Raw genomic sequence first — 230686 nt, forward strand, 5'->3', positions numbered from 1 at the left:
CTTGGTTGGAGACGACCTGGGAAAATAGGTAGGTGCCGGCCCTTTTCTTATATGAGGGGAAAAGATCCTCAGCAAAAAAGCATGAGTGCAAAGAAGAAGCGGAAGATGGCGGTGATCGCGCAGCGATCCGGGACGCGTGAGCGTCACGAGGACATCTTCGCTGCATTCAAAAGCACAGAGTGCTTACCCGAAAGAGCCAGAGCGCAGAAGAGCGCCGAGGATGGCCATAATCGCGAAGCGATCCGGGATGCGCGAGCATCACGAGGACATCCTCGCTGCAATGAAAGCGCCGATGGCGCTTTTACACAAAAGCATGAGTGCTGGAGTGAGCCGAAGATGGCCGTGATCGCAAAGCGATCCGGGACGCGTAAGCGTCATGAGGACATCTTCGCTACATTCAAAAGCACTTTGTGCTTTTGAATGCGGCCCCTTGGTCAAGCGGCTAAGACGGCGCCCTCTCACGGCGCAATCGTGGGTTCGATTCCCGCAGGGGTCACCATTACGGAAAAACGGCGTATGCCGTTTTTCTTTCGTCTGCACCTCTAGCTCAGTTGGTAGAGCAGCTGACTCTTAATCAGCGGGCCCAGGGTTCGAGTCCCTGGAGGTGCACCAATCATACAGAGCACCACAAAGGACGCAGGCAGCGCTTTTATTTGAAAAAAACGCTGCGGTGAAAGTCCTGGCAGGTGCGCTGGGACAGTGATCTGCCTTAGGGCAGTTACCATATATTCCTCCTTAGCTCAGTCGGTAGAGCATGCGGCTGTTAACCGCAGGGTCGTTGGTTCGAGCCCAACAGGGGGAGCCAAAAAAGACTTCGTCATTGACGAAGTCTTTTTTATTTTGTCTCAAAAAAGGCGCTGCGGTATTCTGCGCCGCAGGGCTCCCGGTCCTGCGGGCGGGAAAAGTGCCTGCGCCCGCGGCCCAGCGACAAGCGAAACTGGGCTGGGGGCCGGCCTATGGGGAGGCTACAAAAGCCGTGCGGTGTGTTGGTTCGTCGGTCATACGGCCTGTTCTTTCCCTTTTGTACGCTGCTCTGTGCCAGACCCACTGGTGAGCACGAGCCTTTTGCCCGCCCTGGCTGGGGCCAAAAACGCGCTGGCCCGCATATTTTCTGCTCTCCGTGCTCCGGCCTCACAGCTGCAGGGCAGCATCGCAAGCCTGTTCGCCGCCCTGCGAAAGGCCTGCAGGAGAAACGTTACTGTCTGCTATAATATCCGGTCAGGCATTTTACCGCGCTCGCCGCCTTGTGGTGCCGTTCATTTTGTAGCCGCCATAAGCATTGATTTTCATATTTGTTTCTTCCATTATTTTTTGTTCGCTGATGTTGTTTCTTTTTATATACATGATGGCATATACATAGAAAATGTGGTACAATCGCAAAGAGGTGATGACATGGCCAGCAAAGCTCAATTAGAAGCGAATTTCCGATATTTGGCAAAGAAAAAGACTATAACCATTCGATTTGATCCGGATGAATTAGAAAAGGTAAAAAAAGAAGCGGAGAAGTATGGCAGCAGTCTGCAAGGTTATATTGTGCAGGCAGTACGAGACCGCATGGGGAAGAACCTTTAGAACAAAAACACTTCAGAAAAATCCGAAGCGCTTTTTATCTTTTTTTTTAAATATAAATGTCCATGTGGATTCAAACAGCCCCTCCCCCACCCTGTAACCCACATTAAAATCGATTATTGATGTGGCGTTGTACATTTTGACTGGCGCATTTTGTGGAAAATCCGCATTGCAATGCAGTCTTTTTAGAATCCACCTGCGTGCAATTGAATCCCCCAGGTTGGTTCGAGCCCAACAGAAGAAGCCAGAAAAAAGGCTCCGTCGCAGGACGGGCTCTTTTTTATTCTCTCGCTGCGGAAAACACCGAAGAGACCTCGGGTAGGGCGCAGAGCTGCTGCGAAAGGGGGATACCGGGCCGCTTCACATCAGCAGGAAAAAATCTCCGCTGGGGCGCAGGCCCGCTGCGTACCGGGGCCCGATCTGCAAAAGCGGGCAAAAACAGGCGGGGCCTCCCTTGACATTCTGCGCTCCAGGCGTTATGTTAGACCCATTATGGGAAAACAGGAGAAACACAGATGAGATTAAAAGCATTGATCCCTTTCGCCCTGGCTGCGGCGTGTACTTTATTGCTGGCGGGCTGCGGCGGCAGGACGGGTTCCTCGGCCCCGGCCTTGCCGCAGGGGATCCCGGCGGCGTCGGCCGCCCCTACGGAGCCCCCGGCCCCCGCCGGGTCCCCCGCGCCCACCCCGGCGGCGGACCCCTTTGCGGACGTCCCGGGATACCGGCAGCCGGAAGCGGCCCGCTATGCGGAGTACGCAGCGCTGCACCCTGAGTTCACTGCGGAGCAGACGGTGGTCTATGTGAACATCGGCCTTGACCGGGAGTTTTATACCGGCGTGGAGACGGTGGCGGATCCGGACAGCCTGCTGGTACTGTGCAACAAATATCACCAGCTGCCGGACGGCTATGAACCTGCCGATCTGACCCGGATCTCGGCCGGACGCTCCAACGGCGGCAAGACCCTTTACCTGCGGGCCGAGGCTGCGGCCGCCTTTGAGGCCCTCTGCGAGGGGGCGGCCGCGGAGGGATACACCATCCTGGGCCAGTCGGGCTATCGCAGCTATGCCTATCAGCAGCAGCTGTACAGCAACTATGCGGCGCGGGACGGGCAGGCCGCGGCGGACACCTACAGCGCCCGGCCCGGATTTTCCGAACATCAGACCGGGCTGGCGATGGATATCTGCAACGGCGCGCTGTCTTATACAGAGTTTGGGCAAACGGCGGAGTATGCCTGGGCAAAGGAGAATCTGCACCGCTACGGTTTTGTGCTTCACTATCTGCCCGAGACCCAGTGGATCACCGGCTATATGACCGAGGAGTGGCACATCCGCTATGTGGGCGAAGAGACGGCCGCAGAGATCTACGAGTTGGGGATCACTTTTGACGAGTACTGCGCAGCCTATCTGCCGGGCTGAAAGGACTGCCCGGAAAATAAAATTTGACATTTGTAGAATTCAGCGTTATACTATAGAAGTATTCTAAATGTAATAATTGATTGGGCGCGGTATGAGATCAATTTCCATTTTGATTTCATGCCGCGCCGTTTTTTTATAGGTTTCACCGAAAGCTATAAAAAACGGCTGTCCAGGTCGTTTTTCGCCCGGAGCCCGGCACGATGACTTGCACTGGAATAACACTACTTTTAGGAGGTATTTTTTATGAATACCGGTACTGTAAAATGGTTCAATGACGACAAGGGCTTTGGCTTTATCTCCAACGACGACGGCAGCGGCGACGTGTTCGTGCACTTCTCCGCCATCCAGTCTGAGGGCTTTAAGAGCCTTTCCGACGGACAGAAGGTCACCTTTGACTCCGAGGTCGACCCCAAAAACGCCAGCAAGATGCGCGCGATCAACGTCCGCATCGCCTGAGCAGACCCACCACACAGCAGAAGAGCTGCTTTGCGCCGTACACCGGCACAAAGCGGCTCTTTTATTTTGCAGAAAAATGCGGCCAGACGGGCCCCGCGGCCTGCGGCGCGGCTGCAGCGGGCAGCGCTGGGGCCCTACTCGTACCGCAGCGCTTCGATGGGGTCCAGCTTGGCGGCCTTGCTGGCCGGATAGCTGCCGAAAAAGACGCCGATCGCCATCGAGAAGCCCACCGAAGCCGTCACGGCCAGGAGGGAGGGCTTGGCCGCATATCCCAGCAGGGAGGCGCCCCAGGCCCCCAGTATCACGCCCAGGACGATGCCGATGACGCCGCCGATGAGGCAGATCACCACCGATTCGGTGATAAACTGCAGCCGGATGGCGTACCCCGGCGCGCCCAGGGCCTTGCGGGTGCCGATCTCACGGGTGCGCTCGGTGATCGAGACCATCATGATGTTCATCACGCCGATGCCGCCCACCAGCAGGCTGATGGCCGCAATGGCCGCAATGGCCAGCTGCACGGTGGAGATCATCTCGGTGACGGTGCTCATCATGCTCTCCATGCTGGAAGCGCGCACGGTCCAGCTCTGGTTGCGGGTGTAATAACTGGCAAAAAAGCTCTCGGTGTCGGATAGGAACTGGGCGTTCTCCCCCGCCGAACTGCCCACCACCGTAAAGCTCTGATACCCTGCCGCAGAGCCGGCAAGCTTTTTGGCCGTAGTGAGAGGGATATAGACCGGATAGCTCACGTCGCTGCCGAACATGGCCACCGCGCCGCCGTCGTCGTAGGGGGTGACGCCCACGATGTAAAAGGTATAGACCTTGCCGTTCACCGCAGCCTCAAAGGACTTGCCGATGGGGTCGGTCCTTTCCCCAAAGAGCTTTTCAGCAAATTCGTCGGTCACCACGCAGACCTTTTTCCGGCCGTCCAGATCGTTCTGGTTGAGAAAACGGCCGTTGGTGATCTCCAGCCCCTCGGCGGCGGGATAGTCCAGATCGGCACCGGTGATATTGACATTCAGGCTTGTGCTCTTTTGGGTGACCGTACCGCTGCCCAAAGATTCGGAGCGGGAGACGGCCGCGACCCTGTCGCCGAAAGCCCTGCGGTATTCGGCGATCATGTCGTCGGTGAGCAGATCCTCGTCGGCGGGCCGGCTGGGGCCGAACATGCGGATGCTGACGCCCTCCATCATGACGGCTTCGCCGTCGTCGTCCGAACTTTTCTGGCTCAGGCTGACGGTGATATTGCCCGCGCCCAGGCTCTGCATCGAGTCGCTGATCGAGCCGGTGAGCGAGTCGCCCACCGTGACGATGGCGATGACCGAGCCGATGCCGATGATGATGCCCAGCATGGTCAGGACCGCGCGCATTTTGTTGGCCCACAGGCTGGCAAAGGCCATGCGGATATTGTCAAGCAGTCCCACGGGCGCCACTTCCTTTCCGCTCACTGATGATCCTGCCGTCCTTGAGGGTCAGGATGCGCCCGCACTCCTCCGCGAGCTCGGGGTTATGGGTGATCAGCACGACGGTCTTGCCCTGCTGCTCGTGCAGATCGTGAAAAATATCCATCACGGTGCGGCTGGTCTGCGAATCCAGCGCGCCCGTGGGCTCGTCGGCCAGCAGCAGGGCGGGATCGCAGGCCATGGCGCGGGCGATGGCCACCCGCTGCTTCTGTCCGCCGGAAAGCTCGCTGGGCTGGTGCTTGGCCCGGTCGCTCATGCCCACCATCTGCAGCAGCTCCCTGGCCCGGGCCGCGCGGCGGCGGGCGGGCACGCCCGCGTACAGCATGGGCAGCTCCACATTTTTCTGGGCGGTGGTGCGGCCGATGAGGTTGAAGGTCTGAAACACAAAGCCGATCTTGCGGTTGCGGATGGCGGACAGCTGGGGATCGGTGGCTTTTTCCACGTCCACGCCGTCGAGGTGATAGGTCCCGCGGGTGGGGCGGTCCAAAGCGCCGATGATGTTCATCATGGTGGATTTGCCCGAACCCGACTCGCCCACAATGGCCACGAATTCGCCCGGCCAGACCGTCAGGTCGATGCCGTGCAGGATCTCCAGCTCATTGGGCCGGCCGGCATAATAGGTCTTGACCAAGCTGCGGATGGCGATCAGCGGCCCGCCTGCCGCGCCGCCGGTGCAGCCCTCAAACAGTTCCCTTGTCATCATCCCTCAGCCCCCCATCGGGCCGCCGCCCCCGCCGGGAGCGCCGCCGCCCCCGCCGACGTCGGGCGCGGCCATGGCGCCGCCCGCCACAGCAAAACCGCCCATATCGACAGCGCCTCCGCCGGTGCCGGAGCCGCCGGTATTCACCCTGGCCTCATCGGCGTCGGCGCTGCTGCGCACCTCCATGCCCTCTTCCAGGCCGTCGCCGGAGATCTCGATATAATAGTCGTTCTCCGCGCCGGTGGTGACCGGCACGGGCTCAAAGACCGCGTCGGCCCCGCTGCCGCCGGTTTTGACGTAAACCACGCTGCCGCCGTTTTCATCGGCGCCCACCGCGTCGATGGGCACCACAAAGACGTTGTCGGTGGTGGAGAGGATGATGTTCAGCTTGGCGTTCATGCCCACGAGAAGCCCGGTGTCCTGGTCGTCCACCGTGGCCTCGCAGGCAAAGCCGCCGGAGGAGTTCTGCCCGCTGGAAGCGGTCTTGGACACCTGGGTGACCGTGCCGTGGATGACCGTGTCGCCGGTGGCGTCGCTGGTGATATTCACCGGCAGGCCCACCGCGACGTTGGGGATGTCGTACTCCTCCACCGAGAAAGAGATCTTCAGCCTGCCGACGTTCTGGATGGTGGCGACGATGCTGTCGGTGACGGCGCTGCCCACCGTGGCGTTGAGGGCGGTCACGGTGCCGGCCGACCCGGCCTTGAGCGTACATTCTTCCAGCTGGTCCTGCAGCTCCTCCAGCGTGTCGCTGCTCTTGCTGTCCTTGAGCGCGGTCTCGGCGGAGGTCAGCTGCTCTTTTGCGCTGGTGAACTGGCTCTCCAGCGTGTCCAGCTGGGTGCGGGCCTGTTCTTTGGCGGCGGCGGCGCTGTTCAGCGCCTGCTCCAAAGCGGCGTAGCCGCACAGCTCTTTGCCGCTGTTGAGGGCAGAGAGCGCCTGTTGGGCGCTGGCGGCAAGGCCGCCGCTCTGGGCGGCGGTGTCCACCGTCCCGCCGGCCGTAAAGGTCGTGCCGTTATAGGCGCTGCAGGCGGCGCTGAGGGCCTGCGCGGCGCTCACGACCGCAGGGGCGGAAAGGTCGCCGCCGGCGGCAGCCACCGCCGCGGTATAGGCGTCCAGCTTTGCCGCCACGTCCCCGGCCGCCGCCTGCGCAGCCGCCGCCGCCGCGTCGTAAGCGGACTGAAGCGCAAGGACCGTGTTTTTTGCGTTTTCAAAAGCGCTGGCGGCATTGTTGCAGGCCGCCGCGGCGCTGTTGTAGGCGGCCTCCGCAGCGCTGGCCTTGTCGTAGGCGCTGTTGTAGGCGGCCAGGGCCTTGTCATAGCTTGCCTGCGCCTTTTCGATGTTTTCCGCAAGCGCCTCCTTTGCTTTCTGGAGCTGCTTTTCGATCTCAGAGGTGTCCAGCGTGCAGATGACGTCGCCCTCCTGCACGGTGTCTCCCACCTGGACCTTGACCTCCTTGACCGTGTATTTGAGCTGGGTGGTCACGTTGCTGACCTCGGCGCTGCCCACCGTGCCGGTGGCGGAGATGGAATTTTCCAGGCTGGTTTTCTGCAGGACGGTGGTGCGGACGAATGCGGGCGCCCCGCCGCCCGCTGCGCCCCGGCCGGCGGCGAGAAAGCGCCAGCCCAGAAAGCTGCCGGCAGCCGCCAGGACGATCAGGGCGGCGAAGCTCTTTTTGTGGCGGCGGACCCAGCGGGCCATAGGCCCGAAAATGCGTCCCAGCCCCCCGCGCAGGGCTGCGGGCAGCCCACGGATGCCTTTTTTTGCAGTGCTCTCTTCGTTCATGTCCAAGCTCCTCTTCTTGTAAAAAATAAATTCGTTGGTGTCCGGGCTTCATTTTAGGCCGGGAATGTGTGAAAACGCGGGACGAAATGTGTGAAAAAATCAAAAGGAATGTGTGAGATTTGAGACAGCGCGGGGAAAGGAGATGGTTGCAGGAAAGAGAAAATTCGTGTATAATAAATAAGCCTTTCAACAAGATGAGGGCCTTTAGCTCAGCTGGTCAGAGCACTCGGCTCATAACCGATCGGTCCCGGGTTCGAATCCCTGAAGGCCCACCAAACGTACAAGGCAAAAAGACAGCTGCATCAAAATGCCCGTGTTTTCAAGCCTTGTGAGGCCCTCAACTTTAAAAAGTTGAGGGCCTCGAATTTTAGATATCAACCTGTTCAAAAGTCGCCCCGGCCGTGGGGGCGGCGGACCCCGGCCCCGCGGGGACGCGCGGAGGGGAAAAAGGAAACAGAGGAAGCCGCCAAAGGCGGTCCCCGTGGGAGCATCCTTTTTAGGCGCGGGACCAGAAAAAGCGGACCGCCCGACTGATTTTGGGGGAGGCCCTCCGGCGCTGCGGCTCAGGTCGCTGATCTTTCGGCCGCTGCCGCGGCGGCCAGATCGGCGGCGGGCGGTCTGTACTGCGGTGAGAACCGGTTTCGGAACGGGGCGTCCAACTGCTGCAAAACAGCCCCCTGGGCCGATCCGGCAGGGGGCGGATAGCCGACAAAAATATCAGGAGGCCGGTCGATCGACCGGCCTCCTGATATTTTGGAAAAGGGATCGCTTCGCCCCCAGGAACCGACGGTTTCTAAACCGGGCCCACACAGGAAAGCCGCGCTATTTCCCTTCCCGCCGGGACAGTTTATCCCGGTACATCTTCGCATCGGCCCGCCGCAGGGCTTCTCCGGCGGAGAGGCGTTCCTCCGCCTGCAGCGCCACGACCCCGAAGCTGATGGACGACCGATAGCTGGTGGCCGAGGCATGGAGCTTTTCCCGCACCCATTCCAGCAGAGTATCCGCCTCTGCTTCTGTCCGGCCGGGGAGGAGCAGCAGGAACTCGTCTCCGCCCAGCCGGGCCAGGGTATCACAGCCGGACAGGGCTTCAGAGAGCGCCCGCACCACCCGTAAGATGTACTGGTCCCCCTCGTCATGGCCGTACTGGTCGTTGACCGACTTCAGCCGGTCGATATCCACAAAGCAGACGCAGCCAGGGCCGCCGGCGGCCAATTGGCGGTCCAGGGCCTCCAGCCCATAGCGCCGGTTGTGTACCTCGGTGAGGGCGTCGGTCGTAGCGGCCTCCTGCATGGCGTCCAGATCCTCCTGACTCTGCTCCAGTTTCTGCTCCAGCGTGTGGGATCTGGCCTTGTACTCCAGAAGCACGCTCATCCGCAGCGCGTGCAGGAGGGCTGTATAAAAAGCCCCAAAGAGCAGCACGCCGGTGCAGAGCAGAAAAACCGCAGCCAGGGCCGAGTATGCCTGGCCGCTGTAGGAGACGCTGAGGATGAGCAGATAGACGTTGATGAGGGACATGGACGTGGTGGCAAACAGGAGCTGACCGCTGTTTTTCAAAAGGAGCCGCAGAGCCGTCTGGTCCACGCCGCGGCGGAACACCTCCAGCAGTGCGGTCACCACAAGCAGGGTCAGGAAGACGCTGGAGGGGTAGCGCCGAAAAAATTCTTCCGGCGAGGAGATATCAAAGAGCAGGACGTAGAGCGCCGCTGCGATCATCTGGACGTCCATCAGGTGAAAGAGAAAATTGCCGCTTCCGAATAGAAGCAGCACCGCCTGGCCCTGGAACATCATGCACAATTCCAAAAGGACCACGAGATAGAGGATGAGATAACTCAATAACATCGGCAGGCCCAGGACAAAGATCAGCGCCAGCAGTACGCAGTTGGCCAGGATGGAAAAGAGCTTGGACAGCCTGTGGTTTGGCCTCAGCTGCAGGATGGATGCGCTGAAAGAGAAAGCCCGCAGATCATATAAGATCAGGGCGGCAAAGGACAGAAAGAGAAAGATCAGGGAGCCCGGCTCTGTAGGCATATAGGATCCACTCCCTTCCCGCCATCCTATGCGGGGCGGCGGCAGACCGTGCCGGAAGCGCACCGCCTTACACAGGGCCCCCTATCCGGCATACTCTCCCCGCCGCTTCATGGCGTTTGACCGCTCTTCTGTCGGGACGGAAACGAAACTGCAGATCGATCAGGATACGATACGGCGCCGGGGGCGCTGCCCCCCTGCGCTGGACTCCGTTTCCAGGAGAGCGGGGATAGCGATTTTGCGCAGCTGTTCCTGCGGCGCGGGGCGGAACGCCGAAAAGGCGGCAATTGGAGCGCATTGCGGGGCCGGCCATCGGCGCAGCCCACGCGGATGGAAAGCGGCCGGCCCGGCAAAGCCGAGCTTGGCAGGACAGGGCAAAGCGCTTTTGAAACCGCCTTGCCAGCCCTACAGCACTCCCGCGGTGGTTTGCCTTGCGCTGCATCTTCAATGGCCCCCTTTGCGGTCATGTTTCCTACTGCGGACCCGGCTTTGGCTTTTGGCGCTTTTTATTTTGCGCGGATTTGGTGTCCTCCTTTGAGGGAGCCGCATGGCGCCCGGGCCCTTTTTTCAAATCCATCTTTTTCGGGTGTGCGCGGCCTCATCCCTTGTCCTGTGCTGCGCAAGCTTATTCGCCCCCAGGCGGGCCCATTGCTTTTGATGCGCCTGGTTCTGCGCCGTGCAAACATGCAGAGGGGGGATCCTCCCTTCTGGAATGGGCGCCTTGAAATTCAGGAAAGGCGCGGTCCGCCCTGCCTGCGGCCTGATTGGAAACGAAAGCAGGGCGGTGCGCCGGCCATCCTGCCGCATTTTTGCAAAAAATAGCTTGACAAATCACTACGTCATATGTAGTATAATAATAAAAAACTACAAATGTAGTAAAAGGAGGGCAACGATGCAGCGCTTACCTGATTCTGAGCTGGATATTATGATGTGCCTTTGGGAGGCAAAGGGGGCTGTGCCGCGTTTTTATTTTGATGAAAAGCTGCGGCACAAAAATCTCAACGCGAATACCGTCAACACCTATCTGGCACGGCTGGAAAGCAAAGGTTTTGTGGCCTGCGAGAAAAGAGGGCGCAGCAACTACTATACGCAGCTTGTGCGGCGGGATGCGTATCTGGCGTTCGAGGGCACGACCATGCTGGGGAAGCTCTATCAGAACTCTCTCAAAAATCTGGTGGCGGCATTGGCGGATGCGAACGCCCTAAAAGACGCCGACATTGAAGAACTTCACACTTTGCTGGAAACCCTGCGGGAGGGCGGTGGCGCACGGTGAACGATTTGCTTTTTGCGATGGCAGAGACTTCCCTGACCAGCAGCATTGCCGTTGTCGTTCTGTTTATCCTCAGCCCTGTTTTAAGCAAACGGTATACGGCCCGGCTGCGGGTCATGCTTTGGGCGGCGGTGGCTGTGCGTCTCTTGATCCCCGTCCATTTTACGCTTGCTGCGCCGCCGGTGCAGGTGCGTGTTCCCAACGAACTCTTCACCCCTTTAGAGGCTTCCCGGCTGTCCGGCAATGGCGGCGTTCTAACTGGACCCTCCGCCAATAGGGATGCCGGGTTTGGAAATAGAACATCGTTCTCCTGGATACACATCTTGTTTTTGGTGTGGCTGGCCGGCGCCGTATGTGTGCTGGTATTCCAGGTCCTGTCCAACCATCGCCTGTCAAAGCGCTTGCGCCGGTATGCGTCCGCGCCGGGAAATAACGATCTGGCGCAGTACCATCATGTAATTGGGCAAACCGGCATGAAGCGCGCCCCTGCTTTGTTCTGCTGTCCGATCATACCGACCCCTGTGTTGGCGGGCATATGGAGCCCGGCTATCTATCTTCCCCAAAAGGAATATGCTGACGCGGAACTGCGGCTGATCTTATGCCACGAACTGACGCACTACAAAAGAAAGGATGTATGGATAAAATAGCTGCTGCTGGCGGCAGCGGCGATCCACTGGTTCAACCCGTTCGTCTGGCTGATGGCCCGGAGAGCGGGAACGGATATGGAACTGGCTTGTGATGAAATGGTATTGAGAGGCCTGGATCGCGCGCACCGCGCAGCCTATGGGCAAACGATATTGGCCGCCGCAGGAAAAGAAGCGTTCCGCCCGGGGGCGGCCACACAGTTTGGGGGCGACAAAAATATCATGAAAAAACGGATCGTAAACCTGTTTGATCTCAGCCGGAAACGAAAAGGACCCGCGGTGCTTGCGGGGTTTCTTTGCCTGCTTCTATTGTCGGGAGGGCTTGTCGCCTGTGTGCCGCAAAAGCCCGGTACAGGCAATGCTTCTGCGGCCGGCCCCGACAGCAGCCAGCCGTCCGCCGCCGGCGGTCCCTCCGCAGATCCAGCCGCGCGGCAAACAGTCGGGGGGACCGTTACGATCGATAGCGTGCGCATTTTGCTTTACGACAACGACCCTCAAGCGCCTTATATCAAAGATATATTTACCAACAATACGGACCACACCATCGTTGGATGGTCCAGCGGGATGCTGGCATTTGACGCAGCGGGCGACCCCCTGCAGCCGGATTGGTATGCGATGGATAGCAGCACGGAACGCAGTTACGAAAACGTGAGCAATATTCCGCCCTATTTGGCATCGGAGTATGTCATCGCACCGGGGAAAACACACGATGTAAACGGCGGCTGGTCGATTTTTAACGAAGTGGATGCGGATGGTACCTGTGCCGTGGCTTACGCGCTCTATTGTTTCAAAGAGATCACTTTTGAGGATGGAACGGTTTGGATAAACCCCGATTATGATGCGTGGATAAGCAATTATGCGGGTAAAAGGGTGGATGTGGCGGTACTGGAATCCTATTATTCTTCTGAACAGGCAACCGTGACCCTATAGCCGTTCCCAGGTCCTTCGCATATTGGCCTCGCCCTGTTTTGGGAGGAGGCCCTTTGCCCCCTGCGCTCCAAGACCGCCTGTATCGGGGAGCAGGGGGGGGACGGCGGCGAACCGCCCCATACACCAATATTTACACATTGGGATCGCTCCTGACGCAGGGACGCCTGTTGCCCCTCTCACAGCCGCAGCCGTTCCGGCCGGGGTCCCTGAGGGCCGGTCGGGCCCGCCGCGCCGCCGGAGGACACACCGCGGAAGAAAGCGCGGGCTGCGCCCCGCCCGTTCCCGCCGCGGGCGCGCGGCCCGCGTTGCCGCCGGTGTTCCCGCCGCGTCGCCCGGCCGCCGGGCTTGACAAAGCGGCGGGAAACGCATATAATAAGCAAAACCAAAAAGCAAAACCGATGAGCAAGAGGAAGTACGCACGGAGAGCAAGCCTGCCAGAGAGCCGCGGAGGGTGGGACCGCGGCGGTGAGCGCCGTGCCGAATGGCCTTGCGAGGGCAGCGTGAACGGCAACCGCCCAGTAGCGCCCGCCGGGGACCCCATCCGTTATCAAAGGGGCGCGCATGACCGTGCGTGAAGAGGGGACGCCGCACAAAGGCGGCGTCAATCCGGGTGGTACCGCAGAAGCGACAGCTTTTGTCCCAGAGATGGGGCGAGAGCTGTTTTTTTGTGGCCTGTCCCGGACGGCAGCCCGGCCCGGATGGATGCGGACGGCCCTGCGGCTGCCGCAGGAGAAGAGACCAGATACAGGGAGGGCGGCATAGATGATAGAGATCGGCGGACTTGGGCTGCGCCGCGCGGCCGGCGCAGGCACGGCGCGCAAGCGGCGATGGCGCACGGGCCGGTAGGAGCAGTAAAGCAGACCCGCCGCAGCCAGGCGCTGTGGAGCGGCACAGAATAATAAAGAGAGAAAGAGTGTGATCACAATGACAGATTATAAAGCGGCCGCCCAGGCCATGCGCGGCGAGATCATCGAAAACCGGCGCACGCTTCACGGTTTTGCGGAGACGGGGTTCGACCTGCCCCGGACCACAGCTTTTGTGGAAGAGGCGCTGCGCTCTTATGGCCTGGAGCCGAAAAGGGTGGGCAGAGCGGGCGTCAGCTGCATGATCGGCAGGGAGGGGGGCAGCACGCTGCTGCTGCGCGGGGACATGGACGCGCTGCCCATGGAGGAAAAGACCGGCCTGCCCTTTGCGGCGGACAACGGCAACTGTCACTCCTGCGGGCACGACTGCCACACCTCGATGCTGCTGGCGGCGGCAAAACTCCTCAAGCAGAGCGAGGACGAGCTGAACGGACAGGTCAAGCTGATGTTTCAGCCCGCGGAGGAAAAGCTGGCCGGGGCGCAGGATATGCTGGAAAACGGTATTCTGGAAAACCCGCAGGTGGACGCGGCGCTGGCCATGCACATCATGGTGGGCGGCGGGGACACCAGCGAGCCGGGACATATCTCCTACAAGCGGGGCTGCGCGACTTTCTCCGGCGATGCGGTGCGGATCACCGTGACCGGCAAGGACGCCCACGGCAGCATGCCCCATGCCGGGGTGGACGCCATCAATATCGCGGCACATATCGTGATCGCGCTGCAGGAGATCCTGGCGCGGGAGATCCCCTGCGAGGAGCAGTCGGTGGTGCTGGTGGGCATGATCAACGGCGGCAGCAGCTGCAACACGCTGTCGGGCAGCTGTGTGCTGGAGGCCTCGGTGCGCGCCGCCTCGCGGGAGAGCAGGGACTTTTTGAAGCGGCGGGTAAAAGAGATCAGCGAGTCGGTGGCGGCCACTTTCCGCGGCAGCGCGCTGGTGGAATTCGTATACGGGATGCCCTCTCTTTACAATGAAGAGGGCATGTGCGACGAAATGGGCGGCTATTGCCGCGAGCTGCTGGGGGAAGACGCGGTGAGCGAGCTGGAGGGGATGTCCGGCTCAGAGGATTTTACAGCCATTGCCGAGCGGGTGCCGTCCGTGTACCTGCATTTGGGGGCGGGCAGCATGGCGGGGGGCCATGCCTGTGGGATGCATAACCCGGGCATGACCCCGGACGAGTCGGTGCTGCCCACCGGCGCGGCGATCTACGCCTACTGCGCCGCGCGTTATCTGCAGCAGCATTGACCTTGCAGAGGGGGACTCTGCAAAAGAGCGCACCCGCAAAAATGCAGGGAAGCGCGGAAAGATCAGCCCGGCGGGTCTTAAGAGACCTGCCGGGCTGATCTTTTTTGTTTGCCGGGGCAGAGGCGCCCTCTCCCGCCTTGCAGGGGCAGGCGGAAAACTTCCGCATCGCAGGGGCGGGGAGAGGCGAAAAACCATAAGCAGGCAGCCCTTTGCCGCGGAGGGAGCATTGAGCAGGACCGCAAGCGCCCGATCGTGGGCGATACGGCGCATGCGGCGGCGGAGAGGGGAGCCGGTCAACTGGGAGGTGTGTCGGCAGCATGGTCCTTTGGGGCGGCGGCTTTACCGCAGCGTCTGCCCTTTTTAAGCAGGCGCTCTGCCGCCGGCAGCGGCGGGCGGCCCGAAAGCACCGCAGCGTGGGACGCAGGCAAAACGGGCTGCTCCCGAAGAGAAAACGCCGGGGAACGGGAGGCCGGCCCGTTCGCAGGCCGTGGCCGCAGGGGGACGAGCGGGAGAGGCGGTCCCTCTTTAAGGCCGTCTGCCGACCAAGGACCTTGCAGCCCCGGCCCAAAGCCGCCCGCGCCGCCGGCGGGCGCGTGGGCCCCGGCAGGGAAAAGCGCCTTTTCCCACGGAGAGGTTGATTTTGGCCGCGCCTCCTCTTTGCCGCGGCCCGCGCAGGCCCGATAGGGCAAGGAGACCGGCAGGAAGTCTCCTCCATACCGCAAAAAGGTCACAAAACAGAGCGGATTCTACAGTATCAGGTCAAATTTTACACCATACTTGAAAAAGTAAAATAAATTTTGGGCAAAAAGCAAAAATTTATTACAAAAATGGTAATATATTGCAATTTATTCCAATATATGGTAATCTAAAAAAGCGGAAACACCACCCCTTGTGGAATGTGGAGAAAGGGACCCGGACAACGGGCAAAATTGTTTTGCCGGGGGCGGCAATAAAATAAGTGAGAGGAATGTGGAAACATGCAGCGTGCGAAATGCCTGATGACAGACCTGACCCCGTCGGTGACGGAGCGGTGCAGGGAGGCCCTTGAGGCCCGCGAGATCGAGGTGAAGATCTGCGAAAAAAACGGCAGCGTCCTGTTGGAGGCGATCCGCCGGGAGCGGCCGCAGCTGGTGCTGATGGAGGCGTTCATGCCCGGCCTGGACGCGCTGTCGATCAAACAGCGCTGCGATGGAGAAGGGCTTGGGGACATTGTCTTTTTTGTCACGGGCAGCTTTGCCGACGACCGGCTGGAAAGCGAGATGGCAAAGCGCGGCATCGCCTTTTATTTCCTCAAGCCGTTTGACCCGGAGATCCTGGCGGCCCGTGCGGCTTCCGTGCTGCAGCGCGCCGAGACCCGCGGCCCAGTGCCGGACGACGAGTGTACGGTGTCCGAGATCCTGCGCGAGGTAGGGGTGCCCGCGCATCTCAAGGGCTATCGGTTCGCCCGGCAGGCCATCCTGCTGATCGCTGAGGACGAGAGCTATCTCAACGGGGTCACCAAGAGGCTTTACCCGGACGTGGCCCGCAGCAATGACACCACTGCCAGCAGAGTGGAACGGGCGATCCGCCACGCCATCACCGTGGCCTGGGAGCGCGGCGGCAGCGAGGCGCTGCACGATTATTTCGGCTACACCGCTTACAGCCAGAACGGCAAACCCACCAACTCGGAGTTTGTGGCAGCGATCGCGGACAAGATCCGTCTGGACAAAAGAAACCGCCGCCAGGCCTAGGGCGCACAGGGTCCGCTGCTGCCTTTCCCACCGCCCACAGCGCGCGGCATAAAAAAGCGGGGCCGGGGTGGAGGGGCAGAACGGGAAAAGCGCAAACGGCCGTCTGAGCGCCGCGCCCTTGGGCGCGGCGTTTTTGCAAAGGGAAAACGTCCGGCGGACAAATCGAAAAAAGCACGGCTGCGGGGAGAAATGCATCCGGGCTGTGCCCGAGTTGCCGACGCCGCGGCCGCGGCGCTGTCGGCGGAAAAGAGCACCGGGAAGCGGGCGGGCCCTGTGTAGTCCCGCTACCACGAGGTGGGGAGGGGCCTCGGCTGCCCGCTGAAAACGCGGCGTGCGCCCGCCGCAGAGAAAGGCGTGGGACGTTGGCCGCCTGCGGAGAGCGAAAAATGTTCGGGGACGCAGCAAAGCTGCCAGCGCTGCGGTGGCGGCCTCGGAATTGCGGACGGTAAAGGGTGTCAGGAGGCAGGAGGGTTCCGCGGGGTCCCGGCACGGCATGGCGGAAGCAAGAGCCCGGCTGCAGCTGAAAACCACTTGTTTCAGTCCACCTGTCTGGGGATAACGGGTAGCGGCTGCGGGGAATGAGGCTATGGATCGCCCGTCCCCGGCAAAAAGCATCGCAGCAGCAAAAACAAAAAAAGAAGCGCTTTTCCGGCGATGACAGCCGGGAAAGCGCTTCTTTTATATGCCGAGAAAACCACCTGCTGGGAAAGTGATTCAAAAGAAGTCTCATGGCGATGGTGCAGACAGGAAATTCCCTGTGCAAAAACAAAACGGTAGTCTGTCAACCATACGGAAAAGAAGGAGCGCGCGGCCAATGAACGACATAAACGGCTTTATCGCGTAACGGAACGAAAATCCTGATGCCGAGGATACGATGCAGACGCAGCGAAGAAATAAGCAAAGAAAACAGAAGCCCCCATATGTCACCGGCAGGAAGAAAATGAAACAGGCGAACAGCAGACAATGGGAAACTTTTAATGCGCCCGTTTGTGGGCAGCGGACAGATGAAACCCTGCGGTCAGCGGGGCGGACCGCTGCGGTGCGGCGCGCATACCGTTATGTGTGCCGGTATTCCCAAGTTCCACCCATCTGCGAAAAACCCCCGGAAAAGCCGGGGGTTTTATGTAGGGCAAAAAGGGAAAAGGCGCTCAGAGCAGCGCCCGGGGCAGGGCTTTCCAGCTGCCGGCGCCCCGCATCGAGTCCGTTTCCGGCCAGGTCCGACTGTCATCGCCGCCGCCGCGGCTGCGCGGGCAGGACGCACCGGGAAAAGCGCCGGGCGCAGCGGGCGCGCGGCCTCAGGTCGCCGGGGGCCGCGTCACAGCAGCGTGGCAAGCTTGGGCGCCGCGTATTCAAAAAAGCGCAGATAGGCTGGGCAGAAATAGTTTTGGCCGATCTCGTGCAACGCCGTGCCCTGGCGGTCGCGGCGGCAGCCGCCGCGGCAGAGCCGTGCCCAGCGGCAGGTGCGGCAGCGGTCAAGGCCACGCAGAGATTCCTGCAGAAAGCCGGTCTGCTCCCGCCGCGCTTCCATCTGCGGCAGGCTGTCGGTGTTGAAGTTGCCCAGACGGTAATCGTCCAGCATATAAAAGTCGCAGGGGTAGGCGCTGCCGTCCGCCTCCACCACCAGCTGCGGGCCGCAGCGCCCCAGCATGCCGCAGCTCTCCGGCGGGCGCCCCAGCATCAAAGCGGCCAGGTTTTCAAAATAGCGGATGTAAACGAACCGGCCGGCCCGGCGGTCGGCGTACCACTCGTCGAATAGGCGGATGAGAAAATCGCCGTAGGCCTGCGGCGTCAGCGACCAGGGATGCAGGCCCCGCGCCTCGCCCAGCGGGTCGAGACAGGGGATGTACTGCTGGTAGACCAGGCCGTTTTTCATAAAAAATCGGTAGATATGGCGGATGCTGCGCGCTGTGCGCGCCGTCACCACCGTGAGCACGTTGTAGTCCACCCCAAAGCGGTCCAGCAGCCGCGCGGCCCCCAGCACCCGGCTGAAGGTGCCTTTGCCCGCGGCGTCGGGACGGCAGGCGTCGTGCAGGTCTCTGTCGCCGTCCAGCGACAGGCCGATGAGAAAATGGTGCTCGCGGAAAAACGCCGCCCACGCCTCATCCAGCAGCAGCCCGTTGGTCTGCAGAAAATAGGAGACCGCAAGCCCGCGGGGACGATAGCGCTCCACCAGGGCGGTACAGCGGCGGAAGAAATCCAGCCCGCGCAGGGTGGGCTCGCCGCCCTGAAAGCCGAAGCTGCAGCTGCCCTCGGCGCGGGCAAGGCATTCGCGCACCACGGCTTCCAGCGTGGCCTCGCTCATCATGCCGTAGTTTTCGGTCGCGCGGTTCTGGGTCTCATCCGCGTAAAAGCAATAGGTGCAGCGCATATTGCAGCTGCCGGAGGCGGGCTTGATCAGTACGGTGAGCGGCGGCACGGCGTCGCCTCCTTTTTTGCGGTTTTTTTCGATTATACCCAAAACCGGGGCAAAAGTACAGCCTCTTTCATCCCCACCGGCGCGGCGGCGGGACGTGCCGAAAGCGCGGAAAGGCCTGTCACGCTGCCCCGGACGGGCCGGGGCTCAGCCGGGGCAGGTGAGCCGGGTAGAGAGCCGCAGCTCCTGCCCGGGCTGCAGGATGCGGCAGCCACCCGGCTGATTGAGACCGTCCACCGCGCCGCATTGGGGCTCCACGCAGAGCAGCCCTGCGCCGCCGCGGGCGTTGTAGAGCACCCAGTGGTCAAACCCGCCCGAGACCTGGTAGCAGACCGGGCCGATGCGGGCGGTATCCCCGCCGGACAGATAGTAGCCGGAATGGACCTGTCCCCGCGACGCTGTGCCGGAAAGGCACCGGCGCTCGGCGTCGGACAGCGGCAGGATGCGCCCGGTGGGCAGGTGATGGGCGTCCTTTTCCTGCACAGCGCCCAGCGGCACAGAAAAGGTCTCCGGCTCGGGGAAGGTGGTGTGGAGGCCAAAGGTAAAGGGCATGGCCCGGCAGCCGGTATTTTCGATGCGGTAAAAGGACTCTGCACCGCGGTCCGAGAGCCGGTAGCGCACCGTGAGCCGGAACGGGAACGGGTAGACCCGGGCTTTGTTTTCAAAGCGCAGCACCGCCTCGTCCCGCGTGCAGCTGAGGACGGTAAAGGCCTGAAGATGCATCAGGCCGTGCAGATGGGCGTCGTGCTGCGGTTCGTTGACCGGCAGTTGATAGACCGCGCCCTCAAACGCAAAGCGGCCGCCGCGGGTGCGGTTGGCGGGAAAAAGGATGGGGCTGCCGAACAGAAAGGGGTCGGCGTCTGGCGGGGCGTTGTCCTCCAGCGGGCGCAGCACCGGGCGGCCGAGGTATTCCAGCCGGGTCAGGTTGCCGCCCAGGCCGGGGGCGACCGCGGCGGTCCAGCCCGCGGCGCACAGGTTCAGGATGGATGGATTCAAGCGGATACTCCTTTCTTTGGGGAAGGCCGTGCCCGCCCCAGGACGCGCTTCAGCGGGGGACTGGGATCCCCCGCTGAAGCGGCTGAGAATGAAAAAGAAGAAAGCGAAAAAACGGCTGCGGCGCTTTGGACCGGCGTCCCCGGCCCAGGCGCAGCGGCAAAAGCGGCGCGCCCGCCTTGAGGGAACTCCTTTTGTCTGCCGCGGTCCTGCGGGCGCGGCCCGGCGGCTCCCCTTTGGGCGGCCTCAGAGCGCCTGGGCAAAATACCCGCAGAAGAGATTGTCGCTGTTGAGCGAAAGGCTCTCGCGGAACATCTCCCCCGCGCGGCGGTCATGGCCCTGGAACAGCTCTGTCAGCGCCAGCAGATAGAGGTACTGGGCGCGGCGCAGCCGGGCCGGGTCGTCGGTGAAAGAGATGAAAAAGGGCGTGGTGGAGAAAAATCCGCCGTCGACCCGCTCCAGCTCGGCGGCCCACTCGCGCCGGGCGGCGGAGAGGATGGCGCAGGCGCGCTGTTCCTCCCCAAGCCGGCGCGCGGCCATGGCCTGATAGAAAGGCAGTTCCCGCAGATGCATTTTGCTGAAAAAGTCCACCTGGATGTCCAGGATCTCCCGATAAAGGGCGGCGGCCTCCCCGCCGCGGCCCAGCTGTTCCAGGCATTCGGCGATGCGATAGCGGTAGGGCACATATTTGCAGCGGTTCCAGATGCCCGCCCCGAGATTTTCCGGCAGTGTCAGCGCCGCGGTGAAGCAGGCGGCGGCTTCTTCCGGCCTGCCGGCGGTCAGCTGCTCCATGCCGCGCAGATAGTGGGCAAACATGTACTGGTCGGCGATGGCGTGTTCGCCGCCCTCGCAGGGCACAAAGGTGTGCGCGCCCAGCACCTCCAGCGCCTGCTGCGGCCGGGCGTCCTGGTTGCAGGCTTTGGCAAGCTCGGTGAGCAGATCGTCGCGGCCCAGCAGCTGCGGCCGGCTCTCCAGCAGGGCGATCTTTTCCGCGGGCGCGCAGCCCAGCTTATCCATCAGCACCACCGTCTCATAGAGCAGCTGCGCGTCCGGGTGCAGGGACATTGCCTTGTGCATGAGCGGCAGTGCTTCCTCCCCGCGGTCCAGATGGCTGAAGCAGGCCACGGCCAGGCTGCGGCAGGCCATATAATTGCCGGGGTCGCGGCGCAGGGCCTCTTCAAACAGCTCTGCCGCCTGGGGGTAGTGGCGCTTGTCGTAGAGCAGGCAGCCCAGCAGGAACGGCGCCCGCGCGGAGCCCTGCTCCACGGCGGCGCGCAGGGCGCGCGCCTCGATGGGGCGGAAAGGATAGGTCTGCCCCAGCGGCGCGTCTTCGGCCCGGCGCAGCGGCCCGGCGCAGTCGCCACCCTCAAGGCCGCGGTAATAGGCAAGCGTGTACAAGATCGTCGCGCAGCCCTCTTCGGGGCGGCAGCGCAGCAGCCCCTCCAGCAGGGCGATGATGCGCGCGCGCTGCCCCATGGCGTCCAGGTCCGCGGCCAGATCCAGCACCGCCTGGGAGGGGCTGCTGGACAGGCCGCCAAAAAACTGCTCTTCCGGCATGCCGGACAGATACCGCACCAGCAGGTTGAACGGATCGCGGTCCAGCGCCGCGGCAGCGGCCTGCTGCGCCTCCCCGGCCTGTCCCAGCGCGGCGCAGGCAAGCACCAGCGCGGCCGGGGCCAGCGGATGCTGAGCGTCCCGCTCCAGGGCCTGGCGCGCGTGCGCCGCCGCCTCGGCCCAGTCCCCGCGGCGCAGGTCCAGGCAGGCCAGCCGGGCCATGGCCATCGGCACGGCGCTGCCGCTCCAGGCCGCCTTGTAGTAATAGTCATAGGCGAGGTCCGGCTCGTCCAGCTGTTCCAAGATCAGGGCGTAGAGGTAATAGGCGTCGCCGTTTTCGGTGCGCTCGTTGAAACGGGTCAGCTCGCGGATCGCCTGTTCAGCATAGCCCCGCGCAGCCTCAAAGCGGAGCATGGTATAGCTGTACCGGGCCATGCCCAGCAGCGAGGGCGCGTGGCAGGGGTCTCGCTTGAGCGCTTCCAGCCAGTAGGCGTCGGGCATGACCGCCGGGTCGCGGTACTGATCCACATGGACGCCGGCCAGATACAGGCGGTCTGCGGACTGCAGCTCAGAGGGCAGCGGCAGCGGGTCCTTGACCGGCGGCATTTTGAGGCGGTCCGGCTCTTCCTCCTGATAAAAGGCGGTCTGGACGCCGTCCGCGCGGACGACGCGCACCGAGATCGGGCCCGCGGGCCGCGCCCAGGGCAGAAAGACCGGCTCGCAGGGCGAAAGGGAGGCCGGAAGAGAGAGGACCAGTTCCCCGGCGGACCGCACTTCGACGGTGCAGGGGCCCAGCGCGCGGGTGGCCTGCAAGCAGAGCTGCTCTTCCTCCAGCTTCAGCGCGCAGTCCAGGTTGGCGTAATCGGGCGCGCCGATGCGGGAGATGGGATACCAGTACTGGGAGAACTGTTTTGTTTCGTAGGGCTCCAGCCAGGAAAAGTTGGGCTGGTTGTCGGTGTAGGAGCCCGCCATCAGCTCGGCGTACTGGCCGTCGCTGTCGGTGAGGGCCTTTTCCCAGGAGCGGGAAAGCTGGTTGTAGGCCCAGGTGAACATCTTTTTGCCCGGCGAGATGTGATGGTTGCCGATATGCACCACGCCGCAGCCGAGGCCGTGGTCGTAGCCCCCGAAAAAGTCATATTTGGAGGCGCAGGCAAAATAGGAGGTGGCGTCCCGCGTGTTTTTGTGCCAGGAGATGTCCCGCGGCTGGGACATATCGATGCCGTTAAAGACGCCCGCCCCTGCCACCGGGTAAGAGATGCGGGAGTCAAGATAGTGAAAATTGACATAGGTCACGTCGTGAGGGAAAAAGATCTGGTAGCTCTCGTTCACCGGCACGGCGGTGTTTTCCCACCAGAGAAAAGACTTTTTTGTGGGGGTGCGGTTGCACAACTTGACCCGGGTCTCGAGATAGGCGGCGTCCGGGCGCAGTACAATGCCGACAAGGCTCTTCATCCGGTCCACGGGATCGTGTTCGGACAGCCAGCAGATCACCGAGCCGTCCGCGGCCTCCTCGGTGGAAAAATCGCAGGGCATAAAGCCGGAGGCGCGGTGGTGATAGGGCCAGTTGAACTCCACCCCCCCGGACACCCAGGACCCCAGCGCGCCGATCAGGGCGGGCTTGATCACGTGCTGGCGGTAAAAAAAGTCGTACCCGGTGGATTTGTCCCGCGCGGCGTAGATGCGGCCGCCGATCTCGGGCAGCACCCAAACGTCCAGGTACTCATTTTCCAGGTGAACGGCCTGGTAGGCGCGGTCCTGCCGGTGGGTGCGGTCCACCTCCAGCGTGACGCGGTTGGGGTAGGGCCGGCCGGAAGAGCGCTGATGCACGCGGTTTTCCGCAAACATGGGCAGGGGCTCGTGCTCCGGCTCTGGGTAGGTGGGGATCACGAGGGATTCCACCCGGATCGTCGCTCTGTTCATCTTGTCAACCACCTTTGCGGCCTCCCGCAAGGGAAGCCGGTTTACTGTTTTCATCATAAAGGATTCCGCCGGCGAGGGAAAGACAAAAAAACCGTGAAAAAAAACAGCCGTTTTAGACGGAGGCCGGCCCTGTCCGCCGCGGGCAGGCGGTTGCCCCGCCTGCGCGGGATGTGCTACAATAAAGACGATATAAAGGCGCCGCTGCCCCCGGGCTGCCCGTCCGGGGCCCGGAGGCCGGCCGGTTTTGCCGCGCGTTGGGGCGGTTCCGGCCGCCAGCACCGCCGACCTGCCGGGCACAGAGCGGGGCGCCGGCGCGGGACGGCTGTTTTGCGCGGCGGTGAAAACGGCGCCGCGCCGTCGCTGCGCCCGCAGCCGCAGGACAAACGGTCGGCACATGGTCACAGCATAAAACAAACGCAGATTTGCGGGGAGAAAACGCCATGGAGGAGTCCGCGCTGTACAGGATGATCTTCAAAAGAAAGTCGTTCCACCTTTTCCGGGACACCGGGGAGGGCGGGATCACGGCAGAGGAGATCCGGGAGATCGAAAGGACCTATGCGTCCCTGACGCCGCTGTGCCCGGACATTAAAACGGCCCTCAGGGTGGTGCCGGCGGAGAAAACGACCTGCAGAAGAGGGCAGGAATACTGCATTTTGCTGTACAGTGAGAAAAAAGACGATTATCTGCAAAATATAGGCTATCTCGGCGAACAGCTGGATCTGTACCTGGTCTCCAAAAACATCGGCACGCTGTGGTTCGGCATCGGCCGCCCGGAGGAAGAAAAGGTCTGCGGCCTGGAGTTCGTGATCATGATCGCGATCGCAAAGATCGGGGATGAGACCAAATTCCGCAGGGATATGTTCAAAAGCAGGCGCAGGACGGCGGAGGAGATCTGGACGGGAACAAGGATGGACCCGATGGCGGAGATCGTCAGGTTCGCCCCCAGCTCCTGCAATACGCAGCCCTGGAGGGTCGTGTGCGGGGCGGACGGGCTGGAGGTGTATCGATGCAGAGAAGCCGGCAGGCGCGGCATCATGCCCGCCGGAAAAGTATCCTTTTACAATCAGATCGACATGGGCATCTTTCTCTGCTTTTTGGAGCTGTGTCTTGAAAAGAACGGTGTGGAGTACAGGAGAAGCCTTTTCACGGATGACGGCGGGGATGTCCCCCGGACCCTGGACGCAGTCTATCGGTTTGGATAGCCCCAGGCTGCGGAAAGCCCGCCGCCGGGCAGCCGGGGTTTGACAGAAGCGGCGTGAAAAGCAGTGCGGCGCGGCGCGCCCGCAAGGCCCCGAAACCCCGCGCGGCTTTCCACCGCGCAAGCCCCCCCGGTGAAAAAATGCTGTATGTAAGGACAGAAGAAGAATTTAAAAGTTATCCCTGGTGCCGACGCATCCTGCGCGGGCTCGGCGACGAGGCGCGGAAAAAGCGGGTGCCCCTGCGGGAGATCGGGGACGCGGCCCAGATCCCCCCGCAGGACCGGGAGACCGCGGTGCTGCTGATCGGCGCTTCAGAGGCGTGGATCGGCCGGGAAGCGCTGCGGGCGGACGCCCTCGGCGTCCACCCCATCGCCCTCACCAACCGCCCGCCCGCCGGCAGAGACGGGGCCATGAGCGCGGTCATGATGGATATCCCCGACTCGATGCGGCTGGCGGTCGACTACCTGCGCAGCCTGGGCTGCGAGCGGCTGGGCCTGTACGGGGTCAACCCTGCCGCCACCTCTGACCCGTGGCGGGCAGAGGTCTTTCAGCGGCTGACAAAAGGCAAAGGCGGAGTGTTCGTCACCCAGAGGTCCCTGCAGCACACCTTTGAGTGCTTCCGCAGCCAGCTGAGCGCCTGTGACGGCGTGATCTGCGCCAGCGACTACGCGGCGCTCTCCCTGGTGCGGCGGCTGGGGCAGGTGGGCGCAGGGCAGCCCGGCAGCCCTTACCTGCTGGGGTACGGCAACCTGTTCCTTTCCCGGCTGTCCTCGCCCTCCATCACCTCGATCTCGGACGATTACGAGCATTTCGGCCGGGCCGCGCTGGCAGCTTATCATCTGGTGGTGCGCGAAAAGACGGTCTCTTCGGTGAATATCCTGCTGCACAGCCGCCTGCATGTCCGCGAGACCACCGGCGGCCGGCCCTATGCGGGCGCGCGGCACGGGCCGGAGGAAGCGGGCCAGCGCCCGCGCAACCCGTTTTACGAGGACGGCGAGGTCTCCCGCATGGCGATGCTGGAGACGCTGCTGGGCCAGTGCGACGAGACCGATTTCGCGGTGCTGCAGTGCCTGATGCACGGGGACACCTATGCCGCCACGGCGGAAAAATGCTTTGTGTCCGAAACGGCCGCGAAGTATCGGGTCAAAAAGATGGAAAAGATGTGCGGGGCGAACAGCCGCGGGGAGCTGGTCTCCTTTCTGCGGGAGTTTTTCTGACGACAGGCACCCCTGCGCGGCCGGCCGGCCGCGCAGGGGTGCTTTTTGCCGCAGAGGGGCCCGCCCGTGAGAAAGAGCCGGCGCGGGGGCCGGGCGGCGCGGGCCCCGCTTGGAGGGCAGGGGACCCGCAGCGCGGGCGGGACGCGTTTTCGCCCCCGCTTGCCGTTTGGGCCGCCTGATGGGCCAGCCCCGCTTGAGCCGGTCTCCGGTCCCAAACCGCCGGGCAGCCCGGCGCCCGGGGCTGCCGAGAGGGGCTGTGCGCAGCGTGCCAAAAAGCGCCCGCTGCCAAAGCGGCAAAGGCGGACTATCACGCGGGCAAAGACGCTGGCGAGAGCGGACAGGGGGACAGCCGGGATGCCTGCCGCAACGCCGGCAGGCACAGGGCGCGGGTGGGAAGTTTTTTCGGCGCGTCCCGGCAGGCCGGTCCCCAAGAAGTCTTTGCCGGGCAAAGGCAGGCCACCGGCGGCCCCCGCTGAGGGCGCGGGCGGGGAAAAAGAAAAGCCTCTCCGGGCTGCCGCCTGTGCGCGGCGGCCCGGAGAGGCCAGAGAGAGCAGTAGAAAGCCGGTTTGGCGGCCCGGAGGGCCGGGCTCAGATCGTGGGGCGGATCTGGCCGTAGGCGTAAAGCCGGAAGTTGTAGGGGTCCAGCGCAGCGGCGTCGGCGATCTCGGCGTCGGCCTCCTGTTTGCGGCCCAGCCCCAGCAGCGCGTAGCCCCGCAGGATATGCCCGTTCACCAGGTTCTGCTTTTCGATGTCGTACTCAAAGGGCATGGGGCAGGGGGAACCCACCCCGTAATAACCGCGCAGGTCTTTGTTGTCGATCAGCTCGCTGCCGGCGTCGAGCATCTCCTGCAGCACCTGCTGTGCCTGAGAAAAGCACAGCAGCCGGCGCAGCGCCAGCGCGCGGAACAGCGACAGCTCCGAGACGGCGGCCTTGTAGACCGAGGCCTCCTCAAAGGCGGCTTTTGCCCCCGCCCCGTCGCCCCGCTTTTCCAGCAGCAGGCCCAGATAAAAATAGAGGTGCGCCTCCTGGTTGAAGAAGGTCTTGGCCTCCCCATAGCTGCGGGGCATCTCTGCGCCGTTTCGGTAAGCGCGCTCCGCCTCGGCATCCCGGCCCGCGGCGGCCAGTTCGTTGCCGTACAGCACATGCATCCAGGCGTGCTGTTTGGTCAGGTTGCCCTCGCCGCCCTCGTAGATGTGGAAATGCCTCTCCCCGGCAAGGCGGATGGCCTCCTCATAACGGCCTTTCATGCACAGCAGGACGATGCGGTCCAGATAGCAGTCGTCCCGCTGCTGCAGCAGCTGCGGGCAGCGGTCGTAAACGGCGAGCCTCTCGTCCGGCGCCGCACCGCTGTTTTTCAGCAGCTGCTGGTATTCGAACAGCAGTCTCGGGTCGGCAAGGCCGTCCAGGGCAAGCTCCATGCAGGCCCGGGCCGACGCGGCGTCTCCCCGCTTGTCGAAATAGGCCAGGCTGAGGCAGCGCAGGGCTTTGGCGTGGTGCGGGTCCCGGCGCACTGCCTCCTCCCAGCGGCCGATGGCGTCCTCATAGCGGAAGCGGTCATAAAACAGGCAGCCCAGGTAATAGCAGGCGTTGGCGTCCGCCGGGCCGGCGCTTGCCGCATACTCCAGTACGGCGATATCCTCCAGCCGGGAGGGGAAGCAGGTGCCGGTGTCCATCGAGGCGGCCGCGGCCAGCTCGGCGTCCGACTCCCTGCCCAGCAGATGCAGGCACCAGGCGCGATAATACCGCACCAGCGGATAGCCGCTGTCCGCGGCGTCCAGCACCCGCAGCGCGTCCCCGGCAAAGCCGGCCTCCAGATAATCGCAGGCCACGTCGAGGAAGTTTTCCGGCTTGGCGCCGAAGATCCCGCGGATCTCATCCAGCCCTTCCCCGGTGAGGGCGTGCAGCTCAAAGCGGGCCCAGAGGTCCAGCGGGTCGGCTTTTGCCGAGGCCTGCGCCAGGGCCAGCGCCTCGCCGCCGCACCCCAGGCTGCGCAGGACGGCGGTTTTCAGATCTGCCGCGCGGGTGTGGCCGGCGTTCAGCCCCAGCGAGACGTCCAGCTTTTCCAGCGCCGCGGCAAAGCGGCCGAAGCGGCAGTCGATGGCGGCCAGGCTGTAGTGGGCGGCGCTGCGGTGAGCATAATTCCACCCGGCGCGGGACAGCACGTCATAGGCCTCTTCGTAACGGCCCAGATAGCACAGCGCGATCCCTTTCAGGTAAAGGGCCTCGGTGTCGGTGGGGTGCTCGTTGCGGCTGGTGAGTCGCCGGATGGCAGCGCTGCAGAACTCCACGCACTGCTCAAAACAGCCGTCTTTCAGGGCCAGCCGGCCCATGGCGGTGTTGCAGCGGATATCGCCCGGGTCGCGGCGCAGCCCCTCGCGGTAATAGTCGCGCGGGTCGTAGTTGTGCTGTTTATACTGTTCCAGATGATAGCCGTTGATGTACAGCTCCTCCACCGTGGCGTACTCGGCAGGGCGGCGCACCGGCTGGCGCACCTCGACGGGCTTTTTTTGGCCGCGCCGGCAGGGCTTGTAAGAGACCAGCGTTTTCCCCTCAGCTGAGAGCAGGGACACGGTCAGGTCCTCAAACCGGTGGCCGCGCAGCGGCAGGGTCTTCAGCCAGGCGGCGGCGGGGTCCAGGTCGGCGCGCTCTTCGTACAGCGGCGCATCGCCGTCCTGCACGGTGATGCGGCAGCCGGGAAAGACGCCGGTCACGCAGAAACCGAAAAAGAACTCTTCGCCCCGCTGTTCCAGGTTCATGGCCGCATCCACGGTGGCGTTCTTCACATCCCCGATGCCCCGGATGGGATACCAGACCTGCTCGAACTCCCGCGTCTCATAGGGGGCCAGCCAGGTGAAGTCCGGCTGGTTGTCGGTGTACACGCCGGTCATCAGCTCAATGTAGGGGCCGTCCTCGTCGGTGAGGTTCGAGCACCACATCTCGCCGAACTCGCCGTGGCCCCAGGTCCACATCTTTTTGCCCGGCGCGATGTGGTGGTCCGCGACGGTGACGATGCCCTTGTCCAGCCCGCCGTCGTACCCGGCCACAAAGTCCATGTCCGACTGCCCCTGGCTGACCAGAAAGGAGGAGGGGACCTTCACCGCGTCGTAGAACGAGAGGTCGGTGCCATCGCCGTAGTCAAAGGGACGGGCGGTGCGGTAGACGCCTTTGGCGACGGGCCATTCCAGCACGGCGCGGCGGTCGTGGTCGTTGACCCACTCCACGTCGGGGGGAAAGATGGTGCGGTAGGTCTCGTTGACCGGGACGGCCAGGTTGGCCCACCACATGAAGATCTGGGGCAGGGCGGTGCGGTTGTAGACCCGCACCTTGGCCTTGATATAGCTGCGCCCGGGGTCCACGGTGATGCCTGCCATCCCTTTCATGCGGTAAAAGGGATCGACCTCGCCGGTCCACACCGTCTTGCCTCCGTCGGGGTTTTCCTCCAGCACCGCCTCCAGCGGCAGATAGGTGGTGGGGCGGTGATGCTGCGGCCAGTTGAACTCGATGCCGCCCGAGATCCAGGGCCCGGCCAGCCCCACCAGGGCGGGCTTTACCACCCGGTTGCGGTAGATAAAGTCGTAGTTCCCAGCCTTGTCATAGCCGCGCAGCACCTTGCCGCCCAGCGCGGGCAGGACCTGCGTGCTGACGTATTCGTTTTCCAGCGTGTAGACCTCGTACTCCACGTCCTGCCGCACATCGCTGATGCCGTCGCAGTAGGGCAGCGGATAAAGCCGGCCCGACGCGCCCTGATAGGGCTTTTTTTCAAAAAACATCGGCAGGCTGCTGGGAGCCTTGGGCACATAGGTGGGGATGGCCTGCCGCTGCCTGCAGGCTTTGACTGTCTTGTCCATGGAAAACTTCCTCCTGTTCTGGGCCGCCGGGACGGCTTCTGGCTTCATTGTAGAGGAGCCGAAAGAGGCGGGCAAGGCGAATTATTTCGCAAAAAGGAGGCATTTTTTTGTACTTTGTCCCAATTTTTACCGTGTGCTGGGGCTGGGTTTTATTGTATAATAGCAGAGATGAGAAAAATCCGGCCCCGGGGCCGGGCAGAGCAAAACGCGGCGAAAGGGGGATGGGACGGGGATGATCCTGATCCTGGTGGAGGCCAGCTATGCGGACAGCATCTGGTGTATCCGCCTTCTGGAGGGCCTGACCGGCAGGCTGAAACAGAAACGGCTGCCGTTCCGGCAGATCACCTCGCTGGACGAGGCGGGGCCGGACAGCCGGTATATCTATCTCATCGGGTCGGACAACGTCTGGCTGGAAGCGGCGCTGCAGGCCTGCAATCAGGCCGGGGTGTACCCGATCCTGCTGTGCAACCAGGCCTATCACACCTTTGACGCGGACTACAGCACCGTCTGCCTGGACGTGGTCAATTCGATGCGGCGGCTGATGGAGATCCTGTCGGCCCGCGGGCTGGACAGGGTGGCCCTGTACGGCGTGAACCCCCAGTCGGTGTCGGACGAGGCCCGCGAGGAGGGATACCTCAGCGCCCGGGCGCGGGACGGCAGGGGAAAAAGCGACGTGTTCTTCAACAACGGCTCGCTGGAGAACTGCTTTGAGATCTTTCTGCGCCGCAGCGGGGAATACGACGCCGCGATCTGCGTCAACGAGTTTGCCGCCGTCTCCCTTGCGCGGCGGCTGGCCCGCCGGGACCCGGAGCGGGCGCAGCGCCTGCTCATCGTCAGCTGTGCCGACGGCTGGCTGTCCCAGTTTTACGAGGGGCGCATCCTGTCGGTAAAAGGCAACTTTGCCGCGCGGGCCAAGGCGGCGGTGGCGCTGCTGGAAAACCTGCGGAAAAACCCCGATCTGTCCCACATCATCATGACCATCCGCTGGGACTTCAGCGCGCTGCAGCCCGGGGCCGGGGCGCCCGCACCCGCTGCGCCGGGAGACGGCTATCCCCCGCTGCCCTGGATCCAGGACGCTTTTTATGAGGACAGCGAGCTGAACGAGATGATGCTGGTGGAACGGCTGCTGCGGGAGAGCGCCGACACCGACCGGGTGCTGCTGTGGCATCTGCTGCAGGGCGAATCTTATCAAATGATCTCCGAAAAGTGCTTTTTGACCGAGAGCGCCATCAAATACCGGGTGAAAAAAATGGTGGAGCTGTGCCGGGTCGAGGGCCGCCAGCAGCTGGTGGCCCTGTTGAACGAATATCTGCCCCAGCCGCTGCCCGGCGGCCGGGAGGGGCTTTCTCCCGCCCGGCGCCGCCGGGGCGGCAGATGACGCCGCGGGCCGGCCGCCCGCGAGAAAAGGAGGCTGCAGATGGTCCTGATCCTGGTGGAGCCCAGCTATTCCCGCAGCGTCTGGTGCCTGAACCTGCTGGACGGCCTGACCAGCGAGTTCAAGCAGAAGCGGGTGCCGTTCCGTCAGATCGCCTCGCTGGACGAGGCGGACGCGGACGACCGCTACATCTACCTCATCGGCTCGGACAACGCCTGGGTGCGGGCGGCGCTGACGGCCTGCAACCGGCTGGGGGTATACCCGATCCTGCTGTGCAACCAGGCCTATCACACCTTTGACGCGGACTACAGCACCGTCTGCAGCGACGTGATCAACTCGATGCGCCGCCTGGTGGAACTGCTGCGCGCCCGGGGGCATGGCCGCATCGCGCTGTATGGCGTCAACCCGCAGTCGGTCTCGGATGAAAGCCGCATGAACAGTTATCTGGCCGCCCGCGCGGCGGCCGGGGAGGAGGACGGCCGGCAGGATGTGTTCTTCAACAGCGGCTCGCTGGAGAACTGCTTTGAAGAGTTCATGGGCCGGGCGGACGAATACGACGCCGTGATCTGCGCCAACGATTTTGCGGCCATCTCGCTGGTGCGGCGGCTGGGGCTGCGGGACAAAGCGCAGCTGGAACGCCTTGCCATCGCCGGCTGCGCCGACGCGCGGCTCGCCCAGCTGTACGGCGGGCATATCCTGTCGGTGCGGGTGAATTTTGTCGAGTACGGCCGGGCCGCGGTGACCCTGCTGGAAAATCTGCGCAAAAACCCTTACCTGTCCCATATCATCATGATGATCCGCTGGGATTTCAGCCTGCTGGACGGGGCCGTTGCCCCGGCACCGCCGCCCCGCCCCAGAGAAAAGGCGCCGGCGCTGCCCGACGAGCCGGACGTCTTTTATGAGGACCGGGAACTCAACGAGATGATGCTGCTGGAAAAGCTGCTGGGCGGGTGCGAGGACCCGGACCACGAGATCATCCGCCTGCTGCTGCGGGGGGAACCCTATGAAAAGATCGCCGAGACCTGTTTTTTGACCGAGAGCGCCATCAAGTACCGGATAAAAAAGATGGTGCGCACCTGCTGTGTGCAGGGCCGGAAAGAGCTCACCGCCCTGCTGCGGCGCTATCTGCCCGGCGGCGATCCGGGCGGGCACTGATCTGCGTTTTTTTAGTCACAAAAGCGGCGCTGCCGGCGCCCGCAGCTGCGGGGGAGGGGTGCCGCTTTTGCCACCGTCTAAAAAGCATGTTATTTTTCACATAAAAAATAGACTTTTGAAAAGCAATATAATCATTTATCATAAAATCAGAGCAAATATCTGCGGGAAAGCCTGCGTGCGGGCCGGATCGCCGCGGATAAAAGTGATAAGGGAGAAGGAAATGGGAAACGTTATCGAGTTCAGAAACATCACAAAGTACTTTCCCGGCGTGAAAGCCCTGGATGACATCAGCTTCACCGCCAGGGGCGGGGAGGTCCTGGCCCTGATGGGGGAAAACGGCGCGGGCAAGTCCACGCTGCTGAAAGTCCTCAACGGGGATTATCAGCAGGACATGGGCGACTATCTCGTCAACGGCGAGCCCTGCCATTTCAGCAGCCCCCGCGAGGCGGTGGCCGCGGGCATCGGCGTCATCTACCAGGAGCGCCAGATCATGCTGGAGCTGACGGTGGGGGAAAACATTTTTCTGGGGCGGCTGCCCACCGGCTTTTTGGGCCACATCAAAATGAACGAGGTCCACGAGCGGGCGCAGAAGATCATTGACGAGTTCGGGCTGGACATGCGCTCCACCGACAGGGTGAAAGACCTGAGCGTGGCCTATCAGCAGATGGTGGAGATCATGAAGGCCTACAGCCGGGAGAACCTGAAGATGATCGCCTTCGACGAGCCCACGGCCAGCCTGAGCGACGCCGAGATCGACAGCCTGTTCCGCATCATCCGCAAGCTGCGGGACGAGGGCAAGGTGATCATCTACGTCTCGCACCGCATGGCGGAGATCCGCGAGATCGCCGACCGGGTGGCCATCTTCAAGGACGGCTGCTTTGTGGGGGAGGCCCCGATCCACGAGATCACCGACAAGCAGCTGATCGAAAAGATGGTGGGACGCGATCTGGGCGACGTCTTTGCCGCCCTGGACAAGGACAAACAGATCGGCGAAGTGGTGCTGGAGGTAAAAGGCCTCAGCTCGCCTTACCTGAAAGACGCATCCTTTGTGGTGCGGGCAGGCGAGGTGGTGGGCTTCTCCGGCCTGGTGGGCGCCGGCCGCACCGAGGTGGTGCGGGCCATCACCGGCGCGGACCCGCGCACCGGGGGCGAGGTGCTGCTGGACGGCAAGCCCCTGGTCTGCCGCTCCCCGCATGACGCCATCAAAAACGGTGTGGTCATGGTGTCGGAGGACCGCAAGCTGGAGGGCATCATCCCGCGCATGAGCGTGGGCCGCAACATCGCGGTGGGCAGCCTGGACGCGCTGTCCAACCGCTTCGGCGTCATTGACAAAAAGCGCGAGACCCAGATGGGCGTCGACGGCAAGCGGGAGTTCAACATCAAGACGCCGGACCTGGAAAAACCCATCGTGGAACTGTCCGGCGGCAACCAGCAAAAGGCGATCGTGGCCCGCTGGCTGCTCACCCAGCCCCGGGTGCTGATTTTGGACGAGCCCACCAAGGGCATCGACGTGGGCGCCAAGTCCGAGTTTTACAATATGATCTGCAAGTTTGCCAAAGAGGGGCTGGCGGTGATCCTCATCTCCTCTGAGATGCCCGAGGTCATCGGGCTGTCGGACCGCATCGTCGTCATGCGGGGCAGGCGGATCGTGGGTGAGATCCCCGCCGCCGAGGCGACCGAGGAAACACTGCTCACCATGGCAATGATGGAGGAACACGTTCATGAATGAGAAAAAATTCAAGCTGCCCATTTCCGGCAACCAGCTGGTGCTGATCTGCGCCCTGGTGGGGGTCACCGTCATCTTCTCGGTGCTCAACCCCAACTATTTTACTTACACCAACCTGATCAATATCCTGGTCTCGTCCACCCTGATCGGCCTGACCTCGATCGGCATCACCTTTTTGATCATGACCGGCGGCAACGACCTGTCGGCCGGCGCGGTGGCCGCCTTTGCCGGCGTTTTCGTCGCCTGGGCGCTGAAAGCCACCAGCCTGCCCTGGCCGCTGCTGTGCCTGGCTGCCATCGCCATTGCCGCGGTGGCCGGCCTGCTGAACGCGCTGATGGTGACGAAGCTGAACATCGTGCCCTTTATCGCAACGCTGGCAAGCCAGTCGGTGTGGCGCGGCTTTGCTTATCTTGTGTGCGGCGGCAAGCCGGTCTCGGTGGCGGACAAGGGCTTTATGGCCTTTGGCAAGTCCCGCCTGGGCGGCGACAACGGCATCCCCTACACGGTGATCCTGATGGTGGTGTTCTTCGTCATCTTCGCCTACATCCTGGCCAAGACCAAGTTCGGCCGCAGCATCTTCGCCATCGGCGGCAACGCCGAGGCGGCCCGTCTGGCGGGCATCAACGCCAACCGTGTAAAGACCATCTGCTATGTGATGACCTCCATGTTCGCGGCCCTGGCGGGCATCATCCTGGCCGCCCGCATGAACTCCGGCCAGCCCGCGGCCAGCCCCAACCTGCACTTTGACGCCATCACCGCGGCAAACCTGGGCGGCGTCTCCATGGTGGGCGGCGTCGGCTCCATCCCCAGCGTGGTGCTGGGCGTGCTGCTGGTGCAGGCGTTCAACTCCGGCCTGAACATGGTGGGCGTATCGTCCTACTGGCAGTACGTGGCGCGCGGCATGCTGCTGTTCGCCTCGCTGGCCATCGACTTCTACCGCCAGCGCACCCGCGCCCGGCGCCTGCTGGCCGACAGCATGAAAGCGCTGTAAAAAGCGTGTGCCGGCCGCCGGCCCCGCCCTTTGGGCAGCACGGCCCTGCGGCCGCTGGCGCGGCGCCCTGAAACTGTATTTTTTGGCCGCGCGCCGCGGGATCTCCCCGCGGCAGCGGCTGAAAATAAAAAAATCACGGAGGAAAAAAGCATGAAAAAGTTTGTATCACTGCTCCTGGCAGGCATGATGGCGCTCAGCCTGGTGGCCTGCGGCGGCTCGGACAGCTCTTCGTCCGCCGCCTCTGTCGGTTCCACCCCCGACGCCAGCTCCGCCGCTGCCGGCGGCAAGGTGGAGGCCCTGAACATCTACGGCATCTACAAGTCGGAGTCCACCTATTTCGTCAACGAGGCCGCCTCGATCGAAAAGACCCTGAGCGAGCTGGGCGAGAAGTACGGCTTTGAGGCCACCTGGCACTTCAACAACTGCGACGGCGACCCCGAGAAGTACATGACCCTGATCGACACCGCCATCGCCGACAACGCCGACGCGATCGTCACCTGCATCCCCGACCAGACCATGTCCCAGTCGGTGGTGGACAAGTGCAACGAGGCGGGCGTGCCCATCATCGCGGTGGACGACGGCCTGATCGACACCGAGGGCAACAAGATCGCCCCCTGGTTCGGCATCGACGCCTATAACATCGGTTACACCGCGGGCGAGTGGATGGCCGACTACGCCAAAGAGAACGACCTGCTGGACGACCCCAGCGTGGGCCTGCTGTACATGACCATGGAGACCGTCTCCTCCTGCGTGCCCCGCACCGAGGGCGAGAAAGACGCCTGGAAGGATAAGCTGGGCGACGCTTTGAGCGACCGCACCTATGAGGCCGATTACGTGAGCATGTCCGAGGAGGCCTACAACAGCGCTTCCGCCGTCATCACCGCCCACCCCGAGATCAAGACCTGGCTGGTCATGACCCCGTCCGAGAACGGCGTGCTGGGCTGCGGCGCTGTGCTGGAAGAGGCGGGCCTGGACGGCACCAGCTGCATCATCGCCCTGGGTGCTGACGAGATGGTCAACCAGTGGGCCGACGGCAACTACTCCGTCTGCCGCGCTTCCGCTTACTTCTCCGGCAAGGTGGTCGGCAAAGAGGCGATCACCGCCGTTGTCGAGTACCTGGTCAACGGCACCGAGATCCCCGCGGAGTACGCGACCCCGGCCGTCATCGTCACTCCCGACAACTACGCGGATTACGTGCTGTAAGAACTTATATTCCCACCCGGGGACACCGGATGGGGCGGGACTTTTCCGCCGGGCAGAGCGGCCCCCGCAGCCCCGCTGTGCGGGAGGGGGACCGCCGGTGCAGACGGGATGCCGCCCGGCCGGCCGCCGGCCGGGAATACGGGTTCCTGAGCTTTGATCACGAAGTGGAACAATCGGGAGGAAGCTCCCGATTGTTCTTTTTTCCCAGAGAAGAAGGCCCGGCCGCGCCGGGGATGGAGGTAATACAGTGAGGACTGTACAGTACGAATTGATGAGGCCGGGCGAACTTCTGGCGGAAAAGGAGCGCTTTTCAGTGGCCTACCTGCCGGTGGGCCCGCTGGAATGGCACGGGCCGCACATGCCCTTTGGCACCGACCCGCTGGACGCCCAGGCCGTGGCCCGCGGGGTGGCACAAAAGATCGGGGGCGTGGTGTTTCCCACCCTGTACTGCGGCACCGAGCGGGCCCGCACGCCGCAGGAGCTGCAGTGCATGGGCTTTGAGGAAGAAGACCTGTATGTGGTGGGCATGGACGTGCCCGCCAACCCGGTGAAAAGCTGCTATTTCCCCGAGGAGGCCTTTGGCATGATCCTGCGCGAATATCTGCTGCAGATCGTGGAACAGGGCTTTCGGCTGGTGGTGATAGTCAACGGCCACGGGGCGTCGGGCCAGCTGGCCACGGGCGAGCGGCTGGCAAGGGAATTCACCCACAACACGCCCGCCACCGTGCTGTTCACCCGGGCCATGCAGAAGCTGGAAGAGGGCGACCAGCGCCTGGGCCACGCCAACATCTCCGAGACCGCCATGCAGATGTACATCAGCGGCGACAGCGTGGACCTGAGCCAGCTGCCGCCCAGAGAGGTGCCGCTGAAGACCTGCGATTGGGGCATTGCCGACGCGCTGGAGTTTCAGGGCCTGGGCAACGCCGCCCACACGGTGGAGCAGGACCCGCGGGACGCCACAGCGCAGCTGGGCCGCCGCTATGTGGAGAACGGGGTGCAGCGCATTTCGGATCAGGTGCTGGCCGCCTATGCAGAGCTGGAACCCCGGCAGGGGACAAAGGCATGACCGCCAACTACCACACCCATACCGCCCGCTGCCGGCACGCCGTGGGAGACGACCGCGCGTATGTGGAGCGGGCCATTCAGGGCGGCCTGCAGGTGCTGGGTTTTTCCGACCATGCCCCTTACCCTTTCCCGGGGGGCTACCGCTCTGATTTTCGGATGGAGATGGGCGAGCTGGAGGGATATGTGTCCTCTGTGCTGGACCTGAAGCGGGAATACCGGGACGACATCCGCATCCATCTGGGGCTGGAGGTGGAGTACTATCCGGCTCTGTTCCCCCAGCTGCTGCGGGCGCTGGAGGGGCTGCCCATCGAGTATTTTCTGCTGGGGCAGCACTATCTGGGCAATGAGCAGGGCGCGCCCTACAGCGGCGCGGCCACCGCCGACCCGGCGGTCCTCAAGGGCTACTGCGACCAGGTCATCGCGGGCATCGAGACGGGCTGCTACACCTATCTCGCCCACCCGGACCTGATCCATTTTTGCGGGGACGAAGCCCTGTATGACAGCGAGCTGCGCCGGCTCTGCCGGGCGGCAAACAGACGGGGCCTGCCGCTGGAGATCAACTTTTTGGGGCTCTGGCAGGGCCGCCATTACCCGGACGAGCGGTTCTGGCGCATCGCGGGCCAGGAGGGGTGCAGGGCCATTTTTGGCTGCGACGCCCACGACCCGCTGCGGCTGTGGGACCCGCCGGCGCTGGACCGCGCCCGGGCCCTGGCGGCGCGCTGGGGCCTTGCGGTGCTGGACAGGGCCGCGCTGCGGGACCCGCTGGCGCCGGGCGCCGCCGGGGCGAAAGCAGGCCCCACAGAGAAAAACCGGGCCCCGGCCCGGAAAGGAGCGACAGTATGAAACGCAGACCCAATATCCTGGTGTTTTTCACAGACCAGCAGCGGGCGGACAGCTGCGGCTGCTACGGCAGCCCCAACGGGCTGACCCCGTTTCTGGATTCGCTGGGGGAGGACGGCGTGGTTTTTGACAATGCCGTCAGCTGCCAGCCGGTGTGCGGCCCGGCCCGGGCGGTGATCCAGACCGGCCAGTTCGCCACCCGCAATGGCTGCTATCGCAACGCCATCGACCTGCCCGCGGACGGGCAGACCCTGGCCCGGCGCATGAAAGCGGCCGGCTATAAGACCGGTTATGTGGGCAAGTGGCATCTGGCCGGCACCGGCGTGGAGCCGGTGCCGGAAGAGCTGCGCGCCGGGTATGAGGATTACTGGATCGCGGCGGACCTGCTGGAGTTTTCCTCCGGCCCCGAAAGCGGTTTTGTGTTTGACAAGCAGAACCGCAAGCGCGAGTTTGAAAAGTACCGGGTGGACGCCATCACCGATTATGCCGTCGAGACCCTGCGGGCCCACGACCCGGCCGAGCCGCTGTTTCTGTTCGTCTCTTATCTGGAACCGCATCATCAGAACAACCAAAACCGCTATGTGGCCCCTGAAGGGTACGCACAGCGGTATCAGGACGCCTGGGTGCCCGACGATCTGGTGGCGCTGGACAAACCCGACGCCGACTGGCGCGCCAACCTGCCTGATTACTACGGCTGCATCCGCCGCCTGGACGAAAACCTGGAGCGGCTGGTGGGGGTGCTGAAAGAGCGGGGGATGTACGAGGACACCATCATCGTGTTCACCTGCGACCACGGCTCCCACTTCCGCACCCGCAACGGCGAGTACAAGCGCTCCTGCCACGAGGCCAGCGTCCACATCCCGCTGGTGTTCCGGGGCGGGCAGTTCCGGGGCGGGCGGCATGCCCGGCAGGCGGTCTCGCTGGTGGACCTTGCCCCCACGCTGCTGGACCTGGCCGGGGCAGCCCCGGCGGAGGAGATGGACGGCCGCTCGTTCGCCGCCATGGCCGGGCAGGACATCCCGGGCTGGGACGAGGCGGTGCTCATCCAGATCAGCGAGAGCGAGGTCGCCCGCGCATTGCGCACACCGCGCTATAAGTACTGCGTCACCGCGCCGCACAAAAACCCCTGGCTGGACGCGTGCAGCGATCTGTATGTGGAGGAGTGCCTGTACGACCTGCAGCAGGACCCGTGGGAGTTGAACAACCTGATCGCGGACCCGGCCTGCCGGCAGGTCAAGGAAGAGCTGCGCGCCCTGCTGCTGGAGAAGATCGCCGCCTCCGGGGAGGAAACGCCGGTGATCCTGCCGCTGGAGCGCTGAGCAGGACTTCCTTTTTCACAGGGCCGCTGCAGAGGCGGAAAACAGCACCGCAGGGCTAAAAGCCTGTGCCGTCAGTGCAGCCGGTCCGCGGGGCTGCCGGTACGGCCGGGGCTCCCGCCGCCGTAAAAGCGGCGGAGATCCGCGGCAGCAAAACAGACCTGCGTTCTGGTGAGAGCGGTGAAAAAAGCCGCGGCGGAGCAGCGACTGCTTTTCATCCCGGCGCGCGGCTGCCGTGCAGCGGCGGCGAGGGGCAGGCCATGAAGATAAGTTGTTTTTTAATAGTCATGTAGCCTGTCCTCAGGCTGCGGCGAATAGAAACAACATATTTTTTATTGCGCATCAATAAAAAGCAGCTGCGAGGCTGTTTGGGCATCCATCTGGCCCGCCTCGGGCCGCGGTGAATAAAAACAAAAAATGGCCGTGGGCAAGATTTGGCGGTCCTTTGCCCGGCTGCCACTCAGCGGCGAGAGGCAAAGCCCTCACGGCAGCTTGGATCTCAGCAGCGGGCGCGCCAGCCGGGCCGCTGCAAAAGCTGCGGAGAAAAGCCCATCTTTTACACGCGCCCGTCCACAAAAGTGGATGGGCGCTGCTTTTTTGTCGGGGGGAGCGCTGCGCGTCCCCGGACCACGAAAGCCGCCGGGTCCCGCGCCCCGGGCACGACAGCCGTTTTTGGCCTGACGCTGCGGCCTTGGTCCTGCCCCCGCAGGCAGGCAGCGGAGGGCTTTTGGCTTGCACGCACCTGTTTCAGGCCGGTGCGCGGGACGGGCTGAGCACTGACGCAGGCGGGCATGGGCCGCAGGACGGTCTGAAAAACTTTTTCTTACCGCCCGGCAAAGGTGCAAAGACGGGGGCCGGGCAAAAATACGGCGGCGGGCAGGACAAAGCGCCGGCCCGTCCTTGGCACAGCAGCCGGCGCTCTATGGATCGTTTTTTGTTTTGTCTTTCGGGCGGTGTACCGTTCAGGAGGGCTTTTTGCGCTGTTTCATCAGCTGGTGCAGGTAAACGCTGCCCGACGCGCAGAGCAGACCCTGTACCAGGGAGGTGAACACGGCGGTCAGCACCTGGGAGAGGCCCCGGGGCGTATTCTGGCCCACCACCCAGACCGCGGAGAGCAGTACCCCCGCACAGCCCAGCAGCAGCGGGATGTTTTTGTCCGGCACCGAGGCCGAGCGCTTGAGCAGGGTGCCGAGAAAATTGAGCGCCGGCACCAGCGCCAGCAGCTCCGGCTGGATAAATTTTTTGCAAAGTTCCAGATCCATCGCGCTCGTTCCCCCTTTTTGGACAAAAACGGCAGATCGGGCCCGGCCGCTGCCGGGCGGCGCCCGCCCACGGCAGAAAGCGCCCCGCGGTTTCAGCACGCCCCTTTTGCGGCCGGGCCGCCTTTTAAAAACGGCTTTCCGGGCAGGGCGCTTTTCCTTTTTGAAAAAAGCGGCTCTCTTTGGAGCAAGCTCCGCTTTTGCTCTGCTCGTCCCGGCGGCGGACGTGGCGTTCCCTGTGCGCCGCCGCACCGCCCCGGTCCCGCACGGGGCGGCCGGCTGTCTCACCGCCGCGCGGTGTCCGCGCGGCGGAACGGCCGATGCGGCGCCCGCATGAGAGGACTGTTTTTTCCAGTGTATGCAGGCGGGCGCGCAGGCATGCCCGGCAAGGTGTTTCAGCGCCGCGCGCCGGTGTTTGCTGCGCGGGGCAGCGGCTGAGACCGGCCCCTGTTCCCGGCGGCTGCGCCGGGCAGGGATATTTTTTGCGCCGGGCGCAAAAAACTTGCCCCCGCGCATTGATTTTGCCTCTGTGATTCTCTATACTGAAGTTGGAAAGGGCCGCGCCGCCAAAAGGCGGGCCGCCCCGGCGGGGAGAGAAACGCTCTTCCGGGGGCCGCGGCTCAAAAACCGGACCCAGAGGAGGGATCATCATGAAAAAGTTCGTCGTCACCATTGCCCGGGAAAATGGCAGCGGCGGCCGCGCGGTCGGGGAAAAGCTGGCCCAGCGGCTGGGGGTGCCCTTTTATAACCGCGACCTGCTGCGGCTGGCCTCGGATGAGAGCGGCATCAGCGAGCAGCTTTTTGCCCGGGCCGACGAGGAGGTCAAGCGCACGCATCTCTTCCGGGTGGCCCAGGACGCCTATAAGGGCGAGGTGATCCCGCCCGACCGGGACGATTTTGTCTCCAACGAGAATCTGTTCCGCTATCAGGCCCGGGTCATCCTGGAGCTGGCCCGCACCGAAAATTGCGTCATCATCGGCCGCTGCGCGGACTATATCCTCAAGGACTATGAAAATGTGGTGCGGGTGTTCGTCCACGCCCCGCTGGCGGCCCGCATCTCCACCATTATGGAGCGCCATAATTTGAGCGAGGAGGCGGCCCGCCGCGAGATCGCGCGCGTTGACAAGCGCCGGGCCAATTATTACCGCACCTTTACCGGCACCGACTGGCGGGACGCCAGCCATTACGACCTCTGCCTCAATTCCGCCGATCTGGGCCTGGACAAATGCGTCGGCCTGGTGGAAAAATTTCTGGATATCCGCCTCGGCGATTGAGGCCCGCGTCAGCACGCGCACCCATCCGCTTCCGGCCGGGGTCTCAGGGGCCCCGGCCCCTGCGGTCTTTGCGCCCTGCGCCCTGAAACACAAACGCCCGCGCTTTGCATCGGCAAAGCGCGGGCGTTATCTGTATGCTTTTGATCTGCGCGCAGGCGGCAAGGGCGAAAGACCGTCCGCCGCCGGCTCAGAGCAGGGCTTCGATAAAATCGCTCAGGATGTCCAGCTGGGTCTCGGCGACCGTCAGCGGCGCCAGCTGTTCGATGGTAAAAAACTGCAGCTGCCGCGACTCTTTGCTGCAGTGCAGCACCGGCTCGTCCTCCAGCACGATCCAGTAGACCGCGCTGATGATACGGGCGATATTGCCGTCCGGGTAAGCGGCGATGCGGCTGGGGTCGGAGTAGACCCCCACAAACTGCAGCAGGCCCGGGGACACCGCAAGGCCGGTCTCCTCGCGGATCTCCCGCAGGATGCAGTCCTCAAGGCTCTCCTCCGGCTCCATGGCGCCGCCGATAAAGGCCCAGCGGTCGCTGTCGGCCCGGCTCTCCATCAGATAAGTGCTGCGGTACTGGATGATGGCGCAGGCGCCCAGGATCGGGGGCTTGTTGGGCCGGGGCGCAGCGGGGTTTTTGTAGTAAAAGGCCGCTTCCGGCATGTTGGACGCCTCCTTTCAGCTCCTGTTATTATTTTAACACAAGCCGCGGGCGTTGGAAAGCAAAAAGCGGAGAATGGCGGGGCTCAGGCGGTCTCGCGGCGCGTGAAGATCTGCTTGCGCTTGACAAGGAAGATGACAAGAGAGGTGCAGGAAGCTGCGATGTCCGCAATGGGCTCGGCCCAGTAGATGCCCATGACGCCGAAAAACCGGGGCAGCAGCAGCGCCAGCGGGATCAGCAAAAAGATCTTGCGCAGCAGGGCAAGGAACAGGCTGATCTTGGCCTGGCCCAGCGAGAGAAAGGTGATCTGACAGGCGATCTGGATGCCGAACGCCCAGATGCCGGCAAAGTAGATGGGCATCACCGTGGCCGTCATGCCCAGCAGCTGGGCGTCGGGCGTGAAGATGCGGGCAAAGACGGAGGGGAACAGCACCACCGCCAGACAGCACAGCACCGTGAAAGAGAGGGTGACGGTGAGCAGTTTGCGGAAGGTCTCTTTGGCGCGGCCGGCATTGCCCGCGCCGAAATTGTAGCTGATGATGGGCTGCGCCCCCTGGGCGATGCCCTGGGTGGGCAGCATGATGAACTGCAGCAGGCTGGTCATGATGGTGAGGGTGCCCACATACAGATCGCCGCCGTAGTTCTGCAGCCCGCGGTTGAGCACGATGTTCACCAGGCTCTCGGTGGACTGCATGATGAAAGGGGACACGCCCAGCGCCGCGATGGAACCCACCAGGGCCGGCGTCAGGCGCAGGTTCTCTTTGCGGATGCGCAGATGGGTCTTTTTGCCCAGCAGGAACCAGACGATCCACACCGCGCTGACAGCCTGTGAGATGATGGTGGCCAGCGCCGCGCCGCGCACCCCCATGTTCAGCGCAAAGATAAAGATGGGGTCCAGCACGATATTGCTCACCGCGCCGATCAGCACGCTGAGCATGGCGGTGGTGGCAAAGCCCTGGGCGCTGATAAAGGCGTTGAGCCCCAGCGAGAACATCACAAAGACGGTGCCCAGCAGATAGATGGAGATATAGTCCTGCGCATAGCCGATGATGTTGTCCGACGCGCCGAACAGATAGAGCAGCGGCCGCTTGAAGATCAAAAACACAGTGGTCAGCACCACGGCCAAAAGGGTCAGCAGCAGGGTGCTGGTGCCGAGGATCTTTTCCGCCTTTTCATTTTTGCCCGCGCCCATCTGCATGCTGGCCAGCGGCGCGGCGCCCATCCCCACAAAGGCGGCAAAGGCGGAGATGATCATCAAAATGGGGAACGTGACCCCCAGGCCGGTGAGCGCCAGCGCGCCGGTGCCCGGGATGTTGCCGATATAGATGCGGTCGACGATGTTGTAAAGCACGTTGATGAGCTGGGCGATCACCGTGGGCACGGCCAGTTTGAAGAGCAGCCTGCCGATGGGTTTGGTGCCGAGCTCGCTTTGAGACTGAGCCAATGGAAGGACCTCCTTGAAAGACAACATAATCCGCGGCGCGGGTTCATAGAAATGCAGAAAGGGACAAACCCGCCCCGCCCGGCGCGCCTGGCGCGGACAGGCGGGGCAAAAGCCGCCAGATACCTATTATAGAGCGGGCGGGGAAAAAATACAAGATGGTTCTTTTGTGAACTATTTAAAACAGAAAAAATTTTGCCGCCAAGCACCGCATACCGCGCGCCGGGGCGGCCGCCGAAAGTCATCCTACAGGTATCCGGGCAGATGCGCGGCAGAGCACCGCGCGCCGCCGGGACGGCCGCCGTCCGGGTGGGTTCCCCGCAGAGGGCAGGGACTCCGTTTGCCTGCCGCGGGCGCCGGTGCGGGAGCCGCCTGCTGCGGCCTCTTTCCCGGGCAGACCGCGCCCCGGCAGCCGCGGGGGCAGCGGAACGCCATCCTCCCCGCACCGGGCGGCTTTCGCCCGAAGCGGGGTCTGCCCACCGCGTAAAACGCAGGGACGCCGCCCTCCCTGACCCGGGCAATTTTCGCCCGGGGCGCTGCGGTCCTGCCGCTGCGGCCCGTGAAAGCCGGGCCCGCGCCGTCTCGCACGGACGCGCCGCCCGGGCGCTGCCGCCAGGGGAGAAGCGTTTGACGGGGCAGGGGGATTCGCCTATAATAGACAAAAAGCGCTTTTCCGCGCGGGCCGCAGGGCCGCCGCGGAGGAGAAAGCGGAACGCAAAAACGGACAGGAGAGTGCAAAATGGAATGCGATTACGACGTGGGGATCGTCGGCGCGGGCCCGGCGGGCCTGGCGGCGGCCGTCTATGCGGCGCGGGGCGGTCTTTCCGCGGTCTGCTTTGAAAAAGAGGTCCACGGGGGCCAGATCATCAATTCGCCGGAGGTGGAGAATTATCCCGCGCTGGGCAAGGTCAGCGGCGTCGAGTTCGCCACCGCCCTGTACGAGCAGGCGACCGGGTTTGGCGCGGCGGTGGAGTACGAGGAGATCCTCTCTGCCGACCTCGAGGGCGAGGTCAAGGTGCTGCACGGCGCCTCCCGCGACTGGCGGGTGCGGGCGGTGATCCTGGCCGGGGGCGTCCAGCGCCGCAAGCTCGGCTGCCCGGGTGAGGACAGGCTGCTGGGCAGGGGCGTCAGCTATTGCGCCACCTGCGACGGCGCGTTTTTTGCGGGTAAGACCGTGGCGGTGGTCGGCGGCGGCAACACGGCGGTGGAGGATGCGCTGTATCTTGCCACCCTCTGCGAAAAGGTGGTCCTCATCCACCGCAGACAGGGCTTCAGGGCCACCGAGGCGGAGCTGGCCAAGCTGCGCGCCAACCCCCGGGTGGAGTTTGTGCTGGACGCGGCCGTGGCGGAGGTGCGCGGTGCGGAAAAGGTGGAGAGCATCCTCGTCAAAAGCACGGCGGGCGCGCCCGACCGGGAGATCCCGGTGGCGGCGGTCTTTGTGGCGGTGGGGCTGATCCCGCAGAACGAGCGGTTCCGCGGCGCGCTTCCCCTGACGCCGGAGGGATACCTGCAGGCGGATGCGGACTGCCGCACCGCCCTGCCGCGGGTCTACGCGGCGGGCGATACCCGCAGCAAGACCCTGCGCCAGCTGGTGACCGCCACGGCGGACGGCGCGCTGGCCGCCAGCAGTGCGGTCGCGGACCTGTCGGGGGACGCGACGCTGTAAGGCCGGCGCCGCCCGGCCCGGGCGCGCTGCGCCGCGGGGGCAGCGCGGTGGAAAAGGGGCAGGGAGGCCCGCGGCGGACGGCACGCCGTTTGCTGCGGGAAAAGGAAAGACACAGGAGGGGAAGCGTATGGCGAACAAGAGACCGGCCCGCAGCGGCGGGAAAGGGCCGTTGACCGCCGTTTTGGCGGCGGTGCTGGTGGTGGCCACCGCAGTGGCCATATTCGGCGGCTGCGGCGGCGGGGAGAGCCCGGCGCAGAGCGGGGCCTCTTCCGGCGCAGGGGCTTCCTCCATCCCGCTGGCGGCAGGCGCGCCGTCCCAGGCGCCGGGGACCGGCCCCGCCGGGAAAGAGGAATACCGGGCGGTCTGGCTGACCTATCTGGAATATCAGGGAATGGACCTGAGCAGCGAGGCGGCGTTCCGCGCGGCGGTGGCCGCGGCGTTCGACCAGATCAGGGGGCTGGGGGCAAACACGGTGGTCGCCCATGCGCGGCCTTTTGGCGACGCGCTTTACCGCAGCGCGCTGTTCCCCTGGAGCCATCTGATCACCGGCGTCCAGGGGGGCGACCCGGGCTATGACCCGCTGGCCGTGATGGTGGAAGAAGCGCACAGCCGCGGCCTGCGGCTGGAGGCCCTGATCAACCCCTACCGCATCCGCGGCGCCGGCGGCGCGCCCGAGACGCTGGCGGAGAACAACCCCGCCGCCGTTTACGCGGCCGACCCGCAAAAAAGCGACTGGGTGCTGCAGCAGGACGGCGGGACCTATTACAACCCGGCCATCCCCGAGGTGCGCCAGCTGATCGTGGACGGCGTGCGGGAGATCTGCGAAAATTATCAGGTGGACGGCGTGCAGTTCGACGATTACTTTTACCCGGAGGGGGCGGACGACAGCTTTGACCAGGCGGCGTATGAGCGGTTGGCGGCCGGCGCGGACCGGGGCGACTGGCGGCGGGAAAACGTGAACGCCCTGGTGCGGGACGCCTATGCGGCGGTGAAAGAGATCGACCCGGCGCTCACGTTCGGCATAAGTCCACAGGGGAATAATGATAATAATTACAACATTCAGTATAGCGATGTGGCCCTTTGGATGGCGCAGGGCGGCTATGTGGACTATGTGATGCCGCAGATCTATTGGGGATTTGATTACCGTACCGGCAGCGGGCGGGATGATTTTGCGTTTGAAAACTGTCTTGCCCGCTGGCTGGCACTGCCCCGGGCCGAGAGCGTCAGCCTCTATGTGGGGCTGGGCGCCTACCGCATCGGGGCGGGGGACGGCGGCAGCAACGACCAGGCAGAGTGGTCCAGCGGCTCCAACCTGGCCCGTCAGGTGGCGGCGCTGCGTCAGGCGGGCGCAGACGGCTACGGGCTGTACAGTTATCGCTGGCTGTTTCAGAATGACCAGCCCACAGTGGCGGCCGAGGTGGAGGCGCTCACCGGGGCGAACGGGTGAACGCGGGCCCGAAGCCCTCGCCGCGGGCGGGGATAAAATGGGATCTGGAAGCAAAATAATACGCCGAGGATAATAAATTGTCTGAAAGCGTAAAACCGATCTGCACCGGCGGGCCCCTGCCCGCGGTGCAGACATTTTTTGAAAAAAGCGGCGTGCAGCCGCTGCCCCCGGCCTGTCGGCGCAAGGGGTGTGCGGAGGGGCGGCGCTGGGGGGCGCGCCTCACGGCGCGCGGAAAAAAGAAAGCGGGGCGCGCCCCGCGGTTTCGGAGGGAAAGACCGGATGAGGATGAGACATAAGGCCTATGCCAGGCCCGAGCTGGAGGCCTGCCCGTTTTTTATCGGGGACCCGGAGCGGTGGAAAGGGCGCTGGCAGGAGGCGTTTGACCGGCCCGGGCCGCTGGTGCTGGAGCTGGGCTGCGGCAAGGGGGCCTACGCGGCGGCGATGGCGGCCGCCCACCCGGAGATCAACTATCTGGCGGTGGATTATCTCAGCGACGTGCTGGTGCTGGCCAAGCGCCGGGTGGAAGAGGCGTATGCGGCGGCCGGGCGGCCGGTGGACAACTGCCGTCTCACGGCGCTGAATATCCAGTGGATCGACGCCGACCTGGGACAGGAGGATGTGGTGGAGCGCATCCACATCAATTTTTGCAACCCGTGGCCCAAGTTCGGCCACAAAAAGCGGCGGCTGACCCATCCCCGCCAGCTGCAGAACTACCGCGCTTTTTTGCGGGACGGGGGCGAGATCTGGTTCAAGACGGACGACGAGGGGCTGTACCGGGAAAGCCTGGAGTATTTTGCCCAGTGCGGGTTTTCGCTGCGTTATCAGACGATGGACCTGCACGCCGACGAGCCGGTATGGAACCTGCGCACGGAATATGAGGAGAAATTTGCCGCACAGGGCGTGCCCATCAAGGCGCTGATCGCAGTGAAGGAACCGTAAGGCCGGTTTGCCCGGCAGCGGGTCCGGGGCGCGCGGCGGCCAGCTTCCCCGGGGCCCCGGCTGCTTTTGCGAGTGGAACACAGCGCGGACTGCGGCGCGGAACAGAGCTCGACTTTTTCTTTTTCCTCCATACAAAAGGAGATCTATGTGAAAAAAATTGCGATTGTGACAGGTGCGTCCGGCGGCATAGGGCAAGAATTTGTACAGGAACTCATAAAAGAAGCGCTTGATGAAATTTGGGTGATTGGAAGAAATAAACAGCGCCTTTTTGCCCTGAAAGACGAGTTCGGCGAAAAAATCATCCCGGTATGCAAGGATTTGACTGATCGTGCGGATCTGCTGTCTATTTCAGACTTGCTAAAAGGACGGGATCTGACTGTAAAATGGTTGGTGAATAACGCTGGAACTGCAAAAATGGCGCCCTCAACAGATCTCTCGTTTTTGGAAATAGAACAGACGATCGACTTGAACTGTAAAGCTCCTATTACATTAATGAATATTTGTATTCCGTTTATGGAAAAAGGATCAAAAATACTTAATATTTCTTCTGCTTCTGCGTTTCAACCTGTGCCATTTATAAATTTGTACGCTTCCACAAAGGCGTTTGAGCGCAATTATTCCCGTGCCCTTAATAAAGAGCTGAAATCTGCTGGAATAACCGTAACAGCAGTATGTCCCAGTTGGGTGGATACCCCAATGTTGACAAAGGAACTGAATGGCAAGAGCATCCGTTTCCCGGGGATTGTCACCCCGGAAAAAGTGGTAAAAAAAGCCTTAAAAGACGCAAAAAAAGGAAAAGATATGTCAATTTGCTCTTTGTATGTAAAATGCCAACATATAAATGTCAAGTTGCTGCCGCAAACACTGACAATGAAAATTTGGCTTCATAGCATCAAAAAGTATTTGTAGACTGAGCGCCTCTCTTTATGGCTGCGGGTAACACAAATTAGGATCTGTAAAGGAAATGAGAACGAGGAAAGTGTCACAGCCTAAGGAAACGGATCTCTCGAAATCTACGTTGTTGCCGATAAACCGAGTGCTTAGGCGATGGCCGGTATTTCTATTTTTAAGGATAGAAACGAAAAAACAGGGAAACGGCTTTTGCCGTTTCCCTGTTTTTTGTTGAAAGCCCCGGCTCCCCTTTGGGACGCGGCAGCCGGGACTGGTTTTTCGGGGCGCTTCCCCACAGGACCGGCCGCTGGAAACACAGCCCGCGGATCGGAAAAGCACCCGCGCCCGGCGGTTTCAGCGGCAGCAGGCCTTTTTACAGACCGGCGGGGCCATTTTTCCTCTTATAGCGCGGCTTCCGCCTTTTCCGCGGCAGTTTTTGGCACCGTCCGGCGGACGCCCGCTGCGGCCCTGCGGCTCACTCGCCCCGCAGCAGGACCTCCAGCGTATAGGTCTCTTTTTTGTGCAGGCAATAGGGGGGCTTGGTGAGGGCGATGGCGGGCATGTCGCCGCCCACCCCCCGCTGGGCCGCGTCCAGGTTGACGGTCACGGGGCCGGAGCGATCGAGCTCGTCCGCATGCTGCGCCGCCTCCAGCTGCTGCAGGGTATAGGGGTGGGCCGAGGCCTCGAACGGGGCGCCCAGCGTCACCGCCTCCAGCGCATGCCCCGCGCCGGACAGACGGAACCGCTCCACCCCGGTGCGGTTGCCGTTTTCCTGCGGATGGAGATAATCGTGGCCGAATTCCCCCGCGGGGAAAGTGTACTCCCCCGGCAGGGCGGCGGCCCTGCGGTCGATATAGTTTTCGTGCGGGCCGAGACCGAAATAGCGCACCGTGCGCAGCCCGGGCGCGGCGGCAAAGGTGACCCCGGCCCGGGGCAGCCCGCCCCTGCGGGACACGGCGACCAGCTGTATGGCCAGCTGGCCGTCCTGCGTCATGCGGTAGCTGAGCGAAAGGTGCTTCATGCCCCGCGCCCGGTAAGAGAAAAGGATGCCGCTGCCGGTGAGGGAGGAGGCTTCCGGGCGCATCCCGCGGTCGGCCCGAAGCCAGAAGCCGGGGTCGAGCAGCCGGCGCAGCGGACCGGGAAGCCCCAGATAACGGTCGTTATTGGTGACCGCCCGGGCGATCTGAGGGCGCAGGGGGGAGGAGAGCAGCTCCGCGCCGTCCACCGTAAAGCTGGCAAGGGTGCCGTCCCGCCGCAGGACCCGCGCCGTGCAGCGCCCGTTGGAGAGCACCAGCTCCCGCTTTTCCTTTTGTACGGGCACCCAGCCGGCGGGCTGGATGGCTCTGCGCTGCTGCAGGCGCAGGCTGGCGCCGCACAGCGTCCGGCCCGCCGGGGCAAAGGGGGACGCGGCGGCGTCCGCAAGCACGCAGACCAGATCCACCGCCCCGCAGGCCTCCCGGCCCCCATAATCGATCTGCAGCCGCGCCGTCTCGCCCGGCTCCAGCGGCGGCACCGGCAGCTCCCCGCTCTCAAAGGCCGCGCCGTCCTCGCACAGGCTCCAGCGCAGGGTCAGCGTCCTTGCACAGGCAAAGCGGAGCAGGCTTTTGACAGCGGCCCCCTCCTCGGACAGGGTCAGTTCAAAGGGGGCCAGCACCTGGCGCACCTCATACAGGGCCGGGTTGGGGCTGCGGTCGGCGCGCAGGATGCCGTTAAAGGCAAAGGGGCCGTCGTTGGGCTGATCCCCAAAATCGCCGCCGTAACACCAGCGCCCGTCCCGATACAGCGCCTGGTCGGCAAAATCCCAGATAAATCCGCCCGCCAGCCGCTCATGGCTGCGGAAAACGTTCCAGTAATCGGCAAAATTGCCCAGGCTGTTGCCCATGCAGTGGGCGTACTCACAAAGCAGATAGGGCCGGTGGCCGTAGGTCCCCGCGCCGGCCCGCCGCCCCAGCGAGGTGTAGCTGCAGCGGGAGAGAAAGACCGGCTGCCCTTTGCCGATCCGCTCCACGTGGGCCACCGTGGCGTACATCTGGCTGTAGACGTCGGCGGCTTTAAAGGAGGTGTCGGGTTCATAGTGGATCAGGCGGGTGTCGTCCAGTTCCAGCGTGCGCCGGCGCATCTGCACGAAACAGCCGCCCATATAGCTCTCGTTGCCCAGGCTCCAGAACAGGATGCAGGGATGGTTCTTCAGCAGCGTGACCATCTTTTCCATCCGGTCCAAACAGTGGGCGGTCCAACCCGGGTCGCTGCGGGGCAGGACCTTTGCAAGGCCGTGGCTCTCCAGGTTGCACTCGCTCATCACCAGCACCCCGTAGCGGTCGCACAGGTCATACAGCGCGCGGCTGCCCGGGTAGTGGCTGGTGCGCAGGGCATTCAGGTTGTTTTGCTTGAGCAGCCGGACGTCCGCCTCGTTCAGCTCGGGCGTCACCGCGTGGCCGCAGCTGGGATGGAATTCGTGCCGGTTCACGCCGCGCAGCTCGATGGGCCTGCCGTTGAGCAGCAGGCGGTCGCCGTCGGCCCGCACCTCCCGAAAGCCCACTTGCAGGCCGCGGGCGTCCAGCACGGCGCCGTCCTGTACCAGTGTGACAGCCAGCCGGTAAAGGGCGGGCAGCTCGTCGCTCCACAGCGCCGGGGCGGCAACGGGACAGCAGAGATGCGCCGGGCCGCCTGCGGTGAGCGGCTCCTCCCGGGTGAGGACGGGCGCGCCGTCGGGGTCCAGCAGCACCACCTGCAGGCAGGCGTTTTCAGGCAGCGCCTGCGGCAGGTCCACCGTCAGGTCCAGCACGGCGTTTTCATAGCCGTCGGGGAACAGCGTCTTTACCGCAAGGTCGCGGATGCCGGTCTCCGGCTCGGCCACCAGCCACACGTCGCGGAAGATGCCCGCCAGCCGCCACATATCCTGATCCTCCAGATAGCTGCCGGCAGACCAGCGGTAGACCTTGACGGCGAGCAGGTTTTCACCCGGCGCCAACAGCCCGGTCAGGTCAAAGCGGTGAGCGTCGAAGCTGGACAGGCAAAAGCCCGCAAACCTGCCGTTGCACCAGATCTCCGCCGCGCTGTTGACCCCGTCCAGCTGCAGCAGCACCCGGCGCCTGGCAAAAGCGTCGGGCACCGTGAAGCGCCGCCGGTAAAGCCCCACCGGGTCGCGCGCGGGGTCGACAAAGGGAATCTCCGCTTTTTTGGTGGAGATGGGCAGCGGATAGCGGGTGTTGGAGTAGATCGGCAGGTCGTACCCGTGCAGCTGCCAGTTGGAGGGCACCGGCAGACGGTCGAAATTGACGTCGTCAAATCCCGGCTGCTCAAACCCCTGCGGGCAGACGTCCACCGAGGGGCAGAACAGAAACTTCCACTCGCCGTTCAGCGTGCGGGCAAACGCATCTTCGCGGCCCGCCAGCGCTTCTTTCAGGGACGCGCTGGGGAAGCCGCAGCCGGGCACGGGCAGCACGTTTTTGCCCACGATCTCTTTGTCACACCAGATGGGCCGTTCCATATCGGGATACCTCCTGAACGATAAGGCGTTGTTTTGATCTCCATTATAACACGCGGCGGGACGGAGCTGGCGGCCGGAGAGGAAAAAATATGCGGTTTGTGGTATTATACAGGGGAAAACATGGGCTTTTTGCCCCGTTTGCCCCCGGCCGAACGCGCCCGGCCCCGCTTTGGCGGCCGAGCGCGTCCGCTGCCGGCGGGGACGAAAGAGAGAGGAAGCGGAGAGATGAGTAAAACGACCTGGCGCGGCGGCGCGCTGCTGGCGCCGGTGCCGCCGGCGCTGGTGAGCTGCGGCACCCTGGAGCAGCCTGCGGTGCTGACGGTGGCCTGGACCGGCACCCTCAACACAAAGCCCCCGCGCACCTATGTTTCCATCCGGCCGGAGCGCAATTCCTATCCCATCATCCGGCAAAGCGGCGAGTTTGTGATCAACCTGGCCCCGGCCTCGCTGGCCCGGGCGGTGGACCTCTGCGGCTGCAAAAGCGGGCGCGCGGGGGACAAGTTCGCCCTGGCGCAGCTCACCCCCGCGGCCGCCTCGGCGGTGGCGGCCCCGCTGGTCGCAGAGTGCCCGGTCAGTCTGGAATGCCGGGTGTTCCAGGTGATCCCGCTGGGCAGCCACGACATGTTTTTGGCCGATATCGTTGCCGTGGACGTGGAGGAGACTTTGCTGGACGCGGCGGGCAGGCTGCGGCTGGATAAAGCGGACCTGCTGGCCTATGCCCACGGTGAATATTTCCGTCTGGGGGGCAAGGTGGGCAGCTTCGGCTTTTCTGTGCGCAAAAAAAAGAAAGCCAAAGGAAAAAAGTAAAAAGCGGGGACAATGCACACGTCCGCGCGGACAGGAAAACGGGCCGCGGTCTCCTGCGGAGGAAGCGGGGGCTTTCTCTGTGTCTGGGATCGTTGCTGTGCGCCTGCGTTTTCCATTCCGGCATCCTCCGACGGAGAGACAGAGGCCTTTTCTGTGCCCGGGGCCTCAGCCGTGCACCCCAAGCTTTTCCCCGGTGCTTTTCGCGGAGAAGCGGGGCTTTTTTGTGTCTGGGATCGTTGCCGCATCCCTCGCGCTTTCCCCTGGCATTTTCGTGCGGAGAAACAAGAGGGGGCCTCTGCGCCACAGTGCCACTGCGCGTCCGCGCCTGCGCGGCGACTTTCTGAGGAGAAACAGGGATTTTCTCTGCATCTGAAACCGCAGCCATGTGTCTGCGCTCTCTACGTCGGCGCTCTCGTGCGGAAAAACAGGGGCTTCCTCTGTGCCTGGAGCTATCATCGCGTACCCCGTTCCCCCCAGTACTCATGTGTGGAAAAGCGGGGGCTTTCTTTGTACCCGGGACGGTCGCTGCACCCCCTCGCTCTTTCCTTTGGAATTTTGGTGTGGAAAAGCAAGCGTTGCCCTCTGCGCCTCGGCGCTGCCGCGCGCCCGGACCTGCTTCCGGCACCCTCCTGCGGAAAAGCAAGAGCTTTCGTCCGCGCCGGGACCCTGCGCGAAGCGGCGGTGGCCGGCGGAGAAAAAAGCCCGGCAAAACGCTGGCGGCACCTGTGCCCCGGCGCGTTCTCCGCGGCCCCCGGCATGGGGAGAGAGGCAAAGCGCACGCAGACTGTTTCTGCCGCCGTGCAGAAAGGCTGCGTGTGCCGCCGGCAGTGCGGCGCGGCGGACGGGGTGCGGCCCGGTTTTCCGTGTCCCGGCCGCGCGGGACGGTCTCTCCCCGCCTTTGCTGTGCGCGTCCGTCTGTCCTGCCGCCCCGCCCATCCTGCCGCCGCACCCGTGGCGGCCTTTTTGTCCCCTTACATGAACGCGGCGGCGCAGGACAAACTACTGCCGTGCGCGGCCCCGCAAAAAAAGAGGCCCGCGCCCCTGCGGCGAGGCCGTGCTCCGCGCCCGCAAAGGACAGGGCAGGGGCCGGGCGGTCCTGCTTTGTGTCTAATTTGTAAAAATTGAAAATTTTTTCCGCAGGCGCTTGACATCCGTCTAAATTGTTGTAAAATGAATTTAGCACTCAAGAACATAGAGTGCTAAAAACAAAAAATGAGAGAAGGTGTGGGCATGGCGATGGACGAGCGCAAACAGCGGGTACTTGCGGCCATCGTTTCCCTGTATGCGGCGGGGGGAGAACCGGTGGGTTCCAACCTGTTGCAGCAGCACTTTGATATGGCAGTATCCTCCGCCACACTGCGAAACGAAATGGCGGCCCTCACCAAGCTGGGCCTGCTGGAGCAGCCCCACACCAGCGCGGGCCGGGTGCCCAGCATGGCCGGCTACCGCTATTATATTGAAAACCTCATGGGCGCCGACGGGCGGCGGCTGCAGCTGTCCCCGCGGGAGCGGCGCGCCGTGGATGAGGCGTTCGACAACTTCGACTATGATCCCGAGAGGCTGGCAAAGGCCACCGCAAAGGAGCTGGCGAAGCTCACCGGCTTCACCGCCGTGGCCACCACCCCCAAAAGCGAGGACGTGAAGGTCGCTTATTACAGCGTGCTGCAGGTGGGGCGCTGCAGCGCCGCGGTGCTCAGCGTCAGCTCGGTGGGCGGCGTGGCCACCCGCGTGGCGGTCACCAAAGAGCCCATTTCCGCCGCGGAGCTGGCCCAGGTGGCAGGCCTCATCAACCGCACCCTTTGCTTTGTGGCGAAAGACGACGCCGGGCAGGAGATGCAGCAGGCGCTGTGGGACGCGCTGGGCGAGGACAAAAACCTCTGGCCCGTGGTGGCCGCCGCCGTGCGGCTGCTGCAGGGGGCCGGGCGCGGCAAGGTCTTTGTGGAGGGGGAGCAGAACCTGCTCAGCTGGCCCGAGATAGAGCCCAACCTGCACGGTTGCCTGGACCTGCTCAACCGGCACGAGGAACTGCAGCGGCTGATCGTGCCAAAAAACGACCGGCCGATGGTGCTGCTGGGCGACGACATGCCCGGCTACCGCATGCCGGGCGTGGCCATCGTGGCCCGCCGCTATCTGGCGGGGGGCGGCCTGACCGGGGCCATCGCGCTCATGGGCCCCTCGCGCATGAATTACGACAAGGTGATCCCAATACTTGAATATTTTGCCGCAAAACTCTGTCAGGCGATGACGGGCACCGGCAAGGAGGAGTAGCACAGCATGGAAGACGAGATCAAAAAGGAAAACGGCTGCGGCGAGGCGCCGCAGGCCGCCCCGGAGACGGACCCCGCGCCCCGGCAGGAGGAGGCCCCCGCTGCGGACGGCGGGCCCGGCTGCCAGGAGGAAAAGAAAGAGGACCGCAAAAAGGAGAAAAAAGAACGCAGGGCTGCCGCCGCGCTGGAAAAAGAGCTGGGCGCGGTAAAGGAGCGGCTTGCCGGGGCGGAAAAGGAGCTGGCGGGCGCCCGGGAGACCCTGATGCGCACGGCCGCCGAGTACGACAATTACCGCAAGCGCACCGCGCGTGAAAAAGACGCCACTTTCAACAACGGGGTCACGTTCGCGGTCACCCAGCTGCTGCCGGTGGTGGATACGCTGGAGATGGCCGCCGCCGCCCCCACGGAGGACGAAAACTTCAAAAAGGGCGTCGAGATGACCCTGACCAAATGCGTGGAGGCGTTGGGCAAGCTGAGCATCCGGGAGATCGAGGCGCTGGGCAAGCCCTTTGACCCGGAGCTGCACAGCGCCGTGATGCAGGACCCCGCCACCGACGAGGCCCCCAGCGGCACCGTCACGCGGGTGCTGCAGAAAGGGTATCAGCTGGACGGCCGGGTGGTGCGCCACGCGACGGTGGCCGTCGCCGAATAGCGGGCAGGACAACTCTCGGCCCCGCGGGGCCGTTTCAATAGATCGACACACCAAAAACAAAAAACATCCAACACTGCTTTGATACAAAAGGAGAGATAGATTATGGGAAAGATCATCGGTATCGACCTTGGCACGACAAACTCCTGCGTCGCCGTCATGGAGGGCGGCGAGCCGGTCGTCATCGCCAACGCAGAGGGCTCCCGCACCACCCCGTCGGTGGTTGCGTTTTCAAAGACGGGCGAGCGCATGGTGGGCCAGGTGGCAAAGCGCCAGGCCATCACCAACCCCGAGCGCACCGTCGCTTCCATCAAGCGCGAGATGGGCACCGATTACAAAGTGAACATCGACAGCAAGGCTTACACCCCGCAGGAGATCAGCGCCATGATCCTGGGCAAGCTCAAAGCGGACGCTGAGGCGTATCTCGGTGAAAAGGTGACCGAGGCGGTCATCACCGTGCCCGCGTACTTCAACGACGCCCAGCGCCAGGCGACCAAGGACGCGGGCGCCATCGCGGGCCTCGACGTGAAGCGCATCATCAACGAGCCGACCGCCGCTTCGCTGGCCTACGGCATTGACAAGGAGAAAGATCAGAAGATCCTGGTCTACGACCTGGGCGGCGGCACTTTCGACGTCTCGATCATCGAGATGGGCGACGGCGTCACCGAGGTGCTCGCCACCGCCGGCGACACCCGCCTGGGCGGCGACGACTTTGACCAGCGCATCATCGACTATCTTGCCGAGGAGTTCAAAAAAGAAAACGGCATCGACCTGCGCAGCGACAAGATGGCCGCGCAGCGCCTGAAAGAGGCCGCCGAGAAAGCCAAGATCGAGCTGTCCGGCGTGGCCTCCACCGCCATCAACCTGCCTTTCATCACCGCCGACGCCACCGGGCCCAAGCATCTGGACACCACCCTCACCCGGGCAAAGTTCGACGAGCTGACCGCCGACCTGGTCGAAAAGACCATGGTCCCCACCCGTCAGGCCCTCAAGGACGCGGGCCTTTCGCCCTCTGAGCTGAGCAAGGTGCTGCTGGTGGGCGGTTCCACCCGCATCCCCGCCGTGCAGGAGGCAGTCAAAAAGTTCATGGGCACCGATCCGTTCAAGGGCATCAACCCGGACGAGTGCGTGGCCATCGGCGCGGCCATCCAGGGCGGCGTGCTGGGCGGCGACGTGCAGGGCATCCTGCTGCTGGACGTCACCCCGCTGAGCCTGGGCATCGAGACTTACGGCGGCGTGTGCACCCGCATCATCGAGCGCAACACCACCATCCCCACCAAAAAGAGCCAGATCTTCTCCACCGCGGCGGACAACCAGCCCAGCGTCGAAGTCAACGTGCTGCAGGGCGAGCGTGAGTTTGCCAAGGACAACAAGTCCCTGGGCACCTTCCATCTGGACGGCATCCCCGCCGCCCCGCGCGGCGTGCCGCAGATCGAGGTCACCTTTGACATCGACGCCAACGGCATCGTGCATGTTTCCGCGAAAGACCTGGGCACCGGCAAAGAGCAGAGCATCACGATCACCGCTTCCAGCAACATGAGCAAGGACGATATCGAAAAAGCGGTCAAGGAAGCCGAGCAGTACGCGGCGGAGGACAAAAAGCGCAAAGAAGAGGTCGAGACCCGCAACGCGGCCGACGCCATGGTCTATCAGACGGAAAAGACCCTCACCGACATGGGCGACAAGATGAGCGAGGACGAGAAAAAGTCCATCACCGAGGCCAAAGACGCGCTGAAAGAGGCGCTCAAGGGCAGCGACATGGCGGACATCAAGTCCAAGCAGGAGGCGCTGGAAAAAGCCGTGGGCGCCATGAGCCAGCGCGTTTACAGCGAGGCTGCACAGGCCCAGCAGGCGCAGGGGGCGGATGCGGGCGCCGCGGACGCTGCCGGCGGCAAGGCCGACGACGGCGTGGTGGATGCGGATTACCGCGAAGTCAAGGACGACGACAATAAATAACGGCGTCAAAAAACAGAAATTCGTCTGTGCCGGCGGGCCGGTGCCCGCGGTGCAGACGCCCTTTGGAAAAACAGCCTGACGGCTGAGAACGGATGGGGCGCAGCAGGCGGCCCTGTCAGAAGACGGACCGACAGGGCCCCCGCCGCAGCGGATATCGCGGCGAGCCCTGTCGGTTTTGTGGGGTAACACAGCGCCGCCGGTGCGCCGGCGGGTGCGAACATAGGGCGGCGGGCAGCCGCCGCAAGGCAGGTGACTTTCATTGGCAGAAAAACGCGATTATTACGAGGTGCTGGGCATCGCCAAGGGCGCCTCGGAGGACGAGATCAAAAAAGCGTACCGCAAACAGGCCAAAAAGTACCATCCTGATCTGCACCCCGGCGACAAAGAGGCCGAGGAAAAGTTCAAGGAGGTCAACGAGGCCTACGAGATCCTCAGCGACGCGGATAAGCGGGCGCGGTACGACCAGTTCGGCCACGCGGGCGTGGATCCCAACTACGGCGCAGGCGCGGGCGGCGGCTTTGGCGGCGGTTTCGCGGGCTTTGACGGAGATATCGACCTGGGCGATATCTTCGGCAGCTTTTTCGGCGGCGGCTTTGGCGGCGGCCGCCGTCAGGCCAACCCCAACGCCCCCAGGCGCGGCGCGGATATCCGGGTGTCGGTGGCGCTCTCCTTTATGGAGGCGGCCCACGGCTGCACCAAGACCGTCACGGTCAACCATCAGGATACCTGTCCCGAGTGCGGCGGCAGCGGCGCGGCCAAGGGCACCAGCCCCGAGACCTGCCCGGACTGCGGCGGCCGGGGCACCGTGACCACCCAGACCCGCACCCCGTTTGGCGTGATGCAGAGCCAGCGGCCCTGCTCGCGCTGCGGCGGCCGGGGCAAGATCATCAAGACCCCCTGCCGCAAGTGCTCGGGCACCGGCCGGGTCTCCAGCAGCAAAAAGCTGGAGGTCAAGATCCCGGCGGGCATCGACGACGACCAGAGCCTTGCCATGCGCGGTTTGGGCGACAAGGGCCTGAACGGCGGCCCGGCGGGGGATGTGATCGTCATCGTCACCGTGCGCCCGGACACCCTGTTCGAGCGGGATAAGTACGACGTCTGGGTGACGGTGCCCATCACCTATTCTCAGGCGGTGATCGGGGACGAGGTCGTGGTGCCCACCATCGACGGCAAGGTGCAGTACAAGGTGCCGGAGGGCACCCAGAGCGGCACCGTGTTCCGGCTGCGGGGCAAGGGCATCCAGTATCTGAACGGCAAGGGCCGCGGCGACCAGTACGTCAAGGTCAATGTGGAGATCCCCAAAAAGCTGACCCGCACCCAGCGGGACGCGCTGAAAAAATTTGAGGAGACCCTCAAGGACGAAAACTACGAACAGCGCAAGGGCTTTTTCAAGACCCTGAAAGACATGTTCGGGAACAATTAACAAAGAAAAAGCGGGGCCTGCAGCTGCGGGCCCCGCTTTTGTGTCCCCCCCACCTTGCGGGGAGGACTTTTTTTATTCCTGTACGATGCTGTCTGAGGTGTCGGAGATCTGCTTGAGATAAGCGCAGGCGCCCTCGACGTCCCTGGCTTCGATCAGCTGCATAAAGCGCTCCAGGCGGCCCACGCTGAAGCGCAGGCCAAGCGTGCGGGCGGAGTTGCGCCAGAACCGCACCGCGGGTTTGTGAAAGGCGTTCATGATGAGGGGGGCCAGGGTGTTTTGAGAGGCCACGCAGATCGCGTGATGAAAAGTAAAGTAGATCTCAGCCAGTTCCTCGTAACAGTCGCCGCCCTGGTCGGCCAGCTGGTGCGCCCTGCTGAGCAGAAACTGCAGAGTTTCCAGAAGCTCCGGGGAGGGGGCGGCCGCGACCTTGCGCAGGCAATAGCCCTCGATCGCCTCCCGCATCTCGAGCACAGAGCGCACGTTCCGGCGGTCCAGCTGCCCACCGCTGTGCTGCATGATGGATTCCAAAGCCTCCAGCGTCCCATAGCGCGCATAGTCGTTGACAAAGATACCGCGGCGGGGCTCCACCCGCAGAAATCCTTTTCGCTCCATATCCGCGATACCGCTGTGGACGGCGGTCTTGCTCAGCCGCATGGTCTCCGCCAGCTCGCGCTCGCTGGGCAGCCGTTGGCCGATCTCCAGCTCGCCGGTCAGTATTTTATCCTCGATCTGGTTTACAAACAATTCTTTGACCGTGGGCGCAACGATAGCAGAAAATTGCATGAAAGAGATACCTCCCCTTGTCTCATCGATTTTGGTCAGACCAGAACCATTGGTATTATATAATATCTTATAGGAAAAATTCAAGCGAATATGCCAATTGAAAGCCGAAATTCCATGCGCTACAATGGATTGTGGAAATCTGGTTAGACCAAACTGTGCTCGGAGGAGGTTTCAGGATGAAAACAAACCGCAGAAAGTGGGCGGGCCTGCTGGCGGCGCTGCTGGCGTGCTCGGCGCTGTGCATGGCGCTGGCCTATGCCGTGCAGACCGATTTCGGCGGCGTGCGCGTCACCACACAGGTGCTGCAGACGCCCAGGGGCGAGATCGCCTACAAATTGTACCGACCCGCCAGCGCCACGGAGCAGCAGCCTGCACCGGGGGTGCTGCTGCTGCACGGATATCAGAACGATAAGGACACCAGCGCGGCCTACGCGGTCGAGCTGGCCCGGCGGGGAGCGGTCGTGGTGGCGCTGGACGAATACGGCCATGGCTCCACCGCGGTCCCCATGCGGGAGCGCGGATATGTGGACCACAAATTGAACACCAGCTATGGCCTGGACCGCGAGGGGGACGGCAGCCTGGTGGAGATCAGCGGCCCGGTGCGCTACCGCGTTATGATGAACTTTTCCAATCTGAGCTTTTTCAGGGACCGATATTCCACCGACAGCCACGGCAATAAGATACAGGACAGCTCGATGGGAGGCATAGAGGGGTACGCCCTGCTGGCAGGGCTGCCTTATGTGGACAGTACCCGTTTGGGGATCAGCGGCCACTCGATGGGCACCTGGGCGTCCTGGTCCACGGCGGCCGCCTATGCGGGCGCCGTGGGGGCGCAGGGGAAGGACATTGCCCCCAGGGCAGTCGTGCTTCAATGCGGCGAACTTTTCACCGAAGACGCCTATGATCCCGGCAGTACTTATTTCAACAACGTCCTGCTTTTAACGGCGAAATATGACGAGTTCAACTATTTCCGGGACTTTCAGAATACGGTCTCGGATGCCCTGCTCGATACCCCGCTGCGGCTGGGATTCCTCGGGGTCGAGGACGGCGCCCGGTGGAATACCACCTATGGGGACTTTTCCGACGGTTCGGCCCGGCGGTGCGAGCTGATCCGCACCAACCACCGGCTGACGACCCATGACGGCCACGCCATTTCTGCGGCGATGGACTGGTTTGGGGACGCGCTGGAGCTGGACACCGATCTGGCGGCGACCGACCAGCGCTACCAGATCAAGGAAATTGCAGGGCTGGCGGCGATGTTGCTGGCGATCGCCGCCATGATCCCGCTGATGGAGCTGCTGCTCACGATCCCCTTTTTTAAAAAGGTGGTGCAACCGCTGCCCGACCGCCCGGCAAGGCTCAAGACCGGGGGGCGCTATTGGAGGGAAGCGGCGCTGACCATCCTCATCGCCGGGCTCAGCTATCCCTTTATGACCCAGCTGGGGCACGGCCTGCTGCCGGTGCCGGAAAATATTTTCCGCATGACCATCGGGAACGGCTTTTTGTCCTGGTATCTGCTTTTGAGCGCCGTGATGCTGATCACCATGATCGTCCAGTGGAAGCGCTCCAAAAAGCGCGGCCAGCCGCTGGACTATTATGATCTCGGCTTTTCCGGCCCGCAGCAGGCGGGGCGCATCGACTGGTTCCTGTGCGGCCGCGGCGCGCTGCTGGCATGCTGTATGGTGGGCTTTCTGTATGGGCTGACGGTCCTCTATCAGGCCGTGTTCCAACTGGACCTGCGCTTTATCTGGCCGTTCTTCCGCGGCTTTTCCGCCGAGCGGTTTGGGCAGTTCCTGGTCTATCTGCCGGTCTTTCTACTGTTTTTCCTTTTAAACAACAGCAAGGTCTTTGCCCAGATGATCAAGCCCTCGACCCTCCGCCCCGGGCTCAGAGGATTTGTGCAGGACTGGTATAAAAACGCGCTGTGCATGACCGGCGGCGTCCTGCTGATGATCTTGCTGGAATATCTGCCGTTCTTTGCGGGGATCGGCCCCGGCGCAGATCTCCTGTTCGGCACCACGTTCGGGGGGCCGTTCATGTCCCTGATGATCGTCTTTGTGCCCCAGGTACTGGTGTTCAGCGTTCTTTGCACCTATTGCTACCGGCGCACGGCAAATATTTATACGGGCGGCGTCACGGTCGCCTGCATGGCCTGCTGGATCGTCACCGGCGGCTCGGCGATCCTGTAAAACTCTTTACAGGGCACAAAAAGCCGTTTAAAAAAGAAGAGCATCCCACCCTGTGCTGCCGGACCGTCCTGGAGCGGTACAGGGCTGAAAGGAAAAAACCGTCCCGGGGCGGGAAAAAGCGGGCCGGCGGAGAGAGAAGTCCCCCGGCGGCGTCCCACGGGAGGAACGGCGGGGGCCGGCGCTTTTTGCCGAGGACCGCTTCCGGTCCTCGGCGCAGCCCCCGGAGGGCCGTGCCGCACCGCGGGCCGGTTTGGGGACGCGCAGCACGGCTGGTCGTATCGCAGCAAAACAGGCGGCCCGTTTTATAAAAACGGGCCGCCTGTTTTGTGCTGTGCGGTTTGCCGCGCGCCCGCATCCGGCCGTCTGCCTCAGGGCGGCAGGGGCGCAAAGGAAAAAAGCGATCGCGCGCAGGGGTTTTGCGCTCAGGGCTTTGCCGCTCAGGGCTTTGCGAGGTCATCGGGGTCGTCCCGCGTGATGAACTGGCAGTACACATACAGGTTCTGGATCTTGGTCGCCTCGTTGCCGTAAGAGGTGCGGACGCTGGGCTGCGTCTCCGACGGGGTCACATAGAGGCGAAAGACAATGGCGTCCTGGCCGGGCTCCAGCAGGTCCGCTGGCGCATAGCGGAAGTTGCTGACCGCAATGTCCAGATGCCGGTACAGCAGGTCTTCGATCACCGCGTCCGCAAAGCAGCGGGTGATCTCGCGGCTGTTCTGCATCTCGACAATGGCTTTGACCTCTTCAAAAGAGATCTCCTGCACGCGGTAGTTGCCCTGATGCAGCACTTCCAGCAGAGAGTTGTTGTCCAGCAGCAGCAATGGCTTTGATCGTTCCATCCTCTTTCACCCTTTCACTGAAAAGTAAAAACTGTCTGACAGCCTCATCATACCGCGCCCCAACTGGAATTGTCAATTATTGTTAAAATAATAACAAAAAATTAAAATTATTTATGCATTTTGCCAAAAACATTTCATTCCTGTTGACCAAAACAGGAGGCCTGCGGCCACCTGCTTTCCGGCGGCGGCAGAGGGCGGCGGGCACAAAAACTTTTTCTTTTGAACAGTGTTTGTTATAATGGGGGAAAACAGGACGCTGCGCGGCGGCGCGGGAGAAAGGGAGTCGTTTTATGGCGGAGCAGATGGACAGGCGGCAGCAGGCGCTGGAGGCGCACAAAAAGTGGCAGGGCAAGATCGAGGTGACCAGCAGGGCGAAACTGGAGACCATGGCGGATCTGGCGGTGGCCTATACGCCCGGGGTGGCCGAACCTTGCAAAGAGATCGAAAAAGAGGAGGACTTGAGCTATACCTATACCCGCCGCGGCAATCTGGTGGCTGTCGTCACCGACGGCACGGCCGTGCTGGGGCTGGGGGACATCGGCCCGGCGGCGGGCATGCCGGTCATGGAGGGCAAATGCGTGCTCTTCAAAGAGTTCGGCGGCGTGGACGCGTTTCCCATCTGCATCGACTCCAAGGACCCGGACGAGATCGTGCGCACCGTGCAGCTGATCTCCAAGAGCTTCGGCGGCATCAATCTGGAGGACATCTCGGCCCCGCGCTGCTTTGAGATCGAGCGGCGGCTGCAGGAGGTGTGCGATATCCCCGTGTTTCACGACGACCAGCACGGCACGGCGATCGTGCTTTCGGCAGCCCTGATCAACGCGCTCAAGGTGGTGGGCAAGCCGGAGGGCAGCGTGCGGGTGGTCATCAACGGCGCGGGCGCGGCAGGCATCTCCATCGCCCGGCTGATCCTGCAGATGAAGCTGGGCAGCGTGACGCTGGTGGACCGCTTCGGCATCGTTTATGACGGCGCGCCGGAGAACAACCCCGCCCAGGCCGAGATGGCAAAGGTCACTAACCTTGAGGGCCGCCGCGGCGGGCTGGCCGAGGCGCTGCAGGGGGCGGACGTCTTTGTGGGCGTCTCCCGGCCGGGCCTGGTCACGGCGGAGATGGTGCGCGCCATGGCCGAGCGCCCCATCCTTTTCCCGATGGCGAACCCCACGCCGGAGATCTTCCCCGAAGAGGCGAAGGCCGGCGGCGCGGCGGTGGTGGGCACTGGGCGCAGCGACTATCCCAACCAGGTCAACAATATCCTGGCGTTTCCCGGCATCTTCAAGGGGGCGCTGGCGGTGCGCGCGCCCCGCATCACCGACAGCATGAAAGAGGCGGCTGCCCGCGGCATCGCGGCGGCGGTGCCGCTGGAGGAGCTCTGCGCCGATCATATCCTGCCCACCGCCTTTGACCGCGGCGTGGCGGACATCGTGGCGAAAGCCGTGGCCGACGAGGCCGTGCGGCTGGGCATCGCCCGGGCCTGAGCGCGGAGGCCGGACCTTTTGCCCGCCGCGAAGACGGCGGCAAAACACAGAACGCGGAGAAAATGGAGGAGACGTCATGGAGTGGACGGATATCAGGATCACGGTGCCCAAAGCGGAGGCGGAGACCGCGGAGGCCATCGCCACCGGCATTGCGGGCGGCGGCATTTATATTGAGGACTATTCGGACCTGGAAGAGCAGGTGGAGGCCATCGCCCACGTGGACCTGATCGAGCAGGAGCTGCGGGACAAAGACCGCAGCGTCGTGGCGGTCCACCTTTACCTCTCGCCGGACGAGAACCCGGCCGAGGTGCTGGAGCTGCTGCGGGAACGGCTGCAGAAAGCAGAGCTGCACGCGCAGCTCTCCGTGACGGGCGTGGAAGAGGCGGACTGGGAAAACGGGTGGAAAGCGTTCTACCACGCCATGGAGCTGGGCCGGCGGCTGGCCGTCTGCCCCAGCTGGGAGAGCTATGACCAGCCGGGCCGGACGGTGCTGCGGCTGGACCCGGGCATGGCGTTCGGCACCGGCACCCACGAGACCACCTCCCTCTGCCTGACGGCGCTGGACGAGCTGGTGAAAGGGGGCGAGCGGCTGCTGGATATCGGCACCGGCAGCGGCATCCTGGCCATTGCCGCCCTGCTGCTGGGCGCGCGGGAGGCCGACGGGGTGGACATCGACCCCATGTGCGTGCGCACGGCGGGGGAGAACGCGGCGCTCAACGGCGTGGCGGAGCGCTTTGCCGTCAAGGTGGGCGATCTGTCCGATCAGGCGGCGGGCATCTATGACCTGATCACCGCCAATATCGTGGCAAACGCCATCATCAGCCTGGCGCCGCAGGTGCCCGCGCTGTTGGGGGAAACGGGCACCTTTATCGCCAGCGGCATCATTGACGAGCGGGAGGCCGAGGTGGCCGCCGCCATCCGGCAGGCCGGGCTGGAGGTGCGGGACATCCGCCGGCAGAACGGATGGGTCTGTATTTTGGCCGGGCGTCCGGCGGGGGACGGAAAATGAGCCACCGGTATTTTACCAGCAGAGTGGAGGGCGGCGCCGCCTTTCTGGAAGGGGACGAGGCCGCGCATCTCGCCCGGGTGCTGCGGGCAAAGCCCGGCGACACGGTGACGCTGTGCGACGGGGCGGGCACCGACTACGAGGCGCGCATCGAGGAGGCACGGGCGGACCTTGTCCGTCTGACAGTAATTTCCTCCCGCGCCAGTGAATCGGAACCCGCCCTCCCGGTCACCCTATACGTGGGGATACCAAAGGGCGACAAGCTGGAGTTCATCATCCAGAAAGCCACCGAGCTGGGCGCGGTGCGCATCGTGCCTTTTGTCAGCCGCTTTTGTGTGGCAAAGCCGAAGAACGAAGAGGCCAAGCTGGTGCGTTACGCCCGCATTGCCAGGGAGGCCGCTAAGCAGAGCGGGCGGGGCCGCATCCCCGAAGTGTGCGCGGCCATCTCCTTTTCTCAGCTGTGCGCCGAAGCGGCAGGATACGGCGCGGCGCTGTTCTGTTACGAGGGCGGGGGCGAGGCCCTTGTCCCGGGGGGAAGCTTACATAGCCGGCTGGCGGGCGCAGCAAGCGCAGCCATCATCACCGGCGCGGAGGGCGGCTTCTCCCCGGAAGAGGCGCGGCAGGCGCAGAGCGCAGGCTGCACCCTTCTCGGCCTCGGGCCCCGCATTTTGCGGTGCGAGACGGCTCCCCTTGCGGCGCTGAGCGCGGTGATGGCGCTGACCGGCAATCTACAATAGGGCCGCCGGTTCCGCCGGCGCCCGGGAAAAGGAATGATGGATTGTTGGTTAAGAAAGTAGTGTCCTTCGCGCTTGCGCTGGCAATGGCCGGCGCCCTGATGACCGGTTGCTGGGGCAAGGATGATTCGTCCAGCTCTTCCAGCAGCAAGCCCAGCTCTTCGGCAGCCCCGTCCTCCTCGTCTTCTTCCGGTTCTTCCATGCCGGGCGGCAGCTCGGCGCCCGGCGGGGATGACAGCGGCATGATGCCGGGCGAGGGCGACAGCTCTTCCATGGCGGGCGGCTCCAGCAGCATGGGCCCCTCCGGCGACTCGTCCTCCTCCGCCTCTGCGTCCGCCAGCGCAAAACCGGCCGCCGCACAGGTGGACGGGGACTGGCAGACCCGCCTGGTCAACGGCAGCCACCCGCTGCCGGAGGATTTTTCGGTTGAGACCGTGTCGGTGGAGCACTATGACGACCGGCTGTTCGACGCGCGTGCGGTCGGGCATCTCAACGACATGATGAAAGGGGCGGCCGATGCGGGCCTGCCCCTTTACTTAGTTTCGACCTATCGCAGTGTGAAGCGGCAGACCGCCCTTTTCAACCGCAAGGTCAACTATTATCTGGACCAGGGCTGCGACGCCGAGACGGCAAGACGGGAGGCAGCCAAATGGGTCGCCGCCCCCGGCACCAGCGAACACAATCTGGGCCTGGCGGCGGATCTTGTGTCCGCCAAATGGTATTCCAGCCACGACGATCTGACCGAAGAGTTTGAGCAGACGCCGGAGTTTGAGTGGCTGGCGGCACACTGCGCCGAGTACGGTTTTATCCTGCGCTATCCAAAGGGAAAGACCGAAGTGACCGGCGTCTCCTACGAGCCCTGGCATTACCGCTATGTGGGGGTCGAGGCCGCGAAGCACCTCACGGAGAATGGGCTTTGCCTGGAAGAGCTGTGAAGATCGGGGCGGACAGAACAAGATCAAATTTTGCCGCGGCGCAGGCAGCGCCGGGGGTCCTTTCGGCGGGAGGCTTTGCCTCCCGCCGTTTTTTGCACACTTTCCCCGCCGGGCACGCGTTGCAACTTGCGGAAAAACCCTTTATAATGAGATCACAGACAAAGGCGCAGGCGCGCAGCCTGTGCCCGAGGCCCGCCGCAGCCGTCCCGGCCGGCTCTGCGCGGCGGCGCTGCCCGGCGGGCCGATAGAACAGGGAACCTAAAAAAGATAAAAGGGAGCGATGTACCATGACGATGCACAATGACGCGAACCCCGGCGAGATCGCCGAACGGATCGTGCTGGTGGGGGACCCGAACCGCGCGAAACACATGGCCGAGACCTATCTGCAGGACGCGGTGCTGGTCAACAAAACGCGCTGCGCCTATTGCTATACGGGCACTTACGAAGGGGTGCGGGTGTCGGTGATGGCCGTGGGCATGGGCGGGCCGTCCATGCTGATCTATGCCACCGAGCTCTGCCGCGATTACGGCTGCAAGATCCTGGTGCGGGCGGGCACCTCCGGCGGCTATCTTGAGGAGATGCGCAACTTTGACATCGTGCTGTCCCAGGCCACCAGCACCACCAGCGGCATCAACGACAACATGTTCAACGGCCACTTTTCCCCGGTGGCTGATTTCGGCCTGCTCTGCACGGCCGACCGCATCGCCAAGGAGATGAAACTGACCACCTATGTGGGCGGCACCATCTGCAACGACCGGCTTTACCGGGACGAGACCTACAAGTCCAAAATGTGGAAGCAGTACGGCATGCTTTGCTCTGAGCAGGAGGGCACTGCATTTTACACCGCGGCGGCGCAGTTCGGCTGCCGCGCGCTGATGATGGTCGGCATCACCACCGGCATCCGCTACGATGAAAACGGCAACGAGATGTTTGTGGAGCTGCCCGACAGGGACCCCGCCCACAGCATGGACGATCTGGTGCAGCTGGCCCTCAAAACCGCTGCCCATGCGGAATAAAAGCCGCTGACCGCGCCGGGCGCGGTGCGGTCTTTCCGGGGGGCTCCGCGGTCTCTCGGCAGGGCGGCAAAAGCCCCCCTATGCGGGGGGGGGTGGAGGCCGCAGAGCCGGCGCGTTTTTCCCAGAGAGGCCCGCGCTGCGGGCCATGGCGCCTGAGGCCGCTTTCCGCCTTTTGTAAGTTTGTGTGCCCCGTCCCTGCCGCCGCGCGGCGCAGGGAGAAGAGACAAAAAACAGCCTCCGCTCAATGAACAGAACCAGAAGAAATAGACATTGAATAAAAAAGCCTCCAGTCGTAGGATAGGAACTACGACTGGAGGTTTTTAAAATGTCAGGGAAAAAGGGAATGGGGCGGTTCATCAAACGGAGGCTGTTTTTTTATTTGTGGCTGCCAAGCCAGAACAGGGCTACTGTGCCGGGGCCGGAATGGCTGCCGATCACCGGGCCGATGAAATTGATCTCCACCCGCTCGATGCCGTGACGGCCGCGGATCTTTTCCGCCACATATTCCGCATCCTCACGGCAGTCGCCGTGGCTGAGAAAGACGGTCCCGTTTTCGCCCTCTGCGATGGTCTCGTCCAGATGCCGGACCAGGGCGTCCAGGCTCTGCCGGCGGCCGCGCACCTTTTCCATGGGGATCAGATGCCCCTCGTCATCCACATGCAGCACCGGCTTGATGTTCAGCATGGTGCCCATCACGGCGGCCGCGCCGCTCACCCGGCCGCCCCGGCGCAGAAAGTGCAGGTCGTCCACCGTGAACCAGTGGCACAGCCGGTTGCGATTGGCCTCGGTCCAGGCGGCCACCTCGTCCAGCGTCTTGCCGGCGCTGCGCAGCGCGCAGGCATGCCAGACCAGCAGCCCCTCGCCCATGCTGGCGGCCAGGGTGTCCACCGTGCGCACCGTGCGGCCGGGGAATCGGGCCCGCAGCTCTTCCGCCGCCAGACAGCTGGAGTTGAAACTGCCCGACAGCCCGGAGGAGAAGATCAGCATCAGCACGTCCTTGCCCGCCTGTAAAAAGGGCGCGGCGGTCTCCACATAGGTCGCCGCGTTCACTTGGGCAGTGGTCGCCGCGGCCCCCTGGCGCAGCTGCGCGTAAAACTCTTTGGCGGGCAGATCGCGGTTGTCGGGATAGTTCTTATAGGGCTTGTCCCCGACGGTGAACTCCATCGGGATGACCTCCACCTCCATCTCCCGCACAAGTTCGGCGGAGAGATCGCCGGTGGAATCGGTGATGATCACATAATTCGACATGAAACGCTCCTTACCGCCGGGCCGGGCCCGGCTTTTTTACCTGCGGCGGGGCTGTGCCGCCGGCGCTAGCCGATGGAGATGGTCTCGTCCAGCAGCCGTTCTTTCACCTCCGCGATCGAGGGGGCGGCCATCGAAAGGCTGCGGATGCCCGCGCGCGCGTAGAGCAGCGCCAGCGCGGGGTCCGCGGCGGACTCGCCGCACACAGACACCCCGATGCCCGCGTCCGCCGCGCTGCGGGCCACAAACCGCAGCAGCCGCAGTACGGCGGGAGAGGCGGGGGTATAATATTGCTCCACTGCAGGGTTGACCCGGTCGGCCGCATGGGTGTATTGGGTCAGATCGTTGGTGCCCACGCTGAAAAAGGCGGCGCGGGCGGCCAGTTCATCCGCCATCAGGGCAGCGGCCGGGGTCTCTATCATGATACCAAATTCGACGTCTTTTGAAAAGGCCTCCCCGCGCAGCGAGAGCATCTGCCTGACCTCGTCCACAGCCGCCAGCGCGCGCTCCAGATCCTGCACCGACGCCACCATGGGGAACATCACTTTCAGCGGGCCCTCCAGCCCGGCTTTCAGCAGCGCCGCAAGCTGGGTGTAAAACAGGTCCCTGTGCGCCAGCGAAAAGCGCAGCCCCCGCAGCCCCAGGGCGGGGTTGGGCTCCGTGCCGGTCAGTCCCGCGACCTCTTTGTCGGCGCCGATGTCCAGCGTGCGGATGGTGATGGGACGGCCGCGCGCGGCGCGCACGCAGTCGCGGTAAAACGCGGCCTGACACGCTTCATCGGGCAGCGCGCCGCCCAAAAAGAGAAACTCGCTGCGCACCAGGCCCACCCCGTCCGCGCCCAGCTCAAGGGCATGGGTGATATCCGCGGGCCCGCTGCAGTTGGCCAGCAGGCTGATGGAGACACCGTCGCGGCTGACACAGGGGGTGGTGCGCAGCCGCTCCTGGGAGACGCGGCGGCGTTTGGCCAGATTGATGCGGTGGGCATAACGGGCGTAGGTGGGCTCGTCCGGCTCCACCACCAGCAGCCCGCCCGCGCCGTCCAGCGCGCAGGGGGCGCCGTCCGGCACCGCCAGCGCCTGGGGGCCGGCCAGCACCACGGCGGGGATGCCGAAGGTGCGGGCGATGATAGAGGCATGGCTCTGGGCGGAGCCGCCCGCTGTGACGATGCCCAGCAGCAGGCTGTGGTCCACCGAGACGATGTCGCTGGGCAGCAGTTCGTCCGATACCAGGATGCAGGGCGCGTCTATGGTCAGCCGCTCCCGCGGGCGGCCGTCCAGGATGTCCACCACCCTGCGGCAGGCGTCCTGGATATCGCAGGCCCGCTGCGAGAGATACTCGTCCGGGATGCTGCGCATCTTGGCCGTATAGATACCGGCAGCACGCTCCACCGCCGCCGCCGCCCCGGCGCCCGCATCGATATAGTGCAGGATCTCGGCCAGCAGGCCGTGATCGCTGAGGACCTCCCGCTGGAACGTGAAAATGGCCTTGTCGTCCCCCGCGGCCCGCCCGCGCAGCGCCGCGATCTCGCTTTTGGCCAGCTCCACGGCGGCCTCAAAGACCGCGGCCTCCCGCCGCGGCTCAAGCACGGTGCGCCCCAGCGCCGAATAGCGCCGGGTGAGCACCTTGACGGGGCCGAGCGCCAGCCCGGCCGAAGCCGCCGTACCCCGAATCTCCTGCATCCGTTTCACCTCCGCGCGGGCTGCCGCCGGGCGGAGGGTGCCGCGGGGCGGGGCTTGCATATTTTTCCAGTATTGTAACACAAAAAGGGCGGCGTGTTAAGCAAACTTCTGTCGTACGGCACACATTTTTCCGTAAAACTTGATATAATACAGGGGAAGGCCGCCCGGCCCCGCCTGTCTGCGCCGCCCGGGGGCCCACCGCTCGTCAAAGGAGGCGAAGAGAGATGAAAGAACTGACCCTGTTCACCATGAAAGGCTGTCCCCACTGCCGCATGGCCCGGGAGTATATGCGGCAGCTCTGCGAGGAGGACCCCGGCTATGCCCAGGTGCCGGTCAACGAGATCGATGAAAACGAGAACGCGGCCCTGGCCGACAGCTATGATTACTATTATGTGCCCTGCTATTTTATGGGAGATCAGAAGCTGCACGAGGGCGCCTGCACGCGGGAGAAGATCCGCAAGGTGCTGGACACGGCGCGGAACGCCTGAACCCAGCCGACAAAACGCCGGACGCTGAAAAAAACGCCCCCCGCATGTCCCGGGGCCGGGACGAAGAACCGCCGGGGACAAGACGCGCATGTCTTGTCCCCGGCGGCTCTTTGTGATCCTGCGGCTCTTGCGGCGCGCTTTTCGGCCGGCAGGCGCACCGGCGCTGCGGCCGCAAAGCGCGGCCCCTGCCCGCGAAAAAAGACGCGCCGCCGCGCCGCGCATCTGACCGCCGCTGGCTGCGGCCCGCTTTTGTCAGGCCTGTCTGGGGCAGGTATAGCGCGGCAGCCCCCGGCTGTGGGTCCCGTATTCGATCGCTTGGGCCGGGCAGCGGCTGATGCAGGCCATACAGTGGGTGCAGTGATCGCCCCACACCGGCTTTCCGCTCTCCAGCCGGACATTGCTCAGCGGGCAGACCCCGACACATTTTCCGCACCCGACGCAGGCGTCGGTGGTGTAAAACTTTTTTGCGTGGACAAACGCGGGATAAAAGATATCGTTTATGATGCCGCTGTTCACTTTGTCCCCAAAGGAGAGGGCGGGGCGGGGAAAGGGATCTCCGTTTTTGATCACAAGAGCCGCGCGGTCGATGGCTTCTTCGGCCCGTTCCAGGATCTCATCCGCCTGTTCCCGGGCCGGCACGTCGAACATCGCAATATAGTTTTCCGGCATCGTGATCCCGGCGCAGCCGCGGTAATTCATCTTTTTTTGAGCGCAAAGCCGTTCAAGATACCGGCCCGCGCTGCCGATGCTCCCGCCGCAGGTCATCACAAAATAAATATCGCCGTTTCCCGACAGGGGCGTCTTTTCCAGCCAGCTGTGCACGATGCGGGGGATCCGCCAGGCATAGGTCGGCGCCACGACGACCCACTGGCGCTGAGAGCGCATCTCCGAAAAGTCGCCGCTTTTGATTTTTTCCAGAAGATCGACGGCTTCATCGCCGATCTCCCTGCCGATCCTTTTTGCAGCGTAGGCGCTGTTGCCGGTGCCAGAAAAATACAGGATCATGTTATGCCTCCTTCTTGTGGGCGTGAGCTGATATGCCGGACGCTCGCATAGACGGCGTCCACCAGCCCGGCGATTTCTTTCCACCGCGTTTCGTCGTCGCTTAAATAGTAATAATTTTTTGTGCCTGCGCGGCGCATGGCGACGATGCCCGCCTCTTTCAGTATCTGCAGATGGTGAGAGACCGAGGGCCGGGTGAGATGCGTTTTCTGTGCGATCTCGCCCACGCGGATGCCGGACAGGTCGCTCTCCAGCAGCGCAAGCAGGATAAGCTGCCTTGTCTCGTCGCCGATGGCGGTAAAGGCGTTCCGGCATTGCCGGAACCCGGTGATGATGCGTTTTAAATTTTTTTCACATTCTTTTTCCACGCCGGGGACCTCCTACAAAAATCGCGCGTCTAACTTTTTATGCGGGGTCGAGCGCAGGAACCTGACGTCCGGATAACCGAGCACCAGGGTCATTGCGGCTTTTTCCCCTTTTGGAACGCCCAGGGCTTTTTTGATTTTCCGCGACGCGTTGGCCGCCATGGTGAAAAATCCGCTGTACAGTACGCCCAGGCCATGGGCCTCCGCAACAAACTCCATGTTTTGAGCGGCAAGAAGCCCGTTCGTCTTATCCTTTGCCAGGATGACGATCACGGCGGGGGCGCGGAAAAAGAAAAAGTTGTCGTCGATTTTGTTGTTTTTTGCCATGGGGCTGAACAGATCGGCGACCGGTTTGATGGTCCGGAACACCCTGACCGCCATTTTTTCGATGCGGTCCTTCTCTTTATCCAGCACGACAAAGGAGACGTCCTGACTGTTTTTGGCCGTATGGGTGAGGCGGCCCGCCTCCAATACTTGTGCGATCACTTCCCCCGGCACCGGCGTTTCCTTAAAGCTGCGGATACTGCGGCGGAAGCGGATCACCTCCAGGACGTCGCGGGGCTCCAGCCGTACTTCCCCTTTTTTTTCGATCTGCCTGTCCGGGCAGCCGGAGAGCGAAATGGCTTTTTGCGGGCAGACTGCTGAACACTGCCCGCACAACATGCAGTCGTCCAAAACCGTGACCGCCTTGTGATCGGTGACCGCGATATTGTGCGCGGCACAGACCCTGCTGCAAAGGCCGCAGCCGATGCAGGCCGCCCTGTCGATGATCACCCGGGACCGCTCCATTTTTCAGACTCCTTTCGTTAACGTACTTTGACCATTGTATCAGGGGGACGGGGCAAAAACAACATTGGTAAAGAGATCCGTTACCATCGGGGCGCGCCGCCCGGGCCGGCGGGGCCGGGCGGGAACAGATCGAAAAATGGACCGGGGAAAGGCTCCGCGGCGCGGCGGCCGAAAAAAACAGGCTGGAACGGCCGCCCGGTGTTGCAATGCACCGCCGTTTTTGCTAGAATGGTGGGTATTAAAAAATTCAGGAAAAGACGGCCGCGAGAGTGTGAAAACGCAAAGCGGGCGGCGGTGGGAGGCCTTTTGACCAAGGCTTCCCGGCCTCTGCCCGCAGATCGGGACGGTCAAGGAAAAGGTGGGAGAAATGATGAAGGAGATCAGAGGAGAACAACTGCCCGGCTGTATGACGCCCGGGCGGCTGGCAGAGATGGCGGGCCGCAAGGCCACGGTGGAGGGCTGCGTCCACAATATCCGCGCGCTCGGAGGGATCGCCTTTGTGATCCTGCGCACCGGGCGCTACCTGCTCCAGACCGTCTATGACCAGAGCGTTTGCAGGGACGACGCGGCGGCGCTGGAGGACGGCTGCTATATCTCGGCGACCGGCACCGTGCGCCTGGAGCAGCGGGCAGCCGGCGGCGTGGAACTGCTGCTGGACGGTTTTGAGGTGCTTTCGCGCCCGGCCGCGCCTTACCCGCTGAACATGGCGGACCGCAGCCTGAAAGCCACGCTGGGCACCAATCTGGAATACCGCGCCGTGGCGCTGCGCCACCCGCGTGAGCGGGCGGTCTTCCGCGTCATGGAGGGGATCGAAAACGGCTTTCGCGATTTTATGCTGCGGAACGATTTCGCCGAGATCCACTCCCCCAAGATCACGGCCATCAGCGCCGAGGGCGGGGCGGAGGTCTTTCGGCTGAAATATTTCGGCAGCGACGCGGTGCTGGCCCAGAGCCCGCAGTTTTACAAACAGATGGGGGTGGCCTTTTTCGACCGCGTGTTCGAGGTGGGCGAGGTCTATCGGGCCGAGCTGCACAACACCAGCCGCCATCTGAACGAGTATGTGGGGCTGGACTTTGAGATGGGCTATATCCGGGACATGACGGACGTCATGAACATGGAGACCGCCATGCTGCGGCATGTGATGGCGCATCTGGCGGAAAATTACCAGCCGGAGATCGAACTGCTGGGGGTGCGGCTGCCCGCGGTGGAAGCCATCCCTGCCGTAAAGTTTGCCGACGCGCTGGCTTATCTGAAAACCGTGGGCGGCGGCAAGAACCGCAATGACCTCACGGCCGACGACGAGGTGCTGCTGTGCAGCCACATCCTGCAGCAGACGGGCAGCGAGTTCGTCTTTGTCACCCACTTCCCCTCGGCAAAGCGGCCTTTTTACGTCATGGACGATCAGGAAAACCCCAAGGAAGCGCTCAGCTTTGACCTGCTGTTCCGCGGGCTGGAGATCACCACCGGCGGCCAGCGCATCCACGATTATGCGCAGCAGGTGGCCAAGATGAAAGCGCGCAATATGGACCCCGCGGATTTTGAGAGCTTTCTCGCCGCGCACAAATACGGGCTGCCGCCCCACGGCGGCCTGGGCATCGGGCTGGAGCGCCTCACCTCGAAGCTCTGCGACCTGGCCAACATCCGCCAGGCCAGCCTCTTCCCGCGTGACCTGAACCATCTGGCGCCGTAAACCGCAGTAAGACCACCGCCCCCGCAAGGGGGCTTTTTTTGTCGGGCGCGCGCAGGGGAGAAAGTCCCGCCGCGGTCCCACCGCGAAAAAAGAGGGGGGGAAAACGCCTGTCCCGCCGGGCGCCGCCGTCCCGCCGCCAGTCCCGCCAGGACCGGGCTTTTTTGCAGTCCCGGTCGCACTGCCCGGCCGCACCGCCTCGCCGCCGCCCGGCGCAGCCGGACGCGCCCGCAGGCAGGCCAGACAGACCCACCCCGCAGCCAGGCCAAGCAGAGCCTGCAGCCAGGCCAGACAGACCCCGCAGGCAGATCAAGCGGACCCCACAGGCAGATCAAGCGGACCCCACAGGCAGATCAAGCGGACCCCACAGGCAGGCCAGATAGACCCACCCCACAGGAAAGGCCGCGCATCCCCCGCCGCGGAGGGGGATGCAAACCCGAAAATCTGCCCTGTCCCGCAGCGCGCCGCAAAAGGGCCTGCGTGCAGCTTCGGGGCAAAAGGCGAGAAACGGCGGCGCGCGGTCCAGACGGGCCGCGTTTTTGGGGCCGCCGAAAAATGTGGAAAAGAGGAAAGAAATATCCCCCGGCAAAGCCGGGGGCTTTTCACAGACGGATAAAACTCTGGAATATCAGCACGCGCGGTATGCCGCGCTGGTACGGGCTGCCAGCCGCGAGAGATCGTCTGCTTGCTGCCCGTAAACGGGCTTATTCGAAATTCCCCATCGTCAGCTGTTCACCTGCTTCATCTTCTTCAAGCTGGCGCCGTATAGTTTCTTCTTTTTTTTGCATTATTTCCCGCGTTATCTGCATGAAATCTCCTACACCGGAATTCTCGATTTTATACTTGTACCGCCCCCTTGGATACTTTTCCTATATCATCAGGCTGCTCTTTCCCTCCTGGCAAAGGGCGTTCCTTTCTCTCCATGCTCGCCATAAGGCTTCTCTTGAACCACTCGCCTGGCGCGTGGTTTTCTTTAGGTAAGAAAAAGCCGCGGCTGAAACAAAGCAGGGCGCGGGAATCCTCCCGCGCCCTGAAAGCAGATGATGCTCAATGTCACTTCGCGTAATCCGTCGCCCGGTTTTCGCGGATGACGTTGATCTTGATCTGACCGGGATACTCCAGCTCGTCCTCGATCTTTCTGACGATATCCCGCGCCAGAATGGTGAGCTGGTCGTCCGCCACCTGTTCCGGCTTGACCATGATGCGCACTTCGCGCCCCGCCTGGATCGCATAACTGCGCTCCACGCCGGGGAAGCTGGAGGAGATCGCCTCCAGATCTTCCAGCCGCTTGATATAGTTCTCCACATTCTCGCGGCGCGCGCCGGGCCGGGCCGCCGAGATCGCGTCCGCGGCCATGATGATGAAAGCCAACGGGGTCTGGGGCTCGACGTCGCCGTGATGCGCCTCGATGGCGTGGATGATGGCCGGGTTCTCCTTGTACTTGCGGGCAAGGTCGACGCCGATCATCACATGGCTGCCCTCGATCTCGTGGGTCAGCGCCTTGCCGATGTCATGCAGCAGGCCGGCACGCTTGGCCATGTTGACGTTCAGCCCCAGCTCGGAGGCCATCAGGCCGGAGAGATAGGCCACCTCCATCGAGTGGTTGAGGACGTTCTGGCCGTAACTGGTGCGGTATTTGAGGCGGCCGAGCAGCTTGACCAGGTCGGGGTGCAGGCCGTGAACGCCCACCTCCATCACCGCGCGCTCGCCCTCCCGCTTCATGGTGGCGTCCAGCTCGCGGCGGCATTTTTCGACCGTCTCTTCGATGCGGGCCGGATGGATGCGCCCGTCGGCGATCAGCTTTTCCAGCGTCATGCGGGCGACTTCGCGCCGCACCGGGTCAAAGCTGGAAAGGGTGATGGCCTCCGGCGTGTCGTCGATGATAAGATCCACGCCGGTGGCGGTCTCCAGGGCGCGGATATTGCGGCCCTCGCGGCCGATGATGCGGCCTTTCATCTCATCGCTGGGCAACGGCACCACCGAGACGGTGATCTCGCTGGAATGGTCGGCCGCGCAGCGGCTCACCGCCTGGGTGATCAGCTCCTGAGCCAGCTTGTCGCAGTCCTCTTTGGTCTGGGTCTCAAAGGCGCTGATCTTCAGCGCTTTTTCATGCACCAGCTCCTCGTCCAGGCGGGAGAGCAGCATCTCTTTTGCCGCTTCCTCCGACAGGCCGGAGATATGCTCCAGCTTTTCGGTCTCCCGCTCGCGCATCTGGTCGATCTCGGCGAGCCTCGCCTCCACCAGCTCGGCGCGCTTTTTCTGCTCCTCTTCTTTCTGCTCGAGAGCAGCCGTCTTGCGGTCGATGTTCTCCTCTTTCTGGTCGAGGCGGCGCTCCTGCCGGGTGACCTCGGAGCGGCGCTCCTTGATCTCCTTGTCGGCCTCCGCCTTCAGTTTGAACACTTCGTCCTTTGCTTCGATAGCGGCCTCTTTCCGCTTTTGTTCCGCCGTTCTGATAGCGTCGTTGATGATTCTTTTAGCTTCTTCCTCCGCGGAGCCGACCTTCTGCTCCGCCACTTTGCGCCGATAGGCAATGCCACAAGAAAAAGCGATAGCCGCAGCTACCGCGCCCACAACAACGGCTATCAACACGGCAATGCCGGTCGATACCATAGGGGTCCTCCTTAAATTTTGGGAGTTTTTGTCAATTTAATGTATTTTATATCAAGATATACTATACAAATACACTATATTCCTATTTTAAGACCTGCCGGAGGGGTTGTCAAGAAATTTACGGGGGCGGTTGACAAGTTTCTTGCGCAGGTGTAGAATTTGAGCAGTCAAAGCGATGACGCGGACATGGGCTGTACTGTGACCGGACAGAGAGCAGGGGGCTGCGCCGGGCCCGGAAAGGGCCGGCCAGGGTGGAAACCCGCACGGCGACACAGCGCTGCTTACCGCCGCGGAGCGCGGGGGCGAACCCCCGCCGGGCCGGGCCGTTATCCCCCAAACGAGCGGCGCCGCGTCTGCGGCGCAATGCGGGTGGAACCATGGGTCACAAGGACTCATCCCGAACGGGATGGGTCCTTTTTGTTTGTCCCCGGAAAGGGCCCGCCGCAAAACGAAAAAAAGACAGCGGGGCAGCAGTTGACACAGGAGGAGATAGCTATGATCAAGGTCACATTGAAAGATGGCGTGATCCGGGAGTTTGAGGCCGGGACGCCGGCCGCCGAGGTGGCAAAAAGCCTGGGCATGGGGCTGTACAAAGCGGCCACCAGCGTGCGCATCGACGGGGAGCTGGCGGACCTGCGCGCCCCGCTGGAACAGGATTGCCGGCTGGATATCCTCACCTTTGAGGACAAGGAGGGCAGGCATGCGTTCTGGCACACCGGCGCCCACGTGATGGCGCAGGCCATCCAGCACCTGTTCCCGGCCGCCCAGTTCGGCATCGGCCCGGCGCTGGACGACGGCTGGTACTATGACATCGGGGGCACTGAGCCCTTTACGCCGGACCAGTTCGAAGCCATCGAGGCCGAGATGAAAAGGATCGTCAAGGCGGACCTGCCGGTGGAGAAGCGGTTCATCACCGTGGAAGAGGGCCGGGAGATCTTCAAGGGCCAGACCTACAAGCTGGAACTGTTGGAGGAATACGCCGAAAAGGGCTGGCAGCTGTCGGTCTATCAGCAGGGCGATTTTACCGACCTGTGCGCCGGCCCCCATCTGATGAGCACCGGCGCGCTGAAAGCAGTGAAGCTGATGAGCACCGCCAGCGCCTACTGGCGCGGCGACGCTGCAAAGGACAGCCTGTGCCGCGTGTATGGGACCGCGTTCCCCAAGGCGGCTGAGCTGCAGGCGTATCTGGACCGGCTGGAAGAGGCCAAGCGGCGCGACCACCGCAAGCTGGGCAAAGAGCTGGGGCTGTTCGCTTTCCGCGATGAGGCGCCGGGCTTCCCGTTCTATCTGCCCAAGGGCATGGTGCTCAAAAACACCCTCATCGACTATTGGCGCGAGGTCCACAAAAAATGGGATTATGTCGAGATCGCCACCCCGCAGATCATGCGCCGCACCCTGTGGGAGACCTCCGGCCATTGGGACCATTACAAGGACAATATGTACACCACCGTCATCGACGAAGAGGATTTTGCCATCAAGCCGATGAACTGCCCGGGCAGCATCCTGGTGTATGAGATGGAGCCGCGCTCCTACCGCGATCTGCCGCTGCGCTACGGCGAGCTGGGCATCGTCCACCGGCACGAGCTGTCGGGCGCGCTGCACGGCATGTTCCGGGTGCGCTGCTTCACCCAGGACGACGCGCATATCCTGCTCACCAAGGACCAGATCACCGACGAGGTGGTGCGCATCGCCCGCCTGTTTGACGAGGTCTATTCGCTGTTTGGCCTGCCCTATACCATCGAGCTGTCCACCATGCCGGAAGATCATCTGGGTTCGCTGGAGGACTGGGAGATCGCGACCAACGCGCTAGCCGACGCCATCAAAAGCATCGGCAAGACCTATGAGGTCAACGAGGGCGACGGCGCGTTCTACGGGCCCAAGCTGGACTTCCACATCCAGGATTCGCTGGGCCGCACCTGGCAGTGCGGCACCATCCAGCTGGATTACCAGCTGCCCGGCCGGTTTGACCTGGAGTATATGGGGGCCGACGGCCAGAAGCATTGCCCGGTCATGATCCACCGCGTGGTCTTTGGCAGTATCGAGCGCTTTATCGGCATCCTGACCGAGCATTTTGCGGGCGCGTTCCCCACCTGGCTGGCCCCGGTGCAGGCGGAGGTCATCCCCATCGGCGAGAGCCATCACGAGTATGCGGTCAAGGTCACCGAGGCGCTGAAAGCCGCCGGGGTGCGGGCCGAGGCTGACCTGCGCAGTGAAAAGATGAACTATAAGATCCGCGAGGCCCAGCTGCAGAAGATCCCGTATATGCTGGTGGTGGGCGACAAGGAGGCCGCCGAGGGCACTGTCTCGGTGCGCGCCCGCAAGCAGGAAAAAGGCGGCGTCAAAAAGCTGGAAGAGTTTGTGAAAGAGATCTGCGGGGAGATCGCAGCCCGCGAGAACTGAGCGCCCGCGCCGCCCGGCGCAGGGGCTGTTATCCAATAAAGAAAAACAGGTTCTGCCGGCAGGCAGGGCCTGTTTTTTTGCTGTCGGGGCGGAAAAAGATGCTGAAGAGGAAAAACCTTGCCGTGCCGGCGGAATGGGAGCGAAAGAAAAGGGGAAAACTGTTGACAAACCAGAGGACGATTGCTATAATAATTAAGCGTCAAATTGCGCAGAACAGAAAAGACGACCCGCTAGCTCAGTTGGCAGAGCAATTGCCTTTTAAGCAATGGGTCCGGAGTTCGAATCTCCGGCGGGTCACCAAAAACAAAGGGCTACCAAAAGGTAGCCCTTTGTTTTTGTGTCCGTCCGGGGTGAGAACTCCGGAAAGGCGTAGGAGAAAGAAAAGGAGAACGGCTGTGCCGTTCTCGCCGGGCCGGCCGGGGCGTCGGGACACCCGGGTGCCCGCACGCCGCAGCGGGGAAAGAACAGCGGGTACCGGCCCGGCTTTCCCGGCTGATTTTGCCGTGAGGAGAAAGACCTTCCCGCAGGGCCTCATCGCCGAAAAGGCACTGCGCCCGCCGCCTGCGCCTGCCGGATCCGCACCGTTCTGCCGCCCGCCCATAAACAGTCCTCACCGTTATGGAGGCGAAGCGCAAAATTTCAACTTTTTTTGGCAACATTTTTCTTTGTTGCAACAAAAATTCATTTTTTGAAATAAAAATATATGAATGGCATTTTATGGTTTATTCACAAAAAACCCTCAGCTTTTTTGCTGTTTCTACCAATTATCGGCCTTATTAATTAAAAAACAGTATCAAAAATCACATTTTCGTTGACATGCACCAGGTGGAATGCTACCATTTAGGCGTACCGAAACGCAAGGGTACAAAAGGAATCCTGTTCAAAACCCGCAAAAAATGTCCATGCTTTAGACAACAAATTTACATATCCGCTTTTCGTTTCCGTCTGCGGTGGAAACGGGCGGCAGGTAAAGGCAAACTGGGGCGGGGCAGAGATGCGGATTTCGAATAGCGTTGAATGAAAAAGGAGAGAGAATCCCAATGAAAAAAGTATTCGCACTGGTCATGGCCGCTGCGCTGGCCCTGTCCCTGGTCGCCTGCGGCGGCAGCGACAGCGACAGCAGCTCGGCGTCCACCCCCGCCTCTCAGGCCGCTTCCTCGGCGGCCGACAGCGTCGCTTCCACCGTCCCCGCTGGTGGCAAGGTCGGCGTCTGCATCTACAAATTTGACGACAACTTCATGACCGTCTACCGCAACAAGCTGGAAGAGATCCTCACCAGCAAGGGCTACGAGGTCACTTTCCAGGACGGCAACAACGACCAGGTCAAGCAGACCGAGCAGATCAACACCTATATCACCCAGGGCGTTGACGCGCTGATCATCAACCCGGTCATGACCTCTGCCGCCGAGCAGATCGTCGATCTGGTCAAGACCGCGGGCATCCCCACCGTCCTCATCAACCGCGAGCCCACCGAGGGCGAGATGGCCGTCTACGACAAGATCGCGTATGTCGGCTGCGACGCTGCCCAGTCCGGCACCTATCAGGGCGAGCTCATCCTTGAGACCGAGAACAAGGGCGACATCAACGGCGACGGCGTTGTCTCCTACATCATGATCCAGGGCGACCCCGAGAACGTCGACGCGCAGCTGCGCACCGAGTATTCCGTCAAGGCGCTGGAGGATGCCGGCGTGAAGGTCGAGCAGCTGGACATGCAGCGCGGCGACTGGGACCAGAATAAGGGCCAGGAGATCTGCGCCACCGACCTGTCCAAGTTCGGCGATAAGGTCGAGGTCGTGTTCTGCAACAACGACGCCATGGCTCTGGGCGCTCTCGAGGCCATCAAGACCGCGGGCCGCACCGTGGGCAAGGACATCTATCTGGTCGGCGTCGACGCGCTGGACGACGCGCTGGACAAGATCCAGGCGGGCGAGATGACCGGCACCGTGCTCAACGACGCTGACGCGCAGGCGACCAAGGCCGTCGAGGTCATGGAAGCTCTGCTGGGCGGCAAGACCTATACCGCCGACGAGCAGCAGATCTATGTCGACTATGTCAAGGTCACCCCGGACAACGTGGCTGACTTCGTGAAATAAGCCGACGGTCAAATGAAATCGAAAAGTGCGTGTGCGCTGGGACGCACACGCACTTTTTGGGATTTATAAATGCAAGGGGGCCAGTTAATGTCAGAGTATCGTTTGGAGATGCGCGATGTGGTCAAGACCTTTCCGGGCGTCAAGGCCCTGGACCACGCGCAGCTGAAACTGAGACCGGGCACCGTGCATGCGCTGATGGGCGAGAACGGCGCGGGCAAATCCACGCTGATGAAGTGTATGTTCGGTATCTATAAAATGGACGAGGGCCAGATCGTCTACGAGGGGGAGCCCATCCAGATCAAAGACCCGCTGGACGCTTTGAACCACGGCATCGCGATGGTGCATCAGGAGCTGCAGCCCATCCCGGAGCGCAGCGTGGCGGAAAATATCTTCGTGGGCCGCTATCCCATGAAAAAGGCGCTGGGTTTTTACCCGATCATCGACCACAAAAAAATGTACGAGGACACCGCAAAGCTGCTTGAAGAGGTCCGCATGCCCTTTGACCCGCGGGCCAAGCTGGGTACTCTCTCCGTTTCCCAGATGCAGCTGGTGGAGATCGCCAAGGCGGTCAGCGCCAACTGCAAGGTCCTGATCCTGGACGAGCCGACCTCCTCGCTGACCGACAACGAGGTGGAAGCGCTGTTCCGCATTGTGGACGATCTGCGCGCCAAGGGCGTTTCGATCGTGTACATCTCCCACAAAATGGACGAGATCCTGCGCATTTCGGACGAGGTCACCATCATGCGCGACGGCCAGTATATCGGCACCTGGGCGGCAAAGGAGCTGACCACCGATGCGATCATCACCAGGATGGTGGGCCGCGAGCTGGAAAACCTCTATCCCCCGCGCGAAAACGTGCCCGGCGAAGTGGTTTTTGAGGTCAAGGACTTCACCTCCATCAACCCCAAGTCGTTCCGCGACGTCAGCTTCCAGCTGCGCCGCGGCGAGATCTTGGGCGTGGGCGGCCTGGTGGGCGCGCAGCGCACCGAGCTGATGGAGGGCCTGTTCGGCATCCGCGCGCACGCGAAAGGCAAGATCTATTATAAGGGGGAGGAGATCCATGTCAGCCGCCCCCGCGACGCCATCAAAAAGGGCCTGGCCATGCTCACCGAGGACCGCCGCGCCACCGGCATCATGGGGGTGCTCTCGGTGGCGGACAACGTGGCCATCGCCTCCCTCAACGAGTACGTGGACGCGGGGATCGTGCTCAACAAGAAAAAGATCGAAAAGCTGGTGGCGGACAATGTCGCCAAGCTTTCCATCAAGACCCCTTCCAGCAAGACTTTGATCCAGTCGCTTTCCGGCGGCAACCAGCAGAAAGTGCTGATCAGCCGCTGGCTTGCCAATGACCCGGACGTCTTTATTCTCGACGAGCCCACCCGCGGCATCGACGTGGGGGCGAAATACGAGATCTACTGCATCATCGCCGACCTCGCAAAACAGGGCAAAAGCGTCATCATGATCTCCTCCGAAATGGGCGAGCTCATCGGTATGTCCGACCGCGTGATGGTCATGTGCGACGGCAAGGTCACCGGCTTTATCGACGGCGACAAGGCCAACCAGGAGAATATCATGGAACTGGCCACAAGGTTTTCGTAAGGAGGAATCACAGTAATGGAAAAAACAAAGAGCAGACTGAATAAAAAGTCCGTCACCAGTTTTCTGTCCAACAACGCCATCACCCTTTTGATCCTGCTGATGGTGCTGGTGGTCGGCTTTACCCAGAGCAATTTCTTCTCCCTGACCAACCTGAAAAACCTGGCGATGAATGCGTCGGTCCGGTTCATCATCGCCTGCGGCGTGTCCGGCTGCCTGATCACCAAGGGCACCGACCTGTCCGCCGGGCGCACGGTGGGCCTGGGCGCCTGCATCGCGGCCACCCTGCTGCAGAAGGTGGATTACGGCGCGCGCTTTTTCCCCAATCTGCCCGACTTCCCGGTCTGGGCCGGCCTGCTGTGCTCCATGCTCATCTGCGGGCTGTTCGGCATCGTCAACGGCTGCGTCGTCGCTTTCTTCAAGGTGCCCCCGTTCATCGCCACGCTGGGCATGCAGACCATCGTCTACGGCATCTGCCTGGTGTACACCGGCGCCGACCCCATGGGCGGTTTCAAGTCCAGCTATACCAAGGTCGCCAACGGTTCGCTGTTCGGCGCCATCCCCTATCTGTTCCTGATCGCCCTGCTGGTGGGCATATTCATGTGGTTTTTGTATAACAAGACCCGCCACGGCAAATACATGTACGCCATCGGCGGCAACGAGAGCGCGGCCTCGGTGGCCGGCGTCAATGTTTCCGCCACCCTGATCCGCATTTACTTCCTGGCCTCGATGCTGTACGGCCTGGCGGGCTTCCTGGCCGGCGCAAAGGCGGGCGGCGCTTCGGTGCAGACCGGCTACGGCTATGAGCTGGAGGCCATCGCGGCCTGCACCATCGGCGGCGTTTCCACCAACGGCGGCGTCGGCAAGGTGTCCGGCATCCTGGTCGGCGTTCTGGTGTTCGAGATCTTGAAGATCTGCCTGCAGTTCCTGGGCGTGAACCCCTCGTACACCTTTATCGTGCAGGGCCTTGTCATCATCGTGGCCGTCGCCCTTGACCTGCGCAAATATCTGGCCAAGAAGTGAGCGGTATGGAAGAGCGAGACGACCGCTTCCCGGAACAGGCGGACGGCGGCGCCCCGGCCGGAGACCCTGTGCCGGAGGGACCGGAGCCCGAGTTCAAAAACTGGAAAGAGCGCCTGTACGACAAGGTGCATATCAGCGTGCACACCCTGGACATCATCATCGGGGTGCTGGTGGCCCTGATCTTCGTCTTTATCCTGTTGGGGATGCTCAAGACGCGGCTGGGCTGAGTGTGTGCAGCGGACAACAAAACACCGTGCCCCCTCCATTGGAGGGGGCACGGTGTTTTGCAGCAAAAAAGGCGGGCGCCGGCCCGCCTTTTTTAGTTTGGGCAGCGCCGGGGCTTATTCCAGCACCGAGCCCTGCACGCCCGCGACGCCCGCTGCGCTCAGCATCAGCAGCAGGCTCATCTGCGGCATCTGCCAGGTGCCCTTGACCGGGAAGCGCTCTTTCGCGGCGTTGTGCGCGTAGACGTTGACCCCGTCGTCGCCCACGCAGACCGCCGGGATGCCCATGCCGATGGGGATGGAGGCGTTGGTGGGCCCGCCCTCTACCAGATAGGGCTTGTTGCCCAAAAACTCCACCACAGCCCAGGCCGTCTCCACCAGCGGGGCGTGCTCGTCCAGCGCGGCCGCTTTCACGTCAAACAGGGTCTTGACCGAGTAGGTGATGACGTCCTTGCCCCAGCGCGCGGTCTCCTCCTGGCAGGCCTCTTCAATGCAGCGAAAGACCTCGCGGTCCAGCGCTTCCAGCTCGGCCGCGCCGTTGGAGCGGTAGTTGATCTTGATGGTGGCCTCAGGCACGATGGCGTGGATCGCCGCGTCGGTGCCGGCGTGGAAGTTGGACACCGCAAAGGTGGTCTTGGGGTAGTCGGGCACCTGCAGATCGGCGATCTTCGCCACCGCGCGCGCCGCGGCGTGCAGGGGGTTGGCCACGTCGCCAAACGCCATATACGCGTGCCCGCCCACACCGTGGAACGTGATCTCCAGCGTCTTGATGCCGGTGGACTGATAGATGATGCCCGCCGCGCCGCAGCCGTCCATGTGGATGCCCGCGCCGATGTCGGTGTTTTCCTCATAAAAAGCGCGCGCGCCGCCAAAAGCGCCCATGCCCTCTTCGCGCACGGTGCCGGTAAAGACCAGGTCGCCGTCGGTCTCAACGCCCGCCGCGTCCAGCGCGCGGATCAGAGAGAGCATGGCGGCAAGGGCGCGGGTGTCGTCCACAATGCCGGGGCAGTGGATGAATTCGCCGTCAAAGGTGGGTTCCAGCGGGGTATCTTCCGCATAGACGGTGTCCATGTGGCCGTCCACCACCACTTTGGGGCCGCCGCCCTTGCCTTTGCGCACCCCCACGGCGTTGCCCGCGCCGTCGATGTGTACGTCGGTCAGGCCCAGCGCGCGGAACTGCTCGGTCATGTAAGCGGCCCGCTTTTCTTCGTGAAAGGTCGGGGAGGAGATCTTGGTGATGGTCACCTGCTCGCGGACGCAGCGCTCATGATCCTCTTTGAGAAAGTCCAGCGCCTTTTTTACCCGGGCGTCGCCGGTCAGGGCGGCGACAGCGTCACGATGCTTTTTACTTACCGTATACTCCATATTGCTTTCTCCTTAAAGTTATTTGCCGCAGAGGAGAAGCGCGCGCCGCGCTTCCCGCAGGGCGGTCATTTCCGTTTGATGCGCTCGCGCAGCTCGTCGAAGAGCTCGCCGCCGCGGCGGTTCTTCATGCCCGGAAAAGCTTTTACCAGCCGGCGGCTGATGCGGCTGGGCCGGGCGGCCATAAGCTCGTTGTAGCGGTTTTGCAGCTCGTCCAGCTTCCGCTGCAGCTCGTCGCGGTACTCCGCCGCGCCCAGCGCCGCCTGCACCCGCTTTTCGTCCAGCGAGGCGCGGGTCTCGTCCAGACGCACGCTCAGGCTCGCCCGGGTCTCTTCCAGCTTTTCGCCCAGGGCCTGGCCTTTTTCGCCCACTGCGGCCGCGGCCTCCAGCGATTTTTCGCCCAGCGCTTCCGACAGGCCCTGCGACACCTTGTGCAGCGCCCCGGCGACCTTTTCCAGTTCGCCCAGGCTGCGGTTGAATTTCAGGATGCCGCGCACGGTCACCGCGAGGTCGGCGAGATAAGCCAGAAGCACCGGTATGGCCGCGATCTGTCCCGCCAGCGCGGGCACCACCGCCACCGCGCCCGCCACCGCCGGGTGGATGACCCGCACCACCAGCACGATCAGCAGGCCCCACAGCAGGGAAAACGAGAGGCAGATATAACCGCCCACGTTGAACGGCTTATCGCTGTAATCCCACCATTGGGTGTGAAACAGCTTTTCCAGCGCAAAGCCGGTGACCAGCTCCAGCAGGCTGGCCAGCACTGCGCCGCCCACAAAAAGAACGGGCAGGCTGCCGGAAAGCGGCGTGAGCGCGCACAGCACGATCAGCATGCCAAAGCCGTAGATGGGGCAGACCGGGCCGCTCAGAAAGCCGCGGTTGACGAATTTGCCGGTGTTGACCGTGCAAAAGACAACCTCGGCGCACCAGCCCAGCACCGAGTAGAGCACAAAATACCAGAACAGCTGGTAAAGGGTAAATCCAAAGATCGAAATTTCCCACATAAGGGGGCCAAACTCCTTTCCTGGCCGCTGCCGCGCGCGGCGTTCAGCCTTTCAGCGGTTTGCCGCAGGCGGGGCAATAGGCGGCCCCGGCGTCGCAGGGCTTGCCGCAGGACGGGCAGGCGCTTTTGCCGGACAGCTCCGACAGGCGGCGCAGGATGTCGGACACCTGCATCTCCCGCTCGCCCACCTCGCCCAGCAGCGATTCGATGCGGTGTTCCGCCGTCTCGCCCCCGCTGGGCCAGGCGCCCGCGTTCATCAAATAAAAGGTGCGGCCGATCTCGCTGAAACGGGACTCGCACTCGCTGCGCAGCCGCAGCAGGTCCAGGCGCAGCATCGCCGCGTCCTTTTTCTCCCCCACCACCTTGCCGGCGCCGGCCACGGCGTCCTTCGCGCCCTCCGCCACGGCGGCGGCGCGGTCGGCCATCTCGGTCAAAAAGCGTTTCACGCTGGAATCCATGCAAAAAACCTCCCGTCCAAATTTGTTTTATCCTGTGGAACGCTTCTAGTATACCATCTTTGGCCGGGCTTTGCACCCCACAAAAAGCGGCGGTTGTCCGCCCCGGCCAAAATGAGTATAATAAAAGAAAAGAGGGGTGGCAAAGGGGGGCGAGGCGGTTGGACCGGGTGATCCTGCACTGCGACTGCAACTCGTTTTACGCCTCGGTGGAATTGCTGGAGCATCCCGAGCTGCAGGGCAGGCCGGTGGCGGTGGGGCGCGACGACGGCAGCCGCCACGGGGTGGTGCTGGCCAAAAACGAGGCGGCAAAAAAGTTTGGCGTCAAGACGGCAGAGACCATCTGGCAGGCAAAGCGCAAATGCCCCGACCTGATCCTGCTGCCGCCCCATCACGAAAAATACCGGGCCATGAGCGCGCGCATCAACCGCATTTACGGCGAGTACACCGACCTGGTGGAACCGTTCAGCGTGGACGAGAGCTGGCTGGACGTCACCGGCAGCCTGCACCTGTTCGCCTCCAGCGGGGGCGAGCTGGCCGACCTGCTGCGGGCGCGGGTGAAGCGCGAGCTGGGCATCACCATCTCTGTGGGGGTATCGTTCAATAAAGTGTTCGCCAAACTGGGCAGCGACTATAAAAAGCCGGACGCCACCACCCTGATCCCGCGCGAAAAGGTGGCCGAGATCCTTTGGCCGCTGCCGGTGGAAAACATGCTCTTTGTGGGCAGCGCGGCCGCGGCCCGGCTGCGGGGGATGGGCATCGGCACCATTGGCGCCCTGGCGGCGGCGGACGAGCAGCTGCTGATCGAGGCGCTGGGCAAGCTGGGCGCCACCCTGCACGCCTATGCGGCCGGGCAGGACGACGCTCCCGTGCGGCGGCAGGACGAGGCGGAGCCGGTGAAAAGCGTGGGAAACGGCCTCACTTTCCGCCGCAATCTGGTGGGGCCGGAGGACGTCCGGGTGGGCGTGGGCTATCTGGCGGACGAGGTGGCCGCGCGGCTGCGCCGCCACGGGCTCAAATGCACGGCCCTGCAGGTGAACATCAAGGACCCAGCCCTCAAGACCATTTCGCGCCAAAAGCAGCTGGAGACGGAGACCGACCTGGCACGGGAGCTGACCGAGGCGGCGATGGCCCTGGTGACGGCCAACTGGGACCTGCGGCAGCCCATCCGCGCCATCACGGTCACCGCCCTGGGGCTGACCGACGAGGCCGCGCCCCGGCAGATCAGCCTGTTTGGCGAGCCGGGGCAGGACCCGCGCCACCGCCGCCGTGCCCGGCTGGAACAGACGCTGGACGGCCTGCGGGACCGCTTTGGCCCCGACGCGGTGGCGGCCGCCGGGGTGCTGGGCAGCGATCTGGGGCTGATGGAGAACAAAGCGCGCGCCCGGCCGCAGCGGGCGGAAAAGGATGGTCCCGACCCCAAGGCCGGGCAGGAATGAGGAAACGCCGCCGCGAAAGAGGCGAGGCGGGGGACAAGCGCACCGGCGCAGGCGTCCCGTATCGCCGGGCGGCCGTTTTCTGCCCCGGCCCAAAAGGGAAAAAATAGACAGAGCCCCGGCCGGGACGCCGGGACGAAGGGAGTAAAAAGCAGTATGGTCAAGCATATCGTGTTCTGGAAACTGCGGGAGGACTGCGACAAGGACGCCGCCGTGCGGGAGATCGCGGACAAGCTGGAAGCGCTGGTGGGCGTGGTGCCCGGCCTGACGAAAGCGCAGGTGCGCCGCGCCTATACGGGCGACTATGACGCGGTGCTGTACAGCGAGCTGGACAGCAGGGAGGCCGCCGAGGCCTATCAGACCCACCCGGCCCATCTGGAGGCCAAAAAGACGGTGCACGGCTACGCGGTGGGCCGGGCGGCCTGCGATTTCGAGGTCTGAGCCCCCGCACACCCCCTGCGTGGGAAAAAGGGCGGGGCTGGCCCCCGGGATATCTGGGCAGCGATGCCGGCCCCCGCACGCCTGCGTGCGGGTAAAAGGCGGAGGTCCCCGCATGGACGGCGCCGCCGCACCGGCAAGGCGCCCGGCCGCAGACGGCCTGTCCCGCTGAAAAAACGAGACCGGCGCTTTTCTGCTGTTCTGCAGAAAAGCGCCGGTCTTTGTTGCGTGCAAGACCCGCCTGCGCCGGTGAAAGGGACGGCCGGAAAAAGCTTTGGCTGCCGGCGCGGAAAGGGGAAGCGGAGAGGAAAAGAAGAAACAGGCGGCCCCGGGATCAGGGAAAAGCGGGGCAGGGCAGCCCGCGTGTTGCAGCCCGCGTGTTTATCGGCGGCGGGGTGCTGACGGCGGCTGGAACAGCGCCCGCCCCCCATTTTTGAGAGGCCTGCCGCGCCGCGTTTTGGAAAGGGCCCGCACGGGCCGCCCGCCCTGCCTGCGGCACGGCTCTGCCGCCGCCCGGCCTCAGGGCTGTGGAGCAAAAGCGTTGAGGACCGCTTCGACCGCAAGCAGCTGCTTTTCGCCGCACTTTTTCAGCGCGTCGGCCAGCGCGGCGACCCGGGCCGGGTTTTGGCTGGGCGTTTTTGAACGGTCTGACGCGGTGAGCTTTTTCAGTTTATTTGATTTCCTGCTCCAAAATCCGAAAGATGTCCGAGTGAAAAAACTCTTCCAGAGATATTCCAAGACCATCACAAATCTTTTTTATCGTGGAAACAGTGACGCTGTTATTGCGGCCGCTGATAAGGTTGTTGAGGGTAGACTGTGGGATGCCGCTTATCATGCATAGCTTATTGACCGAGAGATCGCGCTCTTCGCATAATTCCAAAATTCTTTCTTTTACCGCTATCCCAACAGTCATGTTTTCACCCCTTTTCAAAAAGGTTATATTTTTCTTCTTGAAAAGGTTAACTCTTTTGAGTTAAAATGAAACAAAGAGAGCTTATTTTATCATAAGGACAGTTTCTTTTGAGACATTCAATGTTTTTTTGCAGAACAATTGGAGAGTAACCAATCCCCAAAAAGGAGGGCGAGTAACAGTATTTTGAGAGGTCCCCTGGGAGAAACAAAGTACGGACGTTGCTTTTCTGTCGACTCGATGCGGCCGTCCTGCGGAGCAAAAGCCGTTAGAAGTGACATTGGCAGACCATGCACCCTCATTTTTCGCTTTTTTCTTTCTACTTTGAGCAAGGATGGTGAGTAAAATGGAGTCTTCTTATCATAAGATGCTGGATCGCATGGACCTGCAGAACATCATCGCCCATGCGCAGGGCTTTGATCTGTCCCCGACCGACGAGCGGGAGATGCAGGTGCGGGAAAAAGAGGCCTACGAGGGCATGCTGCGGCAGCTGCTGGAGCTGGTGGGCGAGCAGCGGCTGGAAGCGGCCCTCGACGCGGCGATGGGCTACCTGTCGGTGCGGGAGGATATCATGCTGGCCCTGGGCATGAAGATGGGGGCCCGGCTTCAGCTTCAGCTGCTCTGCAGGGAGGATGTGGATTTTTTCCGTCCCCCGGAATAGGCCTCGGCCGCGGCGTTTCCCGGCGCGGCGAAATGCCGGACAAAACGCCGCACCCGCTCTCTCCGCGTTCCCCTTGGCCGTTTCCCTCGGCCGCTTCCTCCGGCCGTTCCCTCGGCCGTTCCCTCCGGTCGCTTCCTCCATCTGTTTCCTCCAGCCGTTCCCTTGGCTGCTCCTCTCGGCGCGTTCCTCGGCATTCCCTCCACGGCCGCTCCTTTCGACGCTCTCCCCGGTATTCCCCCTGTCGTTCCCCTCGGCCGCTTCCCTCGGCGCTTTGCTTTGCCCGAAGTTCCCCTCGGCACGCCTCCCAGCCGCTCCCGCCGGCCGTGGGGGCGCGGCTGCGCGGCCCCGTCCCTCCCCTCCGGCGAAAGAGAGACGCCGCCCGCGCTTCATTTTTCGCCGCCGTTTTCATACATTTTACAGTGCGCCGCCTTGCGCGGATATGCTATACTGATAAAAAGTTGTCGAAACGGGGCGGCGGACGCCCGCGGGGAATGTCCGCTGCCGGAGGGAGGTAACTGGATGAGGACCAAAATGAAACTGCTGCTGGTCCTGCTGGCCGCAGCGGTGGCGGGCATTGCGCTGGTGCTGCTGGCGGGTGTGCTGGACCTGCGGCCCGCGGCACGCGCCTATACGGTCGAGGGGCCGGTGCGGGCGCTGCGCGCGCCCATGGCCGGGCCGGGCGGCGCGCTTGCCGCCGTGACCCCGGAAATGACCGAGCAGGAGGCCGCCGCCGCGCTGCAGACCGTGGTGGACGGCGCGGTCGCCGCCGGGGCCAACACGCTGCTGTTCGAGGTGCAGTCCGCTGAAGTGGCGGGGGTATATTACGACGACAAGGAATTTGCGCCCGTCAACAGCGCCCTGGACCCGCTGAAAACGCTCTGCGCGCTGGCGGAACAGGCGGGGGTGCAGGTGATCGCCGTGGTGGAGCCTTTCGCGGCCGGGCCGGCGGACAAGAGCACGGCCCGGGGCACGCTGGCGTCCGACTTTTACAGCGAGACGCTGCGCTATGACGGAGGCCTCTGGTTCAACCCGCTCAATGTGCGCTGCGTGGACCGGCTGGCCGCCGCCTATGCCCGCCTTATCCGGCATTATCCGGTGGCGGGGGTGGTCTTTTCGGGCCTGGAGTTCGGCGCGGGAAGCGACGCTTTGGCCCAGGGCCTGGCGGTGCTGGGGGCAAAAATGGAAAAAGCCGCGGGCGAAAAGGCCGTCGGCCTCACCTTTGACAGCGCTGCAGCTCCGCTGACCGCGGCGCAGACGGCCGCCCTGACGGCGGAGGGGTTTGACCTGCTGCTGCCCCGGGGCGTCGACGGCGCGGCGCTGCAGCAGTGGCGCGACGCCTGCCCGGACGCCCGGGTGCTGCCCTGTGCCCCGGCCAACGACCCCGGGGGCTTTTCGGCGCTGCTGCGCACCCTCTCCCTGAAAAACGATCTGCCGGGCGCGGTGCTGGGGGACCTGACCGCAGCGATGCAGAACCCCGCGGACGTGGGGCTGATGGTCAGCTATTTCTGCGAGCCGGTGGCGGTCTCCAGCCCTGGGGTCTCCACGGCGCTGGCCGCCAGCTATCCGCCAGACGGCTCCACAGTGACCAGTGAGACGGTGGTGATCCTGGGCACCAGCGACCCCACCCGGCCGCTGACCGTTTCCTCCGGCGGCTCTGTGCTGCGGGCGCAGGGCGGCAGTTTCGCCGTCGAGGTCCCTTTGCAGGTGGGGCGCAACGAGTTCACCCTCAGCCAGGAGGGCGGCGGCACGGCGGCGGTCACGGTGATCCGCAGGGAGCCGGCCGCGGGGGGCGGCGGCTCCGGCGCGCCGAAGCCGGACACCAGCCTGGACGGCAGTTTGGCCGGGCGCTATGTAGAGGTCACCGCCCAGCTGGCCTCCACCCTGAACGATCCGGGCAATGACGACGCCATTGCCATGACGGTGAAGCAGGGGGCCCGCATCTCCATCCAGGGCACGGTGGAAACGCTGCGCAGCGGCAAGATCACCACCGCCTACCTGCTTTCCAGCGGCGATTATCTGCTGGCGGGCAACGCCCAATTGGTGGAGGACGACGCGCCCACCACCTTTTCGGCGCCGGAGCAGAGCGTCAGCGGGCGGGGCGACCTGTCGCTGAAGCTGGCGGGCGGCACCCCGATGTGTTACGACGATTACCGGGACGGCGTCCTGACCCTGAAATTTTACGACACGGCCCTGGGCTTTGACGTGAGCGCGCTGCAGAACGACTTTGTCGCGGCCGCAGCCGCAGAGCCGCTGGACCCGGAAAAGGACGGCGGCGAGGGGATAAAGCTGTCGCTGGAGATCGCGCCGGGCAGCCACCTGTGGGGCTACGACGTGACCTACGCGGACGGCGTCACCACGCTGTACCTGCAAAAGGCCCCCGTGCTGGGCACAGAGCCCGGCAGGCCCCTGGCGGGCGTGACCGTGCTGCTGGACGCGGGCCACGGCGGCAGCGATACCGGCGCGGCGGGCATCGGCGGTGCCACCGGCACGGCGGAAAAAGACGTCAATCTGGCCCTGACCCTGGCTGCCCGCGACCGGCTGGAACAGCTGGGGGCGACGGTGCTGATGACCCGCACCGACGACTCGTTCCCCACCCTGCAGGAGCGCTGGGCCATGGAACAGGCCGAGCGGCCGGACTTTTTCATTGCCCTGCACCACAACAGCACCGGCCTCACCAAAGACACGGCCGGGGCAAAAGGGCTCGAGGTCTATTATTTCGAGCGCATCAGCGGCAGCTTTGCCCGCAGCCTCATGGACGCCGTCTCCTCCGCCACCGGCCGGGAGCCCGACGAGCCGAAATGGAATTATTTCTACGTCAACCGCGTGACGTTCGCCCCCTCGGTGCTGTTCGAGTTCGGCTATCTGGTCAACCCGGACGAATTTGAGGACTGCGTCAGCGAGCAGGGCATCCGGGCCGCCGCAGACGGCGTGGCCGAAGGGGTGCTGCGCAGCATCCCGGTGGCCTGAGCGCTCCCTTTCCCCGCGCCCCCGGCCGGTCCTTTTCCCAGCGGGCGCGTTTTCAGGCGGGGATGGGGGCGGGGGGGACATGGCGGGATAACGCCCCCTTTCCCTGATCGGGCGTGTTTTCAGTGCCCGGATGGGCAAAATAACCTCTTCAAAGCAAACCTGTTTTTCGTATTTTTGTTCAAAAATGCCTTTGCATTTTTAGAGAAAGTTCCATATAATTAAGACCAGCGTGTGGCGTAACTGCGTAAATCCAGTTATCGCCGCACGCTTTTTATTTTGCAATGGAGGTATCTTGTGATGGATCAAAAAAGCAACGCCTTTCTGGAGACCGAGCCCGTGGGGGCTTTGATGCGAAAATTTGCGGCGCCCTGCGTCGTCTCCCTGCTGGTGGCGGCGCTGTATAATATCGTGGATCAGATCTTTATCGCCAACGCCGGTTACCTGGGATCTTACGGCAACGCGGCCAACACGGTGGTGTTTCCCCTGACGGTGGTGGCCCTGGCCGTCGCGGTGATGATCGGGGACGGCTGCTGCGCTTTCGTCAGCATCAGCCTGGGCGCGGGGGAAAAGGAAGACGCGCAACGCAGCATCGGCAGCGCGGTGACGCTGTGCGCCGCCGCAAGCCTGATTTTGACCGCCGCGTATTTCCTGTTTTGCGACCCGCTGCTGACCCTGTTCGGCGGCAGGGTCAACGGGGAGACTTTCCGGCTGTCTGAAGAATATTTCTTTTATATCTCTATGGGGCTCCCCTTTTACATGTTCGGGCAGGCTTTGAACCCCATCATCCGCTCCGACGGCAGCCCCAGGTTCGCCATGCTCTCCACCCTGGCGGGGGCCGCGGTCAATATCGCGCTTGATCCGCTCTTCATTTTTGGGTTTCACTGGGGCATGATGGGGGCCGCTGTGGCCACCGTGCTGGGCCAGGTGCTGACAGCGGCGCTGGCGGTCTGGTATCTGCGCCATATGAAAGCCGTGCGGCTGACAAGGGACAGTTTTCGCCTGCGCGGCCGGCTGCTGAGGCGGTTCCTGCCGCTGGGGATCTGCAGCTTTTTGTCGCAGATTTCGCTGGTGGCAGCCATGGCCGCCATCAACAACATGATCCGCAAGTACGGCGCGGCGGACCCGGTTTTCGGCCAGGAGCAATATGCGCAGATCCCCATGGCCGTGGTGGGTATCGTGATGAAATTTTTTCAGATCGTCATCTCCGCCTCGGTGGGCATGGCCGCCGGCTGTATCCCCATCGTGGGGTACAATATCGGCGCGGCGCGCAAGGACCGGGCCCGCGCCCTCTTCACGCGGCTGCTGGCCGCAGAAGCCGCGCTGGGCGCGGCGGCCCTGCTGATCGCAGAACTGTTTCCCCGTCAGCTCATCGCCGTTTTTGGGGCTGCAAACGAGAGCGCCTATTACACCGGCTTCGCGGTCCGGGCTTTCCGCATCTATCTGTGCACGCTGATCTTCGCCTGCGTCAACAAGGCAACTTTCATCTATCTGCAATCCCTGGGCAAAGCGCTGGTCTCCACGCTGCTCTCGATGGTGCGCGAGGTGGTGTTCGGCGTGGGGTTCGCCCTGCTGCTGCCGGCCTTTTTCGGGTTGGACGGCGTGCTTTACTCCATGCCGGTGTCGGATCTGCTCACCTTTGTGCTCTCGGCCGCGGTCATCGTGCGCACCTGCCGCGCGCTGAGGGACAGGGGAGAAGGCCCCGCCGCGTCGCGCCCTGCCGGGCGGGAATGAGCGCGCCGCGGAATGGAACACACAGAAAAAAGGAACGGTGCATCTGCGCCGTTCCTTTTTTGCGCCCGGCAGGGCGGCCGTCCGCTTCTCTTATTCTTCACTGGGGGCAAACTGGCTGTTATACAGCTGCGCGTAAAACCCATTTTGGGACAGCAGCTCCTCATGGGTGCCCTTTTCGACGATGCGTCCCGCTTTCATCACCAGGATGCAGTCGGCCCGGCGGATGGTGGACAGCCGGTGCGCCACCACAAAGCTGGTGCGGCCGGCCATCATCTCGTCAAAAGCGCGCTGGATCTTGACCTCGGTGCGGGTGTCGATGCTGCTGGTCGCCTCGTCCAGGATCAGCATCGGCGGGTCGGTGAGCATGATGCGGGCAATGCAGAGCAGCTGCCGCTGGCCCTGGGACAGGTTGCCCCCGTTTTCCGCCACCGGGGTGTCGTAGCCCTGCGGCAGCCGTTTGATGAAGCTGTGGGCGTGGGCCGCTTTGGCGGCGGCGACGATCTCCTCCTCGGGCGCGTCCGGCCGCCCGTAAGCGATGTTCTCGCGCACGGTGCCCGAAAACAGCCAGGTGTCCTGCAGCACCATGCCGTAGCAGCCGCGCAGGCTGTCCCGCGTCAGGCCGCGCACGTCGCTGCCGTCCACCCGCACCAGGCCGCTGTCCACGTCGTAAAAGCGCATCAGCAGGTTGATGATGGTGGTTTTGCCGCAGCCGGTGGGCCCCACCAGCGCGATGTGCTGGCCCGGCGCGGCCCGGACGTTCAGGTCCTGGATGAGCGGGGCGTCCGGGCGGTAAGAAAAGTCGACATGTTCCAGTTCCACCATGCCCCGGCAATCGCGGATGACCTTTGCCTGCGCGTCTTCCGGCGGCTCGGACGCCTCGTCCAGCACCCGGAAGACGCGGGCCGCGCTGGCCAGCGCGGCCTGGAACTCCGCCACCACGCCCGAGATCTCGTTGAAAGGTTTGGTGTACTGGTTGGCGTAGCTGAGAAAACCGGACAGGCCGCCCACCGACAGCCGGCCGCTGATCACCGACAGCGCGCCGGTCAGCCCCACGGCCGCGTAGACCACCCCGTTGACAAAGCGGGTGCAGGGGTTGGTCAGCGCCGAATAGAACTGGGCGCGCACGCCGTAGTGGTACAGCTCTTTGTTGATCTCGTCAAAGCGGGCCTCCGCCCGCTGCTCGTAACCAAAGGCCTTGACCACTTTCTGGCTGGCCACCATCTCGGCGGCAAACCCGGTCAGGCGGCCCTGCACCTCGGCCTGGCGGGTGAACATGGCGTGGATGCGGCCGGCGATGAAGCTGGCCACAAACAGCGACAGCGGGGTGAGCACCACCACCACCAGGGCGATGAACGGGTCCAGGCTGAACATGAAGATCAAAGTGCCCAGGATGGTGACCACGCCGGTGAACAGCTGCGAAAAGCCCTGCAGCAGCCCGTTGGACACCTGGTCCACGTCGTTGGTCATACGGCTCATGAAATCGCCGCGCGCCGCGCCGTCGATGGCCGCCAGGGGCAGCGTGCTGATCTTGCCGAACAGGGCGCGGCGCAGGTCCCGCACCGCCCGGTAGGTGACCGTGTTGGTGCACAGGGTCATCAGCCAGCCGAACAGAGCGCTGGCCAGCACCGCGCCCACCAGCGCCGCCAGCACCGGCAGCATGCCGTCAAAATCCACCGCGCCCGGGCCGAGGATGTGGTCGATGGCCCGGCCGATCAGCACCGGCGTGGCCAGCGAGAGACCCACGTTTGCCAGCGCCGCCAACACCGCGGCGGCGAGATGGGCCCGCTGGGGGGCCAGCAGGGACAGGATGCGGCGCATCGTCTTTGCGCCCTGTCCGTCTGTGCGCTTTTTCATGCCCGTTCCGCCTCCTCTCCCGTGAGCTGTGACAGACAGATCTCCCGATAGGCCTCGCAGCTGCGGAACAGCTCCTCGTGGGTGCCGACCCCGGCCACCGCGCCGTCGTCCAGCACCACGATCTTATCCGCGCCGCGCACCGTGTTCACCCGCTGCGAGACCAGAAAGACGGTGGCCCCGCGCACGTCGCGCCGCAAAGCGCGCCGCAGCGCCGCGTCGGTGGCAAAATCCAGCGCGCTGGCGCTGTCGTCCAAAATGAGGATGTCCGGCCGCCCGGCCAGTGCCCGGGCGATGGTCAGCCGTTGGCGCTGGCCGCCCGAGAGGTTTTGTCCTCCCTGCAGGATGGAGGCGTCCAGTCCCCCGGGCAGTTTTTTGACAAAATCCGCGGCCTGGGCAGTCTCCAGCGCCGCCCAGAGAGCGGCGTCGTCCGCCTGGGGCGCGCCCCACTTGAGGTTGTCGCGCAGGGTGCCGGAAAAAAGCACCGCCTGCTGCGGCACCACGCCCACCTGGGCGCGCAGCGCGGCGGACGGCCAATCCCGCACATCCACGCCGTTCACCCGCACGCTGCCGCTTTTGACGTCGTAAAAGCGGGGGATCAGCGACACCAGCGTCGATTTGCCGCTGCCGGTGCCGCCGATGACCCCCACCGTCTCGCCCGGGGCCGCGGTGAAGCTGACCCCGGACAGCGCGTTTTCACCGCTGCTGTAGGCGAAGTCCACCCCGTCAAATTCCACCCGCGGCGTGCCGGCGGCCCCGGCGGCCGGCGCGGCCCCGGCGCGGTCGGTCACAGAGGGAGCCAGCTCCAAAACCTCGTTCACCCGGGCCGCGCTGGCCGCCGCGCGGGTAAAAATGACCACCAGGTTGGCCACCACCACCAGCGCCAGCAGGATCTGGTTCATGTAGTTGACCAGCGCCACGATCTGGCCCTGGGTCAGCGCGCCGGACTGCACCCGCAGGCCGCCCGCCCAGATGATGGCCACAATGGCCAGGTTCACCACCACAAAGGTGAGCGGGTTCAGCAGGGCGTTGACCCGCCCCACCCGCATGCTCACCTCGCGGTGATCCTCGTTGGCCGCGTCAAAGCGCCGGCACTCGGCCTCCTGACGCGAAAAAGCGCGGATGACCCGCACCCCCTGCAGATTTTCCGACGTGACCAGGCTGATGCGGTCCAGCTTTTTTTGGATGGTCCGATAGTAGGGCACACAGCGGCTCATGATGAAATAGAGGATAAAAGCGATGATCGGGGCCGCCGCCAGGAAGATCAGCGACAGCTTGAGGTCGATGCCCACGGCCATGACAGTGGCGCCGATCACCAGAAAAGGCGCCCGGATCACCAGCCGGATCAGCATGGCCACTGCGGTCTGCAGCTGGTTGACGTCGTTGACGATGCGGTTGACCATGCTGCTGGAGCCAATGCGGTCGATCTCCGCGTGGGAGAGAGTGTTGATGTGATGATAGAGCTCGCGCCGCAGCGTGGTGCCGAAGCCCTGGCTGGCCCGCGCCGCCGAGTACTGGCAGAACAGGGCGCAGCAAAGCCCGGTGAACCCCAGCAGCACCAGCACCAGGCTCATGCGCACCACATAGCCCCTGTCCCCCGCGGCGATGCCCACGTCGATGATCCGGGCCATCACCAGCGGCACGATCAGCTCGAACACCGCCTCGATCAGCTTGGCGGCGGGCCCCAGGATGCACTGCAGCCGGTAAGGCCGCAGATATTTTGTCAGTCTGCGCATCACGCAGCCTCCTTTTTTGGATGCTCCTTATTTACACTGGCATTATAGCACAGTATAATGTATATGAAAAATATTTGTTTTGTATCTTATCCATATTTAAAAAATATATTATAGGGGGCGCAGGGGCGTGGATCTCAAACAGCTGGGCTATTTTATCGCCATTGTGGAGGAGGGCAGTATCAGCGCTGCCGCAAAACAGCTGCACATCTCGCAGCCGCCGCTGTCGGCCCAGCTGCGGCGGCTGGAAGAGGAGCTGGGGGTGCCGCTCATCGAGCGCGGGCCGCGCCGCGTCACCCCCACCGAGGCGGGGCGGGCGCTCTACCGACAGGCCAAACGCCTGCTGCTGCTGGCCGACGCCGCCCGGGACGAGGTGACCCAGCTGGCGGGCGGGGTGCGCGGGACGCTGCGGCTGGGGGTGATCTCCTCCTGCGGCCCCACCTTGTTCACCCCGGCCTTTGAGGCGTTCTGCGGCCGTTACCCGGAACTGCGGTTCGAGATGCGGGAGGGCAATACCTACGAGCTGCTGGAGCTGCTGCGCACGGGCGCTATCGAGGTGGCGGTGCTGCGCACCCCGTTTCCCGCCGAGGGGCTGGACTGCCGCGCCGTGGCCCCGGAGCCTCTGGCCGCCGTTGCCCGGCCGGGCCTTTTTGCGGGCCTGGGGCCGGACCCGCTTTCCCCGCGGCAGCTGGCGGGGCTGCCGCTGGCTTATTACCGGCGGTTCGAGGCTCTGCTGGAGGGCGTTTTCCGGCGGGGAGAGGCGCCGCTGCGGGCGCGCTGTGTGGTGGACGACGCGCGCACAGCCCTTGCCTGGGCGCAGGCCGGGCTGGCCGTGGCGCTGGTGCCCCGCTCGGCGGTGGCCCTTTGTCCCAGCGCGCTGGAGGTGCGCGGGATCGCCGCGCCGGAGCTGGTCACCTCGGTCACGGTGGCCACCCGCCGCACCGCGCCGCTCAGCGCGGGGGCAAAGGCTTTTATCGAGCTTTTTCCCGCCCACGGCGCGCCGGCGGAGGGCAGGGGCGAAAAATAAGGCCAAATCACAGATCGTGCACTTTTCTTTCCCTTGAAAACGTGTTAAAATTTGTAGGTGCCCCGGTGCGCGGCGCCGCCGGGCGCGCGGTCCGTTCTGCGCCATTTCCCTTTCAAAGGAGCTGTCATGTCACATTCCATCGCCAATGCGCCGGGAGAGCGCTCTTTCGCGCACGGCAAAAACTGGTATAAGATCTTCTGGGTGTTTTTCATCGGCTGCCTGATCGGCTATGGCTGTGAAATGGTGTTCGCCTACCTGAAAAACGGCTATTGGGTGGAGCGCACCGGTCTGATCTACGGGCCGTTCAACCAGATCTACGGCCTGGGTGCGGTCATTTTTATGCTCAGCCTGTACCACATCCGGCGCGCCAACGCGGGCATCATCTTTCTCGCCAGCGCTTTTTCCGGCGCGGCTTTCGAGTGGGTGTGCAGCTGGGTGCAGGAGCAGGTGTTCCACTCGGTCAGCTGGGAGTACAGCGATACCCCGGCCAACCTGGGCGGGCGCACCAACCTGTTTTTTTCCATCTGCTGGGGCCTGATGGGCATGATCTTCATCCGCAACATCTATCCCACCCTGAGCAGGGTCATCGAGCGCATCCCCAACCGCATCGGCAAGCCGCTCACCTGGTGCCTGGCGGTTTTTATGGCGTTTGATCTTCTCATCTCCGGGCTGGCGGTCGCCCGCTGGGCCGAGCGCACCTACGGCTATGACGTGCCGCCCACCAATGCGGTGAACGCCTTTCTCGACAAGAACTATCCCGACGAGTTCATGAGCGCGACTTATACCAGCATGGAGTTCCGGCGGCCGGACGACCCGCCGGCGGAGCGGGAAGAACAAAAAGAACAGGAAAAACAGGAGGGACAGGACAAGGCGGCCTGAGCGGTCCGCCGCCGCCCGTCCGTCTTTTACTGCGCGTTCCCTGACAAAAAACCGTGGCTTTGCCGCAGTTTTTTATTGTTCCGCAATAAAAAATAATTGATTTCGATTCGCCGCGGCCTGAGGACAGGCCGCATGGCTATTAAAAAACAGCCTGCGGCTATTTTTATCGCTCTGCAATAAAAGACAACTTATCTCGCTTCGCCACGCCCTCGCGGCTTGCGCGGCAACCGGGCGGATGGCAAAAAAAATAGCCGCTGCGCGGCTATTTTTCATTGCTTCGCAATAAAAAACGACTTATTCTTATTCGCCGTGGCCTGAGGACAGGCCACATAGCTACTAAAAAATAAACTATGGCTATTTTTTATTGCCCCTTGTCGTCCCCGGGCCGGCAGGGCCTTTTGCTTCCCTGCGGGAAGAGGGACGGGGCTCACGGGGCGCTTTGGGGGGCAGTGCGGGCGCGGGCGCCGGCAGCTCGAACCAGAAAGTAGACCCCACGCCCACCGCGCTCTGCACGCCAAAGGGGGCGCCGTGCGCCACCAGGATGGCCTTGACGATGGACAGGCCCAGGCCGCTGCCCCGCTTGCCCGCGTCGCTGCGGGCCCGGTAATAGCGATCGAAGATAAAAGGCAGCTCTTTTTCCTCGATGCCGCTGCCGTTGTCCGCCACCTCTGCGCGGATCGCGCCCGCCTTGGCGATCAGCCGCACCGTCACGCAGCCCCCCTCCGGCAGGTGCGGGATGGCGTTGGAAACCAGGTTGTGCAGCACCCGCCCGATCTGCACCGGGTCGGCGATCACCTCCGCTTCCTCCAGCCCGTCCTGGCTGAGGGAGAAGTGCTCTTTTTCCGCCCGGTCGGCATAGCGGCGCAGGACGTCGGCAGTCAGCTCGGCCAGATCAAACCGGCTCAGGGCGGGCCGCGCCGCGCCGGAGGAGTATTTCGACAGCTCCATGACGCTGTTGACCAGCACCGACAGCCGGTCGGACTCGTCCACGATGATGGACAGGTCGGCGTCCCGGCGCACCTTGTCCTCGCCGTCCAGATCGCGGATGGTCTCGGCATAGCCCTTGATCAGGGTCAGCGGGGTGCGCAGGTCGTGGCTGATGTTGGCGATCAGCTCGCGCTGCAGCTGGGTGGATTTTGCGATCTCCCGGGTCATATAGTTGAAATCCCGGGCCAGCGCGCCCAGCTCGTCCTGCGAGCGGATGTCCACCGCCACGTCGTAATTGCCCGCCGCCACCTGTTTGGCGGCGCTGGAAAGCTGGGTCACCGGGCGGGTGAACCAGCGGGCAAAAAGCAGCGCCGAGACGATGGAGACCGCCAGCAGGATCACGGTGATGAGGACCAGCTGGTTGCTGACCACCGACATGGCCTGATCTACCCGCTCCAGGTTGGTGCTGGCCAGCACGATATAGCCGCTGGAGGTGAGCAGGCCCATCACCTGCTGCTGCCGGTAAGGCGTGGTGCGCTGGTCGAAAAGGGTCTTGCTGAGCCGGCCCTCCTGGGCCGTCATCTGGCGCCAGAAGATCACGTCGCCGGAGTCCCATTCCCGCTGTTCCCCCCAAAAACCCTGGGAGGAAAAGGGGTGCAGCTGGCAGCCGTCGCCGATGCCCTCCAATACAAAAAGAGCGCGGTAGCCGCTCAGCGGCAGGCCGCCGCTGGTGACGTAGCCGCGCTGGGCGATGCAGGCGTCAGTGGCGGACACGTCCACGCAGACCCCGGTTTTTACCAGCGGCTGTATCTGCCGGAACAGCTCGCCCAGGCCGGCGCCCCGGGCGTCGTCGCTCTCCAGCACTGCGGCCACCGAGGCCACCTGGGCGCTGAGCTCCTTGCGGATGCTGCGGGTGTAGTTCGACTCAAAAAGCGCCACGGTCAGCAGCCAGACCAGCAGGATCAGCACGATGCACAGGCAGGAGACAAAAAGGGCCAGCTTGGTCTTGATCGATTTCATTCAAAGCCTCTCAGTTCGCCGGGTCGAATTTATAGCCCACACCCCAGACCGTGGCGATATCCTCCCGATGGGGGCCCAGATGGCTGCGCAGCATCTTGATGTGGGTGTCTACGGTGCGGTCCTCGCCGTAATAATCGTAGTTCCAGACCTTTTGCAGGATCTTTTCCCGCGAGAGCGCGATCCCCTTGTTGTGGGCCAGAAAGACCAGGAGGTCAAATTCCTTGGGGGTGAGGGAGATCTCCTCACCCGCGATCTTGACGCTGTGGGAGGCCGTGTCGATCACCAGGTCGCCGAACACGAAATTTTCGCTGTCCGACTGTTCTTTGGGCAGGGTGCGGGCCAGGACCGCCTTGACCCGGGCCACCATTTCCCTTGGGCTGAACGGCTTGACGATATAGTCGTCCGCCCCGCCCTCCAGCCCGGCGACCCGGTCGTACTCCTCGCCGCGGGCGGTGAGCATGATGACCGGGGTGGACAGCTTGCGGGCGCGCATCTCCTTGAGGCAGGTCATGCCGTCCACAAACGGCATCATGATATCAAGCAGCACCAGGTCAAAGCTGGCGCTGGAGAGCTGGGCCAGAGCGGCCGAGCCGTCGGTGGCTTCGGTGCAGGAAAAGCCCTCGTGCTCCAGGTATTCGCGGATGAGCTGACGGATGCGGGGCTCGTCGTCGACGATCAGGATCTGGATCATACGGTTCACCTCATTCTGACGTTCTGGTATTTTTTTCGATGAGATACTGAGTTTCAGTGTAAATTTCCGGTATGTCAATTGTGTGAAAGTTCTGTTGCTTTTATAAGACGGCGGCAGGCTGTGCACCGCCGCGCCGCAGAAGACCGCCGCGGGGGCGGCCGGCAGAAAAGCGCGCCGGCCCAGGGCGCCGCCCTTTCTTTTATGATACCAGTTTCGTCCCCAAATACCAAGGGCAGACAAAAGCGCAGGAAAAAATTACCGCTCTTTGCCGCATTTTTTGCGCGCAGACAGGGAGGCGCAGGGGCCCGCGGCAGGCGCCGCCGCCTGCCGCGGGGCGCGTTGACACCGGCCTGCTGCCGCGCTACAATGAAAGGGCGGGCGGCTGCCCGCCCGGCCCTGCCCGCGGCGGCGGCCCGAAAAGCGAAAGGAAGTGCAGGTTCAATGACCGTTCTCTGGATCCTCCTGGCGGCAGCGGCCGTTCTGGCGCTGCTGGCTCTGTTTCTGCTCTGGCCCGGCCGCCCCTCCCCCGAAAAGACCGCCCCTTTTTACGGCCGCAACTATGCGCACCGCGGTCTGCATTCACAGGACAAGTCGGTGCCGGAAAACAGCCTTGCCGCGTTCCGGCTGGCGGCGGAGGCGGGCTACGGCATTGAGCTGGATATCCAGCTGTCCCGGGACGGCCAGGTAGTGGTCTTTCACGACGACACGCTGGACCGCGTGTGCGGCGTGCATGGGCGGGTGGACGCTTTTACGCTGGAAGAACTGCGGCAGATGCGCCTTTGCGGCACCGGGGAGAAGATCCCCCTGCTGACCGAAGTGTTCGCGGAGGTGGCCGGGCGCTCCCCGTTTATCATCGAGCTCAAGACCGGGCCGCGCAACGCGGAACTTTGTGAAAAGGGCCTGGCGCTGATGCGCGCCTACGACGGCCCCTATTGTGTCGAGAGCTTTGACCCCCGCATTGTGGGCTGGTTCAAAAAACACGCGCCCGACCTGCTGCGCGGTCAGCTGGCAGGGCCGCCCAGGACCTATAACAATATGCCGGCGGTGGGCGGGCTGGTGTTGGGCGATCTGCTGGGCAACGTGCTGGCCCGGCCCGAGTTCATCGCCTACGACAACAAGCCCAAGCCCGCCTGTGTGCGCCTGGTGGAAAGGCTGGGCCCGGCAAAGGTGCTGTGGACCGCCCGCGACGAGGCGGACCGGGAGCGGGTGGAAAAAGAAAACGATCTGGTGATCTTTGAGTTCTACCGCCCGCAGGTGAAGTTCAAATAACGGGGCGCGCTTTGCCGGGGGGACCTGTCCGTACACGGCGGGCCTTTGCCCATTTTTTCGACCGGCCGCGCCCTTTTTGAGCGGTTTTGTTCCGGGCTGATAAAAAAGGCAGACACTTTTGTGTCTGCCTTCTTTTTATCTGCTGTGGCTTGGGCCCGCGCCGCCTCCGGCCTGAGGGGCCGTGCCCGGCAAGCGGTTTTGGGGCGATGCCGCGCGGGGCCGCCTGCGGCAGGGCCGCCGCGGCCGATCCCGGGGCGGCAGCCGCCGTGCACTTCAGGCCCGTCCGTCCCGGAAAAGACAGATCATGTAGTTGGTCAGGCTGAAATCGTCCGGCTGCACCGCGATCTCGCTGCGGGGCACCCACTGGGCCATAGACAGCTCTTCTTCCTCAAGGGTGATCGCGCCGTCCCCGTCCAGATCGGCAAAAAAGCCCAGCAGCAGGCTGTCCGAGTATCCCCAGGGCTGAGAGGCGCAGTAGGTCAGGTTTTTGATCCGCAGGCCGGTCTCTTCAAACGCTTCCCGGCGGGCCGCATCCTCGGGGGTCTCGCCCACCTCGATGAAACCGGCGATCAGCGCGTGACCGCCGTAGCTGCGCCCGGCATAGCGGGTCATCAGCAGATTTTCGCCGTCCCGCACCCCGACGATCACCACCGGGGAGATTTTGGGGTAGACCGTGCTGCCGCAGCGGGGGCAGAGCACCATCCGCTCGCGGACGCTGTGCCGCATGGGGCCGCCGCAGCGGCCGCAAAAGCGGTTGCCGCGGTACCAGCGGGCCACCTGCAGGGCGGTCAGGCCCGCAAAGGCATGGGCCTTGGGCCGCAGCCCGTGGCGGAACACCTCGCTTTCCAGAAACACAAAGCCCTGCGGGGGCAGGGCGTCGGGCGTGAGGCAGAGAAAAAACTCCTCCTCGTCGACGCGGAACAGATAGGACAGCTGCTGGGGGCCAAGGCCGGGGCAGTCCTCAAAACGCGGAAACTCCAGCTTGCCGTCCGCCTCCCGCGCCAGGACCTTTTCCTCCTCAAACCAGAGGACCACGCTGTCCGGGCGCGGCGCCGCGTCGTGGTATTCGGTGTGGAAACAGTGCGGAAAAAGATCTTGTATCATGGAGGGACGCTTCCTTTCCCGGCATAAAAGCCTTTGAAAAATAAGATTTGAGTGCCGCAGCAGGCCCAGCGGCGGAAAGCGGAACACAGGCGGCCTTTTACCGTTTTGCCGCGCAGAGCGGTAAAGCCGCAGGCCGCTTTTTCGGCCGCTGTCCCGTCCGCCGCCCGGGGAGGAGGGGCGGGCGGGTGAGATTTGCCGTTTTTATGGCAAAGCTATAAAAAATAGCCGTGAGGCTATTTTTTGTAGCCATGCGGCCTGTCCCCAGGCCGCGGCGAATAGGAATAAAAACATCATAGCAGAACCGCGCGCACAGAGCAAGCCGCGCCCCGCGGCGCGGCGGGGCAGAGAGGCCGGGCGGCCGGTGCGCGCGGTTTTCCGGCGCGCCCTTGCTGAAAAGGGCGCGCCGGGATATAATAGACGCTGAGAAAAAAGAGGGGGGCGGCGGCGCTGCAGTGCAAAGTGGAGACGGGAGAGGGCGCGCTGGTGTACGAGCTCACCCGTAAAAGCGTGAAAAATCTGAACCTGCGGGTGCGGCCGGACGGCAGCCTGGCGGTGAGCGCCCCGCGCTGGGCGGCGCGGGCGGAGATCGACCGCTTTGTGGCTTCCCGGGCCGCCTGGATCACCCGGACGCGGGCGCGGCTGGCCCAGCAGCCTCCGGCCTGCGAGCCTCCGCTCTGCCCCCTCACAGACGAGCAGTGCATGGCGGTGTTCCAGCCCTTTCTCGACCGCTATTACCCTATTTTCGCGCCTGCGATCGGCGGCAGGCTGGAGATCAAGCTCAAGACGCTGAAGTCCCTGTGGGGGGTCTGCCGGCCGGCAAAGCGGCAGATCACCCTCAACCGCCGCCTGGCCCAGCAGCCCCTTGAAGCGGTGGAATACGTGGTGCTGCACGAGTATCTGCATTTCTGGCACCCGGACCACGGCAAAGCGTTCCACCGTGAGCTGGACCGGCTGATGCCGGACAATCGGCGGCGCCGGGCGCTGCTGCCCCGCCGGTGAGGAGGGGCGCGCCGGGCTGGCCCCGGGGAGTAAGGCCTTTTGCCGCGGGGACGCCTTTGCCCGCGGAGTGCTGTTCCGGCGGCCCTGTGTTGGAAAATCCCTCCTGATGTGGTAGAATAAAGAACAACCTCCTTCCGGCCGCCGCGCGGCCCCGGGGCCGGTCTCCCAACAGGGGACGGAAAGCGCGGCCGCCTGCGCTGTGCAGCAGCCGCCGGAGGCCCTGTCCGTCGCCCGGCCGCCACGCAAGCGGCGGGGCCGAGGCCATCGGGAACTACTGTTTTTTACACAAAAACGGCTGTTCAGCGGCCGCCGCGGCCCAAAGCGGTGCGGTGCGGGTCTTGCACGCTGCGCTTCCTCTGCAAAAAGCGGCTGAAAGCCCTTTGGCCCGGCCGGCTGCCGCACAGCAGCAGGGGATCTGGGCGCGCAAACGGACGTTTTTTTATTGCTTCAGCAAAGCGGCGGCTGCCTCCCCGGCCAGGGACGTGCCGGGCCGGGCGGCCCGGACGGGGGACGGCTGCGCGATCAGGCCGCCGCAGGCCTTTTCCGTCAATACAGCGGGGTGCTCCGCTCTCCGCCGGAACGCTGGTGATTTTTTGGATAAATACAAACGGCTGGTGTCGAACACGGTGCTCTTTGCGATCAGCTCGTTTTCGAGCAAGATCCTCTCTTTTCTGCTCATGCCGTTTTTCACCCGGATGTTCGGCCTGGGCGAGTTCGGCGACGCGGACCTGATCACCAAATACGCCCAGCTGCTGCTGCCCATCGTCTCGGTGGGCATTGCCAACGCGGTCATCCGGTATGGTCTGGACAAGACCTATAACAAGGCCTCGGTGCTGACCGGCGGGCTCATCGCCGAGGGGGTGGGCATCGTCGTTTTTGTGGCCTGCTGGCCGCTGGTGGCGCGCATCCCCGACATGGGCGGCTATACCGCCCTGCTCTACGCGTATGTGCTGATGAGCATCCTGCGCAACCTGTGCAGCCAATTCGTGCGGGCCAAGCAGTATACCCGGCTCTACGCCGTGGACGGCGTGCTCAACACAGTGTTGTATCTGTTTTTCATCGTGCTTTTTATCGCGGGCTTTCAATGGGGCATCGCGGGTTATGTGCTGGCCACTGCGGCGGCGGACCTCTGCTCTGCGCTGTTTCTCTTTTTCACCGCGCGGCTCTATCGCTATCTGCGCATCTCCCGGTTTGACTGGCCGCTGCTGCGGGAGATGCTGCGCTACGCCGCCCCGCTGATCCCCACCAGTATGTTCTGGTGGATCACCAACACCAGCGACCACATGTTCATCACCTCCATGCTGGGCAGCGAGGCCAACGGCCTGTATGTGGCCGCTTATAAGGTGCCCAACGTGATCATGCTGTTCAGCACCCTGTTCACCGAGGCGTGGCAGCTCTCCGCCGTGACCGACGGCGGCCGCAGCTCGCCCGGCCGGGCCCGCTTTTTCAGCCAGGTGTTCCTGAGCTATCAAAGCCTGCTCTTTATCGTCGCGGGCGGGCTGATCTACTGCTGCAAACTTGTCATGATGGTGCTCACCCTTTCGGGCAAGTCGGCGTTTAACGCGGCCTGGCAGTATATCCCCATGCTGGTGGTGGCCACGGTATTCAGCTGCTTTGTCACCTTTCTGGGCAGCGTGTATATGGTGGAAAAGCGCTCCGGCGAAAGCTTTTTCACCATGCTGGTGGGGGCGGTGCTCAACCTGGTGCTCAACTGGTTCCTTATCCCGGTTTGGGGCCCCAACGGCGCGGCTTTTGCAACGTTTGCCAGCTATCTGCTGGTGTTTATTATCCGGGCCCTCAGCACCCGGCGCTATATCGCCATGGACCTGCATCTGGGCCGCATGACGGTCACCATGGCCCTGCTGGCAGGCGAGATCGCCTTGATGCTGTGCGAGGTGAAATACTGGCAGCTCTGGTGCGGGCTGATCTGCGCCGCAGTGGCGGCTTTCAACTTCTGGCCCCTCCTGCAGACCGCGCGGCGCCTGTTGGCCCGCCGCAGGAAGAAGATCTGAAACGGGCATTTCATGCGGGCGCAAAAGCGCTGCCCGCAGGGCCGCCCCTTTGCCCGGGCACGGAGGGGAGGACCGACGGCGAGGCCGCTTTTTCGCGCCGGCCCGGGGCAAAAGGCTGCCCGGCCGGCTGCGGCTTTGAATACGGGTTTTCAGCGGGGGTGGCCCGCAAAAAAGGAGACAGCGGTGAAAGTTCTGTTTTTGGGCAACAGCCATACCTATTTCAACGATATGCCCCGCACCTTTGCGCGGCTGTGCGCAGCTGCGGGCGCCGGGGAGCCGCAGACCGTGCTGCTGGCCCACTCGGCCCGGCCGCTCTCCTGGCATCTGGAAGAGTATTTTGAGCTGCGGTATAACCTGTTGTACGGCGGCTATGACTACTGCGTGATCCAGCAGCAGGCCCACCCGTTTCCCGGCGCGCAGCAGACCGCGCGGGACGGGGGCCGGGTCATCGAACTGTGCCGCGCGGCCGGGACGGTGCCGGTGCTGCTGATGACCTGGGCCGAGCGCGCCGCGCCGCAGCGCCAGCAGGCCATGACCCTGGCATATCGCGAACTGGCGGCGCAGACCGGGGCGTTGCTGGCCCCGGTGGGGGAGATCTGGCAGCTGCTGCGGCAGCGCAGCCCGGAGATCGAACTGTTCTGGCGCGACGGCGAGCACGCCTCGCCGCTGGGCGATTATCTGATCGCGGCGACCCTCTGCGCGCTGCTCACCGGGGCTGATCCGCAGGCACTGCCCAGCCTGGGGGCGGATTTTTCCGGGGAGGCGGAGATCGCCTTTTTCGATCACCCGCAGGTGCGGGAGGATCCGGCGCAGATCGAGACGGCCCTGGAGGAGGCTTCCTGCGCGGCGATCCGGCAGGCCATCCGGGAGGTCTGCGCGGGCGCGGATCTTTAAAGGCGGTCCCGTCTGCCGCTGAAAGCCGGACAAAGCGGCGTCAAAAAAACGATCTCCCGCAGAAAAAATGCGAGAGATCGCTTTTTTGTGCCCCGTCCGGGGCCGCCCGGCGGGGGAGGTCCTGCCGGGCGCAGCCGCTGGGGGGATGGATCACCTCGTGGTGCAGGTGTTGGTCACGGTGATCAGGGTGATGATGATGGCGCTGATGATGCCTGCCAGGTAGGGGTTCTTTGTGACCTTGTAGAGGCAGCGGGAGACCAGCGCGGAGGCGAACAGGATCAGGATGACCGGGAACAGCCACAGCACATGCATGGCGCTGGCGGGCCAGAGCATCGCTTTGGAGGTGAAATAGGTGATGTACTGGGCGGCGGGCAGCACGATGGCGGGCAGCGCCGCAAACAGCGCCACTACCAGACCGTTCACCCACGGATGCTTTTTGCCGCAGACGGTATTATAGTTGAAGCAGTTGACCGAGACGGAGGCCGCCACATAAAAGACCAGGAACAGCCAGATATAGGCCAGGGCGTTGCCCAGCTTATCCGCTTCGAATGCCTTGATGGCCAGCGTCCAGATGCGGAAATCCGCCTTGAAGAAGTAGTCGGCGACGAAAACGCAGCCGTAGGTGACCGCGGCGACGATCGCTGCCAGAAGAACGGTCTTTGCCAGCTTTTTGAGGGGCAGTTTCACGCCGCGCTCGGCCAGGTCAAGACCGTGTTTTTTGCCGTAGGCAAAGTAAAAGACCACCATGCTGAGGATCGTGAACAGGCCGCACAGGCAGGCCCACAGCCCAATGCCCATGGATTCGGTCTGCGCGACGGGCATGGAGGTGCCCACCTTGAGGATCCAGCGGTAGATCAGCATCGAGAACAGCGCGCCGGCCGCAAGAGAGCCCCAGAACCAGATCTTGCCCTTTTTGTCGGTGACCTCGGCGGGCTGCACGACCGTCTCGGCGCGCAGGCTGGCAAAGGCGGGGGTATAGAGCATCAGGGTGGCAAAGCTGACCAGGAAGACCACGAACCCGATCACGCCGACAAAGTTAAAGGCCTCTTTGAACTGCCACATCTGGCTGGAGGCGGCAATGGGATTGGGCGCGCCGAACGCCTCTTCAAAAAACTCGATGGTGGAGGCGGTGGATTTGGCGCTGAAATGGGACCAGGGATGGATGATGTCCGGGTTGTAGATGACGCGGATGGCCTCCTCGCCGTCCACCTGCTGCCGGTAGACCTGATAGGCCGCGCGGGTCTCCAGGCCGTCGGGGTCGGCGCCGAAGTTCAAAAAGGACTGCGCATTGCTGCCGGTGAGGAAATAGGGCGCTTCCCGCGCGATGCCGCTGTCGTCCGTAAATTTGTGGAAAAACTCATCGTACTGGGCCGCCAGGATGCCCACGTCGCGGGAGCCGTAGACATCCGTATAGTTTCCGTCAGCGTCTTTGTAGGTGGCGTCCGCACAGTTGAGCAGCACCGCGGAGATGATCCGCGTCTCGTTCTGGTTGTCCTGCGCCACCGCCGAATTGCAGGAGCCGCCGCCCATCGAGTGGCCGGTGACGCCGATGCGGGAGGCGTCCACAAAGGGCATGCGGGACAGGGCCAGCGCCCCCTGATAGACCCCGTTGGCGCTTGCCGACGAATGGTTTTCGGAGTTGCCGTGCATGGGCTGGTCGATGGCCAGCACCACATAGCCGCGCCGGGCCAGTTCCACATAGTTGGCGTCCTGCATCTCCTTGTTGTTCAGGTAGCCGTGGCTTGTGACCACCGCCGGGGCGGGGGATTCGGCGCTGGCGCCGTCGGGGAGGAACAGGTAGCAGGACATGGCATAGCCGTCGTCGGTCTCGATCTTCAGGTCTTTCATGGAGACCTTGCCGCCGTCCGTCTGGATAAACGACACGGCGATGGCACTGAGCAGCATCAGAGAGATCGAGATACAGAGCCACTTTTTAGCCGCTTTTTTGACTTTTTCCATTGTTCTCCTCCAATAAATATATTTTTGCCCCACAGTGCCCCTGTGGGGTCGAGCTCCCCGAAAGGCGGCCCCGGCAGCAACGAGACGGGCGGCGGCGGTGCTTTGCCCGTCTCGGCGCAGGGCCTTAAAAAAACGCGCAGTGCGAAGCGGGGGCCTCACATTGCGCGTCTCTCATGTCTCTTCGCGTTTTGTTCTGTCAGCTTTATTCTAGCAAACGGTCCCTCCCCAAATCAATATGTATAATAGATGAAGAAAATGTTAAAACGTTGTGCAATATTATTTTGATTTAAATAAAATGATTAAATTTGTAAATTATATTTTCCTGAAATTTCCTCAAAAACAAAGGCCCTGTCCCGGCAGACCACCGCAAAAGCCCGCCCTCTGCGTCCCGGCAGGGGGGCGAAGAGGGCGGGCTTGTTTATGGAGATGGGACAAAAAACGGCTGATCTTGATAAACTGCCCCCCTCGTCCCTGCGGGACAGTCGGGGCGAACGAGCCATTTATCTTTATGCCCTCGCCGCTTATGCGGCAGCCGAGTGGACGGCCGAAAAAACAACCTCCGCTGCGTTCCGGCTCTTTTTTTATTGCTGCGCAAGTTGCAGACACTAAACCGAGGGTCTCTAGCAAACAGGGGCAAGTGCATATGCACTTGCCCCTGTTTGCTGCCATTCAACTATCGATACGAACAACCTTGCCTTGTAACAATAAGCGTACTACCTCAATTCGCTTGTTTTTTGGAGTGGAATTTGTAAACCAACCTTTTTATTCCATCTAAAATTATACCATAAAGCAAGAAAGTCCAAACCGAACCGATATACCAATAGATGGATATTTGACCGGTGATCGTATTACAGGGCACTTGCCAGCCAGAGTTCATCAAAGTATAAAAAGAGCCTTCAGAATCAGCGATTAGATTCAGTAATGGGTTAAATCTTATGAGCATAATGCTTTTTGAATCTTGTCCAATTTGGTGCATAAAAATCTCGAAAACAGATATTATCAGACACCAAAAGGTAAAGGACTTTACTATTTTTTTCAGTGTAAAACCTCCGTCTAATATAAAATCCTGTCGTTTGCCTTATCCATCAAACGCAGCCAAACTTAATTTAGCTTTTCCATTCTAATATTTGCGTGCAGAAATGCCAAACAACTTATTTCGTGTCATAACTTCCTGTTACTGTTCATAACGCCTTTTATTCGCTTGGGCACCATGTTACCACTTTACAGATAGATTCATTCTATAAGAAACCGACTGAGCATGCGCTTTTCAGCTTATAGAGACGCCCCAGCCAGCTGGAAAGACAACTTGTTTTCGTTGACCCCGCCCTCGCCGCTGCGCGGCAGCCGGGCGAATGGCCCCAAAATAGCCGTACGGCGCTTTTTTATTCCTTTTCCTTTGCGGGGGTGAGCGGGCGGCCCGCCCTTTTTTCTGTCTTGTTTGTGACGGAAAGGCCGCGCAGCACCTGGCGGAATTTTTGCTGATATTCTTCCGGTATCTCATCCAGCACGCTCAGGACGTCTTTTTCCCACAGGCGCTGCAGCTTCCGGGAATAGATGCCGTAGATCTCGCGCCCGCGGGCCGTGACCAGCACGATCAGGCTTTTGCGGTCCCCTTCCCGGTAATATTTTTCGACCAGCCCCAGCTCTTCCAGGCGGGAGACCAGGTTGGTGAACGAGACCGGGGACACCCCCAGCCGCCGGGCCACACCGGCCATATTCAGCTGAAGCTCTTCGTTTTCCAGCAGGTATTCCACCACCTGGATCTCGCTGGCGGAGAGGGAGATCTCGGCGGTGAGAGGAAATCTTTTTTTGTGGCCGGAAGCATAGACGTTGCTCCAGTAAAAAAGGTCTTCGATCAACGGGCGGTGTGCGCCCAGCCATTGCAATTCCATAAAAAACACCCCTGCCGGATTGTGAGGATCGTTCCCAGCCCGTGCCGGCGCGCCGGGCCGCGGACTGATGGCTCTCATTATAACACATTTTCAGCTGTTTTTTCAAAATAGATGAAAATGTGCCTTTCCTTTTTCAGCGGACGGCAGTTTTTCGGCGCGGCAGGGTGCGGACAGACGGGGCCCCCGCCGGGCGCGGCGGCAAAAAAGGGCGCGGCCCGGCGTCTGCAGCCGGCCGCACCCTTGCTGTGTGTTTTCGGCATTCGCCCCGGGTGCCGGTACTACACGAAAAGGCCGGACAGCCCAGCCCTCGCCGGCGGCCCCGGGAGGCCACATTTACGCGTTTATTTCAAAAATCCCTCGATGATCTTTTCTTCGGCCTGCTTTTCGGTCAGCCCCAGGGTCATCAGCTTGGTGATCTGCTCGCCCGCGATCTTGCCGATGGCCGCCTCGTGGATCAGCGCCGCGTCCACATTGTGGGCGGTCAGCTCGGGGATGGCGCTGACCACCCCGTCGTCCATGATGATGGCGTCGCATTCCGAGTGGCCGCTGCAGGCCGCTTCGCCGATCAGGCGCGAGCGGAACAGCTGGGAAGAGCGCTGCTTTGCCACCGAGCGGGAGATCAGGTGCGCGCCGCTGCCCTCGCCGGCAAGCGTGATGACAAAATCGCTCTCCGCGGTCTGCACGCCCTCGGTGAGCAGCTTTTCTTTCACGACCATCCGGGCGTTTTTGCCCAGCACCGCGGTGGTTTTGCGCAGCGTGGAATCCACGCCGCCGATCTGGGTGGTGTTCATCTCCATGTAGGCGTCCTCGGCCAGCTCGGCGTCGGTGACCGGGTTGATCACCCGCGCGCCTGCGCCGCCGCCGGTGCCGATGTGCTTTTCCAGATACAGCACCCTGGCGCCCTTTTCCAGAAAAAAGCGGTGGATGCCGTTGTGCTTTGCCTCCTCTTCGCCGTCCGAGTGGACGCCGCAGCCCGCCACAATGGTCACGTCGGCGCCCGCGCCAATGTAAAAATCATTGTAAACCAGGTCGTCCACGGCGCTGTGGGTGACGCAGGCGGGGATGTAGACCATCTCGCCCCGGGTGCCCGGTTTGACCCGGATGTCGATGCCCGGCTTGTCTGTTTTGGAGTCAATGCGGATGTTCTCGGTGGAGCGGCGGCCTGCGCAGCCGGTGTCCTCGCGGATGTTATAGGCCGCGTCGGGGATGCCTTTCCAGTCCGAGACGATCTTCAGCAGTTCTTCGGTGATCTTGTTCATGCGTTCGCCTCCACTTTACCCTCGCAGAAATTGACGCTGCTGCCGGTCTCGAGCAGCTTGGGCAGCACCTCGTCCTTGTGGCCGCGGGCCGCGATGCGGCCGGCCGCCAGCACCACGATCTCGTCCGCGATGTCCAGGATGCGCTCTTGGTGGGAGATGATGAGTGAGGTCCCCCGGGTCTCGCGGCGCAGCTTTTGGAACACCGCGATCAGGTGGTTGAAGCTCCACAGGTCAATGCCCGCTTCCGGCTCGTCGAACAGGGTGAGCTTGGCCCCGCGGGCAAGGGCCATGGCGATCTCGATGCGCTTGATCTCGCCGCCGGAGAGGCTGGCGTTCACGTCGCGGTCGATATAGTCGCGGGCGCACAGGCCCACTTCGGTGAGATACTGGCACAGCTCGCCCCGGCCCAGCTCTTTGCGGGCGGACAGGCCCACCAGGTCGCTGACCGTCAGGCCTTTGAAGCGCACCGGCTGCTGAAAGGCATAAGCGATGCCAAGGTCCGCGCGCTCGGTGACCGAGAGCCCGGTGATGTCCTGCCCGTCGAACAGGATGCGGCCGGAGGAGGGGCGCTCGATACCCATGATGATCTTGGCCAGGGTGGATTTGCCCCCGCCGTTGGGGCCGGTGATGACGACGAACCGGTTGTCGCCCACGGTGAGGCTGACGTCGTCGAGGATGCCCTTTTCGGCCTGCTCGGCGGCGCTGGAAACGGTAAAGGAAATATGTTCAAGCTCCAGCATTCTGGTACCTCCGCAAAAGTGTTCCGCCGCACACAGGGCTGCGGCGCGGGCGCGGCGCAGCCCCTGCCGGGACCCGTGCCGCGCACCCTAGGATATTATAGCACACAAAGCAGCCCCGTGCAGCCCCTTTTTCAAAAAATCATACAAAAAAAGTATAGATTTAAACGAAAAACAAAAAGGCGGTTGCAGCGGCTCTTGCGCCGCCTTTTGAGCGGAGAAAAACCTGCGCGCCCGTCGCTTTGGCAGGCGCAAAGAGCGGAGAGCCGCAGCGGCAAAACAGGCCAAAGGCGACCTGCCTGCCGGAGGAAAGGATAACGACCTCGGCGGCCGCCGTTTTCCGGCTTTGCGCGCTGCCCGCGGCGCGCAGGTGGGAAAGGGGACAAGGGGCAGCCGGCTTTTGCCGCGCGTCCTCAGAAAGTTTTGCAGCCTGCACGGCCCCGGCGGGCAGAGGACGGCTGTTTTTGCGGCGTCCCGGGCGTCGCCCCTTTTTGCCGGGCAGGAACATGCCGCGCGGGCCAAGCTCCGCCGTGTCCACAGCGCGTCCCCAGTGAAGTCCTGGCATCCCGGAGCCGCGGCAGCTTAGCGCCGCGGGATCCCAATACGCGCTGCCGCTTTTCACAGTGGCTTTGTGGACGCACCGGGAGAAGAACGCCCCGTGCCCAGCCATTTTTCAGCGCTGCAGGGGCAAGGCGTGTGGGCCTGCGCACCGGCCAGAGACTTGGCCTTGTCCCCCTGTCTTTATCCGTGTGCAGCCTCCCGACTGCTGCCGGGGCGGGGCGCCCGGGAGGCGCCGCTATGCGGGGGGGCGCTGCGCAGGGCCACGCGGGTCATGCCCCGCCGGGTATGCCGGTCCGGGCGTTTCCGAGCGGTCCCGGCGGGAACGCTGCCGGATGCCGCGGCGGAAAAGCGCAAAAAAACAGCGCCGAAAAAATCAGCGCTGTTTTTTGTCTTTCTTTGCCGTGATCTGCCGCGGCCTGAGGACGGGCTGCACGGCTGCTGAAAAAACTTCTTTCCATCCGCCGCGGGCCGGGAACAGGCCGTATCGCCGCTAAAAATAGTTTTTACCCCGCTGCGGCCGTTTTTATGGATCTATCGGGCAGAAAGTTATTTGGACTCCGGCTTCACGTCGGTGGCCATCTCCTTGATGCTGGATACCAGACCGCCCAGGTTCTGCAGCTCGCTGGGGATGATCAGCTTGGTCGCCTTGCCGTCGGCCACCTTCTGCAGGGCCTCCAGGCTCTTCAGGGTGAGCACTTTCTGGGTGGGATCGGCCTCGTTGAGCAGCCGGATGGAGTCGGCAAGCGCTTTCTGGACGGTCATCAGAGCCTGAGCCTCGCCCTCAGCCTCACGGATGCGCTGCTCGCGCACGGCGTCGGCGCGCAGGATCGCGCTCTCCTTTTCGCCCTCGGCGACCAGAATGGCGCTGCGCTTTTCGCCCTCGGCGCGCAGGATGCTCTCACGGCGCTGGCGCTCGGCTTTCATCTGTTTTTCCATCGCGTCCTGGATCTCAGCGGGCGGGATGATGTTTTTGACCTCGACGCGGTTGACCTTGATGCCCCACTTGTCGGTGGCCTCGTCCAGGATGGTGGTGATCTTGCCGTTGATGGTGTCGCGGCTGGTCAGGGTGTGGTCCAGTTCCATGTCGCCGATGATGTTGCGCAGGGTGGTGGCGGACAGGTTCTCGATGGCGGACAGCGGGCGCTCGACGCCGTAGCTGTACAGCTTCGGATCAGTGACCTGGAAGAAGACGACGGTGTCGATCTGCATCGTGACGTTGTCGCGGGTGATGACCGGCTGGGGCTTGAAATCGACGACCTGCTCCTTCAGGCTGACCTTTTTTGCGATCCGCTCAATAAACGGGGCCTTGAAGTGAAAGCCCGCCTCCCAGGTGCAGTGGTAGACGCCGAGGCGCTCCACCACAAACGCGCAGGCCTGGGGCACGATGCGGATGTTCGAGATGAAAATGATGACCAGAACGACCAGCAGAACCGCTAAGATGATCAAGAACATACAGTTTCCTCCTTCTTTTCCAAAACACAGGGCGCCACTGTCAGGGTAACGCCGGACAGACTTATGACCTTACACCGCTCGCCGGCCGCCAGGGGGGCGTCGCACTTCGCGGCCCAGTCCTGGCCGTCGACCTTGACCCGGCCGCCGGCGTCGGGGGAGATGGCGCGCAGCACCACGCCCTCCTTGCCGATCACCATATCGGCGTTGGTGGCGACGGATCTGGGACGCATCCGGTCGCGGAACAGGCTCCAGCTGATGAGCAGGGCGATGGCCGAAACGACCACGAACACCACGAACTGCACGCCGAAGTTCCGGGTGATGAACGAGGTGAGCAGCCCCGCGACGCTGCCGACGCAAAACCAGATCGAGACCAGCTGGACGGTGAGCCCCTCGGCGATGGCGAACACGACGATCAGCACGATCCAGAACCAGGGATAAAAAGCTGCCATGGGAAAAACTCCTTTCCGTGACAGGCGGGACGCGCGCCCCGCCGTGCCGTCTGTGGTGTCCCGCCCGCGGCCCGGCCGCCGGCAGGGAGACCGGGCCCGGCGGCGTTCGCCGGCCCCGTGAAACCCGGTACCGAATTTCTTGTTAATAGTTTAACAAAAAAATAGGGTGGAACGCAATGTCCGCAAAGCCCCGTTTTGGACGGATTTTGCCCTTTTGGGGCGTTTTTCTGAAAGCTACTCCCCGGGGCGGAGCGGGGATGCTCCCCGCGCCTCCGGGCTAAAGCGACAACTCTTTTTGAATATAAAGTTGTCAATTTGGAAAAGGAGGAAAACGCTGGAAAAGAAAGTGGGGACTGGAAAGAGAGGCCTCTCTCTCCCCCCTTAGGGTCCCCCGATTTTTTTAAAAGACTCTTCGCGGGGCACTGAACTTCCCAAAGGCCCTGGAATTCCCCAGAACGCGGGACTCCCCGCCGGACCAGCCCGGGAGAATACGCTCCAGCCGGAGTTCCGCCTCGCAGCCGCAGCCGTTCGGCCCGGCAGGCCACCCGCGCGGCGAAAGCCCCAAAGCCCGGGGCACGCGGCGTTTTTGCGCCCGTTTCGCCCAACTCGGCGGTACCGCAGAGGCGTTGGGCACTTTTTGCGCCCGCGTCGCCCTGTCCGGCGGCCCAGCGGGGACGCTGGACGCGCTGTGGTCCCCGGGAGGAGCGGGGACCCGCCGCCTCCCTGTGCGGACGGGTGCCCTGCCGCAGACGTCCGTCCGGCCCGGCAGGCCACCCGCGCGGCGAAAGCCCCAAAGCCCGGGAACGCGCGGCGCTTTTGCGTCCGCGTCGCCCAGCTCAGTGGCCCCGCAGAGGCGTTGGGCGCTTTTGCGCCCGCTTTGCCCTGTCCGGCGGCCCAGCGGGGACGCTGGACGCGCTGTGGTCCCCGGGATGAGCGGGGACCCCGCCGCCTCTGTCTGCGGGCGGGCCCTGTTCTGCCGCCGCGCTCCGCCTCCGTGTGCGGGCGGTTGCCGTTCTGACGCCGTGTCCCGCCCGGCGCGGCCGGACGATCAGTAAGAGAACAGGCTGTAGTCGTATTCGGCGGTGGCGATGCTCTTGCCGTCGATCTCGTTGACAACGGGGGCCTGGGTGCGGTTGACGACGATCAGCGCGCGGCCGTTTTCCGAGACGCGCTCAAAGATGAAAACGCCCCCCTCGGCTTTGCGGATGCGCAGGCTGCCCTCTTTAAAAGCGTCACAGCCGGCGCGGAAAGCGGCCAGCTCCCGGATGCAGTCCCGCAGCGTCTCGTCGGTGCAGCCCCAGTCAAAATAGGCGCGGTTGAAAGGATCTTTATAGCCCTGCATGGCGATCTCGTCGCCGTAGTAAACGCAGGGCAGCCCCGGCAGCGTGAAGATCAAGCAGAAGCCCAGCCGCATCAGCCGTTTGCCGAAAAAGAAGTGCGGTTCGTCCAGCACCCGGCCGCTCTGCCAGTAGCGGTCGCGCCCCTCGCAGGATTCGCCCGCGATGGCGGTGATGGCCCGCATGGTGTCGTGGGTGGACAGCATGTTCATCGCCACGTCCAGCGCCGGCTTGGGATAATGTTCCACAATGCCCATCAGGCCGCGCTCCAGCCGGGCTGCGTCGCCGCAGCGCAGAAACTGGATGATAGCGTCCTTGAACGGGTAGTTCATCACGGTGTCCAGCCCCTTGCCCAGCAGGTAGGTGCGATGGACGCCGTAGCTGACCTTGTTGGTGGCGTCCTCCCAGACCTCGCCGATGAGCAGCTTATCCTCGCCGTGCCGCTTGACGGCGGTGCGGATGAGCTGGATGAAGTCGTCCGGCAGCTCATCGGCCACGTCTAGCCGGAAGCCGGAGGCCCCCAGCTCCATCCAGTGGTCGATGACGCCGCCCTCGCCGCAGATAAAAGAGCGGAAGCTGGGCTCCTCCTCGTTGACCTCAGGCAGGGTGTTGAACCCCCACCAGCTGCGGTAACCGTCCGGGTATTGCGGACCAAAGACATACCAGCAGCGATAGGGGCTGTTGGGGTCGTGATAGGCCCCGCCCGAGCCGTAACGCCCCTCCTTGTCGAAATAAACGCTGTCCGAGCCGGTATGGCTGAACACCCCGTCCAGAATGATGCGGATGCCCAGCCGCCGCGCGGCGCGGCAGAGACGGGAAAAATCCTCCTCGGTGCCGAGCAGGGGGTCCGGCTTTCTGTAGTCGGCGGTGTTGTAGCGGTGGTTGGAATGGGCCTCAAAGATGGGGTTGAGATAGAGCAGGGTGACCCCCAGGCCTTTCAGGTAGGGCAGCTTGCTCTCGATGCCGGCAAAATCGCCGCCGAAATAATCCCGGTTCAGCAGGCCGCCGTCCACCTCGTTGGGCCAAAAATAGGGCTCGCCGTCCTTGTCGGGGCGGTAATAGCGGTCCGCAAACGGCATTTCAGACTTTTTGACCCCCTCGCAGAACCGGTCGGGAAAGATCTGGTACATCACGCCGCCGCGGGCGTTCCACGGGGTGCGGAATTCCGGCTCGTAGACGGTCAGCTGATAGCGCGGGCCTTGGGGCTCGCGGGACAGCGTCCCCTCGCCCCGGTCCCCGCAGAAGACCTTGGTGAAGTTGACATAGAGATCAAAATAGTAAAAATACGCGCCCGCAGCCCCGGCGGTGAGCACGAGAGAGAAAAGGTCCCGGCCCTCCCTGCGCCCGTCCGCCTGCAGGGGCAGCAGGACGGGTTTTTCGTCGTCCGCCCGCGCGATGCAGAGATAGGGGGTGGCGCAGCCCAGTTCCGCGGGCACCGACAGGCGGAAGGTCACTTTCTCGCCGCTGCGCACCGCCCCAAAGGGGGCCTTGAACGCCTCGTCCAGGCTGTTGAAGATGGTCTCTTCCATGCGAGCTCCTCTTTCAGAAAAAATTTTTTCGGGGTCCCGGCGGCCGGCGGCCCGGCCCCGTGCCGTGCGCTTTTCCGGCGGCCGCCGCCCTGCTGCGAAAAAAAGCGGCCGTCGCCCGGACGCGCTGACGCAGGGAAACGTCGCCCTCAGCCTCGGCCGGGCCCAGACGGGGAGGCAGGCACGCCGTGCGCTTTCAGCGCGGGGCGGCGGGCCGCCCTGCACGGAAAACCGCATCCTCTGCGGCACTGCCTCCTTGTTCGGACCCGGTTTTGACAGGGAAACTTTTTGCGTCCCGTCCTGGCCGGCCGCTCTCGCGTTCCGGAGGCCGGACCCGCCGCTCAGCGGATCGGCTTCACATGCCAGATATTGCGGGCGTATTCGCCCACCGCGCGGTCGGCGGAAAATACGCCGCTGCCCGCGATGTTCAGCAGGCTCATGCGGTTGAATTTTCTGCTGTCCCGGTAAGTCTCGGACACCAGCGCCTGAACGCGGCGGTAATCGCGGAAATCCGCCATGACCATATAGGGATCCTGGGTCTCCAGGTTGGTGACGATCTCGTTGAAGCTTTTGCCGTCCAGGCCTTTTTCGATAAAGTTGAGCACCGCCACCGCGACCTCGTCGTCCGCGATGAAAGAGTTGGGCAGATAGCCGAAGCGGCGCAGCTCGCTGACCTGTTCGGTGAGCATGCCGAACTGGAAGAAATTCTCTTTGCCCGCGGCGGCCGCGATCTCGATGTTCGCGCCGTCCAGGGTGCCCAGGGTGGGCGCGCCGTTGAGCATGAATTTCATATTGCCGGTGCCGCTGGCCTCGGTGCCGGCCAGGCTGATCTGCTCCGAGATCTCGCTGGCGGGCATCAGCCGTTCGCTCATGGTGACGGAATAGTCCTGCAGATACAGAACTTTCAGCTTATCCCGCACCGCCGGGTCGCTGTCGATGACCTTGCCCAGCGCGCAGATAAAGCGGATGATCTGCTTTGCCATATAATAGCCCGGCGCGGCTTTGGCCCCGAAAATATAGGTCTTGGGCACCACGTCGGCGCCGGGGTGGTCTTTCAGCCAAAGGTACTGGGCGGCGATGTTCAGCGCGTTCAGGTGCTGGCGCTTGTACTCGTGCAGCCGCTTGACCTGCACGTCGAACAGCGAATCCACGTTCAGCACCTCGCCGGTGGTGCGCTTGACATAGTCGGCAAAGATCTCCTTGTTGCGGTGCTTGACCGCGCCCAGCTGCTCCAAAAAGGCGTCGTCGTCCCGGTATTTGGCCAGCTTCGCCAGCTCGGCCGCGTCGTACTTGAAGCCGTCGCCGATGGCGCTTTCGATCAGGTCGGTCAGAGCCGGGTTGGACTGCAGCAGCCAGCGCCGATAGGCGATGCCATTGGTGACGTTTTTGAACGCCGCGGGCTTATAGAGATAATAGTCGTGAAAGACGCTCTCTTTGATGATCTCGCTGTGCAGCTTGGACACGCCGTTCACCGAGTGGCAGACATAGGCGCAGATATTGGCCATCCGCACCTGGCCGTCGCCGATCATGGCCATATAGTCCACCTTGCCCTTGTCGCCCTCAAAGCGGCGCATCAGCTCTTCGCGGGCGCGGCGGTCGATCTCGGCCACGATCTCATAGATGCGCGGCAGCGTGGAGCGGAAGATATCCACGTTCCACTTTTCCAGCGCTTCGCTCATGACCGTGTGGTTGGTGTAGGCAAAGGTGCGCTTGACCATGCTGAACGCGGCCTCCCAGCTGTAGCCGCACTCGTCCAGCAGGATCCGCATCAGCTCGGGGATGGCCAGGGTGGGGTGGGTGTCGTTGATCTGGATGGCCACCTTGTCGGGCAGGTTCTCGATAAAGCCGTACTGGGCCAGATGCCGCTGCACGATGTCGGCCACCGAGGCGCAGGAGAGGAAGTACTGCTGGCGCAGCCGCAGGATCTTGCCCTCCACATGGTTGTCGTTGGGGTAAAGCACCTTGCTGATGAGCTCGGCGGTGGAGTTCTGCCGCAGGGCGCTGGTGTAATCGCCCTGGTTGAAAGCGGCCATGTCGATGCCGGGGGCCTTGGCGCTCCACAGCCGCAGCTGCGAGACGCCGTTGGAGTCGTAGCCCGAGACATACATGTCGTAGGGGATGGCCAGCACCGAGTCGTAGTTTTTGTGTTCGATGTGGTGGTAGGTGCCGTCCCAGCTCTCGTGCACCTCACCGCCGAAGCGCACCTCCACCGCCTGCTCGGGGTGGCTCTTCAGCCAGACCTGGCCGCCGGGCAGCCAGTTGTCCACCAGCTCCTGCTGCCAGCCGTCCACGATCTTCTGGCGGAAGATGCCGTACTCATAAAGGATCGAATAGCCCATGCCGGGCAGGCTGGTGGTGGCCATGCCGTCCAGATAGCAGGCGCCCAGGCGGCCCAGGCCGCCGTTGCCCAGGCCCGCGTCGGGCTCCAGCTCATAGAGATTGGTCAGCTTGACCCCGTATTGGGCCAGCACCTCGTCGGCCACGCCGTTGAGGCCCAGGTTGAACAGGTTGGTCTTCAGCGAGCGGCCCATCAGAAATTCCATGCACAGGTAATACACCTGCTTGCCGTTTTCACCGTAGGTCTGGGCCATGAATTTTTTGCGTTTTTCGCTGAGGATGCGGCGCACCACCAGCGCCAGGGCGCGGTACATCTGGTCGTCGGTGGCGCTGGCGAGGTCGTCCACCGAAAATTCGCTGTGCAGGCAGTCCCGCAGCAGCTGGTCGAGTTCTCTCTTCGACATTTTTTTATTCAAATCGTTCACCTCTCGAAAGATTACCCGCGCGGCTGGAGCAGAGGGTCCGCCCGGCGGCCGGGCGCGGGTGTCATGAGCGTAATTTGCCATGATCTTGATGATGGTCTCTCTCATTATATCGGTTTTAAGGGCGCATTTCAATCAAACGAGGGGTGTCCGGCAGGGAAAAACAGGATTCAATACAAAAATCCGCACCGCACACTTTCTTAATTGGCTACTTTATATTATAATATGGAAGTATGACCATCCATTTGCAACAGAAAGAGGTTTTGTCGATGCCGGTGAATAAAATCAGGCTTGAGATCTGCGGCGGCAGCTATCTGATCTCCACCACGGACAGCGAGCAGTACACCCTCTCCCTTGCGGAGAAGCTGGACCACAACATGAACGAGATCATGGCGCAGAACCCCTCCGCGTCGGTGACGGCGGCGGCGGTGCTCTCGGCGCTGGATTATCTGGACGAGCTGGAAAAATCCAGCGCCTCGGCCGATAATATGCGCAGCCAGATCAAGGATTACCTCGAGGACGCCGCAAAGGCGAAGCTGGAGGCGGAAGAGGCAAAAAAGGAGATCGAGCGGCTGCGCCGGGAGATCGGCTATTTGAAAGGGTCGGCAGCCGGTGAGAGATGAACCGTTTGAGATCCTCGCGCCGGCAGGCAACGCCGAAATGCTCAAAGCGGCGGTGTTTGCCGGCGCGAACAGCGTTTATCTGGGGCTGACCGGCTTCAACGCGCGGCGCACCGCCGGCAATTTCACCCCCGAGGCGCTGGCGCAGGCGGTGGCGTTCTGCCACGCGCGGGACGTGAGGGTGAACGTGACCCTCAACACCCTGTGCCGCGACGGCGAGCTGGATGCTCTGCGCGGCGCGGTGGAGGCCATCGCGGCCTCGGGCGCGGACGCTGTGATCGTGCAGGACCTGGCGGCGGCCCGGCTGGTGCGCGGCTGCGCCCCCGGGCTGGCGCTGCACGGCTCCACCCAGATGTCGGTGATGAACCTGGCCGGCGCGCGCCAGCTGGCACAGATGGGCTTTTCCCGGGTCATCCTGGCGCGGGAACTGACCGCGCGGGAGGTGGAGGAGATCACCGCGGGCTGCGGCATCGAGACCGAGATCTTCGTGCACGGCGCGCTGTGCATGTCGGTGTCGGGGCAGTGCCTGATGAGCGCGTTTTACGGCGGCCGCAGCGGCAACCGGGGCGGCTGCGCCGGGCCCTGCCGGCTGCCCTACCGGCTGGACGGCCGGGAGGGACATTTTTTGAGCCTGAAAGACCTCTCGCTGATCGACCGGCTGCCCGAGGTGCGAGAGATGGGGGTGCGCTGCGCCAAGATCGAGGGGCGGCTGCGCACGCCCGAGTATGTCGCCGCGGCGGTGAGCGCCGCCCGCGCGGCGCTGGAGGGCCGCGCCTATGACCGCGGGCTGCTGGAAAAGGCGTTCAGCCGCGCGGGCTTCACCTCCGGCTTTTATGACGGCGCTTACCTGAGCGGGGAGATGTTCGGCCGCCGGGACGAGGCGCAGGCCGCGGACACCAGGGCGGCGCTGCCGCGCCTGCGGGAACTCTACCGGCGCGAGCGGCCGTCGGTGCCGGTGGCCCTGCGTCTCACGCTGGAGGACGAGGGCGCCAAGCTGTCGGCTGCCGACCGGGACGGCAACCGGGCGGTGGCCTATTGCGAGACGGCGCCGCAGCCCGCCCAGCGGCCGGAGGCGGCCCTGCGGGAGGGGTATGAAAAGGCGCTGGAAAAAACCGGCGGCACCCCGTTTTTTGCAGAAAAGACCGAGATCGCCGGGGCGGCCGGCCGCTATCTGCCCGCCGCGGCGGTGAACGAGCTGCGGCGGCAGGCGCTGGCGGCGCTGCTGCAGAAGCGGGAGGCCCCGCGCCCCTGGCCGTGTACCGAGCAGCCCTTGCCCGCGGCGGGGCGGGAGCCCGCGGCCCCGGCGGCGCAGCGGCTTTTTCTGCGGTTTTCCGGCTCGCAGCAGTGCGGCGAGGCGTTTGCCGGGCTGGGGGACCGGCTGATCTTCCCGCTGGAATGCGCGGCGCAGCTGCCCGCCGCCTGGCGGGAAAAAACGGTGCTGGCGCTGCCCCGGGCCCTTTTTGACGAGAAACTTGTGGCCGGACAGCTGCGGCAGGCGGCCGGGCTGGGCTTCAGCGCGTTTGAGGTCCAGAATATCGGGGGCCTGCCGCTGGTGCGGGAGAATGCGCCGGGGGCTGAGATCCTGGGCGGTTTCGGCCTGAACGTGACCAACAGCGCGGCAGCCCACTGGTGGGCCGGGCTGGGGCTGTCGGCCCTGACCCTCTCGCCGGAGCTGCCGCTGGCCGAGGCCGGCCGCCTGAATGCGGGGGCCCCTACCGGCCTGCTGGCCTATGGCCATCTGCCGCTGATGCTGACCCGGGCCTGCCCGGTGCGGAACAGCAAGACCTGCGCCCAGTGCCGGGGCAAAAGCGAGCTCATCGACCGCAAGGGCCGCCGGCTGACGGTGTCCTGCACCGGCCCGGGCGCAAACGGCGCCCGCGAGCTGCTGAACCCGGTGCCCCTTTGGCTGGGGGACCGCAGGCATGAGGTGGAGGTGGATTTTGCCGTCCTCTACTTTACCGGCGAGAGCGCCGACCGGGCCGCGGAGATCACGCGGCTCTACCGGGAGGGGCTCCCCTTTGACGGGGAGTTCACCCGAGGACTATACTATAAAACAGTCGAATAAGGCTGTGTGGGAGCCCCCAAAAGCGGCAAAGACGGCCGCAGGGCGGCAGGGGAGGCGCGCCGCAGGGCGGGCGTCCGGTGCAGCCAGGCCGGAGCGCGGCGATCGGCCCGGCAAAACCGGGTCTTTGGGGCAGGGCAAAGCGCCCTGAAAACCGCCCGGCCGCCCCTGCGGGGTGCAGCGGGGATGGCGGACTGGCCTCGGCAGCGCGCCGCGCGGCGGTGTGTCCGGGGTTTGCCCGCTGACGGCGCGCTGCCATCCCCAAAGGCGGCGCCGCGCCGACCGCGCCGGAGCTGCACGGGCAGCCCGCTTTTCGCTGGCTTCTCCGCGCGGCACAGCTCTGTCGCGGCACATTTCGCCCCGCGGCCCCGACCTTTCACCCTTTGCGGCGCAGCCCTGCCGCGCGGTTTGGGATGCCGGGCGGACAGAGGCCGGGAGATATCCGTCCCCGGCAGGCGCGGGTTTGCCCTCCAGCCCTGCACCGGGGTCATGAGCCGCTGCCCTGATTTCCCTGCCCGGGACCAGGCCCCGGCGGCGCGCCTTATCTTCCCACTGGGGCGGCAAAAACGGCGGGGGGCGTTTCGCCTTTTGCGGCGCAGCCCCGCCGCGGCATGTTTCGCCCCGCGGCCCGCACCATTCACCCTTTGCGGCGCGGCTCTGCCGCGCGGTTTGGGAGGCGCGGCGGAAAAAAGGCGGGCCGGACGGCGCGCGCCGGCGAGGCCACAACGCGCCGGCGGGGCCACAAAGAGACAAGGAGAGAGACTATGGAGTGCAATGTAAAAGTAAAACTGCTTGACCCCGCGGCAAAGCTGCCGCAGCGGGCGACCCCCGGCAGCGCGGCCGCGGACCTGTGCGCCCTCTGCCCGCCGCAGGGTGTGCTGCTGCCCGCCCACGGGCGGGCCGTGCTGTCCACCGGCATCGCCATCGAGCTGCCCGGCCCGGGCTATGTGGCGCTGGTGTTTGCCCGCAGCGGCCTGGGCATCAAAAAGGGCGTCACCCTGTCCAACTCGGTGGGGGTCATCGATTCCGATTACCGGGGCGAACTGCGGGTGGGCCTGGTGAACCTGTCGGACGAGGACTACACCGTGCAGAACGGCGAGCGCATCGCCCAGCTGGCGGTGCTGCCGGTGGCGGAAGCGGTCTTTACGGCCGCGGAAGAGCTGGGCGAGACCCAGCGCGGCGAGGGCGGCCTCGGCTCCACCGGGCGGCTGTGAGGGGGACAAACGGATGAAAAAGAACTTTTTCTTTCTGTTTTACCTGCTGGCGGGCATCATCGTGGGCTCGCTGCTGGCGAATCTCTGCGCCGGGGTGCCGTTCCTGTCCTGGCTGGCCTACAGCGGCTCCATCGGTTTTGCGGCGGGCGACCCCGCCTGCCTGGACCTGATCGTCTTTAAGCTCTATTTCGGCTTTTCCATCGGGGTCAGCGTGGCGCAGATCATCTGCATCGCGCTGGCGATGTTCATCTACAACCGCACCCGGGTGCGGTGAGCGCCCGCGCAGGGCGGGGGGAAGAGGAAGAGAGAAAGGGCAGCGGCCCGCCCGGCCGCGGGAAAAGCCGCGCTGCGGCCTGCTTTCTCCCCCCTCTTTTTTCTTTTGTCCCTGCCGCCCTGTAGCATTTCCCGGGAGAAAATCGTTGAAACAAAAGGAGAGACGCATTTCATGCTGATTCTTGCTTCCGGCAGCCCGCGCAGGCGCGAGCTGCTGCAGCTCATCACGCCCGACTTTGAGGTCGCCCCCAGTGAGATCGACGAGCGCGCCGTCAGCGCGCCCACCCCGCGGGCACTGGTGGCGGCGCTGGCCGAAGCAAAAGCCCGGGCTGCGGCTGCCCGGCCCGGGGACGTGGTGCTGGGCTGCGACACTGTGGTGGATCTGGACGGCCGGGTGCTGGGCAAGCCTGCGGACCGGGCCGGGGCCGAGGCCATGCTGCGTGCCTATTCCGGCCGCTGGCACTATGTGCACACCGGCGTCTGCGCGCTGAAAGACGGGCTGGCCCACGGCTTTGTGGAGACCAGCAAGGTCTTTTTTGCCCCGCTGGAGGAGGACGAGATCGCCGCCTATGCGGCTACCGGCGAGCCGTACGACAAGGCCGGGGCGTACGCCATCCAGGGCGGGGCCGCGCGGTTCGTCACCCGTGTCGAGGGCTGCTATTTCAACGTCATGGGCCTGCCGGTATCCTCCCTTTACCAGCTGCTGCGGCGGCTGGACGCGCTGGGCTGAACCGGCGCCGCCGCACCCGCGGAAAAAGCGTGCGGCAGGACGAAAAGAATCAGAAGAAAGAGAGAATTGAAACGCCATATGAGATCCGTCCTTTCCCGTTATCTTTACAGCGACCCGGCCTTTTATAAAAGCCTGGTCGCCATCACGCTGCCCATCGCCCTGCAGAACGTCATCAGCCTGGGCGTCAATATGATGGATACCGTGATGCTGGGCCAGCTGGGAGACGTCGCCATCGCCGCGGCGAATCTGGGCGGCCAGCCCTTTATGATCCTCAACGTGCTGGGCTTCGGCCTGGCAAGCGGCGCCTCGGTGCTCATTGCGCAGTACTGGGGCCGGCGGGACATGGCCCGCATCCGCCAGCTCTTCACCATCACGCTGCGGGGCGCGCTGGCCGCCTCGGGCCTGTTCTGCCTGGCCTGCCTGTTCTTTTCGCAGGGCATCCTGTCCATCTACACCCCCGAGCCCCAGGTCATCCGCACCGGCGCAGAATATCTGCGCATCCTGGCGCTGAGCTTTGTGCTGTACTCCTTTTCCAACTGCTATATCATGTGCCTGAGGGCGGTGGAACAGGTCAAGGTGAGCATGGTGGTGTACGGGCTCAGCTTTTTTGTCAACGTCTTTTTCAACTGGTGCTTCATCTTCGGCAATCTGGGCTTCCCCGCGCTGGGGGTGCGCGGCGCGGCGGTGGGCACCCTGATCGCCCGCGGCACCGAGTGCGTGCTGGTGGTGCTCTACATGCTCTTTGTGGAGAAAAAAGTGCGCTTCACCCCGGCCACCCTGTTCGGCTCCACCGGGGGCCTGCTGGGCGATTTTGTCAAAAACAGCGTGCCGGTCATCAGCAACGAGCTGCTGTGGGGCGTGGGCTTTTCGGTGCTGAACATGATCATGGGCCGCATGGGCGCGGGCTTTGTGGCGGCTTACGGCATCGCCAATACGGTGAACCAGATGGTGACGGTGTTCATCTTCGGCATGAGCAACGCCACCGCCGTCACCATCGGCCGCATCATCGGCGAGGGCCGGGCGGAGGACGCCCAGCGCGCCGCCTGGAGCACCCTGCTGCTCAGCGGGGTGCTGAGCCTGATCTGCACCGTGATCCTGCTGCTGGGCAGGGGGGCGATCCTCGGCCTGTTCGCCGTCACCGAGCAGACCCGCGGCCTTGCCGACACCTTCCTCATCCTGATGGCCGTGATGAGCGCCTTTCAGGCGGTGTCCTCCAACCTGGTGGTGGGGGTGCTGCGGGGCGGCGGCGACGTGCGCACCACCTTTTTGCTGGACTGCGGCCTGCTGTGGGCGGTGGCGATCCCGCTGGGCGTGCTGGGGGCCTTTGTGCTGCACTGGAGCGCGCCGGTGGTCTTTATCCTGCTGCGCTCGGACAATATCGTCAAGACATTTATCGGGCTGGCCCGGGTCAAAAGCGGCAGGTGGGTGCGGGTGCTCACGCGGGAAAACTGACCCCGCGCCCCCGCCGCGGGGCAAGAATCGGAAGAATTTGTTAAATTTCCTTGTTTTTATTGAGAAAACGCGGTACTGCGGTTATAATAATACTGTTATGGGACCAAACGGCCTACAATAGTAAAAAACGCATCCGGACCGGGTCTGCCGGCCCCGGAGCAGCCGGATAAGATAAAGGATGGGGAGCTGGAAAGATGTTTAACAAGGATATCGGGATCGACCTGGGCACTGCGAACACCCTGGTCTATATGAAAGGCAAGGGCATCATCATGCGCGAGCCCAGCGTGGTCGCGGTGGACACCAAGACCGACACGGTGCGGTATGTGGGACATGAGGCAAAAGAGGTCATCGGCCGCACCCCGGGCAGCATCATCGCCGTGCGTCCCCTGAAAGAGGGGGTCATCGCCGACTTTGACATCGCCTCCAGCATGCTGCAGATCTTCATCAAAAAGGCCTGCGGCAGCAGCATGTTCAGCCGCCCGCGGGTGGTCATCTGCATCCCGTCCGGCGTCACCGAGGTGGAGCGGCGCGCCGTGCGCGAGGCCAGCCTCAAGGCGGGGGCCCGGCAGGTCATGGTCATCGAAGAGCCGATGGCCGCCGCCATCGGCGCGGGCCTGCCCGTGTCGGAGGCCACCGGCAGCATGGTGGTGGACATCGGCGGCGGCACCAGCGAGGTGGCCGTCATCAGCCTGGGCGGCATCGTGGCCTCCCGCAGCGTGCGGGTGGGCGGCGACGCTTTCGACACCGCCATCATCGCCTACATCAAGCGCAAGTACAACCTGCTCATCGGCGAGCGCACGGCCGAGCTGATCAAGATCGAAGTCGGCTCCGCCTACAAGCTGGAGGAAGAGAGCAGCCTGGACATCAAGGGCCGCAATCTGGTGGACGGCCTGCCCAAAAACATCACCGTGCACAGCGAGGAGATCCGCGAGGCGCTGGACGAGCCGCTGCAGCGCATCATCGACGCCATCAAGGAGACGCTGGAGCGGACCCCTCCCGAGCTGGCGGCGGATATCATCGACCACGGCATCACCCTCACGGGCGGCGGCGCGCTGCTGCGCGGCCTGGATGAGCTGGTGGGCAGCTATACGGGCATCGACGTGCATGTGGCCGAGACGCCGCTGGACTGCGTGGCGACCGGCGCCGGCCTGGTGCTGGACAATATGGACCTGCTGGCGGAGGTCGTGGCCGACGCTGAGCGCAAATTCTGATCCGGAGAATGTAAAAAGCGGCAGAAGGGGCGGGGCCACCCGCCCTCTGCCGCTTTTGTGGTACTTGCCCGCTGCGGCGGGAAGCTGTTTTTCTATTTTCAACGAGATGAGGCCGAGACCGCGTGAAAGATTTTTTCTCTTCCCTCAAATTCAAGATCCTGGTCGGGGTGTTGGTGCTGCTGGCCGGCGTGATGACCTACGCCGCGGCCAACGGCCGGCTTTCCGCCGCCCCGCAGGAGCTGCTGGGCGCCATCGCGGTGCCCTTTCAGCGGCTTTCCTCCGCCATCTCCGGCGCGGCGGAGGGCTTTGTCGACAAGTACATCCGCATCGACTCGATCATTGAGGAAAACGAGCAGCTGCAGCGGGAAAACGCCGAGCTGCGCGAACAGCTGGTGGATTACGATATCATGAAGCGGGAAAACGAGCAGCTGCGCGAGGCCTGGGAAATGAAAGAGGAGTATCCCGACCGCCAGATCGTCAACGCCAACGTCATCGGCCGCGACCCGCTGGAGAAGTATTACTCGTTCACCATCGACAAGGGCGAACGGCACGGCGTAAAGGTGAAAGACTGCGTCATCACGGCCAAGGGTGTGGTGGGGCGGGTGATCGAGGTGGGCCCCAACTATGCCAAGGTGGCCACCATCCTGGACCCCAACGTCTTTATCAGCTGCATGACCAGCCGCACCGGGGACATCGGCCTGGTGGGCGGGGACGTGACCCTTTCACAGAGCCGCCAGTGCGCCATGACCCTGCTGCCCCGGGACACCATGGCCTCCGCGGGCGACGAGGTCATCACCACCAACGAGGGGGGCGCTTTCCCCAAGGGGCTGGCGGTGGGCCGGGTGGCCGACGTGCTGCCCGAGGCCAGCGGCAAGTCGATGTTTGCGGTGGTGGACCCCTATGAGGACATCGAGAGCGTCAAGATGGTGATGGTCATCACCGAGTTCAGCGAGTAGGAGGGCGGGGCATGGACGCGAGAAAACGGATGCTCATCCAGGTGGCGCGGCATCTCTGCTACGCCCTGAGCCTGCTGGCGGCCTATGTGCTGCAGACCACGCCGGGCTTTCTCAGCTTTGGGGGGATCAAGCCGGTGCTGCTGGTGCCGCTGGCGCTGTGCATCGGGGTGTTCGAGGGGGCGTTCACCGGCGCCCTCTACGGTGCGGCGGCGGGGCTGATGTGGGACATCGCCTCGGGCCGCACCGGCGGTTTTTTTGCCATTCAGCTGATGATCCTCTGCTTTGTGTGCGCCGTCTCGGTGACGCTTTACCTGCGCGGCACCATCCTCAACGTCTCGCTGCTCACCGGGGGCGTCATGCTGCTGATGTGCAGCGCGGATTTCCTGTTTGGATACCTGCTGCACGGGTACAGCGGGCTGGGCAGGCTGTATCTCACCCGCATCCTGCCGGTGGTCGTGTTCTCGGCGGCGGTCACCTTTGCCCCCTGGCTGCTGACGCGCAGGATAGCGGAAAAATTCGTTCCCGGGGATTGACCGCCCGCACCCTGGCCGCGGCGGCCGGGGGCGGCACAGAAAGGAGGGCGCAGCCCCAATGAAACAGCAGGGACATTTCAAAAAAAGGGCGATCATTCTCTTGTCGCTGGTGGCGCTGGTGTTCTGCGTCTTTGCGGTCAAACTCTTCCAGCTGCAGATCGTGGATGGCGCCGAATATCTGGATCAGGCCACCTCCACCACCATGATCACCGTGCCGCTGCCCGCCGCCCGGGGCGAGATCGTGGACCGGTACGGCCGGGCCATCGCGACCAACCGGGCGGCCTATAACCTGTGGCTCATCCGCGCGCTGCTGCCGGACGACCAGCTCAACGACACGCTGATGCGCATGGTGGACACCCTGAGCGAGAACGGCGAGGAGTGGAACGACGACGCGCCGCTGACCCATACCGCCCCCTATGAGTTTGTCGAGGGGCGGGACGCGGACGTGGCGCGGATGAAGACCGCCCTGGGGCTGGCCCAGTACGCCACGGCCCAGAACGTCTACGACAAGATGCTGGAAACTTACGGGCTGGCCGACCTGCCGCAGGAGTACCAGCGCACGCTGGCGGGCATCCGGTATCAGATGCAGCACGAGGAGTACAGCAACGTCACCCCCTTTGTGCTGGCCACCGACGTGTCGCTCAAGACCGTGTCCACCGTCAAGGAGAACAACCTGGACCTGCCCGGCGTCTATGTGGCCGAGGGCACAGTGCGGGTCTACACCGACCCCACCCTCATGCCCCACATCGTGGGCACCATCGGCAAGATCTATGCCGAGGAGTGGGAGAGCACCTACAAAAACCAGAAAAACTACAAGATGAACGATCTGGTGGGCAAAAGCGGCATCGAGCTGGCCTACGAGAGCACCCTCAAGGGCACCGACGGGCAGATGCAGATCGAGATCACCCGCACCGGCAGCGTGGTGGCCACCACCGTGGTGGAGCCGGTGCCCGGCGACACCGTGGTGCTCACGGTGGACAAAAGCCTGCAGGCGGAGTGCCAGAAGATCCTGGAAAACCAGGTCGTGGCCCTGAAAGCGGCTGCGGCCGCCAATCGGGAGGGCGAGCCGGAGGGCGCCTCGCTGGTGGTGCTGGACGTAAAGACCGGCGGCGTGCTGGCCGCGGCCACCTATCCCAGCTACGACCTGAACGTTTACCAGACCTCGGCGGGCTACAACTCCTACCTGGAGGACCCGCTGCGGCCGCTGATCAACCGGGCGTTCACCGGCCTTTACCGTCCCGGCTCCACCTTTAAGTGCGCGGTGGGCGCGTCGGGGCTGCTCACCGGCACCGTCACGCCCGACTACACCTATCGCTGCGGCGGCGTCTACACCTATTGGGCAAACTCGGACTTCCGGCCCGAATGCACCCACGTCCACGGCAACGAGAACGTCCGCACCGCCCTGCAGGATTCCTGCAACATCTATTTTTACGACCTGGGCCGGCGGCTGGGGCTGGACACCTTTAACGGGATGGCCTCCACCCTGGGCCTGGGGCAGAAGACCGGCCTGGAGATCGGCGAGTCGGGCGGCAACCTGTCCACCCCGGAGTATCACGAGACCATGACCGGGGAGGACTGGCAGCAGGGCAACGTGGTGCAGGCGGCCATCGGCCAGATGGACACCCAGGTGACCCCGGTGCAGCTGGCCACCTACGGGGCGGCCATCGCCAACAGCGGCACCCGCTACCGCACCCACCTGGTGGCTGCCGTGCGCAGCTATAACTTTGACGAGCTGATCGAGGAGACCCCCGTCACCGTGGAGGCCAAAGTGGAGGGCGACCCCGCCGCGGTGGCCGCAGCCTTTGACGAGGTGGAGCAGGGCATGCTGCTGGCCAGCAAGGTGGGCACCGCCCGGCAGTTTTTGGCGGATTACCAGTACCACATCGCCAGCAAGACCGGCACGGCGGAGAACGGGAAAAGAGACAAGTACGGTAAGAAAGAATACAACGCCACCATCGTGGCCTACGGCCCCGTTGAAGAGCCGGAGCTGGCTGTCAGCGCCGTGGCCGAGGTGGCCGGCAACGGCTATCAGCTGGCCCGCGCGGTGCGGGACGTTTTTGACGCTTACTATGTGGACAAAAACCAGAACAGCGCCCCGGTGGCCTCCGGCGCACTGCTGCCCTGAGCAAAAAAGCTTTCATAAAACCGGCAATATGACGGGATTTTGGCACAATTTTATTGTTGTGCTGTGGATTTTGGTATGATATAATGAATCTGTATCGAAATCGCGTCGTTTGTGACACTTTTTCGTACTGCAGAGAAAACGCGGTGAAGGGGCGGATACAGACGGGTAAGGTCCTCATGGTAGCCTCCGGCAAGGGCGGCACCGGCAAAAGCACGCTGTCCGTTTATCTCGGCGCGCGCCTGGCCGCCCACGGCGCGCGGGTGCTGCTGGTAGAGCTGGACTCCGGCCTGCGCAGCGTGGACATCATCGCAGGGGTCTGCGGCAAAACGGTCTACGATATCGAGGACATCCTCTCCGGCCGCTGCGAGGCGGACAAAGCGGTGGTCGAAAGCCCGCTTTACCCGGGCCTCTCGGTGGTCAGCGCCCCCTACAGCGGCGGCGAGATCCGCGCAGGGGCGCTGCGTGTTCTGGCGGGCAAGATGTCCGGATGTTTTGACATCGTGCTGCTGGACACCGCCGCCGGGCTGGGCGCGCCCTTTTTGGCCGCGAAGTCGGTGGCGGGTATGGGTTTGGTGGTCATCACGCCCGACACGGTCACCATGCGGGACGGCCGCATCGTCGCTGACGAGCTGTTTGCCGCCGGGCTGCCCTCGGTGCGGCTGGTCATCAACCGGGTCAGCGTGGGCCCCTTTGCCAAAAACCCGGTAAAGGACCTGGACGAGTGCATCGACACGGTGGGCGCGCAGCTCATCGGGGTGGTGCCGCAAAGCGCCGAGCTGGCCGCGGCCGCGGCCTGCGGAGGGCCGCTACCGGAAAATATCCTTGCTTTTGCGGCGCTGGACAATATCGCCCGGCGCATTCTCGGCGAGGAGGTGCCGCTGGCGGTGCGCTAGGCGGCAGTGATTTGCGTTTGACGCGGCCCTGCGGCCGCGATCCTCATCATATAATGGAGGTAAGAGCAGATGAATATCGCCCTCATCGCGCATGATTCTAAAAAAGAACTGATGGTGCAGTTCTGCATCGCTTACTGCAGGGTGCTCAGCCAGCACAATCTGGTGGCCACCGGCACCACCGGTAAGCTGGTGGGGGAGGCCACCGGCCTGTCGATCCAACGCTTTCTGCCGGGCAGCCATGGCGGCGACCAGCAGATCGCGGCCCGCATCGCCTGCAATGAGATCGACCTGCTGCTCTTTTTCCGCGACCCCATCTCGGCGAAGCCGCACGAGCCCAACGAGCTGAACCTGCTGCGGCTGTGCGATGTGCACAATATCCCCGTGGCCACCAATATCGCCACGGCGGAGGTGCTGATCCACGGCCTGGAGCGCGGCGATCTGGACTGGCGGAATATCGTCAACCCCAAGATGTGATCTTTTCCGCACGGCCCCGCAGGGGCGGCGGAGAAGAGACGGCGAGCCTCCCTGCACAGAGCGCTGTGCGGGGAGGTTTTTTATACGCGCGGGCAGGCGGGGCGGGACGCGGCTGTTTCCTGGTTGGCTTCGCTGCCCGCTTTTTTTATACGCGCGGGCAGGCGGGACGGGACGGCGGCTCGCACGGTCGAGCCGCGCACCGCGTTTTTTGGTGCGCGTGCGGCGCGGGGCGGACGGAACAGCGGCGGGGAAGCGGCGGAGGAGGAAAAGATGGAGACGGTAAAAAAATTTGCGGATCTGGAGACGCCGGGGCAGCTGTCGGCTTTTCTGGAGGGCAGGGCGGCGGCGCACCGCACCCTGAGCCAGTACACCACCCTGACCACCCTCAAAAAGATCGTGGAAAGCGGCGCCTGGCACTTTTGCCGCCCCGACGGGATGAACGACGGCGAGGAGTACCGGCGCATCCCGGCCCGCTGCAGGCAAAGCCTTTATTTCGCCTGCTTCACTTTTATCAACAGCGAGAACATGGCCATGTGGGGGCTGTACTCCATCCCCCGGGACGAGGGGGTGCGCATCACGTTTCCGGGCAGGGCCTGGCGGGAATGGCTGTCCGGCGTCCACACGGTGCGGGAGGCGGGCGGCGGCCGGGAGGTAAAAGAAGTGCCCGTCTTTGCCCGGGACGTGGCCTATATGGGCCGGGACCGGGTGGGCCTTTACTGGAACGCGTCCTCCAACAAAAAGCTGCTGCAAAAACACACGGTCCGCGCGCTGCACGAGGCCCTGCCCGCGGGGGTCAAGCATTACGCCTGGAAGTATGAGCAGGAGTGCAGGGCCTTTCTCTCGGTGCAGGACCTGCCGGACTGCCGCGCCCTGGTCCTGCCCCTGCCCCAGCGCTGCCTGGAACAGCTGCAGGTCACCTACGGCCCCTATGTGCCCGAGGACGCGGTGGCCGAGATGGACGGATTTTTGCTGGAGCGGGGGCTGCGCCGGGGCAGCCGCAGCGAGTTCACGGGGCTGGTGGACCTGAAAGACCTCTGCGGCCTGTGCGCCCACCGCTTTCAGCGCCGGGGCTGAGGGGACACCCTGCGCAGCGCCGCCCGGGCATACCGCGCCGCGCCGCCGCCTGCCCCCCTCGCCCCGCAGCGCCGCAAACGGCGCTGCAAAGCCGAAAACATTGACAATCACCAGCCGCTGCGGTACACTAAAACGGTATCGAAAACGAGAAAGGGCCCCCCGCGGGCCGGCCGGCACAGACGCGTTTTGGGGGCGCAGAGCGCCTTTGGCGCCGGGGCTGGGACAGGAGGAAACATGGAAAAGATCACCGCCCAAAAGGGCACGAAAGACGTGCTGCCCGCCGAGAGCTATCGGTGGCAGTATCTGGAGTCGGTGCTCAAAAACACCGTTGCGGCCTTTGGCTATAAAGAGATCCGGCTGCCCACCTTTGAGGCCACCGAGCTGTTCAGCCGGGGCGTGGGCGAGACCACCGACGTGGTGGGCAAAGAGATGTACACCTTCAACGACAAGGGCGGCCGCAGCATCACGCTGCGCCCGGAGGGCACGGCCAACACGGTGCGGGCCATTTTGGAGCACGGCCTGCTGGCCGAAGCGCTGCCGGTGCGGGCGTTTTACCTGCAGAGCTGTTTCCGCTATGAAAAGCCGCAGTCCGGGCGCCTGCGCGAGTTCCACCAGCTGGGCATCGAGATGTTCGGCGCCGCCGCCCCCGAGGCGGACGTGCAGGTGGTGGCCACGGCCGCGGCCTGCATCGCCAATGTGGGCATCCGGTCGGTGCAGCTGCAGCTCAACTCCATCGGCTGCCCGGCCTGCCGCCCCCGCTATCATGAGGCGCTGAAAAGCTATTTCCGCCTCCATCTGGACGAGCTCTGCGACACCTGCAAAGAGCGGCTGGACCGCAACCCGCTGCGCATTTTGGACTGCAAGTGCCCGTCCTGCGCGGCAGTGGCGCAGGGCGCGCCGCTGATGCCGGAATTTTTGTGCGGGGAGTGCAGGGAGCACTTCGCCGCGGTGAAGCAGGGCCTGGACAACATCGGGATCCCTTATGTGGAAAACCCGACTATCGTGCGCGGGCTGGACTATTACACCCGCACCGTATTTGAGTTCGTCCACACCGGCGCGGGCGCGCAGGGCGTGGTCTGCGGCGGCGGCCGCTACGACGGCCTGGTGGAGCAGCTGGGCGGCAAGCCCATGCCGGGCATCGGCTTCGGCATGGGGCTGGAACGGCTGCTGATGGTACTGGAGGCAGAGGGCGCGGCGTTTCCCGCCGACCGCGTGCCGGACCTGTACCTGTGCAATATGGGCGCGCCTGCGCGGCTGCTGGCCGAGCGGGTGGCCGCAGGCCTGCGGGCCAAGGGCCTTTGGGCGGAGACCGACGTGATGGGCCGGGGGCTCAAGCCGCAGATGAAATACGCCAACAAGACGGGCGCCCGCTACACGGTGGTGCTGGGCGACGACGAGGTCGCCGCGGGCAGGGCCCGGCTCAAGCGGATGAGCGACGGCGCCGAGGCCGAGATCGCGCTGGACCAGCTGGCGCAGAGCGGCCCGGCAGAGTGGGAACAGCTGTTTTGACCCATCCCCGGCACGGCCGTGCGGCCGCCGGAAATAACCCCGGGCTGCCGGGGGCTCAATGAGAGGAACGGACAAGCTATGGCACTGGAAAAAATGGGAACTCTGCGCCGCACCGACTATTGCGGCGAGCTTACCCCGGCGCGGGTGGGCGACACCGTGACGGTGGCCGGCTCCATCGCCAAAAGCCGCGATCTGGGCGGTGTGATCTTTGCCGACCTGCGGGATACCACCGGCATCCTGCAGCTGGCCTTTGACGACGGCACCGACAAGCAGGTGTTCGCCAAAGCCGCGTCGCTGAAAAGCGAGTACGTGGTCATGGCGCAGGGCCTGCTGCGCCGCCGGGAGAGCGTCAACAAGGCGCTGGCCACCGGCGAGATCGAGCTGTATGTCACCGAGCTGAGGCTGCTCAGCGAGGCGGAGACCCCGCCTTTCGAGGTGCGGGACGAGGTAAAGGTCAAGGACGAGCTGCGGCTGAAATACCGCTATCTGGACCTGCGGCGGGAGGGCATGCACCGGCCCATCGTGCTGCGCTCAAAGATCGCCCAGCTCATCCGCAACTATTACTGCGACAACCATTTCTGCGAGATCGAGACCCCGATGCTCATCAAATCCACGCCCGAGGGCGCGCGGGATTATCTGGTGCCCAGCCGGGTGCAGCCGGGCCATTTTTACGCGCTGCCCCAGTCGCCCCAGCTCTACAAACAGATTTTGATGCTCTCCGGCTTTGACCGCTATTTCCAGATCGTGCGCTGCTTCCGCGACGAGGACCTGCGCGCCGACCGCCAGCCGGAGTTTACCCAGGTGGATATGGAGATGTCCTTTGTGGAAGAGGAGGACATCGAGACCATGAACGAGGGGCTCATAAAAAAGCTTTTCAAGGAAATACTGGATGTTGAGGTGGAGACGCCTTTCCCGCGCATGCCCTACGCAGAGGCGATGGCGCGTTTTGGCTCAGACAAGCCGGACACCCGTTTTGGGCTGGAGCTGCAGGACGTCTCGGACGCGGTGCGCGGATGCGGCTTCGGCGTGTTCACCGGCGCGCTGGAGGCGGGCGGCAGCGTGCGCTGCATCAACGTCAAGGGCATGGCGGACAAAATGTCCCGCAAGGAGATCGACAAACTGGCGGAGGTGGCAAAGACCTACGGCGCCAAGGGCCTGGCTTATATCCGCTGTACGGCCGAGAGCGAGACCTCCAGCTTTGAAAAATTTCTCGCCCCGGAAGAGAAAGCGGCGCTGCGCGCAGCCGCCGGTGTGGAGACCGGCGACGTGCTGCTGGCGGTGGCGGACGCCAAAAACGACGTGGTCTTTGCGGCCCTGGGCGCGCTGCGCCTGGAGATCGCCAAAAAATACGGCCTCATCGACCCGGACAAGTTCAATTTCCTCTGGGTCACCGACTTCCCCTTCTTTGAGTACTCAGAGGAGGAGGGCCGCTTTATGGCCAAACACCACCCGTTCACGCTGCCCAACGAAGAGGACCTGGACAAGGTGGAGACCGACCCGGGCAGCGTGCGCGCCCGCGCCTACGACATGGTGCTCAACGGCTGCGAGGTGGGCGGCGGCTCGATGCGCATCAACGACCCGGCCCTGCAGAACCGCATGCTGAAAGCCCTGGGCTTTACCGAAGAGCGCGCGCGGGAGAGCTTCGGCTTTTTGACCGACGCCTACCGCTACGGCGCGCCTCCCCACGGCGGCATGGCCTTTGGCTTTGACCGTCTGGTCATGCTGATGCTGAAAAAGGATTCCATCCGCGACGTGATCGCTTTCCCCAAAGTGCAGAACGCGGGCGAGCCGATGAGCGGCTGCCCCGAGACGGTGGAGGAAAAGCAGCTGCGGGAGCTGTCGATCGCCCTGGACCTGAAAGAGGCCAAAGAAGACTGACCGGCCGGCAGGGCGCCGTCCTGCCGGAGAGAGGCCGCCGCGCGCCTCTTTCATCCATAGACAGAGGATCCCCATTGCACGCTCTTACATAAAGCCGCCCGGCGGCTTTGAGAGGAGCAGCGCAATGGGGAATTTTGTCGCAAAACACAAATGGAGCATCCTGGCGGCGGGGGTGGTGATCCAGGTCTTTACCGGCGTGCCCGCAGCCTGGGGAGTGTTTCAGAAATCGGTCTGCGAGGGCTACGGCTTCTCAGAGAGCGGTGGCAGTATGATCTTTGCCTTTACCATCGCTTTCTTCGGCATCGGCTGCATCCTGGGCGGCAAACTGCAGGACAAGGCCGGCCCGCGGACGGCGGGCATCGTGGGCACCCTGCTGCTGGCGGGCGGGTTTGCGCTTTCCGGCCTGGTGCCGCAGGAGGCCGCCTGGCTGATCTTCGGCAGTTTTTCGGTGCTGGTGGGGCTGGGCTGCGCCTTTTTGTACCCCAGCGTCATGAGCACGGCGCAGAAGTGGTACGCGGACCGCAAGGGCCTGGCCACCGGCGTTATCGGCGGGGCGGTGGGCCTGTCCGGCGCGGTGCTGACCCTGCTGGGGCGCTGGCTCATCGACCTGTTTGGCATCCGGGGCGCGTTTTTGGCCCTCGGCGGCATCATCGCGGTTTGCTGCGGCGCGGCCTGCGTGCTGCTGGTGGACCCCAAACAGATCAAGATGCCCAAAAACCAGAAACAGCTCAGGGATTACAGCGTCCGGCAGATGCTCAAGACCCCCCAGTACTACATGATGTTTTCGGTGGTGGCGCTTGCCACCCCGGCGGTGCTGCTGTTTTCCCCCATTATCGTGGAGCTGGGGCAGCAGCGGGGGCTGGATGAGCGCACGGCCCTGCTCTCCATCATCATCGGCAGCATCGGCAGCGCCGCGGGGCGGCTGCTGATGCCGCTGCTCTCGGACAAGATCGGCCGCCGCGCCACCGATATGATCCTGTTCGGCGCGCTGGCGGTGCTCTCTTTGTGCTTCATCTTTGCGGGCGGCTGGTGGGTGATCGCCGCTTACACGGCGCTGACCTTTTGCTATTCCGGCGAGGCGGCGGTGATCCCGGCCATCGGCACCGACCTGTACGGCTATAAAAACGCCGGGGTCAATTACGGTTTTCTGGCTTTGGGCATGAGCCTTGGCAGCGTGGCTTTTTCGCTGCTGGCAAACAGCTTCGGCGGCCCGCTGCCCCGGCACATCACCGCCATCGCCGCGTCCGCGGCCGGGTTTGTGGTGCTGATCTTTTTAAAGCCAACGCAGGGGAAACGGCTGTGAGCCGCCTGCGGCAGCGCCGCCGCGGCGTGGGGCGGCGGGTCGGGGAGAGGGCTGGGGATAGATCTTTCACGCCCGCGCCGAAAGGTCAAAGAAATGTAGCGCCCTGCCGCCTGCAGGGTGCTTTTTTGTCCCTGAAAAAGACACGGCGCACATCGGTTTTTCGGGCGGCAATTGCAAGCGCCCGCCGTTCAGCCGGCACTTTTCAAAAACAAACAGTATAAAAACAACTTTGAAAAACAGTTTGTACGCATTTCAGCGGTGAAAACGGGCGCGTTCTTTTGAGGGAGAGCACGGGCCCGGGCCGGGGACGGGAGCGCGGGTCCCCGGGCGATAAAAAACGCTCCAAAGCCGCGGGACGTTCTATACAAATCCTTTTTTGCCTCTTATAATAGAAATAACGACAAACCGGGGAGGCGTTGAAATTGAACCTGAAAAGTGTTCTGCTGGAAGAATTGTCCTGGCGTGAGATCGGGCAGGCAATGGAGGACGGCTGCCGCACCGTGCTGGTCTGTGCGGCTTCCAACGAACAGCACGGCCCGCATCTGGCGGAAAATACCGATTACATCTTCGGGCTGGAGATGTGCCGCGCCATCGCGCAGGAACTGGGGGACGCGCTGGTGGCCCCGGTCATCCGGCCGGGCCTGTCCCAGCATCACATGCGCCATCCGGGCAGCCTTACCCTGCGGCCGGAAACTTTCCGCATGCTGGTGGAGGACTATGTGGACGGCTATGTCCGGCACGGATTTGAGCGCATCGTGCTGCTGGCCTCCCACGGCACCAATTTTGCCCCGCTGGCGGCCCTCGCGCCCGAACTGCAGGAAAAATATCCCCAGGCAAAGATCGTTTGCGGCATGAGTCTGGAAGATTTTATGGCCCTTTACGCAGAGGGGGACAGGATGTTTGGCCTGGAACCCGGCACCTGCGGGGGACACGCCTGCTGCTTTGAGACCTCGGTCATCCTCCATCTGCACCCCGAATACGTGGATATGTCCCACGCCGCGCGCGGCTATATGGAGGGCAACACGCCGGAGTTTGCCAAAAGCCTGTTCGAAAACGGCATGATGGGGGTGTCGCCCTGCGGCATCGTGGGCGACGCTTTGCCGGCGGATGCGGAAAAGGGCAGAGCCTTTTTTGAACTGTTCTGCCGCCGGGCCTGCGCCTGCGTGCGGGCCGCGCTGGCGTGACGGCTGCGCGGGAGGGGCGAAAAGATGAAGGTAGAGTTTGAGCGGATCAATGTGGACTATGGGACGGGGTACAGCGTTTTTGGCGGCATCAAGGGCGGCACGGAGGAGCACCGGGAGATCCTGGTCCGCAGGGCGCGGGACGGCTGGCATTATGCCGGCTTTGTGCCGGTGACCCAGCGCAGCACCGGGTATGTCGAGGAGATCGATCTGGTCTTTGAGCGGGAATAGCTTCCCTGCTTTTTGGCCCCCAAAACACACAAAGAGGCCCGCCGGGAGGGATATCCCCCGGCGGGCCTCTTTGTGCGGCGCTCTGTTTTTGACGGTCACACGGGTGCCGCGGGGTCAGACAGTGCGCCCCTTTCCGCAAAAAACGCCTCCGCCTGCGCCTGCGTGCAGGCCACGCTGCCCTGGATCAGCCTCGGCTTTCCGCCGCCCCGGCCTGCCAGCAGGGCGTTCATCTCCCGGCCCAGCGCGCGGGCGTCCAAGCTGCCGCCGGCTGCCAGGGCGTATTTGTAGCCGCCCTCTTCTCCGCTGAATACCGCCGCCAGCTCTGCGCCGTTCTCACACAGCAGCAGCGCGTACCGGCGCAGGTCGTCCGGCGCCAGCCCCTCTTCAAAGGTGACCACCATTTTTTTGCCCGCATGGGCCGCGGCCCGGTACCCCAGCAGCCGGCCCTGCGCCTGCCCAAGCTGCTGACGGGCGTCCGCGTCGTCGTTTTTCAGCCGCGTCACCGCAGCCACGACTTCGGGCTGCTTTGCCGACAGCAGGCCGCTTACAGCCTCGATCTGGCGATGCTCGCGCTGGGCCAGCAGAAAGGCCCGCTCGCCCGCGGCCATGAACACCCGCACGCCGCCCTTGTAGCTCTGGCAGCCAGTGATCTTCAGCAGGCCGACCTCACCGGTAAAAGCCACATGGGTGCCGCAGCAGGCGCAGACGTCCAGATCGCCGATGGTGACGATGCGGATGCGGCCGGAGAGGTCGCTCAGCTCTTTTTTGCTGCGGAACTCCATGGCGGTGAGCGCCGCCTCGGGCGGATAGCTCACCGAGACCGGCAAATTGCGCGTCACGGCGCGGTTCGCCTCCAACTCCAGCTCGTCGATCTGCAGGGGGGACAGCTCGCCGCTGAAATCCATATGGGTGATCTCTGTGCCGATGTGAAAGCCCACGTTCTCAAAGCCGAACCGCTGGTGTACCAGCGCCGAAAAGATGTGGTCGGCCGTGTGCTGCTGCATCAGATCAAAGCGGCGGGCGCGGTCTACTTCGCCTTCCACCTGGGTCCCGGCATCCAGCGGCGCATCGGTAAAATGGACCACCTCGCCGTCTTTTTCCTGCACGTCCAGCACCCGGGCGCCGCCCAGCAGCCCGTGGTCGGCGGGCTGTCCGCCCCCCTCGGGGAAAAAGGCGGTGCGGTCCAGCACCACGGCAAAGCCCTCTTTTGCCGCTTCGCAGCGCTCCACCCTGGCGGTGAAGCGGCAGAGATAGCTGTCATTTTCAAATAGCTTTTCGGTCATTTCCAGTTCCTTCCTCTCTTGTCGGTAGCGGGATGTCCGCGCACCTCCTGCGGGCGGCGCGGAAAGGATCAGCTCAAGTGCTGCGGTGGCCCGCGCATGGCGGACAGCCTGCGGCAGCAAAAGCGCCCGCGGGCGGATGCTTCAGGGCGGCGTCCCATGCGGCCCGCGCCGCCGCAGACGCTTTTTCGCGTGGGAAAAACCGTGCGGGCGCCTAAACCGCGTCCGGGCCCGGGCCGGCAAATTGCCGCCGCGCCCGCACCAGGCCAAAGGCCAGCAGCGCCGCCGCCTGCACCGTCAGCGCGGCGATCAGGGTCCAGCTGGCCCCCCACATGGCCCAGCGGCCCACCAGCGGCGGTGAGACCGCCAGACAGGCGGCAATGCCGATCAGGTTTGAGATCACCAGACCTTTAAAATCGCGCACAATGGTGAGCAGCATGTTAAGGAACAGCACCAGGGCGGTGAGCACGGTGGCGGCCACCATGGGGGTCAGCAGTCCCTCGTTGGCCAGGATCTGCTGGCCGTTCTCACTGGTGGAATAGAGCAGGGCCAGCCCCCAGCGGCCCAGCAGTTTCACCCCCGCAAAACCGGCGGCGCCGATACCGGCGATGGCCAGCAGCACCCGCGCAAACAGGACGCTGAAGCCGCGCCGGTCCCGCGCCAGCCAGCGGCGGGTGAACAGGGAGATCAGCGGGGTAAAGACATAGGTCGCCCCCAGCTGCAGCACCACGGTGGGCGCAGTGATGCTGCCGAAGATGGCAGTGGCCGCATTGCCGTGCTGCAGCTGTAAAAACTGGCGTGGGATGGTGGCTACGGCGGTGTTCAAAAAGCTGTAGGCCATCAGCGGCGCGCACTCCGCCAGCAGGGCGCGCACCCGGGCCGCAGCCGCCCGGCCCGTAGTGTTGCCCAGGCGGGCGGCCCAGGGGCGGTCATAGGCCAGGGCCACGCCCAGCGAGGCGGCGGCCATCAGCCCCATGGAAAGCAGCAGGCTGCCGGTCAATTTCATGCCGAGCGCAAAGCCCAGACAGGACAAAGCCCCCCGCAGCAGAAAGCTCTTGCCGATCACGTCCATGCGGTCGGCCCGCTGGTCGATGCCGCTGTAGACGTCCACCAGCGCCTCTCCCACCCGGAACAGCATATACAGCAGCAGGGCGGTCAGGGTCTGGCCCGGCAGCCGCAGCGCGCCGCCGTAAGCAGCGCAGGCAGCCAGGGCCAGCAGGCAGGTGAACATCCGGCTGGAGATGTATTCCCGGTCGCTGTACCGGCCCTCGAGGTCGCTCACCTGATACGCCCGCATGCCATAGACCGCGATGGTCAAAAAGACATTCGTGGTATTCATCGCATAGTTGAATGCGCCGGAGGCGTTCAGGTCGGCGGCCATGCGCACCACCAAAATGGTGGGCAGATACTGGCAGGCAAAGTAAAAGAAAGAGCCCACGCTGTTCCACAGCATATTGCTGCCCAGCGACAGCCCCTGTTCAGATCTCTTGGACATGGATAAACTCCCTTTTGGCGCGGACCGCACACCCCGGCGGCAGGGGCGGCGGCGCGGGCGGAAAGCGCTGCGGGCGGCGGTTCGCCGCCGCGCCGGCACGGTCGGCCCGAACGCGTTGATAGAGGAAATTATACCACATTTACGGCAGAAAATCTCCCGGCGGCACGGTTTTGACGGTCCGGCGCGGTAAAAACAGTTCTTTTGTGGAGGGCTTGTCCCGCTTTTGGGGCCCAGACCCGCGGACCCGATCTGCAGCGCAGTTTTATGTGCAGCAGCGGATACACGCCGTTTTTCGAGCCTGTACCCGTGGAGCCGCTGTGCCCGGGCTGCGGCGGATCGAGCCCAGCGGTTTTTACTGCGCACGCGGCCGCTCTCCCACCGGCTGCCCGGCTGGTGATGCGGTGGAAAACGAGGAAAAAAGGCTGGCTGCCCGCCTGCCTGGCCGCTGTGGTGCCCGGAGAGGAGATAAAAAGGGCCAACTGCATGCCTACCGGGTGCTGTGGCTCCGAAGCAGGGGAAAAGAGCTGGCCGCTCCCCTCTGGCGCTGCGGCGCCCGGAAGAAGAGAAAAAGGCGGTTTGTGCGTCCGCCCCATGCTGTGAGCCGTCGCCCCAAACAGGTGTCTTGAATCTAAAATTATTTGAACTTATAGAATAATTTTAAAATGAAATTATATAATTATATTGACAAATTATTTGTGCCGTGATAAAATAATAACATCCCGAAAAGGAGGCGCAGAGATGGCCAAAAGCGTATACAGCGTGGTGCTCAGCGACGAGGTGGTGGCGGCCATCGACAAGCTGGCCTATACCGAGGGCACCAGCCGCAGCAAGCTGATCGACCGGGTGCTGGCCCAGTACGCGGGCTGCGATATCCCCGGGCAGCGGATGACCGATATCTTCCGCTGTATCGAACGGATGGCGGGCCTGGAGGAGCAGTTCCGGCTGCTCATCAACCCCAGCGACGAGCTGCTGCAGCTGAAAAGCGCCGTGCCCTACAAATACAATCCCACTGTCAAGTACGCGGTGGAGCTGTACGAGAACGACCCCACCGCCCTGGGCGAGCTGCGGGTCTCGATGCGTACCCAGTCGCAGCCGCTGCTGGCGGTGCTGGGGCGGTTTTTCCTGCTCTGGGTCCAGCTGGAGGAGCACTCTTTCCACGACGGGTCCTACCTCTCCTTTGAGGTGGCGGACGGCAAGTACACCCGCCAGCTGCGGCACCTGCCCGGCGCCGACGACGCCCAGCTGGGCGAGGCGGTCGCGGGGTATATCAAGCTGTTTGACCGGGTGCTGCATCTGTATTTCGATGCGCTGGGCAGCGGCGAGGAAGAGGCGCGGCGGCGCGCGGCTGCGGGCTTCCGCGCCGGTCTGACCGCGCCGGTGGCCCGGCTGTAGCGGCGGGCGCGCCCTGCCCGGGCGGGGAAAGGGACAAACGGCAGATCAACAAAAAAGAAAGGTTTGGTGCGCAATGGATCTGAACAGACTGACACAAAAATCCCAGCAGGCGCTGCAGAGCGCCCAGAGCCTGGCGATCGAATACCAGAACCAGCAGCTGGAGCAATGCCACCTGCTGTGGGCGCTGTGCGCCGACGGCGAGGGGCTGATCCCCGAGCTATTGAAAAAGATGGGGGCGGACGGCGGACGGGTGGCGGACGCAGCCCGCGCCGAGGCGGCAAAGCTGCCCCGGGTGACCGGCGGCGGCCGCGACCCGGAAAAGATCTATATCTCCGCCGACACCGACCGCGCCCTCACAGCGGCGGAAAAGGCGGCCGGCAAGATGAAAGACGATTATATTTCGGTGGAACACCTGATGCTGGGCCTGTTTGAGGCTGCCGGCCGGGAGGTGAGCGAGATCTTCCGGCTCTGGGGCCTGGACAAGGACAAATTCCTGGCCGCGCTGATGCAGGTGCGGGGCAACCAGCGGGTGACCAGCGAGAACCCGGAGGAGACCTACGACGTGCTGAAAAAGTATGGACAGGACCTGGTAGAGGCCGCCCGGGCCCACAAGCTGGACCCGGTCATCGGCCGGGACGCCGAGATCCGGAATGTGGTCCGCATCCTCTCCCGCAAGACCAAAAATAACCCGGTGCTCATCGGGGAGCCGGGCGTGGGCAAGACGGCCATCGCCGAGGGCCTGGCCCAGCGCATCGTCGCCGGCGATGTGCCCGAGGGGCTGAAGAACAAAAACGTTTTCAGCCTGGACATGGGCGCGCTGGTGGCGGGCGCAAAGTACCGGGGCGAGTTTGAGGAGCGGCTGAAAGCCGTGCTGGCCGAGGTGAAAAAGAGCGAAGGCCGCATCATCCTGTTCATCGACGAGCTGCACACCATCGTGGGCGCGGGCAAGACAGAGGGCAGCATGGACGCGGGCAACCTGCTCAAGCCGCTGCTGGCCCGGGGCGAGCTGCACTGTATCGGCGCGACCACCCTCAACGAGTACCGCCAGTATATCGAAAAGGACGCGGCGCTGGAGCGGCGCTTCCAGCCGGTGCTGGTGGATGAACCCACTGTGGAGGACACCATCAGCATCCTGCGCGGCCTGAAAGAGCGGTACGAGGTCTACCACGGGGTCAAGATCACCGACGGCGCGCTGATCGCCGCCGCCACGCTGAGCAACCGCTATATCACCGACCGCTTTCTGCCGGACAAGGCCATCGACCTGGTGGACGAGGCCTGCGCCACCATCCGCACCGAGATGGACTCGATGCCCGCCGAGATGGACGACGTGCGCAGGCAGATCCTGCAGCATGAGATCGAGGAGGCCGCCCTCAAAAAAGAGGACGACAAGCTCTCGCAGGAGCATCTGGCCGAGATCCGGCGGGAACTGGCCGAGCTGCGGGACCAGTTTGCGGGCATGAAGGCGAAATGGGAAAATGAAAAACAGTCCATCGGCAGGGTGCAGAAGCTGCGCGAGGAGATCGAGCAGGTGAACGCCGACATCGAAAAAGCCCAGCGCGAGTATGACCTGAACAAAGCGGCTGAGCTGAAATACGGCAGGCTGCCCCAGCTGCAGAAAGATCTGGAGGCAAGCGAGCGGGAAGCGGGCGCGGCGGAGCAAAACCAGCTGCTGCGCGACCGGGTCACCGACGAGGAGATCGCCGAGATCGTGGCCCGGTGGACCGGCATCCCGGTGGCAAAGCTGATGGAGGGCGAGCGGCAGAAGCTGCTGCATTTGGACGAGGTCCTGCACGAGAGGGTCATCGGCCAGAACGAGGCGGTGACCCGGGTCGCCGAGGCCATCCTGCGCAACCGGGCGGGCATCGGCGACGAGGGGCGGCCCATCGGCAGCTTCCTGTTTTTGGGCCCCACCGGCGTGGGCAAGACCGAGCTGGCCAAAGCGCTGGCGCAGGCCCTGTTCGACGACGAGAAAAACATGGTGCGCATCGACATGAGCGAGTATATGGAGAAGTTCTCGGTCTCCCGCCTGATCGGCGCGCCCCCGGGTTATGTGGGCTATGAAGAGGGCGGCCAGCTCACCGAGGCCGTGCGCCGCAAGCCTTACAGCGTGGTGCTGTTCGATGAGATCGAAAAGGCCCACCCGGACGTGTTCAACGTGCTGCTGCAGGTGCTGGACGACGGCCGTATCACCGACAGCCAGGGCCGCACGGTGGATTTTAAGAACACCATCCTCATCCTCACCTCCAACCTGGGCAGCCCCTATATCCTGGAGGGCATCCAGCCGGGCGGCGAGATCAGCGACGAGGCGCGGCAAAAGGTGGATGCGCTGCTGAAGCAGAGCTTCCGGCCCGAGTTTCTCAACCGTCTGGACGAGATCGTCTATTACAAGCCGCTCACCAAACAGGAGATCGGTGGCATCGTGGACCTGCTGCTGGCCGATCTGGCAAAGCGGCTGGCGGCAAAGCAGCTGAAGCTGACCGTCACTCCGGCGGCAAAGCAGCTCATCATCGACGGCGGCTACGACCCGGTCTACGGCGCGCGCCCGCTGAAGCGGTTCCTCCAAAGCCGGGTGGAGACCGCCATCGCCCGGGCCATCCTGCAGAGCGACCCCGCGCCGGACACGGTGCTGACCGTAGACGCGCAGGACGGCGCCCTGACGGTGCGCTGAGCTTGGGCGGCCGCCGCTGCGGGTGACCGCGGCGGATAAAAAGCAACACGATGAAAGGCCAGTGCATCTGCACTGGCCTTTTCGCTGCTGAAAAAACGTCGGGGCAGGGCGGGGGCAGCCGGCCTTTCCCGGGCGGGCCGACTGCGGTCCTGGCGGGGCGCACGCCGCAGGAAAAGTCAAAGGCCCGGGACCACGCTTTTCTGCTGCGGGCTGCCGCGGAAAGGACCGGGAGCCGCCCGCCCTCCGCTTTCCGTCCCGGCTCCCGCTGTCGCGGCGCCGGTCTGCCGTCTTGTCTTTCCAGGCGGCAGAGGCGCCTCCTCTGCTGCAGCCCCGTCCGGCAGAGCGTCCCGCAGCAAAAGTTCCTGCCGGGCCTGCGCCCGCCAGAAAGCCCTTTCCAGACGCCGCGCCTGGCAATAGGCCAGCGCCGAGAGCAGGACCAGCAGGGCCAAAAGAGCGGCGGCAAGACGGTGTTTCATGGAGATCTACCTCTTTTCCGGTGGGAGGGCCGGGGAAAATGAAGAGAGAAAAGCGCGAATACCAGCACATTATAAACCATTTTGGTATATAAATCAAGATACCAAAATGGTTTGCCTATACTTTTCAGTGGGAGACTGAAAAGGGGGAAACGGCTTGATGTATGAGCGTATCCGGGCTTTGCGGGAGGACGCAGATCTGCGCCAGAAAGACCTGGCCCAGATGCTTAACTGTACCCAGGTCTGCTATTCCCGCTATGAGGCGGGGCTGCGGGACATCCCCACCGAAGTGCTGGTGCGGCTGGCCCGCTATTACCATACCAGCACCGACTATCTGCTGGGCCTCACGGAAGAAAAGAGCCCTTATCCGCCCAAAGTGGAGAGAGGGTAAAAAGTAGCCGCAAGGCTATTTTTTGGCCATCCGCCCGGTTGCCGCGCAGCGGCGAGGGTGGGGCCGATTTGCGGGCCTTTTGGGGACTGCGGAAACCGCTGCAAGACCAAACTGCAGCTGCACAATGCCCGGCAGATCGCGGCCGGTGCACAAAAAGAGGCGCTCTCCGGCGTGGCTGGCCCGGGAGCGCCTCTTTTGCATCTTTTTTCAGGCGGCTTTGCAGCCGTTTGTCTGACTTTGTCTGCCCGCGTGCCCCGGTGCGCCGGTCACTCCGCTTCCAGCAGCAGGGACAGCAGCTTTTCCTTGAACAGCGCCGCGTCCAGCTTTTTGATCAGCCGGGCGTTGGCCGGGCGGCGGTGGAAGCCCTGGTCCTTGATCTCGGCGTCTGGCAGGAACGGGATCACCTGTCCGTAGGTGGCCTCCTCTTTTGTGCAGGTATAGCAATAGCGCGCCTCGGTCTCCAGCACCACCTCGGGCCAGATGGCGGCTGCTGCTGCCGTGGGGTCCGGCACCGGGATCATGCCCACCCCCAGCCGCTGGCGCGCAAACTCCAGCAGCTTTGCGTTGCAGGCCGCCGCAAATTTGCCCGCGGCGGTGCCCCGGCGGCTCAGCTGCGCCGCTTCCTCTTCACTGAGGGCCGTCTCTCCCATGCAGATGTCGAACCCGGCGATGGTGACGGGGATGCCGCTGTCCAGCACTGCGGCATAGGCCTCGGCGTCGATATAGACGTTGAACTCCGCCACGGCTGTCTCCATGCCCGGGGCAAAGCCGCCGGTGCCCATGGAGTAGATGTGCTTCACCCGTTTCATCGCTTCCGGTTCTTTCATGAGGGCAAGGGCCACGTTGGTGGCCGGCCCGATCATCAGGATCTCCAGCTCGTCGGGGTACTGTTTTGCCAGATCACAGATCACGTCCACCGCATGCCCCTCCGCCGGGGACAGGCTGGGGGCCACGAGGCCGCAGTCGCCCATGCCGTCCCGGCCGTGTACTCCGATCATCTGGGCCAGATCCCGCATCAGCGGCCGCGCCGCACCGCGATAAACCGGCGGCTGATAGCTGCCGGTGACCTCAATGGCGGCCAGCGCATTTTTTGTCGCCTGCTCCATCGGCACATTGCCCGCCACGGTGGTCACCGCCTCCACCCGCACCTGCGGCTCCTGCAGCATCATCATCAGCGCGATGGCGTCATCGCCCGCAGTGTCGGTATCGACCAGAAAATGTCTCATAAAAAGCCCTCCTTCAGCGCGGTCCCCGGCGCTTTGCCGTCCGGGGCCTGTTTGACACCAGTATAAGGGAAACGCTGTGCTGAAATCCAGGTCAGTTGGCCCAAATATGATTTTTTAATGGCCATGCGGCCTGTCCGCAAGCCGCGGCGGATAGAAATACTTATCCCAGGCGGCCCCGTCCTCGCCGCTTGCGCGGCAGCCGGACGGATGGCCGGAAAAAACGCTTAAAAGACGATGCGGGCGTTTGCAGGGTATCCCCGCAGACCCACATGAGGTCAAGACTTGCGCGTATGCTCTTAAAAAGTCCGGTCATGCGCTGGAATCTGCGCTTGTAAGGTTGGGCGGCAAAAAATAAGACTGGCAAGCCCTTGTCCCGCTTGCCGACAGACCTTGTTGTGCTGCATATGCCCCTCAAGCCCCCTCTTGAGGAGCTGTGGAGACATGTCTGCAGGCACGGGCCGAAAAGAGGTGCCCAGCGGAACAGAAGGCCCTGAAATCCCCGGACAGGACAGGCCTTTGCGGACGCCAAGCCAAAGGGCCTGCAGGATTTATCCTGAACCTCGAAAATGAGATTTTATCATTCCGCAGGACCGCCCGGCGTGGGATCGGCCCCATCGATCTGCCGCACTATTTCAAGTCACGGATATTCCCAGACTGAATTGCAGAAATATTCTCTCGAATTCTCTCATCAGACCATTCCCACCATTTGATTTCAAGCAGTGAAGAAACTACTTCATCAGAAAATCTTTTTCTGATGGGCTTGGCAGGAATACCGCCGACGATCGTATAGGGGGGAACATCTTTTGATACTACTGCATGGGCGCCGATGATCGCTCCGTCGCCAATGGTAACGCCGGACATAATGACGGCTTCATATCCGATCCACACATCATTGCCGATCACAATATTGCCTTTATTATCCCACGCGTCCGTTACAGTTGCTTTGTCCAGATCCCACTCTTCAAAAAATAGAGGAAAGGGGTAGGTGGATAGCGATTTCAGCGTATGGTTTGCGCTTGTAAATAAAAATTTTGCGCCGCACGCGATCGAACAGAATTTTCCGATCATCAGCTTGTCATGGTTGATCGGGTAATGATACAGCACATTGTTTTTTTGAAAATCTTTCGGGTCGTTTACAAAGTCGTTGTACATCGTGTACTCACCGACCGCAATGCTGGGGTCGGTGACCACATTCTTTAAATATACGGTTTGATTATCTCCCGTGCGGGGATACACTTTTTTCTCCGATATAGTCATCTTGGATCCTCCCTGTTTGTTTTGCTATGCGACTATATCGGCAAATACAATGCAGCGTTTCACCTTCAGCACCTCTCTGAGCCTTAATTTAATTGGCCAGCACCTTATCCGTCCAAAGCGAACAAGTATGATCTGACCTTTTCCATACTAATAGGAGCGTGCAGAAATGTCAAACAGCTCCTGTTGCATCACAGCTTCAGGTTGCCGTCCACAACCTTTTTATTCATTGGGGAGGCAATCGGGCAACATTTTGCCGTTTTACATCGATGCTCCCGTTACAAGAAGACCAGCAGCTCTGCGCTTTTCAGTTTATAGAAAAGCCGCGACCAGGTGGCAGAATAACTGCTTTTTATTGCTCTGCAATAAAAAATGACGTATCTCAATGACCTGCCCCCGCCGCTGCGGGACAAGCAGGGGCAGTGACCCCAAAATGGCCTTGCGTCTCTTCTTTATTGTTCCACAGCAAAGAACGATCCTTTTGAAAAGTGCAGCCGCGAAAAAATACGGGCTAAAAAAGGACCATCGGAACGCTGTGCGCGGGGGAGGGGGCAACAGGATCGCGGCCGCAGGGGCGGGGGAAAGAAAAAAGGGCGATGCGGCGCAGCTTTTTATTTGCGGAACCCAGAGGAAGAACAAAGCGCGCTCCGCGCCCCGGCGTTTCATGATGGCCCCGCGAATGTGACGCTCCCCCTTTTTATTGCGGTGCAATAAAAACCAGTTACCCGGATGGCCCGCCCCGGCTGTTTGCGCGCGCAGCCGGGCAGACAGCCCACAAAAACGGCCCGCCCTTATCCCGGAGGCCCCGGCGGCGCTGTAAAAAAAGACCGGCCGCTGCACGCGGCCGGTCCTGAGAGTCTCTTCTGCTGGACGCCGGAACCCCGCCGCCCCTTATTTGTTCTTCTTTTTGCGGTAGAACCAGAACGCCGCGCCCGCGGCCGCGAGGACCACCAGGACCACCACGCAGACGATCAGCACGGTATTGTTCTGTGCCGCAGGGCTTTCTGCATCAGCGGACGCCGGCACCGAGGAGACGGGCGCTTCCGCCGCGCCGCCGGGGAGCACTTCGCCGGGATTGTTCTCCACCGCCGCGTTGTGCAGGCCGCAGTAGTTGTCCAGATAAAGGGAGCCGCTGTCATATCCGTCGCCGATGAACCGCAGCTCATTGGCCCCGTTTTTCAGGGTCAGGGTCAGCACGCCGCTGGCGTCGGTGGACACTTCGCTCTTTTCGCCGTTGATATAGGCGGTGAGGGTGCTGTTCGCCAGCGGGGCCCCGCCGTCGGTGAACGTGAGGGTCGAGGTGAACTCAGCGCCCTGATAGGGGTCGTTGACCCGGGTGATGCGGCCGCTGGCGAGGGGATAGGCGTCCGCCGGGAGCTTGCCGCCGTATACCGCGTTCACATAGTCGGTCACCGCGTCGCCGTAGTTCCCCGCCGGGGTGGCGATCTCGGGGATATACTGATAGCCGCCGAGATCCTCCGCCTCGTTCAGCGCGCCCAGCATCCAGTAGCTGTCGCCTCCGCCGATCTCATAGGCGCTGGCCACCAGCATCAGTTTGGTCTCATTGTCGTTTTTGTCCAGCACCGTGCCGTCCTCCAGCGTGATCGACTGCACGCGGGTGCCGATGGTCTCCGGCATGGTCAGCGCGTCCTTGTCGTACTCGCTGCTGGCGGGCTGGGTGAGGTCGTAGACGTAGGTAAAGCCCGAAGCCTGCGGGAAACGGCCGTGGATCGAGCCGTCGGCCTCCAGCATGCCGGTCTCGGTGTCCTGGGAGAGGAAGATGTTCACGCCGTGCTCGATCATGTCGTACATCACCTTGGGGGTGATGAGCACATAGGTGTCCTCCGCGTCCTCAAAGCCAAAGGAGTACGCGGTCATCAGCTGGCCCAGGGTCACGTCCCCGGCGCGGAAAGAGCCGCGCACGCTGCCGCCGCCCTGCAGCACCACCACCGGCGTGTCCTGCGCCAGGCCCAGCTCGCTGTACGCTTCCGAGTTCCAGTTTTCTTTCAGCCAGTCCAGCGCTTTCCAGCGCCGGGCGTCGGCCACCAGCGAGCCCCCGTTGGTCTCGCCGCGGCGGGCAATGCTGGCCTGGACCTCCTCGTTGGAGGAAGTGAAGCCGGGGATGTTGCCGCCCCAGACATTGACCTCCGACTGGAAGACCACCTCGTTTTTGATCTCGTCGAACTCGGCGTTCCAGCGGTCCATGACCTCGGTGACCGAGGCCATGGGCTCCAGAGCCATGGCCTCCTCCCGCACGTTGGAGGAGGTGACTTTTACCTGCCCGCCGCTGAAATCCAGGGTCAGGCAGCCCACATTTTCCAGATTGGAGCCGGTCGACACGACCAGGGTGCCGTCCACATCCACGGCGGAGTCGCCCAGCCGCAGCTGGTGATCGTGTCCGTCGATGACCGCGGTGACCCCCTTTACCTTTGCGATGTCGCTGGAGGTCTCATTGGCAGTGCCCGCGGACAGGCCGCAGTGGGTGACCGCGATAATGGCGTCCACATCGGGCTCTTTTTCCCCGATCTCCGCCACGATCTCGGCCGCCAGCGCCGAGATGTCAGTGCGCACCTGCACGCCGCCCGCTTTCAGGGTGGCGGGGCTCACCATGCCGTTGAGCTCCGGGGTGTCCGCGCTGAAAAAGGCGATTTTCCGCTCGCCCACCGTCTTGACCACGTAGCGCGGCATGGCCGCCAGCGTGGGATTTTCCGCCGCATGGGCGTCGTCGATGGTGACGTTGGCGGAGATGATGTCAAATTCCGCCGCTTTTGCGTTGGCTTCCAGATCCGCCACCGAAAAATCGAACTCGTGGTTGCCCAGTACGGCCAGGTCGTAGCCCGCGGCGTTCATCACCTCCACCACGCTCAGGCCGTGGGCCATGTTTGCGAACAGGGTCCCCTGGGAAAAGTCGCCCGCGTCCACCAGCAGCGAATTTTCATCCGCCGCGTGCAGCGCCGCCACATAGTCCAGGCCGGGCTTTTCGATCTCCTCTGTCTCCTCGTTGAAAGCGGCCTCCACACTGCCGTGTACGTCGTTGGTGTGGTAGATGTTCACCACATCCGCCGCCGCATGGATCCCCGGAAACGGGAATACCACCAGGGCCAGTGCAAAGACCAGCAGCAGCGAAGCTGCCGCCCTCAGTGCTTTTTTCATTCCTCTTCCTCCTTTTATCTTTTCTGCGCCGCAGGCGGCGCAGCCGTACCCTTTTTTTGCCGCAGGCCTCACCGGTCCCGGAGCCGCGCGGCCTCGCGCATGACCGCCTTCACCCGGCCCGCGTCCACCCTGCCGGAGTCCCGGCCGGTGTCCCTCAGCGCGCCGCTCACAAGGACCGCGTCCGCCTCCGCCAGCTTTTCTCCCAGCGTGGCGGCCGTCATGCCGCCCGCCGCCACCAGGGGAAACGCGCCGGCCACCGCGCGGAATCTGCGGATCTTCCCGGTCGGTGTTTCCCGGCCGCCGCCGGACCCGGAGACGGCGACGGCGTCGCACCGCCCCATCCCCAGCCGCAGATCCTCCGCCCACGGGCGCCCCGACAGGATGGGCTGCTGCTGGAACCGAACCCCGCCGATCACCTGGATCTTCGACCCGGCCCGGCAGGCTGCGAGCCTGTCCGCGTAGGCGCCGTCGTCCTCCCGGCGCAGATGCCCCGCCACCGAGGAGACCAGAACAAACGCGGCGTCAAAGCGCTGCGCCAGCTGCCAGCTTTTGAAAAAGTCGCCGCCGGCGCTGACGCCCAGCGGGCAGGGCGCGCCCCGCAGCAGCTCCAGCGCGGAGGCCAGTTCCTCCGGCGCGGTAAAGCGGTCCCCCGCAATGAGCAGGGCGTCCACCCCGCCGTCTGCGCAGATCTCCGCCTCCCGCAGGCAGCGGTCCAGCTTTTCTTTTCTGCTGCCGTCTCTCAGGCGCAGCGCGGCGATCACCGCCTTGGGGCCGCAAAGGTCGTCAGGAAACATTTTTTCTCCCTCCCGCTCTTCTCCGGCTGGCCGGACGCAGGGCGCCCCGGGTCGCAGGCACCGTTAATTTCCTGTATTTTCCATTTCATTATATCCCTCTGCGCGGCGAAAAGCAAAGCCTTTCCGATCTGGCCGCGCCCGCAAAAAGAACGGCGCCCGCAGGCGCCGTTCCCTGATCTTCCGCTCTTTTCAGGCCGGGAGATTCACTCCCCGGTTTCCACATAATTTTTTGCCCGGGCAAAACTCTCCGCGTCACACACCAGCAAAAACACGTCCCCGGGCAGAAACTCCGCGTAGGGGCCCGGGGAGAGCATCAGCCCGCCGCCCCTGCGGATGGCGATGATGGTCGCCCCGGTGTTGTGCCAGAAGTTGACGTCCGCCAGGTTTTTGCCGGTCAGCGCGTCCCCCTCGCGGATGGGCAGCTCAAAGGGGGTGAGCGGGTTTGCGCTCTCAAACCGCTCATAGCTGTCGATCAGGTTCATCATCGAGCTGCTGATCTTCTGCTCCAGGGCGTCCCGCTGGCTGAGCAGGTCGCTCAGATTGGCGCGCAGCTCGTCGGCGGCGCAGGCGTTTTTGAATTTCTGCACAAAGGCCTGCGCCTTTTCCACGTCCTTGATGAAGATGCCGCTGCCCTGCTTCATCTCCAGGATCTCCATGTCCTTGAGCAGGAACATCGCCCGGCGCACCGTCTCGGGGGAGACGTTGTACCTGCTGGCCAGGGTCGACCGCCCGTGGACCTTTTCTCCCACCTTGTAGCGGCCGCTGATGATGTTCTCCGCCATATCCAGCGCGATGAGCTGGTAGACCGGCTTGTCCAGTCTGATCCCCTGCGCCATCTGTCCGTCCCCGCCTTTCACCGGCCTCTCCACGGCCGTCAGAAGCCGCCCGCTGTGCGCGGGAACGGCAGCACGTCCCTGATGTTGGGGATGCCGGTGACGTACATGATCAGCCGCTCAAAGCCCAGGCCGTAGCCCGCGTGTTTGGCGCTGCCGAACCGCCGCAGGTCGAGATACCACTGGTAGTCGTCCTTGTTCATGCCCAGCTCGTCCATGCGGGCCTCCAGCCTGTCCAGCCGCTCTTCGCGCTGGCTGCCGCCGCACAGTTCGCCCACGCCCGGCACCAGCATATCGGCCGCGGCGACGGTTTTGCCGTCGTCGTTCTGGCGCATATAAAAGCTCTTGATCTCTTTGGGGTAATCGGTGACAAAGACCGGGCGCCGGTAGACCTGCTCGGTGAGAAAGCGCTCGTGCTCGGTTTGCAGGTCGGTGCCCCACTCCACCTTGTATTCAAACTTGTCGTTGTTCTCCTGCAGGATCTTCACCGCGTCGGTATAGCTCACGCGGGCAAACTCGCTGTCCGCCAGCGCGGTGAGCCGTTCCAGCAGGCCCTTGTCGTAGAACTGGTTGAAAAACGCCATCTCGTCGGGGCAGCTTGCCAGCAGATGGCGCACCACCGACTTGATCATATCCTCGGCGTTGTCCATATAATCCGTCAGATCGGCAAAGGCCATTTCCGGCTCGATCATCCAGAACTCGGCCGCATGGCGCGGGGTGTTGCTGTTTTCCGCGCGGAAAGTGGGCCCAAACGTGTACACCTTGCCGAAAGCCAGGGCCATGCCCTCGGCCTCCAGCTGGCCCGAAACGGTCAGGTTGGTCTGGCGGCCGAAGAAATCTTCGCTGTAGTCCACCTTGCCGTCTGCGCCGCGGGGCGGGTCCTCCGGGTCGATGGTGGTGACCCGGAACATCTCGCCCGCGCCCTCGCAGTCCGAGCCGGTGATCAGCGGGGTGTGCACATAGACGAACCCGTTTTTGTGGAAAAAGTCGTGCAGCGCAAAGGCGGCCTCGCTGCGCACCCGGAAAGCGGCGTTGAACGTGTTGGTGCGCGCCCGCAGATGGGGCAGCGTGCGCAGAAACTCCACGCTGTGGCGTTTTTTCTGCAGCGGATACTCAGGCGGGCAGACGCCCTCTACCGCGATGCTGTCCCCGTTCAGCTCCAGCGGCTGCTTTGCGCCGGGGGTGAGCACGATGCGGCCGGTGACCAGCAGGGCCGTGCCCACGCCGCATTTGGCGATCTCTTTGAAATTGTCGAGCCTTGCCGCCTCAAAGACGACCTGCAGGTTTTTAAAGCTGCTGCCGTCCGACAGCTCGATAAAGCCGATGTTTTTGGAATCCCGCACCGTTTTGGCCCAGCCGGCCACCGTGACGACCTCCCCCTGTGCCGGGGGGGCCGCAAAGAGAGAGGCGATCTCGCATCTTTTCATGATAATTTGTCCACTCCTGTTTTCCTCCGCGCCGCCGCAGGGCCGCGCTTGCTTTTCACCGGGCCGGGCCGGCCCGGATACTTTCGTAGTTTGGTACCGGGGTACTAAAATCATTATAGGTAAAAAGCAACTTATTGTAAAGGACAAAGTTGTTGATTTTTTTCACGTTTTGTGCGGAATGCTGTTTTTTCGCATCGCAGCGCCGTTTGTATTGACATTGCGGCCCGGATTGTGTTATCCTCTGGACGTACCTCGACAAAAGAGGTAGAGGCGCGCCGTCGATGAGTAGCCGGGAGGAGGCCGAAAGCCAGAGAACCCCGGGGAAAGGCGCCGGCGCCGAAGCGGCGGGATCACACCCGCTGCTGGGTCCGTATCGAACAGGTGCGGGACTGTCCTTCCGGCATTGCCGGGCCGGAAGGGAGCGCTATTGCGGCAGATCGCCCCGCTGTGCCCATGGCCGGCGCGGGCGGCGGCGCCGCGCTCTGCGTTGGGGAAATGCGGGACCGCCAAAGCAACTGTGAGAAGCGATGGCCTTCAGCGTTTTCCATTGACGCTGAAGGCCTTTTTGTCTGTCTTTTCCGGCAAAAAGGCGCAGGACCATGTCTTGAGATCCACAGCATCTGAAAGATCTGATCGGGGGCCTTTGGCCTCGGAAATGCCCGGTGCAGGCAGGCCGTGCCCGGGTTTTCCGCCGAAAGCCTCCCCTCTGGGCAGATCTTTCAGCAGCCCGCTGTTTCAGGACGTGGTCCAGGCCATCCACCCCGGGCGACGGCGGCCCCCCGCTGAAAGGAGCGTTCCCGTGAAAGAGACCTCTGCTTCCCGGAAAGCGAAAGGCAAAGGCCTTTCCTCTTTCCGCTTTCCCCATTCGTATGTGATCATCTTCGGCATCATCGTGCTGGTGGCGATCCTCTCCTACATCGTGCCCGCCGGCCAGTTCGACCGCGCGGTCGACGCCGCCAGCGGCCGCGAGGTGGTGGTGCCGGGCACCTTCCGCTACGTGGAACAGAACCCCGTGACCCCGTTCCGCCTCTTTGTCAATATCCAGGAGGGCTTTGTCGGCGCGGCGGACATCATCTTCTTTATCATTTTTGCCTACGGTTTCGTTTATATGCTGATCAAAAACGGCACTTTCGACGCGCTGATCGGCGCGCTGCTGCGGGTGTTTGGCAGCAAGGTGAGCATTTTGATCCCGGTCTGCATGGTGCTGTTCATCTTTTTGGGGTCCACGGTGGGCATCCTGGAGGAGACCTACGGCATGATCCCCATCTTCATCGGGCTGGCGGTCGCCATGGGCTATGACGCGATAGTGGGCAGCGCCATGGTCTATGTGGGCGCTGCCACCGGCTTTGCCGCGGCCACCCTCAACCCTTTCACCATCGGCGTGGCCCAAAAGGTGGCGGGGGTGGAGTACGGCTCCGGCATCTGGTACCGGGTGCTCTGCGCCGTGGTCTTCGGCGGCATTGCCATCGGGTATACCATGTGGTATGCCCACAGGGTCAAAAAGGACCCCACCAAGAGCATCGTCTACGGCGAAAAGCGGGAGCTGGCCTCCTCCTCTGACCGGGCGCGCCTGGTGGAGACCCGGGCCACCGGCCGCCAGAAGCTGTGCGGCGTGCTGTTTCTGGCGACCATCGGGCTGCTGCTGTTCGGGACCGTGAATTACGGCTGGTATATCAACGAGCTGGCCGGGCTGTTCGTGGTGATGATGATCGTGGTGGGCCTGGTGGGCGGCTTTGGCCCCAGCCAGATCGCCGCCGCCTTTCTGGAGGCGGCCAAAGGCGTGCTGTACGGCGCGCTGGCGGTGGGCATCTCCCGCGGCATCCTGATCGTGATGAACGAGGCCTGCATCACCGACACCATCGTTTACGCCCTCTCCAGCCTGCTGGCAAAAACCAGCGGTTACGTGAGCGCGGTGGGCATGCTCGTGATGCAGAACATCGTCAACTTCTTCATCCCCTCCGGCAGCGGCCAGGCGGCGGTCACCATGCCTCTGATGGCCCCTGTGTCCGACATGATCGGCCTGTCCCGCCAGACCGCGGTGCTGGCTTTCCAGTTTGGCGACGGCTTCTCCAACATGTTCTGGCCCACCTCGGTGTGCACGATGTGCGGCATCATGAACATCCCGGTGAACAAGTGGTATAAGTTCATCGCGCCCATGTTCGGGCTGATGTTCCTGGCGCAGGTACTGCTGATGTGCGGCGCGGTGGCGATCGGCTACGTATAAGCCGCGCTGTCCGGCGCGCAAAAACCCTGAAAGATAAAATTTACAGGCCGCTGCCCGGCGCTTTTCCGCCCGCCCGCAAAGGCGGGGGACGGCGCCCGGGAAGCGCTGAAAGGATGGTTCCCCATGGATCAACAACAGCTGAAAGCGCGGGTCTTCGCGCTGGCCGACGAGATGCAGCCCCTGTTTGAAGAGGTCTGCGACGCCGTGTTCCGCCACCCGGAGCTGGGCCTTGCCGAGACCTGGTCCTCCGATTACCTGGTCAGGATGATCGCCGACCAGGGCTTTTCGGTGCAAAAGCCTTACTGCGGGCTTGAGACGGCCTTTCGGGCCGAAAAAGGCAAGGGCGGCCCGAAGATCGCCTTTCTGGCGGAATATGACGCTTTGCCCGGCTATGGCCCGGCCAAAGACCAGACCGGCCACGCCTGCGGACACAACTGGATCGCCGCCTCCTCTTTTGGGGCCGCGGCGGTGCTGGGGCGGCTGGCGGACGAGCTGGGCTGCACCGCGGTCTGGATCGGCACCCCGGCCGAGGAGACAGTGGGCGGCAAGGTGGACCTGGTGCGGGCGGGCGCCTTTGACGATGTGGATCTGGTGCTGCAGATGCATCTGGGCGACCGCACCGAGCTGCGCCCCCATTTTCTGGCCATGGATTCGGTCGAGTTCACCTTTGAGGGGGTGGCGACCCACGCCTCCAACACGCCGGAGCGCGGGGTCAACGCGCTGGACGCCTGCAACCTGACCTTCTGCGGCATCAACGCGCTGCGCCAGCACATCACGCCGGACGCCCGCATCCACGGCATCATCACCCAGGGCGGCGTGGCCCCCAACATCACCCCCAGCCACTGCGTGGCCCGCTTTTATGTGCGCGCGGCCCGGCGGGACTATCTCAACGGCCTGACCGAAAAGGTCATCAACTGCGCCCGCGGGGCCGAGTTGATGACCGGCGCAAAAATGAGCTACCGCTATTTTGAAAACCCGTTCGACGACCTGAACAACTGCGCCCCGCTGCTGCCCGTGATGGAGGCGAACCTGCGCGCCGCCGGCGTGGAGGAATTCCGCGACCCCGAGCCCAACTCCGCCGGGTCCAGCGATATCGGCAACGTCTCTCACGTCTGCCCCACCCTTTACATCCCCATGGAGACCGGCAACACCGACGGCTCCTGCTGCCACGACGAGGCTTTCCTGGCCCATGTCAACGGGCCCGAGGCCTACCGCGCCCTGAACCGGGGCGTCAAGGGCATGGCTGCGACCGCCGTGGACGCGCTCTGCGACGAGGCGCTGTGGCAGGCCGTCCGCACCTGGATCAAGCGGGACGCGGAAAACTGAAAGGGGCGGTGCGCACCGGCTTGTCAAGGCCGCCGATCGCTTTTCGCCCAGCGCCGGTGCCGCCAGTTTGCCCTGGGCGGATTTTGGAGGCGCTCTCTTCCGTCCGGCTGAGAACACGGCAAGCGGATCCTTTCGCCCAGCGCCGGTGCGGCCGGTTTGCCGCAGGGAAACAGGGAAAGCGTTTTTCGCCTTTCCCTGCCGGGCGTGCCGCCAGCCGGGGACGCGCGGCGTAAAAAAGCACATAAAACGCGGCCGCTGTATCACAGCGGCCGCGTTTTTGCGTCCCGGCGCTCCCATGCTTTTTCCACAGCCCCGCCGGCATCTTTTTCTCTTTTGGGGGAGCTCCCGGCGCCGGACGGGGCTGGTATCGCTTTTTCTTGTTTTGGCCCGGGACGGCGCGTCCGCCTCATCCGCGGGAGCGGCCTGCCGGCCGGGTCACGGATCTTTCAGCCTTTCAGCAGTTCCGCCAGCGCGCTGCCCACCAGGCGGCCGGAATATTTCGCCTGTTCCAGCGTGTTGGCGTGGCCACCCATCTCGATCAGCAGGCTGCCGGGGGTGAGCTGCTGGTTATAATTGCGGTAATCAAACAGCACAGGGCGGGCCAGGTTGGGATACATCGAAGCCAGCTGGTTCTGCAGGGCGCTGGCAAAGCGCAGGTTCTGCTTGTAGTTGGGCATATTCATGCGGCCGTTGTCCGCGCCGCAGATGATCATGATCTGAGCCGCTTTCTGCCCGCCGATCTCGGCCACCGGCGCAATGCGGGTGCCGTCCTCCCGCTCGATGGCGTCCCGGTGGATGTCCAGTACCACCTTGATGGAGGGGTATTGGGCGAGATACCTCTCCACCGTGGCTTTGCTGCGCTCATAACTGCCGTTATAGGAGGGGTAGTCGTGCTGGGTGGCGTCCTGCAGCGTGACGATGCCGTTTTGGTTGAGCACCGCGGCGATCTCCGCCCCCACCGCCACCATGTTCTGGCTGTTGTCGGTGCTGCGGGCGGAATAGTTCGGGTCGTACCAGAGATCGTCCGTGGTCTGATAACTCTCGGTCGCGTGGGTGTGCATGATGAGCACCTGCGGCTCGCTGCTGCCGGCTTCCAGCTGAAAGCCCATCGGCTGCAACATCTCGGCCAGGACCTCGTCGCGGGGAAGGTCGGTCACGTTTTTGACCAGACCCGCGCCGCAGGGGATATAGATCCTTCCCTCCTGGGCGGTATAGGTGGACTCGACGATGGGCAGAGCCCCCTCCGGGCGGGTGCCCGTCTGCGCGGGCTGTGACTCCGGCCCGGGCGTGGCCGCAGCGCCAAGGGTGGGCAGGCCGGTCCAAAATCCGCCGCCGCCCTGCTCCTTGTCCGGGTCGGTGATGGCCTCCGGGTGCTCGTCCTCCCACGCGCGGCCCATGGCCGCCAGGGCGGTGCGGGGAGAAGTGAGAAAAGTGCCCGCAAAGACCGCCGTGCCCAGGGCCTGCTGCCCGGAGGGCAGAAGTGCGGCCGCGGCAAGCCCGCCTGCGCCGCACAGCAGCAGCGCCAGCAGGAGAAATATGGTGTTTTTCAGACGTCTTTTTCGCATGGCGGCTCCCCGGATGCGGAGAGCGGGCCCTTGAAAAGCCCGCTCTCCCCTGAATCGTGTTTGCTCTATCACTATATGAGGAGCGCTTTTATTCTATGCGTTGCGGCGCTGCGCCGCGGCGTGTCTTTTCGCCCGGCGGACGGTGGGCGGGGCAGAGCGGGACAAGGCAGAGCGGGGCAAGGTAGGACAGGGTAGGACAGGATAGGGTAGGGCAAGCAGGACAAGCAGGGCAGGGCAGGGCAGGGCAGGGCAGGGCAGGGCAGGGCAGGGCAGGGCAGGGCTTCCTGCGCAGCGGCGGTCAAAACTCGTTTTTGCCCCCCTGGTGCGGCGGTTTTTTCCGGGCGCCCTGCGCAGACGGCCTCCCGTCCGCTGCGGCTAAGTATCCCGGCCTGATCCTGCAGCAGCCCGCCTTCACGGCCCGCCCGGCCCTGCCGCGGTTTGGCCCCGAGAAGCCCAGCTCCGCGGCAGTTTGCCCACCGTGGCAGCCCGACCCACGGCGGTTCGACTCCCGGCAGCCCAGACTGCGGCAGTTCGGCCCCGCGGCAGTTCAAGCCTGCGATAGTCCAGCCCATGGCAGCCCAGTCCCGCGACGACCCGATCTATAGCAGTCCGGCCCCGTGATGGTCCGCCCTTTCGGCCGCCAGGCCCCGCGGCGACCCTACCCACGACGGTCTGGCCCCCCATCTACCTGACCCCTGGGCACCGGGCCCCACGGCAGCCCGGTCTTATGGAATTCGGTCTGTGACAGTTTGGCCCTGCGGCAGTCCGCCCCCTCGGTAGCCAGGCCCCACGGCAGTCTGAGCCCGCGACAACTCAGCCTCACGGCAGCTCGCTCCCCTGGCCAAGGCCGGCCCGCGGCGGGATTGACAGCCGCCTTTGGGCGCGGTACAATAACCGCAGATTTAGATGCTTTTCAAAATGAGGTGTGCCGTCATGTCTTTGCCCGCTGCTGGTTCCATCCCCCTGCTGAGCATTGTTTTTTCAGCGCTCAGCGGCTGTGTCGCGGTGCTGCTGCCCCTTGGGCTGCTGCTGTTCTGCCGCATCCGCTATGGCCGCGCCTTTTTGGCCGCGGGCGTGGGGGCGCTCTGCTTTTTTCTGGGGGCCATGGTGCTGGAACGGCTCTGTCATCAGCTGGTCTTTTCTCTTTTCCCCACATTGCCCTATCTGCCGGCGGCATATGCGGCGTATGGCTGTCTTGCCGCGGGCGTCTTTGAGGAAACAGCGCGGCTGGCAGGCCTCGGGCTGCTCTGCCGCCGCCAGCCGGGCTTTGCCACCGGGCTTGCCTGCGGTATCGGGCACGGCGGTTTGGAATCCGCCCTGCTGGTGGGGGTGCCCATGTTCAGCAGTCTGGCCCTGATGCTGCAGATCAACGCCGGCGGCGCCCAGGCCCTGGCGGCCGCGGTGCCCGACGCTCAGAAGCCGCTGGCCGCGGCGCAGATGAATACCCTGGCCGTGTCCCCACCGGTCCTTTACCTTGCCGCCGGGGCGGAACGGGTGATCGCCCTCGCCTCTCAGATCTTGTTCTCGCTTCTGGTGTGGATGGTGGTGACCGGGCGGCTGCGCAGGCGCTTTTTCTTGCTCTCTGTCGCGCTGCACGCTTTGGCGGATGTGGGCGCGGTGCTCTATCAGTTGGGCGTTGTCGCCAACGTGTGGCTGGCCGAGCTTTGGGCGCTGGCCAGCTGCCTGCTGACGGGGGTGCTGGTGGTCTCGCTGCTGCGCCGCACCGGGGCGCTGCCGGCGGCTTCTCCAAAGGCCCCGTCGCCGGAGGATGGAGCGTAAAACAACGCCGTCCCTGCCGCTTTTTGCGCGCCCGCCCAGGAAAATGGACGGACGCGCTGGTCTTGACGGCCCCCGGCACAGAAAAAAACGTCCGGCAGCGCACGCTGTAAGGCGCAGTCTTTTGCCGCCGCTGTGACCCCGGAAAGGGCCTCAAAAGCCGGCAAGGGAGCGGTTTTCTGTCGTTCCGCCCTTGTTCCACAGCGGCAAGCCGCCGCCGTGAAACAAAGGCGGTAAGCGAATATCGCAGAGCGTCAAAAAAGAAGAGTCCGCCTGTTTTGAAACAGGCGGGCTCTTTTTTGGTTTATGCGATCATTCGGCACAGGGCCACGCACTTTGAAAACCACTGGTTCAGATCTGTAGGGAATTTATTCAGCGCTGCATTTGGGGAACGGGTGCAAAATCCCTGCCGCATGGCATCCGCTCGTTTTGGCAAAGGAGAAAGCGCGGCCATCAGGAGAAGTTGTTTTTATTGTGCAGCAATAAAAACGCGGCCCCGCAGGGCCGCGCAGTCGGGCAGCTTTTTGCCGGGCTCACAGAATGGCTTTGACCCCGATGAGGATCAAAATGATCCCGCCGAAGACCTCGGCGCGGTGGCCCAGCATCTCGCCGAAGCGGCTGCCCACCTGCAGCGCCAGCAGGCTGCAGGTGAAAGTGACCAGGGCGATGAGCGGCGCGGCCAGCAGGATATCCGCCCCGCCGGCGCAGAAGCTTACCCCCACCGCAAAAGCGTCGATGCTGGTGGCGACCGCCTGTACCAGCAGCACCTGAAAGGTCAGCTCCTTGCCCGCGCAGTCGCCGGCTGCGCCGCCGCAGTGCACGCCCTCGCGGATCATCCCCACGCCGATCACCCCCAGGATGGCCAGCGTCACGATGCCCGCATACCGGCTGATGAGAGAGGCGAAAAGGCTGCCTGCAAAGAAACCCAGCACCGGCATCAGGCCCTGAAACAGGCCGAAAGCCGCCGGGATGGCCAGACGGCGCGGGCGCGACAGACAGGGATAGGCCAGGGCGTTGGAAATGGAGACGGCCACCGCGTCCATCGAGAGGCCGAGGCCGATCAGCAGAATATCCCACAAACTCATCTTGATCTCTCCTGTTTTTTCGGTGTGGTGCGGCCAGAAAAAAGACGGCCTGCACAGCGCGGCAAAAACCCCATTAAAAAAGACCTATGTATAGCCGGTGAAAGCTATACATAAGTCTCGTTTTAAACACAAGCCAGGCAGGGGCCCTGCCAGAATGTTGACTTGGGAACGCAGTGTACTGCGCAAACTACTCCCCTATGTGCAAAAATATTTATGTCTTATTTTCTCACAATTTGCCGATTTGTCAAGAGCGCTGCTGCAAAAAAGAGCTTCCTGCCCGCACCGGCAGCAAAGGGACCGGCGTGCCGGGGGGGGCGGGGGATTTTTTCAGCCCTGCCGACGGGTGCGGCGGGGGCGCGAGTGCAGCAGGTTCTCCGTCTTTTTGCGCCGCGGCGGGGCGGCCGCCGGGGCCGGGGCGCTCCAGTCCTGGGGCAGGGTGCGGATCTGCTGGATCTCCGCGGGCACGCGGCGCGGCTTTTCGCGGAAAACGGCTCCCCCGGACGCCGGGACCGCGTCCGCAACTGCGGCGCCGCCCTTGCCGCCGCGCCTGCGGCGCTTGCCCGCACCGCTTATCTCTCCGCCGTGCGGCTGCGCGGCCGCCTGCGGGGCGGGCCGCTCTTCGCTGCGGCCGCTCTTCGCTGCAGCCGGGCGGGGATCCCGCCCGCCGCGCGGCTGGCCCTGCTGCTGCCCGCGCCCGGGGCGGGGCGGCCGCTCGGTTTTGGGCTCCGCCTCAAAGACCTGCATGGGATAGGGGTGCTCCGTCACCTCGGGCACGCTTTTTTTGATCAGCTTTTCGATGTCTTTCAGATAGGGCAGCTCGTCGAACATGCAAAAGCTGACCGCAAGCCCCTCGTGACCGGCGCGTCCCGTGCGGCCGATGCGGTGCACGTAGGTCTCTGGCACGTTGGGCAGATCATAGTTGACCACGCAGGACAGCTCGTTGATGTCGATGCCCCGCGCCGCGATATCGGTGGCCACCAGCACGCGGATCTTGCCGGTCTTAAAGCTCTCCAGCGCGTTTTGGCGGGCATTCTGGCTTTTGTTGCCGTGGATCGCCATCGCGCCCACGCCCGCGCGCCCCAGGTCCTTGGCCACCCGGTCGGCGCCGTGCTTGGTGCGGGTGAAAACCAGCACCGAGTCGAGGGCGGGGTCTTTCAGCAGTTCCACCAGCAGATGGCGCTTGTTGGCCTTGTCCACCTTGTACACGCGCTGCTCGATGGCGTCCACCGTGGAGGAGACGGGGGTCACGGCCACCTTGACCGGCTCGGTCAGGATCTGCCGCGCCAGCTCTTCGATCTCAGCGGGCATGGTGGCCGAGAAGAGCAGCGTCTGCCGCTGTGATTTGTCGGGCAGCTGGCGCAGCACCTTGCGCACGTCATGGATGAAGCCCATATCCAGCATCCGGTCAGCCTCGTCCAGCACAAAATATTCCACCCGCGACAGGTCGATATAGCCCTGCCCGATCAGGTCGTTGAGGCGGCCGGGGGTGGCGACCAGAATATCCACGCCGCTTTTCAAAGCGGCCACCTGGGGATTTTGCCCCACGCCGCCGAAGATGACGGTGTTTTTCATGGGCAGGTACTTGCCGTAGGCATCAAAGCTTTCCTTGATCTGCAGCGCCAGCTCGCGGGTGGGGGTGAGCACCAGCGCGCGGATGGGCCGCGCCGCCCCCTTTGCCGCCCTGGGCGCGGGCCCGGTCTGCATGCGCTGCAAAATGGGCACCGCGAAAGCCGCGGTCTTGCCGGTGCCGGTCTGGGCGCAGCCGATGAGGTCGCGCCCCTCCAGCACCGGCGGGATGGCCCGCTGCTGGATGGGGGATGGGGTGACATAGTCGAGCTCGCTCACGGCGCGCAGCAGCGCGGGGGTGAGCCCCAGTTCTTTAAAAGTCATGTAGTCGTTCCTTTTCTCAAAGCAGATGGTGATCTGCGGCGCGCCGCAGAGTCTAACTTTATCAGTATACACGGTTTTGGGCCTGCCGTCCAATAAAACAGGGCGAAAAATGAACAAATTCTGAATTGTGAGGCAAATGGGTGTTTTTTGGCGGCCTTTGCTTTAAAACTTTTTGGGGCTATGGTAAAATAAAATCGTCAAAAAAAAGAATGGGCCGGCGCGTTTTTCCGGCCTTTGTTTTCCAGCGGCGGCCCTGGGGGCAGGCCGCTGGTGCGCACGGATATTTGCGGGGGCATCCCGCTGCGGATAGAGACCGGGACAGGTGCAAAAGCGCGGGCCCTTTGGGCGTGCGCGGTGTCGCTTTGCCCAAAAAAGGAGAGCGCAGCTTTTGATCCAATTTGAAAATGTATCCAAGTCGGTGGGCGGCACCGCCGTGCTGACCGGCGTCAGCTTTGAGGTGCCCACCGGCGAGCTGGTGGTGCTGGCGGGGCCCTCCGGCTGCGGCAAGACCACGACCCTGAAGATGATCAACCGGCTCATCGCGCCCACCTCCGGCAGGGTGCTGATCGACGGCGAGGACGTGGCGCGCCAGCAGGTGCTGGCGCTGCGCCGGGGCATGGGCTATGTCACCCAGCACACCGGCCTGTTCGAGCATCTCACCGTGCGCCAGAACCTGGCGGTGGTGCTGGAGCTGGAACATTGGGAGGAAGCTGCCGCCGCCCGCCGCATCGGGGAGCTGGCGGAGCTGTTCAGCCTGCCCGGGGGCGATTTTCTCGACTGTTATCCCTATCAGCTGACCAACCTGCAAAAACAGCGGGTCTGCATTGCCCGCGCCTTTGCGGCGGACCCCGACGTGCTGCTGATGGACGATCCCTTTGCCAGCCTGGAGCCCGGCGAGCGCAGCCAGATGCAGGATGAGTTCGTCACCCTGCAGGCGCTGCTGCGCAAGACGGTGGTGTTTATCACCAGCCAGATGGAGGAGGCGGTGAAGATCGCCGACCGGCTGTGTATCATGTACCGGGGCGCGGTGCTGCAGTACGACAAGCCGGAGGAGATCCTCAAGCACCCGCGCGAGGGCTTTGTGCGGGAGTTTGTGGGGCGCAACCGCATTTTTTCCGCGCCGGAGGAGATCCGCGCCGCGGATATCATGCTCACCCGGCCGGTCACCACCCACCCGGAGGTGCCGATGCTCAAGGGGATGGAAAAGATGCGCCTTGCAAAGGTCGACTCGCTGCTGGTGACCGACGAGGAGGGCTATTTTCTGGGTATCGTGCGCGCCGAGCACGTGCACCGCTGCGACAATAAAGAAGAGGCGATCAAAAGCGTGATGCGGGAGGCGCGGGTCACGGCGGCGCCCGGGGACACGGTGCCCGAGCTGCTGGCCAAGATCCGCCGCTGCCGGGTCAACGCCATCCCGGTGGTGCAGGACGACAAGCTGGTGGGCCTGATCACCAACTCCAGCATCGTCACCACCCTCAGCCAGCAATCGATCGACCTGGAGGAGGTGGAGGGGCTGTGAGCGCGATGGAGATCCTTGTGCAGGCGCATTTCTGGCAGGCGCTGGGCGGCCAGCTGCTGCTCTCGGCCCTCACCTTTGTGTTCGCGGTGCTGCTGGGCCTGCCCGTGGGGCTGCTGGCTTACCGCTACCACGCCCTTACCCCGCCGCTGATCGGTCTGGTCAATTTGCTGCAGACTCTGCCGGCCTTTGCCGTGTTCGGCCTTTTTGTGGTGGTGGGCCGTCTGGGGACGGTCACCACGCTGCTGCTGGCGCTGCTTTACACGGTGCTGCCGGTCATCTTCGGCACAGAGAAAGGGTTCCGGCGCATCGGGCGGCCGCCCATCGACGCGGCGCGGGGCATGGGCATGGACCGCTGGCAGACCTTTTGCCGGATCCTGCTGCCCCTGGCGAGCCCCCAGGTCATGGTGGGCCTGCGCAAGGCGGCGGTCACCGCGGTGGGTATGGTCACGCTGGCGACCCTGCGCGGCGGCGGCCTGGGCGTGCTGATCCTGGACGGCATCCAGCAGGGCAGCGGCCTGCTGGTGGTGGCGGGGGCGGCGCCCGCCATTTTGATGGCGCTGCTGGCGGACGCCGGCATGGCGCTGCTGCACCGGCGCCTGGTGCCCGCGCCCCTGCGCCGCAAAGAGCGCCGCGCCCTTTATATCTCAAAATGAGCGCCCGGGTGCAGGGCGCATAAACCGGCCCGTGCGGGGGAAAAGCTAACTGCAGCGGGACGGCGGCGGAAATCTGGCCGCAGGGCGGTCAAAGTCCTTGTAAAAGCGCCCCGCCCATATTATAATGAAAAAAACCGGAAGGGATGGTGACCGGAGATGAAAAGCCTCGGCAAATTTGTCACCGGCGCTGCGCTGCTCAAGGGCGCGCAGATGCTGCCGGCAGCGGCCGGCGCCGTCGCCGTTTTTGGAAAGACGATGGAAAGAAAGTTCAAAAAAGCTCAGCAAAAAAAGAAAGGGGAGATCACGATGAAAAAATCCACCCTGGTAGCGCTGCTCGTCTTCCTGTCCGCTGTTGCAGGCGCGCTCGCGGCAGCCTACTTTTATCTCGTCAAGCGGGAAAAGGAGCTGGACGAGTACGAACAGATGCTGTTCAGCGAGGACTATGACGAGGATGGCTGCGCCGGCTGTGAGGCCGGGGCGGCCCCGGAACAGGACGCCGCAGAGGAATAAGAAAAAACCGGGCCGGGGGCAGTCAGCGCCCCCGGCCTTTGGTCTGCCCCGCGCCGCCTGTGCGCCGCAGAACAGCAGAACAGCAGAGCAGCAGAAAAATGACAGGAGGGACCGCTTTGCCCGAGACCGTATTTCATCCCCTTGCCCCTCTTTGGGACGCGAACAGCCGCGTGCTCATCCTGGGCACCATGCCCTCGCCCGCCTCCCGGTCGGCGGCGTTTTACTACGCCCATCCGCAGAACCGGTTTTGGCCGGCCCTGTGTGCCGTTTTGGGCGAGCAGGACCCCAAAACGGCGCAGGGGCGCAGAGAGATCGCCCTGCGCCGTGGCGTGGCGCTGTGGGACGTGCTGGCCGGCTGTGAGATCACCGGCGCCAGCGACGCCAGCATCCGCGCGGCCCGGGCCAACGATCTGGCCCCGATCCTAGACGGCGCGCCGGTCGCCGCCGTTTTCACCACCGGCAAAAAGGCCGCACAGCTCTATCAGAGGCTGATCGAACCCCGGACCCGCCGCCCGGCGGCGGTGCTGCCCAGCCCCAGCCCCGCCAACTGCGCGGTCCGCTTTGAGGCGTTGGTGGAAGCGTACCGGCAGATCCTGCCGTTTTTGCGGTGACCGGGGGCCTGCCCGCCGCGGGCTGCCGTCCTGCGGGCCGGGAAAGCGCCGCTTGCTATTTCTCACAAAATAGGGTTTAATAGAACTGAAAAAGCAAATCCGTGACCGCGCGGCGGGCGCGGCGGAAAGGGGACCGCGGCGATGGGGCAGGGAAAAGGGAGACGGCTGGGCCGGGTGGACCTACAGGTGTCGATGCTGGCCGCCGCCCTGGTCGCCGTGTCCGTCCTTTGCATGTACTTTTACCAGTATACGCTGGCGCACGGGGACATGCTGCGCTCGCTGGAAAACAAGGTGCAGGGCATCTATGAGTATGTGGAATCCGTCACCGAAGAGGAGGACTTCACCGCGATCAACACGCGGGAGGACGAGGCGGGCGCCCAGTACCGGGGGCTGAAAGCCGAGCTGGAACGGGTGCGCCGGATCGCGGGGGTGCGCTACCTGTACACTGCCAAGCAGGCGCAGGACGGCAGCTTTGTCTATCTTGTGGACGGGCTGGACGACCAGGCGGAGGATTTTCGTCACGCGGGCGACCCCATCGAGGTGGAGATCCACCCCCAGATGCGCCGGGCGCTGGCGGGGGAAACGCTGCTGCCCGACGATATTCTGGCGACCTCCTGGGGGGATGTGTTCGTCAGCTATTACCCCATCCATGCCGGGGACGGCCGGGTGGTGGGGGTGCTGGGGGTGGAGATCGACGCCTCGCACCAGTACGACACCTACCGCCTGATGCGGATGGGCTCGCTGCTCATCGGCATTTTGCTGCTGGCAGCCTCGGTACTGGTGGCGGTGCTTCTGTTCCGCCGCATCTCAAACCCCAGCTACCGGGACCTTGCCAACACCGATTATCTCACCGGCTGCAAAAACCGCAACGCCTTTGAGGTCGACCTGGGCAATCTGCACAGCGCGCGGCGGCAGGAGAAGGCCCTGCTGGCCTCCATCGACCTCAACGGGCTGAAAAAGATCAACGACACGGTGGGCCATGCGGGCGGCGACGAGCTGATCCGCAGGGCGGCGGACCTGCTGCGGCGGGCGCTTCTCCCCGGCATGGTGCTTTACCGGGTGGGCGGCGACGAGTTCGCCATCCTGGCACAGGCGCCGCAGGAGGACGCGGAGCTGCAGCTGCGTGGCAGTCTGCAGGCCGCGCTGGCCGCCCGGGGCGGCGGGGTGTCGCTGTCGATGGGCACGGCGCGGTTCGACCCGGCAAAGGACAAGGACCTGCTGGACACCTACCGGCGTGCCGATCTGGAGATGTACGGCCAGAAACGCCGCTTTTACGGCGGCGGCCCGGCCTGAAACGGCGCGGATGGGAAGACACGGATAAGCGGACAGGGGCGCCGGCGGGCCGGCGCCCCTGTTTTCTTGACGCTGGCGGCGCGCCAAAGTATAATGGAACGAAATGGCCCCGCAGGCCCGGCCTGCGGGGGAGAAGAGGAAAGGAAGCGAAAAGAGAGGATGAAAACGCGAGCCTTGAAAGCCGCGCTGCCGCACTGCCTGCCGGTCTGCGCGGGTTTTTTGTTCATCGGCATGTCCTACGGCGTGTACATGTCCAGCCTGGGGTTTTCGTTCGTGTGGCCCATGGTGATGAGCGTGGCCATCTTTGCGGGGTCGATGGAGTTTCTCACCGCCAACCTGCTGGTGCTGAATTTTGACCCGCTGAACGCGCTGCTGCTGGCGCTCACCGTCAATGCCCGGCATCTGTTTTACGGCATCTCCATGCTGGACAAATACCGCGCCGCAGGCAAAAAGAAATGGTACCTGATCTATGGCATGTGCGACGAGAGCTTTGCCATCAACGCCTCGGCAGAGCCGCCGCAGGGGGTGGACCGGGGGTGGTTCATGTTTTTTGTCACCCTGATCAACCAGTGCGCCTGGGTGGGCGGGGCAACGCTGGGCGGCCTGGTGGGCGGGCTGATCCCCTTTGACACCACCGGCATCGACTTTGTGCTCACCGCTCTTTTTGTGGTCATCTTTCTGGGCCAATGGCAGGGGACGAAACAGCATCTGCCCGCCCTTGCCGGGGTGCTCTGCTCGGTGCTGGCGCTGCTGCTTTTTGGGGCGGACCGCTTTATCCTGCCGGCCATGATCCTGATCCTGCTGGCGCTGACCGCGCTGCGCGGAAAGCTGGAAAAAAAGGAGGAGAGCGCGCTGTGACGATGACGTTTCCCCAGGCGGTGATCACCATTGCCCTGGTGATGCTGGGCACCCTGCTCACCCGCTTTTTGCCGTTTCTGCTCTTTCCCGCCAGCCGCCCGACCCCGGCCTATGTCCGCTATCTGGGACAGGTGCTGCCCTATGCGGTCACCGGCCTGCTGGTGGTCTATTGCCTGCGCAGCGTCTCGGTGCTGCGCGCCCCTTTCGGCCTGCCCGAGCTGGCCGCCCTTGCGGTGATCGCGGCGGCCCATCTGTGGAAAAAGAACACCCTGCTCTCCCTGCTGGCGGGCACGGCGACTTATATGATAATGGTGCAGGTGGTGTTCTGAACAGGGGCTCCGCCGGCAGAAAAAAGACGGTCTCCCGCACGGGGGGCCCAGAAGGGGAGAGACCGTGATCAAAAACCTGAAATGGACCCGGTACCTTTGGCTCAGCCTGCTCTGTTTTTCGTTTTTTCTGCTGGAGCTGGCCGCGATCTTCGGCATTGAAAAGCTGTTTTTGGGGGTGGACGTGTGGGCCTATACCCCGGCGCAGCGCGCGCAGCACAGCCTGATCACCGCCGCCCTGTGGGCGGCGGCCATCGCGGTCCTGCTGCTTGTCAGCTGCAGGCGGTACGGCCTGCCCGCGGAGCGGGAAGCGGGGCGGAAAAGCTCCGCCCGGGACTGGGCGGCGGCCCTGCTCTGCCTGGCGGGCTGCAAGGTGATGACCTGGATCGACTGGCATACGCTGAAGGTGATCGGGGAGGCGCGCGGAAAAACGGCTTACGAGTTCTGCGCCCAATACCTGTATTATCTGCTGGAGGTGGCGCTGGTCTGCCTGATCCTTTTCTACGGGCAGAAAGCCTTTGAGGTGAAGCTGGGGCGGGAGAGCGGGTTCCCGTTTGGCGGCCTGGTGCTGGCGGCCAGCTGGGGCGCGTTTCATTTCATTTCCCGGGGCGTGGGGCTGGAGATCTGGAACGGCGTCTCCTGCATGATCTTTTCACTTCTTGCCGGGGTCATCTATCTCAAGATGGGAAAGCGGTTTTTCCCGGCCTATCTCCTGATCGCCGTCGGGTATCTGCTGTAAAAAAAGAGGGCTTCAGCTGCGGCTGAAGCCCTTTTGCACTGTGTCCCGCGCGGCGTGCCGGGGTCAGGCCGTCCCGGCGGGGGGCTCTTGCGCACCGCGCTCCTGGCAGCGGTATGCGCCCGCCAGGGCGAGATAGTGAAGCGCGTTTTCCCGGTTGTGGGCGATCTCCTCCGCGGTCAGCGGGCGCACCGGCCTGGCGGGGCTGCCGTAGGCGAGATAGCCGTCGGGGACAGCCGTGTCCCCGGTCACCAGCGCCCCCGCGCCGATCAGGCAGTTTTCCCCCACCCTGCAGCCGCTCAGCAGGATGGCGCCCATCCCCACCACGGTGTTGGCGCCCACCGTGCAGCCGTGCAAAATGGCCCCGTGCCCCACCGAGACCCCGGCCCCGACCCGTAGCGGATGGCCGGCGTCCACGTGCAGGATACAGCCGTCCTGAATGTTGCAGGAGGGGCCGATGGCGATGGGCGCGGCGTCGGCGCGCACAACGGCGTTGTACCAGACGCTGGTCCCGTCCCCCAGCTGCACCTCGCCCGTCACCACGGCGCCCCGGGCAAGGAAAACGTCCTCTCCAAAAGCAGGTCCTCTCATTAGCGCTTCCTCTCTTTCACCGCATTTTTCTTTTATGGTACTATTGTACCCGCGCGCCCGCGTTTTGCAAAGGGATCGCGGTTGAAAAGGCGGGCCGCCTCTGGTAAAATGGAAACCACCGCGAAGCTGCGCGGCGGAAAGGAGAGGGTGATTTTGCAGGAGCTGGAAGAGATCCTCCGGGCCCACGCGGCCCGTTATCCGGCGATGGAAGCTGCGGATTATGTAAAGCTCATCTATCAAAACGAGTTCGGCGGCTGCCCCGCGGCGGCGCGGGACGGCGAAAAGGAACGCGCTGTCCCGCCCGCGGGCGGCCCCCTTTGCGAGCCCATCGGCGGCGGTCTGTGCCGGGTGCACCTGGCGGCGCTGCCGCAGGGCGCGGGCCCGGCCCTGGACCGGCTGGCTTTGGCCACGGCGCGGGAAGCTGCGGGCAGCCGCGAGCGCTTTTTGCAAAAACTGGAGCTGCTGCGCGGCCTGTGCGCCGCCGGACAGCTGCCGCTGGACAGCGCCGCGCTGGAAGCGTTTCTCGCGCAGGGGGGCGCCGCCGGGCCGTGCCCGCCCCACAGCGGCGCGTACCAGGCCGCTTACGCCCCCGGTTACCGGGTGCTGCGGCAGAGCTATGCGGACATGCTGCCCGCGTTTTTGGAGGCGGAACGGGTGGCTGCCCGCGGCGGTGTGCTGGCGCTGGACGGCCGCTGCGCCAGCGGCAAAAGCACGCTGGCAGAGCTGATCGGCAGGGTGTACGGCTGCCCGGTGTTCCATCTGGACGATTATTTTTTACCGCCTGAGCTGCGCACGCCGGAAAGGTTTGCACAGCCGGGGGGCAATGTCCACTACGAGCGCTTTGAGCAGGAGATCCTGCGCCCCTTTACCGGGGGCGGGGAGGTGGTTTTCCGCGCTTTTGACTGCCACGCGATGGCCATGAGACCGCCGGTCACGGTGCCCACCGCGCCGTTTGCGGTGGCGGAGGGCTGCTATGCCCTGCACCCGTCGCTGCGCGGCTATTACGCGGGGGCGGTCTTTTTGACCCACACCCCTGAAAAGCAGCGTCAGCGTCTGATGGCGCGCAGCCCCAAGATGCTGGAACGGTTTGAAAAGGAGTGGATCCCGCTGGAGGAGCGGTATTTTTCCGCCTGCGGCGTGGAGCAGTTCTGCGGCGTGACGGTGGACACCACCGACCTGTTCTGAGCTTTGCGCCCGGGAGGGCGGAGGCCCTGCGCAGGGCGGGCCCGCCCGGTGGAGGAACACAGAAAAAAGCGGCCCTCCGAGCGGCGGGAAAGGCGCTGCGGGCCCGGGGCTCCTGCCTTTTGCCCTGCCGCGCGGCGGCCCCGGACAAAAAACGATAAAACGATCCCCCGCGGCTTTTCCGCCGCGGGGGATCGCCTGTTTTCAGGCGGTGACGTCGCTTTTGATGTGGAAAAAGGGGTAGGTGCTGTACATGATCAAAAAAGTGCCGCAGGCCAAATATTGAAAAAAGAAGAGCGGTTCTGCAGGGACGCTTTCTTTGTAGGAAAAAAAGGCAAGAGAGTTCAGATGAATAAAAAAGGGAAAGAGCAGCTGTACAAAAATGCAGCCCGTGACGATCAGGGCTTTTAGGAGGACCGAGCGGCACAAAAGGTGAGACAGGATGACAGCTGCCAGAAAGATCAGGAAAAACACCAGGTAGATCTGGAGGGCTTTTCTATAAGCTGCCGCGGCTTGATGGGACAGAAGAGGATAGCCCCTAAAGAGCTGATAACTTTTGATACAAGAATAAAGCCCGCCTGAAAATAAAAGCAGGTCGACCAGCAGCATGAACTTTTTTAATTTGGTGGAAATAGAAAATACGAGCCAGGAGAAATAGAAGATGACAATGGATACCCCGATCGAAGCATACATCTTGATCCCTCCGCTCAAATTCAAATAAAATGACGGATAAAAGAAAAAACCTGTGAGGGCGGCTTGACTGCATTTATTATAAAGCTTTTTGGCAGGGGATAAAATCGACGATTTTTATAAATTTTTTATTGAAATTATTCTCAGTACTGTAAAAGCAGGATCTTGCAGCACGGATCGCCGGGGAAGCACAAGAACGGGCGTTTTTCCGCTTTTGAGAAAGGGGAAACGCAAAACAGCGGAAAAGCAACCCAGGGTTGCGGCGATTGGTCGTGTTTGGGGATAGAAAACAGCGCCGGGCCGGGGTATCCTGAAACCACGCCGGGGCGCGCCGGGTCGATAGGATAAGGAGGTACGAAACAATGTTGTCAGAAACCACATTTGGGGAAAGGCTGCTGCGGCTGCGCAGGGAAAAGGGGCTTTCCCAGGAGGCGCTGGCCGAGATGCTGGACACCACCCGGCAGGCGGTCAGCAAATGGGAAAACGGCCAGGGGATGCCTGAGGCGGAAAAGCTTCTGGTACTGTCGGATGTTTTTGGGGTGCCGGTGGACGGACTGCTGCGGGACGGCGGGAGCTGCGAAAAAACACCGGGAGGCAGCCCGGGCTTTTATGTGAGCCGGGAAAAAGCGGAGTCCTGGCTGTGTTATGAGAGCGCCATGACAAAACGGATCGGCCTTGGGGCCTTTGTGCTGCTGCTCGTCCCCATGCTGTTTCTGCTTCTGCCCGGGGGCGGCCCTCTTTTGGGGGCGCTTTGCGCGGCGGCCGCGGCGACGGGGCTGGGCATCGTTCTGGCGGCCTGCCTGAACGACAAAGAGTATCAGTACCGGGCCCTCAAGCAAAATCCGCTGATCTTTGACCCCCGCTATCTGACGGAACTCAGAGGGCGGTCCGAGCAGATGAAAAAGAGGTATGTCCGCCGCATTCTGTGCAGCGTCGGGGCGCTGTTCGCGGGCGGCGCGGCTTTGGCGGCCCTCCGGGGGCACGCGGGGCTGCTGCGGGCCTGCGGGGCCGGGTATGCCCTTGTGGCGGCGGGGGCCGCAGTCACGCTTTTTCACAGCTTTTCGATGATCGACGCCTACGAGCTATTGGCGGAAAATGAGCGCTGGACCGGCAGCCTGGCCTATCGTCTGCTCTGGGGGAGAAAGAAAAAGCCCGGCGCGGAGCAGGCCGGGGACAGATAAGGAGAGCAGGGTCCGGGCATGGGCTGCGGACTGCTGCGGGACGGCGGGAGCGGCAAACAGGCCAAAAGGGTGGCGTCTCCCTCTTCGCTCTTTCCCGGATAAAAAACAGGCGGGCAGCTGGAAAAGCTGCCCGCTTTCGATCGTTTTTCAGTAGGGCTGCCGGGCAGCCGGAAAAGCGGCCGCCTGCCGTGCGCCTGTTTTTGTTTCCGCCGCTTTATCCGCGCTTCATGCTGTTCAGCAGCGCCTTGTCCTCGGGGCTGACCCGGTAGCTCTCGCGGCATTTCTGCAGCGCTTTGTTGTAGGTGAAATCGTCCAGATGATTGTCCTGAAAGAGGGCCAGCGTCCTGTCCCGGAACTTGACGAAACAGACCGACAGCGCCCAGGCTGCGGCCATCTTGTAATAATAGCCCTCGTGCTGCGTTTCGTCCAGCAGGGCAAGCACCTGGTCGATGGCGGCCTCGGTCACGAAAAAGTCCAGCAGGCAGACCGCGCCGAACCGCTTTTCGTACTCTCCGGGGCGGGCCATCCAGCCTGCGGCAAAGGCAAGGCCGCGGGCTGGGTCCTTTGGCAGGACCTTGAAGGTGCTGGCGGCCACATCGCACAGCGCCCAGTTGCTGATGTGGGGCACATAGGCGGCAATGCGGTCCGCCGCCTCGTCGTATCCCATACGGGCATAGCCGGTCACCAGCCCGGCCAGCAGCGTCTCTTCATAGCTGTGCGCATGGGCGTAGGCGGCGGCCAGATAGGCGCGAAAGTCCCCGCGGGCGATCTGTTTTGCCAGCGAGCGCAGCAGCGGCACCCGCACCCCCAGCACATCCTCTACCCCCGGCAGCAGCGAGGAGTGAAAGCGGCGGTAGCCCTCTTCGGCCAGTTCGCCGCGCAGGTGCGCGGCCAGGGCGGCAAAGTCATCGTCCTGCCAGCGCGCAGCGGAAAGATCCATCATCCAAAGCTCCTTTTATCCGGGCGTGCCGGCGGCGGAAACGCTGTCCGCCCGGCGCGCCCTGTTTTTTGGCCCTCCCGTTCCGCCGCGGCTCACAGGATATAAAATCCCCAGCCGGGCAGCCATTTCAGCAGCGCGGCGTAAGACGAAGACACCGGCAGGCCGGAGAGCACCGGGAAGAAAAAGATAAATAGCCCCGCGGCCAGCGCCACGGCGCCGATGCAGGCGGCGCGCCCTGCGCGCGGGCGGGTCTCCAGCAGGCGGCTGAGGAAAAGGCCCAGCGCCAGCAGCGCAAAGGGCATGGCTGCGAAATAGTGGTAGATAAAGGTGGCGCGGGAGATAAAGACCCAGGGCAGATACTGGGCCGCGAACAGGATCAGCAGAAAAAGGACGGCCGGCTTTTTTTTGCAGCGGCCGGAGACCAGACGCCAAAGCAGCCAGAGCAGAGCCGCCAGGCCGCCCCACCAGACCACCGGGTTGCCGAAAGCGGCGATGCTGGCCACCGTGCCCGCGGGCAGGCGGGAGCCCATATAGTACCACACCGGCCGCAGCATCAGCGGCCAGCTGTACCAGCGGGATTCAAAGGGGTGGGTGGAGGTGAGCTGGCTGTGATAGCTGAACATCACCTGCTGGGACTGCAGGATGCTGGCAAAGGTGAAGCCGCCGCTTTTCTCGAACAAGAGCGGCAGGTAAGAGGCGGCATAGATCGCCAGCGGCACGGCCACATAAAAGATCAGGCCGGTGCGGATGGCAAAGCAAAAGTCCCGCCGGAAGAGGGTCTCCTTGTCGGTCTCACTGCCGGGCGCGCTTTGGATGCAGCGCCAGCGGCCGTACAGGGCCAGGAAATAGACCGCCGCCAGCCCCAGCCCGGCATATACGCCGGTCCATTTGCTGGCGCAGCCAAGGCCGAAAGCCACCCCGCCCAGCGCGGCGGGCAGCAGGGCGCCTTTGCTGCCGTGCGCCACATAGGTCTGGCAGAACCAGAGCATGAAGTAAGCGCCCAGCAGTACAAACAGCACCACAAATACGTCGATGGTCGCGATGCGGGACTGGGTGTAACGCATGAAGTCCAGCGCAAACAGGCCGGTCACACAGAGGACGGGCCAGAATTTTTTGAGCAGCCGCCGGGCCAGCAGATAAAAAACGGGGACCATCGCAATGCCGAACAACACCCCCATGATGCGCCAGCCGACGGGGTTCATGCCGAACAGCGCGATGCCCAGCGCGATAAAGTCCTTGCCCAGGGGCGGATGGGTGGTCTCGTAGATCGGCAGCCCGTGCAGCGTTTCATAGCCGGTGCGCCCGTGGTAGATCTCGTCGAAATACATGCCGTTGAGCTGACTGGGCCGGTCGGGCAGGGTCCCCTGTTCGTCAAACAGCGCCTCGCCCCCCGCCGAGACGGACACGGCGGGGATGGCGCTGCCGGCCGCATCGGCAAAGACGATCTCGTTTACCGGCACGCCTGTCACGGTGACCGTGAGCCGCCCGGCCGCAAAAGCGGCGTTCTGTACCTGCCAGGAAAAGCAGGACCCGCCGGAGAGGGGGAATTCGCAGAGCACCGCGCCGTCCTCGCCGGTCACCGTCACAAGCCCCGAGGCCGCGCCCGGCAGCAGGATGCCCGGATAGACCCAGACGCTGGCGACCGGCCCGGGGCCCTGCAGCTCCACCTGCACCGCGCCGCTGCCCGAGGGGACATAGGCGCGCTCAGGTACGTTGACGGTGCCGAGGTAGGGCAGCGAAAGACAGGCTGTGAACAGGGTGAGCAGCAAGATGGCCAGCGTGTCGCGCCGCTGCCAGCGGGGGACGGGGTCCGGGCCGGGCGCAGAGAGATGCAGCGCCGCGGCGGGACGCTTTGCGTCCCGGGTTTGCGCCCGATAGACCGACTTTTTTGCAGCGGCGGCCGGGCCGGCGGCTGTCTTTGGGGCCTCGCCCTGCCCCAGCAGCCGGAAACAGACCCAGGCCAGCCAGCAGAAGCCCGCGGTGGACGCCAGCCCGGTGGCCCGCACCAGAAAGGTGGAAAAACCGCTTTCGAGGAACTGATCTGCCCCCACGTTGTAATAGACAACGGCCATGTTTACCAGCAGGGTGAAAGAAAAGAGCGCCGCCACGCGGGGCAGGCGGCGGTCGCCGCAGAGCGCCCAGGCTGCCAGCAAAAAGACCACGGCGGGAAAGATGTACCGCTCGTGCATCTGATGGGCAAAGGTGAAGATGCCGCAGCCGTAAAACGCGGCCAGCAGCGGCAGGTTGAAACAGCCGTTTTTATAGGAGCGCACGGCCAGCAGCACCAGCGCGGCGGTCACCAGCAAAATGCCCAGCAGCCCCCAGCCCTGCCAGCTTAAAAACAGAAATCGATCGGTCATCGGCTTCCAGTTGCCGCCCAGCGCCGCTATAAAATTGAAAGCGTTGATCGAGGCATAGGGGTAGGAGGAGGCGGTGGTGAAATATTTTTCCAGCAGCCACACCACCGGGGCCTGGCTGCCTGTAAAGGGGGCGGAGAGGACGATCACCGTGCCCACGCTGATCAGGGCCCCGGCCAGGGTGCGCAGAAAGGCGTTCCGGCGGGCGCGGCCCTTTTCAAAAAAGACAGGCAGCAGAAAGCCCAGCGCAAAGACCGGGCCGTACAGCAGCGCCTGCGGCTTGACCAGCAGGGCCAGCCCATACAAAAAGGCGGACAGCAGGCAGCAGCGCTTTGACAGCAGCAGAAAGCAGGCCAACAGCAGCAGGGCCAGCACCGCGTCCACCTGTTTCCACACCGCGCAGTCAAAGATGAAAGCCGGGTTGAAAGCGGCGCAGGCGGCAGCGAGCAGCGCCCCCCGCCGCCCGGCGCGGGGCAGGGCGGCGCGATAGAGCAGCGCAGCAAGGCCGAGGTCGCAGAGCACCGGCGCCAGACAGAGGACCAGCAGCGCGGATGCAGAGAGGTCCGTGAAGCCCAGCGCCTGGATGACCCGGCCGGCGGCCCAGAGCACAAACATATAACCCGGGGGATAATCGGCGAAAAAACCGCCGGTGTAAAACCCGGCCAGACCCCGCTCGTTCAGAAGCCTTGCCCAGGCGGAGAATGTGTTGGTATCATAGAGATAGCCGTCGGTCGTGACCACCAGCAGCACCCGGATCGCCAGCGCACCCAGCAGCAGGGCCAAGAGCCCGCCGGGCAGAGCGCTTTTTTTCCCCAAAGCCTGCTTATCCTCCATAGTTCCACCTCATCTTCCGCGCCGCACGCGGATTTGTCTGAACCGTTCCCGCCTCTTCGCAGCCGCGCGGCGGGATGCCGCGGGACGGGGACTTGCTCCTGCCCGCGCAGGGAAAGTCTTTTCCTGCACGGGCAGGGCCTGTTATTGCCGTACAATAAAAATGATTGATCCTGATGGTCCCGCCCTCGCCGCTGTCGCGGCAGCCGGGCAGATGGCCGAAAAAACAGCCTGCGGCTATTTTTTATTGCTCCGCAATAAAAAACAACTGATTTCTATTCGCCGCGGCCTGAGGACAGGCCGCATGGCTGCTAAAAAATAGCCCACGGCTATTTTTTTATCATTATAGCATTTTTACAGCGGCAGGCAAAGAGAAACGCCGGCGGGCAGCCCGCCATTTGACAGCGCCGTCCGGGTCGGGTAGTATGGTACTATCCAAAACGTCAAACGGGAAAGACGGCCCGGCAGGGCCGCCGGGGGGAGCGGCATATGGAGGAGAAAAAACAGGAAAAAAAGGGGCTGCAGATCAGCGCCAGGACCTTTGTCATCACGCTGGCTGTGCTGCTGTTTATCGTGGTGCTGGCCGGGGTGCTCACGCTGGTGCTGCCCCAGGGCAGTTTTGAATACGCGCTGGTGGACGGGCGGCAGACCGTGGTGCCCGGCACCTATCACCTGACGCAGACGGTGCGGCTGCCGGTCTGGCACTGGCTGACTGCGCCGGTGGAGGTGCTGTTCAGCAGCGAGGGCGTGACCGCGGCCATGATCATCGCCTTTTTGCTGCTCATCGGCGGCACCTTTCAGGTGCTGGATGAAAGCCGGGTGCTCAACTATATCATCACGGCGGTGATCCACAGGTTCGGGCACAAAAAATACAGGCTGCTGCTGATGATGGTCTTTCTGTGCATGCTGGTGGGCTCCACCATCGGCATGTTTGAGGAGACGGTCACGCTGGTGCCCATCACGGTAGCCCTGGCCCTGTCGCTGGGGTGGGATTCCCTGGTGGGCCTGGGGATGAGCATCCTGTCGGTGGGCTTTGGCTTTGCGTCGGCAACGTTCAACCCCTTTACCGTGGGCATCACTCAAAAGCTGGCCGGCCTGCCCGCTTTCAGCGGACTGGCGCTCCGGGCGGGGGTCTTTGTGCTGGTCTACGCCCTGCTGTCCGCCTTTTTGCTGCGGTACGCAAAGCGGGTGGAAAAAGATCCGCGCTCCTCGCTGGTGTGGGAGCACGACCTGTCCATCCGGGACCGGTATCTGTCCAGCGTGGACGGGAACATTCTGGCTGAAAAAGAGATCCGCCGGGCCGCGCTGGTGTTCGGCTGCGGCTTCGGGGTGGTGTTGGTCTATATCCTGGCGGGCTTTTTTGTGGAGGGACTGTCCGATTACTCTCTGCCGGTGATGGCGCTCTGCTTCACGGTGGGCGGCCTTGCGGCCGGGCGCATTGCGGGGCTGAAAAAGGGGCTGGCGAAAAACTTTTTCTCCGGCATGGGCGCCATCGCGCCCAGCGTGCTGCTGATCCTGCTGGCCCTCAGCGCAAAATTTCTCCTCTCCGAGGGCGGTATCATGGACACGATCCTCAACGCCGCCTACGGCGTGATCGCCGGCGCCTCGCCCTATACGGCCGTGCTGCTGCTGTTGGCCTTTGTGCTGCTGCTGCAGTTTTTCATCGGCTCGGCCACAGCCAAGGCGTTTCTCATCATGCCGCTGGTGCTGCCGCTGGTCGATCTTGTCGGTCTCACCCGGCAGACCGCCGTGCAGGCGTTTTTGTTCGGGGATGGATTTACCAACATGATCTTTCCCACCAATGCGGTGCTGCTCATCTCCATCGGCCTGGTGGGGGTGTCCTATGGCAAGTGGTTCAAATGGACCTGGAAGCTGCAGCTGGGCACCCTGCTGCTCAGCGTGGCGGTGCTGATGGGCTGCGTGGCGCTGGGCTACGGGCCGTTCTGAAAGCGGATAAAGTACAGGGCAGGTGCACTGCAAACCAATCCACAATAAAAGAATGTACAAAAAGGTGCTTTTCCGGTGGGCAAACTCAGCCGGGAAAGCGCCTTTTTTGCGTTGTGATGGCGGTTTGTATGTGTGTCCTTACAAAATTGTATTCGAAGGTCACGGTCTCTTTTTTGTTTTTTGATGCAGACCCTGAGGGCAATGGGACCGCAAATGAGACCCCGGCAGCCGCCTCTGCACATACCGATCGGGAACAGTGTTTCCGTAAGCGGTCCGGGGGGTGTTCTGCGCATAAAAAACTTTCAGCTCTAATGAATTGAAAGGGAAATCTTTGTCCAAAAGCACAACGGAAAATTTATGAAATGTCACAAAAAAGAGGTTGTGTGCACATCACCGCTTGACAAGAAGAGAGGGTGTGCGTTATGGTAAGTTATAAAATTAAGTTTTGTAACTATATTTTTTAAGGAGCATGATCATGCAAGACTTCAGGGTTACTTGGATCGGAGAAGGCGTCTACAGCATTCTGGACGCGGGTGATTCTTCCTTCTATGTAGTGGAGGGGCAAGAGAAAGCGGCGGTGATCGATACCGGTATCACCCCAGGGGGCAAGATCCTCCCGACGGTACGCCAATTGACTCAAAAACCATTGGTACTGGCTATTACCCACGCCCATATTGATCATATGCATCATATGGATGAATTTGAAGAGATCTATCTTTGCCATGAAGAATTAAAGCTTCCCTCGGAAATATTATGCCAACACATGCATGGTAAACAGTTGGACTTGGAGGCCACCCAGGGTGTCCATACCGGATCGGTGATCGATCTGGGAAAAGAGAAGCTGGAGATTTGCCAGGTGCCGGGGCATACCCCGGGCAGTGTGGTCTTTTGGGACGCAAGCCGCGATCTGCTGTTCACAGGGGACGCGATCGGCAGCGGTTATGGCGTCTGGCTGCAGGTGCCCGGCGCAATGCCGCTGGAGGTCTATTACCACAGCCTTATCTCCTTGATGAAGTGGCTGGTGGAGCGAGGCGGACGGATGAAATTTTGGGGTGGACACAGCTATCAACAGTTCCAGTCCACTTTGGTGCCGGGCTACAATCCGCTTAGTTTGGGTTTGTTGGCCGACCTGATCGACCTAGTGGACGGAGTAGTGAGTGGTTCCATTGTGGGACGCGTCAGCAATGCGGACAAGGTGATGGGCCTTGAGCCGGCGCTCTATGCCAGCTTTGGTCGCGCAGAACTGCAATATCTGCCCTCACACATTTTTGCATAAGGTCAAGGGAATCGGTATTATGCTCACAAAAGCCGTTTTGAATTTGTGTTATTATCCAAAAAATAGATGGATATTACAAAAATGATTGACTTAAAAAAGAAAAAGATATACGCTTGTTACACAACAAAGTTGCGTAATTAAAAATCGTAACATGAAATTTTGAGGAGGACAAACATGAAAAAGCTTATCGCACTTGCTTTGACCCTGGCCCTGTGTTGGAGCCTTGCAGCCTGCGGCGGCAGCGGCAGCGACAGCTCTGTCGCTTCAGGCGGTTCTGTCGGAGACAGCAAAAAAATTTCTGCGACCTTTGTGGGTGTCATGCAGGGTGGTGCTGTCTGGGGACAGGCTGAGGCCGGCTTTTACGCCGCCTGTGAAGAGTTGGGCTGGGATGGCCAATATGTGGCTCCCGCCACCCCAAATGACACTACGGTGATGGTAGAACTCAGCGAGACCGCTCTCAACAATGGCGCCGACGTGCTGATCGGCACCTACTATAGTCCGGAGATCTTCGGCGATGTACTGAAACCTGCTTTTGAGCGGGGTGTCTATATCGCCTCTACAAATGCTTCGGTGGGCCCGGAATATCAGAATTTCTGGATCGGCACCGATCCGGACGGTATGGGAGTCACACAAGCCAAGACTCTGGTAGAACTGGCGGGGGATCAGGAGGTGACTGTGGTCTATATGCAGACCGAGGCCACCAGCGAAACTCAAAACCAGCAGTTTGCCGCCTTTACCAAATATCTGAAAGACTACGCGAACATCACTGTTTACGGCCAGGAATTCTGTAATTCCAGCGAGATCACCGCGGCAGAAAAAATAGCAAACTTGATCAAGGTCAACCCGCAGATCAATGCCTGTGTCTGCGCGGATGGAGCAGGCTGCATTGGTGTGGCAAACTACGTGGATGAAAACGGCGTTCAGGACGACTTTATCTCGGTGGGCATCGACGATGCAGCGGATATGCTGAACTACATTATGAGTGGTGCGCTGGACTGCACTATTGCCCAGGACTTCTATGCCATGGGTTATCAGAGCTGCATGATGATCAAGACGCTGATGGACGGCGGGGACGTAGAGTTCGACAACGACTCCGGTTCGGTGGTCATCAAAGCGGAGGATGTAGAGAGCTATGCTGCTGAAAAAGGTATCACGCTGAGCTGAGCCTGCCCATTTTAAAGCAGAAACAAAGCGGGGGACGGGCCGTTCAGCCGTCCCCCCGCTTTTGAAGAAAGCAGGAAACGTCCCGACCGCCTGAAAGGAGCTTTGCAAAAGGATGAATACCTTAAAAAACAAAGAAAACAAGCGTAGCCTGGCCTCGATTTTTTTCGCGCGCACAGAGACCGGCGTTCTGCTGCCTCTGGTCATTCTTCTGGTCATCATTGGCTGCGTCAACAGCGATTTTTTTGCCTTTACCAACCTGGTGGATATCCTGCGCAGCAGCAGCTATACCTTTATTATTGCTGCACCGCTCACGCTGTTGATGATCAGCGGAGGCATGGACCTTTCCATCGCCGCATCCACTGCGCTGGGTTGTGTGGTCTGCGCCTGGGGCCTTGCCGATTTTCATATTGGCATCTTCCCCTCAATCTTACTGGCCCTGGCGGCCGGTGCCGTTGTAGGTGCGCTCAAGGCAGCGCTGGTGGTCACTTTTAACCTGCCGGCTTTTATCATTACTTTGGGTCTGACCAAAATCGTCAACAGCTTTATTTTGGTCACCACCGATGGGATCGCCGTCTCCAATCTGGGCAACGAATCCTTTAAGGCGCTGGGCCAGGGCAAAGCGTTTGGAATGGTCCACTGGACCATCATCCTTGCGGTTGTCATCGGCGTGTCCATGCATATCCTGCTCAACCGCACTAAATTTGGCCGGGCGGTGGCGGCCTGCGGCGGCAACCGCGAGACCGCAAAGCTGGCCGGCATCAACGTGGTGAAGACCCGATATATCGTGGAGATCATGGTCTCAGTGTTCGCGGCTTTTTGCGGCGTGTGCATGTGCAGCCGCTTCAACAGCGGACAGCCGGCGGCGGGCGCTGGCACCGAGCTGACCATTATGGCCTCAGTCATCATCGGCGGTACTTCGATGATGGGCGGTTCCGGCACCATTCTCGGCTCTTTTTTGGGCTGTGTGCTGCTGGCGGTCATCAACAACGGGTTGGTGTTGATGCGGGTCTCCACCAACTGGCAGAACATGATCTTTGGCCTCATCCTGGTGATCTCTCTGTTCATCGACCGGTATCGCAGGGCCAAAAGCGGCGGCGGGCTGTGATGTACGCACAAATGGAAAGGGGGAACGACGATGAGTAATTTTGTACTGCAGATGCGAAACGTCACTAAGCGCTTTCCGGGTGTGATTGCATTGAAAGACGTCAACTTGGAGCTTTGCCGAGGGGAAATCCTGGGTATTTGCGGAGAAAATGGCGCGGGAAAATCTACCCTGATGAAAGTGCTTTCCGGAAGCTACGCCGCGGGCGATTATGAAGGGGAGATCGTTCTGGATGGCAGCCCGGTACGGTTTACTGGTGTGCATGACGCACAGGCTCATGGCATTGAGATGGTCTATCAAGAGATGAACATGATGCTGGACGCCAGCGTCGCGGAAAATCTCTTTGTGGGTAGTCTCCCGGGCAAAAACGGGTGGATCGATTACAAAAAGCTGTACGCGGATGCCCGGACCCTCCTGGAGCGGGCGAAGCTGGACCTAGACCCCAAAATGACGGTGCGACCGCTAAATAGCGGTCAGATGCAGCTGCTCAGCCTGATGCGGGCGGTCTCCAAGAACCCTGGGATCTTGGTGCTCGACGAGCCCACCACGGCACTCACGGATCAGGAAGTGGACACTCTGATGGAGATCCTGGACAGCCTGCGGACAAAAGGGGTTTCCTGCCTCTACATCAGCCATAAACTGGAAGAACTCTATCGCATTTGTGATCGTGCCCTGGTGCTGCGGGACGGCCAGACCATCAACTGCCACAGGATCGCCGAGGTAGAAAAACAGACCCTGATTGAGGAAATGGTGGGCCGCAAGGTAGAAAACCTTTATCCCAAGGATGAGCACGGCTTTGGAGAGGAGGTGCTGCGAGTGGAGCACCTGAGCGTGCCCCATCCTAACATCCGCGGCCGAAACATTGTGGAGGACATCGGTTTTTCCCTGCGCAAAGGTGAAATTTTGGGCATCGGCGGCCTGGTGGGCGCTGGGCGCAGTGAAAGCTTAGGGGCGATTTTTGGGCAGTATACGATGGGAGTACATAAAAAGATCTTTATCGACGGCAAAGAGGTAAATATCCGCAGTCCGCGGGACGCTATCCGCCACGGCATCGGTTTCATCACAGAGGAGTGCAAGCTCAATGGGATCATCTGGATGCTGAGTATCAGGGAAAATATGTCGGTGGCAAATCTGCCCAAACTGCCCGGAAGGTTTTTCATTAAAAAAGGCAAAGAGAAAAAAGTCGTACAAAAGCAGATGACTCAGCTGCGCATTAAGGCCCCTTCTATGGAGACTGCGCTGGTGCAGCTTTCGGGCGGCAACCAGCAAAAAGTGATTCTGGGAAAGTGGCTGATGAACGAGCCCCGTATCCTGTTGGTGGACGAACCCACCAAGGGGATCGACGTGGGGACCAAGGCGGATTTTTATAAGATCATGAGCGATCTCACAAAACAGGGGGTCTCTATTGTGATGGTCTCCTCCGATATGCCAGAGCTGCTCTCCATGAGCGACCGGGTACTGGTGCTGGCGGGGGGCAAGATCACTGCCGAGCTGCACCGAGACCGGGGAGAGACCACGGAGACTGCAGTCATGGCGGCGGCCATCGGAGAATAATGAGCAGGACAGTTCCAGCCGAGACGCCTGTTTTTGCTGAAAAGGGGCCAAAATGCTTGCGTCAAACCGCTCTTCGTCTTAGAATAAAAGAAATTGCCCGATGCGGTTTTTCCTATGAGAGAAGGGAGCGAGGCCGACGGGACTTTCTCATGGGGACTGCCCCGGTAGAGCAGGAAGAAAAGGAGGAGCGACTGATGCACAAAATATCCGCGTCGGTCCCGGCAGACCTAAAAAATGGAAATCGCGGGACAGTTTTGGCGGCTTTTCACAACAGCGGGATGTTGACTGCGGCAGAGGTCTCCGAGAGAACGGGAATCAGCCGTCAGACGGTAAAAAAGTGTATTGAATATCATTTGCAGATCGGCGCCCTGTGCTCTTGTGGCAAGGGGGACAGTACCACCGTAGGCGGCAAGCGGCCAGAGAGGTTTACCCTCAACCCAAGGGTGAGACTGATGAGCATTTTGCTGCATCACCATGAGGTGACCCTCAATATGACCGACCTGCATTACAATTGTGTCGCCCATTGGAGCAGCGGCCCCGTCCGCCTGCTCTGCATGGATATGATGTGGGAGCAGATCCGACGAGGGGCCCGGGAGATCATGGAACGATACCCGGACAGTCGAGTACTGGGGATCTGTTTCCCTGTCCCGTTGGGGTACACAACAGAAAAAAGGCTTTCAGCGGCCACTCCGTTTCCGGCTTGGCCGAGATCGGATTTCGGCAGGTCGCTGACAGAACCGTTGCAGGAGATCTTTCCCGACGCCCGCGACATCATCATCACTTCTGACGGTAAGGCGGCTGGCAGCGCGCTGCTGCACTGGGATTTCAGCCGCTATGGACAGGGGGAAGTGGCGACTTTCTATTGTTCTACCGGTATCGGCGGGGCGCTGTTCCGTGACGGGCAGCCCACCACCGGGACTAAAAGCTTGGTAGGAGCGCTCGGGCACATTATTGTGGAACCGGACGATCCGGAGCCCTGTCCCTGTGGCGGGCACGGATGTCTGGAGCGGATGGTCAGCAGCGGAAGAATGCGGGAGCGACTGGCGGCCCAGGAAGAGGAATACCGAAAAAGCTGTCTCAAGGAGATCCCCGTGGCGGAGATGACCTTTGAAAAGCTGTTTGAGGGTTCTGCCAAAGGGGATGTGCTCTGCCGCCGGGAATCCCGGTACTACGCGCAGATCTTTTCAATCGCAATCCGTGGCCTGATCGTATCCGTGGCTCCGGAATATGTGGTGTTCCAGGGCAACTTCGGCAAAGCGGACGAGGTGTTCCGGAGGGAACTGCTCAATAAGGTATTTGAGTTCAAGTATATGGATCGGCAAGAGAAGATCGAATTTGTATACGACGATCGGGATCTGAGCATGGAGGAGACCGTTGGGGCCACCTATCAGATGATCAACAATTTTTTGTGTTTCCCGGAAAAATATGTGTGGAAACAGGAAAACGTTGGAAGAGCCCTAACGCTCCCGGAATAAGGAGAAAAAAATGGCTTTATTACGAATTGAACTGTTTTCTAAAGCATTGATGCGCACGGTACCGGTGACCGCGGTGGTGCCGGTGGACAACGTGCGCTATGACGGCGATCCTGTCCGCCCCGCGGACAAACCCTATAAGACCCTTTATCTCCTCAACGGCATCTATGGGAACAACATGGATTGGATCTGCGCCAGCGGCGTCATGATGTGGGCGCAGGAGCGGAGCCTGGCGGTGATCATGCCCGCAGGTGAAAATCATTTTTACGTCGACTGCGCCGCAACCGGCGAGGGCTACGGACGCTTTGTGGGGGAAGAGCTGGTGGAGCAGACTCGCAGGCTGTTCCATCTCTCCCGCGAGCGGGAGGACACCTATATTGCAGGTCTTTCCATGGGGGGGTACGGCGCCATCCGCAACGGGCTCAAATACAGTGAGACCTTTGGATATGCGGCTGGACTGTCCAGCGGACTGATCCAGGACAGGATGATGGCGGCGGATGACAGCAGCAGCGACTATACCCAGCGGCGCAGTTATTACCAGGCCATTTTCGGCGATCTCGACAGGCTTGCCGGCAGCGACAAGGACTGCGAGGCTCTCTATCTGCGGGCAAGGCAAGCGGGCGTCGTTCCCCGGCTTTATCTGGCCTGTGGCACCGAGGATTTTCTCATCGAGCCAAACCGGCGCTATCGAGATTTTCTGCAGGCCCAGGGGGCCGATCTTACCTATGAAGAGGGACCGGGTATCCACGATTTCAATTTTTGGAGCGAATATTTACAGCATGTGCTGAATTGGCTGCCCCTGGAGGAAAAGGCGGCAGGCATCAGCAGCGGCAATGTGCGTAGGGAAAAATAAGTTAAAAACAACTGTCGAGGGGGACAAACGCGTAAGATGCGCGTTTGTCCCCCTCGACAGTTGTGAAAGCGCCCTGCCTGCGGAGAACTCTGCCGCACGGGATCGTTGAGGCAGTTTTTTAGCGCGGGGGGAGATAAGATCTTTCCCTGTTTATTTCTAACGATCATCCCCCATGCCCCGCGCCGTTTGCCGGCGCGCTTGTTATCTCAGTTCCGGGTTGCAGAAGCGGTGCGCCCTGCGAAAGAGCAGCACGGCGGCTGCCGCCAGGACGCCCAGGATCAGAAAATGTTTTAGTTTCATAGGGCTCGTTCCTCCTTGGCGTTGTGCCGGCAGGTCAGATGGTGTGGCCCACCAGCTTGTAATAGGTGCGGGCAGTGAGGGAATAGGTGGCGAAATAGAGCAGCGAAAAGACCAGCGCCGTGCCCGCCGTGCACAGAAAAAAGAGCACCAGATCGGACAGGCCGAAAGCGGTAAGGATGGTGCGCATCACCGGAAAAGCGAAGGCCGTGTGCAGCAGCGCCACCGCCAGCGGCAGGAAAAACACCATCAGGATCTGGCTGCGGATGGTGGAGCGGACCTCTTTCTGGCTCATGCCCACCTGCTGCAGGATCAAAAAGCGGCCCCGGTCCTCAAAGCCCTCGGAGAGCTGCTTGTAGTAGATGATGAGGGCGGTGGCCATCATGAACAGCGCGCCCAGGAACACCCCTAAAAAGAAGAAGCCCCCGTACAGAGAGTACCAGTATTCGCGCACAAGATGGACCGAGTTCATCGAGGTGCCCGGCAGAGGCAGAAGCTTTTCCTGCAGGCTGCCGGAAAAACTGGTCTTTGCCGCATCGTCCCCCTCAAGGTCGAAAGTGCAGGCGCGGCGCAATTGGTCGCCGGCGTTGCCGCCGTAGAGGTGCGAGAGGGTGAGCACCTCCTCTGCAGTGGGCAGTACGATGTAGCACTCGCCGGTGTAAGAGCTGAACAGGGCGGCCTTGGTGCGCTCGGCCAGCGGGAAGCTGTCCAGCTCCTCCGCCACATACCAGGTGTCCTGGCCCAGGGTCACTGTGCCGCTGCCGTAGGGCGTGCCGTCGGTAAAAACCAGGGCCTGGCCCGGCGCCAGGGTGCGGTTTTGCCCGGCCATGCGGTTGTAATCCTCCAGCGGCAGCACGGTGAGAGACAGCACCGGCGCCGCCGGGCCCAGATCCTGCTGCGGGGACAGCAGGCCGTCCTGTTTTTGGGCCATAAAAGTGGTGTAGCGGTAGGTGTTGCGGTGGATGGCGGTCACGCCCGCCTCGGCCAGGGTCTCGTCCACCAGCGCGTCCACCTCTTCTTCCGTCAGGCCGCCCTCGGAGGGGCGGGCCGAGACGGTGACCTCACGCCCAAACTCGCGGTCGAGCATCCCCTCCTGCCCGGCGTAAAGGGACAGGGTGGTGGCGATGGTCAGGATGACCATGGTGGAGAGGATGCAGATGCTGGCAAGCCCTTTGGCGTTCTGCTTCATGCGGTAGATCAGGCCCGAGACGGCGATGAAAGGCTTGGGGCGGTAATAAAATTTTTTGTTTTTGCGCAGGGTCTTGAGCAGCGCGATGCTGCCCGCGGTGAAAAGGGCGTAGGTCCCGGCGATGACCAGCATCACGGCCAGGAAAAACAGCAGGATGGCTGCGGCCGGGCTCTTCACCGTCACTGCGATGGCATAGCCGCCGCCCAGGCAGAGGACCCCCGCGATCGCCGTCGGCCAGGAGGTCCGGGGCTCCCGCTCGCCCACCTGTCCGCCGTGCAGCAGCTCTACGGGGTTGGCCAGACGCACCTGCCGCAGGTTGGACAGCAGTGTGAACAGAAAGATCACCGCAAAGAGCACGGCGGTGACGATCAGTACGGCGGGCGAGAGCTGAAAGGCGATGGAGCTGCCCAGATGCAGCATGCGCAGCAGGATGAGGAACATCACCCGGCTGAACACGATGCCCAGCAGCAGGCCGGAGGCGATGGCGAAAAGCGCTGTGAACAGCGTTTCAAACAGCATCATGCGGCCCACGTGGCGCTTTTCCATGCCCAGGATATTGTACAGCCCCAGCTCCCGCTTGCGGCGGCGGATAAGAAAGCCGTTGGTGTAAAAGATGAGGATGGCGGAGAAGATGGAGATGATAAACACGCCCTGGATCATCACCATCTGCACCCAGGCGGCGCTGGGCAGGCTTTCAAAGCTGGAGTTGACCGAGATCGACAGCACGGTGTAAAAGGTCATCACGCACAGGATGCAGGTGAGCAGATAAGGGTAATAGGTCTGCCGGTTGTTTTTCAGGTTGGTGAGGGCGAGACGGGGATAAAAGGAGAGATCACGCACGGCGGACACCCCCTTTCCCGGCGGGGGCGGGGCGCGGAGGGAGAGAAAGAACGGATCCTGTTTTCAAGAAAAATCCCCTCCTGTCGCAAGCGCGGTGAGCGTGTCCGAGATGCGCTGGAACATCGCCTCGTTGGAGGCGCTGCCGCGGTAGAGCTGGTGAAAGACCTCGCCGTCCTTGATGAACAGCACCCGGCCGGCGTGGCTGGCGGCCCGCGTGCTGTGGGTGACCAGCAGGATGGTCTGGCCGGCGGCGTTGATCTCGTCCAGCAGGCGCAGCAGCTGCCCGCTGGCCTTGGAGTCCAGCGCGCCGGTGGGCTCGTCGGCCAGCACCAGCTCCGGCTGGGTGATGAGGGCGCGGGCCACGGCGGCCCGCTGCTTTTGCCCGCCCGAGATCTCGTACGGGAACTTGGGCAGGATGTCGGTGATGCCCAGCTTCGCCGCGATGGGGTCAAGGCGCTGCTCCATCTCCGGCACCGCCTTGCGGGAGAGCACCAGCGGCAGCAGGATATTGTCCTTCACCGAAAAGGTGTCCAGCAGGTTGAAGTCCTGAAACACGAAGCCCAGGTGTTCGCGCCGGAACGCCGAGAGCTGCTTGTCGGGGATGCGCACGATGTTTTTGCCCCGCAGCAGCACCTCGCCGCTGGTGGGCTTGTCCAGCGCGGCCAGGATGTTCAGCAGCGTGGTCTTGCCCGCGCCCGACTCGCCCATGATGGCCACGTATTCGCCCTGCTCCACCGAAAAGCTGACGTCGGCGAGGGCCTGCACCTGTACGCCGCCAAAGCGGGTGGCATAGATCTTTTTGAGATTGCGTACGTCCAAAAGCGGCATGAAAACTGCCTCCTTGTGAAAAATCCGGGTGCGGCGGCCGCGCCCTGTGACACCCATTATAAAAAAAGAGCGGCCCTGAAGCCATCGTTCCGGCTTACAGTTCCGCCCCTGCCGCTTACAGTTTTGTAAGGGAGCGCGTCGAAAAGGCGATCGGTCTTGCAGGATGCAGCGCCGCCGCCCCGCCCGCGCGATAATAACCCATTTCCCACGGGCCGTTTTGGCAAAAGGCGCGCACAAAGCGCGCGCAGGCGGCAGGTCATGCGTGCAGTGGGCAGGGGAGAGCGCGCTTTCAAAGACTGCCCTTGGCAAACTGCAGCATTGGTCGCCAGGCGGGAAGTCATGCGTGCAGGCGGCAGCGGGAGAGACCTCTTTCCAGGCCGACTTCCGGCAAACTTGCAGTGTTGGCCGCCGGGCGAGAGGATATGCGCAGACGGCAGGTCATGCGCGCAGACGGCAGAGGGAGAGGCCGCTTTCAAAGTCCGCCCTTGGCAGCTTGCGCCATCGGCCGCTGAGCGGGAGGTCATGCGCGGGGCTGGGAGCCGGTGCTGTTTCCATCGCCGGCGCCAGTCTGCCGGTGCGGCCGGTTTTTGTTTTTCGCCGGACCGCTGCGGGGAGCGCGCCGCCGGCGCGGTCAGGTCACTCGATCTCCAGCACTGTGCGGGCAAAATCCACCCGGACCGTTGTGCCCTCGCCGGGGCGGCTCTCGATGGCAAAGCCGTGTCCCAGCTTGGCCAGCACCTCGCGGCAGAGAAACAGCCCCAGACCGCTGGCCAGTTTGTCCCGCCGGCCGTTTTCGCCGGTGAACCCCCGTTCACCCAGACGGGGCAGGTCCTCGGGGCGGATGCCCACGCCGGTGTCCCGGATCATCAAAGTCGCCTGGCTGCCGGGCGCAAGAGTGAGGGTCACGCCGCCCTTTTGGGTGTATTTTACGGCGTTGGACAGCAGCTGCCCGATCACGAACACGGCCCACTTTTCGTCCGTGAGGACCTCCTGCTCCAGACCCTCCACCCGTACCGAAAGCCCCTTGCGGATGAAAGCGGGCGCGTACTGGCGCACCGCCTGCCGGGCCAGATCGTCCAGGCTGCAGCGCACAAAGTCCAGATCGCCCGAGATGTTTTCCAGCCGCTGGTACTGCAGCACCAATTCCACATACCGCTCCACCGCAAAGAGCTGCTCCTCCAGCGGGCCGCAGCAGGCCGGCCCGGCGGATGGGATCAGCAGCCGCATGGCGGCCAGCGGGGTTTTGATCTGGTGGGCCCAAAGCGTGTAATAGCGCTGCATCTCGGCGGCCCGGCGGTCCGCCTGAAAGGCAAGGGCCGCCCGCTGGTCTGCCAGCGCCTGCACCAGGGCGGCGTAGCGCTCTTCCAGTTCATGGGCGGGCGCGGGCAGCACCGGCGCGCCGGCGTCCAGGGAGGCCAGCTCGTCCGCCAGCGCGCGGCAGCGCCGGCGGTAGGCGGAAAAGTCCCGCAGGGCCAGCAGAAGCAGCACGGTGCCCCCCACCAGCGCCGCGTAGCCCGCGGGCCCCCAGGGCAGATCATAGAGAAAATAGACAAACGCAAACATCGCCCCGAAAACGCCCAGCGAGAGCAGGACGGGGGCGCGGTAGCGCAGATAGGAGAAAAGTGGATCCATAGCGGCCTCCTCTGGCGGGACGGTGAAGAAAAAGTCGTTTTGGCGCGGCGCGCTGCGCCGCATGGTGAAAGCGCAGCCCTGCCTGTGAGAACGCCCCCAAAAGCCGGCGGAGACGCCGCAGGGGACGATCTGGGCCCCCGCAGGGCGGCGCCGGTCCGGAGCCGCTCCCTTTTGCTTTTCACTGCCCCTGGGCGTCCCCGTCAGAGATCAGGTATCCCATCCCTTTTTTGGTGGTGATAAAGTCGGTCAGCCCCACCTCGTCCAGTTTTTTGCGCAGGCGCGTCACATTGACGGTGAGGGTGTTGTCGTCCACATAGCAGTCGCTCTCCCACAGCCGCTGCATCAGCGCGTCGCGGCTCACGGTGTGGCCCTTGTTTTCCAGCAGGGTCTGCAAAATGCGGAACTCGTTTTTGGTCAGCTCCTGCCGGCGGCCCTCATAGGTGAGGGTGGCGTCCCCCAGGTTGAGCACCGCGCCGCGGTGGGCCAGCAGCGCCTGAGAGCCGCCGAAAGAATAAGCGCGGCGCAGCAGCGCCGCGATCTTGGCCAGCGCCACGGCCGGGTCGAAAGGCTTGGCGATAAAGTCGTCCGCCCCCTCGCTGAGGGCCATGATCTGGTTCAGGTTGTCGCTGGCGGAGGACAAAAAGACGATCGGCACCTTGGAGATGCGGCGCAGTTCGCGGCACCAGTGATAGCCGTCGTAATAGGGCAGCGTGATGTCCATCAGCACCAGTTGGGGCGCAGCAGCGGCAAACTCTTCGGTGACGCGGGCAAAATCACGGACCACCGCCGTCTCATATCCCCAGCGGGCCAGATGTCCGGCCAGCACCGAGGCGATCGCCGGGTCGTCCTCTACGATAAAGATCTTATACAAGGCAGGCTCCTTTTTTACGAGTGGGAGTTCAGGGGGACGGCGCGAAAAACGCGGGCCCCCGGCGGCCGCGCCGCGGTACAGGGCGTTTCCGGCCGCGGCGGGGGGCCTCTGGGCCGGGCTGCCCAGGGCGCGGCAGCCGGCCGGGATCTAGGTCATCATCCTGCAGAGCGCCGCCGTGACCTGTTCCAGGATGGCCACGCCCGCCAGCGGGTCGCCGGGCACTTCCAGCGAGTGGTCGGCCCCCTCAAACAGCAGCAGCCGGTCGCCCAGCGCGGCCCGCATCCGCGCGCGGTCGGACGCGGTCACAAAGGGGTCGGCTGTGCCGGCGGCGGCAAGGCGCTGCCCGCCGGGCTGGGCAAGATAGGGCAGGGCGGCCGGCAGCGGTGTGAAATAAAAATTTTTTGCCTCGAGCGCGGGCCGCCGGGCCGTCAGCTCGCCCGCCACCAGGGTGCCGAAGCTTTTGCTGACAAAAAACACGCTGCGGAACGCCCGCCCCGCCAAAGCGCTGTCCAGCTGCGCCGCAGCCGCGGCCAGGGCCGGGCCGAACGCGTCCCGCACCGCGCGGGCAAGGTCGGCCCTGTCCCGGGGCAGGGGGCCGTACTCCACCGCCAGCACCTCAAAGCCCGCGGCCAGCGCGGCCTTGCGGGCATAGTGCAGCAGCGGCTTGTCCGGCCCGTAGCCGAAACCGGGCAGCAGCACGGCCAGCCCCCGGCACGGGGCAGCCGCAGCCTGCGGCGCGGCGCGCCGGCAGACGGAACTTTCTCCAGTGCAATATCGCATCTCTCTGCGCCTCCCCCGCCCGGTCCTGCGCCGGCCGCCGTATGCGCCGCTGGGGCCGCTGCAGCTGCCGCGCTTTTCTCAAAATAGTCTGCGGCCGGTCCGCCTTTGTGAGGACAGGGACGCTGGGCGCGGACCGGCATAAGCGACCGTTAAAAGCGGCCGCAGGGCAGAGACCGGGCGTCCCGCCCCTCGAAAGCCGTCCATCCTCCGCGTATCAGCGCGGGAGAGGGGCGCTCGCAGCAGCGGCCTCCCGACCGCTTTGGGGTCATTATACCACACGCAGGTCTATTTTAGGAGGGGGGCGCTGCGGAGCGCGGCGAAAAATGGGACCCCGCGGGGCGGGCGCCGCGCGGCAGGACGCGGGAGGGAGCGCGGCCGCGCTGAAAAGACGCGCGCAGGGCCCGGCCTCAGGTCAGGACGCGCACCTGGGTCAGCACGCTGGCGCCGAAGGGCATCAGCGCGAGTTTGGCCAGCTTGAAGCACTGCAGGCCGAAAGGGATCCCCACGATGGTGATGCAGAACACCAGGCCCAGAGCGGCGTCGGCCAGCGCCATGGGGATGCCGCTGAAGATCAGCCAGAGGATGTTGGCGAGCAGCGAGACCGCGCCGCCGCCGTAGGCGACCTCTTTGCCGAAAGGCCAGAACGCCAGCCCGGCGAACTTGAAGCACTGCACCCCAATGGGGATGCCCACGATGGTCAGGCACCAGAGCGCCCCTGCGATGACCCAGCCCAGCCCCACGGCCCAGCCGCCCAGCAAAAACCAAAGCAAATTGCCCAAAAGTCCCATCAAAAAACCTCCTGAAAGCCGCGGCGTTTTTTGCCGCGATGAAAAATGAAAAAACCAGCCTGAAACTGCACTGGGAATGACGATCCCGCGCTTTTTCTTTTGTATAATACGAGGCAGAGCGGGCGCAGGCGACAAAAAACTTCGTTTGTCAAATAACGAACAAAGTTTTTTGTTTGACTGCTCCTTTTTTGTGTGATATCATCAAATCCAAAGTTTTCTTTTTCGCAATTTGCCCGCGTCGCCCGGCTTGAGGGCGCAAAGGCGCGGGCATACTGAAAACAGTCCAAAAGCCGGAGAGGGGGCGCAGGGGATGAGAGTACAGCCGGCGGTCAAAAAGGAGACGCTGCATATCGCAGCGGGCACCGGCCTGATGACGGCGGTGATGCTGCTGGTCTTTCTGCTGCTGGGGCGCCTGACGCTGCCGGTGGTGCTGGGGGCGCTGCTGGGCGCCTGTTTTGCGGTGCTCAACTTTTTTTTGCTGGGCCTCACCGTCCAGGGCGCGCTCAGGTCCGGCGATGAGAGCCGCAGCAAGATGAAGATGCAGCTGTCCTATACGCTGCGCATGCTGCTCACGCTGGCGGTGCTTCTGGTGGGGTTCTCGGTCCCCTGGTTCTACTGGCTGTCCACTGTTCTGCCGCTGCTTTTCCCGCGGCTGACCATCTTTGCCATGCAGCTGCTGGGCCTCTACGAGCCGGAGCGGCCGGAAAGGGGGGATGGGCCGGATGGAGCTTGATATCACCGGCGCGAGGATCTATTTTACCATCCCGATCCTGGGGGGCATCCCCATCACCGAGACCATCGTCAACGCCTGGATCGTGATGGCGGTCATCCTGGGGGCATGCATCTTCCTCACCAGCGGCCTCAAGGTGCGGGCAAGCTCCCGCCGGCAGATCATCGCCGAGTTTCTGGTGCAGAAAGCGCGGAGCTTTGTCGCTGAGAATATGGGCAAACGCTACCTCTATTACACCCCGTTCATCGCCGCGCTGTTTTCCATGTCGCTGCTCTCCAGCCTGCTCAGCCTGTTTGGGCTTTACCCGCCCACCAGCGATCTCTCCACCACCATGGCCTGGGCTCTGATGGTCTTTGTGCTCATCACCTACACCAAGATCAAGACCGGGGGCGTGGGCGGCTATCTCAAGGGCTTTACCCAGCCCATCTTTGTGCTCACCCCGTTCAACATCCTCAGCGAGCTGGCCACCCCCATTTCAATGGCGTTCCGTCATTTCGGCAACGTGGTGGCGGGCAGCGTCATCACGGCGCTGGTCTACGGGGCGCTGGCCGCCGCCTCCCACGCGCTGCTGGGGCTGCTGCCCGGGGCGGTGGGGGAGACGCTCTCCCTCATCCCCATCCTGCAGGTGGGCGTACCGGCGGTGCTGTCGGTGTATTTCGATCTGTTCTCCAGCGCCATGCAGGCGTATATCTTCTGTATGCTGACCACCCTTTATATCGCCAGCGCGGCGGAGGAGTCCTGACCACGGGGCGCCGCCCCGCCGGACCGCAGACACGATAATTTTTAGATCACGGGAGGAACTTATTATGGAAAAGGCAATCATTCTGGCCGGCTGCGCCATCGGCGCAGGTCTTGCTCTGATCGCGGGCATCGGCCCCGGCATCGGCGAGGGCTACGCCGTCGGCAAGGCCTGCGAGGCCATCGGCCGCCAGCCCGAGGCAAAGGGCGACGTGCGCTCCAACATGCTGCTGGGCTGCGCCATCGCCGAGACCACCGGCATTTACGGCTTTGTCACCGGCCTGTTGCTGATCTTCTTCGCGCCGGGCTTCTTCACGGGCATGCTGTAAACCGGATCGCAGAGAGGGGACACCGTCGTGGAAAATTTTCAGTCGCTGGTGAGCCTGGCGCCCTGGACCATGATCTTTACCATCTGCAACCTGTTCATCCTGACCGCGGGGGTGAAGCACTTCCTTTTCGACCGGGTGACGGCCGTGCTGGATGCGCGTCAGGCCGAGGTGGACGGGATCTACGGCGACGCCGAGCAGGCAAAGAGCGAGGCGCAGGCCATGCGCGAAGAGTATGAACAGCGCCTGGCCGGCGCGGAGGAAAAGGCGGGCGAGATCGTCAGGACAGCCAGCGCCGCGGCCCAGCGCCGCGGCGAGGAGATCGTGCGGGACGCAAAGGACAGCGCCGAGGCGCTGCGCCGCCGCACCGAAGAGGAGCTGCGCCGTGAAAAGCGCCGGGCGGAAAACGAGATCAAGAACGAGGTCTCCGGCATCGCGCTGGAGATCGCCGGCCGGGTGGTGGAAAAGGAGATCGACCCCGCCCGCCACGAAAAGCTGATCGAAGAGTTCATCTCCGGCCTGGGTGACGCGTCGTGACCGGGCCCGCAGCGCACTATGGGGACGCCCTGTTCGAGCTGGCGGGGGCCGAGGGCTGCGATGAGCGCCTCCTGGAAGAGCTGGACGCCGCGGCGGGACTGCTGCGGGAAAACCCGGAATATCTGCGCGTCCTGGACGCGCCCACCCTGCGCAGGGAAGAGCGCTGCGCCCTGGTGGACGAGGCTTTCGGCGGCCGGGTACACCCGTACCTGCTGAACACCCTCAAGCTGATGACGGAGCGCGGGCTGGCCCGGGGCTTTTTTGACGCCGCGGCGCAGTACCGCAGGCGCTACAACGGGGCCCACGGCATTTTGGAGGCGCGGGCCGTCACCGCCGTGCCGCTGAGCGAGGCGCTGCAAAAGCGCCTGACCGAGGCGCTGGCGCAGGCGACCGGCAAACAGATCCGCCTGAGCTGCGCCGTGGACAGCGCGCTGCTGGGCGGCGTGCGGCTGGAGCTGGAGGGCAGGGAGCTGGACGGCACCGTGCGCCGCCGGCTGGACGCGCTGCGCAGATCGCTGCTGCGCGCAAACTGAACGGAAAAACCGGGCGCGGGGCAGCCTCTTTCTGCAAATGCGCTTTTTTGAGAGAGACGGGCGCGCCGCGCCGGAGGGAGAGCCCGCGGCCCGCGGGGAAAGGATGGCCATATAGATGCAGCTGAATGCAAGCGACATCACCAAGGTGATCAAAAGCCAGATCAAAAATTATGAGAACCGGGTCGAACAGAGCGAGACCGGCGCCGTCATGCTGGTGGGCGACGGCATCGCCCGCGCTTACGGCCTGCAGAACTGCATGGCCAACGAGCTGGTGGAGTTCGAGAGCGGGGCCTACGGCATGGCGCTCAATTTGGAGGAGGACGCGGTCTCCATCGTGGTGCTGGGTTCCGACGAGGGCATCCGCGAGGGGGACGCGGTGCGCCGTACCGGCCGGGTGGTCTCGGTGCCGGTGGGCGAGGGGTTCCTGGGCCGGGTGGTGGACGCGCTGGGCGCGCCCATCGACGGCAAGGGGCCGATCGACGCCGCCCAGACGCGGCCGATCGAGCGGCCCGCCCCCGGCATCATCGAGCGCAAATCGGTGAGCGTGCCGCTGGAGACCGGCATCAAGGCCATTGACAGCATGATCCCCATCGGCCGCGGCCAGCGCGAGCTGATCATCGGCGACCGGCAGACCGGCAAGACCGCCATCGCCACCGACACCATCCTCAACCAGAAAGGCAAAGGGGTGCTCTGCGTCTATGTGGCCATCGGCCAAAAGCGCAGCACCGTGGCCCAGCTGGCCGAGACGCTGGCCGCCGCCGGCGCGATGGATTACACCGTCATCGTGGCCGCCACCGCCAGCGAGCTGGCGCCCATGCAGTATATCGCGCCCTATTCCGGCTGCACCATGGCTGAATATTTTATGGACCAGGGCAAAGACGCGCTGATCATCTACGACGATCTGTCCAAACACGCGGTGGCCTACCGCGCCCTCTCGCTGCTCATCCGGCGGCCGCCGGGACGGGAGGCCTACCCCGGCGACGTCTTTTACCTGCACAGCCGCCTGCTGGAGCGGGCCGCCCGCCTCTCGCCGGAGGCAGGGGGCGGCAGCCTGACGGCGCTGCCCATCATTGAGACCCAGGCGGGCGACGTGTCCGCCTATATCCCCACCAACGTCATCTCGATCACCGACGGCCAGATCTTTCTTGAGACTGAGCTGTTCCACGCGGGCGTGCTGCCCGCCGTGAACCCGGGCATCTCGGTCTCCCGCGTGGGCGGCAACGCCCAGATCAAGGCCATGAAGCAGGTGGCCGGCACCCTGAAGCTGGTCTACAGCCAGTATCGCGAGCTGCAGTCGTTCGCTCAGTTCGGCTCTGACCTGGACATGGACACCAAGACCCGTCTGGCCCAGGGCGAGCGCATCGTAAAGGTGCTGGGGCAGGGCAGGGGCCGTCCCGTGCCGGTGGAAAAACAGGTCTGCATCTTCTATGCGGTGGTCCACGATCACCTGCGGGAGATAGAGGTGGAGGACGTGCCCGCCTTTGAGGAGGGCCTGTACGATTATCTGGATACCCGCGCCCCGGCGGTGCTGGACGCGATCCGCGAAAGCGGCAGGCTGGACGAGGAGACGGAGGCGCAGCTCAAAGAGGCGCTGGAAGCCTATCAGGCGCAGTTTGCCGCGCTGCCGCACTGACGTCCCCCGGGGGACGGCTTCAGCGGCAAAAGCTGACGAGACAAGACGGATGAAAGGGGGCGAGGCCCATGAGCGGCGGCGCGTCGATGAAAGACATCAAGCTGCGGATCAAAAGCGTTGAGAGCACGATGCAGATCACCAAGGCCATGGAGCTGGTGGCTTCCTCCAAGCTGAACAAGGCAAAGCTGCGGGTCGAGCGCAGCCGGCCCTATTTCACTTTGCTGCATCAGACCCTGGCCGAGATCGCAGAGGCCAACACGGAGTTTTCCAGCGCCTATGTGCAGCGGCGCGAGGTGAAAAAGCGCTGTGTGGTGCTCATCGCCGGCGATCGCGGTCTGGCGGGGGGCTATAACTCAAACCTGTTCAAGCTGGCGGCGGAGAAGATGCAGGGCGCGCCCTGCTGCGCGCTGCCGGTGGGCAAAAAGGCGGTGGAGTTCTGCCGCCTGCACGGGGTGGAGGCGATCACCGGGGCTTTCAGCTTGGCCGAGGACGTGTCAGTCAGCGACTGTTTCGCCATGTCGCGGCTGCTGTGCGAGGGCTTTCTTGCCGGGGAATTTGACGAGCTGATGGTGTGTTATACCAACTTCGTCTCCATGCTCAGCCAGTCTCCGGCGGCGCTGGGGATGCTTCCGCTCTCGCCCAAAATGCGCCGGCGGGGCTCGGCCGCGCCGCGCCAGCTGGTGCTGTATGAGCCCGGCAGCGAGGCGGTTTACGACGCCATCGTGCCCGGCTACCTCGCGGGCATGCTGTGGGGGGCGCTCTGCGAGTCGTTTGCGTCCGAGGTGGCGGCGCGGCGCATGGCGATGGATGCGGCCAGCAAGAACGCGGCCGAGATGATCGAGGACCTGAACCTGCGCTATAACCGCGCGCGGCAGGGCGCGATCACCCAGGAGATCACCGAGATCGTGGCCGGCGCCGAGGAATGAGCGGGTCCGATAAAGAACAAATGGGATAAAATTTCGTAAAAACTACGTTTTGTAAAACAGGCATCGATGAAAAGAGGGCGGCGGATGAAGCGAGAGAACATCGGCAGGATCGTGCAGGTCACCGGGCCTGTGCTGGACATCAAATTTGAAGAGGGGCAGCTGCCGGCGCTGCTGAACGCAGTGGAGGTGGAGGCGGACGGCCGCCGCCTGGTGGCGGAGGTGGCGCAGCAGATCGGGGACAACGTGGCCCGCTGCATCGCCATGAGTTCTACCGACGGCCTTACCCGCGGCCTGCCCGCGCGGGATACCGGCGGCCCCATCACGGTGCCGGTGGGCCATGCCACGCTGGGGCGCATTTTCAACCTGCTGGGGGAGCCGGTGGACGACCTGCCCGCGCCCGAGGCGGAGGAGCGCTGGGCCATCCACCGCGACCCGCCCGCCTATGACGAGCAGCAGAGCACCACCGAGATCCTGGAGACGGGCATCAAGGTCGTGGACCTGATCTGCCCGTATGCCAAGGGCGGCAAGATCGGCCTGTTCGGCGGCGCCGGGGTGGGCAAGACGGTGCTGATCATGGAGCTCATCAACAACGTTGCCAAGCAGCACGGCGGCATTTCGGTATTCACCGGCGTGGGCGAGCGCACCCGCGAGGGCAACGACCTGTACAACGAGATGAAAGAGAGCGGCGTGCTGGAAAAGACCGCCCTGGTGTATGGCCAGATGAACGAGCCGCCGGGGGCCCGCATGCGGGTGGGCCTGTCCGGCCTGACCATGGCCGAGTATTTCCGTGACCGCGAGCATCAGGACGTGCTGCTGTTCATCGACAATATCTTCCGCTTCACCCAGGCGGGCAGCGAGGTGTCGGCGCTGCTGGGCCGCATGCCCAGCGCCGTGGGCTACCAGCCCACGCTGGCCACCGAGATGGGCGCGCTGCAGGAGCGGATCACCTCCACCAAGCACGGTTCCATCACCAGCGTGCAGGCGGTCTATGTGCCGGCGGACGACCTGACCGACCCGGCCCCGGCCACCACCTTTGCCCACCTGGACGCGACCACGGTGCTCTCGCGCGCCATCTCCTCTCTGGGCATCTATCCGGCGGTGGACCCGCTGGAGTCCACCAGCCGCATCCTCTCGCCCGACGTGGTGGGCGAGGAGCACTACGAGGTGGCCCGCGAGGTGCAGCGCATCCTGCAGCGATACAAGGAGCTGCAGGACATCATCGCCATCATGGGCATGGAGGAGCTGTCGGAGGACGACAAGCGCACCGTTGCCCGGGCGCGGCGCATCCAGCGCTTTTTGTCCCAGCCGTTCACGGTGGCCGAGCAGTTTACCGGCATGCAGGGCAAGTATGTGCCGCTGAAAGAGACGATCCGCGGGTTTAGGGAGATCATCGAGGGCAGGCATGACGATCTGCCCGAGTCGGCGTTCCTGTTTGCGGGCACCATCGACGAGGTCATGGAAAAGGCGGCCGCGCAGCCGCAGTGAGCCGCGCCCCACGGGGCGCGCAGGGGGAAGGAGGGCCTGTGTGGAACAGTTTTCACTGCAGATCGTGACGCCGGACGGGGTCAGCTTTTCCGGCGGGGCCGAGCGCCTGGTCGTGCGCACCATTGAGGGCGACGTCTGTATTTTGGCAAACCATGTGCAGTATCTGACCGCCCTGGGCACCGGCACCGCCCGGGTGACGGTGGACGGAGAGACCCGCCGCGCCGCCTGTGCAGGCGGGATGCTGGCGGTGACCCGGGACAGCGGAGGAAAGTCCAGCGTGCGGCTGGCCGCCACGACGTTTGAGTGGGCCGAGGACATCGACGCCGCCCGCGCCCAGCGCGCCAAAGAGCGCGCGGAAGAACTGCTGCAGCACGCCCACGACCGCCACGAGCAGTCGGTGGCCCAGGCGCGGCTGAACCGCGCCCTCACCCGTCTGGGTGCTGCCGGGAAATAAGCTGCCGGCGCCATCACACAAAAAAAGACAGCGGGATCTGTCCCGGCCCTGTGCGGCCGGCGGCACATCCCGCTGTTTTCTTGTACAAAAAACCGCTTGCTCATGGCGGGCGGTCCAAAAGAGACCGCATGGCGATCGTGCAGACAGGGAAACTCCCGCCGCAAAAATAGAAACGGGGGATCCGCCTCTTGTCGGATGACCTGAACAGCTGACCGCATAGGGGATCGAGAATTCCGGTGCCGGGGAGGCTGTGCAGATACAGCGGGAAAAAGCAAAAAAGATAGAACTGCATAAGACACCGGCAGGAAGAAGAACAAGCCGGTAAACAGCGGACAATGGAAAATTTTCAATAAGCCCGTCTGCAGGCAGCCGGCGGCTGATCCCCCGCGGCCGGCAGGCCGCGCGAATGCGGGGGCACGCATGGGTGCGCGGGAGACGCGCGCGCCGGTATCTCAGGGCCTCGCCCGCTGGTCAACAGAGCAGCAGGCGGCCGGAGCAGGGGCCGGGATGCCGGTATCTCAAGGCCTCATCCGCCGATCAACAGCCCCCCGGCTCTTGCCGGGGGCTGTTGAGGACAAACAGGGGAAAGGCGCTCAGAGCGGCACCCAGGGCAGAGAGAGGGGCAGGGCTTTCCAGTTGTCGGCGGCCCGGACCGCGTCCGCGTCCAGCCAGGCCCAGCTGTCGCCGCCGTCGCGGCTGCGCAGGCAGTACGCGTCGGGAAAAGCGTCGGGCGCAGCGGGGCTGCCGGCAGAAAAGCCGACCACCGTGTCGCCCCCCTCCACCCAGATGCAGCAGGGGACAAGGTCCTGCCGGGGCAGGGCGGAGAGGTCGAGCCGAAGCGGCTCCCAGCTCTGGCCGCCGTCCCGGGTGCGCAGCAGCTCCCGCTTCCCGTCGATGGAGACCGAGGCAAAGCCGACCCGGTCGTTTAAAAAGCGCAGCTGCCGCGCGTCGCCGTCGCCGAGCTCGATTTGGCCGCGCGGCCGCCAGTCCGCGCCTCCGTTCCGCGTCTGATACACGCGCAGGGTCCTGCGGGGCGCGTCTGCGGGCCCCGCCGTCTCGATCAGGCTCAAAAACGCGGTCTGGTCGCTGAACGGCTCATAGGAGACGACGCGCGTCAGCGCGCCGCCCCGCAGCAGCCCGGAAAAATCACAGCGCGAGAAATACCAGCGGATGTCGTCCGTCGTGCGCGCAAAGAGCAGGCCGGCGCCGGGCGCGTCGGGGTCCCTGCAGGCCACGTCCCAGCGGCTTTCGTCCGGCAGATAGCTGCCGGTCAACGCCCGGGGCCCGCCGGTGCCGGCGGCGCGGACGAGAAGTTCCGGCAAAAAGGGAAGATAGAACTCGGACCCATTCTGCAGACCACGGGCCGTCAGCTGCGTCTGGCCGTCCGGCTCCTGTATGCTGAACGCCCACTCCCGCCGCGGCCAATCCGGCGCGGTCGGGGCCACCGCGTCCCCGGTGGGCACAAAGCCGGGCAGCGGGGTCCAGGAAGCCCCGTTGATCTGGTATAAAGTGGTCACAGCCGGATTCTCCCGTCCCGCGCACCCGCCAGGACTAGGTCTCGCCGTAGTCGCGGGAGAGGAGCTGTACCTCGTCGTTGCGGCCGGATCTCAGCGTATAGCCGACAAGAAAATCGCTGCCGTGGACCGCGAGGCAGCAGGGGGTAAAGACAGGGGAGGCGAGCGGCAGTTCCCTGAGGGCGGGCCAGAGATCCAGCTTTTCCCAGGTCCGGCCGCCGTCCACCGTGCGGTAGACCTCCCGCGTCTTGTCGCAGCTGAGGTCGATCGCGGTGGCAAAGCCCACCTCCGGGTTGACAAAGCGCAGGTGGCGCACGTCGCCCAGTGTGCCGGGGAACAGCTCTCTGCGCAGCGTCCAGCTTTGGCCGCCGTCCGCGCTGTGGAACAGCAGCAGGGATCTGCCGTCCCCGTCCCGGACCCGCGCGCTCAAAAAGGTGGTCTGCGCGTTGAGCTGTTCATAGTTGACCAGAGAATCGAACTCAAGGCCGCCGAGCAGCGGGGCAAAGTCATACTCGCTCTGCTCCCAGCTCAGCCCGTTGTCATCGGAGCGGTAAAAATACACCAGGCTGCCACGCCCCTCCCGGTCGAGTCCTGCCAGGAGCCAATGGCCGCCGGAGGGGGAATAGACGCCGCTCAGGGTCTGATATCCCATCGCGCTCGGGTGGGGAAAATCGATCTCGGGGGGCAGATGGAAATCTCCCGTAGAAGCGGAAAACAGGACCGACTGGACGCCTGAGATCGAGGCATACGCCCACTCGCGGATCGGCCAGGCGACCTCCCCCTGGGTGGCTCCGTGATCGGGCTTGGGCATCGCCGCGGCGGCGGGCGACAGCGACGGCAGGCTGGAGGCGGCGGGCGCCGTGCAGGCCACAAGGGCGCTGCCGGCCGTGACCGCCGCCAGCAGCAGCGCCGCCGCGGCCCTGCCCCGGCGCTTGGCCCGCCGGTCAAAGAGGTGGGCCAGCCGCACCCTGACCTCCCGCTTGCCGCGGGCAAAGCGGGCGCCCGGCGCCGGCGCGTCCCCCTGTGCGCAGGGCAAAGCGGCCAGCAGCGCGTCGCAATAGCGGTTTCGATAGGCCGCATCCCGCCCGGCGACCACCGCTTCGTCGCAGGCCAGTTCGATATCCCGCTGGGCCCGGCGCAGCAGCAGCCAGACGGCGGGGTTGGGCCAGTGCAGCGTATTCGCCGCCAGCAGCAGCATCTTTTTGGGGATATCCCGCCGCCGCAGATGCATCAGCTCATGGGCCAGCATCAGCGGCAGGCCGGCGTCGGCAGCCGTGCCCTCGGGCAGCAGCAGCACCGGGCGCAGCACCCCCGCCGTCAGCGGCCCGGCAAGGCCGGGGGCTTCCAGCAGCCGCGGGGCCCGCCGCCCCAGTCCGGCGGCCGAGAGGCGGAACGCCTGCAGGACGCGGGGGTCTGTCACCGGGCGGGCCCGGCGCAGCGCGCGGCGGAGAAAAAACAGATAAGCGCCCAGCCGCCAGAGCCCGAGCACCACAGCGCCCGCGGCCCATACCGCCCCGCAGAGGGCCAGCGGTGAAAGCGGGGAGGGCGGCAGCGGCCGGGGAGCTTCCGGGCCGGGGAGCTGGACGGCGGCGCCGGTCTTTGGGGCTGCGGCAGTTTGCGGGATGTGGGAAAGAGCGTCCTGCGGCGGCTCTGCCTGCGGCGCGCTTTCCCGCCCCGCGGCGGGCGGGGAGACGGGGGCCGCTTCACCCTGCGCCCGCTCATCGCTGGACATGGCCCCGGCGGCGTCCGCGCCCGAAAAGGCGGCCAGCGGCTCGACCGCAGCGCCGGGCAGCTCCAGGCGCAGCGGGGCCCGGGCGGGCACCGACGGCAGCGGCAGCAGCAACAGCACTGCCAGCGCTATCCAGACCCGGCAGCGCCAGCGGGCCGTATAGCGACGGTCCAACAGGGGAAAGGCCAACAGCAGCCCCGCTGCGGCCAGCGACGCCAGCAGCCCGGTTTTCCAATAGGAGAGAAGCAGCGGCATCATCACGGATCCCCCCGTTTCAGCGTCTCCAGATAGGCGGCGAGCTCGTCGACCTCCTCCCGGCTCAGCGCGTCGCACTCGTGCAGGGCGGCCACCAGGTTTTTGGCGCTGCCCGCGAACATCCGCCCCAGCGCGGAGCGGCCCTCTACCGCGAGATAGGTCTCCCGCGGCACGGCGGGCGCATAGAGGTAGCCGCGGCCCTGCCGCTGCCGGGTCAAAAAGCCCTTGCCCTCCAGCCGGGAGAGCAGCCCCAGCACGGTGGTGGCGGCCCAGTTCCGGCCGCGCAGGGCCGTGTCCAGCTCCGGCCGGGTCAGGGGACGGCCCGCGTCCCACAAAGCTTTCATCACCTCCAGCTCTGCGTCCGGCAGGCGTTTGAGCGCAGTCTGCATCTTCTCACCTCATTCCACAAACGTAAAACTTAATTAGATACTACATTTGTCGAATATTTGTGTCAATTGGAAATTCAGACAAAAAAATCCAGTATTTTTTGGCACGCTTTCCAAGATTGAAGCGCGAGGCTGGCTTCCGGCGGCGGGGATGTTAAAATAGATACCGGAGGGGGAGAAGGTATGGAAAATCTGATTTACAGCCTCAACGCCTCGCTGCCCATTTTTCTGGTGATGGCGGCGGGGTGGGGGTTCAAGCGGATCGGACTTTTAAACGAGAGCTTTGCCGGGGGCGCGGACAAGCTGGTCTTTCGGGTGACGGTGCCGCTGCTGCTTTTTAATCAGATACGGGCCATCGATGTGTGGGAAAACTTCGACTGGCGGTATCTGGGTTTTTGCATGGGGGCCACGGCGGCGGCGGTCTGCCTGCTCTGGCCGCTGTCGCATCTGCTCATCCGGGACAAGGCCTCGGTGGGGGCGTTCGTGCAGGCCTGCTACCGCAGCAGCGCGGCGATCCTGGGGGTCGCTTTCATCGAAAATGCTTACGGGCAGGCGGGCATGGCTTCCCTGATGGTGCTGGGCAGCGTGCCGCTGTTCAACCTGTTTGCGGTGCTGATCCTCACGGTGGAGGGGGGCGCCCGCGGGCAGGAGCTGGGCCGCAGGGTCGCCGCCGCCGCCCGGGGGATCGCCACCAACCCCATGATCCTGGGCATCCTGGCCGGGCTGCTCGCCTCCCTGCTGCGGCTGCGGCTGCCGGTGGTGGTGGACAAGACCTTTTCCAGTCTCGCGGGGCTCACCACCCCGCTGGCGCTGCTGGCGATCGGGATCGAGTTCAAGGGCAAAGAGGCGCTGGGCAAGCTGAAACTGACGGCGCTGGCCACGGTGATCAAGCTGCTGGCGCTGCCGGCGATCTTTTTGCCCATGGCCGCGGCGCTGGGCTTCCGGCAGGAGCTGCTGATGGGGCTGGTGGTGATGCTGGGGTCCCCGGCCACCCCCATGGGCTATGTGATGGCCCGGGAAATGGGCGGCGACGAGGTCCTCGCCTCCAGCGCCATCATGCTGACCACCCTTTGCTCCGCGGTGACGCTGACTTTTTGGATCTTTCTGTTCCGGGCGCTGGGATATCTCTGAGCAGTGCGGCGGGGAGCGCGGCTCTCCGCCCCCGCGGGTCCGCGCCCAGCGGCGCGCTGTCCCGCCTGCCCGGTTCCCGTTCGCTGCCCGGCCGCTTGGTCTCTCGCTGTCGGGCCGCCCGGTTCCCGCCCGCGGTATGGCCGCTTGGTTCCTATTCGCTGTCCGCCTGTTCGGTTTCCGTTCGTCATCTCGCCGTGCGGTCTCCACTCGCTGTCGGGCGGCCCCGTTCTTACGCACCGCCCAACTGCCCGGTTTCTGCCCGCCGTCCGGCTGCGGGGTTCCCGCCCGTCGTCTCACCGCTTGATCTCCGGCCATCGCGGACGGCGGAACGCCGAAAAATAAAGATGCGTTCAGGACGGCGGACCCGCCCGGCAGCCCTGGTCTGGGGGCGCGGCAGGCGAAAGGCGGGGGCAAGGGCGCTGCCCGCAGCCGCTTTTGACCCGGATGGCTCAGCGAAAAACGGCGCGCCCCCGGCTGTGCGCTGCAGAATAAACGATCGGGAGCGCGGCGGCCCGCCGCGGGCCCGCAAGGAGGAAAAAATGAAAGCATCGTCTCAGATCTCATTTCTCTATTTTCAGGACTTTGAATCGTCCTGCCGGTTTTTTGACGACTTTTTGGAGCTGGAGACCGTGATCGAAAAACAGTGGTGCCGCGTCTGGCGGGTGTCGGAGAGCTCGTTTGTGGGGGCGGTGGATGCCGCGCAGCGCTGGCAGGAGTTTGCCGCGGCACAAAAAGGACATCTCATCAGCTTTAACCTGCCCGATCTGGACGCGGTGGAACAGATGCGGCAGAAAGCGCTGGCTGCGGGGTATGACGCAGGCCCGCTGCGGCGTCAGCCGCAGGGAGACCCGCAGGCGGTGGAGGGGCTGTGCTCTTTCTTTTTGAAAGGGCCGGAGGGGTACAGCTTTGAGTTCGAGTGCTTCACCGACAGCCCGCTGCGCGAGATCTTCTGCGGCCGGTGACTTTCTGCGGCGGTTTGAGGGGCTCTCTGCGCCCTGTATAAAAAACCGGACCGATCCAGGACGCAATAATATCTGCGGACAGAAAATCGCAATGCTTCGAAAAACATATTTTGAAAAGCTTTCTCAGCGGGCATTGGCCGATCAGATGCAACTGCTTGGCATAGACTTGGATAAAAATGCGGTCCAGCGCATTGAATCCGGTCAGCGTTTTGTCACGGACATTGAGTTAAAAGCCTTTGCGAGCTTTTTTCAAGTATCGGCACAGACCCTGTTGGAATGACCGCCGCACGCGGGGCGCGCCGCAGACAAAGCGCCCTGCGTCGATTTTCGGCCCCGCCTCGCAGGGAGGGCCGCATTTGCAAAAACAAAGGGAGGACCCCGGCCGTTTTCAGGCCGGGGTCCTCCCTTTGTTGAGACTTTTTACGCAGGCAAAACGGACAGCAGGTTAAAAACAGGAGGTCTGCGCGCCGTCAGCTGCCGCCCTGCGCGCTGTGCGCCTTTTTGTCGGCGTTGAAGCGGTCGATGGCCGCCACCACCGAGCGGTCGTCGTAAAAGGCGTAGACCACCACCGCAAAAACCAGGCAGCAGGCCGCGATCAGCGCGGTGGCCCGCACGCCCCCATGGGTGGGATAGCTGTCGGTGGTGCCGAGATACATGGTGTAGGAGACGATGGCCGTCACCGCGGCCTGCGAGAGCTTGGTCACGAACTGGCGGGCCGCCACGAACATGCCCGCCCGGTCCTCGCCGGAGCGGATGCGGTCGTATTGCGCCATGTCTGCGAACGCTGCGGGCGGCAGGATATTGGTGCAGGCGATGGGAAAGGCCACCAGCACCCCGATGAGGAGGGCCACGGCCACGTCGCCCACCGCCGCGCCCTCTCCGGCAAGGGAGGCCAGCAGCCCCGGCCCGATGGGCCCGCTGCCGATGGCGGCCGAGATGGGCGCGTAGAAAAAGATGCCCAGATAAATGAACACATAGGCGCAGCAGGCGGCCAGCAGCAGCGGTTTTTTACCGAATCTGCGCACCAGCAGATTGACCAGCGGATAGGTGCAGATGCCCACCACGATGCTGATGGCCAGCACGATGGTGGCAAAGCTCTCCCGCAGGCCCAGCAGCGTATCGATGTAAAACAGCAGCGCCCCGTTGAAAAAGGCAAAACCCGCCTGCATGATCAGATAGCCCACGGTCATGACCGCGAAGTTTTTGTAGCGCAGGGTGGTCTTCAGGCTCTGCAGCAGCGGCATATAGCAGCTTTTGGATTCCACGTAGTCCTGCTCGCGGACCACAAAGCAGGGGACGAGGGCGCACACCGCGCCGATGAGCGCGAAGATGGAAAGCGCAGCCCGCCAGGCCGATACCGGGGCCATGGTCCCTTCAAACGCGCCCACCATGACCGGCAGGGCGTAGATGACCGCGCTGCCCAGCACGAACATCAGGGAGTTGACGGTGTAAAAAAAGACGCGGCGCCGGGTATCGGTGACGACCTCCTGCTGCAGCGCCATAAAGGGTACGCAGTAGAGGGTGGAGGACATGTAGTAGCACAGCAGCATCGCGACCACCCAGACCACATTGACCCAGCTCACCGTGCCCGCGGGCGGGAAGAAGATCAGCAGGCAGGTGAGGGCATAGGGGACGGCGGCCCAGCGCATAAAGGGGATGCGCCGCCCTTTTTCCGGCGCGCGGCGGTCGCTGAGCGACGCCACCCAGGGGTCGGTGACCGCGTCAAAGATGACCCCCACGCCCCGCAGCAGGCCCATCATGCCGGCGGGCAGCAGCAGGGGCAGGCCGGAGGCCGGGGTGACGTTGAAAAATTTCAGCGTGTAGGTGACGATGAGGCCGCCCAGCACGGCGCGGGCGAACTCGCCCAGGCAAAGGCCGAACATGCGGCCGTTGGAGAGCTCTTTTTTCACCGCGCCATCACCTCCGGGACCCGTTTGAGGAATTTTTCGCGCAGCAGGGCCTTATACCGCTCCGGCTCTTCGCCCAGAGGGCCGTGCGCCGAGTGTTCGAACCAGACCAGATCCTTGTCCGGGGCCTCGATGGCGTCATAGTAATCCTGCACCAGGCTGCTGGGGGTGTTGTTGTCGTGCACGCCCTGGAAGATGTAGTAGGGCATCTCAAACCGGGTGCACTGGGTCATAAAATCGCACTGCACCGTGGTGGGCCACATATAGGTCAGGCATTTTTTGTACCCCAGCGCCAAGCCGATCTTGTCGGTGAAAGAGAATTCCCGGCTTTTGAGCAGCGGCTTGGCCGTGTCGGTCCAGTAGGTCCCCCGCTTCATGGTGTGGCCGCCGTATTTTTTCATGATGCGCCGCTGGGCCATCATGCCCTTGAAGATCTCGCGGTAGCAGCCGCCCACCGGGCGGCCGATCTCCTCCAGGATGCGCACCGCCTCGCTGTCGCCCGCCTTTTTGGCCTCCGTCATGGCAAAGTCGTAGCTGCGCTCCTCGTTGAGCACGCCGTTGACCATCTGGCCGCTGCCCAGATATCCCGCGATCTGCTGCGGGTGGCGAAAGCACAGATAGGTGCCCAGCTCGGTGCCCCAGCTGCCGCCCCAGATGAACAGTTTTTCCCGGTCCAGCTCGCGGCAGAGATAGGCCACCAGTTCAGCGGCGTCCGAGACCAGCTGGTCCACGTTGAGCGTCTCTTTTTTGACCCCCCAATAGGAGCCGCCGGTCCCCCGCTGGTCCCAGGCCACAATGGTGAAAGCGTCGCACAGGTCCTTTTCCCGGTTGATGACGCTGTCCCGGTTGCTGATGCCGGGGCCGCCGTGCAGAAACAGCAGCACCGGGTTCTGCAGCCGCTCGCCCCGGATGTGGATCTTCTGTTTCACACCGCCCAGCGTCACCCGGCGGATCTCATCGATTTCATAAGCCATAGGGATCCCTCCTTTTTTGCCGCGCAGCGCCGCGCACATCCCGCCGGATAAAAGCCGGTCTCCGGGCTTTGCGACGCGCGCTGCCGCTGGTTTTATTGTAAACTGTTTTGCAGCTGCGTGCAAGCGTATGGGTGAAAAAGACAAACAGCGGCGCCGCTCTCCCGCACGGGGGGAACGGCGCCGCTGTAACGGGCGCGGGACTATCGCTTTTTCAGCACCTCTGTGCGGAGAAAGGCAAAGGTCTTATCCTCGCCCTCGTCCCGCAGCATGACCAGCAGGCGCTCCAGCAGGGCGCGGGTCTCCGGGTGCAGCAGATAATGGCTGCGGGAGCGCTCGTAATACTCCCAGGGGGCGCGGTCGGTGTAGGCGTCTTTCAGATAGGTGCGGCTGGCGGCGATGCGGTCGCAGACCATCTCCGCCACGTAGCGCTCCGGCATCCGCATGCCGGCCATGGCGTGCTGCGCGCCGGGCGCGTAGTCGATCCAGTATTCCAGATGATGCTTGTTGCGCCCCTTGTGGTGCAGCCAGGCAGCGCTGTAGCCTTTTTCTTCCCGCTCGGCTTCATTGGGGCTGTGGTCGCCCTGAAAATATTTTACCCCGGCCCAAAATTCCGCAGGGCTGTACTTTGACAGGTCGTGGCAGAGCCCCTGGCGGTAGAGGCCCAGCTTGAAACAATAGCGCAGCACCAGCCGTTTGTGATGGTTGATGGTGGACAGATGACCCCAAAAGTTCATGTGCGATATCCTTTCCAAAACTGGCTCTGAAAACAGCTTTCTGCGGGGCGCAGAGGACCCTGCGGCCGTTTGCCCCATCTTTTTATGGGCGGGCGCGGGCTGGGCGCAGGCGGCCCGGGGCGGAAAGAAACGCGGCCCGCCGGAAGCATCCCCGGCAAGCCGCGTTTTGCAAAGCTTTTCGTCTTTGTCCCACAGCCGCGCGCCGCGGCCCGGCCGCCCTCAGCAGGGGCGGCAGAACGGGCAGAAGCAGAACAGACAGAACAGGCGCGAGCAGAGGTCCATGCCCATGTTCGGGGTGGAATAGGCCTGGCCGCGGCCGCGGTAGGCGGCGCTGCCGGACTGCAGCTCGTCCAGAAACTCACGGTACTCCCCGTTGCCCGGGTCCATCTGCACCGCGCGGCGCGCGTGTTCCAGCGCGGCGATGCGGTTGCCCAGGCCCGCGTTGGCCACGGCGCTGTAGAAATACCATTGGGCGTCCCGGTCGGGGATGCCCTCCAGCACGTTGAGCGCTTCGCGGAAATGGCGGGCGTTGATGTAGTTGCGGGCCGCCCGCATCCGGTCCGACCCGCCGCCCTGGTCCGCGCCGCGCCGCTGATAGGCGCCGCCCGCGCCGTAAGCGCCCCAGCCCGCGCCGCCGGCAAACGGGCCGTTGGGCCCGAACGGCCCGTCGGGGCCGAACGGGTCGTAATAACCGCCGCCCCCGCCGCCGTAGGCGCCTCCGCCATAGCTGCCGGCGGGCTCGTTTTTATGGTTGATGATCTGGTCGTAGGCGGCGTTGATCTCTTTCATCCGCTCCTCCGCCTCCGCGGAGGGGTTGATGTCGGGGTGGTATTTTTTAGCCAGCTTTTTATAGGCGGCTTTTACCTCGTCGTCCGAAGCGCCGCGGGAGAGGCCCAGCACCGCGTAAGGGTCTTTATTCATCTGTCGCCTCCTTCCGGCGCGCCGCCCTTTTTCTCCTGCGGCGGGGCTTTTTTGCGGCCCTTGTTTTCGATCTGGACAAATTTGGTCCACACGCCGGAGTAAAGGATATTCCGCAGCAGGGCCGCGTCCTCCAGCACCGGCAGCTTTTCAAACTCCGCGGCGCATTCGGCGATCAGCATGGTGAGGATGTCGTGGCAGCGGCGCGGCAGATCCGGGCCGTCCATCGACAGCAGCGGATTGTAGCTGCCCGCCCGCCGGTCGCGCGGCAGGTCGTCGTAAGCGTCCAGGATATAGATGAATTTGCCCAGCGCCGCGCCCATCCGCCGCAGGGGGACCGACCAGCGGTCCTCGCACAGGACGAACAGCTCCCCCATCAGGGTGCCGAAACACCCTGCGGCGGCGTCCGGGCCCGCCGTTTTTGCGGCCTCCAGCCGGGCCAGTTCGGCCAGGCTGTACTCCACCGCCCGCAGCTGGCGCGGATACAGCCGGCGGATGGACTCGCACTTTTTCTCCAGCAGCTTGGCCTCCGCAAAGCCGGGCAGGCTGCGGTCGTCCCGCCAGTTGTCCAGGCAGTTGTAATAGGCCAGCGCCACGTTCATATCCGCGGCGTATTCGGTGATGCGGTTGCGCCAGTAGGAGTGGGGCTTGGCCGGATGGATGGCGCAGCGCTCCTGTCCCTGCTCGCACTCCGGCTCGTAAAGAGAGGAGAGCAGCAGCACCAGAAAGGTCATGTCGTAGGTCAGCGCCGCCCTGCCGGACAGGCCGTGGCGCTCGCCCAGCGTTTTGCACAGGCCGCAGTAGCAGGCGCGGTAGCGGCCCAGCTGCTCCGGCGTCAGGTCGTCCCGGTTGGCAAGGATATAACCGAACATGCGCATCCCCCTCTCTGCGGCGTCCTCACGCTAAAAATAGCCCGCAGAGCGGGCAGAAGCGGTCTTGCAGGACTAAGAGGCCGTTTGAAAGACCGGCAGCGCCGTTTTTCCGCGTCCGGCGGCGCCCGCCGGGATAAAAAACGCGCGGACGTCCCCCGGGAGGTCCGCCGCCCACTGACCGGCTGCGGAAAGACCGGGGACTGCTGCTTTTTCAAACAAGCCTTAATAAATATAAGTCGAAGGCGCGCGAAAGTCAATTCTTTGCAAAAAAGGTTTACAGCCCGTTAATATTCTGCCCGAAAACGCGGCGGCCTCAGCGGTTTTTTCCATCTGCAAGAGGAAAAGGAGCGAGAAAAGACCGGGCCGCCGGGCCGGGAGGGGAAAGCGCCCGCCGCGGTGCGGGGAGAGGGGGGGAGCGGCCCTCTGGGCGGGGGCTGCAGGCGTTTTCGGGCCCGCCCGGCGGCAAACAGAAAAGCCGGCCCCGGCGGAGGGACCGGCCGCAGGCCGCCGGACGGCGGCTGTGGGGGTCAGGGAAGATAGACCCGTTCCACCCGCGCGCCCAGACGGCTGAGCAGCTCGTTTGGGATGGTGCCCGCCGCCGCCGCGACCTCCTGCGCGGGCAGGCAGGCGTCCCCGTCCGCCCCGATCAGGGTGACGGTATCTCCCGGCGAGACCGGCGGCAGGTCGGTGACGTCCACCGTCATCTGGTCCATGCAGATCCGCCCGGCCACCGGCGCGGCGCGGCCGCCGATCAGCACCTGCCCGCGCCCGCAGGAGAGGCTGCGCGGCACGCCGTCGGTATAGCCGGCGGGCAGCACGGCCAGCCGGGTGGGCCGGGCCGCAGTAAAGGCGCGGCCATAACCCGCACTTTCACCGGGGGCGATGGTCCGCACCAGCGCCACCCGGGTGCGCAGCGCCAGAGCCGGGCGCAGCGTCACGCCCGCGGGCAGCTGTTCGCCCGGGGCCGAGGGCACGCCGTAAAGCGCGAGCCCCGCGCGGGCAAAGGCGCAGGGCAGCCCCTGCCAGCGCAGGATGCCCTCGCTGCTGAGCAGATGGGCGGGAGGCGGCGCGAGACCATCCCGCTGCAGGGCCTCCAGCAGCCGGTAAAAGCGGGCGATCTGCCCTTTGGTAAAGGCTAGGTCCTCCGGCTCTTCGCTTTCGGGCACGCAGAGGTGGGTGTAGATGCCCGCCGCTTGCAGGTGCGGCAGCCGCAGCAGCTCCTCCACCGCGGAGGGGTCGTCCGCAGCAGTGCCCAGCCGGTGCATGCCGGTGTCCACGGCGAGATGCACCCGCAGCACCGTGCCCGCGGCAGCGGCGGCGGCGCTGAGCGCCCGCGCGTGATCGGGGTCCGCGGCGGTCTGGGCGATGTCCAGGGCGGCCAGCTCCCCGGCGCGGCAGGCGGGCGTGACGCCCAGCACCAGCAGCTCGCCGGGTATGCCCTGCAGCCGCAGCCGCACCGCTTCGTCGGCGGTGGCCACGGCAAAAGCGTCCACCCCGGCCGGGGCCAGGGCGCGGCAGACCTCCAGGTCGCCGTGGCCGTAAGCGTCCGCCTTGACCACCGCCATCAGGCGGCAGCCCTGGGGCAGCAGGGCCTGCAGGGCGGCGGCGTTTTCCTGCACGGCGGACAGGCTGATCTCGGCCCAGAGGCGGCGCGCCTGCCGGGGGCCGGGCGCGCGGGCGGGGGAGGCGGGCAGGGCCTCATTTCCGGGAGGGACGGGGCGTGCCCGCCCGCCGCCGCCTCGCGGGAAAAGCTTGTCCCACAGCAGGAGAAGAGCAGCCGCCAGCAGCAGGCTGCCGCAGACGACTGTCAGATAATGGACGGGGCTGCAGTCGACCAGCAGCCACCACAGCCCGAGGGGACGGGCAAGGCCCCGCACCGCCACAATGACCAGCGGGTGCAGCAGATACACCAGCATGGAGAGGCGGCGAAAGCCGGGCCGGCCCGCGCCGCGGCGGCGGGCCAGCAGGCTGAACAGAAAGAACATGACGGCGGGCAGCAGCAGGTACATGGTGTCCCTGCGCTGCAGCTCCAGCTGACGCAGGGCCAGGGCCTCGGCGGTCATGCCGCCCAGCGACAGGGCCAGCCCGGCCGCAGCCACGCGCCGCGGGGGCAGCCTGCGCCCGGCCAGCCATCCGCCCAGCAGCAGAAAGAGCGGCGCGAAGAACAGGCCGTTGCGGGTCTCGCCGAAAAAGCCCAGCAGCCCGTCGTAAAAGGCACGCAGCGGGGGAAGCTGAACGGCGGCGCCCCACCAGCTGTCCCCGAATACCCCGATCAGATAGAGCGCGGCGGCAGCCCCCAGCGCGGGCGCGCGCCCCAGCCGCAGCAGGCCAAGGCAGAGCGCCATGCCCAGCAGCGCGGCGGGCAGGTACCAGAGATGGTAAAAGCCGCCTTCCAGCAGCAGATAGCGCGCGGCGGCGCCCGGGTCGGCCGCCGCGTTTGCGAATTTGCCCCCATACAGGTTGAGCGGCAGATAGAGCGCGAGCGCCGTGCCCCAGAGCAGGGCGGTGCGCCGGAAGAACCGCCCCAGCGCCTGGCGCTGCCGGGAGGTGAAACCGCCGCGCGCAGGCAGGCCGGGCAGCAAGAAAAAGCCGCTGGTCATGAGAAAAAACGGCACCGCCACCCGGGCGGCCACCCGGGTGAGCAGAAAGTCGGCCGTCCCGTCCAGCGAGAGCAGCGGCGAGGTGTGGATCGCCGCCACCAGCAGCGCCGCCGCCAGCCGGAAGCGGTCCAGCCCCGGATATCCCGCCCGCGCGGGGGCGTCCCCGGCGCGGAAGATCGCATTTTTTTTGCTCATCGGCAGGTCCTCCGCAGCGCGGCCACCAGAAAACCCGCGCCGGTGTGAAAAAGCGCCGCGTCCCGGGGCAGGGCCGCAAAGACAGAGGGCAGTTCGGGCACGGGCCAAAGCTCCCAGCGGCCGCGGGCGTCCTCGTGGTACAGATGACTGCCGTCGGCGGCGCAGCGCTCCAGCAGCTGGATATATTCCTCCAGCGCCAGTCCGCGCGCCTCCATCAGGGCGGCGTGAGGCGCGCCCACATAGCGAAAATGCCAGGGCTCGGCCCCAATGCCGGTGATCTGCTCCTTGTCCGCCTGGTACCGCTCGATAAAACCGTAGGCCGCGGCCCGCTCCCGAAAGCGCTGGCAGATCCCCTGGCGGGGAAAGGCGGGCCGGATAAAGTCAATGGGCGGCCGGTTGAAGCCCAGGTCGATGGCAAGGCCGGTCTCGTGTTCGCTGCAGCCGGGCCATGCTACATATTTGGCGGTGAAATCCGCCCCTTTGTCCCGCAGAGAATCGTCCCAGATCTGCTGTTGCTCCTGCCGGGAGCGGAAGCCGCTGACCGGCACGATCTCCCCGGGACGGCCCAGCGAGCCCACCAGCGCGGTGAGCGCGGCCGCGGCGCGGCTTTCCAGCAGGATGTCGGGCCGCCCCGGCAGGGCGGGGGCGAGAGAGGGCGGGGCCAGCTGCGCGGGCAGCGGATGGCTGCGGTTGACCAGACGCAGTTCTTCCCGCGGCAGGGTGCGCGGGGGCAGGGGGGAAGTGGAAGTGACGCTGCGGCTCATGGCTCCATCGCCAGCCTGACCGCCGTATTTACGACTTCGGGGAAAGAGAGCCCCGCCTGCTTCATCATGCCGGGAAACCGGCTGTGTTCGGTAAAACCGGGGATCGTGTTCACCTCGTTGAAGACGATCTCCCCCGCAGGGGTGAGGAACAGGTCCACCCGCGCAAAGCCCCGGCAGCCCAGGGCCCGGTAGACCGTGGCCGCGGCGTCCCGGATCTGCCGGGCCTTGTCCTCCGGGATGCGGGCGGGCAGATGGATGCGGGAGGTCTTGAGGGTGTATTTTTCGGTGAAATCGAAAAAGCCCTCGGCCAGTTCGATCTCGTCCGGGCCGCCGATGGTGAGGCTGCGGCTGCCCAGCACCGCACAGCCCACCTCAAAGCCGGGCACTGCGGCTTCCAGCAGCGCCTGGCCGTCGTGCTGCAGCGCCAGCGCCACGGCGGCGTCCAGCCCCTCGGGCCCGCTGACCCGGGTGATACCGAAAGAGGAACCGGCCCGCACCGGCTTGACAAAGAGGGGCCAGCCCAGCCGCGCCGCGGCCGCCGCGATCTGGGCCGCGGGGGTGCCGGCGTCCACCAGCGCGGAGGCGGGCACCCGCACCCCGGCCAGCGCAGCCAGCCGGTGGGCGGCGTCCTTGTCCATGCCCAGCGCCGAGGCCAGCACGCCGCAGCCCGCGCAGGGGATGCCCGCCAGCTCCAGCAGCCCCTGCACGGTGCCGTCCTCGCCGTTTTTGCCGTGCAGCACCGGGAAAGCGGCGTCCAGCCGTTCCGGCAGGGCCCGCCCGCCGGCAAATTCCAGCAGGCCGTGCAGCTCCCGGTCCGGGGAGATGAGGGCGGGGGTGCAGTCGCCCTGTTCCCAGCTGCCGTCGGCGATGGCGGCGGCCGGGCCGCGGTAGCGCAGCCAGCGGCCGTCGCGGGTGATGCCGAGCAGCACCGGCTCGTAAAGGGTGAGGTCCAGCGCCGCGGCCACGGCGGCGGCGGACTGCAGCGAGATCTCATGCTCGCTGGAGCAGCCGCCGAACAGGACGGCGATCTTTTTTGGTTCCATGAGGGTCAGCCTCTTTCAACACAGATTCCGCACGGGCCGCCGGGCAGAAAATGCGGCGGCAGCGCTTGCTGCGCTTTCCCGTTCTCGGTGCCTTTAGTTTACCGCACTTATCTTTCAAACCCTTTTAGAAAGGCTGAACCGCGGCTTAAGGTTTTCTTAGCAAAAACTTAAGCCCGCCCGGCGCTTTGCGCGGGAGTTCCCGGCAGAGCCCGCGGGGACCCTGTCGAAAAAAGACCGGGCCGCACCGCCCGGTGACCGCGAAAAACAAAAAAATGCGGGGACGGCGGCCAAACCGTTCCCCACATTTCAGTATGCTGTAAAGCGCGGCGCGGCCGCGCTTTTTCCTGTTTTGGCGAAAACAACGCCGGATGGCGCGCCGCCGCGTTTTCCGCGCCCGCCTGGCGGCATTCGATGCGGTATTCGGAGCGGCGCTGGCGCAGCCGGTGCGGGCCGCCCCCCGAGAGCGCGGGCCCGCTTTTGCTTTCCCCGGCAGGGGGAAAAGCCCGGCGCCCGCCGGTTTTGGATCTTTCCCCCTCAGCGGGGCAGATGGGCCAGCAGGCGCGGCTCGTCCAGCACCCGGAAACGCTTGTTCTCATAGCACAGAATACCCTCCGCGGCGCAGGCCGCAAGGGCGCGGTTCAGGCTGCGCAGCGGCAGGTTGGTCTCCGCGCGAAGGGCCTCTTTGGTGAGGGCGGACAGGCGCCCGCCGCGGTGCCAGACCGCAGCGCAGCGCAGGATCTTTTCCCGCGCGGTGGAGCGGGAAAAACAGTCCAGCGCGATGGCGTTTTGGGCTGTCTTTTCCACGATCTGGCGGATCACGTGACAGTTGAACTCAAAATCGCTTTTCATCCATTCCAGAAAGCGGTCGCCCGGCAGCCGCAGCAGGCGGCAGGGGCTGAGGGCCGCGACGTTGATGATGTTGCCCCCGGGGCGAACACCTCAAATTCACCGAACAGGCTTCCCGGCTGGTAGTAAAAGACCGAGCTGACCGTCCCCTGTGCGCTTTGCAGATATCCCTCTGCGCTGCCCTCCAGCAGCAGATAGACCCAGCGATCCTCTTCGCCCTCCCACAGGATGGGCGCGCCCGCCTCAAAGCGGATCGGCTCAAAGCTGTCGGAGACCCGCTGCGGGGCGCTTTCCATAAAATCCGTCAGCTGCTTCATGTGCATGCTCTCCCTTTTTTCGAAGTTGTTTTGCCCCGGAGCGGCAAAAAGTATTTCAGCGTCGCTGTCCTCAGGATGGGGGAAAAGCCGGAGCGGGCCGGCTTTTGATGTTCCGCTGTGCGCCTCTGTCAAAAAAATGGCCGCGCGCCGCTTTTTGCGCGCATCCGCCGCCCGGGGGCGGGCGCGATCGTATTTTGACCGGCCCTGCGGCAGGGGGCGGCTGTGTGAAAAATCGGTGTGCACGGGTTGTGCGGCGCGGGCAAATGGGGTATAGTAAAGGGAACGGCGGTCCGCGGGGCTTTGCCCCGCGCCGCGCGGAACAGGAGATCAAAAAGGATGGGAAAAACAGATGGACAAGCCGGTCTTATATATCGTCATCCCCTGCTACAATGAGCAGGAGGTGCTGCCGATCACCAGCGGGCTGTTTTTGCAGAAGATCCGGGACCTCGCCGCGGCGGGCAAGATCAGCGGCGACAGCCGGGTGCTGTTTGTCAACGACGGTTCCCGGGACGATACCTGGCAGATCATCCAGCGGCTGGCGGAGGAGGACGAGCACTTCGAGGGGGTCAGCCTTTCCCGCAACCGGGGACATCAGAACGCGCTGCTGGGCGGCCTGATGACCGCAAAAGACCGCTGCGACGTGACCATTTCCATCGACTGCGACGGACAGGACGACATCGACGCCATGGACGCGATGATCGACGCCTATCTGGACGGCTGCGAGGTGGTCTACGGCGTGCGCTCCAAGCGCGCCACCGACACCTTTTTCAAGCGGTTCACGGCCGAGGGGTTCTATCATCTGATGAACTGGCTGGGCGCGGGCATCGTTTTTAACCACGCCGATTACCGGCTGATGAGCAGCCGGGTGCTGGACGAGTTCGCAAACTATAAAGAGGTGAACATCTTCCTGCGGGGCATGGTGCCGCTGGTGGGCTTCAAGAGCACCAGCGTCTACTACGAGCGGGCCGAGCGGATAGCGGGCGAGAGCCATTACCCGCTGAAGAAGATGCTGGCCCTGGCCTTTGACGGCATCACCAGCCTGTCGGTGAAGCCCATCCGCATGATCACCGGCCTGGGCGTAGTGGTGTCGGTGCTCAGCTTCATCGGGGTGCTCTGGGCCATCATAGCCGCCCTGAGCGGCCACGCGGTGGCGGGCTGGGCCAGCACGGTCTGCATGGTCTGTTTTATGGGCGGCGTACAGCTGCTGTGCCTGGGCGTGATCGGCGAGTACATCGGCAAGATCTATATGGAGACCAAGGCGCGCCCCCGCTATATCATCAGCGAGCACACCTGGGACGGCGCGGAGAAATAGCGGCCGCCCGCGCTCTGCGCGGGGCCGCGGGCGGTTTTCCGCGACAGGGCCGCCGGCCCGCATCGCCCGCGCTGCGCCCGGAAAAACCTGTCCTCTGCAGCGCTGGCAGAGCCGCGGTCTCTGCCCGGGTTTCCCGCCGTCTGCCGCGCGGCCGGGGCCGCGGGCGCAAAAGCGAGCGTCCAGGAAAGAATAGCCTTCTTTTTTCTGCCCAGACTAAGCGCAGAAAGGAGGCTTTTTTTATGGAACAAAATGTAAAATTGCTGGAAGCCATCGTCAAATGCGGAGAGATGGGCCGGGGCACGCTGGACCATCTGGCCGATATCAATGAAAACGGCGCTTTTGCCGCCTCGATGCAGATCCAGCAGAACGAGTACGAGGCCATCCGCGAGGAGGCCGCGCATCAGCTGGCCGCCATGGGCCGCAGCGCGGAGCAGCTTTCGATGATGGAAAAGCTGAACACCGCCATGGGGGTCAAGATGAACACGCTCGCCGACAAAAGCGCCCGCCACATGGCAGAGATGCTCATCCAGGGCAGCACCATGGGCATCGTGGACCTGACCAAGGCGATGCGGGACAATCCCGGTGCCGGTGCGCAGGTGCAGGAGCTGGCCGACCGCATGGTCCAGTTCATGCAGCGCAACATTGAGGAATTGAAAGTTTATCTCTGACCGGGGCGCTGCCCCGCGGAGGGCAAAAAGCGGGAGGCGGGGCTCATCCCCCGGCCTCCCGCTTTTGCCGTTTTGCCCGTGCGGTTGCCGCAGCGCCGCAGCCTGGGCCCCGGCGGCCGCGCTGCGGCCCGGAGCCCGGGGAAAACCATATTGCCCCCCGCGCCGCCGCGGGGGAGAGGGGTCAGTACAGCGTGTGGGGCAGGCCGCTGCGCAGCCAGATGAGCAGCCCGGCGTAGACGCCCAGCAGGCCCAGCGCTATCCGCAGGACCAGCAGCAGGCCGAAGAAGCAGCCGAACAGGATCGCCGCATTTTTCAGCAGTTTTTGACGGCCGCTGTAAAAATAGGCGCCGATCAGCACCGCAAGGCCCACCAGCGCGCGGAGGGGGAAACCGATGGTGGGAAGAAGTCCGGCGATGGGAAGCATAAATTCATTTCTCCTGTCCCTGGGGGGAGATGCTCCCCCTGTACTTAAATTTAAAGTCCTCTGATGAGCCGCTGCAGGCAGGACCCCTCGCCCAGCGCGCGCGGCGCGGCGGAGATGTCCTCCAGATAGTGGGCGTCCGAGCTGGTGAGGATCTCATAGCCCTGGGGCAGCCGGCCCGAAGCGATAAGAGGCGGCAGCCGGGCGGGGTCGTGGACCTCTACCGCGGAAAAGGCGGGCGCTTCCGGCATAATGCCCAGCACCGAGAGGATGGAATAGCTCTCCCGGTCCACATGGGCCGGCACGGCCACCCCTCCCAGCTCGGCGCAGCGGGCGGCGGCCTCCTCCAGCCCCATGCCGCAGGCACTCACCAGCAGTTTGTCCACCCGCCGCAGCTCGTGGTCCTCCTCATCCATCACAATCTGCTCGCCAAAGACCGCCTCGTCGCAGGGGATCTCCGGCAAAAGCGCGTAGATCTCCCGGGAAAGACAGAGCGCGGCCTCCACGGTGGGCAGATAACAGAGCAGATGGATCTCCTCGGCGGTGTTCATCTCGATGCCGGGCAGCAGTTTTACCCCGTAGGCGGCGCAGGCCTTTTGGATATAAGGCAGATTTTCGGCCGAGTTGTGGTCGGTGAGGGAGATCAGGCCGATGCCGTTCAGCCGGGCGAAGCCCGCGATGTTGGCGGGGGTCATGGCGTTGTCGCCGCAGGGGGACAGGCAGGAATGCAGATGCAGGTCATAGGTAAGCGGCATGCGCCGTCCCCCTTTCCGCGCGGGGCGTGCGCCGAACGGCCCGGCGCGCGCTCCTCTTTTATTTTTGGGGCTGCAGGACCGAAAAACGCGCCCGCCGTGCCCATGGCGGGATGCCGCATGCGGCTTTCCCGGGCGGCGCAGAAACGCACGCCGCCGCTCCGTCGGGGCAGAAACCAGAAGCGGCGCTCCGCGGCGACCACCCGGCAGAGGGCCGGCCGATCGGTCCGCCCCGGGCGAAAGCCGCCCCTTTTTCGTCAGATCATCAGATCAGAAGAGAAAACGCGCCGGGGGAACGCGCCGCCGCGTGCCGCGCGTGCCGTCCGCCTCAGCGGGGGAGCAGCTGCCCGGCAACAGCCGCCGCGGCCTCAAACTCCGGCAGCGGGGTCAGGGCGATGTTGATGCCCTGCTGGGCGGCCCGGGCCCGGGCGTCCTCCATCAGCACCGCGTCGTGGCAGAGCACGATCAGCGCCGCGTCGGCCAGGCTTGCCACCGCCACCGCGTTGATACTGCCCATCACAGTGCACCAGGCGCAGCCCTCACCGGCCCGCCCCATGGCCCAGGAGAGCAGGTCCCCGCAAAAGCCGCCGCGGATCTCTTTGTCCGGTTCCGGCAGGGGAAAGGCGGGGGTAAACCCGCAGCGTTCACACAGTTCGGCAGCCGTCATGGCGGCAGCCCCCTTTCCCGCCCCGCGCGGGGGCGTCTGTTCTTTTGATTGTTTGACTTATTGTTTGACCGGCCGCAGAGGCTGCAAAAACGCCGCCGTACGCCCGCCATGGGGCGCAAAGGGCTGCAAAAGCGCCGCCGCGCGCCCGTTCAGCCCTTGCCCGCGCGGCCGTCCTTGTCGATGTGCAGCGCCCGGAGCACGGCCTCCATCCGCTCGCGCAGCAGCACCACACAGTCGTCCAGGTCGCCGTCTCCCTTGACGATATCCTCCGCCAGAGCCTTGCAGGTGGGCGCGCCGCAGCTGCCGCAGTCCAGGCCTGGCAGGGCGTCCAGCAGTCGCTGCATCTCGGAATAGCGGGCAAAGCTCTCGCTGGTGTCGCCGCCCAGCTCTAGCACCGGCTGGTACTCCATGGCGCGGTCCCATTTGGCCTCGGCGGGAAGCTCTTCCCCCAGGTGATTGCGGCTCACCGGCAGATACCGGCGCAGAAGCTTCAGCTTGGCCTTGGCGATATAGGGGTTTTCCACGGTCAGCACCCCGCCCACGCAGCCGCCCGCGCAGGCGTCCAGCTCGACAAAGTCCAGCTCGCCCAGCTTTTCGTCCTCCAGATCCTCCAGCACCTTGATCACGTTTTCGATGCCGTCGGCGGCCAGATAACGCTCGGTGGAGATGAGGCCCGCGGCCTCGCCGCCGCTTTCCGCCCAGCCCATGCCGATGCGGCCGCTGGCGGAGAGGGGCTGGGGCTCGGCGTGTTTCATCAGGCGCAGCAGTTTGGGGTAGACGTCCTTGATGGCAACGACCGCGTCGATCTCGCTTTTTTCGCTGCCCAGCGGCATCCGCATGGCGGTCACCTTGGCCGGACAGGGGCTGATGAAGATGGCGCCGATCCGCTCCGGCGGCAGGCCGGTGCGGGCGGCGGCCTCCTTTTTGGCCAGCCGCGCGGCCAGTTCCACCGGGGCCACCAGCGGCAGGACATTG

At 63.6% G+C, this 230686-nt stretch carries 186 protein-coding genes, 5 tRNA genes, 1 pseudogene and 1 riboswitch (1 of these 193 cut by a window edge); of the genes and pseudogenes, 114 read left to right on the forward strand and 78 right to left on the reverse strand.

Features of this window, described 5'->3' with window-relative positions:
* The first annotated feature begins 105 nt into the window (after nt 1-105).
* The 7 genes from H8S23_RS08645 (at nt 106) to H8S23_RS08675 (ending at nt 3440) form a co-directional block, all read left to right on the forward strand.
* Nucleotides 106-420, forward strand: coding sequence for a hypothetical protein (locus H8S23_RS08645; protein ID WP_186887954.1), 315 nt, complete (start codon nt 106-108; stop codon nt 418-420).
* Nucleotides 421-424: 4 nt separating this feature from the next.
* Nucleotides 425-499 (forward strand) — tRNA-Glu (locus H8S23_RS08650).
* A 37-nt stretch (nt 500-536) separates the two neighbouring features.
* A tRNA-Lys gene (locus H8S23_RS08655) sits at nt 537-612 on the forward strand.
* Nucleotides 613-729: 117 nt separating this feature from the next.
* Nucleotides 730-805: transfer RNA gene (locus H8S23_RS08660), tRNA-Asn, on the forward strand.
* Between the two features lie 245 nt (nt 806-1050).
* A complete protein-coding gene (locus H8S23_RS08665) occupies nt 1051-1572 on the forward strand; it encodes a hypothetical protein (protein WP_186887955.1) in 522 nt (173 codons plus the stop codon).
* A gap of 512 nt (nt 1573-2084) precedes the next feature.
* The gene (locus tag H8S23_RS08670; RefSeq protein WP_186887956.1) at nt 2085-2984 is read left to right on the forward strand and encodes a M15 family metallopeptidase; all 900 of its coding nucleotides are present in this window, start codon (nt 2085-2087) and stop codon (nt 2982-2984) included.
* Between the two features lie 243 nt (nt 2985-3227).
* Complete coding sequence (locus tag H8S23_RS08675; protein ID WP_186887957.1) at nt 3228-3440, forward strand: cold-shock protein; 213 nt, start codon at nt 3228-3230, stop codon at nt 3438-3440.
* A gap of 134 nt (nt 3441-3574) precedes the next feature.
* On the opposite strand, the gene H8S23_RS08680 is transcribed toward H8S23_RS08675, so the two are convergent.
* The 3 genes from H8S23_RS08680 to H8S23_RS08690 are packed head-to-tail and all read right to left on the reverse strand — an operon-like array spanning nt 3575 to nt 7382.
* Nucleotides 3575-4861, reverse strand: coding sequence for an ABC transporter permease (locus tag H8S23_RS08680; protein WP_186887958.1), 1287 nt, complete (start codon nt 4859-4861; stop codon nt 3575-3577).
* Nucleotides 4848-5603 (reverse strand): ABC transporter ATP-binding protein, encoded by a 756-nt coding sequence (locus H8S23_RS08685; protein WP_279289076.1) that lies wholly within the window; start codon nt 5601-5603, stop codon nt 4848-4850. Before H8S23_RS08685 ends, H8S23_RS08680 begins: the two co-directional genes overlap by 14 nt.
* Nucleotides 5604-5606: 3 nt before the next feature.
* A complete protein-coding gene (locus tag H8S23_RS08690) occupies nt 5607-7382 on the reverse strand; it encodes an efflux RND transporter periplasmic adaptor subunit (protein ID WP_186887959.1) in 1776 nt (591 codons plus the stop codon).
* Between the two features lie 198 nt (nt 7383-7580).
* On the opposite strand from H8S23_RS08690, the gene H8S23_RS08695 reads away from it, so the two are divergent.
* Nucleotides 7581-7657, forward strand: a tRNA-Ile gene (locus H8S23_RS08695).
* 547 nt (nt 7658-8204) lie between these two features.
* Here the strand turns inward: H8S23_RS08695 and H8S23_RS08700 are convergent.
* Nucleotides 8205-9410 carry a GGDEF domain-containing protein gene (locus tag H8S23_RS08700; RefSeq protein ID WP_186887960.1) on the reverse strand — a complete coding sequence of 402 codons (1206 nt, stop codon included), beginning with the start codon at nt 9408-9410 and terminating at the stop codon, nt 8205-8207.
* Between the two features lie 889 nt (nt 9411-10299).
* Between H8S23_RS08700 and H8S23_RS08705 the strand changes: the two genes are divergently transcribed.
* From H8S23_RS08705 to H8S23_RS08725, 5 genes and pseudogenes are all read left to right on the forward strand, one after another.
* Nucleotides 10300-10680, forward strand: a complete 381-nt coding sequence (locus H8S23_RS08705; RefSeq protein ID WP_186887961.1) for a BlaI/MecI/CopY family transcriptional regulator — start codon at nt 10300-10302, stop codon at nt 10678-10680.
* Between the two features lie 17 nt (nt 10681-10697).
* A pseudogene (locus H8S23_RS08710) lies at nt 10698-11552 on the forward strand (M56 family metallopeptidase); the annotation flags it as partial.
* Nucleotides 11544-12251, forward strand: coding sequence for a DUF5780 domain-containing protein (locus H8S23_RS14125; RefSeq protein ID WP_279289078.1), 708 nt, complete (start codon nt 11544-11546; stop codon nt 12249-12251). The pseudogene H8S23_RS08710 and the gene H8S23_RS14125, both read left to right, overlap by 9 nt.
* A 924-nt stretch (nt 12252-13175) precedes the next feature.
* Nucleotides 13176-14357: a M20 metallopeptidase family protein gene (locus H8S23_RS08720; RefSeq protein ID WP_243165978.1), complete on the forward strand. Its 1182-nt coding sequence runs from the start codon at nt 13176-13178 to the stop codon at nt 14355-14357.
* Nucleotides 14358-15334: 977 nt separating this feature from the next.
* Nucleotides 15335-16087 carry a sporulation initiation factor Spo0A C-terminal domain-containing protein gene (locus H8S23_RS08725; protein ID WP_186887963.1) on the forward strand — a complete coding sequence of 251 codons (753 nt, stop codon included), beginning with the start codon at nt 15335-15337 and terminating at the stop codon, nt 16085-16087.
* A 1315-nt stretch (nt 16088-17402) separates the two neighbouring features.
* Here H8S23_RS08725 and H8S23_RS08730 read toward each other — a convergent pair.
* From H8S23_RS08730 to H8S23_RS08740, 3 genes are all read right to left on the reverse strand, one after another.
* The gene (locus H8S23_RS08730; RefSeq protein ID WP_186887964.1) at nt 17403-18503 is read right to left on the reverse strand and encodes an anaerobic sulfatase maturase; all 1101 of its coding nucleotides are present in this window, start codon (nt 18501-18503) and stop codon (nt 17403-17405) included.
* Between the two features lie 144 nt (nt 18504-18647).
* A complete protein-coding gene (locus H8S23_RS08735) occupies nt 18648-19496 on the reverse strand; it encodes an aldose 1-epimerase (RefSeq protein ID WP_186887965.1) in 849 nt (282 codons plus the stop codon).
* A 243-nt stretch (nt 19497-19739) separates the two neighbouring features.
* Complete coding sequence (locus H8S23_RS08740; protein WP_186887966.1) at nt 19740-22967, reverse strand: DUF5107 domain-containing protein; 3228 nt, start codon at nt 22965-22967, stop codon at nt 19740-19742.
* A gap of 440 nt (nt 22968-23407) precedes the next feature.
* On the opposite strand from H8S23_RS08740, the gene H8S23_RS08745 reads away from it, so the two are divergent.
* Both H8S23_RS08745 and H8S23_RS08750 read left to right on the forward strand, forming a co-directional pair.
* Nucleotides 23408-24169, forward strand: coding sequence for a nitroreductase family protein (locus tag H8S23_RS08745; RefSeq protein WP_186887967.1), 762 nt, complete (start codon nt 23408-23410; stop codon nt 24167-24169).
* Between the two features lie 137 nt (nt 24170-24306).
* Complete coding sequence (locus H8S23_RS08750) at nt 24307-25383, forward strand: substrate-binding domain-containing protein (RefSeq protein WP_186887968.1); 1077 nt, start codon at nt 24307-24309, stop codon at nt 25381-25383.
* Between the two features lie 588 nt (nt 25384-25971).
* On the opposite strand, the gene H8S23_RS08755 is transcribed toward H8S23_RS08750, so the two are convergent.
* Nucleotides 25972-29232, reverse strand: coding sequence for a DUF5107 domain-containing protein (locus tag H8S23_RS08755; RefSeq protein ID WP_186887969.1), 3261 nt, complete (start codon nt 29230-29232; stop codon nt 25972-25974).
* Between the two features lie 232 nt (nt 29233-29464).
* On the opposite strand from H8S23_RS08755, the gene H8S23_RS08760 reads away from it, so the two are divergent.
* The 8 genes from H8S23_RS08760 to H8S23_RS08795 all read left to right on the forward strand — a co-directional run bounded on the left by H8S23_RS08760 (nt 29465) and on the right by H8S23_RS08795 (nt 38906).
* Entirely contained in the window at nt 29465-30610 is a 1146-nt protein-coding gene (locus H8S23_RS08760) for a hypothetical protein (protein ID WP_186887970.1), read from the forward strand.
* Nucleotides 30611-30649: 39 nt separating this feature from the next.
* Nucleotides 30650-31762 (forward strand): substrate-binding domain-containing protein, encoded by a 1113-nt coding sequence (locus tag H8S23_RS08765; RefSeq protein ID WP_186887971.1) that lies wholly within the window; start codon nt 30650-30652, stop codon nt 31760-31762.
* A 220-nt stretch (nt 31763-31982) separates the two neighbouring features.
* The gene (locus tag H8S23_RS08770) at nt 31983-33491 is read left to right on the forward strand and encodes a sugar ABC transporter ATP-binding protein (protein ID WP_186887972.1); all 1509 of its coding nucleotides are present in this window, start codon (nt 31983-31985) and stop codon (nt 33489-33491) included.
* Nucleotides 33484-34479 carry an ABC transporter permease gene (locus H8S23_RS08775; protein WP_186887973.1) on the forward strand — a complete coding sequence of 332 codons (996 nt, stop codon included), beginning with the start codon at nt 33484-33486 and terminating at the stop codon, nt 34477-34479. The genes H8S23_RS08770 and H8S23_RS08775 overlap by 8 nt, the downstream gene beginning before the upstream one ends.
* Before the next feature lie 150 nt (nt 34480-34629).
* A complete protein-coding gene (locus tag H8S23_RS08780) occupies nt 34630-35682 on the forward strand; it encodes a substrate-binding domain-containing protein (protein WP_186887974.1) in 1053 nt (350 codons plus the stop codon).
* Nucleotides 35683-35929: 247 nt separating this feature from the next.
* Complete coding sequence (locus tag H8S23_RS08785) at nt 35930-36748, forward strand: creatininase family protein (protein WP_186887975.1); 819 nt, start codon at nt 35930-35932, stop codon at nt 36746-36748.
* Nucleotides 36745-37590, forward strand: coding sequence for a histidinol-phosphatase (locus H8S23_RS08790; protein WP_186887976.1), 846 nt, complete (start codon nt 36745-36747; stop codon nt 37588-37590). The genes H8S23_RS08785 and H8S23_RS08790 overlap by 4 nt, the downstream gene beginning before the upstream one ends.
* Nucleotides 37587-38906, forward strand: a complete 1320-nt coding sequence (locus tag H8S23_RS08795) for a sulfatase family protein (protein WP_186887977.1) — start codon at nt 37587-37589, stop codon at nt 38904-38906. The genes H8S23_RS08790 and H8S23_RS08795 overlap by 4 nt, the downstream gene beginning before the upstream one ends.
* A gap of 211 nt (nt 38907-39117) precedes the next feature.
* Here the strand turns inward: H8S23_RS08795 and H8S23_RS08800 are convergent, their stop codons facing one another.
* Both H8S23_RS08800 and H8S23_RS08805 read right to left on the reverse strand, forming a co-directional pair.
* Nucleotides 39118-39279, reverse strand: coding sequence for a hypothetical protein (locus tag H8S23_RS08800; protein ID WP_186887978.1), 162 nt, complete (start codon nt 39277-39279; stop codon nt 39118-39120).
* A 586-nt stretch (nt 39280-39865) separates the two neighbouring features.
* On the reverse strand, nt 39866-40165 hold the full coding sequence (locus H8S23_RS08805) for a phage holin family protein (protein WP_186887979.1): 300 nt from the start codon (nt 40163-40165) through the stop codon (nt 39866-39868).
* A 647-nt stretch (nt 40166-40812) separates the two neighbouring features.
* On the opposite strand from H8S23_RS08805, the gene H8S23_RS08810 reads away from it, so the two are divergent.
* On the forward strand, nt 40813-41436 hold the full coding sequence (locus tag H8S23_RS08810; protein ID WP_186887980.1) for a cytidylate kinase-like family protein: 624 nt from the start codon (nt 40813-40815) through the stop codon (nt 41434-41436).
* A gap of 187 nt (nt 41437-41623) precedes the next feature.
* On the opposite strand, the gene H8S23_RS08815 is transcribed toward H8S23_RS08810, so the two are convergent.
* Nucleotides 41624-42091 (reverse strand): NUDIX domain-containing protein, encoded by a 468-nt coding sequence (locus H8S23_RS08815; RefSeq protein WP_186887981.1) that lies wholly within the window; start codon nt 42089-42091, stop codon nt 41624-41626.
* 83 nt (nt 42092-42174) lie between these two features.
* Nucleotides 42175-43533 (reverse strand): MATE family efflux transporter, encoded by a 1359-nt coding sequence (locus H8S23_RS08820; protein ID WP_243165966.1) that lies wholly within the window; start codon nt 43531-43533, stop codon nt 42175-42177.
* Nucleotides 43534-44269: 736 nt separating this feature from the next.
* Here H8S23_RS08820 and H8S23_RS08825 point away from each other — a divergent pair.
* The 4 genes from H8S23_RS08825 to H8S23_RS08840 all read left to right on the forward strand — a co-directional run bounded on the left by H8S23_RS08825 (nt 44270) and on the right by H8S23_RS08840 (nt 48491).
* Entirely contained in the window at nt 44270-45196 is a 927-nt protein-coding gene (locus H8S23_RS08825) for an NAD(P)/FAD-dependent oxidoreductase (RefSeq protein WP_186887983.1), read from the forward strand.
* A gap of 127 nt (nt 45197-45323) precedes the next feature.
* On the forward strand, nt 45324-46643 hold the full coding sequence (locus tag H8S23_RS08830) for a glycoside hydrolase family 10-like protein (protein ID WP_186887984.1): 1320 nt from the start codon (nt 45324-45326) through the stop codon (nt 46641-46643).
* 279 nt (nt 46644-46922) lie between these two features.
* Nucleotides 46923-47582: a tRNA (guanosine(46)-N7)-methyltransferase TrmB gene (trmB, locus tag H8S23_RS08835; RefSeq protein WP_186887985.1), complete on the forward strand. Its 660-nt coding sequence runs from the start codon at nt 46923-46925 to the stop codon at nt 47580-47582.
* A 147-nt stretch (nt 47583-47729) separates the two neighbouring features.
* Entirely contained in the window at nt 47730-48491 is a 762-nt protein-coding gene (locus H8S23_RS08840; protein WP_341479910.1) for an SDR family NAD(P)-dependent oxidoreductase, read from the forward strand.
* A gap of 457 nt (nt 48492-48948) precedes the next feature.
* Here the strand turns inward: H8S23_RS08840 and H8S23_RS08845 are convergent, their stop codons facing one another.
* Complete coding sequence (locus H8S23_RS08845) at nt 48949-51963, reverse strand: glycoside hydrolase family 2 TIM barrel-domain containing protein (RefSeq protein ID WP_186887986.1); 3015 nt, start codon at nt 51961-51963, stop codon at nt 48949-48951.
* A 225-nt stretch (nt 51964-52188) separates the two neighbouring features.
* Between H8S23_RS08845 and H8S23_RS08850 the strand changes: the two genes are divergently transcribed.
* From H8S23_RS08850 to dnaJ, 5 genes are all read left to right on the forward strand, one after another.
* Nucleotides 52189-52770 carry a flavin reductase family protein gene (locus H8S23_RS08850; protein ID WP_186887987.1) on the forward strand — a complete coding sequence of 194 codons (582 nt, stop codon included), beginning with the start codon at nt 52189-52191 and terminating at the stop codon, nt 52768-52770.
* A 1212-nt stretch (nt 52771-53982) separates the two neighbouring features.
* Entirely contained in the window at nt 53983-55038 is a 1056-nt protein-coding gene (hrcA, locus tag H8S23_RS08855) for a heat-inducible transcriptional repressor HrcA (protein ID WP_243165967.1), read from the forward strand.
* Nucleotides 55039-55044: 6 nt separating this feature from the next.
* A complete protein-coding gene (locus H8S23_RS08860) occupies nt 55045-55689 on the forward strand; it encodes a nucleotide exchange factor GrpE (protein ID WP_186887988.1) in 645 nt (214 codons plus the stop codon).
* 102 nt (nt 55690-55791) lie between these two features.
* The gene (gene dnaK / locus H8S23_RS08865) at nt 55792-57642 is read left to right on the forward strand and encodes a molecular chaperone DnaK (protein ID WP_186887989.1); all 1851 of its coding nucleotides are present in this window, start codon (nt 55792-55794) and stop codon (nt 57640-57642) included.
* A 259-nt stretch (nt 57643-57901) separates the two neighbouring features.
* Nucleotides 57902-59065 (forward strand): molecular chaperone DnaJ, encoded by a 1164-nt coding sequence (gene dnaJ, locus H8S23_RS08870; protein ID WP_186887990.1) that lies wholly within the window; start codon nt 57902-57904, stop codon nt 59063-59065.
* 72 nt (nt 59066-59137) lie between these two features.
* Here the strand turns inward: dnaJ and H8S23_RS08875 are convergent, their stop codons facing one another.
* On the reverse strand, nt 59138-59848 hold the full coding sequence (locus H8S23_RS08875; RefSeq protein WP_186887991.1) for a FadR/GntR family transcriptional regulator: 711 nt from the start codon (nt 59846-59848) through the stop codon (nt 59138-59140).
* A gap of 176 nt (nt 59849-60024) precedes the next feature.
* On the opposite strand from H8S23_RS08875, the gene H8S23_RS08880 reads away from it, so the two are divergent.
* On the forward strand, nt 60025-62037 hold the full coding sequence (locus H8S23_RS08880) for an alpha/beta hydrolase family protein (RefSeq protein WP_186887992.1): 2013 nt from the start codon (nt 60025-60027) through the stop codon (nt 62035-62037).
* Nucleotides 62038-62474: 437 nt separating this feature from the next.
* On the opposite strand, the gene H8S23_RS08885 is transcribed toward H8S23_RS08880, so the two are convergent.
* Nucleotides 62475-62873: a DUF1874 domain-containing protein gene (locus H8S23_RS08885; RefSeq protein ID WP_186887993.1), complete on the reverse strand. Its 399-nt coding sequence runs from the start codon at nt 62871-62873 to the stop codon at nt 62475-62477.
* Between the two features lie 302 nt (nt 62874-63175).
* On the opposite strand from H8S23_RS08885, the gene H8S23_RS08890 reads away from it, so the two are divergent.
* The 5 genes from H8S23_RS08890 to H8S23_RS08910 all read left to right on the forward strand — a co-directional run bounded on the left by H8S23_RS08890 (nt 63176) and on the right by H8S23_RS08910 (nt 68039).
* Nucleotides 63176-64348 (forward strand): NAD(P)-dependent malic enzyme, encoded by a 1173-nt coding sequence (locus H8S23_RS08890; RefSeq protein ID WP_186888304.1) that lies wholly within the window; start codon nt 63176-63178, stop codon nt 64346-64348.
* 76 nt (nt 64349-64424) lie between these two features.
* Nucleotides 64425-65357 (forward strand): 50S ribosomal protein L11 methyltransferase, encoded by a 933-nt coding sequence (gene prmA, locus H8S23_RS08895; RefSeq protein ID WP_186887994.1) that lies wholly within the window; start codon nt 64425-64427, stop codon nt 65355-65357.
* Nucleotides 65354-66091: a 16S rRNA (uracil(1498)-N(3))-methyltransferase gene (locus H8S23_RS08900; RefSeq protein WP_186887995.1), complete on the forward strand. Its 738-nt coding sequence runs from the start codon at nt 65354-65356 to the stop codon at nt 66089-66091. Before prmA ends, H8S23_RS08900 begins: the two co-directional genes overlap by 4 nt.
* A 44-nt stretch (nt 66092-66135) precedes the next feature.
* Complete coding sequence (locus tag H8S23_RS08905; RefSeq protein WP_186887996.1) at nt 66136-67023, forward strand: M15 family metallopeptidase; 888 nt, start codon at nt 66136-66138, stop codon at nt 67021-67023.
* 287 nt (nt 67024-67310) lie between these two features.
* Nucleotides 67311-68039, forward strand: coding sequence for a phosphorylase family protein (locus tag H8S23_RS08910; protein ID WP_186887997.1), 729 nt, complete (start codon nt 67311-67313; stop codon nt 68037-68039).
* A 375-nt stretch (nt 68040-68414) separates the two neighbouring features.
* Here the strand turns inward: H8S23_RS08910 and H8S23_RS08915 are convergent, their stop codons facing one another.
* A complete protein-coding gene (locus H8S23_RS08915; RefSeq protein ID WP_186887998.1) occupies nt 68415-69287 on the reverse strand; it encodes a DegV family protein in 873 nt (290 codons plus the stop codon).
* A gap of 65 nt (nt 69288-69352) precedes the next feature.
* Nucleotides 69353-70963 carry a phosphoenolpyruvate--protein phosphotransferase gene (gene ptsP, locus H8S23_RS08920; RefSeq protein ID WP_186887999.1) on the reverse strand — a complete coding sequence of 537 codons (1611 nt, stop codon included), beginning with the start codon at nt 70961-70963 and terminating at the stop codon, nt 69353-69355.
* 224 nt (nt 70964-71187) lie between these two features.
* Between ptsP and H8S23_RS08925 the strand changes: the two genes are divergently transcribed.
* Nucleotides 71188-71451, forward strand: coding sequence for a glutaredoxin family protein (locus H8S23_RS08925; protein WP_186888000.1), 264 nt, complete (start codon nt 71188-71190; stop codon nt 71449-71451).
* A gap of 252 nt (nt 71452-71703) precedes the next feature.
* Here H8S23_RS08925 and H8S23_RS08930 read toward each other — a convergent pair whose 3' ends face one another.
* From H8S23_RS08930 to H8S23_RS08940, 3 genes are read right to left on the reverse strand one after another with little or no spacing between them, the layout of a single operon-like run.
* A complete protein-coding gene (locus tag H8S23_RS08930; protein ID WP_186888001.1) occupies nt 71704-72456 on the reverse strand; it encodes an EFR1 family ferrodoxin in 753 nt (250 codons plus the stop codon).
* Entirely contained in the window at nt 72453-72821 is a 369-nt protein-coding gene (locus tag H8S23_RS08935; protein ID WP_186888002.1) for a metalloregulator ArsR/SmtB family transcription factor, read from the reverse strand. Before H8S23_RS08935 ends, H8S23_RS08930 begins: the two co-directional genes overlap by 4 nt.
* 12 nt (nt 72822-72833) lie before the next feature.
* A complete protein-coding gene (locus tag H8S23_RS08940) occupies nt 72834-73607 on the reverse strand; it encodes a nitroreductase family protein (RefSeq protein WP_186888003.1) in 774 nt (257 codons plus the stop codon).
* Between the two features lie 370 nt (nt 73608-73977).
* Between H8S23_RS08940 and aspS (H8S23_RS08945) the strand changes: the two genes are divergently transcribed.
* A complete protein-coding gene (gene aspS / locus H8S23_RS08945; RefSeq protein WP_243165968.1) occupies nt 73978-75297 on the forward strand; it encodes an aspartate--tRNA(Asn) ligase in 1320 nt (439 codons plus the stop codon).
* A gap of 1050 nt (nt 75298-76347) precedes the next feature.
* Here aspS (H8S23_RS08945) and rny read toward each other — a convergent pair.
* The gene (rny, locus tag H8S23_RS08950; RefSeq protein WP_186888005.1) at nt 76348-77904 is read right to left on the reverse strand and encodes a ribonuclease Y; all 1557 of its coding nucleotides are present in this window, start codon (nt 77902-77904) and stop codon (nt 76348-76350) included.
* Between the two features lie 495 nt (nt 77905-78399).
* Here rny and thrS point away from each other — a divergent pair, with 495 nt between their 5' ends.
* The 6 genes from thrS (at nt 78400) to H8S23_RS08980 (ending at nt 85243) form a co-directional block, all read left to right on the forward strand.
* Nucleotides 78400-80304 carry a threonine--tRNA ligase gene (gene thrS, locus H8S23_RS08955; RefSeq protein WP_186888006.1) on the forward strand — a complete coding sequence of 635 codons (1905 nt, stop codon included), beginning with the start codon at nt 78400-78402 and terminating at the stop codon, nt 80302-80304.
* A 224-nt stretch (nt 80305-80528) separates the two neighbouring features.
* Nucleotides 80529-80604, forward strand: a tRNA-Lys gene (locus tag H8S23_RS08960).
* 740 nt (nt 80605-81344) lie between these two features.
* Nucleotides 81345-82397: a galactose ABC transporter substrate-binding protein gene (locus H8S23_RS08965; protein ID WP_186888007.1), complete on the forward strand. Its 1053-nt coding sequence runs from the start codon at nt 81345-81347 to the stop codon at nt 82395-82397.
* An 87-nt stretch (nt 82398-82484) separates the two neighbouring features.
* Nucleotides 82485-83996, forward strand: coding sequence for a sugar ABC transporter ATP-binding protein (locus H8S23_RS08970; RefSeq protein WP_186888008.1), 1512 nt, complete (start codon nt 82485-82487; stop codon nt 83994-83996).
* A gap of 15 nt (nt 83997-84011) precedes the next feature.
* Nucleotides 84012-85016: a galactose/methyl galactoside ABC transporter permease MglC gene (locus tag H8S23_RS08975; protein ID WP_186888009.1), complete on the forward strand. Its 1005-nt coding sequence runs from the start codon at nt 84012-84014 to the stop codon at nt 85014-85016.
* Nucleotides 85017-85021: 5 nt separating this feature from the next.
* Entirely contained in the window at nt 85022-85243 is a 222-nt protein-coding gene (locus H8S23_RS08980; RefSeq protein ID WP_186888010.1) for a hypothetical protein, read from the forward strand.
* Between the two features lie 114 nt (nt 85244-85357).
* Here H8S23_RS08980 and H8S23_RS08985 read toward each other — a convergent pair whose 3' ends face one another.
* From H8S23_RS08985 to H8S23_RS08995, 3 genes are all read right to left on the reverse strand, one after another.
* The gene (locus H8S23_RS08985; RefSeq protein WP_186888011.1) at nt 85358-86605 is read right to left on the reverse strand and encodes a M20/M25/M40 family metallo-hydrolase; all 1248 of its coding nucleotides are present in this window, start codon (nt 86603-86605) and stop codon (nt 85358-85360) included.
* A gap of 65 nt (nt 86606-86670) precedes the next feature.
* Complete coding sequence (locus tag H8S23_RS08990; protein WP_186888012.1) at nt 86671-87606, reverse strand: putative ABC transporter permease; 936 nt, start codon at nt 87604-87606, stop codon at nt 86671-86673.
* Nucleotides 87607-87649: 43 nt separating this feature from the next.
* A complete protein-coding gene (locus H8S23_RS08995) occupies nt 87650-88063 on the reverse strand; it encodes a zinc ribbon domain-containing protein (RefSeq protein WP_186888013.1) in 414 nt (137 codons plus the stop codon).
* Nucleotides 88064-88230: 167 nt separating this feature from the next.
* Here H8S23_RS08995 and dinB point away from each other — a divergent pair, with 167 nt between their 5' ends.
* A complete protein-coding gene (gene dinB, locus H8S23_RS09000) occupies nt 88231-89499 on the forward strand; it encodes a DNA polymerase IV (RefSeq protein ID WP_341479917.1) in 1269 nt (422 codons plus the stop codon).
* 153 nt (nt 89500-89652) lie between these two features.
* Entirely contained in the window at nt 89653-89937 is a 285-nt protein-coding gene (locus H8S23_RS09005; protein WP_186888015.1) for a Dabb family protein, read from the forward strand.
* A 516-nt stretch (nt 89938-90453) separates the two neighbouring features.
* Here the strand turns inward: H8S23_RS09005 and H8S23_RS09010 are convergent.
* Both H8S23_RS09010 and H8S23_RS09015 read right to left on the reverse strand, forming a co-directional pair.
* The gene (locus H8S23_RS09010; protein ID WP_186888322.1) at nt 90454-90678 is read right to left on the reverse strand and encodes a hypothetical protein; all 225 of its coding nucleotides are present in this window, start codon (nt 90676-90678) and stop codon (nt 90454-90456) included.
* Nucleotides 90605-90847 (reverse strand): helix-turn-helix domain-containing protein, encoded by a 243-nt coding sequence (locus H8S23_RS09015; protein ID WP_186888016.1) that lies wholly within the window; start codon nt 90845-90847, stop codon nt 90605-90607. Before H8S23_RS09015 ends, H8S23_RS09010 begins: the two co-directional genes overlap by 74 nt.
* A 343-nt stretch (nt 90848-91190) precedes the next feature.
* Between H8S23_RS09015 and H8S23_RS09020 the strand changes: the two genes are divergently transcribed.
* The 3 genes from H8S23_RS09020 to H8S23_RS09030 all read left to right on the forward strand — a co-directional run bounded on the left by H8S23_RS09020 (nt 91191) and on the right by H8S23_RS09030 (nt 96203).
* Complete coding sequence (locus H8S23_RS09020) at nt 91191-91505, forward strand: hypothetical protein (RefSeq protein ID WP_186888017.1); 315 nt, start codon at nt 91191-91193, stop codon at nt 91503-91505.
* Between the two features lie 519 nt (nt 91506-92024).
* Nucleotides 92025-94472: an N-acetylmuramoyl-L-alanine amidase gene (locus H8S23_RS09025; RefSeq protein ID WP_186888018.1), complete on the forward strand. Its 2448-nt coding sequence runs from the start codon at nt 92025-92027 to the stop codon at nt 94470-94472.
* A gap of 297 nt (nt 94473-94769) precedes the next feature.
* A complete protein-coding gene (locus tag H8S23_RS09030) occupies nt 94770-96203 on the forward strand; it encodes an MATE family efflux transporter (RefSeq protein ID WP_186888305.1) in 1434 nt (477 codons plus the stop codon).
* A 90-nt stretch (nt 96204-96293) separates the two neighbouring features.
* On the opposite strand, the gene H8S23_RS09035 is transcribed toward H8S23_RS09030, so the two are convergent.
* Both H8S23_RS09035 and H8S23_RS09040 read right to left on the reverse strand, forming a co-directional pair.
* Nucleotides 96294-98057 carry an ABC transporter ATP-binding protein gene (locus tag H8S23_RS09035; RefSeq protein ID WP_186888019.1) on the reverse strand — a complete coding sequence of 588 codons (1764 nt, stop codon included), beginning with the start codon at nt 98055-98057 and terminating at the stop codon, nt 96294-96296.
* Nucleotides 98054-99790 (reverse strand): ABC transporter ATP-binding protein, encoded by a 1737-nt coding sequence (locus H8S23_RS09040; RefSeq protein WP_186888020.1) that lies wholly within the window; start codon nt 99788-99790, stop codon nt 98054-98056. Before H8S23_RS09040 ends, H8S23_RS09035 begins: the two co-directional genes overlap by 4 nt.
* A 127-nt stretch (nt 99791-99917) precedes the next feature.
* Here H8S23_RS09040 and H8S23_RS09045 point away from each other — a divergent pair, with 127 nt between their 5' ends.
* Together H8S23_RS09045 and H8S23_RS09050 are read left to right on the forward strand one after the other, a co-directional pair.
* On the forward strand, nt 99918-100814 hold the full coding sequence (locus H8S23_RS09045) for a LysR substrate-binding domain-containing protein (RefSeq protein ID WP_186888021.1): 897 nt from the start codon (nt 99918-99920) through the stop codon (nt 100812-100814).
* 126 nt (nt 100815-100940) lie between these two features.
* A complete protein-coding gene (locus H8S23_RS09050) occupies nt 100941-101693 on the forward strand; it encodes a putative ABC transporter permease (RefSeq protein ID WP_186888022.1) in 753 nt (250 codons plus the stop codon).
* Nucleotides 101694-102047: 354 nt separating this feature from the next.
* On the opposite strand, the gene H8S23_RS09055 is transcribed toward H8S23_RS09050, so the two are convergent.
* Both H8S23_RS09055 and H8S23_RS09060 read right to left on the reverse strand, forming a co-directional pair.
* Nucleotides 102048-103640, reverse strand: coding sequence for a sensor histidine kinase (locus H8S23_RS09055; protein ID WP_186888023.1), 1593 nt, complete (start codon nt 103638-103640; stop codon nt 102048-102050).
* 10 nt (nt 103641-103650) lie between these two features.
* Nucleotides 103651-104331, reverse strand: coding sequence for a response regulator transcription factor (locus H8S23_RS09060; protein ID WP_186888024.1), 681 nt, complete (start codon nt 104329-104331; stop codon nt 103651-103653).
* 441 nt (nt 104332-104772) lie between these two features.
* On the opposite strand from H8S23_RS09060, the gene H8S23_RS09065 reads away from it, so the two are divergent.
* Nucleotides 104773-105600, forward strand: a complete 828-nt coding sequence (locus tag H8S23_RS09065) for a glycerophosphodiester phosphodiesterase (RefSeq protein WP_186888025.1) — start codon at nt 104773-104775, stop codon at nt 105598-105600.
* Nucleotides 105601-105873: 273 nt separating this feature from the next.
* Here H8S23_RS09065 and nudC read toward each other — a convergent pair whose 3' ends face one another.
* Entirely contained in the window at nt 105874-106704 is an 831-nt protein-coding gene (gene nudC, locus H8S23_RS09070; protein ID WP_186888026.1) for an NAD(+) diphosphatase, read from the reverse strand.
* A gap of 459 nt (nt 106705-107163) precedes the next feature.
* Between nudC and H8S23_RS09075 the strand changes: the two genes are divergently transcribed.
* The 3 genes from H8S23_RS09075 (at nt 107164) to H8S23_RS09085 (ending at nt 110609) form a co-directional block, all read left to right on the forward strand.
* A complete protein-coding gene (locus H8S23_RS09075) occupies nt 107164-107703 on the forward strand; it encodes a SprT-like domain-containing protein (protein WP_186888027.1) in 540 nt (179 codons plus the stop codon).
* A gap of 593 nt (nt 107704-108296) precedes the next feature.
* Nucleotides 108297-109715 carry an oligosaccharide flippase family protein gene (locus H8S23_RS09080; RefSeq protein WP_186888028.1) on the forward strand — a complete coding sequence of 473 codons (1419 nt, stop codon included), beginning with the start codon at nt 108297-108299 and terminating at the stop codon, nt 109713-109715.
* A gap of 183 nt (nt 109716-109898) precedes the next feature.
* Nucleotides 109899-110609 carry a hypothetical protein gene (locus tag H8S23_RS09085; protein ID WP_186888029.1) on the forward strand — a complete coding sequence of 237 codons (711 nt, stop codon included), beginning with the start codon at nt 109899-109901 and terminating at the stop codon, nt 110607-110609.
* Between the two features lie 150 nt (nt 110610-110759).
* Here the strand turns inward: H8S23_RS09085 and H8S23_RS09090 are convergent, their stop codons facing one another.
* The 8 genes from H8S23_RS09090 to H8S23_RS09125 form a co-directional block, all read right to left on the reverse strand.
* Nucleotides 110760-112568, reverse strand: a complete 1809-nt coding sequence (locus H8S23_RS09090; protein ID WP_186888030.1) for an alpha/beta hydrolase — start codon at nt 112566-112568, stop codon at nt 110760-110762.
* Between the two features lie 1382 nt (nt 112569-113950).
* Complete coding sequence (locus H8S23_RS09095; protein ID WP_186888031.1) at nt 113951-114460, reverse strand: MarR family winged helix-turn-helix transcriptional regulator; 510 nt, start codon at nt 114458-114460, stop codon at nt 113951-113953.
* Nucleotides 114461-114801: 341 nt separating this feature from the next.
* Nucleotides 114802-115719, reverse strand: a complete 918-nt coding sequence (locus tag H8S23_RS09100; protein ID WP_186888032.1) for a SufB/SufD family protein — start codon at nt 115717-115719, stop codon at nt 114802-114804.
* On the reverse strand, nt 115716-116459 hold the full coding sequence (locus tag H8S23_RS09105) for an ABC transporter ATP-binding protein (protein ID WP_186888033.1): 744 nt from the start codon (nt 116457-116459) through the stop codon (nt 115716-115718). The genes H8S23_RS09100 and H8S23_RS09105 overlap by 4 nt, the downstream gene beginning before the upstream one ends.
* Nucleotides 116460-117563: 1104 nt before the next feature.
* On the reverse strand, nt 117564-118469 hold the full coding sequence (locus H8S23_RS09110; protein WP_186888034.1) for an SPFH domain-containing protein: 906 nt from the start codon (nt 118467-118469) through the stop codon (nt 117564-117566).
* A complete protein-coding gene (locus tag H8S23_RS09115; RefSeq protein WP_186888035.1) occupies nt 118460-118918 on the reverse strand; it encodes an NfeD family protein in 459 nt (152 codons plus the stop codon). Before H8S23_RS09115 ends, H8S23_RS09110 begins: the two co-directional genes overlap by 10 nt.
* 1048 nt (nt 118919-119966) lie before the next feature.
* Nucleotides 119967-121784, reverse strand: coding sequence for a glycoside hydrolase family 13 protein (locus tag H8S23_RS09120; RefSeq protein WP_186888036.1), 1818 nt, complete (start codon nt 121782-121784; stop codon nt 119967-119969).
* Between the two features lie 338 nt (nt 121785-122122).
* Nucleotides 122123-124522, reverse strand: a complete 2400-nt coding sequence (locus H8S23_RS09125) for a glycogen/starch/alpha-glucan phosphorylase (RefSeq protein WP_186888306.1) — start codon at nt 124520-124522, stop codon at nt 122123-122125.
* Nucleotides 124523-124809: 287 nt separating this feature from the next.
* Here H8S23_RS09125 and H8S23_RS09130 point away from each other — a divergent pair, with 287 nt between their 5' ends.
* The 18 genes from H8S23_RS09130 (at nt 124810) to H8S23_RS09215 (ending at nt 144259) form a co-directional block, all read left to right on the forward strand.
* Complete coding sequence (locus H8S23_RS09130; protein ID WP_186888037.1) at nt 124810-125163, forward strand: cell division protein ZapA; 354 nt, start codon at nt 124810-124812, stop codon at nt 125161-125163.
* Entirely contained in the window at nt 125153-127225 is a 2073-nt protein-coding gene (locus H8S23_RS09135) for a U32 family peptidase (protein ID WP_341479911.1), read from the forward strand. The genes H8S23_RS09130 and H8S23_RS09135 overlap by 11 nt, the downstream gene beginning before the upstream one ends.
* A 761-nt stretch (nt 127226-127986) precedes the next feature.
* On the forward strand, nt 127987-128436 hold the full coding sequence (gene dut / locus H8S23_RS09140; RefSeq protein WP_186888038.1) for a dUTP diphosphatase: 450 nt from the start codon (nt 127987-127989) through the stop codon (nt 128434-128436).
* A 13-nt stretch (nt 128437-128449) separates the two neighbouring features.
* Nucleotides 128450-128710, forward strand: a complete 261-nt coding sequence (locus tag H8S23_RS09145; protein WP_186888039.1) for a DUF4321 domain-containing protein — start codon at nt 128450-128452, stop codon at nt 128708-128710.
* Nucleotides 128711-128881: 171 nt separating this feature from the next.
* The gene (locus H8S23_RS09150; protein ID WP_186888040.1) at nt 128882-129439 is read left to right on the forward strand and encodes a Maf family protein; all 558 of its coding nucleotides are present in this window, start codon (nt 128882-128884) and stop codon (nt 129437-129439) included.
* Nucleotides 129440-129517: 78 nt separating this feature from the next.
* On the forward strand, nt 129518-130891 hold the full coding sequence (locus H8S23_RS09155; protein WP_186888041.1) for an MATE family efflux transporter: 1374 nt from the start codon (nt 129518-129520) through the stop codon (nt 130889-130891).
* A gap of 194 nt (nt 130892-131085) precedes the next feature.
* Nucleotides 131086-132102, forward strand: coding sequence for a rod shape-determining protein (gene mreB / locus H8S23_RS09160; protein ID WP_186888042.1), 1017 nt, complete (start codon nt 131086-131088; stop codon nt 132100-132102).
* 122 nt (nt 132103-132224) lie between these two features.
* Nucleotides 132225-133058, forward strand: coding sequence for a rod shape-determining protein MreC (mreC, locus tag H8S23_RS14195; protein ID WP_186888043.1), 834 nt, complete (start codon nt 132225-132227; stop codon nt 133056-133058).
* A gap of 11 nt (nt 133059-133069) precedes the next feature.
* On the forward strand, nt 133070-133591 hold the full coding sequence (locus H8S23_RS09170) for a rod shape-determining protein MreD (RefSeq protein WP_186888044.1): 522 nt from the start codon (nt 133070-133072) through the stop codon (nt 133589-133591).
* Between the two features lie 58 nt (nt 133592-133649).
* Complete coding sequence (locus H8S23_RS09175) at nt 133650-135716, forward strand: penicillin-binding transpeptidase domain-containing protein (protein WP_186888045.1); 2067 nt, start codon at nt 133650-133652, stop codon at nt 135714-135716.
* 143 nt (nt 135717-135859) lie between these two features.
* Nucleotides 135860-136609 carry a nucleotide-binding protein gene (locus H8S23_RS09180; RefSeq protein WP_341479912.1) on the forward strand — a complete coding sequence of 250 codons (750 nt, stop codon included), beginning with the start codon at nt 135860-135862 and terminating at the stop codon, nt 136607-136609.
* A 69-nt stretch (nt 136610-136678) separates the two neighbouring features.
* A complete protein-coding gene (gene mgsA, locus H8S23_RS09185) occupies nt 136679-137083 on the forward strand; it encodes a methylglyoxal synthase (RefSeq protein WP_186888046.1) in 405 nt (134 codons plus the stop codon).
* Nucleotides 137084-137353: 270 nt separating this feature from the next.
* The gene (locus tag H8S23_RS09190) at nt 137354-138157 is read left to right on the forward strand and encodes a hypothetical protein (protein WP_186888047.1); all 804 of its coding nucleotides are present in this window, start codon (nt 137354-137356) and stop codon (nt 138155-138157) included.
* A gap of 234 nt (nt 138158-138391) precedes the next feature.
* Nucleotides 138392-139666: a histidine--tRNA ligase gene (gene hisS, locus H8S23_RS09195; protein ID WP_186888048.1), complete on the forward strand. Its 1275-nt coding sequence runs from the start codon at nt 138392-138394 to the stop codon at nt 139664-139666.
* Between the two features lie 78 nt (nt 139667-139744).
* The gene (aspS, locus tag H8S23_RS09200; protein ID WP_186888049.1) at nt 139745-141544 is read left to right on the forward strand and encodes an aspartate--tRNA ligase; all 1800 of its coding nucleotides are present in this window, start codon (nt 139745-139747) and stop codon (nt 141542-141544) included.
* A 124-nt stretch (nt 141545-141668) separates the two neighbouring features.
* Entirely contained in the window at nt 141669-142847 is a 1179-nt protein-coding gene (locus tag H8S23_RS09205; protein WP_186888050.1) for an MFS transporter, read from the forward strand.
* A gap of 422 nt (nt 142848-143269) precedes the next feature.
* Nucleotides 143270-144031 carry a creatininase family protein gene (locus tag H8S23_RS09210; protein ID WP_186888051.1) on the forward strand — a complete coding sequence of 254 codons (762 nt, stop codon included), beginning with the start codon at nt 143270-143272 and terminating at the stop codon, nt 144029-144031.
* A gap of 24 nt (nt 144032-144055) precedes the next feature.
* Complete coding sequence (locus tag H8S23_RS09215) at nt 144056-144259, forward strand: DUF4177 domain-containing protein (RefSeq protein WP_186888052.1); 204 nt, start codon at nt 144056-144058, stop codon at nt 144257-144259.
* A 95-nt stretch (nt 144260-144354) separates the two neighbouring features.
* Here H8S23_RS09215 and H8S23_RS09220 read toward each other — a convergent pair whose 3' ends face one another.
* Nucleotides 144355-145542, reverse strand: coding sequence for an alanyl-tRNA editing protein (locus tag H8S23_RS09220; RefSeq protein WP_186888053.1), 1188 nt, complete (start codon nt 145540-145542; stop codon nt 144355-144357).
* A 211-nt stretch (nt 145543-145753) separates the two neighbouring features.
* Complete coding sequence (locus H8S23_RS09225) at nt 145754-147034, reverse strand: lipopolysaccharide biosynthesis protein (protein WP_186888054.1); 1281 nt, start codon at nt 147032-147034, stop codon at nt 145754-145756.
* 738 nt (nt 147035-147772) lie between these two features.
* Between H8S23_RS09225 and H8S23_RS09230 the strand changes: the two genes are divergently transcribed.
* Entirely contained in the window at nt 147773-148426 is a 654-nt protein-coding gene (locus H8S23_RS09230) for a ribbon-helix-helix domain-containing protein (protein ID WP_186888055.1), read from the forward strand.
* Between the two features lie 73 nt (nt 148427-148499).
* The gene (gene clpB, locus H8S23_RS09235; protein WP_186888056.1) at nt 148500-151094 is read left to right on the forward strand and encodes an ATP-dependent chaperone ClpB; all 2595 of its coding nucleotides are present in this window, start codon (nt 148500-148502) and stop codon (nt 151092-151094) included.
* 176 nt (nt 151095-151270) lie between these two features.
* Here the strand turns inward: clpB and H8S23_RS09240 are convergent, their stop codons facing one another.
* Nucleotides 151271-151570 (reverse strand): hypothetical protein, encoded by a 300-nt coding sequence (locus H8S23_RS09240; RefSeq protein WP_186888057.1) that lies wholly within the window; start codon nt 151568-151570, stop codon nt 151271-151273.
* A gap of 157 nt (nt 151571-151727) precedes the next feature.
* Here H8S23_RS09240 and H8S23_RS09245 point away from each other — a divergent pair, with 157 nt between their 5' ends.
* Nucleotides 151728-151958, forward strand: coding sequence for a helix-turn-helix domain-containing protein (locus H8S23_RS09245; RefSeq protein WP_186888058.1), 231 nt, complete (start codon nt 151728-151730; stop codon nt 151956-151958).
* 266 nt (nt 151959-152224) lie between these two features.
* Here H8S23_RS09245 and H8S23_RS09250 read toward each other — a convergent pair whose 3' ends face one another.
* The 6 genes from H8S23_RS09250 to asnS all read right to left on the reverse strand — a co-directional run bounded on the left by H8S23_RS09250 (nt 152225) and on the right by asnS (nt 160645).
* Nucleotides 152225-153184 carry a nucleoside hydrolase gene (locus tag H8S23_RS09250; RefSeq protein WP_186888059.1) on the reverse strand — a complete coding sequence of 320 codons (960 nt, stop codon included), beginning with the start codon at nt 153182-153184 and terminating at the stop codon, nt 152225-152227.
* A 627-nt stretch (nt 153185-153811) separates the two neighbouring features.
* Nucleotides 153812-154441 (reverse strand): CatB-related O-acetyltransferase, encoded by a 630-nt coding sequence (locus H8S23_RS09255; protein WP_186888060.1) that lies wholly within the window; start codon nt 154439-154441, stop codon nt 153812-153814.
* A gap of 888 nt (nt 154442-155329) precedes the next feature.
* Nucleotides 155330-157591: a 5'-nucleotidase C-terminal domain-containing protein gene (locus H8S23_RS09260; RefSeq protein WP_186888061.1), complete on the reverse strand. Its 2262-nt coding sequence runs from the start codon at nt 157589-157591 to the stop codon at nt 155330-155332.
* A 68-nt stretch (nt 157592-157659) separates the two neighbouring features.
* Nucleotides 157660-158385 (reverse strand): BtpA/SgcQ family protein, encoded by a 726-nt coding sequence (locus H8S23_RS09265; protein WP_186888062.1) that lies wholly within the window; start codon nt 158383-158385, stop codon nt 157660-157662.
* A gap of 203 nt (nt 158386-158588) precedes the next feature.
* On the reverse strand, nt 158589-159221 hold the full coding sequence (locus H8S23_RS09270; protein WP_186888063.1) for a GntR family transcriptional regulator: 633 nt from the start codon (nt 159219-159221) through the stop codon (nt 158589-158591).
* Between the two features lie 38 nt (nt 159222-159259).
* On the reverse strand, nt 159260-160645 hold the full coding sequence (gene asnS, locus H8S23_RS09275) for an asparagine--tRNA ligase (protein WP_186888064.1): 1386 nt from the start codon (nt 160643-160645) through the stop codon (nt 159260-159262).
* Nucleotides 160646-160902: 257 nt separating this feature from the next.
* A riboswitch (Lysine riboswitch) is annotated at nt 160903-161080 on the forward strand.
* A gap of 364 nt (nt 161081-161444) precedes the next feature.
* Between asnS and H8S23_RS09280 the strand changes: the two genes are divergently transcribed.
* The gene (locus H8S23_RS09280) at nt 161445-162869 is read left to right on the forward strand and encodes a YfcC family protein (protein WP_341479913.1); all 1425 of its coding nucleotides are present in this window, start codon (nt 161445-161447) and stop codon (nt 162867-162869) included.
* 123 nt (nt 162870-162992) lie between these two features.
* Nucleotides 162993-164195, forward strand: coding sequence for a M20 family metallopeptidase (locus tag H8S23_RS09285; protein WP_186888066.1), 1203 nt, complete (start codon nt 162993-162995; stop codon nt 164193-164195).
* A 446-nt stretch (nt 164196-164641) separates the two neighbouring features.
* Here H8S23_RS09285 and spoIIP read toward each other — a convergent pair whose 3' ends face one another.
* Entirely contained in the window at nt 164642-165760 is a 1119-nt protein-coding gene (spoIIP, locus tag H8S23_RS09290) for a stage II sporulation protein P (protein ID WP_243165969.1), read from the reverse strand.
* Between the two features lie 933 nt (nt 165761-166693).
* Here spoIIP and H8S23_RS09295 point away from each other — a divergent pair.
* Complete coding sequence (locus H8S23_RS09295) at nt 166694-167539, forward strand: YhfC family intramembrane metalloprotease (RefSeq protein ID WP_186888067.1); 846 nt, start codon at nt 166694-166696, stop codon at nt 167537-167539.
* Nucleotides 167540-168069: 530 nt separating this feature from the next.
* Here the strand turns inward: H8S23_RS09295 and H8S23_RS09300 are convergent.
* Nucleotides 168070-168621 carry a manganese efflux pump MntP gene (locus H8S23_RS09300; protein ID WP_186888068.1) on the reverse strand — a complete coding sequence of 184 codons (552 nt, stop codon included), beginning with the start codon at nt 168619-168621 and terminating at the stop codon, nt 168070-168072.
* Nucleotides 168622-168948: 327 nt separating this feature from the next.
* Nucleotides 168949-170583: a DEAD/DEAH box helicase gene (locus H8S23_RS09305; RefSeq protein WP_423717595.1), complete on the reverse strand. Its 1635-nt coding sequence runs from the start codon at nt 170581-170583 to the stop codon at nt 168949-168951.
* Between the two features lie 316 nt (nt 170584-170899).
* Here H8S23_RS09305 and H8S23_RS09310 point away from each other — a divergent pair, with 316 nt between their 5' ends.
* From H8S23_RS09310 to H8S23_RS09345, 8 genes are all read left to right on the forward strand, one after another.
* On the forward strand, nt 170900-172030 hold the full coding sequence (locus H8S23_RS09310; RefSeq protein ID WP_186888069.1) for an ABC transporter ATP-binding protein: 1131 nt from the start codon (nt 170900-170902) through the stop codon (nt 172028-172030).
* A gap of 5 nt (nt 172031-172035) precedes the next feature.
* A complete protein-coding gene (locus H8S23_RS09315; RefSeq protein ID WP_243165984.1) occupies nt 172036-172683 on the forward strand; it encodes an ABC transporter permease in 648 nt (215 codons plus the stop codon).
* 156 nt (nt 172684-172839) lie between these two features.
* Nucleotides 172840-173193 carry a hypothetical protein gene (locus tag H8S23_RS09320; RefSeq protein ID WP_186888071.1) on the forward strand — a complete coding sequence of 118 codons (354 nt, stop codon included), beginning with the start codon at nt 172840-172842 and terminating at the stop codon, nt 173191-173193.
* A gap of 116 nt (nt 173194-173309) precedes the next feature.
* Entirely contained in the window at nt 173310-173804 is a 495-nt protein-coding gene (locus H8S23_RS09325; protein ID WP_243165970.1) for a DNA-deoxyinosine glycosylase, read from the forward strand.
* Nucleotides 173805-173945: 141 nt separating this feature from the next.
* On the forward strand, nt 173946-175097 hold the full coding sequence (locus H8S23_RS09330) for a GGDEF domain-containing protein (protein WP_186888073.1): 1152 nt from the start codon (nt 173946-173948) through the stop codon (nt 175095-175097).
* A 159-nt stretch (nt 175098-175256) separates the two neighbouring features.
* Entirely contained in the window at nt 175257-175955 is a 699-nt protein-coding gene (locus H8S23_RS09335; protein ID WP_186888074.1) for an AzlC family ABC transporter permease, read from the forward strand.
* A 2-nt stretch (nt 175956-175957) separates the two neighbouring features.
* Entirely contained in the window at nt 175958-176284 is a 327-nt protein-coding gene (locus H8S23_RS09340) for a branched-chain amino acid transporter permease (protein WP_207721147.1), read from the forward strand.
* Nucleotides 176285-176348: 64 nt separating this feature from the next.
* Nucleotides 176349-177020: a hypothetical protein gene (locus H8S23_RS09345; protein ID WP_186888076.1), complete on the forward strand. Its 672-nt coding sequence runs from the start codon at nt 176349-176351 to the stop codon at nt 177018-177020.
* Between the two features lie 63 nt (nt 177021-177083).
* Here H8S23_RS09345 and H8S23_RS09350 read toward each other — a convergent pair whose 3' ends face one another.
* Nucleotides 177084-177608, reverse strand: a complete 525-nt coding sequence (locus H8S23_RS09350) for a gamma carbonic anhydrase family protein (RefSeq protein WP_186888077.1) — start codon at nt 177606-177608, stop codon at nt 177084-177086.
* Nucleotides 177609-177761: 153 nt separating this feature from the next.
* Between H8S23_RS09350 and H8S23_RS09355 the strand changes: the two genes are divergently transcribed.
* On the forward strand, nt 177762-178793 hold the full coding sequence (locus H8S23_RS09355; protein ID WP_186888078.1) for a nucleoside/nucleotide kinase family protein: 1032 nt from the start codon (nt 177762-177764) through the stop codon (nt 178791-178793).
* A 201-nt stretch (nt 178794-178994) separates the two neighbouring features.
* Here the strand turns inward: H8S23_RS09355 and H8S23_RS09360 are convergent, their stop codons facing one another.
* Nucleotides 178995-179483: a hypothetical protein gene (locus H8S23_RS09360; RefSeq protein ID WP_186888079.1), complete on the reverse strand. Its 489-nt coding sequence runs from the start codon at nt 179481-179483 to the stop codon at nt 178995-178997.
* A gap of 359 nt (nt 179484-179842) precedes the next feature.
* On the opposite strand from H8S23_RS09360, the gene H8S23_RS09365 reads away from it, so the two are divergent.
* Entirely contained in the window at nt 179843-180661 is an 819-nt protein-coding gene (locus H8S23_RS09365) for a helix-turn-helix domain-containing protein (RefSeq protein WP_186888080.1), read from the forward strand.
* A 214-nt stretch (nt 180662-180875) separates the two neighbouring features.
* On the opposite strand, the gene H8S23_RS09370 is transcribed toward H8S23_RS09365, so the two are convergent.
* A complete protein-coding gene (locus tag H8S23_RS09370) occupies nt 180876-181604 on the reverse strand; it encodes a DNA alkylation repair protein (protein ID WP_207721137.1) in 729 nt (242 codons plus the stop codon).
* Nucleotides 181605-181693: 89 nt separating this feature from the next.
* Entirely contained in the window at nt 181694-184792 is a 3099-nt protein-coding gene (locus tag H8S23_RS09375) for a phospholipid carrier-dependent glycosyltransferase (protein ID WP_186888081.1), read from the reverse strand.
* A gap of 160 nt (nt 184793-184952) precedes the next feature.
* Here H8S23_RS09375 and H8S23_RS09380 point away from each other — a divergent pair, with 160 nt between their 5' ends.
* The 8 genes from H8S23_RS09380 to H8S23_RS09415 all read left to right on the forward strand — a co-directional run bounded on the left by H8S23_RS09380 (nt 184953) and on the right by H8S23_RS09415 (nt 194157).
* On the forward strand, nt 184953-185111 hold the full coding sequence (locus H8S23_RS09380; protein WP_186888082.1) for a hypothetical protein: 159 nt from the start codon (nt 184953-184955) through the stop codon (nt 185109-185111).
* A 167-nt stretch (nt 185112-185278) separates the two neighbouring features.
* Nucleotides 185279-186736 (forward strand): YfcC family protein, encoded by a 1458-nt coding sequence (locus H8S23_RS09385; RefSeq protein WP_186888083.1) that lies wholly within the window; start codon nt 185279-185281, stop codon nt 186734-186736.
* A gap of 469 nt (nt 186737-187205) precedes the next feature.
* A complete protein-coding gene (locus tag H8S23_RS09390; protein WP_186888084.1) occupies nt 187206-188012 on the forward strand; it encodes an MBL fold metallo-hydrolase in 807 nt (268 codons plus the stop codon).
* A gap of 318 nt (nt 188013-188330) precedes the next feature.
* A complete protein-coding gene (locus tag H8S23_RS09395) occupies nt 188331-189176 on the forward strand; it encodes a sugar ABC transporter substrate-binding protein (protein WP_186888085.1) in 846 nt (281 codons plus the stop codon).
* 112 nt (nt 189177-189288) lie between these two features.
* Nucleotides 189289-190281: an ABC transporter permease gene (locus tag H8S23_RS09400; protein ID WP_186888086.1), complete on the forward strand. Its 993-nt coding sequence runs from the start codon at nt 189289-189291 to the stop codon at nt 190279-190281.
* A gap of 30 nt (nt 190282-190311) precedes the next feature.
* Nucleotides 190312-191832, forward strand: a complete 1521-nt coding sequence (locus tag H8S23_RS09405; protein ID WP_186888087.1) for a sugar ABC transporter ATP-binding protein — start codon at nt 190312-190314, stop codon at nt 191830-191832.
* Nucleotides 191833-192284: 452 nt separating this feature from the next.
* Nucleotides 192285-193307 (forward strand): ROK family protein, encoded by a 1023-nt coding sequence (locus H8S23_RS09410; RefSeq protein ID WP_186888088.1) that lies wholly within the window; start codon nt 192285-192287, stop codon nt 193305-193307.
* A gap of 10 nt (nt 193308-193317) precedes the next feature.
* Nucleotides 193318-194157 carry an alpha/beta hydrolase gene (locus H8S23_RS09415; RefSeq protein ID WP_186888089.1) on the forward strand — a complete coding sequence of 280 codons (840 nt, stop codon included), beginning with the start codon at nt 193318-193320 and terminating at the stop codon, nt 194155-194157.
* 334 nt (nt 194158-194491) lie between these two features.
* Here the strand turns inward: H8S23_RS09415 and H8S23_RS09420 are convergent, their stop codons facing one another.
* The 6 genes from H8S23_RS09420 to H8S23_RS09445 all read right to left on the reverse strand — a co-directional run bounded on the left by H8S23_RS09420 (nt 194492) and on the right by H8S23_RS09445 (nt 201382).
* Nucleotides 194492-196483: an FtsX-like permease family protein gene (locus tag H8S23_RS09420; RefSeq protein ID WP_186888090.1), complete on the reverse strand. Its 1992-nt coding sequence runs from the start codon at nt 196481-196483 to the stop codon at nt 194492-194494.
* 63 nt (nt 196484-196546) lie between these two features.
* A complete protein-coding gene (locus H8S23_RS09425; protein ID WP_186888091.1) occupies nt 196547-197311 on the reverse strand; it encodes an ABC transporter ATP-binding protein in 765 nt (254 codons plus the stop codon).
* 636 nt (nt 197312-197947) lie between these two features.
* Nucleotides 197948-198943 carry a sensor histidine kinase gene (locus H8S23_RS09430; RefSeq protein ID WP_186888092.1) on the reverse strand — a complete coding sequence of 332 codons (996 nt, stop codon included), beginning with the start codon at nt 198941-198943 and terminating at the stop codon, nt 197948-197950.
* 178 nt (nt 198944-199121) lie between these two features.
* Nucleotides 199122-199814 carry a response regulator transcription factor gene (locus H8S23_RS09435; RefSeq protein ID WP_186888093.1) on the reverse strand — a complete coding sequence of 231 codons (693 nt, stop codon included), beginning with the start codon at nt 199812-199814 and terminating at the stop codon, nt 199122-199124.
* Between the two features lie 147 nt (nt 199815-199961).
* Nucleotides 199962-200594, reverse strand: coding sequence for a hypothetical protein (locus tag H8S23_RS09440; protein ID WP_186888094.1), 633 nt, complete (start codon nt 200592-200594; stop codon nt 199962-199964).
* Nucleotides 200595-201001: 407 nt separating this feature from the next.
* Nucleotides 201002-201382: a YccF domain-containing protein gene (locus H8S23_RS09445; RefSeq protein WP_186888095.1), complete on the reverse strand. Its 381-nt coding sequence runs from the start codon at nt 201380-201382 to the stop codon at nt 201002-201004.
* Between the two features lie 310 nt (nt 201383-201692).
* Here H8S23_RS09445 and H8S23_RS09450 point away from each other — a divergent pair, with 310 nt between their 5' ends.
* The 9 genes from H8S23_RS09450 (at nt 201693) to atpC (ending at nt 208744) form a co-directional block, all read left to right on the forward strand.
* The gene (locus tag H8S23_RS09450) at nt 201693-202115 is read left to right on the forward strand and encodes an ATP synthase subunit I (RefSeq protein ID WP_186888096.1); all 423 of its coding nucleotides are present in this window, start codon (nt 201693-201695) and stop codon (nt 202113-202115) included.
* On the forward strand, nt 202105-202854 hold the full coding sequence (locus H8S23_RS09455) for a F0F1 ATP synthase subunit A (protein ID WP_186888097.1): 750 nt from the start codon (nt 202105-202107) through the stop codon (nt 202852-202854). Before H8S23_RS09450 ends, H8S23_RS09455 begins: the two co-directional genes overlap by 11 nt.
* A gap of 64 nt (nt 202855-202918) precedes the next feature.
* Nucleotides 202919-203179, forward strand: coding sequence for an ATP synthase F0 subunit C (atpE, locus tag H8S23_RS09460; RefSeq protein WP_186888098.1), 261 nt, complete (start codon nt 202919-202921; stop codon nt 203177-203179).
* Between the two features lie 27 nt (nt 203180-203206).
* Entirely contained in the window at nt 203207-203713 is a 507-nt protein-coding gene (gene atpF, locus H8S23_RS09465) for a F0F1 ATP synthase subunit B (RefSeq protein WP_186888099.1), read from the forward strand.
* On the forward strand, nt 203710-204246 hold the full coding sequence (atpH, locus tag H8S23_RS09470; protein ID WP_186888100.1) for an ATP synthase F1 subunit delta: 537 nt from the start codon (nt 203710-203712) through the stop codon (nt 204244-204246). The genes atpF and atpH overlap by 4 nt, the downstream gene beginning before the upstream one ends.
* A 115-nt stretch (nt 204247-204361) precedes the next feature.
* On the forward strand, nt 204362-205879 hold the full coding sequence (gene atpA, locus H8S23_RS09475; protein ID WP_186888101.1) for a F0F1 ATP synthase subunit alpha: 1518 nt from the start codon (nt 204362-204364) through the stop codon (nt 205877-205879).
* A 68-nt stretch (nt 205880-205947) separates the two neighbouring features.
* Complete coding sequence (atpG, locus tag H8S23_RS09480; protein ID WP_186888102.1) at nt 205948-206805, forward strand: ATP synthase F1 subunit gamma; 858 nt, start codon at nt 205948-205950, stop codon at nt 206803-206805.
* Nucleotides 206806-206889: 84 nt separating this feature from the next.
* Entirely contained in the window at nt 206890-208290 is a 1401-nt protein-coding gene (gene atpD / locus H8S23_RS09485; RefSeq protein WP_186888103.1) for a F0F1 ATP synthase subunit beta, read from the forward strand.
* Between the two features lie 40 nt (nt 208291-208330).
* The gene (gene atpC, locus H8S23_RS09490; protein WP_186888104.1) at nt 208331-208744 is read left to right on the forward strand and encodes an ATP synthase F1 subunit epsilon; all 414 of its coding nucleotides are present in this window, start codon (nt 208331-208333) and stop codon (nt 208742-208744) included.
* Between the two features lie 593 nt (nt 208745-209337).
* Here the strand turns inward: atpC and H8S23_RS09495 are convergent.
* The 3 genes from H8S23_RS09495 to H8S23_RS09505 are packed head-to-tail and all read right to left on the reverse strand — an operon-like array spanning nt 209338 to nt 212631.
* Nucleotides 209338-210261 carry a WD40/YVTN/BNR-like repeat-containing protein gene (locus H8S23_RS09495; RefSeq protein ID WP_186888105.1) on the reverse strand — a complete coding sequence of 308 codons (924 nt, stop codon included), beginning with the start codon at nt 210259-210261 and terminating at the stop codon, nt 209338-209340.
* A 34-nt stretch (nt 210262-210295) separates the two neighbouring features.
* The gene (locus H8S23_RS09500) at nt 210296-212245 is read right to left on the reverse strand and encodes a M56 family metallopeptidase (protein WP_186888106.1); all 1950 of its coding nucleotides are present in this window, start codon (nt 212243-212245) and stop codon (nt 210296-210298) included.
* On the reverse strand, nt 212245-212631 hold the full coding sequence (locus tag H8S23_RS09505) for a BlaI/MecI/CopY family transcriptional regulator (RefSeq protein WP_186888107.1): 387 nt from the start codon (nt 212629-212631) through the stop codon (nt 212245-212247). The genes H8S23_RS09500 and H8S23_RS09505 overlap by 1 nt, the downstream gene beginning before the upstream one ends.
* A 180-nt stretch (nt 212632-212811) precedes the next feature.
* On the opposite strand from H8S23_RS09505, the gene H8S23_RS09510 reads away from it, so the two are divergent.
* The 3 genes from H8S23_RS09510 to H8S23_RS09520 all read left to right on the forward strand — a co-directional run bounded on the left by H8S23_RS09510 (nt 212812) and on the right by H8S23_RS09520 (nt 215001).
* Nucleotides 212812-213759, forward strand: a complete 948-nt coding sequence (locus H8S23_RS09510) for an AEC family transporter (RefSeq protein ID WP_186888108.1) — start codon at nt 212812-212814, stop codon at nt 213757-213759.
* A gap of 539 nt (nt 213760-214298) precedes the next feature.
* Nucleotides 214299-214721, forward strand: coding sequence for a VOC family protein (locus tag H8S23_RS09515; RefSeq protein WP_186888109.1), 423 nt, complete (start codon nt 214299-214301; stop codon nt 214719-214721).
* A 91-nt stretch (nt 214722-214812) separates the two neighbouring features.
* Complete coding sequence (locus H8S23_RS09520; RefSeq protein ID WP_186888110.1) at nt 214813-215001, forward strand: helix-turn-helix domain-containing protein; 189 nt, start codon at nt 214813-214815, stop codon at nt 214999-215001.
* A gap of 190 nt (nt 215002-215191) precedes the next feature.
* Here H8S23_RS09520 and H8S23_RS09525 read toward each other — a convergent pair whose 3' ends face one another.
* The 10 genes from H8S23_RS09525 to H8S23_RS09570 form a co-directional block, all read right to left on the reverse strand.
* Nucleotides 215192-216631 carry an MFS transporter gene (locus tag H8S23_RS09525; protein ID WP_186888111.1) on the reverse strand — a complete coding sequence of 480 codons (1440 nt, stop codon included), beginning with the start codon at nt 216629-216631 and terminating at the stop codon, nt 215192-215194.
* The gene (locus H8S23_RS09530; protein WP_186888112.1) at nt 216628-217602 is read right to left on the reverse strand and encodes an alpha/beta fold hydrolase; all 975 of its coding nucleotides are present in this window, start codon (nt 217600-217602) and stop codon (nt 216628-216630) included. The genes H8S23_RS09525 and H8S23_RS09530 overlap by 4 nt, the downstream gene beginning before the upstream one ends.
* A gap of 200 nt (nt 217603-217802) precedes the next feature.
* A complete protein-coding gene (locus tag H8S23_RS09535) occupies nt 217803-218336 on the reverse strand; it encodes a DUF5662 family protein (RefSeq protein WP_186888113.1) in 534 nt (177 codons plus the stop codon).
* Between the two features lie 219 nt (nt 218337-218555).
* Entirely contained in the window at nt 218556-219257 is a 702-nt protein-coding gene (locus H8S23_RS14130) for a DnaJ domain-containing protein (protein WP_186888114.1), read from the reverse strand.
* Nucleotides 219254-220126: a DUF5685 family protein gene (locus tag H8S23_RS09545; RefSeq protein ID WP_186888115.1), complete on the reverse strand. Its 873-nt coding sequence runs from the start codon at nt 220124-220126 to the stop codon at nt 219254-219256. Before H8S23_RS09545 ends, H8S23_RS14130 begins: the two co-directional genes overlap by 4 nt.
* A 527-nt stretch (nt 220127-220653) precedes the next feature.
* Nucleotides 220654-222921: an alanine racemase gene (gene alr, locus H8S23_RS09550; RefSeq protein WP_186888116.1), complete on the reverse strand. Its 2268-nt coding sequence runs from the start codon at nt 222919-222921 to the stop codon at nt 220654-220656.
* Nucleotides 222918-223685 carry a M15 family metallopeptidase gene (locus H8S23_RS09555; protein WP_186888117.1) on the reverse strand — a complete coding sequence of 256 codons (768 nt, stop codon included), beginning with the start codon at nt 223683-223685 and terminating at the stop codon, nt 222918-222920. The genes alr and H8S23_RS09555 overlap by 4 nt, the downstream gene beginning before the upstream one ends.
* The gene (vanG, locus tag H8S23_RS09560; protein ID WP_186888118.1) at nt 223682-224728 is read right to left on the reverse strand and encodes a D-alanine--D-serine ligase VanG; all 1047 of its coding nucleotides are present in this window, start codon (nt 224726-224728) and stop codon (nt 223682-223684) included. The genes H8S23_RS09555 and vanG overlap by 4 nt, the downstream gene beginning before the upstream one ends.
* Nucleotides 224729-225262: 534 nt before the next feature.
* Nucleotides 225263-225577 (reverse strand): cyclic nucleotide-binding domain-containing protein, encoded by a 315-nt coding sequence (locus H8S23_RS09565; protein ID WP_186888119.1) that lies wholly within the window; start codon nt 225575-225577, stop codon nt 225263-225265.
* Nucleotides 225574-225891, reverse strand: coding sequence for a cyclic nucleotide-binding domain-containing protein (locus H8S23_RS09570; protein WP_186888120.1), 318 nt, complete (start codon nt 225889-225891; stop codon nt 225574-225576). Before H8S23_RS09570 ends, H8S23_RS09565 begins: the two co-directional genes overlap by 4 nt.
* A gap of 349 nt (nt 225892-226240) precedes the next feature.
* Here H8S23_RS09570 and H8S23_RS09575 point away from each other — a divergent pair, with 349 nt between their 5' ends.
* Nucleotides 226241-227203 (forward strand): glycosyltransferase family 2 protein, encoded by a 963-nt coding sequence (locus H8S23_RS09575; protein WP_186888121.1) that lies wholly within the window; start codon nt 226241-226243, stop codon nt 227201-227203.
* A 239-nt stretch (nt 227204-227442) separates the two neighbouring features.
* Nucleotides 227443-227871 carry a hypothetical protein gene (locus H8S23_RS09580; RefSeq protein ID WP_186888122.1) on the forward strand — a complete coding sequence of 143 codons (429 nt, stop codon included), beginning with the start codon at nt 227443-227445 and terminating at the stop codon, nt 227869-227871.
* Nucleotides 227872-228052: 181 nt separating this feature from the next.
* On the opposite strand, the gene H8S23_RS09585 is transcribed toward H8S23_RS09580, so the two are convergent.
* From H8S23_RS09585 to H8S23_RS09600, 4 genes are all read right to left on the reverse strand, one after another.
* On the reverse strand, nt 228053-228295 hold the full coding sequence (locus H8S23_RS09585) for a hypothetical protein (protein WP_186888123.1): 243 nt from the start codon (nt 228293-228295) through the stop codon (nt 228053-228055).
* 50 nt (nt 228296-228345) lie between these two features.
* Nucleotides 228346-229047: a PHP domain-containing protein gene (locus tag H8S23_RS09590; RefSeq protein WP_186888124.1), complete on the reverse strand. Its 702-nt coding sequence runs from the start codon at nt 229045-229047 to the stop codon at nt 228346-228348.
* A 325-nt stretch (nt 229048-229372) separates the two neighbouring features.
* Nucleotides 229373-229711 (reverse strand): hypothetical protein, encoded by a 339-nt coding sequence (locus tag H8S23_RS09595; protein ID WP_186888125.1) that lies wholly within the window; start codon nt 229709-229711, stop codon nt 229373-229375.
* A gap of 149 nt (nt 229712-229860) precedes the next feature.
* Nucleotides 229861-230686, reverse strand: partial view of a [Fe-Fe] hydrogenase large subunit C-terminal domain-containing protein gene (locus H8S23_RS09600; protein ID WP_186888126.1) — the 3' portion only. 467 nt of this gene lie beyond the right edge of the window; only the last 826 of its 1293 coding nucleotides appear in the window; the start codon falls outside the window, past its right edge; the stop codon is at nt 229861-229863.

This window comes from Anaerofilum hominis (genome assembly GCF_014287275.1).
In the GTDB taxonomy this organism is placed as follows: Bacteria; Bacillota; Clostridia; order Oscillospirales; family Ruminococcaceae; genus Pygmaiobacter; species Pygmaiobacter hominis.

Bases quoted from the DNA above. Each gene is read 5' to 3' on its own strand.
- H8S23_RS14130 (WP_186888114.1), bottom strand. From the start codon at position 219,257: ATGAATAAAGACCCTTACGCGGTGCTGGGCCTCTCCCGCGGCGCTTCG.
- H8S23_RS08825 (WP_186887983.1), top strand. From the start codon at position 44,270: ATGGAATGCGATTACGACGTGGGGATCGTCGGCGCGGGCCCGGCGGGC.
- H8S23_RS08770 (WP_186887972.1), top strand. From the start codon at position 31,983: ATGGGAAACGTTATCGAGTTCAGAAACATCACAAAGTACTTTCCCGGC.
- H8S23_RS09510 (WP_186888108.1), top strand. From the start codon at position 212,812: ATGGAAAATCTGATTTACAGCCTCAACGCCTCGCTGCCCATTTTTCTG.
- H8S23_RS09055 (WP_186888023.1), bottom strand. From the start codon at position 103,640: ATGAAATCGATCAAGACCAAGCTGGCCCTTTTTGTCTCCTGCCTGTGC.
- H8S23_RS09530 (WP_186888112.1), bottom strand. From the start codon at position 217,602: ATGGCTTATGAAATCGATGAGATCCGCCGGGTGACGCTGGGCGGTGTG.
- H8S23_RS09500 (WP_186888106.1), bottom strand. From the start codon at position 212,245: ATGATGCCGCTGCTTCTCTCCTATTGGAAAACCGGGCTGCTGGCGTCG.
- H8S23_RS09095 (WP_186888031.1), bottom strand. From the start codon at position 114,460: ATGGAATTGCAATGGCTGGGCGCACACCGCCCGTTGATCGAAGACCTT.
- H8S23_RS09245 (WP_186888058.1), top strand. From the start codon at position 151,728: ATGTATGAGCGTATCCGGGCTTTGCGGGAGGACGCAGATCTGCGCCAG.
- vanG (WP_186888118.1), bottom strand. From the start codon at position 224,728: ATGGAACCAAAAAAGATCGCCGTCCTGTTCGGCGGCTGCTCCAGCGAG.
- H8S23_RS09425 (WP_186888091.1), bottom strand. From the start codon at position 197,311: ATGCCGCTTTTGGACGTACGCAATCTCAAAAAGATCTATGCCACCCGC.
- H8S23_RS09145 (WP_186888039.1), top strand. From the start codon at position 128,450: ATGAAAAAGAACTTTTTCTTTCTGTTTTACCTGCTGGCGGGCATCATC.
- H8S23_RS09050 (WP_186888022.1), top strand. From the start codon at position 100,941: ATGTCACATTCCATCGCCAATGCGCCGGGAGAGCGCTCTTTCGCGCAC.
- H8S23_RS09010 (WP_186888322.1), bottom strand. From the start codon at position 90,678: ATGGTCTTGGAATATCTCTGGAAGAGTTTTTTCACTCGGACATCTTTC.
- H8S23_RS08970 (WP_186888008.1), top strand. From the start codon at position 82,485: ATGTCAGAGTATCGTTTGGAGATGCGCGATGTGGTCAAGACCTTTCCG.
- H8S23_RS09125 (WP_186888306.1), bottom strand. From the start codon at position 124,522: ATGTCGAAGAGAGAACTCGACCAGCTGCTGCGGGACTGCCTGCACAGC.
- H8S23_RS09450 (WP_186888096.1), top strand. From the start codon at position 201,693: ATGAGAGTACAGCCGGCGGTCAAAAAGGAGACGCTGCATATCGCAGCG.
- H8S23_RS08790 (WP_186887976.1), top strand. From the start codon at position 36,745: ATGACCGCCAACTACCACACCCATACCGCCCGCTGCCGGCACGCCGTG.
- H8S23_RS09515 (WP_186888109.1), top strand. From the start codon at position 214,299: ATGAAAGCATCGTCTCAGATCTCATTTCTCTATTTTCAGGACTTTGAA.
- prmA (WP_186887994.1), top strand. From the start codon at position 64,425: ATGGAGTGGACGGATATCAGGATCACGGTGCCCAAAGCGGAGGCGGAG.
- spoIIP (WP_243165969.1), bottom strand. From the start codon at position 165,760: ATGCGAAAAAGACGTCTGAAAAACACCATATTTCTCCTGCTGGCGCTG.
- H8S23_RS08975 (WP_186888009.1), top strand. From the start codon at position 84,012: ATGGAAAAAACAAAGAGCAGACTGAATAAAAAGTCCGTCACCAGTTTT.
- H8S23_RS09445 (WP_186888095.1), bottom strand. From the start codon at position 201,382: ATGGGACTTTTGGGCAATTTGCTTTGGTTTTTGCTGGGCGGCTGGGCC.
- H8S23_RS09240 (WP_186888057.1), bottom strand. From the start codon at position 151,570: ATGAAACACCGTCTTGCCGCCGCTCTTTTGGCCCTGCTGGTCCTGCTC.
- H8S23_RS08925 (WP_186888000.1), top strand. From the start codon at position 71,188: ATGAAAGAACTGACCCTGTTCACCATGAAAGGCTGTCCCCACTGCCGC.
- H8S23_RS09545 (WP_186888115.1), bottom strand. From the start codon at position 220,126: ATGTTCGGTTATATCCTTGCCAACCGGGACGACCTGACGCCGGAGCAG.
- H8S23_RS09315 (WP_243165984.1), top strand. From the start codon at position 172,036: ATGGAGATCCTTGTGCAGGCGCATTTCTGGCAGGCGCTGGGCGGCCAG.
- H8S23_RS09295 (WP_186888067.1), top strand. From the start codon at position 166,694: ATGTCTTTGCCCGCTGCTGGTTCCATCCCCCTGCTGAGCATTGTTTTT.
- H8S23_RS08795 (WP_186887977.1), top strand. From the start codon at position 37,587: ATGAAACGCAGACCCAATATCCTGGTGTTTTTCACAGACCAGCAGCGG.
- ptsP (WP_186887999.1), bottom strand. From the start codon at position 70,963: ATGCAGGAGATTCGGGGTACGGCGGCTTCGGCCGGGCTGGCGCTCGGC.
- H8S23_RS09065 (WP_186888025.1), top strand. From the start codon at position 104,773: ATGACCGTTCTCTGGATCCTCCTGGCGGCAGCGGCCGTTCTGGCGCTG.
- H8S23_RS09380 (WP_186888082.1), top strand. From the start codon at position 184,953: ATGATTGATCCTGATGGTCCCGCCCTCGCCGCTGTCGCGGCAGCCGGG.
- H8S23_RS09375 (WP_186888081.1), bottom strand. From the start codon at position 184,792: ATGGAGGATAAGCAGGCTTTGGGGAAAAAAAGCGCTCTGCCCGGCGGG.
- H8S23_RS09035 (WP_186888019.1), bottom strand. From the start codon at position 98,057: ATGAAAAAGCGCACAGACGGACAGGGCGCAAAGACGATGCGCCGCATC.
- H8S23_RS08810 (WP_186887980.1), top strand. From the start codon at position 40,813: ATGAAAAAGTTCGTCGTCACCATTGCCCGGGAAAATGGCAGCGGCGGC.
- H8S23_RS09255 (WP_186888060.1), bottom strand. From the start codon at position 154,441: ATGACTATATCGGAGAAAAAAGTGTATCCCCGCACGGGAGATAATCAA.
- H8S23_RS09580 (WP_186888122.1), top strand. From the start codon at position 227,443: ATGGAACAAAATGTAAAATTGCTGGAAGCCATCGTCAAATGCGGAGAG.
- H8S23_RS09430 (WP_186888092.1), bottom strand. From the start codon at position 198,943: ATGGATCCACTTTTCTCCTATCTGCGCTACCGCGCCCCCGTCCTGCTC.
- nudC (WP_186888026.1), bottom strand. From the start codon at position 106,704: ATGATACAAGATCTTTTTCCGCACTGTTTCCACACCGAATACCACGAC.
- H8S23_RS09175 (WP_186888045.1), top strand. From the start codon at position 133,650: ATGAAACAGCAGGGACATTTCAAAAAAAGGGCGATCATTCTCTTGTCG.
- H8S23_RS09555 (WP_186888117.1), bottom strand. From the start codon at position 223,685: ATGAGCCGCAGCGTCACTTCCACTTCCCCCCTGCCCCCGCGCACCCTG.
- H8S23_RS09350 (WP_186888077.1), bottom strand. From the start codon at position 177,608: ATGAGAGGACCTGCTTTTGGAGAGGACGTTTTCCTTGCCCGGGGCGCC.
- hisS (WP_186888048.1), top strand. From the start codon at position 138,392: ATGGAAAAGATCACCGCCCAAAAGGGCACGAAAGACGTGCTGCCCGCC.
- atpG (WP_186888102.1), top strand. From the start codon at position 205,948: ATGAGCGGCGGCGCGTCGATGAAAGACATCAAGCTGCGGATCAAAAGC.
- H8S23_RS08765 (WP_186887971.1), top strand. From the start codon at position 30,650: ATGGTCCTGATCCTGGTGGAGCCCAGCTATTCCCGCAGCGTCTGGTGC.
- H8S23_RS08670 (WP_186887956.1), top strand. From the start codon at position 2,085: ATGAGATTAAAAGCATTGATCCCTTTCGCCCTGGCTGCGGCGTGTACT.
- H8S23_RS09250 (WP_186888059.1), bottom strand. From the start codon at position 153,184: ATGAGACATTTTCTGGTCGATACCGACACTGCGGGCGATGACGCCATC.
- H8S23_RS09360 (WP_186888079.1), bottom strand. From the start codon at position 179,483: ATGTATGCTTCGATCGGGGTATCCATTGTCATCTTCTATTTCTCCTGG.
- H8S23_RS09030 (WP_186888305.1), top strand. From the start codon at position 94,770: ATGGATCAAAAAAGCAACGCCTTTCTGGAGACCGAGCCCGTGGGGGCT.
- H8S23_RS09570 (WP_186888120.1), bottom strand. From the start codon at position 225,891: ATGAAGCAGCTGACGGATTTTATGGAAAGCGCCCCGCAGCGGGTCTCC.
- atpD (WP_186888103.1), top strand. From the start codon at position 206,890: ATGAAGCGAGAGAACATCGGCAGGATCGTGCAGGTCACCGGGCCTGTG.
- H8S23_RS09535 (WP_186888113.1), bottom strand. From the start codon at position 218,336: ATGAACTTTTGGGGTCATCTGTCCACCATCAACCATCACAAACGGCTG.
- H8S23_RS08745 (WP_186887967.1), top strand. From the start codon at position 23,408: ATGGAGGAGTCCGCGCTGTACAGGATGATCTTCAAAAGAAAGTCGTTC.
- H8S23_RS08985 (WP_186888011.1), bottom strand. From the start codon at position 86,605: ATGGAGTATACGGTAAGTAAAAAGCATCGTGACGCTGTCGCCGCCCTG.
- H8S23_RS08885 (WP_186887993.1), bottom strand. From the start codon at position 62,873: ATGGAACGATCAAAGCCATTGCTGCTGCTGGACAACAACTCTCTGCTG.
- H8S23_RS08690 (WP_186887959.1), bottom strand. From the start codon at position 7,382: ATGAACGAAGAGAGCACTGCAAAAAAAGGCATCCGTGGGCTGCCCGCA.
- H8S23_RS08725 (WP_186887963.1), top strand. From the start codon at position 15,335: ATGCAGCGTGCGAAATGCCTGATGACAGACCTGACCCCGTCGGTGACG.
- H8S23_RS09410 (WP_186888088.1), top strand. From the start codon at position 192,285: ATGAGCATTTTGCTGCATCACCATGAGGTGACCCTCAATATGACCGAC.
- H8S23_RS08700 (WP_186887960.1), bottom strand. From the start codon at position 9,410: ATGCCTACAGAGCCGGGCTCCCTGATCTTTCTCTTTCTGTCCTTTGCC.
- H8S23_RS09265 (WP_186888062.1), bottom strand. From the start codon at position 158,385: ATGTTTCCTGACGACCTTTGCGGCCCCAAGGCGGTGATCGCCGCGCTG.
- asnS (WP_186888064.1), bottom strand. From the start codon at position 160,645: ATGAAAAGATGCGAGATCGCCTCTCTCTTTGCGGCCCCCCCGGCACAG.
- H8S23_RS09505 (WP_186888107.1), bottom strand. From the start codon at position 212,631: ATGCAGACTGCGCTCAAACGCCTGCCGGACGCAGAGCTGGAGGTGATG.
- H8S23_RS09440 (WP_186888094.1), bottom strand. From the start codon at position 200,594: ATGCGATATTGCACTGGAGAAAGTTCCGTCTGCCGGCGCGCCGCGCCG.
- H8S23_RS09595 (WP_186888125.1), bottom strand. From the start codon at position 229,711: ATGACGGCTGCCGAACTGTGTGAACGCTGCGGGTTTACCCCCGCCTTT.
- H8S23_RS09520 (WP_186888110.1), top strand. From the start codon at position 214,813: ATGCTTCGAAAAACATATTTTGAAAAGCTTTCTCAGCGGGCATTGGCC.
- H8S23_RS09565 (WP_186888119.1), bottom strand. From the start codon at position 225,577: ATGAAAAGCGATTTTGAGTTCAACTGTCACGTGATCCGCCAGATCGTG.
- H8S23_RS09400 (WP_186888086.1), top strand. From the start codon at position 189,289: ATGAATACCTTAAAAAACAAAGAAAACAAGCGTAGCCTGGCCTCGATT.
- H8S23_RS09190 (WP_186888047.1), top strand. From the start codon at position 137,354: ATGGAGACGGTAAAAAAATTTGCGGATCTGGAGACGCCGGGGCAGCTG.
- H8S23_RS08805 (WP_186887979.1), bottom strand. From the start codon at position 40,165: ATGGATCTGGAACTTTGCAAAAAATTTATCCAGCCGGAGCTGCTGGCG.
- H8S23_RS09365 (WP_186888080.1), top strand. From the start codon at position 179,843: ATGTTGTCAGAAACCACATTTGGGGAAAGGCTGCTGCGGCTGCGCAGG.
- dut (WP_186888038.1), top strand. From the start codon at position 127,987: ATGGAGTGCAATGTAAAAGTAAAACTGCTTGACCCCGCGGCAAAGCTG.
- H8S23_RS09270 (WP_186888063.1), bottom strand. From the start codon at position 159,221: ATGGCGCAGGGGATCAGACTGGACAAGCCGGTCTACCAGCTCATCGCG.
- H8S23_RS08705 (WP_186887961.1), top strand. From the start codon at position 10,300: ATGCAGCGCTTACCTGATTCTGAGCTGGATATTATGATGTGCCTTTGG.
- H8S23_RS09285 (WP_186888066.1), top strand. From the start codon at position 162,993: ATGGATCAACAACAGCTGAAAGCGCGGGTCTTCGCGCTGGCCGACGAG.
- H8S23_RS08875 (WP_186887991.1), bottom strand. From the start codon at position 59,848: ATGCAATTTTCTGCTATCGTTGCGCCCACGGTCAAAGAATTGTTTGTA.
- H8S23_RS08645 (WP_186887954.1), top strand. From the start codon at position 106: ATGGCGGTGATCGCGCAGCGATCCGGGACGCGTGAGCGTCACGAGGAC.
- H8S23_RS09105 (WP_186888033.1), bottom strand. From the start codon at position 116,459: ATGCTGGAGCTTGAACATATTTCCTTTACCGTTTCCAGCGCCGCCGAG.
- H8S23_RS08815 (WP_186887981.1), bottom strand. From the start codon at position 42,091: ATGCCGGAAGCGGCCTTTTACTACAAAAACCCCGCTGCGCCCCGGCCC.
- H8S23_RS09585 (WP_186888123.1), bottom strand. From the start codon at position 228,295: ATGCTTCCCATCGCCGGACTTCTTCCCACCATCGGTTTCCCCCTCCGC.
- H8S23_RS09395 (WP_186888085.1), top strand. From the start codon at position 188,331: ATGCAGGGTGGTGCTGTCTGGGGACAGGCTGAGGCCGGCTTTTACGCC.
- H8S23_RS08965 (WP_186888007.1), top strand. From the start codon at position 81,345: ATGAAAAAAGTATTCGCACTGGTCATGGCCGCTGCGCTGGCCCTGTCC.
- H8S23_RS09230 (WP_186888055.1), top strand. From the start codon at position 147,773: ATGGCCAAAAGCGTATACAGCGTGGTGCTCAGCGACGAGGTGGTGGCG.
- H8S23_RS09060 (WP_186888024.1), bottom strand. From the start codon at position 104,331: ATGATCCAGATCCTGATCGTCGACGACGAGCCCCGCATCCGTCAGCTC.
- H8S23_RS08845 (WP_186887986.1), bottom strand. From the start codon at position 51,963: ATGGAACGGCCCATCTGGTGTGACAAAGAGATCGTGGGCAAAAACGTG.
- H8S23_RS08990 (WP_186888012.1), bottom strand. From the start codon at position 87,606: ATGTGGGAAATTTCGATCTTTGGATTTACCCTTTACCAGCTGTTCTGG.
- H8S23_RS08800 (WP_186887978.1), bottom strand. From the start codon at position 39,279: ATGCCCAAACAGCCTCGCAGCTGCTTTTTATTGATGCGCAATAAAAAA.
- clpB (WP_186888056.1), top strand. From the start codon at position 148,500: ATGGATCTGAACAGACTGACACAAAAATCCCAGCAGGCGCTGCAGAGC.
- H8S23_RS09455 (WP_186888097.1), top strand. From the start codon at position 202,105: ATGGAGCTTGATATCACCGGCGCGAGGATCTATTTTACCATCCCGATC.
- H8S23_RS08995 (WP_186888013.1), bottom strand. From the start codon at position 88,063: ATGGATTCCAGCGTGAAACGCTTTTTGACCGAGATGGCCGACCGCGCC.
- H8S23_RS08775 (WP_186887973.1), top strand. From the start codon at position 33,484: ATGAATGAGAAAAAATTCAAGCTGCCCATTTCCGGCAACCAGCTGGTG.
- H8S23_RS08890 (WP_186888304.1), top strand. From the start codon at position 63,176: ATGGACAGGCGGCAGCAGGCGCTGGAGGCGCACAAAAAGTGGCAGGGC.
- thrS (WP_186888006.1), top strand. From the start codon at position 78,400: ATGATCAAGGTCACATTGAAAGATGGCGTGATCCGGGAGTTTGAGGCC.
- H8S23_RS08930 (WP_186888001.1), bottom strand. From the start codon at position 72,456: ATGATCCTGTATTTTTCTGGCACCGGCAACAGCGCCTACGCTGCAAAA.
- H8S23_RS08755 (WP_186887969.1), bottom strand. From the start codon at position 29,232: ATGGACAAGACAGTCAAAGCCTGCAGGCAGCGGCAGGCCATCCCCACC.
- H8S23_RS09100 (WP_186888032.1), bottom strand. From the start codon at position 115,719: ATGAACAAGATCACCGAAGAACTGCTGAAGATCGTCTCGGACTGGAAA.
- H8S23_RS08900 (WP_186887995.1), top strand. From the start codon at position 65,354: ATGAGCCACCGGTATTTTACCAGCAGAGTGGAGGGCGGCGCCGCCTTT.
- H8S23_RS09405 (WP_186888087.1), top strand. From the start codon at position 190,312: ATGAGTAATTTTGTACTGCAGATGCGAAACGTCACTAAGCGCTTTCCG.
- H8S23_RS08760 (WP_186887970.1), top strand. From the start codon at position 29,465: ATGATCCTGATCCTGGTGGAGGCCAGCTATGCGGACAGCATCTGGTGT.
- atpE (WP_186888098.1), top strand. From the start codon at position 202,919: ATGGAAAAGGCAATCATTCTGGCCGGCTGCGCCATCGGCGCAGGTCTT.
- H8S23_RS09340 (WP_207721147.1), top strand. From the start codon at position 175,958: ATGACGTTTCCCCAGGCGGTGATCACCATTGCCCTGGTGATGCTGGGC.
- H8S23_RS08685 (WP_279289076.1), bottom strand. From the start codon at position 5,603: ATGATGACAAGGGAACTGTTTGAGGGCTGCACCGGCGGCGCGGCAGGC.
- H8S23_RS09370 (WP_207721137.1), bottom strand. From the start codon at position 181,604: ATGATGGATCTTTCCGCTGCGCGCTGGCAGGACGATGACTTTGCCGCC.
- H8S23_RS08915 (WP_186887998.1), bottom strand. From the start codon at position 69,287: ATGTCGAATTATGTGATCATCACCGATTCCACCGGCGATCTCTCCGCC.
- H8S23_RS09005 (WP_186888015.1), top strand. From the start codon at position 89,653: ATGGTCAAGCATATCGTGTTCTGGAAACTGCGGGAGGACTGCGACAAG.
- H8S23_RS08910 (WP_186887997.1), top strand. From the start codon at position 67,311: ATGACGATGCACAATGACGCGAACCCCGGCGAGATCGCCGAACGGATC.
- aspS (WP_243165968.1), top strand. From the start codon at position 73,978: ATGAAGGAGATCAGAGGAGAACAACTGCCCGGCTGTATGACGCCCGGG.
- H8S23_RS09330 (WP_186888073.1), top strand. From the start codon at position 173,946: ATGGGGCAGGGAAAAGGGAGACGGCTGGGCCGGGTGGACCTACAGGTG.
- H8S23_RS09120 (WP_186888036.1), bottom strand. From the start codon at position 121,784: ATGGAAGAGACCATCTTCAACAGCCTGGACGAGGCGTTCAAGGCCCCC.
- H8S23_RS14125 (WP_279289078.1), top strand. From the start codon at position 11,544: ATGAAAAAACGGATCGTAAACCTGTTTGATCTCAGCCGGAAACGAAAA.
- H8S23_RS09415 (WP_186888089.1), top strand. From the start codon at position 193,318: ATGGCTTTATTACGAATTGAACTGTTTTCTAAAGCATTGATGCGCACG.
- H8S23_RS09385 (WP_186888083.1), top strand. From the start codon at position 185,279: ATGGAGGAGAAAAAACAGGAAAAAAAGGGGCTGCAGATCAGCGCCAGG.
- aspS (WP_186888049.1), top strand. From the start codon at position 139,745: ATGGCACTGGAAAAAATGGGAACTCTGCGCCGCACCGACTATTGCGGC.
- H8S23_RS09040 (WP_186888020.1), bottom strand. From the start codon at position 99,790: ATGCGCAGACTGACAAAATATCTGCGGCCTTACCGGCTGCAGTGCATC.
- H8S23_RS09575 (WP_186888121.1), top strand. From the start codon at position 226,241: ATGGACAAGCCGGTCTTATATATCGTCATCCCCTGCTACAATGAGCAG.
- H8S23_RS09025 (WP_186888018.1), top strand. From the start codon at position 92,025: ATGAGGACCAAAATGAAACTGCTGCTGGTCCTGCTGGCCGCAGCGGTG.
- H8S23_RS09130 (WP_186888037.1), top strand. From the start codon at position 124,810: ATGCCGGTGAATAAAATCAGGCTTGAGATCTGCGGCGGCAGCTATCTG.
- H8S23_RS08980 (WP_186888010.1), top strand. From the start codon at position 85,022: ATGGAAGAGCGAGACGACCGCTTCCCGGAACAGGCGGACGGCGGCGCC.
- hrcA (WP_243165967.1), top strand. From the start codon at position 53,983: ATGAGAGAAGGTGTGGGCATGGCGATGGACGAGCGCAAACAGCGGGTA.
- trmB (WP_186887985.1), top strand. From the start codon at position 46,923: ATGAGGATGAGACATAAGGCCTATGCCAGGCCCGAGCTGGAGGCCTGC.
- H8S23_RS09225 (WP_186888054.1), bottom strand. From the start codon at position 147,034: ATGTCCAAGAGATCTGAACAGGGGCTGTCGCTGGGCAGCAATATGCTG.
- H8S23_RS09215 (WP_186888052.1), top strand. From the start codon at position 144,056: ATGAAGGTAGAGTTTGAGCGGATCAATGTGGACTATGGGACGGGGTAC.
- H8S23_RS09170 (WP_186888044.1), top strand. From the start codon at position 133,070: ATGGACGCGAGAAAACGGATGCTCATCCAGGTGGCGCGGCATCTCTGC.
- mreB (WP_186888042.1), top strand. From the start codon at position 131,086: ATGTTTAACAAGGATATCGGGATCGACCTGGGCACTGCGAACACCCTG.
- atpA (WP_186888101.1), top strand. From the start codon at position 204,362: ATGCAGCTGAATGCAAGCGACATCACCAAGGTGATCAAAAGCCAGATC.
- H8S23_RS09110 (WP_186888034.1), bottom strand. From the start codon at position 118,469: ATGTTCTTGATCATCTTAGCGGTTCTGCTGGTCGTTCTGGTCATCATT.
- H8S23_RS08830 (WP_186887984.1), top strand. From the start codon at position 45,324: ATGGCGAACAAGAGACCGGCCCGCAGCGGCGGGAAAGGGCCGTTGACC.
- H8S23_RS08860 (WP_186887988.1), top strand. From the start codon at position 55,045: ATGGAAGACGAGATCAAAAAGGAAAACGGCTGCGGCGAGGCGCCGCAG.
- H8S23_RS09205 (WP_186888050.1), top strand. From the start codon at position 141,669: ATGGGGAATTTTGTCGCAAAACACAAATGGAGCATCCTGGCGGCGGGG.
- rny (WP_186888005.1), bottom strand. From the start codon at position 77,904: ATGGTATCGACCGGCATTGCCGTGTTGATAGCCGTTGTTGTGGGCGCG.
- H8S23_RS09590 (WP_186888124.1), bottom strand. From the start codon at position 229,047: ATGCCGCTTACCTATGACCTGCATCTGCATTCCTGCCTGTCCCCCTGC.
- H8S23_RS09090 (WP_186888030.1), bottom strand. From the start codon at position 112,568: ATGGAAAAAGTCAAAAAAGCGGCTAAAAAGTGGCTCTGTATCTCGATC.
- H8S23_RS09155 (WP_186888041.1), top strand. From the start codon at position 129,518: ATGAGATCCGTCCTTTCCCGTTATCTTTACAGCGACCCGGCCTTTTAT.
- H8S23_RS09390 (WP_186888084.1), top strand. From the start codon at position 187,206: ATGATCATGCAAGACTTCAGGGTTACTTGGATCGGAGAAGGCGTCTAC.
- H8S23_RS09320 (WP_186888071.1), top strand. From the start codon at position 172,840: ATGAAAAGCCTCGGCAAATTTGTCACCGGCGCTGCGCTGCTCAAGGGC.
- H8S23_RS09220 (WP_186888053.1), bottom strand. From the start codon at position 145,542: ATGACCGAAAAGCTATTTGAAAATGACAGCTATCTCTGCCGCTTCACC.
- H8S23_RS08740 (WP_186887966.1), bottom strand. From the start codon at position 22,967: ATGAACAGAGCGACGATCCGGGTGGAATCCCTCGTGATCCCCACCTAC.
- H8S23_RS09260 (WP_186888061.1), bottom strand. From the start codon at position 157,591: ATGAAAAAAGCACTGAGGGCGGCAGCTTCGCTGCTGCTGGTCTTTGCA.
- H8S23_RS09300 (WP_186888068.1), bottom strand. From the start codon at position 168,621: ATGAGTTTGTGGGATATTCTGCTGATCGGCCTCGGCCTCTCGATGGAC.
- H8S23_RS08880 (WP_186887992.1), top strand. From the start codon at position 60,025: ATGAAAACAAACCGCAGAAAGTGGGCGGGCCTGCTGGCGGCGCTGCTG.
- H8S23_RS09335 (WP_186888074.1), top strand. From the start codon at position 175,257: ATGAAAACGCGAGCCTTGAAAGCCGCGCTGCCGCACTGCCTGCCGGTC.
- alr (WP_186888116.1), bottom strand. From the start codon at position 222,921: ATGAGCAAAAAAAATGCGATCTTCCGCGCCGGGGACGCCCCCGCGCGG.
- H8S23_RS08675 (WP_186887957.1), top strand. From the start codon at position 3,228: ATGAATACCGGTACTGTAAAATGGTTCAATGACGACAAGGGCTTTGGC.
- H8S23_RS09150 (WP_186888040.1), top strand. From the start codon at position 128,882: ATGCTGATTCTTGCTTCCGGCAGCCCGCGCAGGCGCGAGCTGCTGCAG.
- H8S23_RS08940 (WP_186888003.1), bottom strand. From the start codon at position 73,607: ATGGAGCGGTCCCGGGTGATCATCGACAGGGCGGCCTGCATCGGCTGC.
- H8S23_RS09020 (WP_186888017.1), top strand. From the start codon at position 91,191: ATGGAGTCTTCTTATCATAAGATGCTGGATCGCATGGACCTGCAGAAC.
- H8S23_RS08850 (WP_186887987.1), top strand. From the start codon at position 52,189: ATGAGTAAAACGACCTGGCGCGGCGGCGCGCTGCTGGCGCCGGTGCCG.
- H8S23_RS08750 (WP_186887968.1), top strand. From the start codon at position 24,307: ATGCTGTATGTAAGGACAGAAGAAGAATTTAAAAGTTATCCCTGGTGC.
- dnaK (WP_186887989.1), top strand. From the start codon at position 55,792: ATGGGAAAGATCATCGGTATCGACCTTGGCACGACAAACTCCTGCGTC.
- mgsA (WP_186888046.1), top strand. From the start codon at position 136,679: ATGAATATCGCCCTCATCGCGCATGATTCTAAAAAAGAACTGATGGTG.
- H8S23_RS08720 (WP_243165978.1), top strand. From the start codon at position 13,176: ATGACAGATTATAAAGCGGCCGCCCAGGCCATGCGCGGCGAGATCATC.
- H8S23_RS08780 (WP_186887974.1), top strand. From the start codon at position 34,630: ATGAAAAAGTTTGTATCACTGCTCCTGGCAGGCATGATGGCGCTCAGC.
- H8S23_RS09015 (WP_186888016.1), bottom strand. From the start codon at position 90,847: ATGACTGTTGGGATAGCGGTAAAAGAAAGAATTTTGGAATTATGCGAA.
- H8S23_RS09115 (WP_186888035.1), bottom strand. From the start codon at position 118,918: ATGGCAGCTTTTTATCCCTGGTTCTGGATCGTGCTGATCGTCGTGTTC.